The organism is Pandoraea iniqua, assembly GCF_902459685.1.
Classification (GTDB): Bacteria; Pseudomonadota; Gammaproteobacteria; order Burkholderiales; family Burkholderiaceae; genus Pandoraea; species Pandoraea iniqua.
The window spans coordinates 631,310-861,995 of sequence record NZ_CABPSF010000003.1; the positions used below are offsets into that span (position 1 = coordinate 631,310).

The 230,686-nt window shown below is 63.3% G+C and carries 194 protein-coding genes, 2 tRNA genes and 1 pseudogene (2 of these 197 cut by a window edge); 64 read left to right on the forward strand and 133 right to left on the reverse strand.

Translation table 11 applies throughout. The features are described from left to right. The 8 genes from PIN31009_RS27930 to bcsB form a co-directional block, all read right to left on the reverse strand. Positions 1–892, reverse strand: partial view of a universal stress protein gene (locus PIN31009_RS27930; RefSeq protein ID WP_174997157.1) — the 5' portion only. 62 nt of this gene lie to the left of the window's left edge; 892 of the gene's 954 nt are visible here — the first part of the coding sequence; it begins with the start codon at positions 890–892; the stop codon falls past the left edge of the window. Between the two features lie 126 nt (positions 893–1,018). Beyond that, positions 1,019–2,014 carry an aldo/keto reductase gene (locus tag PIN31009_RS13810; protein WP_150790630.1) on the reverse strand — a complete coding sequence of 332 codons (996 nt, stop codon included), beginning with the start codon at positions 2,012–2,014 and terminating at the stop codon, positions 1,019–1,021. A 120-nt stretch (positions 2,015–2,134) separates the two neighbouring features. Beyond that, positions 2,135–3,778: a cellulose biosynthesis protein BcsG gene (gene bcsG / locus PIN31009_RS13815; protein WP_150790631.1), complete on the reverse strand. Its 1,644-nt coding sequence runs from the start codon at positions 3,776–3,778 to the stop codon at positions 2,135–2,137. Between the two features lie 69 nt (positions 3,779–3,847). After that, entirely contained in the window at positions 3,848–6,529 is a 2,682-nt protein-coding gene (gene bcsA / locus PIN31009_RS13820; protein WP_150790632.1) for a UDP-forming cellulose synthase catalytic subunit, read from the reverse strand. Next, complete coding sequence (locus tag PIN31009_RS13825; protein ID WP_150790633.1) at positions 6,526–7,293, reverse strand: cellulose synthase operon protein YhjQ/BcsQ; 768 nt, start codon at positions 7,291–7,293, stop codon at positions 6,526–6,528. The genes bcsA and PIN31009_RS13825 overlap by 4 nt, the downstream gene beginning before the upstream one ends. Before the next feature lie 80 nt (positions 7,294–7,373). After that, complete coding sequence (locus tag PIN31009_RS13830; RefSeq protein WP_174997159.1) at positions 7,374–11,243, reverse strand: cellulose synthase subunit BcsC-related outer membrane protein; 3,870 nt, start codon at positions 11,241–11,243, stop codon at positions 7,374–7,376. Continuing rightward, on the reverse strand, positions 11,228–12,439 hold the full coding sequence (bcsZ, locus tag PIN31009_RS13835; RefSeq protein WP_174997160.1) for a cellulose synthase complex periplasmic endoglucanase BcsZ: 1,212 nt from the start codon (positions 12,437–12,439) through the stop codon (positions 11,228–11,230). The genes PIN31009_RS13830 and bcsZ overlap by 16 nt, the downstream gene beginning before the upstream one ends. Next, positions 12,440–14,743, reverse strand: coding sequence for a cellulose biosynthesis cyclic di-GMP-binding regulatory protein BcsB (bcsB, locus tag PIN31009_RS13840; RefSeq protein WP_174997162.1), 2,304 nt, complete (start codon positions 14,741–14,743; stop codon positions 12,440–12,442). It lies immediately after the preceding gene. 377 nt (positions 14,744–15,120) lie between these two features. Between bcsB and PIN31009_RS13845 the strand changes: the two genes are divergently transcribed. From PIN31009_RS13845 to PIN31009_RS13860, 4 genes are all read left to right on the forward strand, one after another. Beyond that, positions 15,121–15,336 carry a hypothetical protein gene (locus tag PIN31009_RS13845; RefSeq protein WP_150685148.1) on the forward strand — a complete coding sequence of 72 codons (216 nt, stop codon included), beginning with the start codon at positions 15,121–15,123 and terminating at the stop codon, positions 15,334–15,336. Between the two features lie 6 nt (positions 15,337–15,342). Then, a complete protein-coding gene (locus tag PIN31009_RS13850) occupies positions 15,343–15,993 on the forward strand; it encodes an HAD-IB family hydrolase (RefSeq protein WP_150790636.1) in 651 nt (216 codons plus the stop codon). 30 nt (positions 15,994–16,023) lie between these two features. Continuing rightward, positions 16,024–17,958, forward strand: coding sequence for an FUSC family protein (locus tag PIN31009_RS13855; protein ID WP_246185667.1), 1,935 nt, complete (start codon positions 16,024–16,026; stop codon positions 17,956–17,958). 173 nt (positions 17,959–18,131) lie between these two features. Further along, on the forward strand, positions 18,132–19,298 hold the full coding sequence (locus PIN31009_RS13860) for a methyltransferase (protein WP_150790637.1): 1,167 nt from the start codon (positions 18,132–18,134) through the stop codon (positions 19,296–19,298). Between the two features lie 58 nt (positions 19,299–19,356). On the opposite strand, the gene PIN31009_RS13865 is transcribed toward PIN31009_RS13860, so the two are convergent. Continuing rightward, complete coding sequence (locus PIN31009_RS13865; RefSeq protein ID WP_150790638.1) at positions 19,357–20,763, reverse strand: BaiN/RdsA family NAD(P)/FAD-dependent oxidoreductase; 1,407 nt, start codon at positions 20,761–20,763, stop codon at positions 19,357–19,359. A 204-nt stretch (positions 20,764–20,967) separates the two neighbouring features. Here PIN31009_RS13865 and PIN31009_RS13870 point away from each other — a divergent pair, with 204 nt between their 5' ends. After that, positions 20,968–21,708, forward strand: a complete 741-nt coding sequence (locus PIN31009_RS13870; RefSeq protein ID WP_150790639.1) for a class I SAM-dependent methyltransferase — start codon at positions 20,968–20,970, stop codon at positions 21,706–21,708. Positions 21,709–21,765: 57 nt separating this feature from the next. Here PIN31009_RS13870 and PIN31009_RS13875 read toward each other — a convergent pair whose 3' ends face one another. From PIN31009_RS13875 to astD, 6 genes are all read right to left on the reverse strand, one after another. Further along, complete coding sequence (locus tag PIN31009_RS13875; protein WP_058378411.1) at positions 21,766–21,969, reverse strand: DUF2964 family protein; 204 nt, start codon at positions 21,967–21,969, stop codon at positions 21,766–21,768. Positions 21,970–22,189: 220 nt separating this feature from the next. Next, positions 22,190–22,396, reverse strand: coding sequence for a DUF2964 family protein (locus PIN31009_RS13880; RefSeq protein WP_087687806.1), 207 nt, complete (start codon positions 22,394–22,396; stop codon positions 22,190–22,192). A gap of 245 nt (positions 22,397–22,641) precedes the next feature. Continuing rightward, a complete protein-coding gene (locus tag PIN31009_RS13885) occupies positions 22,642–22,944 on the reverse strand; it encodes a DUF1488 family protein (protein ID WP_087687807.1) in 303 nt (100 codons plus the stop codon). Positions 22,945–23,164: 220 nt separating this feature from the next. Next, positions 23,165–23,731: an NADPH-dependent FMN reductase gene (locus tag PIN31009_RS13890; protein WP_150790640.1), complete on the reverse strand. Its 567-nt coding sequence runs from the start codon at positions 23,729–23,731 to the stop codon at positions 23,165–23,167. 51 nt (positions 23,732–23,782) lie between these two features. Further along, positions 23,783–25,144 (reverse strand): N-succinylarginine dihydrolase, encoded by a 1,362-nt coding sequence (gene astB, locus PIN31009_RS13895; RefSeq protein WP_150790641.1) that lies wholly within the window; start codon positions 25,142–25,144, stop codon positions 23,783–23,785. 63 nt (positions 25,145–25,207) lie between these two features. Further along, on the reverse strand, positions 25,208–26,698 hold the full coding sequence (astD, locus tag PIN31009_RS13900) for a succinylglutamate-semialdehyde dehydrogenase (protein WP_150790642.1): 1,491 nt from the start codon (positions 26,696–26,698) through the stop codon (positions 25,208–25,210). A gap of 267 nt (positions 26,699–26,965) precedes the next feature. On the opposite strand from astD, the gene astE reads away from it, so the two are divergent. From astE to ydiK, 3 genes are all read left to right on the forward strand, one after another. Further along, a complete protein-coding gene (gene astE, locus PIN31009_RS13905; protein ID WP_150790643.1) occupies positions 26,966–28,039 on the forward strand; it encodes a succinylglutamate desuccinylase in 1,074 nt (357 codons plus the stop codon). Between the two features lie 71 nt (positions 28,040–28,110). Then, positions 28,111–29,982: a hypothetical protein gene (locus PIN31009_RS13910; protein WP_150790644.1), complete on the forward strand. Its 1,872-nt coding sequence runs from the start codon at positions 28,111–28,113 to the stop codon at positions 29,980–29,982. 202 nt (positions 29,983–30,184) lie between these two features. Further along, positions 30,185–31,312, forward strand: coding sequence for an AI-2E family transporter YdiK (gene ydiK / locus PIN31009_RS13915; protein ID WP_150790645.1), 1,128 nt, complete (start codon positions 30,185–30,187; stop codon positions 31,310–31,312). Positions 31,313–31,755: 443 nt separating this feature from the next. Here ydiK and fahA read toward each other — a convergent pair whose 3' ends face one another. Together fahA and hmgA are read right to left on the reverse strand one after the other, a co-directional pair. Further along, positions 31,756–33,042 carry a fumarylacetoacetase gene (gene fahA / locus PIN31009_RS13920; RefSeq protein ID WP_150790646.1) on the reverse strand — a complete coding sequence of 429 codons (1,287 nt, stop codon included), beginning with the start codon at positions 33,040–33,042 and terminating at the stop codon, positions 31,756–31,758. 100 nt (positions 33,043–33,142) lie between these two features. Further along, positions 33,143–34,480 carry a homogentisate 1,2-dioxygenase gene (gene hmgA / locus PIN31009_RS13925; protein ID WP_150790647.1) on the reverse strand — a complete coding sequence of 446 codons (1,338 nt, stop codon included), beginning with the start codon at positions 34,478–34,480 and terminating at the stop codon, positions 33,143–33,145. A 113-nt stretch (positions 34,481–34,593) separates the two neighbouring features. On the opposite strand from hmgA, the gene PIN31009_RS13930 reads away from it, so the two are divergent. After that, complete coding sequence (locus tag PIN31009_RS13930) at positions 34,594–35,499, forward strand: LysR family transcriptional regulator (protein WP_150790648.1); 906 nt, start codon at positions 34,594–34,596, stop codon at positions 35,497–35,499. Between the two features lie 60 nt (positions 35,500–35,559). On the opposite strand, the gene PIN31009_RS13935 is transcribed toward PIN31009_RS13930, so the two are convergent. The 33 genes from PIN31009_RS13935 to PIN31009_RS14090 form a co-directional block, all read right to left on the reverse strand. Continuing rightward, complete coding sequence (locus tag PIN31009_RS13935; protein WP_150790649.1) at positions 35,560–38,955, reverse strand: ATP-binding protein; 3,396 nt, start codon at positions 38,953–38,955, stop codon at positions 35,560–35,562. A gap of 28 nt (positions 38,956–38,983) precedes the next feature. Then, the gene (locus tag PIN31009_RS13940) at positions 38,984–39,658 is read right to left on the reverse strand and encodes a response regulator (protein WP_174996146.1); all 675 of its coding nucleotides are present in this window, start codon (positions 39,656–39,658) and stop codon (positions 38,984–38,986) included. Positions 39,659–39,868: 210 nt separating this feature from the next. Continuing rightward, complete coding sequence (locus PIN31009_RS13945; protein ID WP_150790650.1) at positions 39,869–40,450, reverse strand: hypothetical protein; 582 nt, start codon at positions 40,448–40,450, stop codon at positions 39,869–39,871. Between the two features lie 496 nt (positions 40,451–40,946). Then, positions 40,947–41,768 carry a sulfite exporter TauE/SafE family protein gene (locus tag PIN31009_RS13950; RefSeq protein ID WP_150685132.1) on the reverse strand — a complete coding sequence of 274 codons (822 nt, stop codon included), beginning with the start codon at positions 41,766–41,768 and terminating at the stop codon, positions 40,947–40,949. A gap of 397 nt (positions 41,769–42,165) precedes the next feature. After that, positions 42,166–42,945: a tetratricopeptide repeat protein gene (locus PIN31009_RS13955; protein WP_150790651.1), complete on the reverse strand. Its 780-nt coding sequence runs from the start codon at positions 42,943–42,945 to the stop codon at positions 42,166–42,168. Beyond that, positions 42,945–45,185 (reverse strand): TonB-dependent receptor, encoded by a 2,241-nt coding sequence (locus tag PIN31009_RS13960; RefSeq protein WP_150790652.1) that lies wholly within the window; start codon positions 45,183–45,185, stop codon positions 42,945–42,947. Before PIN31009_RS13960 ends, PIN31009_RS13955 begins: the two co-directional genes overlap by 1 nt. A gap of 447 nt (positions 45,186–45,632) precedes the next feature. Further along, on the reverse strand, positions 45,633–46,871 hold the full coding sequence (locus PIN31009_RS13965; RefSeq protein ID WP_150685129.1) for a CaiB/BaiF CoA transferase family protein: 1,239 nt from the start codon (positions 46,869–46,871) through the stop codon (positions 45,633–45,635). Positions 46,872–47,094: 223 nt separating this feature from the next. Beyond that, entirely contained in the window at positions 47,095–47,823 is a 729-nt protein-coding gene (locus PIN31009_RS13970; protein WP_484555850.1) for a magnesium and cobalt transport protein CorA, read from the reverse strand. Positions 47,824–47,934: 111 nt separating this feature from the next. Further along, a complete protein-coding gene (locus PIN31009_RS13975; protein WP_150740304.1) occupies positions 47,935–48,720 on the reverse strand; it encodes a DNA adenine methylase in 786 nt (261 codons plus the stop codon). A gap of 49 nt (positions 48,721–48,769) precedes the next feature. After that, on the reverse strand, positions 48,770–49,306 hold the full coding sequence (locus tag PIN31009_RS13980; RefSeq protein ID WP_150740303.1) for a DUF4376 domain-containing protein: 537 nt from the start codon (positions 49,304–49,306) through the stop codon (positions 48,770–48,772). A 2-nt stretch (positions 49,307–49,308) separates the two neighbouring features. Next, on the reverse strand, positions 49,309–50,475 hold the full coding sequence (locus PIN31009_RS28355) for a glycine-rich domain-containing protein (RefSeq protein ID WP_150740302.1): 1,167 nt from the start codon (positions 50,473–50,475) through the stop codon (positions 49,309–49,311). Continuing rightward, entirely contained in the window at positions 50,462–51,052 is a 591-nt protein-coding gene (locus tag PIN31009_RS13990; protein WP_150740301.1) for a YmfQ family protein, read from the reverse strand. The genes PIN31009_RS28355 and PIN31009_RS13990 overlap by 14 nt, the downstream gene beginning before the upstream one ends. Then, complete coding sequence (locus PIN31009_RS13995; protein WP_150740300.1) at positions 51,049–52,122, reverse strand: baseplate J/gp47 family protein; 1,074 nt, start codon at positions 52,120–52,122, stop codon at positions 51,049–51,051. Before PIN31009_RS13995 ends, PIN31009_RS13990 begins: the two co-directional genes overlap by 4 nt. Next, a complete protein-coding gene (locus PIN31009_RS14000; RefSeq protein WP_150740299.1) occupies positions 52,122–52,472 on the reverse strand; it encodes a phage GP46 family protein in 351 nt (116 codons plus the stop codon). Before PIN31009_RS14000 ends, PIN31009_RS13995 begins: the two co-directional genes overlap by 1 nt. A 76-nt stretch (positions 52,473–52,548) precedes the next feature. Beyond that, positions 52,549–53,169 carry a phage baseplate assembly protein V gene (locus tag PIN31009_RS14005; protein WP_150740298.1) on the reverse strand — a complete coding sequence of 207 codons (621 nt, stop codon included), beginning with the start codon at positions 53,167–53,169 and terminating at the stop codon, positions 52,549–52,551. Continuing rightward, positions 53,166–54,290, reverse strand: coding sequence for a phage baseplate assembly protein (locus PIN31009_RS14010; RefSeq protein WP_150740297.1), 1,125 nt, complete (start codon positions 54,288–54,290; stop codon positions 53,166–53,168). The genes PIN31009_RS14005 and PIN31009_RS14010 overlap by 4 nt, the downstream gene beginning before the upstream one ends. Then, a complete protein-coding gene (locus PIN31009_RS14015; protein ID WP_150740296.1) occupies positions 54,274–55,584 on the reverse strand; it encodes a DNA circularization protein in 1,311 nt (436 codons plus the stop codon). The genes PIN31009_RS14010 and PIN31009_RS14015 overlap by 17 nt, the downstream gene beginning before the upstream one ends. Before the next feature lies 1 nt (position 55,585). Beyond that, the gene (locus PIN31009_RS14020) at positions 55,586–57,871 is read right to left on the reverse strand and encodes a phage tail tape measure protein (RefSeq protein WP_150740295.1); all 2,286 of its coding nucleotides are present in this window, start codon (positions 57,869–57,871) and stop codon (positions 55,586–55,588) included. Further along, positions 57,871–58,020: a hypothetical protein gene (locus PIN31009_RS27935; RefSeq protein ID WP_174991083.1), complete on the reverse strand. Its 150-nt coding sequence runs from the start codon at positions 58,018–58,020 to the stop codon at positions 57,871–57,873. The genes PIN31009_RS14020 and PIN31009_RS27935 overlap by 1 nt, the downstream gene beginning before the upstream one ends. Positions 58,021–58,040: 20 nt before the next feature. Continuing rightward, positions 58,041–58,415 (reverse strand): hypothetical protein, encoded by a 375-nt coding sequence (locus tag PIN31009_RS14025; protein WP_150740294.1) that lies wholly within the window; start codon positions 58,413–58,415, stop codon positions 58,041–58,043. Next, positions 58,416–58,790: a phage tail protein gene (locus PIN31009_RS14030; RefSeq protein ID WP_150740293.1), complete on the reverse strand. Its 375-nt coding sequence runs from the start codon at positions 58,788–58,790 to the stop codon at positions 58,416–58,418. It lies immediately after the preceding gene. A 25-nt stretch (positions 58,791–58,815) separates the two neighbouring features. Then, a complete protein-coding gene (locus tag PIN31009_RS14035; protein ID WP_150740292.1) occupies positions 58,816–60,234 on the reverse strand; it encodes a phage tail sheath subtilisin-like domain-containing protein in 1,419 nt (472 codons plus the stop codon). 3 nt (positions 60,235–60,237) lie between these two features. Beyond that, entirely contained in the window at positions 60,238–60,477 is a 240-nt protein-coding gene (locus PIN31009_RS14040) for a hypothetical protein (RefSeq protein WP_150740291.1), read from the reverse strand. Further along, positions 60,474–61,166, reverse strand: coding sequence for a DUF1834 family protein (locus tag PIN31009_RS14045; protein ID WP_150740290.1), 693 nt, complete (start codon positions 61,164–61,166; stop codon positions 60,474–60,476). Before PIN31009_RS14045 ends, PIN31009_RS14040 begins: the two co-directional genes overlap by 4 nt. Continuing rightward, on the reverse strand, positions 61,166–61,591 hold the full coding sequence (locus tag PIN31009_RS14050) for a gp436 family protein (protein WP_150740289.1): 426 nt from the start codon (positions 61,589–61,591) through the stop codon (positions 61,166–61,168). Before PIN31009_RS14050 ends, PIN31009_RS14045 begins: the two co-directional genes overlap by 1 nt. A 3-nt stretch (positions 61,592–61,594) precedes the next feature. Continuing rightward, positions 61,595–62,203, reverse strand: coding sequence for a hypothetical protein (locus PIN31009_RS14055; protein WP_150740288.1), 609 nt, complete (start codon positions 62,201–62,203; stop codon positions 61,595–61,597). A gap of 101 nt (positions 62,204–62,304) precedes the next feature. Next, positions 62,305–63,213, reverse strand: coding sequence for a Mu-like prophage major head subunit gpT family protein (locus PIN31009_RS14060; protein WP_150740287.1), 909 nt, complete (start codon positions 63,211–63,213; stop codon positions 62,305–62,307). Positions 63,214–63,225: 12 nt separating this feature from the next. After that, positions 63,226–63,630 carry a hypothetical protein gene (locus tag PIN31009_RS14065; protein ID WP_150740286.1) on the reverse strand — a complete coding sequence of 135 codons (405 nt, stop codon included), beginning with the start codon at positions 63,628–63,630 and terminating at the stop codon, positions 63,226–63,228. Beyond that, entirely contained in the window at positions 63,627–64,733 is a 1,107-nt protein-coding gene (locus PIN31009_RS14070) for a phage protease (RefSeq protein ID WP_150740285.1), read from the reverse strand. The genes PIN31009_RS14065 and PIN31009_RS14070 overlap by 4 nt, the downstream gene beginning before the upstream one ends. A gap of 304 nt (positions 64,734–65,037) precedes the next feature. Further along, positions 65,038–65,619: a phage virion morphogenesis family protein gene (locus tag PIN31009_RS14075; RefSeq protein WP_150790653.1), complete on the reverse strand. Its 582-nt coding sequence runs from the start codon at positions 65,617–65,619 to the stop codon at positions 65,038–65,040. A 98-nt stretch (positions 65,620–65,717) separates the two neighbouring features. Continuing rightward, positions 65,718–67,022: a PBECR2 nuclease fold domain-containing protein gene (locus PIN31009_RS14080; RefSeq protein WP_150790654.1), complete on the reverse strand. Its 1,305-nt coding sequence runs from the start codon at positions 67,020–67,022 to the stop codon at positions 65,718–65,720. Then, on the reverse strand, positions 67,012–68,628 hold the full coding sequence (locus PIN31009_RS14085) for a DUF935 domain-containing protein (protein ID WP_174997164.1): 1,617 nt from the start codon (positions 68,626–68,628) through the stop codon (positions 67,012–67,014). The genes PIN31009_RS14080 and PIN31009_RS14085 overlap by 11 nt, the downstream gene beginning before the upstream one ends. Before the next feature lie 8 nt (positions 68,629–68,636). Next, complete coding sequence (locus PIN31009_RS14090; RefSeq protein WP_246185669.1) at positions 68,637–70,439, reverse strand: hypothetical protein; 1,803 nt, start codon at positions 70,437–70,439, stop codon at positions 68,637–68,639. A 134-nt stretch (positions 70,440–70,573) separates the two neighbouring features. Here PIN31009_RS14090 and PIN31009_RS14095 point away from each other — a divergent pair, with 134 nt between their 5' ends. Then, the gene (locus tag PIN31009_RS14095) at positions 70,574–70,957 is read left to right on the forward strand and encodes a hypothetical protein (protein ID WP_150740879.1); all 384 of its coding nucleotides are present in this window, start codon (positions 70,574–70,576) and stop codon (positions 70,955–70,957) included. A 69-nt stretch (positions 70,958–71,026) separates the two neighbouring features. On the opposite strand, the gene PIN31009_RS14100 is transcribed toward PIN31009_RS14095, so the two are convergent. From PIN31009_RS14100 to PIN31009_RS28465, 16 genes are all read right to left on the reverse strand, one after another. Beyond that, positions 71,027–71,545 carry a DUF1804 family protein gene (locus PIN31009_RS14100; protein ID WP_150740881.1) on the reverse strand — a complete coding sequence of 173 codons (519 nt, stop codon included), beginning with the start codon at positions 71,543–71,545 and terminating at the stop codon, positions 71,027–71,029. Between the two features lie 4 nt (positions 71,546–71,549). Further along, positions 71,550–71,756, reverse strand: a complete 207-nt coding sequence (locus PIN31009_RS14105; RefSeq protein WP_150740882.1) for a hypothetical protein — start codon at positions 71,754–71,756, stop codon at positions 71,550–71,552. After that, positions 71,753–72,052 (reverse strand): hypothetical protein, encoded by a 300-nt coding sequence (locus PIN31009_RS14110; RefSeq protein WP_150740883.1) that lies wholly within the window; start codon positions 72,050–72,052, stop codon positions 71,753–71,755. The genes PIN31009_RS14105 and PIN31009_RS14110 overlap by 4 nt, the downstream gene beginning before the upstream one ends. Positions 72,053–72,101: 49 nt before the next feature. After that, entirely contained in the window at positions 72,102–72,365 is a 264-nt protein-coding gene (locus PIN31009_RS14115) for a hypothetical protein (RefSeq protein ID WP_150790655.1), read from the reverse strand. A 9-nt stretch (positions 72,366–72,374) separates the two neighbouring features. Then, positions 72,375–72,899: a glycoside hydrolase family 24 protein gene (locus PIN31009_RS14120; RefSeq protein WP_150738906.1), complete on the reverse strand. Its 525-nt coding sequence runs from the start codon at positions 72,897–72,899 to the stop codon at positions 72,375–72,377. Between the two features lie 148 nt (positions 72,900–73,047). Continuing rightward, positions 73,048–73,485: a Mor transcription activator family protein gene (locus PIN31009_RS14125; RefSeq protein WP_150738907.1), complete on the reverse strand. Its 438-nt coding sequence runs from the start codon at positions 73,483–73,485 to the stop codon at positions 73,048–73,050. Further along, positions 73,466–73,897 (reverse strand): gp16 family protein, encoded by a 432-nt coding sequence (locus PIN31009_RS14130; RefSeq protein ID WP_246185670.1) that lies wholly within the window; start codon positions 73,895–73,897, stop codon positions 73,466–73,468. Before PIN31009_RS14130 ends, PIN31009_RS14125 begins: the two co-directional genes overlap by 20 nt. Before the next feature lie 70 nt (positions 73,898–73,967). Next, positions 73,968–74,438 carry a hypothetical protein gene (locus tag PIN31009_RS14135; protein ID WP_150738908.1) on the reverse strand — a complete coding sequence of 157 codons (471 nt, stop codon included), beginning with the start codon at positions 74,436–74,438 and terminating at the stop codon, positions 73,968–73,970. 16 nt (positions 74,439–74,454) lie between these two features. Further along, positions 74,455–75,069, reverse strand: coding sequence for a DUF3164 family protein (locus PIN31009_RS14140; RefSeq protein ID WP_150738909.1), 615 nt, complete (start codon positions 75,067–75,069; stop codon positions 74,455–74,457). 25 nt (positions 75,070–75,094) lie between these two features. Beyond that, on the reverse strand, positions 75,095–75,691 hold the full coding sequence (locus tag PIN31009_RS14145) for a hypothetical protein (protein WP_150738910.1): 597 nt from the start codon (positions 75,689–75,691) through the stop codon (positions 75,095–75,097). Continuing rightward, on the reverse strand, positions 75,688–76,110 hold the full coding sequence (locus tag PIN31009_RS14150; protein ID WP_150738911.1) for a hypothetical protein: 423 nt from the start codon (positions 76,108–76,110) through the stop codon (positions 75,688–75,690). The genes PIN31009_RS14145 and PIN31009_RS14150 overlap by 4 nt, the downstream gene beginning before the upstream one ends. Before the next feature lie 57 nt (positions 76,111–76,167). After that, positions 76,168–76,476, reverse strand: a complete 309-nt coding sequence (locus PIN31009_RS14155; protein WP_150738912.1) for a hypothetical protein — start codon at positions 76,474–76,476, stop codon at positions 76,168–76,170. A 355-nt stretch (positions 76,477–76,831) separates the two neighbouring features. Next, complete coding sequence (locus PIN31009_RS14160) at positions 76,832–77,461, reverse strand: hypothetical protein (RefSeq protein ID WP_150738913.1); 630 nt, start codon at positions 77,459–77,461, stop codon at positions 76,832–76,834. A 28-nt stretch (positions 77,462–77,489) separates the two neighbouring features. After that, on the reverse strand, positions 77,490–78,242 hold the full coding sequence (locus PIN31009_RS14165) for an AAA family ATPase (RefSeq protein WP_150738914.1): 753 nt from the start codon (positions 78,240–78,242) through the stop codon (positions 77,490–77,492). A 28-nt stretch (positions 78,243–78,270) separates the two neighbouring features. Beyond that, the gene (locus PIN31009_RS14170) at positions 78,271–80,412 is read right to left on the reverse strand and encodes a Mu transposase C-terminal domain-containing protein (RefSeq protein WP_150738915.1); all 2,142 of its coding nucleotides are present in this window, start codon (positions 80,410–80,412) and stop codon (positions 78,271–78,273) included. Further along, positions 80,409–80,723, reverse strand: a complete 315-nt coding sequence (locus tag PIN31009_RS28465; protein WP_150738916.1) for a helix-turn-helix domain-containing protein — start codon at positions 80,721–80,723, stop codon at positions 80,409–80,411. Before PIN31009_RS28465 ends, PIN31009_RS14170 begins: the two co-directional genes overlap by 4 nt. 251 nt (positions 80,724–80,974) lie before the next feature. Here PIN31009_RS28465 and PIN31009_RS14180 point away from each other — a divergent pair, with 251 nt between their 5' ends. Then, positions 80,975–81,379: a DNA-binding protein gene (locus PIN31009_RS14180; protein WP_150738917.1), complete on the forward strand. Its 405-nt coding sequence runs from the start codon at positions 80,975–80,977 to the stop codon at positions 81,377–81,379. A gap of 34 nt (positions 81,380–81,413) precedes the next feature. Further along, complete coding sequence (locus PIN31009_RS14185) at positions 81,414–81,815, forward strand: hypothetical protein (RefSeq protein ID WP_150738918.1); 402 nt, start codon at positions 81,414–81,416, stop codon at positions 81,813–81,815. A gap of 639 nt (positions 81,816–82,454) precedes the next feature. Here the strand turns inward: PIN31009_RS14185 and PIN31009_RS14190 are convergent. From PIN31009_RS14190 to PIN31009_RS14205, 4 genes and pseudogenes are all read right to left on the reverse strand, one after another. Further along, positions 82,455–82,709: pseudogene (locus tag PIN31009_RS14190) on the reverse strand (CorA family divalent cation transporter); the annotation flags it as partial. A 95-nt stretch (positions 82,710–82,804) separates the two neighbouring features. Continuing rightward, complete coding sequence (locus PIN31009_RS14195) at positions 82,805–85,492, reverse strand: bifunctional acetate--CoA ligase family protein/GNAT family N-acetyltransferase (RefSeq protein WP_150685127.1); 2,688 nt, start codon at positions 85,490–85,492, stop codon at positions 82,805–82,807. A 138-nt stretch (positions 85,493–85,630) separates the two neighbouring features. After that, on the reverse strand, positions 85,631–86,116 hold the full coding sequence (gene dps, locus PIN31009_RS14200; protein WP_058378392.1) for a DNA starvation/stationary phase protection protein Dps: 486 nt from the start codon (positions 86,114–86,116) through the stop codon (positions 85,631–85,633). A 134-nt stretch (positions 86,117–86,250) separates the two neighbouring features. Next, a complete protein-coding gene (locus PIN31009_RS14205; protein ID WP_150790656.1) occupies positions 86,251–86,835 on the reverse strand; it encodes an HdeD family acid-resistance protein in 585 nt (194 codons plus the stop codon). Positions 86,836–87,350: 515 nt separating this feature from the next. Between PIN31009_RS14205 and PIN31009_RS14210 the strand changes: the two genes are divergently transcribed. From PIN31009_RS14210 to PIN31009_RS14225, 4 genes are read left to right on the forward strand one after another with little or no spacing between them, the layout of a single operon-like run. Continuing rightward, positions 87,351–87,878 carry a Csu type fimbrial protein gene (locus PIN31009_RS14210; protein ID WP_150790657.1) on the forward strand — a complete coding sequence of 176 codons (528 nt, stop codon included), beginning with the start codon at positions 87,351–87,353 and terminating at the stop codon, positions 87,876–87,878. Between the two features lie 10 nt (positions 87,879–87,888). Beyond that, positions 87,889–88,650 carry a fimbrial biogenesis chaperone gene (locus PIN31009_RS14215; RefSeq protein ID WP_150685124.1) on the forward strand — a complete coding sequence of 254 codons (762 nt, stop codon included), beginning with the start codon at positions 87,889–87,891 and terminating at the stop codon, positions 88,648–88,650. Continuing rightward, on the forward strand, positions 88,637–91,186 hold the full coding sequence (locus PIN31009_RS14220) for a fimbria/pilus outer membrane usher protein (RefSeq protein WP_150790658.1): 2,550 nt from the start codon (positions 88,637–88,639) through the stop codon (positions 91,184–91,186). The genes PIN31009_RS14215 and PIN31009_RS14220 overlap by 14 nt, the downstream gene beginning before the upstream one ends. A gap of 14 nt (positions 91,187–91,200) precedes the next feature. Then, positions 91,201–92,157, forward strand: coding sequence for a Csu type fimbrial protein (locus tag PIN31009_RS14225; protein WP_174997166.1), 957 nt, complete (start codon positions 91,201–91,203; stop codon positions 92,155–92,157). 17 nt (positions 92,158–92,174) lie between these two features. Here PIN31009_RS14225 and astA read toward each other — a convergent pair whose 3' ends face one another. From astA to ilvB, 6 genes are all read right to left on the reverse strand, one after another. Beyond that, positions 92,175–93,371: an arginine N-succinyltransferase gene (gene astA, locus PIN31009_RS14230; RefSeq protein ID WP_246185671.1), complete on the reverse strand. Its 1,197-nt coding sequence runs from the start codon at positions 93,369–93,371 to the stop codon at positions 92,175–92,177. Positions 93,372–93,545: 174 nt separating this feature from the next. Continuing rightward, positions 93,546–94,787 (reverse strand): aspartate aminotransferase family protein, encoded by a 1,242-nt coding sequence (locus tag PIN31009_RS14235; protein WP_150790660.1) that lies wholly within the window; start codon positions 94,785–94,787, stop codon positions 93,546–93,548. A 211-nt stretch (positions 94,788–94,998) separates the two neighbouring features. Continuing rightward, on the reverse strand, positions 94,999–95,721 hold the full coding sequence (locus PIN31009_RS14240; RefSeq protein ID WP_058378385.1) for an amino acid ABC transporter ATP-binding protein: 723 nt from the start codon (positions 95,719–95,721) through the stop codon (positions 94,999–95,001). Next, entirely contained in the window at positions 95,708–96,457 is a 750-nt protein-coding gene (locus PIN31009_RS14245) for an amino acid ABC transporter permease (RefSeq protein WP_150685120.1), read from the reverse strand. Before PIN31009_RS14245 ends, PIN31009_RS14240 begins: the two co-directional genes overlap by 14 nt. Positions 96,458–96,607: 150 nt before the next feature. Next, complete coding sequence (locus tag PIN31009_RS14250; protein WP_212677094.1) at positions 96,608–97,387, reverse strand: basic amino acid ABC transporter substrate-binding protein; 780 nt, start codon at positions 97,385–97,387, stop codon at positions 96,608–96,610. Positions 97,388–97,540: 153 nt separating this feature from the next. Beyond that, positions 97,541–99,370, reverse strand: coding sequence for a biosynthetic-type acetolactate synthase large subunit (gene ilvB / locus PIN31009_RS14255; RefSeq protein WP_150790661.1), 1,830 nt, complete (start codon positions 99,368–99,370; stop codon positions 97,541–97,543). A 177-nt stretch (positions 99,371–99,547) separates the two neighbouring features. On the opposite strand from ilvB, the gene PIN31009_RS14260 reads away from it, so the two are divergent. From PIN31009_RS14260 to trhA, 3 genes are all read left to right on the forward strand, one after another. Then, positions 99,548–100,027 (forward strand): Lrp/AsnC family transcriptional regulator, encoded by a 480-nt coding sequence (locus PIN31009_RS14260; RefSeq protein ID WP_058378382.1) that lies wholly within the window; start codon positions 99,548–99,550, stop codon positions 100,025–100,027. Between the two features lie 188 nt (positions 100,028–100,215). Continuing rightward, a complete protein-coding gene (locus PIN31009_RS14265; protein ID WP_058378381.1) occupies positions 100,216–100,773 on the forward strand; it encodes a peroxiredoxin in 558 nt (185 codons plus the stop codon). Then, entirely contained in the window at positions 100,770–101,423 is a 654-nt protein-coding gene (gene trhA / locus PIN31009_RS14270; protein WP_058378380.1) for a PAQR family membrane homeostasis protein TrhA, read from the forward strand. The genes PIN31009_RS14265 and trhA overlap by 4 nt, the downstream gene beginning before the upstream one ends. Before the next feature lie 63 nt (positions 101,424–101,486). Here the strand turns inward: trhA and PIN31009_RS14275 are convergent, their stop codons facing one another. The 3 genes from PIN31009_RS14275 to PIN31009_RS14285 are packed head-to-tail and all read right to left on the reverse strand — an operon-like array spanning position 101,487 to position 103,883. Continuing rightward, the gene (locus tag PIN31009_RS14275) at positions 101,487–101,837 is read right to left on the reverse strand and encodes a HigA family addiction module antitoxin (RefSeq protein ID WP_150685118.1); all 351 of its coding nucleotides are present in this window, start codon (positions 101,835–101,837) and stop codon (positions 101,487–101,489) included. 13 nt (positions 101,838–101,850) lie between these two features. Beyond that, on the reverse strand, positions 101,851–102,132 hold the full coding sequence (locus PIN31009_RS14280) for a type II toxin-antitoxin system RelE/ParE family toxin (RefSeq protein WP_150790662.1): 282 nt from the start codon (positions 102,130–102,132) through the stop codon (positions 101,851–101,853). 53 nt (positions 102,133–102,185) lie between these two features. After that, positions 102,186–103,883 carry an ATP-binding response regulator gene (locus tag PIN31009_RS14285; protein ID WP_150790663.1) on the reverse strand — a complete coding sequence of 566 codons (1,698 nt, stop codon included), beginning with the start codon at positions 103,881–103,883 and terminating at the stop codon, positions 102,186–102,188. Between the two features lie 283 nt (positions 103,884–104,166). On the opposite strand from PIN31009_RS14285, the gene PIN31009_RS14290 reads away from it, so the two are divergent. Beyond that, positions 104,167–105,798 (forward strand): methyl-accepting chemotaxis protein, encoded by a 1,632-nt coding sequence (locus PIN31009_RS14290; RefSeq protein ID WP_246185672.1) that lies wholly within the window; start codon positions 104,167–104,169, stop codon positions 105,796–105,798. A 102-nt stretch (positions 105,799–105,900) separates the two neighbouring features. On the opposite strand, the gene PIN31009_RS14295 is transcribed toward PIN31009_RS14290, so the two are convergent. Together PIN31009_RS14295 and PIN31009_RS14300 are read right to left on the reverse strand one after the other, a co-directional pair. Further along, a complete protein-coding gene (locus PIN31009_RS14295) occupies positions 105,901–106,185 on the reverse strand; it encodes an acylphosphatase (protein WP_087687838.1) in 285 nt (94 codons plus the stop codon). Between the two features lie 97 nt (positions 106,186–106,282). Further along, entirely contained in the window at positions 106,283–108,898 is a 2,616-nt protein-coding gene (locus PIN31009_RS14300) for a PepSY domain-containing protein (RefSeq protein WP_174997168.1), read from the reverse strand. Positions 108,899–109,297: 399 nt separating this feature from the next. Here PIN31009_RS14300 and otsB point away from each other — a divergent pair, with 399 nt between their 5' ends. From otsB to PIN31009_RS14315, 3 genes are all read left to right on the forward strand, one after another. Continuing rightward, a complete protein-coding gene (otsB, locus tag PIN31009_RS14305) occupies positions 109,298–110,095 on the forward strand; it encodes a trehalose-phosphatase (RefSeq protein ID WP_150790666.1) in 798 nt (265 codons plus the stop codon). Continuing rightward, entirely contained in the window at positions 110,092–111,531 is a 1,440-nt protein-coding gene (otsA, locus tag PIN31009_RS14310; protein WP_150790667.1) for an alpha,alpha-trehalose-phosphate synthase (UDP-forming), read from the forward strand. The genes otsB and otsA overlap by 4 nt, the downstream gene beginning before the upstream one ends. 128 nt (positions 111,532–111,659) lie before the next feature. After that, positions 111,660–112,463: a crotonase/enoyl-CoA hydratase family protein gene (locus PIN31009_RS14315; protein ID WP_150790668.1), complete on the forward strand. Its 804-nt coding sequence runs from the start codon at positions 111,660–111,662 to the stop codon at positions 112,461–112,463. A 62-nt stretch (positions 112,464–112,525) separates the two neighbouring features. On the opposite strand, the gene PIN31009_RS14320 is transcribed toward PIN31009_RS14315, so the two are convergent. The 5 genes from PIN31009_RS14320 to mltG form a co-directional block, all read right to left on the reverse strand. Then, complete coding sequence (locus tag PIN31009_RS14320; protein WP_150684314.1) at positions 112,526–113,200, reverse strand: ankyrin repeat domain-containing protein; 675 nt, start codon at positions 113,198–113,200, stop codon at positions 112,526–112,528. 103 nt (positions 113,201–113,303) lie between these two features. Next, the gene (locus tag PIN31009_RS14325) at positions 113,304–114,086 is read right to left on the reverse strand and encodes a TatD family hydrolase (RefSeq protein ID WP_150684315.1); all 783 of its coding nucleotides are present in this window, start codon (positions 114,084–114,086) and stop codon (positions 113,304–113,306) included. 29 nt (positions 114,087–114,115) lie between these two features. Further along, on the reverse strand, positions 114,116–115,156 hold the full coding sequence (gene holB, locus PIN31009_RS14330) for a DNA polymerase III subunit delta' (RefSeq protein WP_150790669.1): 1,041 nt from the start codon (positions 115,154–115,156) through the stop codon (positions 114,116–114,118). Positions 115,157–115,310: 154 nt separating this feature from the next. After that, positions 115,311–115,973 (reverse strand): dTMP kinase, encoded by a 663-nt coding sequence (gene tmk / locus PIN31009_RS14335; protein WP_150790670.1) that lies wholly within the window; start codon positions 115,971–115,973, stop codon positions 115,311–115,313. Continuing rightward, positions 115,970–116,965 (reverse strand): endolytic transglycosylase MltG, encoded by a 996-nt coding sequence (gene mltG / locus PIN31009_RS14340; RefSeq protein WP_058378367.1) that lies wholly within the window; start codon positions 116,963–116,965, stop codon positions 115,970–115,972. Before mltG ends, tmk begins: the two co-directional genes overlap by 4 nt. Positions 116,966–117,153: 188 nt before the next feature. Here mltG and ygfZ point away from each other — a divergent pair, with 188 nt between their 5' ends. The 3 genes from ygfZ to PIN31009_RS14355 are packed head-to-tail and all read left to right on the forward strand — an operon-like array spanning position 117,154 to position 119,360. Then, the gene (gene ygfZ / locus PIN31009_RS14345) at positions 117,154–118,266 is read left to right on the forward strand and encodes a CAF17-like 4Fe-4S cluster assembly/insertion protein YgfZ (RefSeq protein WP_150790671.1); all 1,113 of its coding nucleotides are present in this window, start codon (positions 117,154–117,156) and stop codon (positions 118,264–118,266) included. Beyond that, positions 118,267–118,572, forward strand: coding sequence for a DUF4936 family protein (locus PIN31009_RS14350; RefSeq protein WP_150790672.1), 306 nt, complete (start codon positions 118,267–118,269; stop codon positions 118,570–118,572). It abuts the gene before it with no gap. Then, positions 118,563–119,360 (forward strand): NRDE family protein, encoded by a 798-nt coding sequence (locus PIN31009_RS14355; RefSeq protein WP_150790673.1) that lies wholly within the window; start codon positions 118,563–118,565, stop codon positions 119,358–119,360. Before PIN31009_RS14350 ends, PIN31009_RS14355 begins: the two co-directional genes overlap by 10 nt. A gap of 77 nt (positions 119,361–119,437) precedes the next feature. On the opposite strand, the gene PIN31009_RS14360 is transcribed toward PIN31009_RS14355, so the two are convergent. The 9 genes from PIN31009_RS14360 to PIN31009_RS14400 form a co-directional block, all read right to left on the reverse strand. Beyond that, positions 119,438–120,433 carry an NADP-dependent oxidoreductase gene (locus tag PIN31009_RS14360; RefSeq protein ID WP_150684321.1) on the reverse strand — a complete coding sequence of 332 codons (996 nt, stop codon included), beginning with the start codon at positions 120,431–120,433 and terminating at the stop codon, positions 119,438–119,440. A gap of 14 nt (positions 120,434–120,447) precedes the next feature. Further along, entirely contained in the window at positions 120,448–120,888 is a 441-nt protein-coding gene (locus tag PIN31009_RS14365) for a PaaI family thioesterase (protein WP_150684322.1), read from the reverse strand. A 232-nt stretch (positions 120,889–121,120) separates the two neighbouring features. Then, complete coding sequence (gene pncA, locus PIN31009_RS14370) at positions 121,121–121,726, reverse strand: bifunctional nicotinamidase/pyrazinamidase (protein WP_150790674.1); 606 nt, start codon at positions 121,724–121,726, stop codon at positions 121,121–121,123. A gap of 116 nt (positions 121,727–121,842) precedes the next feature. Beyond that, complete coding sequence (locus PIN31009_RS14375) at positions 121,843–123,939, reverse strand: 3-hydroxyacyl-CoA dehydrogenase NAD-binding domain-containing protein (protein ID WP_150790675.1); 2,097 nt, start codon at positions 123,937–123,939, stop codon at positions 121,843–121,845. A gap of 93 nt (positions 123,940–124,032) precedes the next feature. Beyond that, positions 124,033–124,791 carry an ABC transporter ATP-binding protein gene (locus PIN31009_RS14380; RefSeq protein WP_150790676.1) on the reverse strand — a complete coding sequence of 253 codons (759 nt, stop codon included), beginning with the start codon at positions 124,789–124,791 and terminating at the stop codon, positions 124,033–124,035. After that, entirely contained in the window at positions 124,784–125,641 is an 858-nt protein-coding gene (locus PIN31009_RS14385) for an ABC transporter ATP-binding protein (protein ID WP_150790677.1), read from the reverse strand. The genes PIN31009_RS14380 and PIN31009_RS14385 overlap by 8 nt, the downstream gene beginning before the upstream one ends. Next, positions 125,638–127,080 (reverse strand): branched-chain amino acid ABC transporter permease, encoded by a 1,443-nt coding sequence (locus PIN31009_RS14390; RefSeq protein WP_246185673.1) that lies wholly within the window; start codon positions 127,078–127,080, stop codon positions 125,638–125,640. The genes PIN31009_RS14385 and PIN31009_RS14390 overlap by 4 nt, the downstream gene beginning before the upstream one ends. Further along, positions 127,080–127,967, reverse strand: a complete 888-nt coding sequence (locus tag PIN31009_RS14395; protein ID WP_246185699.1) for a branched-chain amino acid ABC transporter permease — start codon at positions 127,965–127,967, stop codon at positions 127,080–127,082. Before PIN31009_RS14395 ends, PIN31009_RS14390 begins: the two co-directional genes overlap by 1 nt. Before the next feature lie 331 nt (positions 127,968–128,298). After that, positions 128,299–129,930 carry a 3-(methylthio)propionyl-CoA ligase gene (locus tag PIN31009_RS14400; RefSeq protein WP_150790679.1) on the reverse strand — a complete coding sequence of 544 codons (1,632 nt, stop codon included), beginning with the start codon at positions 129,928–129,930 and terminating at the stop codon, positions 128,299–128,301. A gap of 326 nt (positions 129,931–130,256) precedes the next feature. Here PIN31009_RS14400 and PIN31009_RS14405 point away from each other — a divergent pair, with 326 nt between their 5' ends. The 6 genes from PIN31009_RS14405 (at position 130,257) to PIN31009_RS14430 (ending at position 134,756) form a co-directional block, all read left to right on the forward strand. After that, complete coding sequence (locus PIN31009_RS14405; RefSeq protein ID WP_150790680.1) at positions 130,257–131,804, forward strand: protein adenylyltransferase SelO; 1,548 nt, start codon at positions 130,257–130,259, stop codon at positions 131,802–131,804. Between the two features lie 136 nt (positions 131,805–131,940). Continuing rightward, positions 131,941–132,375 carry a peptide-methionine (R)-S-oxide reductase MsrB gene (gene msrB / locus PIN31009_RS14410; protein ID WP_150684330.1) on the forward strand — a complete coding sequence of 145 codons (435 nt, stop codon included), beginning with the start codon at positions 131,941–131,943 and terminating at the stop codon, positions 132,373–132,375. 115 nt (positions 132,376–132,490) lie between these two features. Further along, positions 132,491–132,901, forward strand: a complete 411-nt coding sequence (locus PIN31009_RS14415; protein WP_150684331.1) for a YgiW/YdeI family stress tolerance OB fold protein — start codon at positions 132,491–132,493, stop codon at positions 132,899–132,901. 178 nt (positions 132,902–133,079) lie between these two features. Next, positions 133,080–133,613 carry a septation protein A gene (locus PIN31009_RS14420; RefSeq protein ID WP_150684332.1) on the forward strand — a complete coding sequence of 178 codons (534 nt, stop codon included), beginning with the start codon at positions 133,080–133,082 and terminating at the stop codon, positions 133,611–133,613. A gap of 21 nt (positions 133,614–133,634) precedes the next feature. Further along, complete coding sequence (locus PIN31009_RS14425) at positions 133,635–133,898, forward strand: BolA family protein (RefSeq protein WP_087687877.1); 264 nt, start codon at positions 133,635–133,637, stop codon at positions 133,896–133,898. 63 nt (positions 133,899–133,961) lie between these two features. Then, positions 133,962–134,756: a peptidylprolyl isomerase gene (locus PIN31009_RS14430; RefSeq protein WP_150684333.1), complete on the forward strand. Its 795-nt coding sequence runs from the start codon at positions 133,962–133,964 to the stop codon at positions 134,754–134,756. 87 nt (positions 134,757–134,843) lie between these two features. Here PIN31009_RS14430 and PIN31009_RS14435 read toward each other — a convergent pair whose 3' ends face one another. The 3 genes from PIN31009_RS14435 to purL all read right to left on the reverse strand — a co-directional run bounded on the left by PIN31009_RS14435 (position 134,844) and on the right by purL (position 141,461). Then, on the reverse strand, positions 134,844–136,610 hold the full coding sequence (locus tag PIN31009_RS14435; RefSeq protein ID WP_150790681.1) for a hypothetical protein: 1,767 nt from the start codon (positions 136,608–136,610) through the stop codon (positions 134,844–134,846). Positions 136,611–136,622: 12 nt separating this feature from the next. Beyond that, positions 136,623–137,252: a hypothetical protein gene (locus tag PIN31009_RS14440; protein WP_150790682.1), complete on the reverse strand. Its 630-nt coding sequence runs from the start codon at positions 137,250–137,252 to the stop codon at positions 136,623–136,625. A 177-nt stretch (positions 137,253–137,429) separates the two neighbouring features. Then, complete coding sequence (gene purL, locus PIN31009_RS14445; RefSeq protein ID WP_150790683.1) at positions 137,430–141,461, reverse strand: phosphoribosylformylglycinamidine synthase; 4,032 nt, start codon at positions 141,459–141,461, stop codon at positions 137,430–137,432. 251 nt (positions 141,462–141,712) lie between these two features. On the opposite strand from purL, the gene PIN31009_RS14450 reads away from it, so the two are divergent. From PIN31009_RS14450 to pgi, 3 genes are all read left to right on the forward strand, one after another. Next, on the forward strand, positions 141,713–142,987 hold the full coding sequence (locus PIN31009_RS14450) for a D-amino acid dehydrogenase (RefSeq protein ID WP_246185674.1): 1,275 nt from the start codon (positions 141,713–141,715) through the stop codon (positions 142,985–142,987). Positions 142,988–143,325: 338 nt separating this feature from the next. Then, positions 143,326–144,966 carry an NAD(P)H-hydrate dehydratase gene (locus tag PIN31009_RS14455; protein WP_150790684.1) on the forward strand — a complete coding sequence of 547 codons (1,641 nt, stop codon included), beginning with the start codon at positions 143,326–143,328 and terminating at the stop codon, positions 144,964–144,966. A 149-nt stretch (positions 144,967–145,115) separates the two neighbouring features. After that, on the forward strand, positions 145,116–146,774 hold the full coding sequence (gene pgi, locus PIN31009_RS14460; protein ID WP_174996079.1) for a glucose-6-phosphate isomerase: 1,659 nt from the start codon (positions 145,116–145,118) through the stop codon (positions 146,772–146,774). A gap of 108 nt (positions 146,775–146,882) precedes the next feature. On the opposite strand, the gene PIN31009_RS14465 is transcribed toward pgi, so the two are convergent. Next, positions 146,883–147,575, reverse strand: a complete 693-nt coding sequence (locus PIN31009_RS14465; protein ID WP_150684340.1) for an ABC transporter ATP-binding protein — start codon at positions 147,573–147,575, stop codon at positions 146,883–146,885. On the opposite strand from PIN31009_RS14465, the gene PIN31009_RS14470 reads away from it, so the two are divergent. Continuing rightward, positions 147,574–148,272 carry an arylesterase gene (locus PIN31009_RS14470; RefSeq protein ID WP_150790685.1) on the forward strand — a complete coding sequence of 233 codons (699 nt, stop codon included), beginning with the start codon at positions 147,574–147,576 and terminating at the stop codon, positions 148,270–148,272. The two genes, PIN31009_RS14465 and PIN31009_RS14470, sit on opposite strands and share 2 nt — an antisense overlap. A gap of 236 nt (positions 148,273–148,508) precedes the next feature. After that, positions 148,509–149,423: a hypothetical protein gene (locus PIN31009_RS14475; RefSeq protein WP_150790686.1), complete on the forward strand. Its 915-nt coding sequence runs from the start codon at positions 148,509–148,511 to the stop codon at positions 149,421–149,423. A 127-nt stretch (positions 149,424–149,550) separates the two neighbouring features. Here PIN31009_RS14475 and PIN31009_RS14480 read toward each other — a convergent pair whose 3' ends face one another. The 8 genes from PIN31009_RS14480 to tig form a co-directional block, all read right to left on the reverse strand. Beyond that, positions 149,551–151,473 carry a SurA N-terminal domain-containing protein gene (locus PIN31009_RS14480; RefSeq protein ID WP_150790687.1) on the reverse strand — a complete coding sequence of 641 codons (1,923 nt, stop codon included), beginning with the start codon at positions 151,471–151,473 and terminating at the stop codon, positions 149,551–149,553. An 84-nt stretch (positions 151,474–151,557) separates the two neighbouring features. Further along, positions 151,558–151,634 (reverse strand) — tRNA-Asp (locus PIN31009_RS14485). 14 nt (positions 151,635–151,648) lie between these two features. Further along, positions 151,649–151,724 (reverse strand) — tRNA-Val (locus PIN31009_RS14490). A 56-nt stretch (positions 151,725–151,780) separates the two neighbouring features. Beyond that, entirely contained in the window at positions 151,781–152,053 is a 273-nt protein-coding gene (locus PIN31009_RS14495) for an HU family DNA-binding protein (RefSeq protein ID WP_058378343.1), read from the reverse strand. A 309-nt stretch (positions 152,054–152,362) separates the two neighbouring features. Further along, on the reverse strand, positions 152,363–154,783 hold the full coding sequence (lon, locus tag PIN31009_RS14500) for an endopeptidase La (protein WP_058380233.1): 2,421 nt from the start codon (positions 154,781–154,783) through the stop codon (positions 152,363–152,365). Between the two features lie 194 nt (positions 154,784–154,977). Beyond that, positions 154,978–156,258 carry an ATP-dependent Clp protease ATP-binding subunit ClpX gene (clpX, locus tag PIN31009_RS14505; protein WP_058378342.1) on the reverse strand — a complete coding sequence of 427 codons (1,281 nt, stop codon included), beginning with the start codon at positions 156,256–156,258 and terminating at the stop codon, positions 154,978–154,980. A gap of 267 nt (positions 156,259–156,525) precedes the next feature. Next, positions 156,526–157,179: an ATP-dependent Clp endopeptidase proteolytic subunit ClpP gene (gene clpP / locus PIN31009_RS14510; protein ID WP_170935944.1), complete on the reverse strand. Its 654-nt coding sequence runs from the start codon at positions 157,177–157,179 to the stop codon at positions 156,526–156,528. Positions 157,180–157,306: 127 nt separating this feature from the next. Beyond that, a complete protein-coding gene (gene tig, locus PIN31009_RS14515) occupies positions 157,307–158,647 on the reverse strand; it encodes a trigger factor (RefSeq protein WP_058378340.1) in 1,341 nt (446 codons plus the stop codon). Between the two features lie 447 nt (positions 158,648–159,094). On the opposite strand from tig, the gene PIN31009_RS14520 reads away from it, so the two are divergent. The 7 genes from PIN31009_RS14520 to PIN31009_RS14550 all read left to right on the forward strand — a co-directional run bounded on the left by PIN31009_RS14520 (position 159,095) and on the right by PIN31009_RS14550 (position 169,535). Next, positions 159,095–159,940 carry a TetR/AcrR family transcriptional regulator gene (locus PIN31009_RS14520; RefSeq protein WP_246185675.1) on the forward strand — a complete coding sequence of 282 codons (846 nt, stop codon included), beginning with the start codon at positions 159,095–159,097 and terminating at the stop codon, positions 159,938–159,940. 164 nt (positions 159,941–160,104) lie between these two features. Next, positions 160,105–162,615, forward strand: coding sequence for an acyl-CoA dehydrogenase (locus PIN31009_RS14525; protein ID WP_425495492.1), 2,511 nt, complete (start codon positions 160,105–160,107; stop codon positions 162,613–162,615). 174 nt (positions 162,616–162,789) lie between these two features. Beyond that, entirely contained in the window at positions 162,790–164,229 is a 1,440-nt protein-coding gene (locus tag PIN31009_RS14530) for a 3-oxoacyl-ACP reductase (RefSeq protein ID WP_150790689.1), read from the forward strand. Between the two features lie 2 nt (positions 164,230–164,231). Next, positions 164,232–165,419: a MaoC/PaaZ C-terminal domain-containing protein gene (locus PIN31009_RS14535; protein ID WP_246185676.1), complete on the forward strand. Its 1,188-nt coding sequence runs from the start codon at positions 164,232–164,234 to the stop codon at positions 165,417–165,419. Then, on the forward strand, positions 165,416–166,735 hold the full coding sequence (locus PIN31009_RS14540; RefSeq protein WP_150790690.1) for an acetyl-CoA C-acetyltransferase: 1,320 nt from the start codon (positions 165,416–165,418) through the stop codon (positions 166,733–166,735). Before PIN31009_RS14535 ends, PIN31009_RS14540 begins: the two co-directional genes overlap by 4 nt. A gap of 35 nt (positions 166,736–166,770) precedes the next feature. After that, positions 166,771–168,540, forward strand: coding sequence for an AMP-binding protein (locus tag PIN31009_RS14545; protein WP_150790691.1), 1,770 nt, complete (start codon positions 166,771–166,773; stop codon positions 168,538–168,540). A gap of 104 nt (positions 168,541–168,644) precedes the next feature. Beyond that, positions 168,645–169,535 carry a DUF1571 domain-containing protein gene (locus PIN31009_RS14550; RefSeq protein ID WP_150790692.1) on the forward strand — a complete coding sequence of 297 codons (891 nt, stop codon included), beginning with the start codon at positions 168,645–168,647 and terminating at the stop codon, positions 169,533–169,535. 174 nt (positions 169,536–169,709) lie between these two features. Here the strand turns inward: PIN31009_RS14550 and minE are convergent, their stop codons facing one another. The 3 genes from minE to minC are packed head-to-tail and all read right to left on the reverse strand — an operon-like array spanning position 169,710 to position 171,614. After that, positions 169,710–169,964, reverse strand: coding sequence for a cell division topological specificity factor MinE (minE, locus tag PIN31009_RS14555; protein ID WP_058378334.1), 255 nt, complete (start codon positions 169,962–169,964; stop codon positions 169,710–169,712). Positions 169,965–169,975: 11 nt separating this feature from the next. Beyond that, on the reverse strand, positions 169,976–170,791 hold the full coding sequence (minD, locus tag PIN31009_RS14560; RefSeq protein ID WP_058378333.1) for a septum site-determining protein MinD: 816 nt from the start codon (positions 170,789–170,791) through the stop codon (positions 169,976–169,978). 43 nt (positions 170,792–170,834) lie between these two features. Beyond that, the gene (minC, locus tag PIN31009_RS14565) at positions 170,835–171,614 is read right to left on the reverse strand and encodes a septum site-determining protein MinC (RefSeq protein ID WP_150790693.1); all 780 of its coding nucleotides are present in this window, start codon (positions 171,612–171,614) and stop codon (positions 170,835–170,837) included. A gap of 352 nt (positions 171,615–171,966) precedes the next feature. Between minC and PIN31009_RS14570 the strand changes: the two genes are divergently transcribed. Continuing rightward, entirely contained in the window at positions 171,967–172,155 is a 189-nt protein-coding gene (locus PIN31009_RS14570; RefSeq protein WP_058378331.1) for a hypothetical protein, read from the forward strand. Positions 172,156–172,651: 496 nt separating this feature from the next. On the opposite strand, the gene PIN31009_RS14575 is transcribed toward PIN31009_RS14570, so the two are convergent. Continuing rightward, positions 172,652–173,443 (reverse strand): SDR family NAD(P)-dependent oxidoreductase, encoded by a 792-nt coding sequence (locus PIN31009_RS14575; RefSeq protein ID WP_150790694.1) that lies wholly within the window; start codon positions 173,441–173,443, stop codon positions 172,652–172,654. Between the two features lie 100 nt (positions 173,444–173,543). After that, positions 173,544–174,257 (reverse strand): SDR family oxidoreductase, encoded by a 714-nt coding sequence (locus tag PIN31009_RS14580; RefSeq protein ID WP_150684350.1) that lies wholly within the window; start codon positions 174,255–174,257, stop codon positions 173,544–173,546. A gap of 175 nt (positions 174,258–174,432) precedes the next feature. On the opposite strand from PIN31009_RS14580, the gene PIN31009_RS14585 reads away from it, so the two are divergent. Then, entirely contained in the window at positions 174,433–175,338 is a 906-nt protein-coding gene (locus PIN31009_RS14585; RefSeq protein WP_150790695.1) for a LysR family transcriptional regulator, read from the forward strand. 58 nt (positions 175,339–175,396) lie between these two features. On the opposite strand, the gene PIN31009_RS14590 is transcribed toward PIN31009_RS14585, so the two are convergent. Beyond that, positions 175,397–175,993, reverse strand: a complete 597-nt coding sequence (locus tag PIN31009_RS14590) for a TetR/AcrR family transcriptional regulator (RefSeq protein ID WP_150790696.1) — start codon at positions 175,991–175,993, stop codon at positions 175,397–175,399. Between the two features lie 243 nt (positions 175,994–176,236). Here PIN31009_RS14590 and PIN31009_RS14595 point away from each other — a divergent pair, with 243 nt between their 5' ends. Next, entirely contained in the window at positions 176,237–176,956 is a 720-nt protein-coding gene (locus PIN31009_RS14595) for an SDR family oxidoreductase (RefSeq protein WP_150790697.1), read from the forward strand. A gap of 123 nt (positions 176,957–177,079) precedes the next feature. Here the strand turns inward: PIN31009_RS14595 and PIN31009_RS14600 are convergent, their stop codons facing one another. From PIN31009_RS14600 to PIN31009_RS14610, 3 genes are all read right to left on the reverse strand, one after another. Further along, a complete protein-coding gene (locus PIN31009_RS14600; RefSeq protein WP_150684354.1) occupies positions 177,080–177,988 on the reverse strand; it encodes a recombination-associated protein RdgC in 909 nt (302 codons plus the stop codon). 72 nt (positions 177,989–178,060) lie between these two features. Then, entirely contained in the window at positions 178,061–178,528 is a 468-nt protein-coding gene (locus tag PIN31009_RS14605; RefSeq protein WP_150790698.1) for a cyanophycin metabolism-associated DUF1854 family protein, read from the reverse strand. A 17-nt stretch (positions 178,529–178,545) separates the two neighbouring features. Further along, positions 178,546–180,975, reverse strand: a complete 2,430-nt coding sequence (locus PIN31009_RS14610; protein WP_150790699.1) for a cyanophycin metabolism-associated ABC transporter — start codon at positions 180,973–180,975, stop codon at positions 178,546–178,548. A gap of 295 nt (positions 180,976–181,270) precedes the next feature. On the opposite strand from PIN31009_RS14610, the gene cphA (PIN31009_RS14615) reads away from it, so the two are divergent. From cphA (PIN31009_RS14615) to PIN31009_RS14625, 3 genes are all read left to right on the forward strand, one after another. After that, positions 181,271–183,925 carry a cyanophycin synthetase gene (gene cphA, locus PIN31009_RS14615; protein WP_150790700.1) on the forward strand — a complete coding sequence of 885 codons (2,655 nt, stop codon included), beginning with the start codon at positions 181,271–181,273 and terminating at the stop codon, positions 183,923–183,925. 153 nt (positions 183,926–184,078) lie between these two features. Further along, positions 184,079–186,658, forward strand: coding sequence for a cyanophycin synthetase (cphA, locus tag PIN31009_RS14620; protein WP_150790701.1), 2,580 nt, complete (start codon positions 184,079–184,081; stop codon positions 186,656–186,658). Positions 186,659–186,830: 172 nt separating this feature from the next. Then, entirely contained in the window at positions 186,831–188,429 is a 1,599-nt protein-coding gene (locus PIN31009_RS14625) for a hypothetical protein (protein ID WP_150790702.1), read from the forward strand. Positions 188,430–188,514: 85 nt separating this feature from the next. Here the strand turns inward: PIN31009_RS14625 and PIN31009_RS14630 are convergent, their stop codons facing one another. The 4 genes from PIN31009_RS14630 to PIN31009_RS14645 all read right to left on the reverse strand — a co-directional run bounded on the left by PIN31009_RS14630 (position 188,515) and on the right by PIN31009_RS14645 (position 192,978). After that, positions 188,515–189,696, reverse strand: a complete 1,182-nt coding sequence (locus PIN31009_RS14630; RefSeq protein WP_150790903.1) for a formylglycine-generating enzyme family protein — start codon at positions 189,694–189,696, stop codon at positions 188,515–188,517. Between the two features lie 40 nt (positions 189,697–189,736). Next, complete coding sequence (locus PIN31009_RS14635) at positions 189,737–191,428, reverse strand: arylsulfatase (protein WP_246185677.1); 1,692 nt, start codon at positions 191,426–191,428, stop codon at positions 189,737–189,739. Positions 191,429–191,441: 13 nt separating this feature from the next. Next, positions 191,442–192,470, reverse strand: coding sequence for a porin (locus PIN31009_RS14640; RefSeq protein ID WP_150684361.1), 1,029 nt, complete (start codon positions 192,468–192,470; stop codon positions 191,442–191,444). A gap of 181 nt (positions 192,471–192,651) precedes the next feature. Beyond that, positions 192,652–192,978, reverse strand: coding sequence for a c-type cytochrome (locus tag PIN31009_RS14645; RefSeq protein WP_174997174.1), 327 nt, complete (start codon positions 192,976–192,978; stop codon positions 192,652–192,654). A gap of 214 nt (positions 192,979–193,192) precedes the next feature. Here PIN31009_RS14645 and PIN31009_RS14650 point away from each other — a divergent pair, with 214 nt between their 5' ends. After that, a complete protein-coding gene (locus PIN31009_RS14650) occupies positions 193,193–193,819 on the forward strand; it encodes a nucleotidyltransferase domain-containing protein (protein ID WP_150790703.1) in 627 nt (208 codons plus the stop codon). 31 nt (positions 193,820–193,850) lie between these two features. Here PIN31009_RS14650 and PIN31009_RS14655 read toward each other — a convergent pair whose 3' ends face one another. Beyond that, entirely contained in the window at positions 193,851–194,231 is a 381-nt protein-coding gene (locus PIN31009_RS14655; RefSeq protein WP_150684363.1) for a tautomerase family protein, read from the reverse strand. Positions 194,232–194,350: 119 nt separating this feature from the next. Here PIN31009_RS14655 and PIN31009_RS14660 point away from each other — a divergent pair, with 119 nt between their 5' ends. Together PIN31009_RS14660 and PIN31009_RS14665 are read left to right on the forward strand one after the other, a co-directional pair. Further along, entirely contained in the window at positions 194,351–195,208 is an 858-nt protein-coding gene (locus PIN31009_RS14660) for a LysR family transcriptional regulator (RefSeq protein WP_150790704.1), read from the forward strand. Between the two features lie 78 nt (positions 195,209–195,286). Beyond that, the gene (locus PIN31009_RS14665; RefSeq protein WP_150790705.1) at positions 195,287–196,021 is read left to right on the forward strand and encodes a PA3715 family protein; all 735 of its coding nucleotides are present in this window, start codon (positions 195,287–195,289) and stop codon (positions 196,019–196,021) included. An 84-nt stretch (positions 196,022–196,105) separates the two neighbouring features. On the opposite strand, the gene PIN31009_RS14670 is transcribed toward PIN31009_RS14665, so the two are convergent. From PIN31009_RS14670 to PIN31009_RS14680, 3 genes are read right to left on the reverse strand one after another with little or no spacing between them, the layout of a single operon-like run. Beyond that, a complete protein-coding gene (locus PIN31009_RS14670; RefSeq protein ID WP_150790706.1) occupies positions 196,106–197,107 on the reverse strand; it encodes a serine hydrolase domain-containing protein in 1,002 nt (333 codons plus the stop codon). Between the two features lie 38 nt (positions 197,108–197,145). Beyond that, positions 197,146–197,664 (reverse strand): GNAT family N-acetyltransferase, encoded by a 519-nt coding sequence (locus tag PIN31009_RS14675; protein WP_150790707.1) that lies wholly within the window; start codon positions 197,662–197,664, stop codon positions 197,146–197,148. A 29-nt stretch (positions 197,665–197,693) separates the two neighbouring features. Further along, complete coding sequence (locus PIN31009_RS14680) at positions 197,694–198,710, reverse strand: LysR family transcriptional regulator (RefSeq protein ID WP_150790708.1); 1,017 nt, start codon at positions 198,708–198,710, stop codon at positions 197,694–197,696. Positions 198,711–198,950: 240 nt separating this feature from the next. On the opposite strand from PIN31009_RS14680, the gene PIN31009_RS14685 reads away from it, so the two are divergent. From PIN31009_RS14685 to PIN31009_RS14715, 7 genes are all read left to right on the forward strand, one after another. Then, positions 198,951–199,883 carry an alpha/beta hydrolase gene (locus PIN31009_RS14685; RefSeq protein WP_150684368.1) on the forward strand — a complete coding sequence of 311 codons (933 nt, stop codon included), beginning with the start codon at positions 198,951–198,953 and terminating at the stop codon, positions 199,881–199,883. A gap of 26 nt (positions 199,884–199,909) precedes the next feature. After that, a complete protein-coding gene (locus PIN31009_RS14690) occupies positions 199,910–201,226 on the forward strand; it encodes an efflux RND transporter periplasmic adaptor subunit (RefSeq protein WP_150684369.1) in 1,317 nt (438 codons plus the stop codon). Between the two features lie 65 nt (positions 201,227–201,291). Then, positions 201,292–204,477, forward strand: coding sequence for an efflux RND transporter permease subunit (locus tag PIN31009_RS14695; RefSeq protein WP_150790709.1), 3,186 nt, complete (start codon positions 201,292–201,294; stop codon positions 204,475–204,477). A 12-nt stretch (positions 204,478–204,489) separates the two neighbouring features. After that, positions 204,490–206,070, forward strand: coding sequence for an efflux transporter outer membrane subunit (locus PIN31009_RS14700; protein ID WP_150790710.1), 1,581 nt, complete (start codon positions 204,490–204,492; stop codon positions 206,068–206,070). 417 nt (positions 206,071–206,487) lie between these two features. Continuing rightward, a complete protein-coding gene (locus tag PIN31009_RS14705; protein WP_150790711.1) occupies positions 206,488–206,943 on the forward strand; it encodes an RcnB family protein in 456 nt (151 codons plus the stop codon). A 314-nt stretch (positions 206,944–207,257) separates the two neighbouring features. Further along, complete coding sequence (locus tag PIN31009_RS14710; RefSeq protein WP_174997175.1) at positions 207,258–208,382, forward strand: HPP family protein; 1,125 nt, start codon at positions 207,258–207,260, stop codon at positions 208,380–208,382. 357 nt (positions 208,383–208,739) lie between these two features. Further along, entirely contained in the window at positions 208,740–209,567 is an 828-nt protein-coding gene (locus tag PIN31009_RS14715; RefSeq protein ID WP_150790713.1) for a hypothetical protein, read from the forward strand. Between the two features lie 18 nt (positions 209,568–209,585). Here PIN31009_RS14715 and PIN31009_RS14720 read toward each other — a convergent pair whose 3' ends face one another. The 4 genes from PIN31009_RS14720 to PIN31009_RS14735 form a co-directional block, all read right to left on the reverse strand. After that, on the reverse strand, positions 209,586–209,915 hold the full coding sequence (locus tag PIN31009_RS14720; RefSeq protein ID WP_150790714.1) for a hypothetical protein: 330 nt from the start codon (positions 209,913–209,915) through the stop codon (positions 209,586–209,588). A gap of 211 nt (positions 209,916–210,126) precedes the next feature. Continuing rightward, positions 210,127–210,957 (reverse strand): type I methionyl aminopeptidase, encoded by an 831-nt coding sequence (map, locus tag PIN31009_RS14725; protein WP_150790715.1) that lies wholly within the window; start codon positions 210,955–210,957, stop codon positions 210,127–210,129. Beyond that, positions 210,957–211,229, reverse strand: a complete 273-nt coding sequence (locus PIN31009_RS14730) for a ParD-like family protein (protein WP_150684376.1) — start codon at positions 211,227–211,229, stop codon at positions 210,957–210,959. The genes map and PIN31009_RS14730 overlap by 1 nt, the downstream gene beginning before the upstream one ends. Positions 211,230–211,392: 163 nt before the next feature. Beyond that, a complete protein-coding gene (locus PIN31009_RS14735) occupies positions 211,393–212,106 on the reverse strand; it encodes a class I SAM-dependent methyltransferase (protein WP_150790716.1) in 714 nt (237 codons plus the stop codon). Between the two features lie 212 nt (positions 212,107–212,318). Here PIN31009_RS14735 and PIN31009_RS14740 point away from each other — a divergent pair, with 212 nt between their 5' ends. Both PIN31009_RS14740 and PIN31009_RS14745 read left to right on the forward strand, forming a co-directional pair. Then, positions 212,319–212,945: a TetR/AcrR family transcriptional regulator gene (locus PIN31009_RS14740; protein ID WP_150790717.1), complete on the forward strand. Its 627-nt coding sequence runs from the start codon at positions 212,319–212,321 to the stop codon at positions 212,943–212,945. Positions 212,946–213,059: 114 nt separating this feature from the next. Next, a complete protein-coding gene (locus PIN31009_RS14745; protein WP_150790718.1) occupies positions 213,060–214,025 on the forward strand; it encodes a DMT family transporter in 966 nt (321 codons plus the stop codon). A 34-nt stretch (positions 214,026–214,059) separates the two neighbouring features. Here PIN31009_RS14745 and hutC read toward each other — a convergent pair whose 3' ends face one another. Both hutC and hutG read right to left on the reverse strand, forming a co-directional pair. Beyond that, positions 214,060–214,830 carry a histidine utilization transcriptional repressor HutC gene (gene hutC, locus PIN31009_RS14750; RefSeq protein ID WP_150790719.1) on the reverse strand — a complete coding sequence of 257 codons (771 nt, stop codon included), beginning with the start codon at positions 214,828–214,830 and terminating at the stop codon, positions 214,060–214,062. 114 nt (positions 214,831–214,944) lie between these two features. Beyond that, a complete protein-coding gene (hutG, locus tag PIN31009_RS14755) occupies positions 214,945–215,754 on the reverse strand; it encodes an N-formylglutamate deformylase (RefSeq protein WP_150684382.1) in 810 nt (269 codons plus the stop codon). Between the two features lie 222 nt (positions 215,755–215,976). On the opposite strand from hutG, the gene PIN31009_RS14760 reads away from it, so the two are divergent. Next, a complete protein-coding gene (locus tag PIN31009_RS14760) occupies positions 215,977–216,438 on the forward strand; it encodes a GNAT family N-acetyltransferase (protein WP_150790720.1) in 462 nt (153 codons plus the stop codon). 1 nt (position 216,439) lies between these two features. On the opposite strand, the gene PIN31009_RS14765 is transcribed toward PIN31009_RS14760, so the two are convergent. After that, positions 216,440–216,886 carry a winged helix-turn-helix transcriptional regulator gene (locus tag PIN31009_RS14765; protein ID WP_150684384.1) on the reverse strand — a complete coding sequence of 149 codons (447 nt, stop codon included), beginning with the start codon at positions 216,884–216,886 and terminating at the stop codon, positions 216,440–216,442. 37 nt (positions 216,887–216,923) lie between these two features. On the opposite strand from PIN31009_RS14765, the gene PIN31009_RS14770 reads away from it, so the two are divergent. Further along, the gene (locus PIN31009_RS14770) at positions 216,924–217,847 is read left to right on the forward strand and encodes an aromatic alcohol reductase (protein WP_150790721.1); all 924 of its coding nucleotides are present in this window, start codon (positions 216,924–216,926) and stop codon (positions 217,845–217,847) included. A gap of 140 nt (positions 217,848–217,987) precedes the next feature. On the opposite strand, the gene PIN31009_RS14775 is transcribed toward PIN31009_RS14770, so the two are convergent. Together PIN31009_RS14775 and PIN31009_RS14780 are read right to left on the reverse strand one after the other, a co-directional pair. Next, positions 217,988–230,209, reverse strand: a complete 12,222-nt coding sequence (locus tag PIN31009_RS14775; protein ID WP_174997177.1) for a filamentous haemagglutinin family protein — start codon at positions 230,207–230,209, stop codon at positions 217,988–217,990. Between the two features lie 198 nt (positions 230,210–230,407). Further along, a protein-coding gene (locus PIN31009_RS14780) for a FecR family protein (protein ID WP_174997179.1) crosses the window boundary here: on the reverse strand, positions 230,408–230,686 show its final stretch. Its footprint extends 720 nt past the window's final position; 279 of the gene's 999 nt are visible here — the last part of the coding sequence; its start codon lies off the right edge, out of view; its stop codon occupies positions 230,408–230,410.

A 230,686-nucleotide genomic window follows, 5' to 3' on the forward strand; every position in this document is an offset into this window, starting at 1 on the left:
CCGCGTGGCGGGCCGTATCTTCCGCCACGCTGCCCAGCGTGAAGCGCCGAAAGCCGCGTCGGCCATGGGTGCCGAGCACGATGAGATCGGCATCGGCCTCCCGGCCCGCCGCAATGATTTGATCGGCCACCCCCTCGCCCACCGGCTGAATCTCTCGCATTTCCACTTCCCCCGGCACCTCCGCCTCGCGCATGCGCTGCGTGGCCCACGAGCGCACCTGCTCGCCCACCGCACGCACCGCTTCGAGCATCGGTTCAGGGTCGAAGCCGGCCAGAAACGGCCCGGGTAAATCCAGCACGTGCACCACGCGCAATGTCGCGCCATGGGTGCGAGCCAGTGTCAGCGCGTAGTCGAAGGCACGCCGCGATGTTTCGCTCGTGTCGAGGGCCACGAGCACGCGCTCGTAATGGCCGCCAGCGCGCAGCGGCAGATGCGCGCGCGCTTCACCCGCGACCAGCATCACCGGCACCAGCGCATTGCGCAGAATCTGTTCGGCCACGCTGCCGAGCATGGCGCGTCGCACCCCGCTGCGCCCGTGCGTGCCGACGATGATGATGTCCGCTGCCCATTCGTTGGCCTCGCGCGTCATCGCTTCGGGCACCGTTTCGCCGGTCGTGCGCAGATCCAGCAGATGGGCCTGCGCATCGAACCCTTCTTCACGCAGGTAAAGCACGGCGCGCGCCAGATGCTCCTCGCCCTCGCGCTGCATGTCGCGGCGCACCTGTTCCAGATCGATGAGTTTGCCGAATGCGGACGTCAGCAGATTGACCGGATCTTCCACCGTGTGAATGACGCGGATCGCATCGCCGCTACGCGCAAAGGCCGCCGCCTCGCGTAGCGCACGGCGCGACGACTCGCTGCCGTCAGTGGCAAGCAGAATGCGTTTGGTCATGAGCAGCCTCGCTGGAAAAAAGAGAGGGGACGTCGCGCAGCGCCCACCGTTTCAGCAGGCAAACCACGCGACGTCCCCTCCACTATACCGCCCGATAGGTGACCAAGGCCACCCGTCGCGGGTGCGTCACCGTGCCGCATCTCCCCAGCGATAGGCCAGCGAGGCGTCGTCGAGTTTCGCTTTGAGATCGGCGTCGAGCTTGTAGTCGATGGTGCCCAGCGTCTCGGTCAGTTGGTCCACGCGGCTCGCGCCGATGATGGCCGAGGTGACGACCGGATTCGCAAGCACCCAAGCCAGCGACAGGCGGGTGAGCGATTCGCCCGATTCCTTGGCGATGCCCTTGAGCGCTTCGATGGTCGCGAACTCGCGCTCATGCCAGTAACGTTGCTGGTACATCGCGCCCGCCTTGCCGACTTTCTCCGTGAAGCGCCCTTCGCTCGGCGTCGCGCCATGCTGGTACTTGCCGGTGAGCAAGCCACCCGCCAGCGGGTTGTAGGGGATCACGGCAAGCCCTTCTTCACCGGCCAGCGGCAGCAACTCGCGTTCGATCTGACGGAACAGCAGGTTGTAACGCGGCTGCACCGACACGAAGCGCGCCACGCGCAGCACGTCGGCACGGCCCAGCGCCCGCGCGAGCCGGTACGCCAGATAGTTCGAGACGCCGATGTAGCGGGCTTTCCCCGACTTCACGATGATGTCGAGCGCTTCGAGGGTCTCGTCGATAGGCGTGTCGGTATCGTCGGAGTGCAGTTGATAGAGATCGACGTAATCGGTGCCCAGACGGCGCAGCGATGCATCGATGGCGTCGAGCAGGTGCTTACGCGACGCGCCCCGGTCCCACGCGGACGGCCCCATGGACCCGCACGCCTTGGTGGCGACGATGAAGCGGCTGCGGCGGCCCTTGAGCCAGCGCCCGACGATCTCCTCGGTACGCCCGCCCAGCGTCTCGTCGCTCCCCAGCGGGTAGACGTCGGCGATGTCGATGAAATTGACGCCGGCCTCGGTGGCGCGATCGAGAATCGCGTGGCTCGCATCCTCTTCGGTTTGCAGGCCGAAGGTCATGGTGCCCAGACAAAGGCGGGAAACGTTCAGGCCGGTGCGGCCAAATTTGGTGTATTGCACGGTAACTCCCGGAAGCATCGGATCGAGGGGTGACGCGAGACTGCGCTGCCCGCCCGAAAGCACCGGACGGACAAGACAAACAAGACGCACAGTATGCGCGATTCCGTCAAAACGCGACGGCTACTCCAACGACTTGAGATCGAGCCACACACCATCGGCACCGCGAATGAGCATCTTGCTGTCGTATTTCATCACCGTCGTCTGCTCGTTGGCCGACACGAAGGCGGTCTGCGGCAGATCGTTTGCGTACTGCGCGAGGTCGGGTGTCCCAGCGAACGGGTTGGTCGCCACCAGATGCGAGACCAGCGTCATCAGCGCGAGATAGCTCGTCGGCGTGGAAATCGTCACGGGGGTATGCGGCCCTGCACCGCCGGCCGTGGCACTGTCGCCGAAACCGACCAGCTTCACGGCGACCGGCACATGCGTGATCTCCGGCAGTGGAATTTCACGCATGCCCGAAATTTGCAGCTTGCTGCCCCGAATCGCCGCGCCATGCTCCGGCACGAACACCACCACGGCCTTCCGGCCCGACTGCGCGATGGTGTCGATGAACTGGCCGAAGTCGTCGAACATCGCCTTGGCGCGCAGCGGATAGCTCTGCACGCTGGTAAGTTTGGAGCCCTCCAGCCGGTTGCCGTCGTGCAGCGAGATCGTGTTGTAGTACAGCGCTACGCGCTTGTCCGGCAGCGCCGTGCGTTGCTTCCACCATGCTTGCAGCACATCGCCGTCGGAGTGAATCGGCGTCTCGTCGAAGGCGCGCATCGACACGCGTGCGTGCGTGTTATCGAACGGCGTGATGCCCTGCACGTTGAAGTTGTCTTTGACTTCCTGCATGAAGTTGTCGAAGTGCCCGTCGTGATTCATCGCGAGCTTCGGCGTGAAGCCGAGATTCTTCAGATCGCTCATCACGTAGCACTGAGGGCCGGCCGGGTCGTACAGCGCCTTGTGCGTCGGCTGGCCGCAACCCGCGCGCAACACGCGAATGGCCGCCGGGCCGCTATAGCTCGCCGCCGAGTTGAAGTTCTTGAAGACGAAGTCGAAGCGCGAGAGCAGCGGCTGATTGTCGAGGTTGTCGACGTCGAGGTCGTCCTGCGCAAGCGAGCAGATGTGCAGAAAGATGATGTCGAAGTCCGGCCCTGCCCCCGCTTGCGCGGGCAACGTAACCGAGCGGGACAGCTCGCGTGCGTAAAACGAGTTGAGCGCCGCGTTCGGGTTCGCACCCGGCGGCACGTCGCCGTCGCCCACCACCACGTCGTTTGCGCTGCCACCGGCGGCCCCTCCACCTGCCGAGGAACCGGCGGCCACCGCCGTGGTGTCGCCCTGCGCTGCGACCACCGGCGCCACCGAGACCAGCGTGCCCACACGCAGTACCCCCGGCACGATCAACAGCGCCAGCAGCACGAACGTGGTCACGCGCACCCATCGATTCACAATCCAGTACGCCAGCACCAGAATCGCGAGCAGCAGCCAGTCGCGGGTGGACACGAACCGGCCCAGCAATTCGATGATGTACGAGAAGCGGAATTGCAGCAGTGCGGGCAGTTGCTCGATGAACCGCGCAAACGGCGGCAGGTTCGAGTCGTAATACAGCAGACCGGCACCGACCGGCACGGCGATCACCTGTCGCAGAATGCGCGCCCAGCGCGGGCGCAGGCGAATGGCCAGCAGCACGGCGAAGATGAAATTCGGCACCACGTGAAAGCCGATGATGCCGGCCCACAGCAGCACCAGTTTCAGGATGAAGTAAAGATTCCAGATGCCCATTGTCAGGTTCCGTCCCTAGGTTCTTTCTTCGCTCGATTACGCATGGATTACGGCTGGATTGCGCCCGAATTACGCCTGCGGTGTGCGCTGCTGCGAGCGCGTTCGCGCGCCGCGCAACCGGTTCTGCCAACGCGTCACGAGCTTGCCCAGCAAGTAATTCGCCAGCACCTGATAGCCGCGCAGGCCCATCGCCAGCATTTCGAACAGCGCCTTGATCGGTTCGTCGCGGGTGCGCTCGGCGTCCCAGTCGCGCCACGCGTCGGCACGCCCGAACGTAAATTGCACAAGATGCTTGTCCTGCTCCGCCGTGAGCGGCATGAACGACAGGAAGAGATCTTGCGAGAGCGAGTTCACCACGCTCACCGGAAACCCGTATTCGTGCTCGCCGCGCGACAACGCCACCTGTGCCTCGGTACCCACCGGCAAATCCAGCGTGACGGGCATACGCAGCGCCAGCCCGCCGCCTGAGAAGTCGCGCGTATGGCATGCGAGGGTTCGGCCATCGGGCAGATACAGCACAGCCGGAATGCTCATGGTCACGCGGTGCGTGCGGCGCACCTGCCGCACTTCGGTCGCCACGGCCACCGCCGCCCCCAGCACCGCCAGATTGAACATCACCCACGCCAGATTGAAAACCAGCGCACCGGTCTCATGCGACGGGCCGTAGAAGAAACGCAGGATGCCCGCGAGAAAACCGAACAGATTGAACCCGAGCAGCACCATGTACGGCTTCGAAATGCTCCAGTCGAAGAAACTCTGCTCGATCAACCCGCCCTTGGCCGTCACGTTGAATTTGCCGTAACGCGGGTTGATGAACGCCACCGTCGTGGGCAGCGCCACGTACCACGCCAGCACCGCTTCGTAGACATCCGACCAGAACGAATGGCGGTATTTGCCCTGAATGCGCGAGTTGGCGATGTTGGCGTGGGCGATATGCGGCAGCACATACGCGCAGATGCTGAGCGCCGCCGCCTGCACGATATGCAAACCGAAGAACAGGTAGCAGATCGGTGCCAGCAGGAACACGATGCGCGGAATGCCATAGAAGAAGTGCAGCATCGCGCTCGCATAGCAAATGCGCTGACCGAACTTCAGCCCGCGGCCGAACAGCGGATTGTCCACGCGGAAAATCTGCGCCATGCCGCGTGCCCAGCGAATACGCTGCCCCACGTGACCCGATAGCGATTCGGTCGCCAGACCGGCTGCCTGCACCACCTTGAGATACACGGTATTCCACCCGCGCCGGTGCATCTTGAGCGCCGTGTGGGCGTCTTCGGTCACCGTCTCGACGGCCACGCCGCCGACTTCGTTGAGTGCGGTACGGCGCAGCACGGCGCACGAGCCGCAGAAGAACGCCGCATTCCAGAAGTCGTTACCGTCCTGCACGATGCCGTAGAACAAGCGTCCTTCGTTAGGCACCGCCCCGCGCGTAGCGAGGTTGCGCTCGAACGGATCGTCCGAGAAGAAGTGGTGAGGCGTCTGCACGAGCGAGCAGCGCGGATCCTTCAGAAACGACCCCATCGTCGTCTGCAAGAACGAGCGCACGGGGATGTGATCGCAGTCGAAGATCGCGATGAAATCACCCCGCGTCTTGCCCAGCGCGTGATTGATGTTGCCCGCCTTGGCATGCTTGTTGTCCGGGCGGGTGACGTAATGCACGCCCGCCTGCGCGGCGAACTCGCGCATTTCCTCGCGTTTGCCGTCGTCGAGCAGATAGATGTTGAGCTTCTCGGGCGGCCAGTCGATGCCACACGCCGCGTAGACCGTCGGGCGCACCACGTCGAGCCCTTCGTTGTAAGTCGGGATATAGACGTCGACCGTGGGCCACTCGCGCATGTCGGCGGGCAGCGGTGTCATGCGCCGCTGCAACGGCCAGATCGTCTGAAGATAGCCGAACAGCAGAATCAGCCACGTGTACATTTCCGCCGCGACGAGGATGTAGCCGACCGAAGCCTCCGCCACGGTATCGAACGCCAGCGACTGGGTCAGGCGCCACCACACATAGCGCACCGTCGAGATGAGCGACAAGCCGATCAGCACCAGCACCGAGTACTGACTGTCGAGCCGGCGGAACACCAGTGCGAGCGTCAGCGTGCAGATCGAGAACAGCAATTGCTCGAACGGATCGAACGGCGTCGTCACGATCCAGAGCACCCCGAACAGGCCGAGCAGCGCCACGATGGCCGACGTCAACCGCCACTGCATCACCTTTTCGAGCTGCTTGTCGAAACGGTGCGCCAGCTGCGCGGGCGTGTCGGGCGGAATGCCGAACAGCGTTTGCACCAGCCACAGCCGGAAACGCTCGTTGTTGTTGCGAAACGCGAGCCACGCCACATAGGGCGGGAACGCCGGGCGCTGATCCGCGCACCGCCACAGCAACGCCCGGACAAGTTGCCAGAAGGTGGCATCGGCCGGTACCCCGACGCGACGCGTCAGACGCTCGTTGCCCCACGCGAAAGCCCGGCCGAAATAGTCGGCCCTGCCCTTGCGCGCCGGCTGAAACAGGATGCGCAGCCACCAGTCGCGCCATTGATCGAGCTGGCGCACGTCGAGCCGCATGGCAAGCCGTGCGATGACGTGGTCGGCCATCTGCGACACCCGCAGTTGCTGACGCGGCGAACGCAGCGTGGCCGCCAGCACCCACTGCATGAGCCCCGGTTCGCGCCCGTCTGGGCGGCGCGGCAGGTGCAGGCGAATCGCGAGCGTCTCGCGCCCCAGCCGGAACAGCGTTTGCAGAGCGTCGCTGATCATGGCGAGCCCTCCTGCGCACCATCGCTCGCACGCGCCGTTGCCCGCAGCAGCCATGCCGCAAGGTGCAGGATATCGAGCGCCGCCTGCGAGCCTTCGCCGTGCGTGAACAACGGCAAGCCGCCAGCGGCGGCCGTGCCGACCGCATCGTCCCGGTGAATCCGCACCGGCACGATCGCGTCGCCGCCACGCGACTGAATCATCTGCATCAGGTCAGTGCCCAGCGCCGAGTTGGCCGCGGCAAAATTCGCCACCATCTGACACCCGGGACCGCCCGCGCTCATCAGATCGGGTTGCGTGACATAGCCGGTGGTCGTGACGGGCACGACGCCGAGCACCAGATCGGCCGCCGCAATGGCCGCCTGCGCCGTCACCCCCGGCAGGCGCGCCGTATCGATCAACACCCGGGTGCCATCGGGCAGGCCGAGTGCATCGAGTTGACGGCGCAGCCCGGCCGGCTCGCGGCGCGACCATTCACCGAACGCAGCGATTTGCGCAGCGCACGCCCGGCCTGCGGGCAGAAACGGCACTTTGGCCGGCGTCTCGGATAGCAACGAACGCCAGCCCGCCGGCGCTTCGCCCAGCGTCAGCACGCCTTTTTCGCTTGCCGCGCTCAGTCCCAGCAATGCGCCGAGACTGTTCTGCGCGTCCAGTTCGACGACAGCGACCGGGTGTTCGCCCTGCGCGAGCTGGGCGGCGAGGTGAGCCGTCACCGTACTGCGACCGGCACCGCCCGCGCTGGAAACGACGGTGATGAGCGTCAGCATGCCGCCTCCTTTGCCGGGCCGGGTGCCCGGTTGGCCGCCGCGATGCGCAGAGCGATGTCGGTAACGAAATTGGCCATGGCTCAATAGCTCCAGATCGGGCGCACCGGCGACGGCGGCATCGGCACATCGCCGCGACGCGCATCGAAGTGATAGCGCATATAGAGGAGGAAGCGATTTGGCGCGTAGTAATCCGAGCGCTCGAACTGCACCTGTCCGCCGACCACCCAATGGCGGTTGATCCAGTATTCTGCGCGCCCCAATATCGAGAAGCCCACGCCGAAGCCACCGCCCGAGCCGTAAGTCAGGTTACCGCTGGCGGCCTGAATGGCGCCGTCGGTCGGGAAGTACGGCATCGACTTCTCCTGACTCTGCGAGAACGAGACCGAGCCGCGCAGGTAGTACGACCAGCGCTGCGTGCGGCCATACCATTCGAGCGGCAGTGTGAGCGAGACGTAGGTCTGAGGGCTGTAGTAACCGCCCATGCCGTACGTGTAGAAGCGTTCGTTCTGCGCGTAGCTGTCGAAGAACAGCGTGAGGCCGGTGTTCATGCGCATGTCGCGCTTGTAGATCAGCGGCAGATCGACACCCGCGCGCGCCGACACTTCGGAGTTGTTCAGCACGTTCTCGCCGGTGAGCCGCGCGACGCTCGCTTCGCCGAACACGCCCCACTTCGCGAAGTCGCGCGAGGCGTGGAAGGTAATGGCATCGCGGCGCACGCCGCCCCATTTGGCGTCGCCGAAAATCTCCGGCAACGGCAGATACGACCCCGCATACGACACCATGCTGCCCGTGACCGGCCGGCGCGACACGTCGACCCAGTAGTTGTAGCGGCCGAGATTGCCGAACAGCCGGACGCCACCAGTCACGTAAGACACCGGGAAACCGATCGGCGTGTGCCCGATGTCGGCACGAATCCAGTCGTTCTCGTAGCCCAGCATCAGCGCTTGCCCGTGCGCCTTTTGCCGCTTGCTGCCGTAGTCGGTCAGCAGCCCCGGATTCGCGTTGCGGAACGGCGTATTCCTCAGCAGCGGCAACGTGCCGATCTCGGACGTGCCGTTGAGCGGCAAGTCGCCGGAATCGGCGCTGACGTAGTCGGTCTGCGCGAACACGTGACCGTCGTAACCCACGGCGTACTGACCGTATAGCGGCACGGCGCGCGCATTGAACATCGAGATGCCGCCGTCGCCCTTCTTCGTATCGATTTCGTAACCGGCCGCCACGTAACTGTTGCGCCGCGATTCGAGCGAATCGATGCCCGACTCCGCCGACGTCATGCCGTCGTAGCCCGGCAATGCCCCCTGCACGATCTCTTCCTTACGGGCTTCGTCGTACCAGCCCTTCGCCTCGTTGTAGTGGCGCTGCGACTGCGCAATGCGCCCACGCTGCACCGTCACGGAGGGGTTGTCCGGGAATTGCGTGCGCAGTTTGTCGTTCAGGGCGATGGCCTCGTCGTAGCGTTCCATCGCCGTCAAACGGCGCACGGCGGCGAGTTGCGTCCAGACGTCATCGGGCGGGGCCTCGGCCAATGCGCGGTCGAGTTCTCGATTCGCGGCGTCGTCGTCCTGCATTTCGTAAAGCACCCGAACCAGCGACAACCGGGCGTCCTGATTGGTCGGGTCCTGCCGGATCTGGTCTTCGGCGATCTTGCGCGCCTCGTCAAAGCGCCGTTCGTCGAAATAGATATCGCCCAGCGTCGACAAGGCGCGCTTGTCGGGCGGGTTGCGGGCGAGCAATGGTTCGAGTGCTTTTTGCGCAGTATCGAAGTCGCCGAGTGCGCGCGCACGGTCCGCCGTACGCAAGGCCAGACGGTCCTGCAAGTCTTGCCACTCCTCGCGCTGATCGGCGCCCAGCGTTGCCGGGTCGATACTCGCGAGAAACGGGCCGAGTTCGGTATCGCGCTCGGCGGTGTTGAGCAATTCGGCGTAGCGCAGTTGCGCATCGGGTTGGGGCTTGTCGGCATGTGCCGCCAGCCACTCGCGCATGAGCGCCAGCCCCTGTTCGGGTTGTCCGGCCGCAACCCGTGCCCGGGCCACTTCGCCGATCAACTCGGGATCGTCGCCGGCCATCGACAGGGCCTCGCGGTATTGGCGCTCGCTCTCGTCGTCGTTGCCGGCGGCGTGAGCTTCGCGCGCGAGCCGTGCGGCGTCGCGAATCGCGAGGGTCGTCTGAAGGCGGCGAATCGACGGCGACGCGTCGGCAGCGGGGATTTGGGCCAGTGCCGCGCGCGCCCCCGCTTCGTCGTCGATCACATTCAGGTAGATCGCCGTCGCGTAATGCATCTGCGCATTGTCGTCGGCAGAGAGCGTCTGTCGCAGCCCCTCGGCCATGACTTCGCGACCGATCTGCGGCAGGCGCAGCTTGCGATACAGACTGGCGAGCGAATAGCGCGTCCACGCGTTGGTCGGATCGAGCGCCACGGCGCGCTCAAGCGCCGCCAGCGCCGGGCCGTTGTGACCTTCGGCGATTTGTCGCTCGGCGTCGTCGGACAGCGCGGCCGATTCGGCCTTGTCGAAACGTGCGGCGTCTTGCGGAAAGCGCCGACGCAGGTCGCCCAGCAATGTCGCGAGTTCGGTACGTCGCTGCTGCCGCGAGTACAACGTGATCATGCCCCGCAGCGCCGTGTCGTTGTCGGGCTCGATCTTCAGGGCCTGCTGGAACAGGCGCTCAGCATCGTCGTCGCGCTTGGCGTCGAGGGCGATGTCGCCAAGCAGCGCCAGCCCGTCCGGGTTAGCCGGGTCGGCAGCCAGCGCGCTGCGCACCAGCCGGTCGGCGTCATCCAGCCGCCCCGCATCACGGGCATCGCGAGCGTCGGACATCGCGCCCCAGAACTGCGACGTTTTGAGCAGGCTGCGCCATTTGCCGGCGTTATCGGGGTCTTTGCGCATCGCCTGTGAGAACAGGTCCTGTGCGGCCTTGTGATCGCCCTGCCGCATCTTCACGAGGCCGAGTGATCCGAGCAATTCGCCATCGTTGGGGCGCTTGGCGCGCGCCGCATCGAGTGACTTCTGCGCGTCGCCAAGTCGGCCTTGATCAAGCGCTGCGATGCCTGCCTGACGCGCCTTGTAAGACGGGTCGTTGAGCATGCGCTGGCGGGCGGCCTGCTGCGCCCCGAGCTTGTCGTAGGCGGCACGGATATCGGCGTCGTTCGGTGCCAGCGCGAGATAGCGCTGATAGAGCGGCAGCCACGCGAGGTTGCCGTCCGCCTTGGACAACCCCTTCTGCCAGAGCGGCAGCAATGCGTTCAGATCGGCGTCGGGGCGCGCAGCCAGTTCGGCCACCATTCGGGTGCCGGCCAACCGGCTCGCCGGGCGATCGATCAACAACTCGGCCAGCGACTGCGACGCGCGGGTGTCGTCGGGCGAGGCCTTCGCGAGATTCGCCAGCCCCTGCTGGGCGGCCGGCCAGCCATTGGTGGCGTTGGCCTGCGCGCGGTAGTACTCCACGCCCAGATCGCCCGTCGGCGGACCATCGGGGAAGAGTGCCTTGTACTCGGCAAACGCGGCATCGGCCTGACCGCTGCGTTGCAGCAGGCGAGCACGGGCAATACGCGACTTGTCGGTCGTATTGATGCGGATGACGTCGGCGAGCGCCTTGGTGGCGGGCGCGTTCGGGTAGCGTGCACGCAAGCGCTGCAATGCCTTGTTCGCCTCGACCGGATGGCCCTCTTCGATGTCGATCTGGCCGAGCATCGAGAGCGCATCGGGTTGATCGGGCTGCACGAGCAGCGCCTTTTCCAGCGCCGCACGCGCCAGATCGTTGCGATGACGCGCATGCCAGAGCGTCGCGCTGGAAAGCAAGTTCCGGACGTCTCGATTGGCCGCCACCGGCGGCGTCTTGCCGGGATTGTTCGGCGCCGGGGCCGGTGCTGAAGACGGCGCAGCTCGCACGCCGGCATCTGCCGCCATCAGCAGACAGGCCAGACAGGCAGAGCGAATCAGCGTGTCGCGCAAGCGCCCTCCCATGGCAATTGCAGCGTGCCGTCGGCCGCAAAACGGAAATGCCCGGCCTGCCAGCCAAGACCGAACAGCGTGAGCACCGCGCTGTAATAACCCGCAGGCGACTGAGCGTTGAGCGATTGCACACGCGCGATCTGGGCTTGCGCACCGGCCGTGTCGCCAACCGCCTGAAGCAATGGCACGAGCGCCGCCGAGAAGCCGCTGGGGCCATCCTGTTTCGCGGTGCCGTCTCGCGTATTGACGCGCTCGGGCGGTGCCCCATGCGTGGCGACGTACTTCAACATGCCGCCGAACGTGTTCTGTAACGCGCGAAAATCATCGCTGCCCGGCGCCAGCATGCCCGCCCACAGATACACCCGGATGGCGTTGTAGCTGCCCTCGCCCTGCGTTTCCGGATCGATCTGAAAACCGTGCCCCGTGCGGTACATCGCCCATTCGGGCGCGAAGCCCAGCGGCGGTGCCGTCAGCGTGATCTGCTTGAGCGACGAGGCAATCAACTGGGGCCAGCCGCTGTCGGGGAACAGGCCCGCAAGACGGCGCACGACCTGCATCGGCACGTAGCTCGGGTTAAGCCGCCACAAGTCCTTTTCGGGATGAAAGCCGACCGGCGCGGGTAAGAGCGTGCGGCCGAGGCCGGGCACAAAATCGGTTTCCTCGGTCGCAATGCGTCGCGCGACGAGCGCCCCGAGGGCGGTGTACCGGCGTACGCTCCACAGGCGTCCCGCCTCGCCGAGTGCGTAGGCAATCCACATGTCGGCGTCGCTGGCGGGGTTGCTGTCGAGCACGCCCCATTGGCCGTCGTCCTTCTTGCCCCAGAGCCATGCGGGCAAGTGAGCGGTCAGGTCGCCCTGCGCGAGATTGTTGATGGTCCAGTCGACGACCTTGTCGAACGTGGCACGGTCGTTGGCAATGAGCGCGAACATCAACGCGTACGCCTGCCCTTCCGAGACCGTGCGTTGATCGGTCATGCTGTGATCGACCACGCGGCCGTCGTCGGACAGGAAGCCGGCTTTGAAGCGCGTCCATGCGGGCCAGTCGACCGGCGGGCAAGCGCGCAGCGCGGCGCCCGCAATACCGGGCAACACCGCGGGTAACACCGCTGGTAAAGCCGCGGGCAACATCGCGGGCAACGTCGTGAGCGCGCGCAGCACGGCGCGACGGCGCCGGCCGTGGGCTTCGGCGCGTTTCATTTACTTCTCCAGCCGGCGTGCGGCGCGGCGTTGCAACCACCCGAAGCATTTGAGTGCGATCGCAAACGCCGCCAGCAGCGCCGCGATACCCACAAGAATCGGATGGCTCGAGAGGTGGTAGCGAATACGCGTCCACCAACTCACGTCGCCGACAAAATACGTCTGCCCCAGCCGGAACGACTCGACGCGCGAGCCATTCACTACCGCGAGGTCGCCATGAATCGCGGCGCGTTGCACGTCGTCGTCCACCATATCGACCACGCCGAGCAGCGCCTTGTTGCTGGTCGCATTGATCGCCACCACCGAACGCGACGCGCTCACCGGCGACTCGAAACCGACCAGCGCCGCGAGCGGTCCATCGGATTGCGCATCCATGCGTGCCGGGCCGACGCGGCTGGCCGCCAGCGCCGAGCCCGTGGCGCCATCGCCGCGATAGCCCTGCCCCTGACTCGTCATCAGGCGGCGCGATTGGTCGATGAGCAGCGGGAAGCCCTTACCCCACTTCGCCAGCAGATCGCCCGCGTCCTTGCCGCCCACGATCAGCAGATCGCGATCCTTGAAGCGATCGGTCTGCGTGGTATCGAGCACTTCGAAACGATCGGCATAGACACCGGTCGAGCGGCCAAACTGACCGAGCGTCGTGAACACAGTTTCAAGCTCGGACGCATCGGGCGTCTTCGATGTGATGATGGCCGTCTGCGCCAGATCGGCGTATTTGGTGAACGGGAAACCGCTGCCGACAAAGAAGCTTAGATTCGGCATCTCGGCGTAATGCGGCAACCCGCTGAAGTCGATGGTCGAATCGGCGTCGATGGCCGAGCGCGCGGCGTTGGTGATCGTCTGCGCGCAAATGCCTTCCTTGTGCGGTTCCATGGCGAACTGGAACGACAGCGAATTGCGCGAAGCCACCTGAAACGCGGGGATCCGCACGTCCTTGCGATCGGCCATGGTGCCGTCGGACAGCAGCTCGACCAGCATGTGGCTCTTGTCGTTGCTCGCGCCCGCCGAGCGCAGCCGGTAAGCACGCACGAACTGGTCGTTGATGGCCACGCTCATCGACGAGTCGTCGGGCTTCACTGGCGGCGTATAGCGATACTTGAGATCGAGCGGCACACCCGTGTTCTGCCACGTCAGCAGGTCGGCCGGGAGATTGAGCTGAATGCGGATCGGCCACGGCATATAGCCATTGCCTTGCAGATCGGCCGGATTGTCGACCAGTTCGCCCAGCTTGACCGGACGGTCCGTGCGCACCCAGCGCGGTGCGTCGTAAGCCGGACGCGGCGGCAGCGGTTCGAGCGCCGTGATGCGCGCCGATTCGCCGGAGAGCGCGGCGCGGCCGGAGACCAGCGCCAGCGCGGCCGTCTCAAGATCCTTCGCGTCACGCCCCTGAATGACCAGCAGTTTGAGCGACGGATTGTTCGGGTTCGACATCATGCGCAACGTCGGCGCGTCGACCGTCGGCAGATTCAGCGCGGCCGGGCGCGTGTCGTTGGTCGCAAAGACGATCGCATGCTTGGCAGGCAACTCGTTGATGTCGACCGGGAAGCGCGTGCGGCGATAGTCGCCCAACGCACCCGCCCATGAGGCAACCACACCGGCAGCATGCACGACCGCCAGCGACGGCGGCGCGCCAAACATGAACGGGATCGAAAGATCACGATTGTCGTGACGATCGAAGAACGGCGTGGGCAGTGTCGAGAGGTCGTTGCGCAGCGTCAGCGGCTGCGTGCTCGTGACCACCTCGCTTTGCGGGCTGATGTCGGCCCACAGGCTGGAGTGCATCGGATCTTCGCACTCCATCGTGTAGTGGCCGATGAGCACGAGCCGCACGCGGTTGAAACCGGAGAGCAAACGCGGGTCGAGCGGGATCTCGCGCACGAGATTTTTGCCGCCGTCCTGCTTGTTGAATGGCAGCGTCGCGATCAACTCTTCGTTGAGATATACCTTGAGTTGCGAGAGATCGGGAATCAGTGCGGGCGAGTAGGTGTAGCGAAGTCGAAGCAGTGCCGACGCGACCGTCTGATCGAGTCGAATGCCGAAATTCACGTCGCCCGAACCTTCCGTGCCGCGCAGGCGCAAGCCGGTACGTTGCCCGAGCTGGGCGAACGTGACCGTGCGCTCGCTCGTTCCCGGCGCCGGTGGCGCGAGTACGAGCGGCACTGCCGAAGCGTCGGCGGCCGCCACTGCCCCTGAGGCCGGGGCTGGCGGCGATGCCGTACTCGTGGGCGTTGGGGCGTTTTTACCCCGCGTTGCCGGTGTTACGGTGGGTGCCGCTCCCGCAAGCGTGATTCCACCGGGATCCATGGTTGCCAAGACGAGCAGACCGATGGTTGAGACTTTCCAACGAAGCGACCAAGACCGACGAAGTTGCATGTTAGATGCCTCATCTGTTTCTTGTTCTGTGATCGCCAATTCACAACGAGCCTCGCCCGATCGACCCGACGTCTCACCACGTCGTTTTTCGAACAATCCACCTACCACGGATTGCCAGGGTCTTGGCGGGACAGCGCAGCCCGTCTTTCTGGAAATGGCACGTTGCGTCATGCTAGCCTGCCTCGGTGCCGGTTACAAGCTGGCGTCACGCCAAAGGTGTCGTGTCGCGGGCACAGCGCTGGTCATCGCGGCCGACCGGTCGCCGTGGCAATTGCGGTTCTCGCAATGCACCGTATAGAATGCCCCGCATGAGCCAGATCGATACTTCGCCCTCCACTGCAATGTCCGATGCGGCCGATGCGCTGATCGAGCGTCGCAATCCGTCCGACATCGACCGGCTGCGCGAGACGATCGGGTTCGACGTGCTGCCCGCCTATCGCGACGAGCAGGCCGTTGTGGGCGCTCAGCAAGCCCGCGCCCGCTGGCCGCATCTGGTGGCCTTCGCCGATTCGCGTGCGGGCTGATCCGACATGCGAGACGCTTCCATCGTTGCCGCGTTCGATTTCGACGGCACGATATCCACGACCGACAGCCTGCGCGTCTTCGTACGCCGCACGGTAGGCACCCCCCGCTTCGTACTCGGGGCCCTGCTCGCGTCGCCGTGGCTCATCGGCGCTGCACTTCATCTGATCGATCGCGGCACGGCTAAGGCGCATTTTCTTCGCGCCGCGCTTGGGGCACGTCCCCAGACACAACTCGACGCAGAAGCCAAACGCTTCGTCGCCGACGGCTTGCCCGCGCTGGTGCGCCCCGAGATGCTCGCCCGTGTGCGCCAGCATCGTGCGATGGGGCATCGCGTGGTGCTGGTGAGCGCATCACCCAGCCTTTATCTGCGTCCGTGGGCCGCGTCCGTCGGCTTTGACGCCGTATTGAGTACCGAGCTGGCGTTCGATACCAATGGCCGGTTCGCCGGTGACTTCGCCAAGCCGAACTGCTGGGGACCGGAGAAGGTACGCCGTCTGGAAGCTTGGTGGGGCAATGCACCGCCACGAGTCCTCTTTGCCTACGGCGACAGCCGCGGCGACAAAGAGATGGCCGAGCGTGCCGACCACGCGTGGATACGCGGGCAAGGCAAACTCATGCCGCTCATGGACGACGACACGCCGCGCGGCGTGTCCTGAGCGCGTCACCGTTCCCCTACGCGCCCGCCCATGCCGACAACACCCGAACCCGGCCGCCGCGTCGCGTGGATTTCACGACTGGCGCGGCTCGAGCCCGTTGCCTTTTCCCGCTGGGACGCCCTGCATGCGGCATTGTCCGTCGCCATTCCCACGGTCGTGGGGGTTGCGATCGGACAAGGCGCCAACGCCTCGCTGTTCGCACTGGGCGCCCTGCCCGCCATCACCGGCGACCGCACCGGCCCATATCGCGCCCGCGCCCGTTCGATTCTGCTGACCGTGGCGACCGGTGTCGCCGGGTTCTACGCGGGCATGCTCATCCACAATGTCGGCTTGCAGAGCCATTGGCTTGCGCATGTCTTGCTGCAAGTGGCGATTCTGCTGCTGAGCTTTATCGGCACGTTCGGTAATGTGGCGTCCGCCGCGACGCTTCAAGGGGCGGTCTATCTGATCGTCGGCTGGGGGCTCGCGCTGCCGCCGCCCGAGTGGCGCGCGCCGTTGCTGCTGGCGGCGGGGGGCGTCTTCAGCGTGATGCTCATGGCGATTCACTGGTTGCGGCATCCCGGCGCTGCCGAGCGCGACGCCGTGGCCGCCATCTATCAGCAACTGGCCAACGTCCTCGACGCGAGTGGCACGCCTCGCGTACGGCTCGCGCGGCGTTCGCTGGAAAATGCGATTGCGGCGGCCTACGACACCTTGCTCACAGCCAGTGCCAGCACCACCAGCGGTTGGGAAGTGCTGGAGCGGCGCGCGGCCCAGATATTGGCCGCAGAACCCGTCACGGCGGCCGTGATCGGACTGGCGCAGAGCGGCCAGCCGTTGCCGGCCCCGCTCGGCCGTGCCCTTTATGCGATGGCGCGCAGCATTGCCGGCGACCGGCCGGTCAACGTGAGTGCTGCGGCCGACACTGCCACCGACAACCATGCCCCCACGCTCGCCGCTGCGCTGCATCGCGCCGAACCTCTGCTGACGGGCACCGTTCACGCTGCCGAGCCGCCGCTCGTAGCACTTGCGCGCCATCAGGCGCGGGCGCCCGCCCATCCACGCTGGATGCCGAAGTGGCCGTGGCCCGATGTATGGCGCTATCTCGTGCGCATCGGGCTGTGCGTGCTCGCGGCGCAGATCTTCATCGCCGTGGCCGAATTGCCGCGCTCGTATTGGGTGCCGCTGATCGTCGTGGTGATCTTCAAGCCCAACTACGGCTCGGTGTTTGCGCGCGCGCTGCAAAGCGGCGTGGGCAGTATCGTCGGGGTCGCGCTGTCGGCGGCGGTCGTGGCGATCGACCGCAACGGTCTGGTGAGCTTCGCCGCGTTGATTCCCCTCGCGGCGTGTCTGCCGTGGGCCCTGCGTCGCAACTACGGGTTGTTCAGCGCGCTGTTGCTGCCGATTCTCATGCTGGTGATGGGGGCGTTGCAGCCGGGGAGTCAGGACATTGCGCTCGCGCGGTTCATCGACGCCGTGGCCGCGTGCGGCATCGTGCTGCTCGTGGGCTACCTGCCGTGGGCGAAGTGGGAACGGCGGCAGTTGGACGAACGGGTTGCCATCGCGCTCGACGCGCTGGGCCGCTATGCCGCGCTGGCCGATACACGTGATGCCGATGCCGCGTTTGCCGCCAGACGTGCCACTTACAAGGCGCTCGACGATGCCCGCGTTGCGTTGCAACGTGCGATGTCCGAGCCGCCGCTGGTGAGCCGCCGTGCCGCGCGCTGGTGGCCGGCGCTCGTGTCGCTGGAGCGCGTGGCCAATGCGATCACCGATACCGTCCCGCACGGCGACGATCACGACGCGACAGTGCATCCGGCGGCGGCCGTGCTCACCCATATGGCGGCGGCACTTCGCCACGGGGGGCCGGCACCCGACCTGCCTGCGGCGCCTGTGCCGGGTATCGACCGAATGCTCGACGAGGCGCTGCGCGAGGCCATCGGGTTGCTGTTTACCGCGCCGGCGGACGAGAAATCCGCAGCCTGAGCCGAAGACGCCGTGGCGTCGCTTTGCCCGGCGAATCGCCAACGCAGGCATAATGCGCACTTCCGGCGCGTACCTGCGTGACCTCTGAAGGCGCTCGTGCGATGTTCCACAGCGCCCTCCGACACCCCCGCCGCACCCCACCACGCGCCGCCACGCTTTTCAGAAGACTACGCATGAACACTACCCCGACGCTCGCCTGGACCGAAGACGGTCGCCCCGTCACCGCCCGCTGGCGCTCCGAAGCCGGCGTGATGCCGCCGCGCCGCGTCGAAGTCGTCGACGACACCGTCAATGCCGACGATGCCTACCACCTCGCCTGCGGCGGTACCGCCCTGCTGTATCGCGGCGATTACCAGAACGCGCGTCAGCTGATGCAAGCCATGGCGCGCCGCGTCGACCGCCCTGCACACCGCCCGCGCCGCAAGCCGTCGACCAAGGATGCGGCGCCCGTCGTCGCCAGCCCCGCCGATGCGTTCCATAAGCACCGCATGGCGCAGGCCCAGCGCGCCCGCATTCTGGGCATGGTGCTGATTCCCCTCGACGCCGATTACGGCATTCCGCTGCGCCGCGCGCCCGACGTGCGCGAAGCGTGTGCCGAAGCCTGGGGCGCGCCTGACGAACAGCCGTCCGTAGCGTCGCTGCGTGAAGTGCTCGGCTTGATCGGTGCGCATGAGTGGCGCAAGAAAGGCGTGGCAATCCCTGCGCTGGGTAACACCATTCACCCGTGGTACGGCGTGTTCTCGCCGGTGCGTGGCGAGTATCTTCAACTGATCGAACAGGCACCGCTGCCGAACACGACGCTCGCGTTCGACATCGGCACCGGTACCGGCGTGATTGCTGCATTGCTGGCACGCCGTGGCGTGCAGCAGGTCATCGGCACCGATCGCGATCCGCGCGCACTGGGTTGCGCACGCGAGAACATTGCGCGTCTGGGGCTGGAGCGTTCCGTGAAGATCGCCAATGTCGATCTGTTCCCGGAAGGCCGTGCGCCGCTGGTCGTCTGCAACCCGCCGTGGCTGCCGGCCAAGGCCAATGCGCCGATCGAGCATGCCGTCTACGACCCGGACAGCCAGATGCTCAAGGGCTTCCTGAACGGGCTCGCCGCGCATCTGAGCCCCGGCGGCGAAGGCTGGCTGGTGTTGTCCGATCTGGCAGAACATCTGGGGCTGCGCACCCGCGAGACCCTGCTGTCGTGGATTCACGGTGCTGGTCTGGTCGTGCTGGCGCGTCACGATATCCGCCCGAAGCACCCCAAGACTGCCGACGCCAACGATCCGCTGCATGCGGCACGCCGCGTCGAAGTGACGTCGCTCTGGCGTCTGGGCGTTCGTCCGGCCTGAGTGTGATCCTGCCCGAGTCAACGAGACCGGGCATGTCATCAAAGCGCGGGCGTGACGATCAGGGCGCTGGGGGAGTCTTCAGCGACTGAAGATAAGCGGCAGCCCCATCGCCGGCCACGCACGCGCTGGCAAAACAAGCTGTGAGGAGATAGCCCCCCGTGGGGGCTTCCCAGTCGAGCATTTCTCCCGCGCAGAACACCCCCGGCAATGCACGCACCATCAGGTGCTCGTCCAGCGCTTCGAGTCGAACGCCGCCGGCGCTGCTGATGACTTCCGCAATCGGCCGTGGTCGCAGTAGCGTCAGAGGCAATCGTTTAATACCGGCCGCGAGCGCCGCCGGATCGCTGAACGTCTCGCGCGGCAGACACTCGCGCAACAATCCCGCCTTTACCCCCGCAATCCCCAGCCGGCTTTGCAGATGGCTCGCCATCGAGCGCGAGCCACGCGGGTGCGCCACTTCGTCGGCAACGCGTTGTGGCGTCCAGTCGGGCAGCAGATCGAGAAACACCTGCGTACCCTGCGTCCCGTCTGTCCCGTGGTTATTCAGAATCGCGTCGCGAATGGGGGCCGACAACGCGTAGATCAGACTGCCTTCCACGCCATGCTCGGAGATCACGAACTCGCCTTGGCGCGTGGTGCCGTCCGGCAGCGTCATCGTCACCGACTTGACCGGTTCCCCCGCAAATTTGCTGCGCATGTGCGGCGTCCAGTCCGCTTCGAAGCCCATGTTGGCCGGCAGTAACGGGGCCACATCGACGTTTCGATCGCGCAGCCAAGGCACCCAAGCGGCGTCGGAGCCTAGTTGCGGCCAGCTCGCACCGCCGAGTGCCAGCACCACGGCGTTGGCGGTGACATGGCGCTCGCCCTCCGGCGTAGCGAAGCGAAGGCGTTGCGAAGCCTTCGCCGTGCTGTCGGGCACGTTGGGCACGTTGGGCACGTTGTCGGGCTGCCACCCCAGCCAGCGGTGCCGCACGTGCAGCCGCACGCCTGCGGCACGCAATCGCGCCAGCCACGCGCGCAACAGCGGCGCGGCTTTCATATCCACCGGAAACACGCGGCCGGAGGTGCCGACAAACGTGTCGATGCCCAGCCGGTGTGCCCACGTGCGAACGTCGTCGGCACTAAAGCGCCGCAACCATTGGCCGACCGCATCCGCGCGCGTGCCATAGCGCGCCACGAATGGCTCGGCGGGCTCGCCATGCGTCAGGTTCATGCCGCCTTTGCCTGCCATCAGAAACTTGCGGCCCACCGAGGGCATGGCGTCATACACGTCGACGCGAAAGCCCGCCGCCGACAACACCTCGGCCGCCATCAGCCCCGCCGGACCGGCACCGATCACGGCAACGTCGACTGTGCCTGCCGCTGCCGGTGCCGCAGCCGGTGCGGCTGGCACTGCGTCGGCAGGCTGCGGGCCGGAGGCAGTCGGAGAATCGGAGAGTGTCGTCGGGTCGGCAGGTACAGTCATGCGAAATCAGTGAGGTGGCGAGTGAAAGTGAAACGCGAAGTGCAAAGTACGAAGTACAGCGAAGGTCGGCATTGTCCCATACCGAACCCGTTCGCCGGGCGACGCGCGTCGCGTTACAATCGCTCCCCCGCCGTTGGTCCATCACGCTTCCCGCACCGGCTGCCCGTCGTTGCCGGATGTCATTGCATTCATTGGAGCCCCCAAATGTCGTCTGACGATCAAGCGTCCGTGGGACGTACCTCCTACGCCAGCTTCGCCAAGCGTTACTCCGAAATCGCCGTCTCCAAGCCCCACAACGCCTTGTACGAGCGCCCCGCCACGCGCGCATTGCTCGGCGCCGTTGCCGGATTGCGGGTACTCGACGCGGGTTGTGGCCCCGGCATCAACAGTGCGTGGCTGGCGGAGCAAGGCGCGACCGTACACGGCTTCGACGTCACGCCGGAGATGATCGAACTGGCTCGCGAGCGCTGTGCCGGCCTGCCGGCCACGTTCGAGGTTCAGGATCTGGGCGCGCCGTTCGCTGGCCTTGCCGACAACAGTTTCGACGCGATCGTGAGCGCGCTGGCGTTGGATTATGTGGAAGATCTGGCGCCGACGTTCCGTGAGTTTGCACGGGTTGCCCGGCCGGGCGCGACGCTGGTCTGGTCGATGGGGCATCCGATGCGCGACTGGATCGACGAGCGGCTGCGGCGCAACCGGCCCTACTTCGACACGACGAAGTTCGGCATGTACTGGAGCGGTTTTGGCGAGCCCAAGCCGTACGTCGAGTCGTACCGCCGGCCGTTGGCGGGCATTCTCAATGCGGCAGCAGACGCGGGCTGGCGAATCGAGCGCATGGTCGAGCCGCTGCCGTTGCCTGAAATGGCGGCGGTCGATAAGCGACTGTTCGACGAACTCTCAGAGTCGCCTGCGTTCATGTGTCTGCGGGCACGTCTGGGCGAATAACGATTGCAGGCCGTCCCCTGAGCGGGTGACGGCTTCCCAGCCTGATGCTGTGATCGATCAGCGCGATTCCGGTTGTTCGTCGCGGGCGCCCCAAGGGATGAGCATGGTGGCCATCAGGGTTGCGCCGACGATCACCGAAGCAACGCCGTAGTGGGCGATGTTGGGGAGATCGAAGAGCAGACCGTGGATCGTGGCGAACATACCGCCAAGCATCACGAACGCCGAGATAGCGGCAATGACGACGCGGGTATCGGAGCACATACGTCACCTCACAGCGAGTCCACGCCCGTTGCGAAGCGAAGAGGATCCGGCGACCGCGCGGCCCCGAGGGCAAGAAAGCCGATGCCGGGGAGTCGGTAATGTCGGAGGGCTTCGACGGCGTCCCTCGATTCCAGTGTAGGACGCGCCACGCCAAATAGTTAACCGCGCTGACGGCGACATCCAATGATTGGAATGTCGCCGGCCGATGTCGGGTCGGCCGCTACTGCCCTTGTTTCTCGCGTTCTTCGTCGCGTGGCCACGGCGTGAGCATGACGACGATGAAAAGGATACCGAACAGCACGGTGACAACACCGCCGTGCATCACGTGCGAGCGATCATAGAGAAGTCCGTGAATCGTGGCGAATGCGCCACCGAGCGTCATGAAGGCGGCGATAGAGGCAATAACGACGCGGAATTCGGAACCCATGGCGACTCCTTATGGTTATCGGCGATGCACCGCAGATGTCACGCTTTGAGCGGCAACACCAGTGTACGCCGAACCCGAAGGCAAGCCTATTGAGTCGTACGCCTATACAAATCCGAATTTGACGGGGATCAAGGTCACCGGCCGGCACTACCGTTGGCGACCTTGCCGGGCGCGGCTGCCGAACCGTCATCCGCGCCGCCATCCGCGCTCGGAGGCGAGCGCGATGACGGGAGCAGTCTACCGCCCTAGCGGCGAGCTTCTTGCCGCTTGGCTTCCCTCACCCAGCGAAAGTGGCCGCTGCGCAGCAGCACCGGGCCGACGAGGCCCATCGAAAGATAGCGCCGGGCCAGCGCTTCGATATCCGTCCGCCCGTGTTCGAACGCGTGCAACAGGTCGTCGGCTCGCGCCGAGTAGGCGCCGAAGTGGTCTTCGAGCGCCTCAGCCGACACCGCGCAATCGATCTGTCGCCCGTTCACCCGTACGGCGAACTCGATCGTCAGATCTTCGTAATTGAACACGGGGCCGTATTCCGGAAAATTGATTGGCATGGCGGCACCCCTGGTTGGCGAAATGACGCGATTGACGTGTCGGCCGACACGTTGCATCCAGCATAGTGCATCGCTGGCCAATGCGCGAAACGTCTCGCTTATCGGTTCGTCACTTCCGATTTAGGAAGGTTCACGCCCAGTGGCCATTGCAGTAGTTACATTAAATCATCGACTTAATTCACTGATTCAATGCAACTATCCGCCACACCCCACTGCCGGCTCATTTGCCGGATTTCACCCCATCCACGAAGGCGACGAAGCCTGCGAGGAAGTCACTCAGCTGTTTGCGCACCGCGTCGTCCTGCAAATTGCCGTCGGCATCCACCACCTTGTTCGCGTGCGAGACCAGCAGCCGCCCTTGCCACCATGGCGTGGTTTGCAACGTCCGCAGAACCGGCAACCATGCGTTCTGACTGAGGATCGTGCCGAACCCGCCCGGCGATGCGCCCATCAGTGCCACCGGCTTGTTGCCGAAGACGCGTGCGCTATCGGCAGGCGGTCGCGATAGCCAATCGATGCCGTTCTTGAACACGCCCGGGATGCCGTTGTTGTACTCCGGCGTCACGAGCAGCAGGCCGTCGGCATCGGCGATGGCGTCCTTGAGGGCGGTGACGGCGGCGGGAATGCCCTCGCTTGCCTCCACGTCGCCGTCATACAGCGGAATGCCGTGCAACGTGTGGACGTCGAGCGTCACGCCGGCGGGCGCTACCGCTTTGGCTGCCCGCAACAGTGCCGTGTTGTACGAGCCCTTACGCAGGCTGCCGGACACTCCAACGATTTTGGTCATCGACGCGACTCCTTGGTCTGAGAAAAAGATGCGAAAGCAGCAAAAGAGGTATCAGGCGTTCCGCTGGAACGCATAGAGACTGCCAAGGCCGAGCAGCGCGGTGAGTTCGTCGAGCGCCGTACGGCATTCGTCAAGCAACACGGGATCGGCGAGATCGGCCACCGCCAAGCGGTCGCGATAGTGGCGCTTGACCCACTCGGTCAGCACCGCGTAGCGCGCGTCGTCGATCCAGAGTGCGGCATGCGCCGCCGCGCGCTCTTCTTCCGTCAACACCACCCGCAGACGCAAACACGCCGGGCCGCCGCCGTTGCGCATGCTTTCGCGCAAATCGAACACATGCAACTCGCGAATCGGGCCGCCGCTCGCCACCAGCGATTCGAGATAACGCCACACCGCCGGGCGCTCCCGGCACTCCTGCGGCACGACAAGCCGCATGCCACCGCCCGCCTCCGGCGAACGCGCGAGCAATTGGCTGTTGAACAGATAGCTGCCGACCGTGTCGTCCATCGAGACGTCGTCACTCGACACTTCCACCACGTGGAGTTCACTGCCCTGCGCGGCGAGCCGTGCACGCAACGTCGACAACACCGCCGCCTGATCGAGGAAGGCCCGTTCGTGACAGAACAGCACGTTGCCGTTGCCCACGGCAATCACATCGTTGTGGAAGACCCCCGCATCGATGGCGTCCGGGTGTTGCTGAGCAAACACCACCGCGTCGTCGGCGAGCCCGTGCAAACGAGCAACGGCCTGACTCGCCTGCAACGTCTGCCGCGCCGGGAATCGTTGCGGTGTCGGTGCGCTGGCGAGGTCGTCGCGGCCGTAGACGAAGAACTCGACGCCACGCTCGCCATAGGCCCCACACAACCGCGTATGGTTTGCTGCACCCTCGTCGCCCAGCGATGGCCAACCGGGTAACGCGTCGTGATGGGCGAAGCGCCGCTCATCCGGAAATGCGGCACGCAGAATGCGCGACGTGGTCTCGTGTTCGATCGCGCGATGCAACTTGCTACACAGATTGGCGGCCGTGAAATGCACCCGTCCATCCGCTGTGTCGGCCGACGGGCTCACCGTCGCCGCATTGGCCGTCCACATGCTGGCCGCCGAACAGGCAGCCCCCAGCAACCCCGGCGCGGTCCGGGCCGCGTCGCGAATCACTGCGTGGTCATCGCCAGAGAAACCCAACGTGCGCAGCAATGCCACCGACGGCCGTTCCTGCGGCGGCAATACGCCCTGTGCGTAGCCAAGATCGGCCAGTGCTTTCATCTTGGCCAGCCCCTGCAACGCCGCTTCGCGCGGATTCGAGACCCGGTTGGCGTTGTTCGCCGACGCCACGTTACCGAACGACAATCCCGCGTAGTTGTGCGTGGGGCCGACCAATCCGTCGAAGTTGGCTTCGAGGGCGATACGCGTCATGAGCAAGTCCTGAAGAAACAAGAAGCGTGAAGAGAATTTACGAAGATTGTCGCCGAGTCAAAATCACGCCGCCGCGAAGTCCAGCCCGGGACTCAGTTGCGCGGGCAATGCCGCTTGTGTCGACTCCATCGACGCCATCGGATACGCGCAGTAGTCGGCAGCGTACCAAGCGCTCGGCCGATGATTGCCCGAAGCACCGATGCCGCCGAACGGCGCCGCACCGGCGGCCCCTGTCGTCGGACGGTTCCAGTTGACGATGCCCGCGCGAATCTCGGCGAGAAACTGTGCGTAGCGCGCCGGATCGTCCGATACCAGCCCCGCCGCCAGCCCGTATCGCGTGCGATTGGCCAGTGCGACTGCTTCGTCGAAAGTGTCGTATCGCAGCACCTGCAACAGGGGGCCGAAGTACTCCTCGTCAGGCAACGCGTCACGCGCAGCAAGCGCCGTCACATCGATGAGGCCCGGCGTGAGACGCGCCGTCCGGCTGTCCGGTTGTGCCAGCGGCAGAATGGCCTTCGCCCCCAACGCCATCAGGTCGGCTTGTGCTGCCGTCATCCGCCGCGCTGCCGGTAACGACACGACCGCCCCCATGAACGGTTGAGGCTCGGCGTCATAGCGCCCCACACTGATACGCCGCGTGACGAACGCCAGACGCTCGATAAACGCGTCGCCCGCAGCCCCGTACGGCACAAGCAAACGCCGCGCGCACGTGCAACGTTGCCCGGCAGAGAGAAAGGCCGACTGAACGGTGATGTGAACGGCAGCATCCTGCTGCGGCGCCTGCGCGGACACGTCGACGATCAGCGGATTGTTGCCGCCCATCTCCAACGCCAGAATTTTGTCGGGTCTGCCGGCAAACTGACGATGCAGCGCGCGCCCCGTGGCCGAGCTGCCCGTGAAGCACACGCCATCGATACCGTCATGTGCCGCGAGTGCGACGCCCGTGTCACGGCCACCTTGCACCAGATTAAGCACGCCTGCGGGCAGCCCCGCGTCGATCCAGCAGCGCAACGTGCGCTCGGCGACACCCGGGGCCAGTTCGCTCGGTTTGAAGACGACCGTATTGCCCGCCAACAGCGCCGGCACGATATGGCCGTTGGGCAGATGGCCCGGGAAGTTGTAGGGCCCGAAGACCGCCATCACGCCGTGCGCGCGATGACGCACCACGTTCTCGCCATCCGCGGCGGCACTGCGACGCTCGCCGGTACGTTCCAGATAGGCTTTTGCCGAGTGGCCCACTTTCGCGGCCATGGTCGCGACCTCGGTGCGCGCTTCCCACAAGGGCTTGCCGGTCTCGCGGCCAATCGCGTCGGCGAGTGTTTCGGTCTGTGCCGTCACATTGGCCGCGAATCGCTGCAACACCGCCAGACGCTCGTCGACGCTGCGCCGCGCCCAGTCGCGTTGTGCGCCGCGCGCGGCGTGCACGGCGGCATCGACGTCCGCGTTATCTGCAGCGTTGCCATGCCAGACAACGTCGCCCGACATCGGGTCCAGTGATCGGAATTCGGCGCCATTGCCCGCGCGCCAGACACCCTCGAGATATAAATCTGCCATGAACGACAATCCTCGATGCGACGCCCGATCGTGCGGCGTGCGATGCGGATCATGATGACACGGATTCGTCAGCCGGAACAATGCGCACGGCGCGCAGCATCGCGCAAAGCCCCGTCGTGCGGGGCGCTACGATGTCACACTGCCGACACGGAATCGACACGCATAGAATACGAATCTGTTGGAAGCTGCCCGCGCCGAGCCTACCCTTTTGTGGCGACGCTTTGCCGCGAGTGGCTGTTATTCGATGCTACCGAGGAGATTTTCCCTATGACCGACGCCAATCGCTCCGCCCTGCGCCATTGGCTCAGCGACATTCGCGACGACGCCCCTGCCGCGTCCGCCACGTCTGAATCGCGCGAGACGCGCGAAACGCCGACCGAAGGCATCGATGCCAGCGGCGTGCGCTGGAAACGCCACGCCGAAGGGGTGCTCGAACTCATCCCGGGCGGTGCTGCCGCTGCGGCAGCCGTGCGCTTCGACGCGGTACTCTCCTGCGGAATTCACGGCGATGAGACGGCGCCGATCGAAATCGTCGACGGCATTCTGCGCGATATCGCCGATGGCCGGCTCGCACTACGTGAGCGCGTGCTCGTCATTCTCGGCAACCCCGACGCCGTACGCGCCGGCAAACGATATCTCGAATACGATCTGAACCGCCTGTTTCAAGGCGCGCACGCCAAGCGCGCGGAATCGCCGGCAGTGCAACGCGCCCGCGAACTCGAAGTGATCGTCGCGCAGTATTTCGCGGACGACGGCGCGGGAAACGCCACACGCCGCCCACGCCGCCACGTGGATATGCACACGGCCATCCGCGCCTCGCTGTTCCCCCGCTTTGCCGTCGTACCGAGCACGAAGGACGTGCCGCATACCGATGCATGGATCAACACGCTCGCTGCGGCCGATATCGAAGCGGTGATGCTGACCGATCAGCCGTCGGTCACGTTCTCGTACTTCACTTGCGCCAGCTTTGGCGCCGAGAGTTGCACGCTGGAGTTGGGCAAAGTCGAGCCTTTCGGCAAGAACCGTCTGGCCGATTTTGCAGGCATCGATGCCGCGCTGCGACGCTGGCTCTCGGGCGGCGAGATGGACGCGCGCGACGACGGTGAAACCAAGCAGGCGCGGCGCTTTCGCGTGGCGGCGGAAATCGTGCGCCGGACCAATGCGTTCGTGCTCGACGTGCCTGCCGATACGCCCAACTTCACGCCCTACGCAGCGGGTACTGTGCTGGCGCGCGACGGCGAAAACACCTACACGGTGTCGCATCCGGAAGAGCGCATCGTCTTTCCCAACCCCAACGTCGCCAACGGTCTGCGCGCGGGCGTGATGGTGGTACCGGCGTGAAATGACGGCGGCGGGGTGACGTGATGCGGCGGTGGCGTGATGGGTGACGGGTGACGGGTGACAGGTAACAGGTGACGCGCGCCGCCTACGCAGACACGCGCATTAACGGCTTTAAACACCTGTCCGGCTGTCGTCGCGAGAAGCGGTTCCGCGTAGCATCGCCCGCTTCTCGTCTTCTACAGGGCCTGACGGCCGGTGCGGCTCAGGGTGCCGGGCCGGTGACGTCGGCCGCCGCCTTCATGCCCTACACAGCGCCGTTTCCCACGCAGCCCTTGCGGTCACCCGCCACGTTCCCACGCGAGCTTCGCATCGCCATCCCACCGGACGTGCCCGCCGCGTCGCAGTTGGCCCGGGACTTGTGCGAAACGCTGAACATCCCCCGCGCCCAACGTCACGCCGTCCCGGACGACGTGCGCGTTACTCAAGAGGCCGTTCTGATTTTCCAGTGTTTCTGGAAATACGTGGATGAGATGCTGAAAGAAACCGCGGGCGCGTCGAAGGCGACTGGCGTTACCTCCCCCTCCCGCGCGCCGAAGCCGCCGTGGGAGGCCGCGACCCGCACTCACCTGCAAAACACCGCCATGTTGTTGGCGAGGCGCGGCATGCGCTGCGATCAAGTGGCGCGCCGCTTTCAGGCACAGCTTGCGGACATTCGATCAGACCGCGCATGGCTCTGCCTGACCCGGGGCATCGGACGCGATGCCGCCCCCTTCGCCGTGGGCTCCGTCTTCGCCTCGATCATCGCGACGATCATTGGCCCGCACGTCGGCTCAGTCCTCGCCGGAAGGCTGGCGATGCACGTGATCAGCGGTTTGGTCATCATGCTGACCAATACGGCCGGCGCGGCCCTGTTCGAAACCACTTGGCCATCGTTGCGCGAAAAGCTCTCGCAAACCACGCCGGCCCCCGGACTGGAGCCACTCAATTCGTCGCTGCACTCCCAGTTGCGCGAATTCGTTGTGTCCTGCGCGGCGTACGCGGGCTGCTATGGCTTGATACGCAACCCGCTGCGCCTGCTGATCGAAAGCCGAATTCCGGGGATCATGGCGGGGCCTTGGAAAGATATCGTTCACGCATCGATGGAGCTCGCGCTCGCGATGGTGGGCGTACCGCTTCGCGCAAGTCTCGACCACTTTCGCGTGTCGGAAAACGATGCCGCGATGGAACTCCTGTTGCAGGCCGATCTCGCCGATTTGCTGACGGATCCGGCGGAGGACGGCACGCAAACCGCGTCGTTCTGCACAGCATTCAGCGAGCGCTTCTCCAAAGGCTTCTGTTCAAAAACAACCGGGCTGCTGGGCACGCTCCTCACCTTCGCGTTTGCGGGCATTGAGTGGCGGGACGATGTGGCGGCACGCGCAAATACCTTCAGCGGCGAGCGAACCTTACTGAATCAACTGGACTTCTCTTACCTTTACGCCGCCATCGGCGGGCTGCTTCAGGTGGCGCTGGGCGAGGCGAGAAGCAACGACATCAAGACGGCCTACTTGCGGCGTGCGCCCGATCAACGCCGTCACGCGACCGACGTCGAATGGGGGGAAATCCCCCCGGCGACTGACACGCGGGAGCCGCCCAAAATCAGCACGGGATCGCTCGATTCCGGCATTCAATGCTTTCAGTGCGAGCTGCAATCTACGGCCCGGCGAGACGGCAATTGGCCGCCACAAGGCAGCCGGCAGCGAAGCAGCCTGTCGTCCAATTCGGTGTTTGAATCGCCGTCTGTCACACCATCGATCACTCCATCGATCACACCAGTGGACACGCCGCCGGACACGCCCCCCGACGCGCGCTGGACCAGCGCCCCGCCATTGCCGGCACCGAGCACCTTCGCTCGCATACGGCGCCCCAGCGTCGTGATGGCCCAACGCGTTCAACCTGCGCTGGAAACCGTCGTCGCCATGCCGGACAGTCTCGGCAACGGACGGACACCGCAGTCTTGCTGACGTTACGGCAAGTGCGTTGCGCAGTTGAAACTCACGCGCGTCCGGTGCCCGAGGCGCGGTAGACTGGCACCAAGTCACGCTCACGCAACGCACTTGCCGTACCTTTGCCCGCGTGGCATCTTGCTTCCAAGGCGTACTTTCTGCGTATGACATCAATGCCTGACGCGCCAGACAGCGCGGTTTTCCCCACCCCGGAGTGCTTATGCTATCCATGACGCCGAGCGAACTCGCCCGAAATCTGCTGATCATCCTGGTACTCAGCCTGCTGATGATCGGCACGTTATGGGTACTGCTACCTTTCTTGCCCGCCTTCATCTGGGCGGTGACCATCGTCGCGTCGACATGGCCGATGCTGGTCGGCCTGCAACGCCGGCTCTGGGGACGCCGCTGGCTGGCGACCACGGTGATGATCTTCGGCATGCTGGTCATCGTGGTTGCGCCCCTCACGGCCGCCGTCGGCACGCTCATCGGGCATGCGTCCGACATCAGCGAGCAGGTGCAATCGATTGGCGCGCGCGGCTTGCCGATGCCGCCGGACTGGCTGTCGCACATTCCCGTCATCGGGCAACGTGCCAGCGAAGAGTGGCAATCGCTGGCGGCCGCCGGGCCCGGCGGGCTGGTGGCGAAGGTGCAGCCCTACGCCGTCAAAGGCGCAACGTGGGCGTTCTCGAAGCTCGGGTCGGTCGGCCTGCTGTTCGTCCACCTTGGCTTGACGCTCATCATCTCGGCCATTCTCTTCATGCAGGGTGAACGGGCCGCGCGGGCGTTGATTCGTATTGCGCGCCGGCTGGGTGGCGATCGCGGCGAAGAAGCGGTGAGACTCGCCGGCATGTCGATTCGCGCGGTGGCGCTGGGCATCGTGGTCACGGCGGTGACGCAGTCATTGCTGGGGGGGCTCGGCCTGTGGGTGACCGGTGTGCCGTTGCCGGGCTTCCTGACTGCGCTGATGTTCGTATTCTGTATTGCGCAAATCGGCCCGTTCCCGGTGCTGCTGTCGAGCGTGGCATGGCTTTACTGGCAGGACAGTCCGACGCTCGCCACGTTGTTGCTCGTGCTGTCGGTCATCATCGGCATGCTGGACAACGTCATGCGCCCCATGCTCATCAAGCGTGGCGCCGATCTGCCGATGACCTTGATTCTTGCCGGGGTGCTGGGCGGCATGCTCAGCTTCGGTATCGTCGGGCTCTTCGTCGGTCCGGTGATCCTCGCCGTGACCTACACGCTGCTGATGGCGTGGATCAACGAAGGTCTGAACCGTCCGGCCACGGCACCCAGCGGTGCACCGCTGAAAACGCCGCCGGCCGCTGCCGACGCCGACAAGCCTGCCTGAGAGGGCTCCGGAAGGTGCCCTCGACGCGAGTCGGGCGGCACCTTTGCGATGACACTTGAGTCACCGGTTTTTAGGACGGCTTAACCTGTCGTGGCACACGCGTTCATGGCTAAATAACTCCCACATTCCTTTGTCGGGAGACGCCAGATGTGCAACGCTTCGCTAACCACTCAAACTACGCCCACCCCCACCACCACTCCCACCACTCCCTCCACCCCAACCTCCGGCAACGCCAGCAACCCGGCCCGCGCACCGGCGCGACGCTCATTACGCGTGCCACGGCGCGCGCGCCTCGGCGATATGCCGCTACTGCGGCGCGTCGGCAACGAACTGGCGTACACGCCGACACGTTGCCGCGTTCAGGCAAGCGGCATCCCGTTGCGACGCGACCCATGGTGGGAGCGGCTGCCATCGGCTGCCGCCCTCGCCGATGCCGCTGAGGCTCAGCGTGCCTTGGCAGGCAAGATCTTGCCCGAGACTTCGCCAAAGCCGACGCGGAAGCCCTCGCCCTGACACCAACCCGCCATCACGACCGTATCGCCGTCTTCGATGAAGCCGCGCTTGACGCCGCTTGCGAGCGTGATCGGGTTCTTACCATTCCACGTGAGCTCGAGCAGGCTGCCGAAAGAGTCAGGCGTCGGGCCGCTAATCGTGCCGGAGCCCATCATGTCGCCCACGCGCACGTTGCAACCCGACACCGTGTGGTGTGCGAACTGTTGCGCCATGCTCCAGTACATGTGACGGAAGTTGGTACGGCAGATGGTCGTCGCCTGCGTGTCGGTCTCGGCTTGCAGCAGTACTTCGAGCTCGATGTCGAAGGCGTGCTTGCCTTGCTGTTGCAGGTAGGACACCGGCTGCGGATCTTGCTCGGGGCCAGCGACGCGGAACGGCTCAAGTGCTTCCATCGTCACCACCCACGGCGAAATCGACGTGCCGAAGGTCTTGGCGTTGAACGGGCCCAGCGGCACGTATTCCCATTGCTGAAGGTCACGCGCCGACCAGTCGTTGAGCAGCACCATGCCGAAGATGGCCGCTTCGGCGGCTTCCACGTCGAGCGTGTCGCCGAGTGCGGTATCGCGGCCGACGATGAAACCGGTTTCGAGTTCGAAATCGAGCTTGCGGCAGGCATCGAAGATCGGACGCGGCTGATCCGGCAGCTTAATCTGGCCGTTCGGGCGATGGATTGCCGTGCCACTGACCACAATCGAGCTGGCGCGGCCGTTGTAGCCGATCGGAATTTCAAGCCAGTTCGGCAGCAGTGCATTCGCCGGGTCGCGGAACATGCTGCCGACGTTGGTGGCGTGCTCTTTCGACGAGTAGAAGTCGGTGTAGCCCGGCACTTGCACGGGCAGATGCAGCGTGGCGCTGGCGAGCGGCACCAGCGCCTGCGCACGCAGGGCGGCGTTATCGCGCAATGCCGCGTCGCCATCGGCCGACAGCAGTGCGCTCAGGCGAGCGCGCGTGGCCTGCCATACCGGGCGGCCGAGAGCCACGAAGGCGTTGATCGACGGCTGCGCGAACACCGGCGCGCTGTTGCCCGAAATCGCGGGCGTGAGGAGACCGGCGGCCTCCAGTGCGGCGAGGTCGAGCACCTGATCGCCGATGGCGACACCGACGCGCGGCGTGGGCTGCGCCTGCGTGCTGAACACGCCATACGGGAGGTTTTGCAACGGGAAGTCCGTCGCGCCGGTGTTGGCGGACGCGACCCAGCTTTGCGGGAGATTCGACATGAGGAAATCCTTGTTCGTAGTAACGCGCCGGCCCACCACCGCGCAATCATGCGCAGCGTGGGCCGTCTTGGGGTTTGGCGAAGTCGCGACGCGGGTCCGCTTACTTCTGATTCGGGTTGAAGTGCTTCTTGAGACCTTGCCAGCAGGTGTAGTAGTTGTCCTGCAACTGCTTGGTCTCCAGCGCAAAGCGCGTCGGGCGAATGACCGCAGGCGTTTCGAACATGAACGCCATGGTGGCATCGACCTTATGCGGTTTGCTCGTGTCGGCTGCCGAGGCTTTCTCGAACGTATCGGCATCGGGGCCGTGGCCCGACATGCAGTTGTGCAGGCTTGCGCCCCCCGGCACGAAGCCTTCCGCCTTCGCGTCGTACACGCCATGGATCAGGCCCATGAACTCGCTCGCGATGTTGCGGTGGAACCAAGGCGGACGGAACGAGTTTTCCATCGCCAGCCAACGGGGCGGGAAAATCACGAAGTCGATATCGTCCACGCCCGGCGTATTGCTCTGCGATTGCAGCACCAGGAAGATCGACGGGTCCGGATGGTCGAAGCTGATCGAGCCGATCGTGTTGAAGTGACGCAGGTCGTACTTGTACGGCGCGTAGTTGCCGTGCCATGCCACGACGTCGAGCGGCGAGTGGCCGATATCGGCACGCCAGAGCTCGCCGCCGAACTTGGCCACCAGTTCGAAATCGCCTTCGACGTCTTCGTACGCCGCCACGGGCGTGAGGAAGTCGCGCGGATTGGCCAGACCGTTCGAGCCGATCGGGCCCAGATCGGGCAAGCGCAGAAGCGCGCCATAGTTTTCGCAGACGTAGCCGCGCGCGGTGCCGTCGAGCAGCGTCACGCGAAAACGCACGCCACGCGGCACGACCGCGATCTCATACGGCTCGGCATCCATCACACCGAATTCGGTCGCGAGACGCAGACGGCCGTCCTGCGGCACGATCAGCAATTCGCCATCGGCGTTATAGAAGAACCGGCCGTCCATCGACTTATTGGCGGCATACAGATGAATGCCGCAGCCGCGCTGGCCGTCGGGGCTGCCGTTGCCGCCCATCGTGACCATGCCGTCGACAAAATCGGTCGGGGCCGCCGGCATCGGCAGCGGGTCCCAGCGCATCTGGTTGGGCGGTGCCGGCACGTCATCGAACCGGCTCAGCCAGCGCGATTGCTCGATTTCCGTGAACGGCTTGTGCATCGCCGCCGGGCGAATGCGGTAGACCCAAGAGCGACGGTTATGGGCACGCGGGGCCGTAAATGCCGTGCCGGAGAGTTGCTCTGCGTAGAGGCCGTACGGGGCGCGCTGCGGGGAGTTTTGACCCACGGGGAGCGCACCGGGCAGTGCCTCGGTTGCGAATTCGTTAAGAAAGCCGGACAGATAGCCCAACTCCCCCTGAATCTGGTCTGCCCGCTTGATGGAATGGATGGAATGCATGAAATGCCTCGTCTCCTGTTATCGAATGGAGCCATTTTCCGACATGCGTTCGTCTTTTGCGATATAAATAGGCAAATCCACTATATTCATAACGTGAATACCGCGACTTCATCATGATTTCCTTGCGCGACGTCGATCTGAACCTGCTTGTCGTCTTCCACGCCGTGCTGACGCACCGAAGCATTTCGCAGGCCGCCCGCGAACTCGGTTTGTCGCAGCCGGCCGTCAGTAACGGCCTTGCGCGCCTTCGCCACACGTTCGACGACGAACTCTTCACCCGTACGGGCAACGGCATGCAGCCCACGCCGTTCGCCGAGGCGCTGGCCGAACCAGTCTCGGCAGCGCTGGCGGGGATATCGCGTGCGATCAATCACCGCGAGGCTTTCGATCCTGCGACGAGCCAACGCGAATTCACCTTGGCGATGACCGATGTCGGCGAGGTGTACTTCATGCCGACATTGATCGATTTGTGCACGCAAATGGCGCCCGGCGTGCGGTTGAGCACCGTGCGTACGGCGCTGCCCGATTTGAAGGAAGCCATGGCGGCAGGGAGGATTGATCTCGCAGTGGGTGCGTTCGACGACCTGACCGGCCCCTTCTTTCAGCGGCGGCTGTTTCGTCAGCAGTATGTGAGTATGTTTCGCATCGGCCATGCGCTCGACCGCCCAGACGCGGGTCTGGCGGAGTTTCAGGCGGCGCGCCATCTCTTCGTCACGACCGGCGACAACCCGTATGCGCGCGTCAACCAGCTACTGGCGCAAGCGGGCTTCGGCGCCGACGCCAACTTCTGGGTGCCGCACTTCATCGCCGTGCCCTATGTTGTGAGCACCAACGATCTCGTGGTCACCGTGCCGCAGAAATTCGCCGAGCGTGCCGCCGCGCCATTCGGGCTGCACTTCGTGAAGCCGCCCGTTCGCCTGCCGGCGTTGCAGACCAATGTGTTTTGGCATCGCCGCTACCATCAGGATGCCGGCAATCAGTGGCTTCGCCAGCTCATCTCAGAGCATTTCGTCGAGTAGTGGGAAGCGTGCGCCAGCGAACCGGCCACCGAGCTATCAGGCCATGAGGCCATCAGACCATCAGGCATCGTCGACAATCGCGTGACCCTGTGCACGCAGCCAGTCGTTCCATGCCGTCTCCAGCACGTCGAACGAGGCACTGATCTGGCCGGCCGACGCTTGCGGCGCGAGGTGTTCCAGTTGCGCTGCGTGGGCAGCCAGCGAGGCCAGCCCGAAGGACATGAACCCGCCCCGGAGTCGATGCGCCGAGTGACGCAGAGCATCGCGTGACAGATTGGCCAGTGCCTCACGACAGTCGTCGATGTCCTGATCGCTGATGCGAACGAACGCGTCGAGCATATCGATCAACGGCACACCTGAATCTTTCGGAAAAGCGGCGGGGGCTACCTCCATCGATGTCTGCGCAGACGCCAGCACCGACGAATCGACCACCGCAGGCAGCGGCTCAATCTCGCCGCGCAGCGACGGGTAACGGGCCCGCACAAGATCGATCACGCGCAGCAGCGAGCCCGAATCGACCGGCTTGTAGACGACCGCGTCGAACGGCGACTTCGGGTCGCGATCAATGCGCAGCGTCACGTCGGCCGTCGCGACGATGACCGGCACCTGTGGCGCACGTGCCTTGATTTCCGTGGCCAGCGTCTGGCCTGAGATATGTGGCATGTTGGCGTCCGTGATCACGAGCATGTGTGATTCGCTATCGAACGCGTCGAGGGCTTCGCGCGGGTCGTTATAGCAATCGACCATCGCACCCAGCCCTTCCAGTTGCCGCGAGAGCAGCATGCCGCTGATCGGATGATCGTCCGACAGCAGCACATACCATCCGGCCAACGGACGCGCCCCCGGCTGCGCGCTAGTGCTGCGCGGCAGGTCGGCCGACGCGGCGAGCCCGGGTTCCGGCGAGATGCCGAGGGCTTCCCAGAGACCGGCCTGATGCAGCAATGCGACATCGCGAGGCCACGCGTTGGCCTTGTTCGCAGGACCATCGTGCGGGGTCGGGCGCAGCAGATAGACTTCGGCGCCGGCCATACCGCGCACCGGCCATTCGTCGGCAAACATCAGCAAACCGGCGTCGCGAGCGCGGCCGTCACCGGTCGACCACGCCACCGCGTCGTCGTAGCGAACCGGCGTGTGGCCGGCAAAGCGGATCAACGCTTCGAGATACGCGTGCCGGCGCGGGAGCCCGCTCACGTAGGCAAACGTCTTACCGGTGTCCGGCACGACCGGCGCTTCGGTATTCGGCGCCCACGGCAGATGCAGCGTGAAATGCATCGTGGTTCCCCGGCCTTCCACGCTATCGACCTGCAACGTGCCGCCAAGCATCGCGACGAACTGATGCGAAATCGCCAGCCCCAGCCCCGTGCCGTGCTGCATGCCGGGTTCGTTGGTGCTCTTGCCGAACGGCCGGAAGAGATCCGGCAGGTCGCCGGCGGCAATGCCTGCGCCGCTGTCGCTAACCGAAAACGCCACATCGCACCCCTGTGCATCGGCCCGCTTCACTTGTGCGCAGAAGGCGACATGACCTTGCGTCGTGAACTTGATCGCGTTGCCGACGAGATTCGTGATGACCTGTCCGAGGCGAAGCGCATCGGTGTGCACCGCGCGCGCGAGTTGCGGATCGATCATCCAGTCGAGCGTCAGGCCCTGCAAACGTGCCCGTCCGGTGAACGACAGCCCGACCGCCTCGAGCTCCTTGAGCAGCGAAAAGTCACGCGAGTTCAGTTCGAAGCGCCCCACTTGCATGCGCGAATAGTCGAGCAGATCGTTAATCAGGTCGAGCAGGTTGCGCGTCGAACTCTCCATCACGTCGACGTAATAGCGATGCTCGTCGCCAAGCTTCTGTGCGCTGAGCAACTCCAGCGACGCGAGCGTGCCGTACAACGGCGTGCGCATCTCGTGACTGACCGTCGTCAAGAACACATCCTTCGCCTTGTTCGCGTTCTCTGCGGCGAGCCGTGCCTTGCGCTGTTCGAGTTCAAAGCGACGTTGTTCGGTCACATCGGAGAGCGTGCCGATCAGCACCGATTGTTCGCGAAACACAGTGTCGACAAAACTGACGGCGTAATGGCGCTCCCCGGCATCGTCCGAGACACTCAATAAACGCCGCACCGGACGTGCCACTACCCCACTGTGCAACTGGCGGTACATCCGGGTGAGTTCGCCGTCGCCCAGCTGGCGCAGCAGATCGACCGTGCCGGCGTACGCCGGATTACTCATCACGACGGCGGGCTCGAAGGGGTCGATGATCGCCATGCCCACCGGTGCCGTCTCGATGAGCGTTTGCGTGAACGCGTCGCGCTCCAACAGCGCCGTGGTGCGCTTGCGCGCCGGCTCGATCACACGCTTGCGGATATAGCGCATGGCAGTGCACACCCCTGCCGTGTACAGCAGCAGCAGTATCGTCGCGACAATCAGCAGCGTGGCGTTACCGAACAACAACTCGGCGGGCGCCACGGCGTAGCGCACAAACCATGGGTTGAACGGGAGATGCCGTTCGAAAACGATGCGTTGTCCGTCGGTGCGAAGCGTCATCTGCGAGCCACCGAACAGCGGCAGCGTCGCGAGTGTTCTCATATGACGGGGCGTCGGTAGCGGCGTGCCGGCGCTGGCCACGATGATGCCTTCGACGGAGACGAGCTGGAGTGTTTCACGTGTCTGATCGAGATTGCGCATGCGTGGCGGCACAATCAGTTCCGGCGACATGCTGGTGCCCACGTAAAGCACCACGTGCCCTTCCAGATCGCGGATCGGCACGAAGCTCGACACCGTCTTCACGTGCGTCACAGGGTGCTCGTAGTTATACGTCCAGAACGGACCGTCCTCTTGCCCCAGCGCTCTCGCCTGATAGCGCTCGACCTTGTTCATCTCTGCGAGCATCGTCTTCGTGTCGCGCTCGAGATCGGCGGCGCCGAACGATTCACGACCGAGCGAGGGGCGATAGGCGGCGAAAGCGCCATCGGGAGAGATCAGGAACGTCTCATCCTGCGAGTCGAACGGACTCCAGAAGTCGGCGTCGAGCACCATCAGCCGGGCCGTCAACCGGGACAGCATCTGTGCACGTTCCGAAGGAATTTCGGCCAGTTTGACGATTTCGAAATCGCCGTCCCATGCCACCCCGCCGATGCGTGCCGCCGTGCCCGGCTTCAACGCATTGAGCGGTTGCAGCACGCGGTCCGCCAGCAGCCGTGTGGTGCCGCCGGGCGGTGCCGAACTCGCCTGCACGGTGCGCGACATCGAGCGCGCCTGTTCATTGAAGACTTCGAGATCGCGAATCTCGCGCGAGACCGCCGCGAAAAACGATTCCGTCTTCTGACCGCCCTGCCACAGCGCGCCGAAAACGGCGTAAGAGATCGCTGCCGCCCAGACAGAGAGTCCGAACAGCAACGCGAGCACACCCCCGATACGCAGCAGGCGGCCCGCGACGGCGATATCACGCGTCATCGTCTGGATAGGCATGGTCGCGAGCGCTCGACGTCGCACGCACTCAAGCGGCGGTGGTCGTATCGACCTCGCCTTCACGCGTGAGTTGCAGCGGGCTCGACGCGTGCAACTGGAACAGTTCCATGTCGTTGCGACACCCCAATTTGCACATGGCCATCCGCTTTTGGTTATTGATCGTCTTGGCCGAACGCTTGAGTGCCTCGGCAATTTCAGAGACGTTGTTGCCGCTCAGGTACATACGCAGCACCTCCATTTCCTTCGGCGAGAGCGGGCGGCGCGTCGTCGGCTTACGGCGCGACTGCTCCTCCAGAATCTGCTCGGCACGTCCGCCGAGATAGCGCATGCCGCGGCGGCAACGCTCCACGCATACCGTGATTTCGCGAAGATCGTCCGACTTCGTCATCACCCCCAGCACACCGCAATCGTTCAGTGCGTGAATGATGGCCGGTTGCTCGATCGACGTGAACACAATGATCTTGATGTCCGGATATTTGCGGCGAACCCGCTTGATCATGCCCAGCCCGTCGCCGAACACACCACCGGGCATGCAGTAATCGGTGATCAGCACGTCGACCGAATTCGTCTCCAGCGCCTCGAAAAGTTGCGTTGAATTGGCGACTGGCGGCAACACGTGGAAACCGGGATCTGGTGCGAGCATCTCACGCAGCGTCGAAGAGACGATCGGGTGATCGTCGGCAATCAGAATTTTTACCATCATGTGCGGAATCCTTTTAAAAGAAGTCAGCCGTGGGCGCGCGCGATCGAGCGCCGCGTGTCTACGCGTCATGGCTTCCCAAAAGAGGAATGTGTGACGAAGCGGCACACAAAAAGATGACAGAAGCGTCACCGCGATGCAGTTGACGAAGGTCAGGTGCGGTGGCCGGTGCCGGGGCGTTTGTCCGGCGATCTCTGCTCCCCCGCTGTCCTGCTATCCCGCTGTTGCCGCCGCGGGGGCCGGTGCCGCCGACGTGCCATCGACCGTCGTCCACGACGAGCACGTCTTGTGTCCCGTCAGTCGCATGTCACCGGTGCCGATTACCGGCTTGACGCAGTACCGGATACGCACGCCGCGCAGACCGGCGGAAGGCATCATGTCTCGCGACCGGCCGACAACGCGAATGCGTGTCGGGCCGGCCGCGGCTTCCCACAGATGCACCGTGTCGGTTTCAGGCCAGTCCGCCATCCAGCGGTAGGTGCCGCTGACGACGCGCCCCACCTGCGGCGTGCCCGTCATGCCGACCGCTGCCGCGACCGGGCGCATGCGTGACGTCACCTCACGTGGCGCCGTCACCTCACGCGGTGCGGTCTCGGCGCGCGACAACGTCGCGCCGTCCAGTGCGTCGTGATCCGCGTATGCCTGACTGACACCCGGTGGTTGATGCTCGCTACACCCGGCCAACAGCACCAACAACAACGTTCCGGCCAGCCCTGTCAGCGTGCGCCGAATCGGCACGTTGCATTCGCGGCATTCCGGCGTGAGCGCAAGACCCGTCCGTTGCGTCGTTGTCATGAATTCAATCCCCCGTCGTGCCGTCAACAGGCGGCTCACCGTTTTCCCCCGTCGACGACCGGAAGAAATATAGGATAAGTCCACATTGTTCGGACGTATTAGCATTAGTTATAGGAAACATCCCAAGGCCAAATAGGCGGACAACCCCGCGACGCTTAAATAAAGCCCGCACAGTGCGTCAGACCGTATGCGGCAATGACGCACCCCACGTAGCGCGAGTGCTTACCGGACGCTGTGATTGACAAACGTGCGCCGCAAAGATTCACTCTGACGCACTAGACGAGACAGAATCGCCATTCGCGTGGACCTATGAGGCGTCGCTTCCCGGCAACGAAAAGTCACTCGAAAAGCGTTGCGATTTTCGAGAGATCCATAAGCAACGCGATAGCGAGCGCTCAACCGTGAGGCACCGTTGAGGTCGGCCGGGGGAATTGACCGCGGGAATTGGCTGCCGGAATCAGTGGCGAGAATTGACTGCCGGAATTGACGGCGGAAGTCAGCCGCCGAACGCTTTGAAGAACATGCCGGCAGCGACGAGGGCCATCAGCACCGAGAAGAGTTGTTGCAGCCGGGCGGCGGCCAGACGGGGGGCGAGCATGCGCCCGATCACCATCCCGGCGACGGCGCCGACCACGAACAGCCAGCCTTGCGTGCCCGGGTGCATGCCGTGCCACCACGCATTCGCGACCGTTCCCGCAGAGATCAGTGCGATGACGAACAGCGACGTCGCGACGATGCCGTGGACCGTGATATCCGAGAAGCGGCGCAAAGCCGGAACAATCACGAAGCCACCACCCACCCCGAGCAATCCCGAAGCAAAGCCGGAGACCGCCCCGATGGCGCCCAGCGTGCTGGCAACGCGGCGAGTCCAGTGAAGGCGCCCCGTTGCCGGATCGAGCCGGCACGGCGGCACCACCACACTGCCGGCGACTCCGCCTTTGCCTTGCGAAGCGCGATACATGCGGGTGGCGACAATCAGCATGGCAAATGCAAAGAGGCCGACCAGCCAGTGTTCGGGAAGCTGATGCGCGACCCACGTCCCTAACGGGGCGACACAGACCCCGATGCCGGCCATCAGCAGCGCGGCCCGGTACCTCACCAGACCGGCGCGCAGCCCTTGTGCACTGCCGACTGCCGCACTGGCGCCCACCGCCAGCAGCGCCACGGGGCCTGCCTGAGGCACCCCCCATCCGAGGCCGAAGACCAGTGCGGGGACGGCAAAAATGCCGCCACCGGCCCCGGTCAAACCGAGCACGAGTCCTACCGCGGCGCCAAGCAGGGCGGCCGTTGGCGACGAACTCAGTGAAGCGAGCAGCATGGGGTAGATTCCGGCGTCGGTGATCTGGAGCGCATCCAAATCACTATTGGTCATATGCTTATGACCAATGATTATATAGAAACCATCGAGTGACGGAAAGCGCGGCAACGCATGGTGCCCCGCGCGGGTGGGGAATGCTGGGAATGCTGGGAATGCTGGGAATGCTGGGAATGCTGGGAATGTGGGGTGATACGGGAGGTGGGGGTGGTACGAGGGGTTGGGTGGGGGGTGCGAATGGGGGTGGTGGGGAGTGACCGGAGCCCCTCTCCGAGGCGAGTTGAACTTGTCTGAGCAGCGGAGAGGGGCTTCGGTCGGTCCGGGGGGAGGTGTTGGGGTGTTGGGGGAGATAGACCTGCGGCCCCACGGGAACACCGAACACGGAAATAAGGAACGACGATCAAGCCGCCGAAGAAGCCTGCGGTGCGAAAGAACTCGGCGGAGAGACCGAAGCCCATTGCGCGGCCAATGCCCGAATACGCGAATCGGGGGCTTCCTCGAGAAACGTAGCGGCTTTGGCGAGAAAAGCGGGTGTCGCCGTCTCCGGCACGTGAACAAGCCAAGCAAGCGCCTGATCGAAAGCGCCCTGCCCGATCAGCAGACGCGCGACGTTGAACTGTCCGCGAAAGTCGCCGCCTTCGGCCGCCTTGCGGTACCAGTCGAAAGCGAGGGCGATATCGCGAGGTACTTCCCAACCGTCTTCATGAAAGCCGCCCAGAAGATTCTGCGATTTAGCGTGCCCCATTGCGGCAGCCTTCTGAAGCCATTCAAGCGCAGCCCCACGATCTTGCGGACCGCCGCGCCCGAGACTCAGCAGCGTCGCGAGGTTATACATGCCCCACGGTTCATCGCGGCGGGCCGACTGGCGATACCAATACAGCGCCACTTCATCGCTGGCCGGTACGCCCCAACCGTTTTCATAGCAGCGGCCAACCATGTTCGCGGCCATGCCGTGCCCAGCATGTGCCGCGCGCTTGAACCCTTCGAGTGCGGCCTCCGCATCGCGCGGCACGCCGCGTCCGTCGAGCAGCCACTGCGCATAGACCACCTGCGCATCGACGTGCCCTGCCTGCGAGGCCGCAGCCAGCCACGCGGCCGCCGTTTCCGGCGGCCCCGCGAGGATGTCGCGAACCTGCGCAGGCGTGAGCGACGCAATCTGCGCCGGTTCAATACGCATCATCAATAGCGTGCCGTGAGCGAGACAATCGCGCTGCGGCCCGGCGCCATCGACGCATAGTGCGCCGGATAGGCCTGATCGAAGTAACGGCGATTGAACAGGTTCTGCACGTTGAGCTGTGCCGACAGATGCTTATTGACGCGCCACGACGCCATCGCATCAAAACGCCAGTACGCCGGAATCTCGCGCAGGTTTGCCGGATCGCCAAACACGCTCGACGTGTAGAACGCGCCGCCACCCACCGTCACCGACGGAATGATGTCGTACGTCGTCCACAGGCTGAAGCTGTTACGCGGCGTATTCGGGAACTGGTTGCCGTTGTTCGAGACGGCCGTGCCCGTGCCGTTGTCCGTCAGCTCGCTCTTCATGTACGTGTAGCCGCCGAAGACCTGCCACTTGTCCGTCAGCTTGCCCGCGAAGCCTAGCTCAAGGCCCTTCACGTTCTTGCCGCCCACCATGGCATACGTGTTGTCGGCCATCGTCACGCGCGCATTGCTCGTCTCGATGTAGAACAGCGCCGCCGTCAGCAGCAGACGCTCGTTCAGCACATTCCACTTCGTACCGATTTCATACGAGCGGTTCTTCTCCGGGGCGAGATCCGCCGCGTTCGGGCCAACACCACCACGGCCCGGCGTCAGACCTTGCGTCTCGCTGCCTTCGCCCAGCAACGCGCCGGCCGGCGTCGACGACGTCGCGTACGACGCATACACGCTGGCATACGGCAGCGGCTTGTACACCACGCCCGCCTGCCAGTTGAACAGCGTGTCGTCACGCGACACCGACTTGCCGCCATTGGCGCGCGTATCCGTGAAGTCCGTCGAATAGCGGTCCACGCGAGCGCCGAGGTTGATCTGCCATTCCTTCGACAGATCGATCGTGTCGAAACCGTAAATTGCTGCCGTCAACGTGCGCTGGAATGCCGGGTCGTCATTCAGGCGAATGCTGCCGGTCCACGGATCGTACGGGTTCGGGTTGTAGAGGCTCGTGCAGTTGTAGCCCGACGCTGCACCCACTGCGCGCAGGCACGAATTGCCCGCCCCCGAACCGCTGCCTGCGGCCACCGTGTAGGCGTCCTTACGGCTCGATTCGCGCGAGAACTCGGCACCGACGTTGAAGCTGTGCTTGAACTGTCCCGTATGGCCTTCGCCGAACAGTTCCGTCTGGTTCGCAATGCTCCACACATTGCTGTCACGCGTGTTTGCGCGGCGCCAGACCTTGCCGTTGGCCACGTTGCCCTGACTGTCGTCCGGCTGCGTCCAGATGTAGCTCTGCGACGACTTCGTGTAGCGCGTCATGTTGCGCAGCGTGAGCGTCGGCGTAATGTCGTGCTCGATCTTGATCGTGCCGATGTCCGACGACGTGCGGCGGAAATCGCGATCGTCGAGCCCGTAGAAGTTGTTCGGGTTGACCGAAGCCGGGCCCGTGCGACGGCCCGGTGCGTAGTTGTACGGAATGCCCGAATCCGGCAGACCGTCCGATTGCATGTGGTAGTAGCTCGCGACAATGCGCGTGGGCGTACCCAGTCCGAAGGCGACCGACGGTGCAATCCCCCAGCGCGAGTCGTAAATCGCATCGCGACCCGCCACACCGGCGTCGTGACCCATCAGGTTCATGCGGAATGCCGCGTGATCGCCGATCTGCCAGTTGCCGTCCGCCGTCATACGCTTGTACTTGGCGTTGCCCAGACCCACCGTGCCTTCCGCAAAGTTGCCCAGCTTCGCTTCCTTGCTCACGATGTTGACGCTGCCGCCCGCACCGCCGCGACCGCCGTAGGCGCCGCTCGCGCCCTTCACGACTTCCACCGCCTCGGTGTTGAACATTTCGTGCGTCGTAGCGCCCACGTCGCGCATGCCGTCGACGAACAGGCTGCCTTGCGTGTCGTAGCCGCGCAGGAACGGACGGTCGCCGAGCGGATTACCGCCCTCGCCCGCGCCGAACGTGATGCCGGGCACCGTGCGCAGGGCTTCTGTGAGGGTGCTCGACCCCGTGCTTTGCAGCAGGGTTTCCGGGATGACCGTGACCGAACGCGGCGTATCGACGATCGGCGCCGTGAATTTCTGCGACGACGAGTAATCGACCTTGAAATTGTCGCGATTGCCCGTGACATTGGCGCTCGGGAGTTGCACGTCAGTCGACGCGCTCTTGGCGTCGGCGTCTGCGGCCACGGCGCCTTGCGCACTCAAAATTCCCACCAATGCTGCGCTCAACTGCGAGCGACGCAGCGTCATCGGTCCCACTTGCATCTTGGATTCCCCCCTGGAGATCGCTGTTTGTCTGCGATCCGTCTCCCAGTCTTGCCTTGTCGTTGTTCTGTACTTGTCAGGTGCCTGAGAACGCGAGCGACATTGCGTCACCCCCGTCTGATCCACTGCCCACTACCAATTACACCCATCGAATCAATGCAATACCGACTTCGGATCGTATTTCGGAAATGCGAATTATTCCTATTTTTATCACCAGTTGCAAATGATTTGTAATATTTCCTGTAATACCCGTTACAACTGTTGCATCAGGAACAAATACGCGCTGAAGACGTGGACACGCTGGCGATCAGGCGATATAGGCCCGCAAGGGGCCGGAGACGATCTGCGGGGGGAGGAACGAGGAAAAGCGCGGAGAAGCGAGCGAATTAAGGACAGCGGGCCGCCAGAAGCTCGGCGGCCCGGGATCAGGGCTATGTTAGCCCGGGGTCAGCCCTTCGGCAGCGGTTCGGTGAGCAATGTGCCAGCCGGCGGGACAGTGGCGCCCTCGCCTGCTGCTGCCGACTCTGCGTCAAGTTCGGCCAGAATGTCGCCGGTGTGCTCACCGGGTGCCGGCGGCTCACGATGCGTCACCGGCCCATGGCCGTTCATGCGAACCGGGGAAACGATCGTGTGCGTAGTCTCGCCGCTGGGCAGCACCATCGGCCGAACCCAGCCCATATGGGCAACTTGCGGATCGGCGAGCACGCGCGAATACGTGCTGATGGGCGTGCACGGCACACCGACAGCGCTCAGGCGCGCAAGCCAGACGGCGCGATCGTCGTGCATGAAGACCGGCTCAAGCACGTCGCGCAGCACCGCCTGATGGCGGGCCCGCTCGCGTGCGTTGGCAAAGCGCGAGTCGTCGAGCAGATCCACACGATGCACCAGCGCACAAATTGCCCGCCAATGCGCCTGACCGTCGAGATCCATGCCGAAGTACCCGTCTTTTGCGCGGAACGTCGGCCAAGGTGCCGCCGGACCGCCAAAACGGGCATCGTCAGCCGTTCGCGGAATACCGCTAACCGTCTCAGGCTCGCTCGCGGCGCTCGCCGCCGCCTCACCCTCGCGCAACGCGGCGATGGCGAGCGTGGCGCCAAGCATCGGCACGTCGATATGCACCCCGCGCCCGTGCTGTTGCGCCGCGACCAGCGCCGCCGACACGGAAAACGCGGCATACAGCCCCGCTGCGAGGTCTGCGACCGGCAAGTCGCGCGGTGCCTGACGCCCCGGCGTGGCCCCCAGCATGCCGCGCAAGGCATCGATGGCCGGCACGCCGGGATGACCGGCCGAGCGCGGGCCATCCTGACCGAACGCGGAAATCGAAACGTAGACCAAATGCGGCTGCACGACCGACAGCGCTTCGTAGCCGAGCCCTGCCCGTACGAGCGTGCCTGCGGGCAGGCATTCGATGACCACCTGCGCCCCGCGAACGAGCGTGTGCGCGAGGCTGCGGCCTTCGAGCGTGCCGAGGTCGAGCGCTACGGAACGTTTGTTGCGGCGTAACCCTGTCTGCGCGGTCGCCCCGAGCGGACCGTGCTGGCCGTGGCTTTCGTTGGTAATGTCGTCGACCGGATCGTCGACCATGATGACGTCTGCGCCCATGTCGGCCAGCAGCATGCCGCAATAAGCGCCCGCCGCGCCCCGACAGAACTCAATGACGCGGATCCCCGTGAGTGGTGCGTTCAATGTCTGACCCCTATTTGCCTGGTGTTTGTTGTAGTTCTCAACCTTGGCAACCGTCTGACGCGGTGTTGACGCATTCTAGTGCAATTACTCGACGCCGGTCACGGCGGAAAAAAGAGGTGCTACCGCCCCGTTGCCACCGGGCAACAGGGCAAGGCGCAGCGGGTGGCAACGACATCCGCGTGACACGGAAGACTGTCCCAACGCCCCGCCCTGCCATCGCGGCTTACAACCAGCCCGCCTTACGGAATTTCAGGAACAGCAGCAGATCGATGAGGATCATCACCGCCACGCAGACCGGATAGCCGTACTGAAACTTCAACTCGGGGATATCGGCGAAGTTCATGCCGTAGATGCCCGCAATCATGGTCGGTACGGCGAACAGCGCGGCAAACGAGCCCAGCCGCTTGGTCGTTTCGTTCTCGGTGAGCGAGATCATGCCGAGATTGACCGAAAGTGCGGTGGTGACCATTTCGCGCAGCATGTCGATGTTCTTCGTAATGCGCTGCAAATGGTCATACACGTCGCGGAAGTACTCCTGCATGCCGCCGCAGAGCTTCGGGGCCATCGCGCCGAACAGCTTGCTGACCGCTTCCATCAGCGGCACGCAGGCGTGTTGCAGTGTGATGAGACGCCGCTTGAGTTGATACAGATCCTCGATGATCTCGCGCCCCTTGGCCGGTTCATTGCGCGCGAATATCTGCTCCTCGATGGCTTCAAGCTGGGCTTCGAGATCGTCGAACACCGGGAAGTAGCTGTCGACAATGGCATCCATGAGCGCGTAGAGCACGAAGATTGCGCCTTGCTTGAGCAAGTGCGGCTCCTTCTCTGCGCGTGCACGCACAGCCCCTAACCCCTGCGTCGCGTTCGAGCGCACCGAGAGCACGTAGTTGTGCCCGGCGAAGATGGCGACCTCGCCGATGGTGAAGTCACCGTCGGTGTCTTTGTTGAGCACGTGTAACGTTGCGCGCGTTTTGGCACTGTTTTGCGCTTCTTTTGGCACAGACGAAAAACGGCCACATCGCCTAATTTCGCGCCGCTTTTGACACTTCTAGGTTGACGCGCCCTAGAACAGCCCGACCGGCTCGGCGGCACGATCCCAGCTATAGATGATCAACTCCCGGCGGGCAGTGCCACCGCCTCCACCCACCGTGTAACTGATATCGGTCGACTCCATCTGGAACCGGCCGAAGCACTCCCGAATGGCCGGGTGGTCGTTCAGACTCACGATGGCCTTACCTTCCAGCCTGGCCAGCACATCGGCCATTTGGACGTACTGGTCAAACTCGAACGGCACCCCGTAGCCCTCCGTCTCCCAATATGGCGGATCCATGTAGAAGAACGTGTGCGGCCGGTCGTAGCGGGCCACACAGTCCTGCCAGGCCACGTTTTCCACCTGGACACCGGCCAGGCGCAGGTGCGCGGCCGACAGGCTCTCCTCGATCCGCAGCAGGTTCACCACCGGCGCAGTGGTTGCCGTCCCAAACGACTGCCCCTGCACCTTGGCCCCGAAGGCGTGCTGCGACAGGTAGTAGAAGCGGGCCGCCCGCTGGATGTCCGTCAACGGTTCGGTCGGCGTCATTTGCAGCCACTTGAACACCTGACGGCTCGATATCGCCCACTTGAACTGGCGGACGAACTCCTCAAGGTGGTGCTGCACCACCCGGTATAGGTTCACCAGCTCGCCGTTGATGTCGTTGATGACTTCGCATTGAGCGGGCGAACGCAGGAAGAACAGCGCAGCGCCACCCGCAAAGACTTCGACGTAGCACGTATGGTCGGGAAAGCGCGGGATCAGCAGCTCGGCCAAGCGCCGTTTGCCGCCGATCCAGGGAACGATAGGGTTTGCCATTGGGACTCCTCTGATATTTCTATTGCCCAGGACACGGAGAAGCGGTGCGCTACCAGGCAATCGCCCGGACATCCTCCGCTCGCTCTGCGGCGTCAATCTCGCGCAGCCTGTCGGCGTAGTGCTGCTGGATAGCCTGACGCTTCGAGGCCCAATCAGCGGCCACGACGGCAAGTTGCTGCGCGTCGTGCTCAACGAAGTCCCACCGATCACCGACCTTACACCACAGCTTTGCCGGTGCAGCGAGCATCACGGCATGCAGGAGATTCAACTGATCGGCCTCGTCCGAGCCGTAGGTGCGCTCCTCGCTCGTCGGCGATGACGCAAAGCCACCCAGCAACTCACGTCGGCACGCTGCGCGCATGTTCAATCGCGCAAGGGCGCGGGCATCGTCTAGCGGAACCTCTGGGGGCTGTTCGGGCGCGAACGTCCATGAGTCACCGCCCTGTGTGGCCACCCAGCCTTCCTGCGGCATCGGATCGAACCCTGATATTTCCGTCACGACGAAGTCTGGCGCGAAGTCCGGCCGCTCATTCGCTTCAAATTTCCAGTGCAGACGCCCGAAAAGAATCTGTGCAAACGTCTTCATGTTCACCACTCCACGATGCAAACGCCATCAAAACCATCACCACCGTTGGAATCGCCCTCTCTGATGTAATAAAGAGCACCGCCGCTGCCACCGCCCCCATATCCAGAGGCGTTCGTAATCTGATATCCGTTGACGGCAGGCCCACCTCCGCCGAATAGGCCATTTCCACCAGCACCGCCAAATGTGGTTTGGGCATTCGCAGAACCTGTGTATTGCCCCGAACCACCACCCGGCCAGCCAAATCCGCCTGCGCCACCAACGCTCCCCGACCCAGTGAATCCACCCTCACCGCCGCCCCCACCGGAGCAAGTCACATGCGAACCAAAGCTAGACGCGCCGCCAGTACCGCCTTTGGGCAAAGGCGAGGGAGTTTGCGCCAGCACCGTTGCGGCCCCTTTGCCGCCCTTACCAATGGTGACCCTAACCGAAACTCCGACATCCAATTTCAGGTGGTATCGGTAGACGCTTTGCCCCGCTCCACCTCCACCACCGGGAATCATGAAGTCACTCATGTCGCGTCCACCGGCTCCGCCTCCACCACCGGCACCTATCATCGTTATCCAGTTGTCTTCTCGCACTGGAGTGAAATCGCCCGTTTGAGTGATGACGGCAATGCCCGGTGCATATCTCTGGTCAGCCTGCTCCAGCGTGATCGCATGATGTGGCTCCTTGCCGGGCGGCAATTGCAGCGTTCCGCCCGCACACATGACAAGAATCCACGCACCATTGCCTGCGTTTACTGAAGGCGATGTCGTGTAAAGCAGCGTCGCTATGCCATGCTCAACCAGCTCTTCGCCTTGAAGACCCAGGAGGCCTAAACCCACAATTGGCTTATCGGGCAAGCCATCCGGCGCGTACGTCGATGAACCAGAATTCGTATGCGAAATACGTACGCGCTGACCAATCCCTTCCACCAACGAATCCGCTGTCAATGGCGGAACGTTGACCGCTGCATATGTATTTTCAGCACCACCCACATCGCTTAGAACGGTCGGACTGTTCACTAACCGCGTGATCGCCTTGAGCAACTGGTGATCGTCGCTCGGATCGAGCGTCATGCCTGCACCTTCAACGACGTGAGCAGGCTCGTTCTGCTGGCTGTTGGCCCAATCCTTGGTAAGGATGGTGCCCTCTACGAACTGACCGTCGTCCGTGTTAATTCTCTGCATCGTTATCCTCGTCGTATTGAAAAATCACCTTCGTGTGCGCGGGCTTTAGGTCTTCGAACAGGGTTTCCAGAATCGGATCGGATCTCACGGCCAGCCGCTCACCAACTGCGCTCTTACCCACCCGGAAGTAGTACTTCAGCTCGGGCGCGCCCTCGACGTTCACACGCCACAGCCACATCGCGTCTTCGCTATAGAGCGGATCACCGACTCGGTTCCGATCCACGCGAAACGGCTCGAATTCGTCAATCGTGATCGTGTAGCCCAGCACCTTGGCCAGCCCGATGAAATACGGTATTGACAGCCCGCCCGTGGCGTTCGCCATGAACATCACCATCGACATGCGCTGTTGCAGCGTGTCGTCAGCTTTTGGCACAAGGCCAAATACGCGCTCCCAATCGGGCAGGAACTCGATAGCGTCGAACGACGGCACGATGCCCAGCTCAACGACTCGCGCGTCGGCCAGCGCCTGGTCGAGCGCCTTGCCCTCTGCGGCCAGCTCGACCTTCAAGCTCGGATCGTTAGGCGAATAGGCAACCGGCGGCAGCAACTTGGCCAGCAGCGTCGCGTGCTGGCTCATGGCTTCTTGTCCAGATAGATGTCACCGAGGCGGCACCACTCGATCACCGTCGCGTCGGCCTGCGGCACCACGTTTGCAAGCGGCGTCAACAGGTCGTAATCGAGCACGCCCGCGCAATCGCTGATGGCAGCGCCGATGCGCGTACAAATCACCGTCATGCCCGGAATAATCGTTTGCGCGTAGGCGTCGATTGCGGGTTTGATAGTCTGGCGGGCTTCATCGATGGAAATGCCGTCGAGTACGAGTAACGCGCGCACGTCATACGACTTGATCGTCGGGCTGATCGCCCGAAAGTCTTTCGCCGTCACCGGCCGCTTGTTGTCGATGTTGTTCTGCACCGCCTGGAGCACTTCGTCGGACGGCAGGCCATCCTCGCCCAGCACCACCACGTCGACCGTGCCCAGGCCACGGCGCAGCGGGTAAACATATGCGGCCGTCACGCCCGGGACTTCCATCGCCCACTGCCAGTAGTCATACTTGTTGCCGCCTGCTGGCGGGTGCTGCATGCGGAACTCGACACGGGCAGCCAGGCTCTCCAACGACTCGATGTCTGCACCGCCGAGCAGCTTTTGAACAGTTGCGGCCGCATTGACGCCCATTGGCGGCACGGTCAGCGTGAGCGCATCGCCAGCAACACGATTTGACGCGGTGCCCGACACATCGGCCGTAGCGCCAACAACCAGCGTCTGGTCAGCACCGATCTGCCCACCGGAGGTGGTCGTGTACGTCGTGCCATCGCGGTATTTGAGCGAAAGTCCAGACGCCACAGGCGTTTCAGCAACGCCGGTCAGTACAACGGCTCGATCCCCGCTGGCAGCCACGGCAGGCTTGCGCTCGATGCTGTACATGCGGGCGTGCTTGATGAGGTTCTGCTCGTCGGCCGTGTCAAAGAAGAACTGACGGCCGGTGTACGACTGGTACTGATACAGCCCTTCGATGGCGCTCGCGGTACCGCTTGCGCGCACGTAGTAGTCCGAGTCAGAACTCACGTCCGCTTCGGGGCGTTGGTTCTGGATCTCGCGAAGGATGTTCGCGCGGATCTGGTCGAGCGTGAGGACGGTGGCTGGCATCAGGAAACCCTCACCGGATGTTCGAAATGGTCGACCTGGCCGTTGCTCTGGTAGACCGAGATAACGAGGACAATCACGCCGGTCTTGCCGGTCTTCGGCTCAACCGTGACTTTTGATGCACGGCCGTCATCAACCAACGGTTGGAGTGCCTGTTCGGCGTATTGCACGGCAAGGTTTCGGGTGCGAGGTAGGTCTTTGGAGCGGGCCAGCGTGTAGAGCAGTGAGCCGACTTTGCGGTCAGCCCACCATGTGCCAAGCGGCACAGACAGGCGCAGGTACACAGCGTTTTGCAGCGTATTCGTCTGCTCGCCTGTGTAGCCGCCAGTGTGGGGATCGATGAGTGCGTCCATGTCGATATTGTCGGAGCATGGGCGCTAGTTTTGGATGCTGGCGGATGTCAGTGGGTTTGCGTGTGTGGCAAACCGATCACGACGGTGGATCTGATTCGCCGTCAGGCGTGTGGTGCGTGTGCTCCAGATACGACTTACCGCCGATGGTGGCGTCACCGGAGACGTCGAGTTTGTCTATCGATGCGCCGCTGCCGCCCGAGACGGCCAAGCCGCCGCTGCCGGTGATCGCCTCGGCAACAGCCAGCTCGTGCGTGGCCTCTACCTTGGGGGTATCGAGCTTGATGCCCTGGCTTGCCTTGATCGTCGTCGTTTCGGAATCCACTACAAAATTCTTGGTCTTGAGCGTGGTCGTGTGATCCTTGCCAAACAACAGGTAGTCGCCATAGGCGTTATAGACGGCCGTCTCGCCCGTTTGCAGCCCCTTGATGCGAAGTTGCACATGCTCCGTAGCAACGATAACGCCGTGGCTGCTCGCACCGCCCACCGGCACGACCACAAGCATCGAACCGGGAGGCGGTGCGCTGGTAAAGCCGAAGTGCTGCATCAGCTCCACATCACTCAGTGGCTCGTCAGCCAGGCCGGTGCCGCTGGCCATGACTACTGGGCCTGCTGTATTGACGCTCCCGAGCACGGCCCGAAAGACGCGACGTACCCCTGCGAGCGCACGCGAAATGCGCTTGTCAATTTCGGCGATCATTTCATGATATTCGCGTTAATGGTGGCATCCGTGACGATGAAACCGGGCTTCTCGTGCTTGCCGCCATGACGATGTTTGCGCCCAGAGTGCGGATGCGCATCCGGAATCCACACGCCGTCTTCCTTCAGCTTGAGCGATGTCCTATTGCCGGACTCTCCTCCCGTCAGACGTCGCCCCATCAGAAAATAGATGGCATCGACACCGTACTCTTCCCACACAATGTGCACACGCTGGCCAGGCTTCCAAAGTGCACCATCAGCGGTTCGATGCCCCTTCACGCTCGCCTGCAGCGTATGCGCGGCCAGCGCCGAATCGGAAATGATCTTCTTGGCTCGTGACTGCACAGCCGCAAGATTGGGTGCGTCGTGATCGACGAAGATCTTCGGGCGATAGGTCAGTACGCTCGTATCCTTGACCGTCGTCTTGATGGCCGCAGCCGCAGAGCCGTGCGAAGTGCCGTGCGCCTGCCCCAACACGGTCACCTCGGAATACCGCTCGGAATTCGACAGATCCTCATCGAACCATTCGACGTTATTGCCGCGCCCATCGTCGCGCAACACCAGGCTCGCCACTGGCGGCGCGTTGTAGTCCGGCCCACCAATCACCAGCGTGCCGTCCGGTTCGAACCAGGGCCACAGTCCTTCGCCTTCCGCTGCGTGCACAAGCGCGTCCCAGGCGGACTCCCCCGGTTCGACGCTGATCTTGTCCCACTGTGTCGGCGAGGTTGCGCTCTGAATACGAATTTTGGTGATGCCAAGCGGCTTGACAATCGTCGCAGCAACCTCCGCCAGCGTCACTTGTTTGGCGGTGAATATCGGCGCAGAACAGTCACGCAGAACGCTCGCCATATCGCGCCCACTGATCGCGAGCGATTTGCCGTCTTTGCCGGTTCGCCGCTTAACGCGATCGACAAAGCCGCTAAGCACCGTCTCGCCACCGACTTTGACTTGAACGGACGCACCACGCTGGATGTTGTCCGGCATCTTGCCCGCAGGCTTTGTTAGTCGAACGTCCCACGCATCGGCAGGAATCAGCAAATCGGAATCGATGGAATACGCAGTCCACTGGCTATGCGACTTGCCACCGACCATCACCGTTACCGTCTCATCGCGCGAAGCCACGGAGCACCTCCCCTCGGGTGATGAAATTGGGATTCTTGAGCGCTGGGTTCAGGCGCAGCAGCTCGGCCGAGCGCTGCGCGTCGCCATACCAATCGAACGCCAGGAGCGTCAGATTGGTATCCACGGGAACCGTGCGAGTGACGATCGGCGGCATCGCATCCATCACCGAGACCGTCAATTGCTGGAGCGACAGGGCCGCATCCTTGAGAGGCTCAACGATGGGTCGATACTGCTCAACCGTCATGCTGCTGGTCGCCAGGTCAATCGCGTCCTGAATCTGACCACGGGTGTCGTCCGCAATCTGTTCGATCTGGTCAGGTGTGAGCGTCGGCGTGTCCGCCTGATTCGCCAACACGTCGGAGGCCACTTGGGTCGTTTGCGACGCCACGATCACCGAGGTCAGCATCGTCACCAGTTGCACGTCGCTCGGATCGGCCACAACAGCGCTCGGTTGCGGTGGTGAGTAAGGCGCAGTCGGATCAAACGGCGTATCGGTCACCACGTTGGCATTGGGCGTGCCCGGAATGACCACGGTCTCGCCCTTGGCCGCAGCAGCGGGAATCGACACAACCGATTTCGACTGCTTTCCCAGGGCATTCCAGTCCGACATTTCCAGCCCATCAGAGAAAGCGTGCATCAGGTTCATGCCGCTGGTCAGGCCGATCATGTCCGATGCGAACGCGCTGGGAAACGCCAGATAGTCCAGACCGACCGTCTTGAACCCGATGACCAACGAGCGCAGCGGTGAGACGGTGTCAAGCATGTTGTCGCGAAACGCGTTCAAACGTTGCATGCCAGCCTTTGCTGCCTTCAGGGCATCCACGGCCATTCCAAAAACGCTACTGGCGGCGGACTGTGCGTCGTTGGCCAGTTGCGCAGTGGCATCAGCCTTCTGCGGCGGATCCTCGCCCGTGTAGAGCAAGTTGCCGGGCTTGGACGCCGCGAACTTCATGTCGATCCGGCAGGAGTCCCGGTTCTCTGCGTCGTGAGAAATGTGGCCGCCCAGGAACTGCATGTCCGGCATCGAGCCGAAGATCGGGTGAATCAACTCGGCGGGCCCCTTAGTGGCAAGGGCGTTGAGCAACTGCCGCATCTGCGTTTCGTAGTCGTCGCCGAAGAGCTCCGCCGTCATCGACACTTCGCGGGCCTTTTGGCCCAAGTCTTCAATGTCCTCGCCGTCGACGTTCGGATACTTGTAGCGAGAGACCGAGCGATCCAGCGTATCGTCGGCGCGCAAACACTCGAAGGGAACGCCACGAAACGAGGCGTCGAATAGGTTCTCAGACCATGCCATATCAGTGACGCTCCGCCATTTGCTGGTTCACTTTGTTCACCGCCTGGGCGATCTGGTGACCATCAAGATTGATAACGATTGGTTGAGGTGCGGCGGCCTTCTCGGTTTTCTTCTCTGCGAAAAGAGCATCGCCGATCATCTTGCCCAGCTTCTCGCCCCAGCCGCTGCCGAAGTAGCCACCCACGGCTCCAGCAGCCATTCCAACTGCGCCGCCGATGGCCGTACCAACAACGGGCACCACCGAGCCGATGGCCGCGCCAGCAGCACCACCGGCTGCGCCGCCTGCCATAGCACCAGCAACACCACCGATGGCCTTGCCCGCAACGCCAACATAGGCTGCGTGTTTTTGTGCAGCGGTTTTCGTGTCGTCATGAGCGACGTTCCACGCCTCGTAGGCAGTCGTGGCAATCTGCAGCGGCGCGGCCAGTTTGCCGAAGAGCTTGGCACCCTTCATGGCCTTCGCGCCCATCGAAACAGCCTCGGTCGCGACGCCCGCTTTGCTAACGCCACCGACCACGCTTGCCGCCTCTCCAGCGACGCCCGCTGCTGCCGCAGAGCCGCCACCCGTGATCATGCGAAATGCGCCCATCGCGCCCACGGCCATCGTCAACGTCTCAAAGGCCATCGTGGTGGCAGAAATTGCCTTGGTGAGACCGGGATACTGCTGAGCGTATTCCGCCAGTTTTTCGGACGCATTGCCCAGCCCGTGATTGAGACCGCGCACGGTCTCCATCTCGCCAATCTCTTTCTCGTTCTTGAGCTTGCCGACCTTGTAGCCGTCCATGCTCTGCGCGACCTGGGCATCACTGGCAATCGTGCCACCGCCCTTTTGGTACTCCTTCATTGCCGCTTCATAGACTTCCTTGCGCTTGTCCGTCTGCGTCATGTAGCCAGTAAGCGCCATCACGGATTGCTGATTGCCGAACAGTTTGCCGATGGCCGAACCCTGCAGCAGGTTCGCCATGTTGGTAAGCAGTTCCTTTTGCTCGCCTGGCTTGGCCGTCTTCAGCTTCGCCTGGATGTCCTGGTACTGTTTGTCGTTCTTGAACGTCGTCTGCACCATCGAGACAACGGCATCGAGCATGTCGCCGCCCCCGGCCAGCGTCTTGGTGCGGACTTCATCGAAATTCTTGATCCCGGCACGCTTGGCCCGCGTAGCAAACTCCGTGCTCGATAGCTGGCTGAGAAGATCCTTGACGTTATCGCCCGCCTGACCGGCCGAACCCGCCGTCGACATCGCCGTTTCGTTCAGCGCGAGAATCTTGGCCATGCCCTTGGCACCGGAAAAACCGGCGTTGGCCGCTGCCGCCATCTGTGCAGGCAGGTACTGAGCCAACTGTGGAATCTTGAATTCCCCCATGTGGCCAGCGACCGCCGTCATGTCGAGCACCTTGCCGGTGTCGTTCTCGCCAAAGTGCATGTTCTGCACAGCCTTGACTGCGATGTTGCCCAGCTCGACGGCGCTCGCGCCTTCCGCCGTGGCACCGAGTTGCAGCTTGGGCAGCAGGTCAAACGCGGCCTTACGGCCGAGCGTGTCGTGCGAGAGCAGTTTCTCCAGGGTTTCAGTGGCATCCTCTAGCGAGCCGCCACCCTGGCGCACCGCTGCGTAGATCGCCTGGCGCAGCTCATTCGTCTTGCCGACCCGCTGCTGCGGCGTCAGATCCCGGTAGCTGGTGTTGGCCATCAGCGCGAGGTGCTGATCGAAATTCATCGTGCGACTGACCGGATCAGCCACCGCGTGCGTTGCACCCCAGACGCCCGCCACACCCTCGCCTATATGCATTGCGCCCTTGGCCGCATGACCAAGGCTCAGCTCGTGCTTTTCGACCTTTCCGAATTCCTGGTTCAGCTCCGCGACTTTCTTCTGCAGTGAGGAGAATGCGCGGATCTGCTCTTCGGTCGACCGAAAGCCCGCACGCTCCAGGCGGCTGTACGCCGCGATCGTCTGGTCGATTTCACGGCGAATCGCCTGATCGGATCGCGCACCCAGCGTCTCACGAGCATCGGCAAGTCGCCGGGTCGCTGAGATCGCGGTTTGTGTCGCCGCCACATAGACTTCGCCGGTCTGCTTCGCCTTGGTCTGAATCGTCCCTTCAGCCTTTCCACTCTCCGCCAAGCGGGCTGAATTCAGTGAGTGCGTCGCACTGACCGCTACCCTCGAAGCGTCGACGTAGGCTTGCCCCGTCTGCCGCGCGGCCGTCTGGACATTGCGCTCGGCTTGCCGAGCGGCGCCCGACGACTCGTCGCGCAAGCGCAGGGTCATGCCGACTTCGAGGTCACGGGACATTACTTACCTTTTGGCTTCTTGGATTTCTTCAAACGTGGCCTGCGCATGCTGACCACTTCCCGGGACGAACCGCCGCGCGACGAACCGTGCGGCTTGCCGTTGAGCGTCTCCAACGCATAGACGAACCCGGCAATCTCGGTATCCGTCATGCGCTGGAGTCGCTCTTCGTTTATTCCGTACTTTCCGAAGACGAGGACTGCGAGTCGATACTCTCGGATTCGGGGATCTGATTCGAAACGATCAGCGATTTTTTTAGTCGCTCCTGGGCCGCCTCCATGATCTGGTAATCGATCTCAACGGCCGACACGATCAGCTCCTCGGTGATCTTCTCGGGCGGAATGGTGCCGAGGCTCGTGATGCAGCGAGTCAGCATGGCAGCGTCGAATCGGGCGTTCGACACCATGCTCCCCATGACGTCCGGGCTTTCGGCCACCTCGATACGATCCCCCACACGAGGCAGACGCACCTCGAAGTCACGATGCATCTGGCCGCTTCCGGCGGGATATTCGATGCCGCAGAGCAGCTTGTCTTTGATAGTCAGCATTTATTCATCCACCTTTTGAGTTGCAAAAATAGTCAGGTCACGACGTGCTTCGTTATCGACCGAGTACTGCGTGCCGACGTCGATCGTGACGCAGTCCCGGTAGCTGGTGCGCTTTCCGCCAGCGACAGGGGACGTCGTCAATTTGCCGCCGTGCATGTTCCACCAGTCGATTTCTTCCTCGTCCTGCGGAATCACAACGGTGACCTTCAAATCGTGCGATTCCACACCGCGAGAAACGCCCGCAGCACGTCCCGAACGGTTCATCGTCTTCACCGGCTTCTTTCCGGTGTGCGACGTAACCGAGAACGACACCACCTCGGCCTCTTGTCCGTCGACCTCCAGCACGATGGCGCCGACGTAATCTTTCAATGCCATGATTGGCTCCTTTGGCTATGTCGGGTCAGAGGTACAGGTCGATACGTGCGGCCAGCACGTGGAAGCCCGGAACCACCGGCGCAGGAATCGCCGCACACAACTGGCCGACCTCCTGCAGGTCCTCCTCGACAATCAACCCATCCTTGTACTTGTCAATGAAGCGCAGGATCTCCATCTGTTCCAGGGTGTAGAGGACATCGAGCAGATCGCTGCGCACGTTGGCAGGCGTCTTCGCCGCGATCTTCGAGCGCGGATAGCGCAGGTCGATACGGGTCTTGCATGACTTCGCGGTGTAGTCGAGCGAGCGCACCGTCGTGATATCGAGCAGCGAAGGATCTTCCGTGCCCTCCGGCGTTTCCGTGTACGTGGTGATGGCACGCACGATCTGCACCGCGTTGCCGGGCCCCATTTGCAGCGGCGTGACGCCGTTGTGCAGTGCCTTCTCTTGCTCCGTGCGCCCCGGCCACGCCGCCACTGGCGTCACGTCCAGACCAGGGATAGCCAGGTTGTCGAACGGGCGCGCCGGATCCGATTCGGTCGCCACCGTTGCCGCGTAGGCCGGGCCAATCTGGGCGGGAAGACACAACGACTGTGGGTGCCAGGCAATCGTGACGCGCTCGCCATTCAGATCCCCGGCGAGCGTTGTTGCCGACGCAAGCGTGGTCGACGTGCCCGCGAAGCCCATCGTGCGGCGCTGCTCAAGCGGGTGCGAGACCGCATTGACGTGATCGCGCAGTTTCGTGAGCGCCGTCTCCGTCGCCCAGCAGATCGCGTAGATGGTGTACGCCGCGCCGAACACCTTGGCCAGCGCCGGAGCGATGTCCGGATCGTTCAGGCCGCCAGCGAATGGCGTGAGTGTCGCGGTGATGCCTAGTGCCTGATTCAACTGCGAAGTGACAATTCCATTGCCAAATTCGCCTTTGTTCTTGGCGGTGATGGTGACAGCGCCCGCTGTGGCCGTTGCTGTGACCGGAAGCTTGACCGCCTGGGTGATTGCATCAACGAGGCTGGCGGCAACCGTATCAGCGTCATCGCCAGACGAGACCTTCACGTCGACGCGGGCATTGCCGATGAACAGCGCAAACGCACCATCAGCCGTTGCAGTGCCGTCGAATGTGACAGTGCCATGCGCAGGCTGGCCAGCGGCCGCGTCATCGACAGCGATGACGGTCAACGCGAGATACCGGTTGGCCGTCAGGGCCGCAGTGACTGCGATGTGAGCGAGCGAGCCGTTGCCAAATGCATCGGCAGCCTGATCTTCACTATAGATATCCAACGGGACAAGGGCGTCGAGCTGACCTTCGGTCGTGCGCTGGCCGACGATGATCATGCTCTGATCATTAGCCGGAAGCGTGTTTAGCGCGGCCTTTGTGTTGAACTCGAAGTAATGCCCAGGCTTCCGGCCAGGTGGAATCTGGTAGATAGTGACGTTTGGACTCGACATGTCTTACGCTCCCTTGCCGCCACGCTTGGCGGTGGTCACCGGGGCTTCTGCATCCGGTTTGGCTTCGACGGCTTCGACGGCTTCGACCTGCGGCACGTCTTCAACGACCATCAGATCGCCGTCGAAGACGCGGCGCATGTAATAAGCGCTCTCTTTCACCACCCCCGCCTTCGCATCAGTGATGTACTTGCGCGAGTGATTCTCGCAAGGGACACGCACTCCCTTTCTCGCAATAACTTTCATGGGTTCTCCTTCAGAATCACCACATCCTCCAGCGAGGGCTCGCCATCGTTGGGCTCCAGGTAGTACTTCATGACCAGCGACCGGAATTCAGGCGATGGCGGATCGATCTGGCCGCCGTATTGTTCGAACACCGCACCGAGCGGGTCGTCGGGCCCACCCTGCGGGAAGCCACCGATGGACAGGCTGTCTTCCACCCAAGCGGTGTGGAACTCCATCGCGAACACCGATTTCGCGTCCGACTTGACACTGGTGTTAAACAGCGTCTTGATCACACCAGGTTGAAGCTCGCGAATGGGAAGACCCATGTCCTGCTGATTGAGAAGACGCCGCACACAGGTGATGAGCATGTTCGTGCCGACCTCGTCCTTGGCGACGCCGCCATGCCGAGTCGACTCCTCGCCGCGAATGTTTCGAGCCCCTACCATCACAGCGAACGTGGCCTCGGCCTTGAACTTGGCTCGGCTCGTGCTCACGGGATCGGTGCGCTTGACACCTGCGAACGTGACCCACACGGCCGGGAATCGACGCACGACGTTCTCGAAGTCGTCCATGTCGAACTCGCCGCCGTAGGTCTTGACCTCCTTGACCATGCTCCCCAGCCCACGCGCCAGGCGATCAACGATGGCGAGCTCGACGGCCGCAATGATCGGGACATATGCCGGTTTCACCGGCCGGATGGTCTCGCTCATCAATAGCCTCCGCGATCCCGGTTACTGAAGATCTTCGTGCCGCGATTGAACTTGACGACGTTCTTCGCCTCGACCGTGGCACCCGTTGCGTCAGCGCCGAGCGTTATCTGCCCGGTCGCGATCAGCTTCAGAAACTTGATCGCGAGGTCATACCGCTTCTGAATTTCCTCGGTGCACGTCGTGCCAGCCCCGGTCAGGTGATAGCGGCAGATATCGCAGCACTTGCTCGCAAGGAAGCGCGGCACGATCTGCAACGGCAGGCTGTAGCGACTGCCGAGGAAGGTGTCGATCTCGGCGCTGGCATCTTCGAGTCCGGCCGCGAGCACCGCGTCGTCAATCTCGCCGGTGTCGTTTCGATCTGTCAGGGCTCTGACTTCGTACTCGCCGAAGCTATTCACCATGTCCTGTCGCGTGGCGTAGGCCATGATTTATCGCTTCCCCTGATGGTCAGCGGACTTGGCCGTGGCGGCGGGTTTGGCCTGACTGGAATCGGTCTGGCCAGCGCTCGACTCGCTCGCGGCCTGCAATGCCTGCTCGCGGGCGTCGAGGGCTTCGGCGCGCTTGTCCAGTTCGGCCGCTTTCTCGGTGAGCGCCGTGTCGCGCGCATCCAGCTCCGACGCGCGCACGAGCAATGCGCCTTCGATTGTTTTCAGCTCGGACTCGAACCGGAACTGCTCCTCGTGACGCCTGTCCAGTTCCTGCGCGCGATTCGAAAGCTCCGCTTCGCGCCGACATTCACCAGCAGCGCACTCGCCCGGCTGACTCTCGACGGTGGTCGAACTGGTGGCCATGCGTGCCACGGCAGCCTTCACATGCGCCGAGTCGAGATGCTTGAATTTCTCGGCCTCGGCCATCGTTCGCTCCACCACCGTCTCGACGGCGACCAGCGACTTGTCCGTCGTGAGCGCCGTGTATTCGGTGGGACTCAACTGTGCGAGCACCAGCGTGATCGGCTCACGGCCGAACACGCGACCAGCGCGGCGGAACGTCTCCGGGCGCGATGCGACCCTGATCGCCGGGTGTTTCTGCTTTTCCATAATGTCCTCATCGATTTCATGACCGGAGCCGCTTGAGCCGATGCTCCGGTCACGCTTTCACCACGCGTATCGGCGTCGCGTGGCCGTTCTCTGGTGGCTGATTAGTGACCGGTACCGGTGGAGCCGGCCGCCAGCTGCCAGAAGCCGTAACCACCAGCCGCACGCGCCTCTGCGCCGAACTTGAACTGCTTGCGCATGAACACGTCATCAGCGGTCATATCGAACTGCGCCACGAACACCGGTGCCTTGCGCTCCTGATAAACGAAGGGGCGAACCGGCTTGGTGGCGTCGAGCAGGAACCACGCCGTGTCGGATTCGATACGGGCATCGCACACAACGGTGGCGGTGCCCTTGTACAGGTTGTTCTTGCCGTCCTCGAGGCGGTCGCTCGTCATGAGGGAGTTGGCTACGTCTTCCTGACCGGGGCCGACAAGCAGAATGTTCGGGCGCACATTCAGCGGGCGGCCCTCGTCGTCCTTGATCTTGCGCATAGCCGTGCGCATAGCTCCATACGAAGCCATCGCCGCCGCTTGAGTGGAAATGGAGAGCGGCATGTCGAACTTGTTCGACGCCACACCATCACCGACCGGGTGGTCGGTATCGAAGAAGTACTGGCCGTCGTAACAGGCGTTCTCGAAGCCGCCGTTGACCAGGGCGTAGACAATGTCGTCAGGCAACTGCGCTGCCGAAAAGCCCGCGCTTTGCGCCTGCGGGGCGTAGATGCCGAGGCGATCATCTTCGATGTCGTTACGGTCGACTTCGACGGTAGCTTCGAAGTCGTCGTTACGGACGGTGTAACCGTGCGCCTTGAGTGCCTTGATGTGCTTGTCACCGACCCACTTGCGCATGGCCGGGAAGCGATCCAGCCAGGCGTAGTGCTCTTCGCGGCCGACGGACGGCACTTTCATGGCGATCTGCTGCCAAGTGCTCGGAGCCGCGCCGAACGCATTATTGAAGATGGCGTTGATGCCCTGAAAGATGATGGCAATGGATTGCGCATTGACGATCATGTTGTTCTCTCCTTACTGAACCCACACGCCGTCAGCATCGATTTCCACCACGATGCCAGCCTGCGAGCGAGTTGCGCCGCCGTCAGTTGCGGCGACGGTCTGGTTGTCTACGATGAAACAGGGCTTGCCGAGTCCGGCCTGCAACACCGGGTCGGCACTGTCATTCGCCCACTGGAACGCCTTGAGGCGGCGCACCAGGACGAACATGTCGCCGTCCGCGCCCTTGCTGTTGTCGATGAATTGCTCGGCGCAGCCGAGGTAGGTCAGGTCGTCGGCGGTCTTGCCTTCGATGGCGTAGCCCGTGGCGTCAGCACAGACAATCAGGCCCGCGTGAATCACCGTCGCAGCCTTGACCGGCACCGGCACGATCTGGCCGTCCATGTACGGCGTGTTGCGATCCTCTGCAATGGCGGTCATTGGCCACCTACCTTGGACTTCGCGAAGTCCTCCTGCGACAAGCCAAGTTGCGTGCACGCCGCGATTGCTTCAGCCGACAGGGCGTTCGGGTCGGCAGCACCACCACCGGCCGGGGGCTTGCTGTTGGTCTGCATCTTCCCGAGAGCCGCCATCGGCGTGCTATTGGCCAGGTGTTGCTTGAGCAATTCGATGTTGGCCTTACCCAGCTCGCGCGCCCACGCTTCTTGGGACGGCAGCAGGTTGTTGCTGGCCAGGGCGGCAGTGACGAGACCGTCGACCTCGCTTTGCTGCTGGCCGCTGGTGAGCGCGGCGATCTTGGCCTGCATGTCGTGCATGACCTGGATCGGCACGAATTTGGCCGGGTCGGGCGTGGCATTGGTCAGCGCAGCAATCTGCGTTTGCTGGCCAGCGAGGTGCTCCGTCAGGTCGACCGGATTTTCCTTGGTCGCGCCGACCGTCTCGGCCAGCTTGGTCAGACTGACGACAGCCTCGGCCTCGGTCGCCGCCTCCGGCAGTCGCGTCACTAGCCGCAAGGCGGCCATAAGTGCACTCATGGGTAACTCCTGAGATTTGTCCGCCGGGATTGGCGGGGATTGCGGTGGGGTTTTGTCACCGGCGAGACGACTGGCGGCGGCGAGTTGAACCTCGTCCAGGTCGTCTAGCGCCGGGTTGTTGGTAAGGGCTGCATTGAGCAGCTTCGTGACGTTGCCGCTCTTGTCGTAGGCGAATATCGGAGAGATGTATCGATACTCTTCGGCGTCAATGGAAGCGGCCGCACGGGCCGTCCATTTCACGTCGGTGGCATACAAGCCCTGGCCGGGACGCCATTCCAGCGTCTTGAACCAGCCAGCAGCTGGGGCCGGTGCAGGCTGGGCGCTTTGGGCGGCATACAGGGATTGGTGCTCCCAGTCGATCACCATCGGCTTTGCGCAGGCGGCAAGGGCCGACACGATCTTTTGAGCGTTCTCGTCGGTCAAGCACCAGGCGGCGCACTCGAACGGGCGACCGTCGTTAGCGCGAAAATCTCCGGCAGGCACCAACTGCACCACGCCCGTGCCGGGCGTGATCTGAATCGAGAGGGAGGCGATGAGTGGCTTGTCCATGTCGCCATGTTGGCGATTTATGAAAGCCTGGGGATGCTGGCGGATGTCACCAGCTTTGGGGCGGATGGGGCGTCGCTAATATATATAGGCGACACCCCAGAACGGGTTACAGAAGGCAGGAATTGGCACCCCGGAGGCGCGAGGCTGGGATTTGCACCGCCACCCCGATAGCGGAATCGACACTAACGGGGGGTCTAAACACGATGGCGGGCTTCGCGTCCTGCTGCCTATGGTTTGCTATACCCCCATAGTCGCAGCGGCTTAAACGGCCGATTTTTGAAACGATGGGAATCCTGGGCCGCCATCAGTCAAACAGGCGACGCAGATACGCCGATACCTCAGACTCGGCATTCTGGCAGTCGGACTCGGTCATTGAGAAGAACGGGCGGGCCGGGATGTGGATCGACCAGCCCTCGGAGCGCGTCCAGCGCTTGACGGACACTTGCTTGTGGCCAGCCTTCGCGAACACGGCCAGGTGCGGGTGATCGGCCTGGCGCAGCAACTTGCCGTCACGCCCGGTGCGCAGACGCACGTGGCCCGACATTGGGTGGCGCTGGATCGTGCCGCCGAACTGGTGGATCGCGGCGTAGACCACGTTCGTACTCACGCGCGCCGTGTTGGCATCGTGGCTCGGGTGAACGCTGCTGGCCAGGCGGCCGCTGCGCTGCAATATCTTGTGATCGCCCGCCGACGCCCCCATTCGCTTTTTTGTCTTGTCGCTCAACCCCAACCAGCGCGGGCGGCCTTGCTCGGCAAAATTATCTTCCACAGCGTTGTGCATGAGGCCAGCAAGAAGCCCCATCAGTGGCGTCGCATCCTTCAGAAGCGCCTGATAGCGCTCCATCTGAGAATCGAACATTGACGTATCAATGACCAGTTCATGCATTTGGTATACTCCTTGTCACCGCAGTCGTATATCCCGGCCTCGCTGCCGGATCGATGAAGGACTGCGATACGAATGGCCGCGAGCGAGCGCGGCCATTCTCATTTCTGCGGCCTGCGATAGCGCAGGAACGTGCCACGCTGCTTATCTATATAGGCGCGCCTAGCATCCTCCGATTTCCCCACCTTCGCCGGAAAGGTAGTTACGCCAGTCCACCCGGCGCTGCCCTGCTCGAAAACCGACAGCCCCCAATCACCGGCCGCCGTCTCCAGCGCCCGGATATATCTGCGGCGCAGCGACCACTCGCCCTCGACCTGCGTCCATGCCAGCCAGATCTCGTCCGGATCTTTCAGCGCGTCGGCCAGCAGGCGCATGTACGGGCCACGGTCGAATTTGTCGGCCTTCCAGTGGCCAGCGCCATCCTTGAATAACCCGTCGTTGATCGTGAGCGATTCGCCCGTCACATCGGGATAGACGACAGGATTCGCCTCGGACGCACCGAACTCCGACAGGAAGGCATCGGCATACTCTGCAGCCGACCGACCGGCAGGCAGCAGCGCATTAGGCTTCACCAAGGTGACGGCGGGCAAATCGGGCAGGCTCGCACCAGACGGCAGCGTCTGCGGGAGCGTGTCCATCGGCGGCGGCGTAAACGGAGCCGCCCATTTCGCGCCCGGATTGGCACCGAAGCCGGGATCCGGCATGAGCTTCTTGCCGGTGGCCGGGTCTTTGTAGGCCAGCGCTGGCTGCGTCTGGCCGGTACGGTCGACGATCTGTACCTCGACCATGTGTCCGTCGCTGTTGCGTACTGGGACGCCGTTTTGCTCCACGTATGCAGCAGTACGGGTTCGCACACGGCACCGGCAGTTGAAACCGTTCGGTGGGTAGATCGTCTGCCAGATTGGATCGTCGTAGCGGTAGACCGCTCCGGCAAGTGCCCGGTGCGCGGGCCGGGTTCGGCCATCGAGCACCGCCACGTACTCCCAATACGGGTGCGTGTCGGCCATCTCCATCTGCGCCGCGTACCGGCCTGCCATATACGACGACTGCATGTTCGTGCGGAAGATCGTTTGCAGGCGGCGCGGCGTCAGGCGCTTGCCTTCGATCTCGCCTGTGGCCGGATCGACAATCATGCCCTTGCCAAGCCAGCCCTTGCGCTCCAGCACCGGCCCCAGCTCGCGCTTGAACTGCTCGAACGTCGTGCCGGTGGCCAGCGACTTGTCCAACGCCTGGCGAATGTCTTGCAGGACATCGACCTTCATCACACCCGCGACGGTGAACGCCTTGGCGTGGGCCTCGGCGGCAACGTCCTGCCACCGAAAGCCTATCTTGTACCCCTTTGAGCGGAAATACTCGATAGCCTTCTCCGGCGGCAGGCCCATCGCAAAAGCGAGGTCAATCGACATTCAGGCGCCCCCACACGTCTGCCACGAAGATCGCACGGGCCAGAATCTCGGCGACCTGCGATTCGTCCATGTCCGGGTACGCCTCGAGCAGCCCCTCAATGGCGACATCGGGTGTCTTGCCATCGCGCACCGCCTGGATGACTGGCGCAAGCATCGCCGCCATCGCGTCGTCCAGTTGGGCGGCAGGCAGGTTGTCAGCTGCAACATCGAGCGCGTGCTGGTCAGGGTAGACGATTTGGCCCTGCGCGTTGGTAAGCACCGCACGGTAGGTCAAGCGAGAATTTGCGACGGTTTTGGCACTCGCGGGCACGCTGTCAGCGACCGGTCGTAGCTCCTGGGGCAGACTCATTTGCGGCTGCGGTACTGTCAACACCGCTTCACCTGGCTTCGGCGCCGGAATCGACAGCTTTTCGCGCACGAAGTCCACGCCCATCGTCAGGCCCATGCTGACTAGCTTCGGTAGCGCGTCAGCGTATGCGGCCATGTCCTCAGGCTCCTGCGTCTCGAAGACCAGGCGCGGACACCGCAATGGCGATATGCCACCGCGATTGATCAGGATCATCGGCAGGATCAGCTCGCGCGTGATGGTGCGCTCGATCTGGCGCGCGTCCGAGGTGAGCAGGTCGTGTCGCACCTCGTTGTGCACGTTACCCAGGGCATTGGTTGATGACTTGCCGTCGGCCTGGCTGGTCAACGTCCCGCCGAGGATGACCTTGGACTGGGTGCTCTCGCACCAGCCGATCATTGCCATGAATGGCTGATGCGAGCCGTCCGCCGCATCTTTGAAGTCGATCTCCATCTCCTGGGGAATCACGGCCGCAGCGTTATGCCCCAGATCCACGATGGCGGCGAACAAGTCATCTTTCTCAGCGTCAGTGGCACCCGACCCGTATTTGCCGATTCGCATGGGCAGCCCGTGGATTTCCAAGAACTCGCCCAGGTCGCGCGCGCTGTAGTTCTTGAAGAGGTACGTCCACGCCAGCACGCGGTGCAGACCGCACCGCGCGATGTACCCCGATTTGGCTCGGTGGCGATGTACGATCCAGCCACCGGGCCACAACGGCTCGCCCGCCATGTCCGCGCTGCATAGCCGGATTTCGTCGAGGTTATCGGGCGGATTCATGAACCAGCCCTGCGGCCGGTGGTGAAACGCCTTCGGATACCACAGCTTGCCCAGGCGCGACCATTCAATCTCCTGTGGCGAGAAGCCTTGCCCGAGTGCGTCCATGCAGTCCAGCAGCAAATCCTCGAAATACGGCATGTCCATGATCCACTCGCGCACCTCCTCCGTGAGCTTCTGCTCTGCGGCGGTTGCGTTCTTCGGCGGCTGGATGTCGTAGTCGAGCGTGAGCAGCGCACGCTTGCGCTTACTCATCTCGGCGGCAATGTGACCATCCTTCTCTTCCATCTCCATGCCCAGGTCGGCCTGCTCGCGCAAGTGCCCGCGCTCAGCAGCGTCGAGTACCTGATAGAGCTTGGTCGGCGTCATGCCTCGCGTGGGATGCGTTGGGAAGGTCTGTCGCAGCCAGCCCACACGAGACGACTGCGGATCAGTCAGCGCTTTACGCTCGAACGGCACGCCATTCATATCAACGATCTTGCCCATGATTACCTCTAGATTGCCCCGTTGCCGAAACGCCCTCGTGCGGACGGTCGATCCCGCATCGGGTCGCGCCGCGCGTCGGTGCCGGAGTTGCCGCGCTTGGGAACCGGGATGTAGCGACTGCCATACGCTCGCCCGCGCGTCTGCGCGATCATCCATAAGATGTGCAATGCAGTAAGGCCGTCGTAGTGGTGGCCGCTTTGCTTTTCTGGCCAGGTATCCAGTTCCGCCAGGAGCGTTGTCTGCGCCTTGTTGAAAATGATTTGCGGCGCGGCGATGTCCGTGACGAACGGCTCCAGCGAGTCGATGCGCACCTCGGGTGCAACGGTGGCCGTCACGCCGACAAGCGGCAGCGGGACGCCTTGTTGCAGGCCCGCCTTGATCAGACTCTGCCGCGCCCACTCGTAGGCGTTGTTGTTCTCGAAGCCGATGGCCAGACAGTTGAATTCCTTCTGCATCTTGATCAGGTCGGACTCCAGCTTGGACGGCACCCGGCGTTTGATCTCGGCAAGCAGAACGTGGAGTTTCAGTGAATGCACATCCAGGCCACCAACGACAATCGAGGATGGGTCGCTCTTCTCGTTCGCGCCCATCGACGGATCGCACGCGCCGAAGATCAACCACTGCGCAGCACGGTGTTCCCAATAGGTGATGTGGCTGAACACACGATCCTCATCGGCGCGTCCGTCACCCTGCATTTCGGTCGCGAAGGCGCGCGGGGATTTGGCACGCTGGCGCATCAGCCAGAAGAGCGAGCGCACTTGCGGCCACGACGTGACCGCGCCTTCGTCCATCATTTCCTTGTTCTCTAGATAGAACCGATATGACGGCAGCTCGGTATCGTCCAGCACCTTGCCTTCTTCCTGCGCGGCCGCGATGGCGCGCCGGTCGACGTTGAGCATCAGCTCCTGGCATTGCTCCCACAGATTCATATGGGTGGGGAACACCTCGATAGCCTTGAACGGATGCACGGTATGCCCGACCGTCTTATTGGCGCGCGAGATGGGATCGTCCTTATTCAGAACGGTGCCCACGCCGATGAACTTGACGGAGCCGTCAGGCGGGCCGAGGTATTCGGTCGCCTTCTCTAGCCACGTCCAGCGGTTGTCGCGCTCCGTAGCGCTCTTGGCCTCGGCATCGGTGATCAGGTCATCGCCGAAGAGCACCTTGGGGCGGCTCGCGCCGTGGAACGTGCCGCGCACCGCCTGCTCGGCACCGAACGGCTCAATCTTTACGCCGTTCTTCGTGACGATCTCGCCGACCTTCCAGTTGGGCCCTTTGCCGCAGATCTCTGGGAAGTCCAGCGCCAGCGCAGAATTGACGGTCAGCTCCGTCTTGATGACTTCGAGCAGCTTGGTCGGCAGCGAAGTTTCCGCGCCGAGTAGCAGTAAGTAATCGAGAAACGCCGGGGCGTTGCCTTGCCAGCCGACCTCCCGCCGGATCTCGTCGCGTTGGAGCAAACCCAGGGCGACGACGAAAACAGGCCCAATCTTCGTGGCCAGCGACGATTTTGCCTCGCCACGGGGAGCGACCCACCATTCGCGCACGCCGTTCGGCATGAGCAGCAGTTGGGGGAAGATCTGACAGAAGTGCGCCTGAAACAGCGATGACTCGCCGCGAATGTGGTGCGGGAAGTAGTTATATGCGAAAAACCGGAAATCGGCGTCGCAAAGCACCCGTTTTCGCCGAGACGCTATAGCGTCCGGCGACGGATCGAGACCGGTCGAAAAGGCATCGATATCCCGACGAAGAGACGATGCCAGTTCGGCCAGATCCGCCAAGAACTCTTTATCCGAAAAGGCCATGGATCCCATGCTCTTTTCACTCTCCTTCAATCATTCGACTAATGAACACCTGGGGCAAATCCATGGTCCGGGGTGGCCAATGCCGATCACGGATGCAAGAACTTATGCAGACAGCAGCACAGGTAATAACCGGTGACAGATACATGGAAATCATGTGGCCATTGAATGACATGTTTCGATCATGTCTTCACCGGATTAACGTATTGCCATACGACGCAGCGTTCGAAGTCGAGGCGGACGAAGCCATAGACCGGATGCAGAAAGACATTGCAACCGCATGGCAGGGACTCTCCGATGGTGCTTGGCGCGTTCTACTGGAGCGACACACACAAATGATCGTGGTTGCCCTTGCGAATCAACGCGAACGAAACCCACTCCTCACTTTGCCGCCTGGTCCGCCGCTTTCTGACGAGGAGCTACGCATCGGGCTAGCGCTCTACTTCCTGCATCGAATGAAGCTCCCTCATCCACCAGCAGACAGATCGCCAAGCGAAACGCCTTCCAGTCCCGACGCGAAAGGCCATTAGCAAGTGATACGACCCGCTTACGTTGGCGCTCCATGTCGTTCGTGGAGAATAGTTGCTGACGTATTTGGGTCATTTCGTTTTCCCGTTTGATCCATAGGTCTTTGTGAGTGCATCGCCGAACGGCATGAGGACGTCCGAGAATGCCTGGAGATATTGCGGATACTGCTGTTTCACAAAATCAGCCAGCAATCGCATTACACCCATCGCGACCGCCAATTCGTTCGTTTCGGTCAGCACTCTTTTCGACGCGCCAATCGTCTTGTTGTAGGCGTCGGCCAATGACGCCAGCAACTGAACCTTCTTCGCCGGTGGAATGTCTGGCGACTCCTCAACGAGAACCATCGTCGCCTGGTACTGCGTGATCAGGCCGACCAGCATCTGGCGGGTGATATCCTCGATCGCACCGCCCGAAAACAACTGCGCTGCCAGTGCCTTGTCCCAATCGTCTCCACCGTCCTGCGCGTCCTGTTTCCAGCGGCATGCCGTGGCATACGACACGTTCGCCGCAGCGGCCGCTTGCTCAAGCGGCATCCGATCAAAGACATAGCGGCGACGAACCTTGTCTCGGACGCTTTTCGGATAGGCCATGTCGTCAGTGCATCAGTGCAGCGAGGATCAACTGCATGCCGACCGTAACCACGGCTGCCGCCATGCCACCCGCGAGCGCGCCTGCAACAGTGCCGCCAATGACCGACCGGTCGACGATCTGCTCAGTCTGCTCACGCACGATGCGCAACTTCTCGTTCAGATCCCGCAGCAATACGACCAGGCGCTCATCGTCAGAGGTCGTGCGGTTCATGCTTGCCCTCGCGTCAGTAGGTTTGTGAGCTTCTTGTCCAGCACGTCCCAGCCGTTCCGGAACTCCTCGCGCAGCAACTTGAAGTCGTCACGGGTGACATACTTACCGGCCATCGTTTCCCGCATGCTGGCCAGCTCACGCTGCATGCCCCTGATTTGCTCGCCTTGGTCTCGGTACGATGCCCACATAGCGCGGATGAAGAAGAGCAGGCCGAAGTTGATGATGGCGAGCAGGACTGAGATGAGGTAGATCAGCCCGCCATTACCAGAAAACAGTTGTTGAATTGTGGGTTGCATGGTCGTTCATGTATCGATAGTTAGAAGAGTCTTTGCGCCGGTTTTGGCACTACGGCGGCTTTTCGCTCGGCGGCAACGATTCGCTCGATGCGTCGCGTGACCCGCGCAGAGACTGCCACGCGACGATCCACTGGCCGACAGCGGAATAGCCACCAACGCAGCCGAGGTAGATCAGCCACGTGTAGATCGTGAGTTGATGGGTAAAGCCCTGGTAGAGAAAGACGGCCGTCGCAGCGGCTGATGCGATGCTCGGCCATAGTTGCAGGTGGCTCAATCGGCCGTTCGCGTCGGTGATCAGTTCGCGCAGGTTCATTGCCGCCCCTCAGCCGACCGCGATCTGACCGCCGCACGCCTTGTAGATCTCGGCAAGTGACGCGAGGCTGTTCTGGTGCTGGCCGTAGCTATTTCCCGGCAACGACGCCCATATATTCGAGCAGGCGGCAATCGCCATTGCGAATTGCCCGTGCTGGATCATCTCCAGCGCACCCTGCTCCCGGATCTGCTGAAGCGCGATCATGTCCTGCGATAGCGGGCTGAAGTCGGGAAGGTCCAGTTCCTTGGCGTAAGGCGCGAACCAGCGATGCAGCAATTGATAGCGGCCAGCGGCCGTCGAATCCAGCTCGTGATTGAGCACGTTCGGATGCGTGTCATACGAAGGGAAGGTGAGGAGCGACGGAGCGAACTCGCCGCCGCAGCTCTTGCGCATGGGGCCGTGCGAGCCGACCAGGACGTTGTAGCCATCGTCGCTATTGGCGAGCGTCCATGCGTCGATCTCGCTGCGAGCTACGGTATCGAGCAGCGCGATAACGTTCGCGCCGCCCGCCACCTCCGGTGAAATTCGTGCCATCGAGTTACTCCTGTCCGTGTCATGTAGTGACATGCAACATCACGAAGTAACTTTACGTTTGTGGTAGCGCTTGTGCGGGCTGGCGGATGTCACCACCAATGAAAAAGCCCCGCACAGTGGCGGGGCCGAAAGGTATTACAGGAGAGAGTCAGAACAACGTGCCCTGATCGTCAATCGGTACGTCGTCTGTCATTTTCAAGATACGCCACACGTGACGGTCGGCGATATGGTATTTCTTCGCCAGTTTCGCCACGCTCCCACGTGAGCCGTATTCCCGCGCCAGTTTGTCAAACTCACTACGAATGGCACGACCACGCAACTCACGCATCGCCCGCTCGCACTTCGGCACATACAGATTGTTCCCGCCGAAGTACTTTGAGATGTTGGTCGCGGCGCGATACCCTACGATCTCCGATAACGCTTCGAAACTTGCCTCGCCGTCCCGCCGCGTTGTCAGATAAACCGGCACCGGGAAGGTGGTGCCGCCCAGTTGCTCCACGAGACGCGTCGCCTTGGAAATGCCAATCACCCGAACCAACAATTGAGCCACCTCGGGAAGAAGGTGTTCAACGTCGCCGAAGTTCATTGCGCCTCCTATCCGCATCCTTCTGCAACGCGGCGATAAGCATGGTCAGTTCTTCGCCCTGGCAAAACTCGATGGCGTCCACCTTGCAGATGCGCTTTACCATCCCTTTCGTGATGTAGCTCCAAGATCGTCCGGCGTCCGCGAGCAGAGCTTCAATCTTTCGCAACTTCGGCTCGTAGATTGTGGCGACCTTGGGGCGACGGCCGAGCGACTCTTTTGGCACAAAGCCGGAGCGTTTCATGTGACGCAGCACTCGCTCGGCCGTCGCCGGAGTCAAGTCCTTGGCTGACCTGACTCCCGCCGCCTCAAAAAGCATTGCACGGTACGTGTCGTCGTCCATGCCGAGTTTCTGCCGGGCAACATGGATCAGGGTCAGCAACTTGCCCGATATCACTTTTTCCTCCAGAACCAACGGAGCAAGTCACGGCGGCAAATCCAGCCGAACGAGACCAGCCCGAAGATGATCACGTACATGTCGGCCGTCATGGCGTCACCTCCGAAGCAGGAGGTGCGCCGCCTCCAAGATTCACGCTAACCGTCGTGCGCTGACTTGGCGTGACCACCTGGACGCTTTCGCAGACCTTGCAAAGGTGATTGATTGCGGAGCGTCCATTCGGCCAGTCGGGCATGAAGTACGTCACCGTGTCGCTGTAGAACGGATCCTTCTTCACGTAGCGCTTGCCGCAAGCCTTCTCCGCTGCGCGCCGGGTCTTCGCCGAACAGACCTTGCGGACTGACCTGCGCAGGAATTTCTGCTCCGGCAACGGCGTTTCGTTCCATGCCCACCGGTACGAATACTCGCCGTTCACATAGGTGATGACGCGATAGACCAGGCGCTTCCACGGCCGCACTGAAAGCGTGACCTTGAAGCCGTCGCACATCAGGTCGACACGCCCATACGGCAAGGCCAGCTCTTCCTCCAGCTCGGCCCGCTGCTCTTTGCTCAAACTCATGGCAATCTCCGATGGGTTAGATAGCAGCGATGTCCAGGCTGATCGCCTTGTACTCTTTCGTGGACTCGTCGCGCTCGTAGATCCGGACATACGGCTTTGTGCCCGTCACACGAATGCTATCGACAATGGCGCGCATCGCTGTAGCCCACTTGGGGTCGTCAATGTTCAGACGCCGCAACCCGAGGACGCGGCCGGTATTCACGTTGCCTTCTTTGTCGACTTGGAATGCCTCGTTGATGATTGCCTTGACCTTGCCATCGCTATCCTTCGTCCATTCGCGCAAGCACTCGTCAATGAGTTCCTTGGCCGCTTGCAACTGCTCGCCGAACTGGATGCGTTCCGCGATTTGACGAACGACCTTGTATCGTCCATCGAACGTCATCAGCGTGACGTTTCCCTTGGCTCCTCCGGACTTCACGCCGTACTGCTCGAAGCTCGCTGCTACAAACGCCTCGATATCAGTAAAGGCGCGCAGCTTGTATTCCATCAGTTCCGCCTGCACGCGCAGCGCTTCTTTCACCAAAGCGCGCACCGTTTGGTCGCGCAATTCGTCAATTGGCTTGACCATCCCCTTGGGGATAAGCCGACCGTGCGCGTCACACGCAAATCCATCGGGAATTTCTTGTTCCATTTGATATCTCCTGAATTCGGATCGTTTAGTGGCGCGGGCTGCTACGGACGTATGTCTCGACAAAGTTCGCGACAGCTTCGAGCACACCAGCCTGGTCACCCTCAAGGTGAGCCGTGACGAACGGCCACACGCCGTTGCCAAGGCTCTTCAGCGAGGCTTCAAGCCGCTCGGAGCGCAATGCCTGCTCGATGCCAGCCCGGTGGGCGTCGTCAAGCTTGAGTTGCAGCACTGCCACGTCGCCAAGTTGCCAAGGGTCTTCGAAACCGGACTTGTATTCCGGCATCGGCTCGCCGGAAGTCTTGGCGCGGGCCGATTTCTCCCAATGCTCGATGTGGCAAAAGTCCGAGAAGTCATTCATTTCCTCGAACGCCTCACGCAGCTCAGGCAAGGCGTTTAGTTGATGCTGAAGCAGTGCCGCCACCCCGCGAAAGTCCCCGCGCAGATGTTGCCGATAGACATGGTTGGCGAACAACGTCAGCAACTGATATTTGCCGTACACCGTGGACAGTTGAGTCGAATGCGCGAGCAGCTCACCGTTGACGCGGCTCAACTCAGCGCGTAGCTCGTCTGCGCTACGGAGCGAAATGGGATTGACGATGGTCGGGCGTTGCTGTGCGTTCATTGCGCTGCTCCAGTGATGAGGTCGATGTTGATGGCGTCGAGGAAACCAACGAGCGACGCGCGCTCGCCGGATGTCAGGAAGATCTCCTTGTTCTTCTTCGTGATACACAAGCGCCCGTCCGTGTAGAAACCGCACGAGAAGTCACCGTCGTCAGACGTTGACTGCGCGACGGCCTTCCGCGGGCGACCACGCGCTGGCGCGCCAACCGGCAGGAACTCGCGGATGAGGGACTGGGACGGGTGATAGAAAACAACCGATCCACGCCCCTGGGGGTCTTTGATCACCTTGCCGTTGGTGATCGACGGGAGAAGCAGGTCACTGATATCTTCAATGCTCAAATTGCATCCGTCCGCTACCTGAGCAGCCGACGATCCGGGGTGCTCTACGATGTATTTCAGGATGGTTTCCGTGTGCGTCATTTCGTAGTCCTAATAAAATGTTGCGTATTTCCGCTGAAAAAATGTGATTGACTCTGGTTAGGCGATCTCCTCCCTTTCAGTCCAGATGACGCGAACGTCATTCAGGCGAAACTGGCCCTTTCGGGTTCGGACGCCATCGACAACGGACTCGACGTAATACACGGCCGTGCCGTCCATGACCTTTGCGATGCACTCGCTGGTCGGCTCCAGTTGCACGGTTGGCGGCATGTGCTTCGAATGCTCAAAACCTAGGGGAACCAAGCCCTTCGCCTCCAGCTCACCGATGGTGCGCAGAATGAGCGCGGGACTGGACGTAAGGCTCGCAACCGCTTCGCCAGGGAGGTTGGCGGGAAATTGTGTGTTCATCGTCTACTCCTTTGCACCTGCGGTTTGCCTTGAGCGATTAGAGGCTCCTTTTGCGGGGCAATTGACACAGACCCGACACGCTCGCCACTGCGGCATCTCAAACGGCTTGTTCATCGGCATTCGTCGCATCGCGATTTCGTGGCAGTCATCCAGCGACAATACCTTTCCCGTATGCGGACACTCGACAGCGCACAGGCTTGTCAAGACTCGCGCCTGCATCCTGTCCGTCTTGCCCGGGTACTTGCCGCTAAGTAGTAGACTCACTGACGTCCGCGACACCTTCAGTCGCTTCGCGATCTCCGTGGCCGACTCCTTTTCGACGGCGGCGCGAAGCCGCTCCAACCAATTCGGAATCTCAGCAAACATCACTTCCAGCCTCCTTGCTCCAGACAACGCGCTTCAGATTCTGGTCGTAGACGCTGCGTCGCTTCTGCACCATCGGTGGAAGTGGCCCGGTGTATTTCCCAGGCATGAGGCGATACCTTGCCGCCTTCGCGCCTGCCGCCCGGATGCCGCGCCGCGCATCGACCTCTATCCTCACGTATCCGGCCAGCACAAGAAATCTGACGAAATTCTGCGCGGTCATGGCGGCGATTTGGACGTCCTCTGTCGAGGCAGCCAGGGCCAACTCCGCCACGGAGAAACTTCCCAGAATTCGCATGGTTCGCCACAGGTTCTCGCAGTACGTCGGCGGAAGGACGTTGCCGCGCAGGTCGATACGGGGAGCCTCGATGCCTGCATCCTTCTTTAGGCGGTACCGCCCTGCATTCGTCACGCGTGCGCGCTGGCCGGTGACTTCGATATAGCCTGCCGTCTGCAATGACCGAAGGTACTTGCGGGTCGTCTCCGTCGACACGCGGCTGCACGTTGCAACTGCTCGTGCTGTGAATTCGGCTCGGTTCTCTCGTATCGCCTCCCAGATCCGTTGACGTTGAACGTTGCCTCCGACGGCATCACCTTCCGCTTCAATAGGCTTCATAGCCATGTTTTTCCTCCTAGAACAGTTGACGCGCTCACACTCGACGCTTCGGTGCTTCGCCGGTGTAGAACTCCCTGTCGCCCCACGATGCCAGGGTCATCGTTTCGGCCCCAAGCTGGAGCCCGCTCTCCTGGATGTTCTCCAGATTCGTACAGATCCGGCGGACGGAACCGTGGGCCACGTCAACCAACCGCCGGAGCAAGTCCTCCCCAACAGCAACCTTGGGGCAGTAAATTCTTGCGAGCTTCCGCGCGTCCTCAATGGATCCGGGTTGTGCGGGCACCCACGCCAGCACCCGGCCGTGCATGCGCTCCCATCGCTTGAGCTTGCTGGGCAGGCCTTCCTCGCCAATCATCAGAATCGGCATTTGGCTGCTTTCATAGATGTCTCGCACCAGCTCGACAAGATTGCGACTCACCATGTGGTCGAACTCATCAACGATCAGCGGGCGTCCGCTCGCTGCCAGCTCCTCCGACACGACGTCGACCATGTCGGGCACCGTCAGCCTTCCCTCATGCTGGATGCCCATCTCGTGCATTACAGATTTTAGGAAGTGAGTTTTCGTAGTGGATGACTTCGCCGCCACGTATCTGGCGCGCCGCTTGTTCGCCACATAGGCAGCCGCAAAGCTCTTTCCGAAACCCGAAGGGCCGTACAGGCACACAAGCGCCGGAAGACTATCGCTACGGGTCAGTGCACGCTCGAGCGCCATGTCGCACAGTGCGATGTTCTGCGTTTGCGCAATGCGGTTGACTGTCGGTTTGTCGGTCGTTGCAATTTCTGTCATGATTCACCTGTGTTTAGTTGGGTAGTTCTTAGAGGCTGGCGAGTTGCCCCTCGCCAGCCTCGTCATCGTGGCGCTTCTGCACCGCAAATTCTTTGCTCTGCTGATATCTCTCGTAAAAGCGGGCATCCTCCTCGGTAAGTACGACACCGTCTCTGCGTTGGTTTCTCAGATCGATCCAGCGCGCATATCTCTGCTCTGGCGTGTTCCATTGCTCTTGGGCCGTCTCGTCAGGCACGCTATCCACCAACACCTGCACCGCCGGTTTGATCGGAACGATTTCCGCATCAACGATGTGCGCATCCAGATCCCCGCGACTTATCCGCCCCAAACCCGGAATGTTCAGCACGTCGCCTGATTCCGCAGTCAAAGCGCGACGTCCCACGTATTCGGCTTCCACCTCCTCTCGTTTCTGATCCAATCGCTTGATACGAGCGTCCCGGCGCTTCTCGCGAGCCTGTTCGATGACAGACATCGGGAAATATGGAGCCTCGTTGGCACCAGCGTCGGCTGAGCAGATGTAGCGACCATCTGTGTGGTGAATCCACACTCGGTGAGCGTCATGCACGTCGTAAGCCACGTGCACCAGGTCTCCGTTGAATTCGGTGAGTGCCTGGCTGAAGTAGCGATTATTGAAGAGCACAACCTCACCGCGCTGCACCACGCGCTCGATGCGCGGGCGGAAGACTCGATTCACTTCATCCGCCCCCAATTGCATCGGCTCCCACCCCTTGTCGCGGAATCCTGCGAGAACGTCCGCTGGCGACATGTGCCTGCGGCGGCCGCTCTCGGGGTCAGTGAATTTCGGCAGTGATCGGTGTGGGCGCTTGTTGTACTCATCGACTTGGTCGGCACAGAACAAGACGAAATTGTCCCAACCAATGAGAGGCATGACTCCCCCCTTTCGCACCGCAGCACGCGTAATCTTGAAATGCGCCAGCCGGTGCTCACGATCTACGCTCGACCCAACATAGCTGTGCAGTAACTTGGCAGCCTCGACCCAAATTGAGCGATGCGAGCGTTCGATTACGCCCTTCGCCTGGGAGTTATAGGGAAGCGAATGCTTCACCTGGAACCCAAGCAAACCTTGAAGCCCGGTGCCTTCTTTCTTCAGCAGATGGTTGTTGTATCCAGATCCGTTGTCGACGTAGAAGATGCTGGGAAGTCCATGACGCACAGCGGCGTCACTAATCGCTTCCAATACGACAAGGCTGGATTCGGACAGGCCAATCGAGAAGCCCACGATCATGCGCGTTGCGATGTCAATGATCGCCGTGATCTCCGGGCGGAACGGACGACCGTGCAATGGATGCTGAACTTCCGCATCAAAAGTGTGACCGTCCGCGCTCCATACGTCATTTGGCAACAAATCAGCGAAGGTGCGACGCACGAACGGGCGCAGGTTCTTCAGCTCTCGTGGCCCCATCCGACCAATCTCGCGAGAGACCTTGCCGAGTTTCCCGAGGAATCGGCGTACTTGGTGGATCGTGGGCAACTCCCAATCGCAGCCCGCGTGGTATGCCTGGGCAAAATTGCGGTATGCCATTTCGACCGAAGGTTTCTGCGGAAGCTGATAGAACTCGCAAAAGGGCTTGGCCCATACCGGCGGATCGTAGTCGACTTCATTGAACTTCGGCACTAGATCGCCAGCCTTGCCCTGCGCCAGCCAGCGCTTGAGCGTACGAACACTGGGGAGGCCGTTCCCCTTGCGACCACGGCTATCACGGGCGGCCCGGAGCATCATGACGACGTGATCATCGAGCGCCCCTGAAGCCGCCTGATCCAGAAGAGTCTCCATGGCAGACTGCCGCGACATGCCACACTGCAACATCAAGCGATCAAGCGTGGTCAGGATTCCCTTACGGGCATCTGCCGTCAGGCGTTGCGCATCGGTCTCGATAAGATCCGACCGCTTCCCCTCTCTGGATCGTGGATCGACGGGAACCAGGACGACACTTGCCAACTGATTGGCGGCACGCTGGCGAATCTGAGACATTAGCGCGGCCGGAGGAACGTATTCCTTACGTGTCCCGCCGATGCCCGTCGATGCTCGAACGGGCCAGCCCTCCCGATCCGCTTTGGCTGCAATCCCCACCTTTGTAGAAGGAAGACCATCCAACCCCATTGAGACGAGCTCGGCGCATGAGTAATGCGACTTCACAGCGCCGGTCATTTCCGATCACCCCCGTTCGCTTTGCACTTTTTTCGACTAAATCGTGCGGCACCGATATACTTATGAGCGTAACGCGGCCTAATTCGCTGCCCCTCCGGGGTCCAGCGATCAGGCCACAAGACGTAAAGCGGTACTTGGATGAATGCGCTGATGGCCTTCTCCCCTGAGGCAACAGGTCGCACGCAAGCATTTCGGACGTTTGAAGGTGGTATTCCGAACATCTTGGCGAGTTTTGTCATATTGATCCCCTTCTTGCGGATCGCAGCCTTGATGTCCTCTTTGTGCCATCCGTCATCGTGGCAAGTACCCATAACTGCTCCAAAAATTGGACTGGCGAAAGCGCCGTTTTTTTGGGATCAACAAATCCCAAACGTCATTTCTAACGAATCGTAAGTGCAAAGAAGTGCAAAGTCAACCTCATTTTCTACTTTGCACTTAACAGCACAAACGCTCGCGGAGAAATTGACAAGCAACTACATGATTTAATTATAAAAATGGCGAATTCAACCTTATCCCCGGAGTGCAAAGTCAAACTTAGCGCTTCGCAAAAGGCAAGTGCAAGGTGAAACGTCTTCTGTCAGCACGCGAAATCGTAGCCATGAAATTGCCGGACTTGCCGACGACAAAAATCGGCATAGCCGCGCGGGCGGAGCGCGAGGGGTGGTATTCAGAGGAGAAGACGGGTTTGGGCGGCACGCGACGCGTCTTTCGAGTGCCGGAACAGTATTTCCAAGGCACTAGCGCAGAACCTGGGCACGAAAGAGACCAGGGGCGCACAGAACCGGCGCGAGTTGACCTTGATGCGCTGCGCATCGCGACGACGGCGCTCGAGCAATGGCTTGCCGATCGAGGCCAGACTTTGGCTCCCGGCAAAAAGGCGGAAATCATCGCCGTCCTCTACGACTATGTCGCCAGAGGTGCCGAGCAAGGTGATATGTCCCGGATGCTAAAGGCCTTGGCCGCCTGATCGGCAAGCAAGACAAGGCCCAATAGGACACCGAGTGTACGGACAAGCCCTCCTATCGGCAGCCGAAATCGCAGCAATGCGATTGAAGGGTTTGCCTACAACCAAGGGAAAGATCATCGAGCGTGCGGCCTTGGAAGGCTGGTATTTCGAGACAAGAAAAGGACGCGGCGGCACCAGGAGGGTGTATAGACTTCCGACAAAGTACATACCAGATGTCGGCGGTGCCAAATTGAACTCACTCGAAGCCCCGCCACGTAGCGGAAAGGTGGACTTGGAATTGCTCAGCCAAGCCACCAGGGCGCTTGCCGAGCACTCGGCAGGTGGTCGAATGTCCCCGACTAGAACAGCCGAGATCATCGCAGTTTTATACGACTACTTAAATAAGGGTGCGAATTCAAAAGAAGTCGAGAGAATGCTAAAGGCTCTAGCCGTCTGATGCATGTAATGCTGGGCGCATTGAACTTGCAGGGCAGCCAGCATTGCACGATGACGAGGCCATGGTGGAGCGCCTCAAACGACTGCTGGACGACGCTAGTGCACAAGGGGAGCATGAGCGTCAGAACGCCATGACAACCGGCAAGATTCGGCCCTCTTCAGACTTCCCGCCGGCGGCCAATGATCCGCAAGCACGTCCCCCGTCACGCAGCGTTTGGACGCGAATCCGAACATTCGGTGACAAGAACAGCGCAAATCTACTCAAGATTGCGCTGTTTTCTCTTGCGTTTTCGCATTCTGTGCTCGACGTACAAATATCCCCAGGAACCACATGGGCATTGGCGTTCACGTCCCTCGCGCTCCCGCATGCTCGGCGACATCACAGTTATCGGCGCAGCGATTAGGGTGGTTTGAGCGGCAGCTCGTTACGAGCCATATTTGACGATTCCTCGCTGAATATCTCAATCGCCCCTCATCCCTGTGACAAAAACTCCGCAAAAATTACTCATTTGGCATCAGTTTCTCGCAAATCGCTTTCGCGAAGTTTTGGCATCGAGAAATCGCATGACGCCACGCCCAGCGTGGGTTTCCGCCTGATCGGCCACGGCTCTCCCACAGTGACAAAACGAGCACCTCCCCACAGCACGTGAAGCACGGCAAAGAGGGAGTCGCCGTACTGTTCGATCTTCGGGCGCTGATGACCGTGCTGCGCGTCTTCGACCGCGAGGTCGTGCAGGCCGAACTCGTGCTGCATCTGCGCGAGTTCTCCCGGCCCCGGGTCTTTGAGCGCCACCCAGACGAAGCAATGCGGACGCTCGAGATAGTCCGAAATTTCATCGGGGTGCAGGTCGGCGATCTTGCGGCCATCCTCATAGGCCACGCAGTTCACTAGCATTCGAATCCTTGGTCGAGGCGGCTACCCTGCCTCGCGGGCAAGCGACAAGCACAGCGTTCGCGCCACCCTCGACTGACGGCGCGAACCATGTCTCCTTACGCCTGCGCCGTCTGTTGCAGCGGCAGCCGGATATGAACAATGCCCGGTTCCATCTCTTTGTCGTCCACAAAGCCGAGGTGCCGGGCGAGTGTCAGCATACGCGTATTTGCCGTGAGTACATAGCCGATGAGTTCCCCGGTACCCCGCTTGCGGCTGTAGTCGACGATGTGTTCCATCAGCGCCCGCCCCAGCCCCCGGCCTTGTGCGGCCGGGCTCACCGTGACGGCGAATTCGGCCACCGTGTTGTCGGGGTCGGCCAGCGCCTGCACCACACCGAGCAGCCGCGTATTGCCGTCGTCGTCCTTTTCCGTCGCCACGAACGTCATCGAGCGGTCGTAGTCGATCTGGGTCACGCGTGCCATTTGCGAGTGCGACAGTTCCTTGATCAGCCCGAAGTAGCGGAACTGCACATCCTGCGGCGTCAGCGTGTGGAAAAACTGGTTGTAGGCGGGCTCGTCTTCCGGGCGGATCGGACGCACGCGCACCGGCTTGCCGCCGGCGTCGATCGTGCTTTCCAGCTCCTGCGGATACGGACGGATGGCCAGACGAGCGTGGCCCGGTGCCACCGGCTTGCGCGCCACGATGCGCGCGTCGAGCGCCAGCACGCCGCGCGAATCGGCGAACAGCGGATTGATGTCGAGTTCCGCAATCTCGGGCACGTCGCACACCAGTTGCGAGAGCTTCACCAGCGTGAGATAGATCGCTTCGTGATCGGCAGCCGGTCGACTGCGATACCCCGCGATCAGTTTCGACACACGGGCACGCGCCACCATATCGCGCGCCAGATTTAGGTTCAGCGGTGGCAGCCCGATCGTGCGATCGGCAATCACTTCTACTGCCGTGCCACCCTGCCCGAACAACAGCACCGGACCGAACACGCTATCGGTCGCCACGCCGACGATCAGCTCGAAGGCCTCGGCGCCGTTCGCCATGCGCTGCACCGAGTAGCCGGTCACGCGAGCGTCGGGCTTGGCGGCGAGCGCCCGTTTGCGGATCTGGCGCGCCGCGTCCAGTGCCTGCTCCGCCGTCTCGATATTGAGCACCACGCCGCCGACATCCGACTTATGCGTGATGTCAGGCGAAATCAGTTTGACGGCCACGGGGAAGCCGAGGCCCTGCGCCAATTCGGCGGCATGCTCGGGCGTATCGGCCACCACAGTCTCGACGACGGGAATGCCGTACGCGGCAAGCACCCCCTTCGCCTCGGGCTCGGTAAGCAATTCGCGGCCCTCGCGCATCGCGTCGCCGACGATGGCACGCACGCGCGCCACGTCCGGCGAGAAACCGGGCGGAATCGACGGCGGGGTTTCCATCAGCAACGACTGGTTGCGGCGATAGTTCACCGCTTCGAGGAAGGCACGTGCCGCATTCTCCGGAGTGTCGTAGGTCGGCAACCCGGCCTCGCGGCAGATACGTCGTGCACGCTCGGCCGTCTCGCCGCCCAGCCAGCACGTGAACACGTTCTTCGATGGCCGGGGCAACGCCGCCAGTGCGTTCGCCACGTCCACACTCGGCATGACGGCCGTGGGCGCCTGAATAAACAGCACCGCTGCCGTCTCCGGGTCTTCGCACAACGCGGCGAGGGTTGCCGTATAGCGCGCGAGATCCGCGTCGCCGCCGATGTCCACCGGATTCACACGGCCCACCGTTTTCGGCAGCGCAGCGTCGAGCGCGTCGCGGGTCTTGTCCGACAGATGGGCCAGCTTACCGCCGTCGAGTACGAGGGCGTCGGTGGCCATCACCCCGGCCCCGCCGCCGTTGGTCATGATCGACAGTTTGTCGCCATAGAACGGTCGCAAACGCGCCAGCGTCTCGACGGCGGCAAACAGTTCGTCGGTGGTATTCACGCGCAACATGCCCGCGCGGCGAATCGCGGCGTCGTAGACGTCGTCGGCACCGGCCAGCGCCCCGGTATGTGACGCGGCGGCCTGTGCCCCTTCCGGCACCCGGCCCGACTTGATGACGACCACCGGCTTGTTGCGCGAGGCAGCGCGCGCCGCCGACATGAACTTGCGCGCGTCCCGAATCGATTCCATGTACATCAGGATGGCATCGGTGCGCGGATCGCTCGCGAGGTAATCGAGCATGTCGCCGAAGTCCACGTCGGCGCTGTCGCCCATCGAGACGAAATGCGAGAAGCCGATCTCGCGCGCGTCGGCCCAGTCGAGCACGGCCGTGGTCAGCGCCCCCGATTGCGACACGAAGGCGAGATTACCCGCCCGTGCGCCCATGTGGGCGAAGCTGGCGTTCAGCCCGATGCCCGGGCTCAGCATCCCGATGCAGTTCGGCCCGAGAATACGCAGCACGTGCGGCTTGGCGTTCTTGAGCATGCGATCTTGCAGCGTCACGCCGTCGCGATCGCGCTCCCGCGCAAGCCCCGAGGTAAGCACCACCACGGCACGCGTGCCGCGCTCGCCGAGGTCGCGAATCAGGTCGGGCACCGTCGTGGGCGGCGTGCAGATCACGGCAAGATCGGGGGCCTGCGGCAGGTCGGCCACGTCGCGATAACACTTGAGTCCCGCAAGCGTCGAGTACTTCGGATTGACCGGGTAGATCGCGCCCTCGAAGCCGCCGTCGATCACGTTTTGCAGCACGGTCGTGCCCACACGACGCTCGCGGTTGGACGCCCCGATGACGGCGACCGACTTCGGCTGGAACATTTGGCTCAGATTGCGGGTGGTCATAACGGCTCCGGGGGCAGAAACAAGGGAATTCGGGCGGAAGGAGTCAGGCAAAGACGACAAATGCGCGCCCCGGACCAACGCCGGTGCGCGCATTCACGATAGATCGGCCGCCAACGACTGTCAGCGGCCGGATGGGGCTTACTCGCCGCGAAGGTGAGCCTCGACCTTCCAGAGGTGATCGTCGACACCGCGCGAGATTTCGGTAAAGACGTCCGACGTGGTGGCGTCGCCGATCTCGGCCGATGCGTCGATCAGGCCGCGAATGATTTCGCCATAGGCGGCCAGCGCCTCGGCCAGCGCGGCGGCGTGATCGAGCCCGCGCTTGAACTCGTTCTTGTACTTCGGCAGTTCGGTCTTTTCCGCCACGGTCTGCACACGGCCGTCGGCCACGCCACCGAGCGCGACGAGACGCTCGGCGCACAGGTCGGCCCATTCGATCGCGGCGTTGTACACGTCGTCAAACAACAGATGCAGTTCGATGAAGCCCGGGCCGTGCACGTTCCAATGCGCCTGCTTGGCCTGACGCTGGACGTCGATGCCGTTGATCAGCCCGCGGTTGAGCAGATTGACCGACTCGATACGAATCTTTTCACCGAGGGTGTTACGCGTATGGTTCAGAGCCATTTCACACTCCTGCTGACGTCTGGCAGCACAGCGGCTGCCGGGGGGAGGAATCCGCCGGCATCAGGTGGCCGGGGCCACTTGGGCGGACGAACGGAAACGCTGATCGGGGAATCGTATTGCGCCATGCGACGGCATCAAGGCCGCGCATGCCCCGAATTTGTCGATGAGGACGTGGGCGACGCACCGTGCGCCACGCCCCGCAATTTGAAGCCGGCCAACACGAGCAGTACGCCCCACACGATGGCCCACGCGCCGATGGCCCAGATGAGCGCCAACGCCCCGGCACCCGGCTGCCACATGATGAACACGGCAAACAGAATGCTGAACACACCGGAAAGAATGATCCACAGCTCGCCTTGGATCTCACGGCGCAACGCAATACCGGCTGCAATTTGCAGCACGCCGGTGACGAAACTCCAGGCGACGATATAGATGAGCAACGCAACGGCGGTCAACGCCGGGTTGAGATAAGTCAGGACACCGATGATGATGCCGGCAACGCCCTGTAACAGCGGCAGCCACCATTCGGCGTGCTCTTTACGCGCGCTCCACGCACCGGCGAGAGAAAAGACCCCGTCGACAAACGAAAACGCACCAAAGCACAGCACTAGCACGGCAAGGGTCACACCGGGCACCGTAAATGCCGCGATCCCGAAGACAACGGCGAGTACGCCGCGCAAAACAAGCAACCACCAGTATTTCGACAGAAGTCTGAGCATGGCATCCCTCTCGTGAAATATCCGCAGGCAGCGAACACGGGCGGCGGGCGGCGTGTCTTGCGCGGGTAGCGCAGACGACGCCCGATACGCGTCAAGAAGTCATTCTAGAGACGGCGACGTAACGAGGGCAAGTGAAATATGCGCGAATGCTTGTGCTGCGCACGCAGGCATTGATCGCCGTCATATCGGCCTGCGACACGGTGTCGCACAGGGCGCGAGCCCGCGGCCGCCTCTGTTGCGCCACATCCACGCGTGCGCACTGCGTCTCGCCGAAACATGCGCGTTGCGCGTATGCCAGCGGCACGGAAAGCGCGGCATCTCGTCGCATCGTTGGGAACATTCCGAAAGGCCCGCAAGCACGCGCATTCCGCGCAATTGCCTTCATAAACTACGTAAACAGCGTCTGTAAAACAGGTGTCACCAACGCTGTCCGCGTAGTACCCGCCGTGCCGCTTAGTGCCTGAACGCGCTTCGAATGGCCTCACTTTCAAATAGGACTCCGAAGGAGAACGACGATGAAGAAATCGCTGCTGTGCCTGGCCCTGTCCGGGGCTGCCGGATTGCTCGCACTGAATGGCCCCGTACAAGGCGCCACATACTCCAACGGCTCGGCGACGGCAACGATGCTGGTGTCGCTGACCATTCTGCCGGGGTGCACTATTGCGGCGACGCCGATGACGTTCACGCCCGTGCAAGGCTCGGCCACCGGGCCGGTATCGAGCACCTCGACGCTGACCGTGATCTGCACCTCGTCCACCGGCTACAACATCGGGCTGAACGCCGGCACCACCGCCAGCTCCACCGAGACCAGCCGCCTGCTCGCGGGCACGCTTACCGGCAACACCACGACCATTCCGTTCGGGCTCTATCAAGACTCGGGCCATGCCACGCCGTGGGGCAACACCCAAGGCACCAATACGCTGGGCGACTCGGGCAGCGGCGTGCTGAAAACGTACACCGTCTACGGGCAGGCAACACTCTCGGCCACCATGCCGACACCGGACGTCTACACCTCGACGGTGACGGCGACCGTGTATTTCTGAGGCCATCACGATGACGACTCCCTCGAGACCCGACGCCCGCCGTCACGCCGCCCGGGCGGCCAGCGGTGCCTTTGTCGCCCTGTTGACGCTGGGCGTGACCGACGGCAATGGCGCGAGCCTTCAGGTCTCGCCCGTGATCGTCAGTCTGGCACCGGCGCAACCTGCGACCACACTCACCCTAGGCAACACCGGCGACCTGCCGATTCACGGGCAACTGCGCCTGTACGTCTGGACGCAGCGAGATGGCGAGAACGTGCTCATGCCGACCGAAGCCCTGATCGCCAGCCCGCCGATCCTGCGTATCGAGCCCGGTGAGCAGCAGATCGTGCGGCTTGTGCGCCTGAGCGCCGAGCCCACGCAGGGCGAGCAGAGCTATCGGCTGCTGGTCGACGAACTGCCTGCCGTGGCGGAGGCACCGGCCGAGGGCGTCACCATCCGCCTGCGCTATTCGCTGCCGGTATTCGTGCAGGCAACCGACGCGCAGGCGCCGTCGCTGCGCTTCGACATGCACTGGCTGCGAGGTGAATTGGAAGTACACAACGACGGGGAACAGCACGCCCAGTTGGGCGCCACGCGCGTGCTTGACGCCACGGGCCGGAGCGTTGAGCTCACGCACGGGTTGCTGGGTTACGTACTGGCCGGGCAGACACGGCGCTTTGCCGTGCGGTGGCCGTCAGGCGCACCGCCGATCCCGCCGTTCACCGTGGAGTCGCGCATCGATACGGTGCCGATGCGGTTTGCTGCCAGCCCCACCGCGGATGGCGAGCGGTAACCGTGGCTGTGCGGCCCTCGCGCCCCTCACCCCCCACGACCGCGCCCTCGGCCGCCCCGAGCGGCGCGGCGTGGTGCGCGTGGCGTCGGGTGCGGTGGCCAGCGTCATGGTGTCGACAATGGCCTTGAGCGGTCCGGCGTCGAGCGCGGGCGCATTGGCCACTGCGGCGGCGGCCGAGCCGTCCGTAGCCGAAGCACGCACCGACGTGCCTGCGGCAACGGTGATGGCGCCGCCGACGCCGACGTCCCCTGCCCGGCCCGACGGTCGCTACGTTCTCGACGTGCTCATCAACGGTCAGCCGACCGGGTTGCTGGCCCCGTTCACGCGGCGCAACGGCCATTGGTTCGTCAACGCCGGCGACTTGCGCCGGCTTGGCCTGTCTGCCAACGCACTGCCGCGTGACGACGCGCGGGAAGTTGCGCTCGATACGCTCGACGGCGTGCAGGTTGCCTACGATGCCACGCACCAGCGCCTCGATCTTCGTCTGGGCGACGCGTGGCTCACGCCCTATCGCGTCGGGGGCATGCTCGCCGAGGCCGTGAACGCCACGGCCGACCCCGGCCTGATCGTGAACTACGACGGCTACTTGCAACGCGACCGTCACACGCAGGCGTCGGTGTGGAGCGAAGTCCGTGGTTTCTGGTCGGGGGCCAGCGTCTCGCAGACCGGGCTCATCGAACACTCGCCATGGCGGCGCGGCTACTTGCGCTACGACACTGCGTGGCAACGCAACGACCCGGCCACGCTGACCAGTTGGACGGCGGGCGACCTCATTACGGGCTCGTTGTCATGGTCCCGCTCCGTGCGGATTGCGGGGCTGCAATGGCGACGCAACTTCAGCCTGCGCCCCGATCTGGTCACGTTCCCCGTGCCTGCGTTGCGAGGCAGCGCCGTCGTGCCGTCTTCGGTCGATCTGTATCTCGACGGTGTGCGGCGCTTCGGCAGCCGCGTGCCGCCGGGGCCTTTCGTGATTCAGGAGGCGCCGGGACTGACCGGCGATTTGCAGGCAAGCGTCGTCACACGCGATGCGCTCGGGCGCGAGCAGATCACGACCGTGCCGCTCTACATCGATCCACGGCTGTTGGCCAAGGGGCTGTCGAGCTTCTCGCTGGAAGCCGGTTTGCCGCGCGACGACTATGGCGTGCGTTCGTTTTCGTATCGGCATCATCCGGTCGCCTCGGTGGCGGCGCGATATGGGGTCACCGACACGCTCACGCTGGAAGCGCAGGCACAAGCGGGTCGACGTCTCGCGATGGGTGGTGTCGGCGCGCTAATCGCGTTGCGGCGCGCCGGGGTGATCAGTGCGGCGATGGCCGCGTCCGGCGGACGCCGCACCGGCGCTCAATGGAGCGCGGGCTACCAGTACATTTCGCGGCGCGTGAGCGTCGATGCGCAGATCATCCGCACGGCGGGCCGATATCGCGATCTTGCATCGCTCGACGGGTCACCCGCCGCCGATGCCAGCGAACGTGTCAGCGTCTCGGTGCCGTGGGGACGGGGCGGCACGGCGTCGCTCGCCTACTTCGGCCAGCGTGCGCCGCGCCAGCCTGCCACGCGCGTGCTGTCCGCCAGCCTCAACGTGCCGGCCAGCTCACGCGGCATGCTCTCGATCGGCGGCTTTCGCGACCTCGCGCGACGGCGCTCGCACGGGGTGTTCGCCATGTTGAGCCTGCTGCTAGGGAATGGCGTGCTGGGGAGTGCCTCCGTCACGCAACAGGACGGTCAAACCCAAGCGTGGGCGTCGGCAGGACGCACGCCCGACTACGGCGGCGGCTGGGGTTGGCAAGTGCTCGGCGGGCGGGCCTTTTCACAACGCACCGCGCAAGGCGAGCTGCGCTATCTCGGGCGCCATGGCGAAGTGTCGGCATTGGCACAGCAAGTGGGCCGTCAGCGCGGCGCAGCCCTCGGCATGACCGGCGCCCTCGTCGTCATGGACCGCAGCCTGCATGCCACGCGGCGCACGTACGACGCCTTCGCCCTCGTCAGCACCGACGGCCGCGCCGATGTGCCCGTGTTGCGCGAATCGGTGCCGATCGGGCATACCGATGCGCGTGGCTACTTTCTCGTGCCGGATCTGAACGGGTTCGAACAGGCACGTATCGGCATCGATCCCATGCACCTGCCCGCCGATCTGGAGGTCGTGACGACCGAGCGGCGCATTGCGCCGCAAACGGGCGCCGGCGTGCTCGTACGCTTTCCCGTGCGGCGCTATCAAGCGGCGCTGATCACGCTGGTGAGCGCGGCCGGTGTGCCGCTCAAACCCGGGGCATCGGTGCGGCATGTGCAAAGCGGCTTCATCACCGTGGTGGGCTACGACGGCGAGGCGTTCATCGACACGCTCGCCCCGCGCAACACGCTCGAATCGCACGATGGCGTGCAGCGCTGCCGCGCAACGTTCGACTGGCGAGCCCCGCCCGATGGCGAGATTGCCCGCGTCGGCCCGCTCGTGTGCATTCCCTTCGGCGCGCTGGCACACGATGCCAAGTCGCGCGGCCCGGGTGCGCAGGCGTCGACAGCCCGGGAGGATGGTTCATGAGATTCATGAGGTTCATGACCTTACCCGTGCCCGTCCGGGTCGCCGCGTGCCTCTGCGCCTTCAGCACGGCCGCTGCGGGGCAAACTTGCTCGATCGGCACGCCGACGCTGGCGTTTTCCGCCTTCAGTCCGATCTCCGGCGCGGCGCTCTCGGCCACCGGCACGATTCCCGTGTCATGCACATTTCCGCTGCTCGGCGGTAACCCGAACGTCAAACTCTGTCTGGCGCTCAACGCCAGCCAGCCGCTCACGCTCGTGAACTCAGGCAACGCGATCAACTTCGGGCTGTTCATCGACCCGGCGTTCTCGACCGCGTGGGGCAACAGCACCGCCAACGTCATCGCGGTGACCATGGCGCGCAACATCCTCGGCGGCACGGTCACGCAGAACGTCAACCTCTACGCACGCATTACGGCATCGCAGACCACCGTACCCACGTCGTCGAACGGCAACACGGTGTACACCCACGCGTTCGCTGCCACCGACGCGACGCTGCAATACGCGTCGTATGCCGCACTCTCCCCTGCGCCAGCCTGCGGCAGCGCAATGACGGCCGCCGCCGGGGTGCCCTTCAATGCCAATGTCACGGTCATCAACAACTGCACGATTGCGGCCGCCAACATCACCTTCGCCACGCAGTCCACGCTCAGCAAGGTAGTCACAGGCAGCAGCACGCTCACCGTGCAATGCACGAAGAACGATGCGTTTCGCATCAGCCTGTCGGGGGGATTGGCGGGCACCGTGGCGGCGCGCTCGATGACGGGGCTCACTGCGTCACGCGTGAGCTATCAGCTCTATCTCGATAGCGGATACAGCACCATCTGGGGCGATGGCACCTCAGGCACGTCGCAGCTCACCGGCATCGGCACCGGTGTCGTGCAGGCCGTGCCGATCTACGCGCGAGTGCCTGTGCAGACGACACCCGCGCCGGGGCTCTACACCGATACGGTCACGGCGACGATTCAGTTCTGAAACCCGGGGGTGGGCGCTCAGATGGCGTCCGCACGCGGCGGCTTGAGCGGCAATACCTGCACGCGATCGCCCTGCTTGACGCCGAGGGCCTTTGCCGCAAGCGGACTGAGCGTGAACGCCCGTCGCTCCGGACGCCCGGTCACAAGCGTGGCGCGAAACCCGCCAAGCCCCAGACACGCGACGAGATAGGGTTCCGCGTTGGCGACCGGCGGCACGCTCCCGTCGTCAGCGCCGATATTCACGCTCAGATACCGGCTGTCGCGCGCCGCACGCAAATCGGCCACGCGCGCTTCGAGCACGGGGCCGCTGTCGAAGATGTCGACGTGCGACCCGGAGCGCAACCCTTCCTGCTCCAGCAGACGCCGCGCGGGCAAAGTGTCGCGATGCGTCACACCGATGGCGGCCTGCGCCTGCGGCGAGAGGAAATCGACGTAGATCGGATACTTGGGCATCAACTCGGCCACGAACGACTTCTTGCCGACCGACGTCAGATAGTCCGCCTGATCGAAATCGATCTTGAAGAAGTGCTGACCGAGCGACTGCCAGAACGGACTCTGCCCGTTGTCGTCGAAGAACCCGCGCAATTCGGCACACACATGCGGGCCGAAGCGCTCCGGGAACTGCGCCATGAAAAGGAAACGCGCCTTCGAGAGCAAGGCGCCGTTGCCGTGTCCCCGCCACGCCGGGTCGAGCAACAACGAGCACAGCTCGCTATAGCCGGTGAGATCGTTCGAGAGCGACAGCGTGAGCATGCGCGACCACACGTTCAGCTCGCGGCTCGCGTGCACGATCGTGTCTTTGCGGTACGTGTAGAACGGCTGTTCCAGCCCCACGGCCGCCTCGATGCCGCACACACCGGCGATGGTGCCGGTCGCGACGTCTTCCATCACGAACAGATAACCCTGCTCGGCCGTTGGCGCCCGGTCGTCCAGCGTGGCCGTCACGCGCTCGAGGCGCGCTTCGAGTGCTGCCGGATCCGGCTTGAACGACGTCATGCCCGGGCCCGCCAGTGCGGCCAGCTTCAACAATGCAGGCAGATCTTCGCGGCGCGCCTGACGTACGACCCGAAGCGATGTGGCCTCGGACGTGCTGTCGTTGGCGCTGATGCTTGCCCCTGCGCCCGAATGTGCCGCCGTGGCGTCGCCCGGCGCCCCGCGATTCGCCGCTTCGTCCTGCACTGGCGAGACTTTCACCGCTTTCGATTGACGCGTCATGGCATATCCGGTGGACAGACGTTGGGACTGCTAGTTGCCGCTAGCTGCCACTACTTGCCGCTAGTTGCCGCTAGTTGCAATACGGGCCGGAGCGACGTTTCCGTCGGTCCGGCCCGAAGTCATACAGGCAGACGAGTGAACACGCGCGCGTGCTCAGTCAAAAGGTCGCCCCGTTCAGGCGGCCTTTGCCGTGGCTGCCAGTGTCGCAACGGCCTTCTCGAGCGAGGCGAGGCCCGCATCGATGTCGGCGAACGGAATGTTCAGCGACGGCGCAAAACGCACCACATCGCCACCGGCGATCAGCAGCATCAGGCCGTTCTTCTCCGACTCGGCCACGATTTCCTTGGCACGGCCGGCGAAGGCCGGCTTGAGCACGGCACCGATCAACAGGCCCATGCCGCGCACGTCGGCAAACACGCCATGACGCGCGTTGATCGCTTCAATGCCCTTGATGAAATGATCGTGACGCGCCTTCACGCCATTCAGCGTCTCGGCGGTGTTGATCAGTTCGAGCACACGCCCGGCGATGGCCGTCGCGAGCGGGTTGCCGCCGTACGTGCAGCCGTGCGTGCCCGGCGAGAAGCTCGCGGCAATCTTGCTGGTGGTGAGAATGCCGCCAATCGGAAAACCGTTACCGAGCGCCTTGGCGGTCGTCAGGATGTCCGGCGTGACGCCATATTGCTCGTAAGCGTAGAGCGTGCCCGTGCGGCCGACGCCGGTCTGCACTTCGTCGAAAATCAGCAGCGCGCCGTGCTTGTCGCACAGCTCGCGCAGGCCCTTGAGGAATGCCGGGTCAGCCGGCAGCACGCCGCCTTCCCCTTGCACCGGCTCGACGATGACGGCAGCCGTCGCGTCCGAGATGGTGGCCTCGAAGGTCTTCAGATCGTTGTACGGCAGGTGCATGATGCCGGCCGGCAGCGGACCGAAACCTTCGGTGTACTTGGCCTGACCGCCCACGCTCACGGTAAACAGCGAGCGGCCGTGGAACGAGTTGAAGAACGAGATGATTTCGCTCTTATCCTTGCCGCCACGTTCAGCCGCATGGTCGAATGCGTAGCGACGGGCCAGCTTGAGCGCGGCCTCGTTGGCTTCGAGCCCCGAGTTGCAGAAGAAGGCCTTGTCGGCGAACGTCGCGTCGGTCAGCGCCTTGGCCAGGCGAAGCACCGGCTCGTTGGTGTAGCCGTTGCCGATGTGCCAGACCTTGCGTGCCTGCTCTTCGATGACCTTCACCAGCTCGGGGTTCGCATGACCCAGCGCGTTGACCGCGATACCGCCGGTGAAATCGACATACTCACGACCTTGCTGATCCCACATGCGCGAGCCTTCGCCGCGCACGGGCACCATCTGGGCAGGAGCGTAATTGGGCACCATTACGTCGTCGAACGTCTGGCGGGTCACAGCGATTGGCTGGCTCATGACTACCTCGTGAAATCTGGGTGCAATCGGGGATTGCGGAGCAGGCCCGGACAACGGTCACTGCCCTGTAAAAGAAGACCTGGCTGGGGGCTCAGGGCGCCGGCGGCGCGCGGGTGTCTTATGGCACCTGACGCGCGTACCCTCGCATTGTAATCAGATGCGGCGCGCGGATACACCGTCGCGCGCATCTGGAACAAACGAATTACAAGAATTACAAGACTTTGCGCAAGAATTCGCGCGTGCGCTCGTGCTTCGGTGCCGAGAAGATCTGCTCCGGATGGCCTTCTTCCATGATCACGCCCTGATCGATGAAGAGCACGCGGTCGGAGACTTCCCGCGCAAACCCCATTTCGTGCGTGACCACCACCATCGTCATGCCCTCTTCGGCGAGCGACTTCATGACTTCCAGCACTTCGCCCACGAGTTCGGGGTCGAGCGCCGAGGTCGGTTCGTCGAACAGCATCACCGTCGGCTGCATGGCCAGCGCGCGGGCAATCGCCACGCGCTGCTGCTGGCCGCCGGAGAGCTGGTTCGGGAACGCGTCGATCTTGTCGATCAACCCGACCTTGCGCAGCAGTTGCTCGGCGACCGTCACGGCCTGATCGCGCTTCAGGCTGTTGACCTGCATGGGCGCGAGAATCAGGTTCTCGAGCACCGACATGTGCGGGAACAGGTTGAAGCGCTGGAACACCATGCCGACGCTCGCGCGCATGGCATTCATGTTCGTCTTCGGGTCTTCGACGTGGAAGCCGTTGACGAGCACTTCGCCGCCGCTGACGTCTTCGAGTCCATTCAGACAGCGCAGGAACGTGCTCTTGCCCGAGCCCGACGGCCCGATCACGCACACCACTTCGCTTTCTTCGATTCGGCAGGTAATGCCGCGCAGCACGTGCGTCTCGCCGTACTGCTTTTGCAGGTTGTTAACGACGATCACCTTGGCCGTACCTCGTTTCCAAATGTTGAACAAATGCCGACAGCACCAGCGTGATCACCCAGTAGATGAGCGAAATCGTCAGGTACGGCTCCCAGTAACGAGCATAGGCGCCCGATACGGTCCGGGCGGCATACGCCAGTTCCGCCAGCCCGATGGCCGACGCCAGCGACGAGTCCTTCACGATCGCGATGGCGTTGTTGCCCAGCGGGGGCAGCATGCGGCGAAACGCCTGCGGCAGCACCACCTTGCGCAGCGTTTGCATGTACGTCATGCCGAGCGAGCGGGCCGCTTCGGCCTGACCGCGGTCGATCGACTGGATACCGGCACGGAAGATTTCCGACACGTAGGCACCCGCGTTGAGCGAGATGGCCAGCACCGCCGACATGAACGCGCCGTGCTGCGAGCGGATTTCACGCGCGAGGTCGCCGCTGATTAGCAGACCGCCCGACGGGTTGATCAGCATCGGCATGAGCGCGAAGTGGATCAGCAGAATCTGCACGAACAGCGGCGTGCCACGGAAAAAGCTGACGTAGAAGCGCACCGGGAGCTGCACACCGTAGCGCAGGAAATACTTGTAGAAGCCATGACGCGCCTCGGCCAGACGGCCGACGCCGAGCACAAGCCCGAGTAACGTGCCGGCGATCACACAGATCACCGTGCATTTGAGCGTCATCAGCGTGCCTTCGACAAACAGAGGCATGTACTCGCTGATGATGTTCCACTGGAACCCACCCATGAAGCACCTTTATACAAAATGAAACGAACCGGCTTGCCGGCAGAAAAACGCTCGCGGCCCGGGGGTTGACGTCGGTGTTCTGACGATCAGCTCACGGGCCGCGAGAGGCCAGATGACTGGCGCGCGTGGCGCGAATCTTACACGCGTTACTTATTGTTGCGGCAGCGCCGGCACGTCGGCGTCGAACCACTGCTTGTAGATCTTGGCGTAGGTGCCGTCAGCCACGATCTTCTTCAGACCGGTGTTGATCTTGTCGAGCGCCACCTTGTTGCCCTTCTTCACGGCAATACCGAAGTACTGGCGCTTGAACTTGCTGTCGTAGACCAGCTTGAACGGCTTTTCCGGATGGCTCTTGATGTAGAACTTGATCACGCCCACGTCGCCCACGGCAGCGTCGACACCGCCGCGGTACAACTCTTCGAGCATGAGCGGCGTGTTGTCGAAGCGCCGGATCGAGGTGCTGGCACGGCCCAGTTCTTCCGAGACGGCGATGTCGCCGGTGCTCGAATTGACCACGCCGACTTGCAGCTTCTTCAGGTCGGCCAGATTGGCGACCTTCGAACCCGGCGACGTGATGATGACCTGATCGGCCGGGAAGTACGGGGCCGAGAAGTCGACCATTTCACGACGCTTGTCGGTGATGGTGATGCCCGAAATGATGATGTCGCGGTCGCCTTGGTCGAGCGTGGCGAAGATGCCTTCCCACGGCGTGCTGACCAGCTTCACATTGAACCCACCAGCCTTGCCGATCGCCTTGATGACGTCGATATCGAAGCCGACCAGCTCTTTTTGCGGCGTTTCGAACTCGAACGGACGATAGGTACCGCCTGCACCCACGGTGTACGTGGGGTCGGCAGCTTGCACTGCCGGCACGGCGGCGAAAGTCGTCAGAAAACAGGCGGCGGCCAGAACAAGGCGCTTCGTCAACATGTTGATTTCCTAGGCGAGAATTCGTAAAAGAGCGCAATGATACTCCTCGCCGACCCCGAAACGAAAAAAACCCGCCGAAGCGGGTTTTCTCGTTGCGATCTCGCGACGTGGGACGCAATTCCCACGGAATGGGAACGCTGCCAGCGCCGTCGTTCAGAACGCGCCGGCCGCGATCGGACCCGCGCTCTCGCCCGGCCCGAACACCACGTCCCGGTACGATTTTCCGGCCGGAATCATCGGATAAACGTCGTCTTCGCGGGCCACCAGCACGTCGAGCAGATACGGCTCGCTCGGGTCGGCCAGCATGCGGGCCAGCGCCGCCGGCAGTTCCTCAGCGCGCGTGACACGGGCACCAGCCACGCCGTAACCGGCAGCGATGGTCACGAAGTCCGGATACGGACGGCCATCGTCGGCACCTTCCGGCGCATTCGGATCGGCAAGCGACGAGGCGACGCGGTTGCGTGCATAGATCATGTCCTGCCACTGACGCACCATGCCCAGCCACTGGTTATTGATCACCAATACTTTGACGCCCAGCCCGTAACGGCGGCAGGTCGACAGCTCGTTGACGGACATGTTCAGGCTGCCGTCGCCATCGATATCGATCACCGGCACGTCCGGCAGCGCGACCTTTGCGCCGATGGCGGCCGGCAGGCCGAAGCCCATGGTGCCGAAGCCGGCGCTCGACAGGAACGTGCGCGGCTCGCGCAGGCGCAGGTGCTGCATCGCCCACATCTGGTGCTGGCCGACGCCTGTCGTCACCACCGCCTCCGGCGGGAGCAGCGCCGCCAGCGCGGCGATCACGTCGACACCGGTCAGCACGCCCGCGTCATCGTTCCCGCCTGACACCGGCGCCACCGGTGCCCGCAGCGGGTGAGCCGCACGGCGCTCAGCAAGGTAAGCGTGCCAGTCCGGCACCTCGCGGCGGGTGGCATGGGCAAGCAGGCCGCTGAAGGCATCGCGCAAATCGGCGTGCACGCCCAGTGTCACCGGCTTGTTCTTGCCGATTTCGGCCGCATCGACATCGATATGGACGATCTTGGCGTGCCGGGCAAACAATGTCGGATCGCCGACCACCCGGTCGTCGAAGCGCACGCCCAGTGCCAGCACAAGATCGGCTTCGTTGACGGCCACGTTGGCCGCGTAGGCGCCGTGCATGCCAAGCGGTCCGAGCAGTAGCGGATGATCGTCGGGCATCGCGCCGAGCCCCATCATCGTGAGCGCCACCGGGCAATTGAGCGCCTCGGCCAGCGCCTTGAGCCGGTCGCTGGTGCCCGACGCGATCACTCCGCCCCCGGCGTAGATGACCGGCCGCTCGCTTTTCGCCAGCAAGGCCGCGATGCGTTGGGCCGTCTCGTCGCTCATGCCGGCCGGCACCGGCGCGGTAAAGCGCTTGTCGGTCGGCTGATCGGGGCGGGCCTGTTGAATGTCTTTCGGGAAGTCGACCAGCACCGGGCCGGGACGGCCCGCCAGCGCGCACGCTGCGGCTTCGCGCAACGCCGCCGGAATGTCGCGCGCCTCGCGCACTTGCCGGGCGAGCTTGGTCACCGGCTTGGTGATCGCGACGATATCCACTTCTTGGAAGGCGTTCTTGCCAAGCCAATGCGTGGCGACATTGCCCGTGATCGCGAGAATCGGCACCGAGTCGCTCGCCGCGTCGGCAATGCCGGTGACCAGATTGGTCGCGCCCGGACCGGACGTCGCCAGACAAACGCCGAGCTTACCGGTGGCGCGTGCATAGCCCTGCGCGCCAAATACCGAGCCTTGCTCATGTTCCGTACGCACCAGCGTGACGGATACCCGCGAAAGCGCGTCGAGCATTTCCAGATTGGCACCGCCCGGGTAGCAGAACACCGTATCGACACCAATCTCTACCAGCGTGCGCGCAATGAGGTCCGCACCCTTGGCGGACAACGGGGCAACGGGCTGGGCGACAGCACCGGTGGCGGCTTCGGCGGCAGGCAGAGACAGGTCGAGTTTCATGGGTACGTGGTTTTCCGGCGGTTTCAGACGAACTGTTGCGGTGGGTGCAACAAGATAGGTGCAACAAACTAGCGTCAATCTTATGACGAGGCGCAGGTAATTGCTTCGCGTAACATTGACAGATTCGCGCCAATTTCACATGATTTATTCGAAATTAAAAATTCCGAGGAATTGATCATGCAACTTGATGCATTTGACGAGAAAATTCTCGCGATCCTGCAAGTCGATGCTTCGCTGTCGGCGGCTCAGATCGGCGAGCAGATTGGCCTGTCCCAATCACAGTGCTGGCGACGCATCGACCGGCTGGATGCCGAGGGCATCATCGAGCGGCGCGTCGCGCTGGTCGACCGCAAAAAGGTCGGCCTGAACGTGATGCTGTTCGCTCACGTAAAACTTGCGGGTCACAATCGCAACGCCCTGCCCGAGTTTTCGAAAGCGATTCAGGATTTTCCGGAAGTGCTCGAATGCCATGTGCTGATGGGCAATGTCGACTTCCTGCTGCGCATCGTCACGCGCGACGTCGACGCCTACGAGCGCTTCTTCTTCGAACGGCTGTCGCAATTGCCGATGGTGCAGGAGGTCAACTCGATGATCGCCCTCTCGCAGATTAAGTCGACCACCGTTTTGCCGATCGGCTCGCAGGCTGCGGGGAGTTAGTGCGCGTCGGGGCAACTTCACGGCGTGTCGTTGCAACGTCGCAATGCATGACCCGAATGACAGCGCAATGCCCTGTTCGTGTCACGAACCCGACAGTAGACTGTCACCCGCGTTACGCACGTTGGACAGTGCCCTCGCAAGCCTCTATCCTTAAGCATTCAGTTAGGCATCCACTTTGGGAGCACTGCATGAAACGTTGGATCGGAGTGACAGCCGCAGCCGCAATTCTCGGCGTGACGGCCTGGTGTTTCATCCCCGCGCATGCGGCCCTAAAGACTGGCGCCACGGCACCGGACTTCACGGCGCAGGCCTCGCTTGGCGGAAACGTCTTCTCGTTCTCGCTGGCCGATGCGCTCAAGAAAGGACCGGTCGTCCTGTACTTCTATCCTGCCGCCTTCACAACGGGCTGCACGATCGAAGCGCATGACTTTGCCGAGGCCACCGACACGTTCAAGTCGATGGGTGCCACGGTGATCGGCGTCTCGCACGACAACATCGACACGCTCAACAAGTTCTCGGTGTCGGAATGCCGTAGCAAATTCGCCGTCGCCGCCGACACGGACCAGCACATCATGCGCGCCTACGACGCCGTGCTTGCGCTCAAACCCGATCTGGCCAACCGCGTCTCGTATGTCATCGCCCCCGATGGGAAAGTCATTTACAGCTACGTGAGCCTCGATCCGGATAAGCACGTTGCCAACACTCTTGAAGCCGTACGCAAATGGCGAGCAGCCCACCCCGCATGAAGGCGCAGGCTCGCGCGCAGACGCGTAGCGAAGAAGTCGCCAATAGCATTAGCCACGGACTCGCGTGCCTCGCGGCGTTGGCCGCGATTCCTTTTCTCTTCAATGCCGTACGCCCGCCGTCGAGCGTAGGCCCGAGCGCGGCGCAGCAGATCGGTATCGGCGTGTTTGCCGCCACGATGGTCGTGGTCTACCTGTCGTCTGCGCTCTATCACGGCCTCCCCGACGGACGCGCCAAGCGCGTGTTCATGCGGGTGGACCATTGCGCCATCTTTCTTTTCATTGCAGGGACTTACACCCCCTTCACCGTCAAGATCCTGCATGACCCGTGGGGCTGGCCGCTGCTCACCGGTGTCTGGGCTATGGCGCTCGCCGGCCTGATCGCCAAAACGCTGGGCCTGCTCGACCGGCCGCTCGTCTCGACAACGCTGTACATCTGCCTCGGCTGGGTGGCAGTCCTCGTTGCAGGCCCCGTACTCGCCGCCATTCCGGGGCCCGGTGCCGGTTGGCTCTATGCCGGCGGCGTTGCCTACACCGTCGGCGCCATCTTTTATTCGCTCGACGGACACATCAAATTCGGACATCTGGTGTGGCACCTGTTCGCCATCGGCGGCACGGCCTGCCACTACCTCGCGGTGTGCCGCTACCTCTGACGTTTTCTCTGACGTTACCTCTGCCGCAAGGTCTGATGCAGGCTGATGCAGTGCGTTTCAGGTTCAGGCCGTGCGCAGCGGTAGCACCTGACGGATGATGTCCGCGCCGGCGGCCTGCAAAGCCACACGCAGGTCGTACGACGCCTGTAAGTTGGTCCAGAACTCCGCCGACGTGCCGAAGTAACGCGCAAGGCGCAGAGCGGTGTCCGCCGAAATACCCCGCTTGCCGCGCACGACATCGTTGATGCGCGGTGCGGGCACATGGAGCGCCAAGGCCAGCGCGTTCGCCGACATGCCGCCCGGCACCATGAATTCCTCGTGCAGAATTTCCCCCGGATGAATCGGTGCCAGCGATTCCCCGGTGACCAGCCCCGCAAAATCGGTTTGGTCGATCTGATCTCGTCTGATGCTCATGGCAAAACCTCATTCAGTGATAGTCGACGATACCCACGTCGTAGGCATCGCCCTTCGCAAATCGGAAACACACGCGCCATTGCTGATTGACGCGAATGCTCCACAAATCCACTGGCTTGCCATGCAACCCCTCTAAGCGGTTGCCCGGCGGTACCAGCAAGTCCTCCACGCAAGTCGCCGCATCGATCATCAATAGCTTGCGCAATGCGGTGCGCTGAATCGACTTCGGCAACCTGCGCACGCAGCGACCGGTGAAGAGTGCAGCGGTTACCTTGTCCGAGAAGGTTTGGATCATGGGATCGAATTTATAACACATATCGTTAAACGTGCAACGTTATATGAGTGACGTTAAATGTCACGTGAGATCGGAGCGACGGCTGCGAGCTTCGCGGCCAAAGCCGCACAGCGCGCCAGCAACTCGGGATCGCCGAACATCCGGCAGGCCCCCTGCATGCGATGCAACACGGCCTGCGCCGCCATCAGATCGCCTTCGTGCCGCCGCCTGAGCAAACGGCGGAACTGGGCAATGTCGTTCGCCATTTCCCGACGCATCAGGCCTCTCGCCCCGGCGTCTTTGTAAAGCGGCAGTTTCGGATTGCGCCGCATGACCTGCGCGCCTTGCATGACTTGCGGACCCTGCGAGACCTGCTGGGCCAGCGGCGCCGGCGATACTACGCCCCCGGCAGGCGACGATCCTGCTTCGTGTCCGGCGCCCTCCAGCCTTGGCCAGCGTGCCGCGAGCACCTGCTGTAACCGTCGACGGGACACAGGCTTTGGCAGCACCGCGTCGATACCCGCATCCCGCGCCATCCGCGCGTCGAGCAGCGATCCGGTCACGGCAATCACAACCGGCGCCCGGCGGCGCAGCGCCATTGCCAGTTGCAGCACGTCACTCGCCAAGGTCAGGCCGCATACTTGTCCGAGTTGTACGTCGGTCAGCACCACATCGACATCGCATGCGGCCCAGTGGGCGAGTGCGGCCGCCGCGTCGCTCACCCCTTCCGTGACGCACCCCAGCGAGGTCAGCTGCTCACACAGCACGAGGCGGTTGATCGGGTGGTCGTCCACCACAAGTACGCGCAGGCCGTCCCGAACGACGACGACGGCTGTCGACGCAGCGCGATCGGCCCCTATGAGGGCGTCGGCGCGGTCTGACGCATCGGTGCGCATGCTACTGGCCGCCAGCGGCTGTAAGGGCAACGACAAGCGGAAATGTGCGCCTCGCACCGGTGTCTCCGCGAACAGTGCGCCGCCCATGCGATGAGCCCAACGGCGCGCGATCCACAATCCGAGTCCCGTGCCCGGGATCGCGGGGTGGCCCCGAAAAAACGCGCTGAAAACCGCCTCCCGTGCGCCTTCGGGAATGCCCGGCCCGGTGTCCGTCACACGCACCGTCAAATGGTTCGCCGGCGCCTGCCACGACGCCCACACGCAGACTTCACCCGCAGCTGTATATTTCAGCGCGTTGGCAAGCAGCGTTCGCACGATCTGACGCAGCCGCACGGCATCGCCCCGCAACATGACGGGCACGTCGTCGTCGATATCGCAGGACAGCGCCAAGCCCTTTGCCCGCGCTTCCGGGGCGAAGAGCGCCACTTCGCCGTCCAACTGCGCGCGCACCTCGAAGGGTTCATCGAGCAGCGGCAGCGCCACGGCGTCGCCCTGCCCGAGGTGCAGAACATCGTCAACGACACGCACAAGGACGTCGAGCGCCTCTCGCATCGTGTCGAATCGTGCGCGCCTGCCGACGCGGTCACGTTCGGGTGCCTGTCCGGCGGCGCGAACGTCCCCACTCGCGGCGGCACCACCGGCACTACCGACACCCGTCAACGCATCCAGTTGCCCTTGCAGTACCTGCAACGGTGCGCGTAGTTCGTGGACCAGCGCCAAACGGAAGGTGTCGGCCATGTCGAGGCCGCCCTCCCCCGCCAAGGAGGGCAGCGGAACGCGCCCGGCATCGATTTCGGTTGCCGCCGACTCCGTTCGCATCACCGCGTCGTCGCGGCAACCGTCGAGGTCATCATTGGGGAGATTGTTGAGAGTCATCGTGTGAAGACGCTTCACCGCGCTCGTGAGCGCTTCGGCGTACTGAGGAACTGGACAGCCCTGAGTCTGGCGTCTGGCGAGGGTTTTGCGACTGCGCAAATTCCGAACTTCGACGCGCTCAGCCGGGCTTTCGGATTTCGCCGGACAAAACGGCTCAAGTTCCGTGTCTCACCTGCCGATAATCCCTATGACCCGCTTTGTTCGAAGCATCCGGCGGGGGAGGCCGCGTGTTTCTCTTTCCGCGACCCGGGCACACATTCCATCGATAAATATGTATAAGAACATGACGATTCGGACCAGCCTGACACTGGTCCTTGGTTTGCTTGGTGCAGTTCTCGTCCTCGTTAGCGTGCTGGGCCTGCAAGCGCTCAGCTCCAGCAACGAGTCCCTGAGCAAGATGGCCACGGACGATACCCCCGCGCTGGCCGAACTCAAGGGCACGGGCGAGCAGCTTCTGCGGACTCGCCTCTCGATGGCGACTTTCGCGTCTTATGTCAGCCTCGGCGCTGACCCGGACGAGTCGGAAAAGGTGCTCAAGCGCGGTAACCAATACATCGCCGCGTCCGACGCCCTCTGGAACGATTATCTGAAACGTCCCAAGGAAGACACGCACGAAGCGGAGTTGGCCAAAGCCGCCGACGCCAAGCGCCGGAACTTCTTCGAGAACGTGATTACGCCGGCGATGAACGCCCTCAAGCAGGGTGATGTGGCTGGCTTCCATCAGATTCAGGCACGCGTCGCGCCGTCGGCTTACAACGCTGTCGACAGCGCCATCCGCGAGTTGCAGGACATTCAGATTGCGCGCCAGAAAGACCGCTTCGAGGCCGCACAACAGCGCTACAACGTCATGCGTATTGCCTTGGGCGTTACGTTGGCGATCGCCCTGCTCGTCGCTCTGTGGGGCCGTGCCATGCTGGCCCGCGCCGTGCTGCGCCCGATTCGCGAAGCCATCGGGCACTTCGAGCGCATGGCGGCCGGCGATCTGAGCCAGCGCGTGGAACAGCGCACCAACAACGAGATGGGCCAGTTGTTCGGCGCCCTCGGCCGCATGCGCGACGGCATTGCCGGCACCGTGGGCACCGTGCGCGAGAGCACGGAAGCCATTCACGGCAGCGCCCGTGAAATTGCCGACGGCAATGCCGATCTGTCGGCCCGCACCGAATCGCAGGCGTCTTCGCTGGAACAGACCGCCGCGAGCATGGAAGAGCTGACCGCCGTCGTGAAGCAGAACGCCGAGAACGCACGTGCCGCGAGCCAGTTGGCCGTGACGGCCTCCGAGACCGCGTCGCGCGGCGGCGAAGTCGTGCAGGAAGTTGTCACGACCATGCGCGATATCTCCGAAGCGTCGCAAAAGGTCAACGACATCCTGACGGTCATCGACGGCATCGCTTTCCAGACGAACATTCTGGCGCTGAACGCTGCCGTCGAGGCCGCACGTGCCGGTGAACAAGGCCGTGGCTTTGCGGTGGTCGCCGGCGAAGTGCGCACGCTCGCGCAACGCAGCGCGGCGGCGGCCAAGGAAATCAAGGGATTGATCGACGCGTCGGGCAGCCGTGTCGAGGTCGGCACCCGGCTGGTAGAACGCGCGGGCGCGACGATGATTGAAGTGGTGCAGTCGGTCAAACGGGTCACCGACATCATGGGCGAGATTTCGGCCGCCAGCGTCGAGCAGTCCAGCGGCATCGAGCAAGTCAATGGCGCCGTGACGCAGATGGACGAGATGACGCAACAGAATGCCGCACTCGTGGAAGAAGCGTCCGCAGCCGCGGCCGCGCTGGAATCGCAAGCCGCCCGCTTGCGCGAGTCGGTGGCGCTGTTCCGGCTGTCGGCGCACGATTCGGCGCACGCCTCGACCGGCATGCAGGGCGCTTCAGCTATTGCCCCGGCACATGGAACGTTGGCGCTCGCCGCCTGAGCCCGCCGTTCACCCGCAATAAACAGCAGGCAGCACGCTGCACGCTGCACTCACCGGCGTCGGTTCTCGACGCCGGTTCGCCGATCCCCTACCCCACTGAAATCAGACGCTGGCGCGCTGCTCGAAACCCTTGAGCGGCGTCTCGGCGATCCATGCCTTGTCGACTTCGCACGAAGTGACCTGCGCCCCCGGGGGCCCCTGCCGCATCCACTCGCAGAACGCGAGCAACTGATCGGCGCTGCCTTGCGCAATCGCTTCGACCGTGCCGTCGCGCCGGTTACGCACCCAGCCATTCACGCCGAGCCTGTGGGCAGCCACGACACACGAGGCCCGGTAGCCGACGCCTTGCACCACCCCATGCACGATGATTTGCCACGTTGTCGTCATTGCCCCTCCTGCAAGACCTGTGGTCATGAATCTCATGGAAAAAGGGCCTGATGATGATCAGGCCCTCGCAACAAGTTAGCACACCGCGCGTGAACGCTTAATAGATGTCGCGACGATACCGCCCCTGTGCCGACAGATCGAGCAATGCCTGCGCGCCAATCGCCTCGGCCAGCGCCGCGTCGACCGCCGGGGCCATGCCGGACAAACTGCCGCACACATAAATCGAAGCGCCCTGCTGCACCCATTCGGCGATGTCCGGAGCGACTTCACGCACGCGATCCTGTACGTAAATACGTGTCGCCTGATCGCGCGAGTACACACGATCGACGCGGGCAATGCCACCCTGCGCCTGCCAATCGCGCAGCGTCGCGTCGTGGAAGTTGTCATGCGCTGCCTGACGTTCACCGAAGATCAGCCAGTTACGATGGCGTCCCTTCGCAATACGTTCGGACAAATGCGCACGCAATCCGGCAAGTCCGGTGCCGTTGCCGATCAGGATCATGCCGCGATCGTCCTGCGGGCCGTGAAAGCCCGGGTTCGGACGCACGCGCATCATGACGTCGCCGCCCAGCGCCACGCCGTCGGTCAGCCAGCCGGAACCGAGTCCAAGCGAGCCATTGGAGTTGCGCGTCTGGCGCACCAGCAACGCCAACTGGCCTTCGGCCGGCGTCGAAGCAATCGAATACTCGCGCTCGGGCAGCGTCGCGAGCGGCGCAAGCCATGCCTGCAAGTCGATGCCGGCAGGGGGTGCCGCCTCGGGAAGAACACGCTCGCGCAGCGCTTCGCCCAGCGTCGCTTCGCGCCCCGCGACCGTCACCCGGACGTCCGGCGCCCAGACACTGCCTGCAAGCCACGCGTCGATGCGCGCCTGCGGATGACGCGGCAACACTTCTACCAGATCGCCCGCCACCCACTTGACGCCCGGCGGCGGCGTAAAGGCCACGTGATATGCCGGCAAGCCGGTACTGCCCGGGTTCAGCAACGTGCGCTCGGCGAGTTGCCACGATTGGAAGACTGGAGCGTCATCGGGCTTTGCCGCCGCCAGCGGACGGCCAAGCCATTCGCCCAGACGCTCCTGCCAACGTGCCCATGCGCCCGGGTCTCCCCGGTCGACTTCAATCGGTTCGAACGCCGCCACGCCGCCCTGCGCGCGCAGCCAGCCGTCGAGCGTGCGCCCGAAACCGCAGAACCGGTCGTACTGACTGTCGCCCAGCGAGAGCACGGCGAACCGCAGCGTCGGCAACGCCATCGCCTGATTCATCAGTTGCTGGGCGAAGCGGCGGGCGCTGTCGGGCGGCTCGCCGTCGCCGAACGTGCTGACAATGAAAAGTGCGCGCTTGGCGGTGCCCAATTGGGCTTCACCGATACGTGCAAGTGGTTGAATTTGTGCGGGCACGCCGGCGCCCTGCAACATGCCGGCCGTCTGCCACGCGAGGCCTTCGGCGACGCCACTTTGACTGGCAAATCCGATCAGAACCCCTTCTTCGGCCAACGCCCCGCCCGCGGACGGTTTGTCGCTGCGGGCAGCCACCGGCCGCGCCGCCGCCAGCGCCCGCTTCTTTTTGCGGCGGTCGAGATAGAGCATCCAGCCGGTGACGAAAAACACCGGCATCATCAGGCTCGACAGCATCATGACGACGATGCCCACCGGCCCGAAGAAGCTGCCGCGATGCAACGCGTAGATGCTCGTCATCAACTGGCCGCCGACGGTCTTCTGACCGTAACGCTCCACGTTGCTGACCTTGCCCGTCACCGCATCCACGTCCAGACGGCTGAACGCGCGCTCATGCGGCACCGAATCGTCGAGCCACGTCATCTGAAGCGGGCCACCCGATTTCTGGGCGGGCCGCAGATACACCTTGGTGTAGTTCGGAACTTCAGCCTTGAACGCTTCCCACGCGACATTCACGTCGGTGTCGGCCAGATTGGGCAATGCGGGCTTCTTGCGCTCACCGCCCTCAGCATCCCCCTTTGCGCCCTTCTCGCCCTTCTCACCCTTCGCCATCTTCGGCTGGGCGGCCGGCTTGTTGCGCACCGGTTGCTGCACGCCGGCGACGGAAAACAGCATGCTGCGCCACCAGTCATACGACCAGTAGAGCCCGGTCGTGGCCGAGAGCAGATACGGCACCAGCACCACCGTGCCGATCACCGCATGCAGATTCCAAAGGAACGGACGGCCCTTCTTCTTGAAATCGATGTGGAACCACGCGCGCCAGTTACCCAGACGGCGCGGCCAACGCAGATACAGGCCACTCAGCGCCAGCAGGAACAGCAGCAACGTGGCCGCCCCGGTGATCTGCTTGCCAATACCTTCCACCGTCAGGAAGCGGTGGATGTCCATGATGAAGCGGAACACGACGTCGGCCTTCGAACGGCCGAGCATCTCGCCGGTGTAGGGATCGACGAAATAGGTTTCGCCGCGCGGGCCGTCGCCGGTCGACAGGCGCACGCCCACGGCATCTTCGGGCGTACGCACCACCGTCATCAGCAGAATGCGGCGATCGGGGACGGCGTCGTGCACGCGTGCGACCAGTTCGGGCACGGGCAGCCGGCCGCCGTCGCGCACAGGCACAGTCATCACGCCCGAGCTGAAGGCTCGCGTGAGTTCGTCATCGTAAGAAAGGAGCGCGCCGGTCAGGCCGACCACTGCCAGCACCAGCCCGGCAGTAATGCCGAAAAACCAGTGCAGTTGAAACCACAGTCTTTTCATCATTGTGTTATCCGGCGCAACTCTGGGCGCCTTTGGGCGGCACAGACGATGTGCGCCGCAACCCCGTTCCCGGAGGTGTGCCATACCGCAAATGCCCTCCGGGCGCTTTGCGGCAATATCGAATGTTATTGCAAACGATTCTCAGTTTCAATCTTTACCCGATCTTTCACATCGGGCCCTGAATTTCGCTTTCTGTCAGGCGCCTGTCAGCGATATCCCACAAGAATTTCATAGAACGGACGACGCCCTGTCGGTTTTTGAACGGTTAGGATGAATTTATCCCGCGCGGAAGTTCGCGCTCCCGCCCCACCGAACCGCCGTCATCGTCGTACTTTCCCCTTCCCCTGCGCCCACCCGCTCGGCCCCGGATTCGACCTTACGGCACGACAGCGACGGAGTGCCATGGAACAACCTACGTTAGCCACGTCCGCCACAACGCCGGCCGACACCTGTGTCGTCGACGTGAACACCACGGCGTTCTTTTTCGATCTGGATGGCACGCTGGCGCCGCTGGCTGCGCGTCCAGACGCCGTCCGGCTGCCGCGCGACACCGCCAGCGTGCTTGCCCGGCTGAAGGAACGTGCGAACGGCGCGCTGGCCGTGGTCTCGGGCCGCCGCATCGACGATATCGACGGCCTGCTCGCCCCGCTGCACGTGCCTGCCGCCGGCCTGCACGGCGCTGAGATTCGTTACGCCAGCGGCACTTTGGAACGCGCAGAGGGGGTGAGCCGCGATACCGAACGCATCGCCGCCATCGTGGCGCCGCTGCGTGCGCTCGTCGATCAACATCCGGGGCTGCTGCTGGAAAACAAGGGCAGCGCCCTCGCCCTGCACTATCGTGGTGCACCCGAACTGGCAGGGGTGGCCCGCGACACCATGCGCGCCCTCGCCGAACTCCATGCCGACACGTTTGCCTTGCAGCCCGGCAAGCTCGTGTTCGAACTGCGGCCCCGCAACGTCAGCAAGGGCCGCGCCATCTCCCTCCTCATGCAAACCCAGCCGTTCGCCGGGCGTACGCCCCTGTTTGCGGGCGACGACCTGACCGACGAGGCCGGGTTTGCCGATGTCAATGCGCACGGCGGTATCACGATCAAGATCGGCGAGGGGGAAACCTGCGCCCGTCACCGCCTGCCGTCCCCCGAGGCGCTCACAGCCTGGCTGTTGACCCTGCGCCCGCCTACACAGGAGAAAGACGTATGAGTCGCCTAGTCATCGTGTCGAACCGGGTAGCCCCGATCACCGAGGGCAAGCCCACTGCCGGCGGGCTCGCCATCGGCGTGTTCGATGCGCTCAAGAACACCGGCGGTATGTGGTTCGGTTGGAACGGTGAGATCGATGCGGTGCCGGCGACGGCCCCCGACATCGCGCATCGCAACAACGTGACGTTCGCTACCGTGCCGCTCACGCGCCGCGACTACAACACGTACTACCGCGGTTTCTCCAATGCCACGCTCTGGCCGACGTTCCACTACCGCGACGACCTCACGCGCTTTCAGCGCGACGACTACAACGGCTATCGCCACGTCAACGCGCGCTTTGCGGCGCTGCTCGCGCCGCTGCTTCAGCCGGACGACCTGATCTGGGTGCACGACTATCACTTGCTGCCCTTCGCGCAGGCCTGCCGGCATATCGGCATCAAGCAGCGCCTCGGCTTTTTCCTGCATATCCCGTTTCCGTCGCCGCAGGTGCTGATGACCGTGCCGCCGCACGAGGCGCTGGTGCGCGCGATGTGCGAATACGACCTCGTCGGCTTTCAGACCGAGCCCGACCGTACCGCCTTCACCGACTATCTGGTGCGCTACGCCGGCGGCACGCTGCATGACGACGGCACGGTCACCGCGTATGACCGCACGTTCCGCACGGGTGTTTATCCGATCGGGGTGTATCCGGACGAAATTCAGCAACAGGCGACCGCGCGCGCCACGGTCAAGCACATCCTCGATCTGAAGCAAGGGTTGCAGCAGCGCAAGCTGATCATGAGTGTCGATCGGCTCGATTACTCGAAAGGGATGCTGGAGCGCTTTCGCGCGTTCGAGCGCTTGCTGGAGCTTTGGCCGAACCAGCAAGGCACGGTGAGTTTCGTGCAGGTCGCGCCCCCCAGCCGCTCGGACGTGGCCGGGTACGGCGAGATTCGGCGCCAACTGGAAACCGAGGCGGGACATATCAATGGCCGCTTCTCCGATCTGGCGTGGACGCCGCTGCGCTATATCAACAAACGCTACGATCACGAGGTGCTGATGTCGTTCTTCCGGGCGTCGCAAGTGGGTTATGTGACGCCATTGCGCGACGGCATGAATCTCGTCGCCAAGGAGTATGTGGCATCGCAGGACCCTGGTGACCCGGGCGTGCTCGTGCTCTCGTGTTTTGCGGGTGCGGCACAGGAGCTTGACGGGGCGCTGATCGTCAATCCGTATGACATCGACGAAATGGCCGAAGCGCTGCGCTCGGCGCTGAATATGTCGCTATCGGAGCGGCAGTCGCGCTACGAGAGCATGATGGCGACCTTACGTGAACACAATCTGTCGACGTGGCGCGACCGGTTCATGACCGATCTTCGTACGCCGGTCGTTGCAACAACGCCCACGACGCCCGCGACGCCGGTGCTGGTGCGCTGCCCACAACCTGCGGCGGCCTGACGGTCGCGTCGACGCTTCGGCACACATCGGCACACGACGACACGACCCGGGGGCGCAAAACCCAAGTATCCAGACGCGCCCCCGACCGGCGTTTCCGAAACGAGTGCAACGCTGCAAGGAGACACGCCATGAGCCAAAGTCAGAATGACCGCTCGGCGCCAAGCGTGAGCGTCGAAAACGATGGACCGGTGACGATCATCACACTGGCCCGCGCAGCGCGCCGCAATGCCGTCGACCGAGAGATGGCCACCGCGTTGCGCGATGCCCTGCTCGCCTTCGAGCGCGACAGCAATGCGAGTGTGGCCGTGTTGTGCGGCAAAGGCTCAACGTTCTGTGCCGGCGCCGACCTTTCCGCATTCGACGATCCCCAGCGACGCAACGTCGTCACGCCCGATGGCAGCGGCGATGGCCCGATGGGCCTGACACGCCGTCATCTCGACAAACCGGTGATTGCCGCCGTGACCGGCCACGCCGTGGCGGGCGGGCTGGAGCTGGCGTTGTGGTGCGACTTGCGGGTGGCTGACGTGTCGGCGACGTTCGGCGTGTTTTGCCGGCGCTTTGGCGTGCCGCTCATCGACGGCGGCACCGTGCGTTTGCCGCGTCTGATCGGCATGAGCCGGGCGCTCGACATGATTCTGACCGGGCGCGCGGTCGGTGCGCAGGAAGGTTTCGAGATCGGGCTGGTGAACCGGCTCGTGCCCGAGGGCATGGCGCTCCAAGGTGCCATTGCCTTGGCGCAGCAACTCGCCGCGTTGCCGCAGGGGGCGTTGCGGGCCGACCGTCGGGCCGCCTATGCGCAGTGGGATTTACCGCTGGAAGATGCGCTGCGCCAAGAAGGCGCAGCGGGACACGATGTGGTGTTCTCGGAAGGACTTGAGGGCGCCCGTGCCTTCCTCTCTGGTGTGGGCCGTCACGGGGCGCCGCGAAACTAAGTGCAATAACGCACTGCACTTCGCGGCACTTTGCAGCATCTCGCCGCCCCGCCCGTTCCGACTTACTTCCCTGCCGGACGCGACTGCTGCACCTGTTCCAGACGCTTGCGCAAGCCGTCCGCAATTTCCTTCTGATTCGACTGATTGGCAAAGTCGATGGCGGTGAGCCCCAACTGGTTCTTCAAGCGCACATCTGCACCGCCATCGAGCAGCACCTTGCAGGTGGTGATGTGACCACCGCGTGCGGCCATCATCAGCGGCGTGGTGCCGTTGGGCGATTCGGCATCGACATAGGCCGACGCATCAAGCAGCAACTGCACGATCTCGTCGTTGCCGCTGGTCGCCGCGTAATGCAGCGGCGCCCAGCCCTTCTTGTTGACCTCGGCTTCCTTGTCGATCATCAGCTTGACCATCGGCGTGAGGCCTTGCAACGACGCGATCATCAGCGCGTTTTCACCGGCGGCATTGGTCGCATCGAGATCCGTCTTGTCGTTGTTGATGAGCAGTCGCGCGACATCGACCGACTTCTCGCGCATCGCGATCACCAGCAACGGGTTGCCCTTCTCGTCACGAGTGTTCGGATCGACGCCGGCCTTGAGGGCTTCGGCCACGGCCTTCGTATCGTTGAACGTGACGGCCTTGAACAGCGCCACGTTCGACGTCGCCGCCGTGGCACACGCCGTCAGCCAAAGCACGCTGAGCAACATCAAGGCTCGGATCATCGGGAATTTGCGCATCGGTGGACTCCTGTCGGTAGACCGTTGAAATTGAGTAACGCTGGGGGCAAAGCGATGAAGCCGCGCCGACGGTACAGCGCTTGCCGCTGGGTTGCTATTCGCTTCAGTGTTTTGCGGTGGCAAACAGGCGGAAGAAGTTCTCCGTCGTCACCTCGGCAATCTTCTGCACCGGCTCACCGCGCAAATCGGCAATGAACTCGGCCACATGACGCACGTAGCCGGGCTGGTTCAGTTTGCCGCGATACGGCACCGGCGCGAGGTACGGCGAATCGGTTTCGATCAGCATGCGCTCGAGCGGCACGCGGCGGGCCACGTCTTGCAAATCGCGGGCACTCTTGAAAGTGACGATACCCGAGAACGAGATATAGAAGTTCTGATCGAGCGCGCCTTGCGCCACATCCCAGCTTTCGGTGAAGCAATGCATCACACCGGCCGGCTCGCCGGCGTTTTCTTCACGCATGAGGCGCAGCGTGTCGTCGGCAGCTGAGCGCGTGTGAATGATGAGCGGCTTGCCCGTCGCCCGCGCCGCGCGAATGTGGGTGCGAAAGCGCTCGCGTTGCCATTCCATGTCTTCAATGGAGCGCCCTTCCAACCGGTAATAGTCCAGACCGGTCTCCCCGATCGCCACCACCTTGGGCGTGGCCGCGAGGCGCACGAGGTCGTCGACGCTCGGCTCCGGCGTGTCTTCGTAATCGGGATGCACCCCGACCGAGGCGTAGACATTCTCGTGTTGCGCCGCGATCTCCAGCACTTGCGGCAGCGTGGGCAGATCGACCGACACACACAAGGCGTGACTCACCTTGTTCTCGCGCATGCGGGCCAACAGGTCGGGCATCTGCTCGGCCAGTTCGGGGAAATTGATGTGACAGTGCGAATCGATAAACATGATGGACGATCGGGTTTCCGGTGTCGGGTTCAGAGCGACGCCGGTGCGCCGAACAACTGTTTGTATTGCAGAAAGAGGGCTTCGAGCAGCACGCGGGTATTGAGCGGGTGGTTCTGCACTTGACGCTGTTGCGCAAGCTCGCGCAAAAAGCCGAGCAGGCGCACGTCGTCGGTCGCGTCGCCGCACTGGCGCAGCGCCTTGGCGTGGGCAGGGTAGAACCGCGAGTTGCCGGTCATGCGTTCGGCCAGCACGTCGAAGCACCAGCGTTGCAGCGTTTCGAGAATGCCCGGCAGGTTGCCCTTATGCAATTGCTCGGCACAGGCGAACGCGTCGACCGCCCCGCCCTGCGCCAATTGCCCCAGCAGCCAGTCGCGCCAGCTACGCTCGTCGGGTTCGGCCAACGTGCGGGCCGCCAGCGGCGCACCACCGGCTTCGGCCAGCACTGCCGCCGCCGTTGCCGCATCGAGGCCGGCTTCGCCCATGAGCCATTGCGTCGACTGCTTGTCGTCGGGGCGCGTGAGCACCACGCGGCGGCAACGCGACAGAATCGTCGGCAGCAAGCGATCGGGTTGCGTCGTCACCAGCAGGAAGACCACACCTTCAGGCGGTTCTTCAAGCGTCTTGAGCAGCGCATTGGCGGCGTGCACGTTGAGCGCTTCCGCCGGATACAGCAATACGACGCGACGCCCCTGACGATGCGAGCCCAGACTAGCGAAGTCGATGACCTCGCGCACCTGCTCGATCTTGATTTCCTTACTCGGGGTCTTGGTCTTCTTGTCGGCGTCGGCCTCGGCACGGTTCTCGGCGCCGGGCAGCGTATCGGCCATGATTTCCGGGCAGATCGCCCGAAAATCGGGGTGATTGCCGCTGGTAAACCACTGACAGGCGCTGCACGTGCCGCACGGCGACAAATCGTCGCGCGGCGCTTCGCAGAGCAGGCCCTGTGCAAACGTGCGCGCAAGCGCGAGCTCGCCGATGCCCGGCACAGCCTGCAACAGCAGGGCATGCGGCATCTGGCTGCGCAGATCGTTAAGGCGTGTCCAGTCCTGCGACTGCCACGGATACAGCATGGGGGCTCCTTGGCCTGAATTTTCGCCAGCATGGGCGCTGGCATGACACATCGGTGCGGGTGCCGTCGCCGGCTTGCGCCCGATGTCGGGCGGCAGACCGAACGAATACCCGGATTATGGCCCCATTCGCGGGGCGCTTCAGCAAGTGTCGCCGTTAGTGCCCGGGCACGCCCAGTCGCGCAAACACGCCGGCGAGCTCTGCGGCAATGGCATCGATGCTCTGGGCGGCGTCGATCACGACGAATCGGCCCGCCGAGGCCTGCGCGCGGCGCAGGTACTCTTCGCGCACCCGTGTGAAGAAGGCGGCCGACTCGCGCTCGAACTTGTCCGGCGCGCGGGCACCGGCCAATCGGGCCGCCGCAATCGACGGATCGAGATCGAACAGAATCGTGAGGTCGGGCTGGCGGGCGCCCTGCACCCACTGTTCAAGCACCGACAATTTGTCGCGCGACAGGCCGCGGCCACCGCCCTGATAGGCAAACGTCGCATCGGTGAAACGGTCGGAGACCACCCAGTCGCCACGGGCCAGCGCTGGCTCGATGACTTTGACCAGATGCTCGCGGCGGCCGGCAAACATCAGCAGCGCTTCGGTTTCGATATCCATCGGCTCGTCGAGCACGAGCTTGCGCAACGCTTCGCCCAGCGGCGTACCGCCCGGCTCGCGCGTGGCAACGACGTTGCGGCCAACGCGGGCAAGCCCCTGACGCAGCGTATCCACGAAGGCGTTCACGTGCGTGCTTTTGCCAGCGCCGTCGATGCCCTCGAAAGTCACGAACTTGCCCGGCACGGCGGCCGGTGCGGCGTTAGGTTGCGTCATTGATCACCTCGCTGGTATTTGTCCACGGCGCGATTGTGCTCCTGGAGATTGGTCGAGAAATGGCTCGTACCGTCGCCTCGCGCCACGAAATAAAGCGCGTCGCTCGGCGCAGGATTGAGCGCCGCCGCCAGCGATGCCACGCCGGGCAGCGCAATCGGCGTCGGGGGCAGCCCGGCCCGCGTGTACGTGTTGTATGGCGTATCGGTCTGCAAGTCGCGCTTGCGAATACGTCCCGTGTATAGATCGCCCATGCCGTAGATCACCGTCGGATCGGTCTGGAGCAGCATGCGTTTCTTCAGGCGATTGACGAACACGGCGGCGACTTGACCTCGTTCCACGGCCTGCCCCGTCTCTTTCTCTACGAGCGACGCCATGATCAGCGCTTCGTACGGCGTGTTGTACGGCAAGCCCGGCGCGCGCGCGGCCCACGCTTCATCCAGACGTTTTTGCATCAGGCGATAGGCGCGCTTGTAGATGTCGACGTCGCTGGAACCCTTCGGAAAGAGATAGGTGTCCGGGAAGAACATGCCCTCGGCTTCGGCGCGATCGGCGCCCACGAGTTGCATGATATCGGCGTCGGGCAGCCCGGCCGTGTCATGACGCAGCGCCGGGTTGAGATCGATCTCGGCGCGCATTTTCTTGAAGGTCCAGCCTTCGATGATCGTCACCACGTACTGGTTGACGTCGCCGCGCGCGAGTTTCTCCATCACATCGATGGGCGTCACGCCCGTGGCGAACTCGTAATTGCCGGACTTGAGCTTGGTGCCCACGTCCATGATGCGGGCGAGCAGGTTGAACAGCAGCGGATGCACCGGCACACCGCCCGTGCGGAGCTGGGTCGCGACGCTGCGCACCGAGCTGTAGGGCTTGATCGTCACGTCGAGCGTGGGCTTGACGAGCTGCATCGGGGCTTGCGCCCAGTAATAGAAAGCACCGCCTGCCGCCAACGCAGCGACAATCAACAGCACGAACAAGCGTTTGATGAAGGACATGAATTGCAGAATAAGTCGCGCTCGGACGGCAGCGGGTTCGGGGGACTCGGTCAACCCGGGCGTGTATGGCTAACAGCGGCTCGTGCTGCGCGTTTTGCGCGTCGAACCGGGCTCGCACGCCCAAGCGGAAGACCCAATATAATACTTTGACTTGCCGAACCCTCAAAGATAGACAGGCGCTCCTGTATATGAATTCCCAATGGCGTGAACTTCTGCCGCAAGCGGCAGCCGCATCTTCGTCCGATCCCGATGCGCGTGCGGCGCAGTTTGCAGCACTCCAATCGGGCAGTTTCGCCGCGCTGGCGCACGACACGGGCCTCATCGCCGTGACCGGTGCCGACGCTGCGAGCTTCCTGCACGGGCAACTGACCAACGACGTCGAACACCTCAAGCCCGCTCAGGCACGGCACGCAGGCTATTGTTCGGCCAAGGGGCGATTGCTCGCCACTTTCCTGATGTGGCGCGACGCCACTGCCGATGCCACGATCTATCTGGCCGGTGCGGCCGATGTGCAGGCGGCCGTGCAAAAGCGCTTGTCGATGTTCGTGCTGCGGGCGAAAGCCAAGCTGACCGATGCCACCGCGACGCATGTGCTGCTTCAGGTCGGTGGCCCGGCAGCCGAAGGCGTCCTCTCGCAAACGTTCGCCACGCTGCCTGACGCACCGCTCGCGGCCGCGCACGGCACGCTGGGCGATGCACCGACGAGCCTGATCCGCCTGCCCGATGCTGGCGCAGCACGATCGCTGCCGCGCTATCTCTGGAGCGTGCCGGCCGCGCAGGCGGCACAGGTCTGGGCGGCGTTGCAGGCCGCACCGGAACTTGTCGTTGTCGACCCGGCCCTGACGGCATGGCTTGATGTGCATAGCGGCGTCGCCAATGTGGTCGCCGCCACGCAAGAGCAATTCGTACCGCAAATGGTGAATTGGGAAGTCGTGGGCGGCGTGAGTTTTCGCAAAGGCTGCTATCCCGGTCAGGAAGTGGTCGCGCGCAGTCAGTATCGCGGCGTCATCAAGCGCCGCCTGCATCTCGCGCATGTGGCCGACGGTGGCCCCGTGCCCGTTCCGGCGCAGGAACTGGTCGAAGTCAGCGACCCGGATCAACCGTGCGGGATGGTGGTGCAAGCGGCCGCTGCGCCGAACGGTGGCTATGACGTTCTCGTCGAGCTGAAACTTGCCGCTCGCGAAGCCGACGATGTCCGGCTTGGCACGGCCGAGGGCCCGGCGCTGCAATTCGCGGCCATGCCGTACGATATCTTCGATCCGACCGAAACGCCTGCCGCGTCTGCTTCGGCAGCGTCCTGAATGGACTGTTACGTCTATTACCGCGTCACACCCGCCAACGCTAAGTCAGCCGCTGAGGCCGTGACGCGGCTCTTCGCGTTGGTCACGACACGCTTCGGCGTGTCTGCGCGCCTGCAACGGCGGGCAGAAGCGTCCGCCAGCGACGCGCTCACCGGGGCGGCGACGTGGATGGAACGGTATGACGACGTGCCGCCAGCGTTCATGGACGCCCTGTCCGCGATGGCGACGCAATGCGGTCTGGCCACACTCGTCGAGGGTGAGCGTCATACGGAATGCTTCGAGGACATGCCAACCCCATGTGCCTGATCGTCTTCTCGTGGCAGCCTGACGCCGACACGCCGCTCGTGCTGCTTGCCAATCGCGACGAATTCTTCGAACGGGCTGCCGAACCGATGCACTGGTGGCACGATCGCCCCGACGTGCTGGCCGGACGCGATCTACGCGGCGGCGGCACGTGGATGGGCATCAACCGTGCGGGACGTTTCGCCGCGCTCACAAATTTTCGTGATGGGCGCGCGCCCAAAGCGCCCAATGACGCACCTTCGCGCGGCTTGCTCGTGACGGCCATGCTCGACGCCACGCCGTTCGACGCCGATCTCGATCGGGTGGAAACTTACGCGCACGATTACGCAGGCTTCAATCTGCTTGCTGGCGATTTGCCGGGCGGCAAGCTGTTCTGGCTGGGGAATCGGGAGACACCGGGCTTGCCGGTAGCTCACCCTATCGAGCCCGGTGTTCACGGCTTGTCGAACGCGTTGCTCGATACGCCGTGGCCAAAGCTCGTGAGTCGGCGCGATGCGTTGTCCGCAGCCATCGCGACGGAGGCTGACGACGCGACGCTGCTGCGCCTGATGCGCGATAACATCGAAGCCCCCGACGATGCGCTGCCAGAGACCGGCGTGCCCCATTCGTGGGAAAAGACTCTCTCGGCGGCCTTTATCGCCTCGCCCGCCTACGGAACTCGCTGCACGACGCTGCTGCGCTATCACCGTAACGGCACTGTCGAACTCACCGAGTCGACAGTATCGCCCGGGCAACCCGCTAGCGAATTGCTCGACATTCGCCGCTATCGGTTCGAGATCGCGCGCTCGTAGCCGGCACGGTTACCGAATCAGCAGACTGGAGGCGCACCGCACGAGACTTCTCATGCGGTGCGCCTCTGCTTGTAGCGTCAGACCAGCCGAACGATCTGTTTCCCGAAGTTCTCACCTTTGAGCAAACCGAGGAATGCCGCCGGCGCGCTCTCGAGTCCCTGCGTCATCGTCTCGCGATAATGCAGTTCGCCAGCGGCGATGGCGTCGGTCAGTTCAGTCAGCGCCTGCGGCCAGATATCCAGATGCTCGGTCACGATGAAGCCTTCGAGCTTCACGCGGTTCGTCAGCAGCAACGCCGGGTACTTCAGCGGTGCGGGCTGGCCGTCATAGCCGGCGATCATGCCGCACAGCGCGATGCGTGAATGGGCATTGATGTTGCCCAGCACGGCATCGAACACCGCGCCACCCACGTTCTCGAAATAACCGTCGATACCATCGGGGGCGGCCGCACGCAACGCCTCGTAAAGATTGCCCGCCTTGTAGTCGACGCATGCATCGAAGCCTAGTGTCTCGGTGACGTAGGCGCACTTCTGCGGACCGCCCGCGATGCCCACGACGCGGCAACCCATGCGCTTCGCAAGCTGGCCCACCACGCTGCCCACGGCACCGGAGGCTGCGCTCACCGCCACGGTCTGCCCCGCCTTGGGCGCAATGATCTTGTTCAAGCCGTACCACGCGGTGACGCCCGGCATGCCGGCAGCCCCCAGATACACGCTCATCGGCACACGCACGGCATCGACGCGGCGCAGATTGGTGCCGTCGGAAATGCCGTACTCCTGCCAGCCGAACATCGCGGTGACGGCATCGCCCGGCTGCCAGTCGGGATGGCGCGACTCGATCACCTCTCCCACCGTCGCACCGACCATGACGGCGTCGAGCGGCTGCGGCGGCGCGTACGACTTGGTGTCGTTCATGCGGCCACGCATGTAGGGGTCGAGTGACAGATAGAAATTGCGCACCAGCACTTGCCCGTCACCAAGTTCAGGCAGTTCCGGTGCGGCAAGGTGGAAGTTGTCCAGCGTGGCCTCACCCTTGGGACGCGAGACCAGCAAAATCTGGCGGTTGATCGTCATGACATACGCTCCGGTTAGTCGCCTTGCGGATCGTCGGGACGTCGCTGCTGGCGAACCTCGCGGCCCACCGCCAGACGACGCAGATATTTGAATGTGCCCATCGCCTTGGCGACAAGCTTGCCGTTGGCGTCGCGCACTTCGCCTTCGCAATACGCCATTGTTGTCGAGCGATGCAGCACGCGCCCGAATGCGCTCATCTCGCCGGAACCCGGCTGCATGAAGCTCGTCTTCATCTCGATGGTGACCACACCGGTGCCCTCGGGCGCCGTACTACGGCTTGCCGTGCTCAACGCCACGTCGAGAAGCGCCATCGTCACGCCACCGTGCATGACTTCCCAGCTATTCAGATGCTGGGGGGCGAGCTTGAGCCGAAGTTCCGACTCGCCATCCTCGGCGCGCAGAAGTTCGATGCCAAGGTGATCGATAAACCCGGAGCGAATCGATAGCGTGCTCATTGCATGCTCCCCGGGGTCGTGCCGCAGGCGCCCCAGTGGCGCGCGGCAACTCGATCGATTTCAAGTGTTCGGTAAAACGTGTCCATCGTCATTTCTTCAGCTAGGGACGCAAGTTAGTGCGCTGCGTCCGGAATGGGTGATTCGTTGAAATCAGGTAACTACATGCGTACCGCTACCGTGCGATACCGTGCGTGTGCGACGACGCGGCGTGCACGCACCAGTCATCCACGGTTCACTCACGCGCTACGCCCGCCTCGGCCAGCGACGCCCACGCAATAGCGAGTGAGCCGTTCAAATCGATCGCGCGACAGGCGTGCTCGATCACGCAGACATCGAAACCCAACGCCTTGGCGTCGAGGGCACTCCACGCCACACAAAAATCCGTCGCGAGGCCAACGCAATGCACGCGCCGGACGCCTTTGTCGCGCAAATAACCCGCGAGCCCGGTCGGTGTCTTGCGATCGGCTTCCAGAAACGCGGAATAGCTATCCACGCCGACGTGATAGCCCTTGCGCATGATCGCCTGCGCCTGCGGAATATGCAGCCCGTCGTGCAACGCCGCACCACGGGTGTCCTGCACGCAATGCGCCGGCCACAGTACCTGCTCGCCATAGGGCAGCGCGATCGTCTCGAACGGCTGCCTGCCGGGGTGATTCTCCGCAAACGACACATGTGCTGTCGGATGCCAGTCCTGCGTGAGCACAACGTGCGAGAAGCCGCCCGCCAGCGCATTGATCGCCGGCACGACCTCGTCGCCGTACGGTACCGCCAGCGCGCCGCCCGGCATGAAATCGTATTGCACGTCGATCACGAGCAAGACTTCGTCCATCGGTTTCATTGCTTCCTCCTGCTGGCTTGCCGCTTTCCGCTTTCCGCTTTCCGCTTTCCGTTTGCCGCTTACCGGGCGCCCCGGCTAGCGGGTTACCTGCGGGTTACCTGCTGACTGCTTACCCCTTACCCGTTAAAGCGCTTGCCGCTCTCGGCCAGTTCGACCAGGCGTGCAGCGGGCGCCCAGTCTTCACCGTGCACGCCGGCTTCGAACTCGCGCACGCGCGCCAGCACCTTGTCCAGCCCAACGGTATCGGCATACAGCATCGGACCGCCCCGCCACAGCGGGAAACCGTAACCGTTCAGGTACACCATATCGATATCGGACGCGCGCGCTGCCGTACCGTCGGCCAGCACCTTGGCACCTTCGTTCACCAGCGCGTAGACGAGCCGCTCGACAATTTCTTCGTCGGTGAACGTGTGCGGCACGATGCCGTGCTCGCGACGATAGTCGTCGATCACCTGCCCCACTTCGGCCGACTCACGCGGCGTGCGATCGCTATCGGCGTAGTTGTACCAGCCCGCGTGCGTCTTCTGACCATATCGGCCCGCTTCGCACAGCACGTCGGCAATTTTCGGATAGACCAGCCCCGGCTGCTCGGCATGACGGCGCTTGCGAATGGCCCAGCTCACGTCATTGCCCGCCAGATCGCTGGTGCGGAACGGGCCCATCGCGAAGCCGAAACGCTCGATGGCGGCATCGATCTGCGCGGGCGACGCGCCCTGCTCCACCATCCATTGCGATTGTTTGAAATACGGCTCAAGCATGCGATTGCCGATAAACCCATCACAAACGCGCGCCACGACCGCCAGCTTGCCGATGCGCTTGGCCAGCTTCATGACCGTCGCCAGCACATCCTTACCGGTGTGTGCACCACGCACGACTTCGAGCAACCGCATGATGTTGGCGGGGCTGAAGAAGTGCATACCGATGACGTCTTGCGCACGCCCGGTGGTGGCCGCGAGTGCGTCCAGATCCAGCGTGGAAGTGTTGGACGCGAGAATTGCGCCCGGCTTTGCCACCTTGTCGAGCTCGCGGAACACCACCTGCTTGATCGACATGTCTTCATACACCGCTTCAACGATCAGGTCGGCATCGGCCACTGCGTTGAAGTCGGCGCTGCCGTGAATGCGTGCGAGCCGTTTCTGCGCCTCGTCAGCAGCCATCCGGCCACGCGTCACCGCGCGCGCGTAGTTGCCGCGCATCGCGTCGAAACCGCGCGCGAGTGCGCTGTCCGTCGTATCGACCAACGTCACGGGGATGCCCGCATTCGCAAACGTCATCGCGATACCGCTGCCCATCGTGCCCGCACCGATCACCGCCACACGATCGATCGTGCGCACCGGCGTGTCGTCGGGTACGTCCGCGATCTTGGCCGCGGCACGCTCGCCCAAGAAGGCGTGGCGCAGAGCTTTCGACTCCGGTGACGTCACCAATGCGACGAAGCATTCCCGTTCGAATTTCACGCCCTCGTCGAACGGCCGAGCAAGCGCAGCTTCGACAGCAGCCACACATTTCTGAGGCGCGGGGAAATGCGGTTGTTCGCGAAGCACCTTCTCGCGTGCGACGTCGATCGCGGCTTGTGTCGAACCGTCAGCGTCGTCGATCTCGACGTCACGCAGGCGCGGCAGGGGGTCGCCGCGTGCCGCCACGTCATTCGCGAAAGCAATCGCGCCCGCCAGAAGGTCGTCGTGGGTGCCTTCGAACAATTTGGCAAACAGCGAACCGACGAGCGCTTCCGACTTGACGACCTTGCCCGTGACCACCATATCGAGCGCGCGCGTCACGCCAATCGCTCGCGGCAGGCGCTGTGTACCGCCAGCACCGGGCAGCAGCCCGAGCTTGACTTCGGGCAGCGCGATTTGCGCACCGGGCAGTGCCACGCGGTAATGGCACGCGAGGGCGAGTTCCAGTCCGCCGCCCATGGCCACTGCATGCACGGCGGCGACCACCGGTTTCGCGCAAGCGTCCAGCGCATTGATCACATCGACGAGCAGCGGGCTTTGGGTGGCTTTCGGCGTGTTGAATTCGCGAATATCCGCGCCGCCGGAGAATGCCTTGCCGCCACCGATCAGCACGATGGCCCGCACCTGCGCGTCGGCCTGTGCATTGGCCAGCCCTTCGGCGATACCGGCACGCGTTGCGTGTCCCAGTCCGTTGACCGGGGGGTTCTCCAGCGTGATGACGGCTACGCCATCACGGACTTCATATGCCGTGCTCATCGTGTCTCTTTCCTTATTTTTGGTGTCGTTGGGGGTACCGCCAGCGTGTGATTCAGCGCAGTGCGGCAAAACGATCGTTCGATTCTAGCGCAGCTAGACTTCAAGCCATTCGGCGCGAATTTCATGTGCCCGTGCCAGTTCATCGGGTGTCCCCTCAAACACGAGTGCCCCGCGCCCCATCACCGCTACGCGTTGTGCGCAACTGAGCGCGAGCGACAGCTTTTGCTCGATCAGCAATATGGCCACGCCCGACGCGCGCAGTTCGGTCAGAATACGGCCGATCCGCGCCACCACACGCGGTGCCAGCCCTTCGGTCGGCTCATCCACGATCAGCAAATCGGGGCCGGCCATCAGTGCACGGCACAGCGACAGCAACTGCTGCTCGCCGCCCGAGAGCGACGCCGATGGCGCATGCCGGCGGGGTGCCAGTTCCTCAAAGCGCTCGAAGGCCTCTTCCAATGTCAACGCACGGTTTGTCCGCACAGGTGATTGTGCGTGGTCATTTTCGCCTCCATTGCCACGCGCGTTGCCACGTCCGGCCTGCGTTCCTCGCTGGCCAAGCAGCAAATTCTGCGCCACCGTCAGCGGCCCGAACACATCGCGTGTCTCGGGCACATAGCCGACGCCGAGCCGGGCGATCTGGTGCGGTGCCAACGACGTGAGCGACTTGCCTTGCCAGCGGATCTCGCCCTGCCGCGGCAGTTGCCCCATGATGGCGCGAGCGAGCGTCGAGCGTCCCGCCCCGTTACGCCCCAGCACTGCGACGATCTCACCCGGGGCTACGTGCATCGTCACCCCATTGAGCACGCGAGCGCCGCCATACCCAGCGGTGAGGTTGACGACTTCAAGCATCGCGTCCCCCTTCGGCCGTTGCCGCACCAAGGGCGTCGGCATACTCGCCGAGATAGGCCGTCCGAACATCCGGGTGCTCTCGAATACGCGCCGGCACATCGCACGCGATGATCTTGCCGCGCGCCAGCACCGCGATTCGGTCGGCCAGCGAAAACACGACCTGCATGTCGTGCTCGATCATCAATAGCGAACGTCCCCGGCTGAGTTCTGCAATGAGGGCCACCACCCGCGCCGATTCGGACTGACTCATCCCGGCCGTGGGTTCGTCGAGCAACATCACCTGCCCTGCGGCAGCCGCGCACAAGCCGATTTCGAGAATCCGCTGTTCGGCGTAGCTCAAGGCATCCGCGGGGTCATCGCGGCGCGTATCCAGCCCCAGACGGACCAGCCAGTCTTCGCTGATCGCCGTGACATCGCGCAACCCGCGCATGCTTCGCCAGAACGTGTAGCGGTGCCCATTCGGCCACAGTGCCGCACAACGCAAATGGTCGACAACACTCGTGTCCAGAAACAATTGCGATGTCTGGAAACTTCGTGACAAGCCAAGCCGGCTGATGATGTGGGGTGGCCGGCCGGTGACATCGCGCGCGTCCAGCAAAACACGCCCCTCATCCGGCGACGTGCGTCCCGAAATCACATCGAAGAGCGTGCTTTTGCCCGCGCCGTTCGGACCGATGATCGCCAGCCGCTCCCCGGGAGCAAGTGTGAGGTCGACGTCGTGGAGCACCTGCGTGCGGCCAAACGATTTACGAACCCCGCGCACGCTGAGGATCGGCTGCGCCCCCGCACTCGCGCTCCCCGCACTCCCTGCTCCCCCTGTAGTCCCAACACTCCTTTGCGTGCGCGTCATGGCTGATCTCCGGCACTGCGGGCTAACCGTCCAACATGGGCCGAAACATGACGGACAGCCGCCATCAGCCGCGGCCACGCGCGGTACAGCCACGCAGCACCCAGCATCAGGCTCAGCGTCGCCACACCCCATCGCGCCCAACCATTCGACGCGCCCGCGCCGCCCAGCCACGACTGCCCGGGGTCGATCGCACTGGCGACGGCGAGTCGAATGCCATAGGTCATTTCGATCACAGCGATCAAACCGCCCACCAACATGGCCAACCCCGCGCATACGGCCAGATACGGACGCCATAGACGTCGCAACGTGCCCTGACGAAACGTTTGCAGTACCCGCATGTGTCCGGCGACCAGCCCGGCCACACCGCCCGGCGCAAACACTACAACAGCGAGAAATCCGAGACCGAGATAAAGCTGCCACGCCCGCGTCATCGTCGCGAGCACGACGGTCGCGAACACACCGATCACCGCGCCGGCCATCGGCCCGGCAAAGTAGGCCGTGCCGCCCAGCACTGTGAATACCAGCACCACGCCGGAACGCTCGAGACTGAAAGTGTCGGCACTCGCCAGCTCGAAATTGAGGGCGCCGAGTGACCCTGCCACGCCAGCAAACGCAGCGGCAATGATCTGCATCCGGTAACGAACCGCCGCAGGGGATTGCCCCAGAAACGCCACCCGCCCGGCGTTGTCTCTCACCGCGCGCGCCAGAAAACCCAAGGGGGTCCGGGTGACCGCATACATTAGCGCCGCGCAAATGAACAGCCAGACCGCCACTAGCCCGTAAACCTCGCGCTGCGAGCCGAACGTCAGGCCCAGCCACGGCGCCCCCAGCGTCCGGTCAGTGGCAATGCCGCGCTCGCCGCCAAACCACTCGGGCAGCATCGCAGCCACGACCCAGACCAACTCGGCGACGCCCAGCGTGATCATTGCGAATGTCATACCCGCGCGGCGCGTGGTGACATAGCCGAGCGTCGCGCCCGCCAGCGCCCCCGCCGCCGCACCAGCCAGCGGTACGGTGAACATCGAAATGGGCATCGCGCCGGCCCCGATGCGATTCATGCACCAGACACCTGCATACGCGCCGATACCCGCATAGGTCGCATGGCAAAAGCTCAGCAACCCGGTAGACCCAAGTAACAAGTTGAACGACAACGCCAGAATGGCGGCGGTGCCCATCTGCGTCATCAACGTCAATGCCGAATCTGACGGAAAGCACCACGGCAAGACCCCGAGGAGCAACGCGAAGCCTGCCCAGATCGCAACACGCTTGCCTGACGACAGGTGTGATGTGGGAGACACCGGCGATATCGACGACGTCTGCGACATCGGCGCCCTGAATACGGTCGTCATCGATGCGCTCGCCGGCTCGGGCAACTCGGGCAACTCGAGCTTACGGCCGTCCGTCGGGCGTTGGGTCGGGTCATCTGCGGCGTCGCGCATCATCCCTCCCGCACGCCGAGCAGACCGCGCGGACGCCACAACAACACCGCCACCATCAGCAGATACGGCACGGCCGGGGCCAGTTGCGCCAACGTCAGGCGGGCAACCGGCGACAACACGTCGAAGATCGCGCCCTGTGCGGCCGACGGCCACCACGGCGCAAGGCTCGCGTCGCTCGTGACGGCCCACGTCTGCAAGATGCCGATCAGCAGCGACGCCACAAACGCACCGCTTAATGACCCGAGCCCACCGACCACCACCACGACAAACACCACGCTACCGACCGTCGCGGCCATGCCCGGCTCCGTCACCAGCACATTGCCGCCTGCTGCGCCCGCCAGCGCCGCCAAGGCGGCCCCGCAGGCGAACACGCCGGTGTATAGCGCAGGCACGTCGTAGCCGAGTGCCTGTGTCATGGCCGGTTGTGCCCGTGCCGCCTGCAACACGAGCCCGGCACGGGTGGCACGAAACGCGCCCCAGACCAGCGCCGCCACCGCACACGCGAGCGCCATCAGAAACAGCCGATAAGCGGGAACGGCAACACCCAGCACCGTGACCAGCACGCCCTCGAACGCGGCCGGCACCGCGTAGTCGACCGGCCCGCGTCCCCAGACGAGTTGCACCAGTTCCACCACGATGTACGCCAGACCGAAGGTCGCCAGCAGTTCCGCCAGCGCGCCACGCGTGCGCAATCGCCGCAAGACGCCGCGCTCGAACACCGCCCCGAAGACGCCGACAATGACCGGGGCCAGCACCAGCGCCGGCCAGAAACCGAGCGCAGCGGACAGCGCGTAGGCGAAGTACGCACCGAGCATGTAAAAACTGGCGTGCGCGAAGTTCAGCACGCCGAGCATGCTGAAGATCAACGTGAGCCCGCTCGACAGCATGAACAGCAGCAAGCCGTAGCTCACGCCGTTCACGAGGACGAGGCCAGCCGTGGCGCTCAGGAAATGCACTGCGACTCCTTGGTCAATGTCTTGCTTCGATGCGAACGAGAGGCAAACGAAACGCAAAAGAAAGGCGAACGAACGACAAACGAAAGACGCGGCAAACAGGGCCGCGTCGAACGAAAATCTGGCTGACATTATAGGGGGCGCAGGCCACTGGATTGGCGGCCGACCTGCCGGAAAATGGCGTCAAGACTAGCTTTTAGGGCGCCAACTGCACCCCGCTTCGGAGTTTTCCGAGAGGGGCAAGGTCACGGCGCCCACCGACACCCTACGGCGCCGCCTGATAGTCCCGGAATCGCTCTCGCAACTTGAGCTTGAGCATCTTGCCGGTGGCCGTGTGGGGAATCTCGTCGACAAACACGACATCGTCGGGAATCCACCATTTCACGACGCGCCCTTCGTAGAAGGCCAGCACGTCCTCGCGCGTGAGCGACGATCCCGGCTTGCGCACGACCACCAGCAGCGGACGTTCCTCCCACTTCGGGTGGCGCACGGCGATACAGGCCGCCTCGTGAATCTCGGGGTGCGCCATCGCGATGTTCTCGACGTCGATCGAACTGATCCACTCGCCGCCAGACTTGATCACGTCCTTGCTGCGGTCGGTGATCTGCACGTAGCCCTCGGGATCGATGGTGGCCACATCGCCCGTCGGGAACCAGCCATCGACGAGCGGCGACGTGTCGCCGCGGAAATAGCGATCGAGCACCCACGGCCCCCGGGTATACAGATCGCCGAATGCCTTGCCGTCCCACGGCAGCTCCTCGCCCTCGGGCCCGACGATCTTCAGATCGACGCCGTAAATGGCCGTCCCCTGCTTCTCCAGAATATGCTGCTGATCTTCCGCCGGCAGCTCGCGATGGTGCTTGCGCAGATGGCAAAGCGTGCCGAGCGGCGACATCTCGCTCATGCCCCACGCGTGGATGACTCGCACGCCGTAGTCTTTTTCGAACGTGGTCAGCATCGCGGGCGGGCACGCCGAGCCGCCGATCACCGTGCGCTCCAGCGTCGAGAACCGGGCCCCGATGGATTTCACGTACGTCAGCAACCCCAGCCAGACGGTTGGCACACCGGCCGAGAAGGTCACGCCCTCGGCTTCGAACAACTCATAGATCGACTTGCCGTCGAGGTCTTTTCCGGGGAATACGAGCTTCGCGCCGACGAGTGCGCTCGAGTACGGCATGCCCCATGCGTTGACGTGGAACATCGGCACGACCGGCAGCACGGCATCGCGCGCCGACATCGCCATGGCATCGGGCAGCGACGCACCGAACGCGTGCAACACCGTCGAGCGGTGACTGTAGAGCACGCCCTTGGGGTTGCCGGTGGTGCCCGACGTGTAGCAAAGCCCGGACGCCGTCTTCTCGTCCATTTCGGGCCAGACGTACGTGTCGGCGTCTTCGGCGGCCAGCAGGTCTTCGTAGCACAGCAAAGGCAGCGTCGACGCCGGCAGATGCGCGCGGTCGGTCATGGCGATCCAGCCCTGCACGCCCGGACATTGCGGTGCAATGGCTTCGACCAACGGCATGAAGTTGATGTCGAACGCCACGTAGCGGTCTTCGGCGTGATTGACGATGAACGCAATCTGCTCGGGAAACAGGCGCGGATTGATCGTGTGGACCACGCTGCCCATGCCCGAGACGCCGTAATAGAGCTCGAGGTGGCGATAACCGTTCCATGCCAAGGTGCCGACGCGCTCGCCGTCGCCCACTCCGAGGCGGCGCAGGGCAAGGGCCAGCTGTCGCGACCGTCGCTCGGCGTCACGCCATGTGTAGCGGTGAATGTCGCCTTCCACGCGACGCGAGACGATCTCGGTGTCGCCGTGGTGGCGCGCGGCGTGTGTCAACAGCGAAGAAATCAGCAGCGGCGCGGCCATCATCTGGCCGAGGAGCGGTGGTGCCATGCGTCGAATCTCCAGAAAAGTCGGAATTACCGGAATATCGGGATACGTCTGGACTGCGGCTGTGAGCTGTGATCTGCAAATGGGTTCGTTGAGCACGGAGCGTGACGGGGTGGCACGTCTGATGCGTGCATTCATAGGGCCACGCACTCCGATTCTTGACGCGCCCGGGCCGCCGGTCAACGCCGATCGCTTGTGCGGCGCAGCACGACGGCCTGCCGCGCGCACGCGCCGTTCTCGCCAAAGTGCGCTGGCAAAGCCCTCGCAGCGCGGCAGCAAGCGCCGGACACCTCAAGTAGAATGTTTGTTCACCATCAGGAACGTCCCCAATGTCGGCATCAGACCGCCCCGCAAGCGCTTTCCCGGCTTCAACAGCCGCACCGGCCGCCCCTTCGTCGCTCAGGAATTTCGGCCCGCTGAATCTCGCGAACCGGTTTGCGTCGCTCGGTCCGGACTTCTATACCCGCCTGTCTCCCCAGCCGTTGCCCGAGCCCTATCTGGTCGGTTTTTCGCCCGATGCCGCCCGCCTGCTGGGCTGGTCGCCCGATGCCGCGCGCGATCCGGAGTTTCTCGCGACGTTTGCCGGCAATCAGCCGCTCGCCGGCGGCGACCCGCTCGCCAGCGTCTACTCCGGGCACCAGTTCGGGGTCTGGGCCGGCCAACTCGGCGACGGCCGCGCGCTATTGCTGGGCGAAGCGGATGGTGCCGGCGGCCGCTGGGAAATCCAGCTCAAAGGCGGCGGGCTCACGCCTTATTCGCGCATGGGCGACGGCCGCGCCGTCCTGCGCTCGTCGATTCGGGAATTTCTCTGCTCGGAAGCCATGTTCCATCTGGGCGTGCCGACGACGCGCGCCCTGTGCGTGGTCGGCTCTGACGCCCCGGTGCGCCGCGAAACGATCGAGACGGCGGCGGTCGTGACACGCCTGTCGCCGAGCTTCATCCGCTTCGGCCACTTCGAGCACTTCTGGGCCGCCGGTCAGCACGACGCCCTGCGCCAGCTCGCCGACTTCACGATCGATCACCACTATCCGCATTGCCGCGAGGCGGCCAATCCGTACCTCGCGTTGCTCGAAGCGGTCTGTGAGGCGACCGCCGAGCTCATCGCGCACTGGCAGGCCGTGGGCTTCTGCCACGGCGTGATGAATACGGACAACATGTCCATTCTCGGTCTCACGATCGACTACGGTCCGTTCGGCTTTCTCGACGGCTTCAATGCGCATCACATCTGCAATCACTCGGATACGCAGGGCCGTTACGCCTATCAGGCGCAGCCGAACGTGGCGTACTGGAATCTGTTCTGTCTCGCGCAAGCGCTGCTGCCGCTGTTTGGTGACGGCGACGCTGCCATCGAACAGGCGCAATCGGCATTGCCGGTGTTCAAGACCCGCTTTGCCGAGGAAATCGACCTGCGTATGCGGGCCAAGCTCGGGCTGCGTGAGTCGCACGCCGACGACGAGGTGCTCATCAATCGTCTGTTCAAGCTGATGCACGAGGGCCGCGTGGACTTCACGCATCTGTTCCGCTCGCTCGCCGCGCTGCAACTCGACAACCCGGCGGCGGATGCGCCGTTGCGTGACATGTTCATCGACCGGGCAGGCTTCGATGCGTGGGCCGTCGACTATCGGGCACGCCTGCGGCAAGAAGCCAGCACCGATGCCAAGCGCGCCGTTGCGATGCGTCTGGTCAATCCGAAATACGTGCTGCGCAACCATCTGGCCGAAGTTGCCATCCGTCGGGCGCAAGAGAAGGACTTCTCGGAAGTGGACACGCTGCTGCGCGTGCTCTCGCGTCCGTACGACGAACAGCCGGAATTCGAGCGCTACGCCGAACTGCCGCCCGACTGGGCCGGTCAGTTGGAAGTGAGCTGCTCTTCGTAAGCGGCACCGCATTCACATTGACGGCAACAAGCATTGGCAACTGACGCATTGCGAACGAGGGAATTATCCCAATATGCAACTCGTCAGATGACACTCGGATCATAGAAATCCGGGTATCGAAACTCAGGAGAATTTCATGAGCAAAGTGGAAAAAAGCGATGCCGACTGGCGCGCCCAACTCGACGACGTCGAGTATCAGGTCACCCGCAACGCAGCGACCGAACGCGCCTTCACCGGCCGTTACTGGGATCACTGGAAAGACGGGACCTACCGGTGCGTTTGCTGCGGTGAGCCGCTCTTCCAGTCAACCGACAAATTCGACGCAGGTTGCGGCTGGCCCAGCTACAGCAAGCCGGTCGAGGGTGCCGGCGTCGACGAAATCATGGATTACAGCCACGGCATGGTGCGCGTGGAAGTGCGCTGCCGTAACTGCGACGCCCATCTGGGCCACGTCTTCGAAGACGGCCCGGCGCCGACCGGTTTGCGGTACTGCATCAACTCGGCATCGCTGAACTTCGATGACAAGGAAGGCAGCCCGGCGCCGGATGACAAGGCCGGAAAAAGCGACTGACATCGATGCGCCGCCGGGGACGTTGACGCGTCGGTGCGGTTCAGGGAAGTCACCGATTGCGGGTCGGTATTCTGCTATGCTGAGTTTCCTCTTTCAACAATAAGGAACGCCTCTCATGTCCGTGCAAAAGACTCGCTTCGCCATGCTTCTCGCTTCGGCAGCCGCCCTCGGCGCGCTGTCGGCCACGCCGGCTATCGCGCAGTACACGGGCCCCGGTGCCCCGCCCGCTGCGGCCGTCGCCGTACCGTCGGTGATGCCGAGTGTCGTCTCTGTCCAGCAAGCGCTGTCCGCCCCTGACGACGCGCAAGCCGTCATCGAAGGCTTCATCGTCAACCGCATCAAGCACGAGCACTACACGTTCCGCGACGACGCGGGTCACACCATCGAAATCGAACTCGACGACAAGTATCTGCCGCCGGGCGTCAAGATCGACGACAAGACCCGCGTTCGCATCACGGGCGAAGTGGACCGCCATCGTCATCGTCCGAGCGATATCGACGTCAAGCGACTCGAAATCATTCGATAAGCGCTGTCTTCGGGCTGCCATCGCTGCAATTCGCGCCCGGAAAGCGGGGCTTTGAAAACAGGGGCTTTGAAATATAATGCGGGTTTGCCGCCCGGTGAGATTCAACGACGCGCGTTCAAGGCGCGTTCGACGTCTGCACCTCAGGCCGGCAAGCCCGTAGCCCCCAAGTCGAGACCTCATGAAATTTCTGTTCGACCTGTTACCGGTCATTCTGTTTTTCGTCGCCTTCAAGTTCGCCGGCATCTACATCGCCACGGGCATCGCGATCGCCACCACGATCGTTCAAGTTGTCTGGATGTGGCTGCGTCACCGCAAAGTCGAGCCGATGCAATGGGTCAGCCTCGGCATCATCGTGGTGTTCGGCGGCGCCACCATCTGGCTGCATAACGACACCTTCATCAAGTGGAAGCCCACCGCGCTTTACTGGCTGTTCGGCATCACGCTGTTCGTGGCGGAACTGGTGTTCGACAAGAACCTGATTCGCACCATGATGGAAAAGCAGATGGCGCTGCCCGAGCACCTGTGGCGTTCCGTGAACTTCAGCTGGGCGCTCTTCTTCCTCGCGATGGGCGCACTCAATCTGGTGATCGCCTATCAGTTCTCGACCGACACTTGGGTGAACTTCAAGCTCTTCGGCGGTATGGGTCTCATGGTGGTGTTCATCGTCGTGCAGAGCCTATGGCTCGCGAAGTACATCAAGCAAGACGAGTAACCTGCGACCGGAACCGACACCATGACCATGGAACAGCAAATCGAGGCGCGCCTCACGGCCGCCCTCACCCCGATCGAGATGGTTCTCGAGAACGACAGCGCGCGTCACGCCGGCCATGCCGGTGCCGCGTCCGGCGGGCATTACAACCTTCGCATCGTCTCGCCCGCCTTCGCCGGTCGCAACCGCGTGGCGCGGCATCGGCTGGTGTATGATGCGCTTGCCGATTTGATGCAGAACGGCATTCACGCCCTCGCCATCGTCGCGCTCGCCCCTGGCGAAGCGTAAGAACGCGTGCGACGCGTCCCCCGTCGATTAACCTTGCCTCCGTCATTCGTTAGGAAAAACAGCATGGCATTGAAACTCGCCCGCACGGCATTGGCGCTCGCCGCCACCGTGTCGCTGACCGCCGTATCCCTTCCCGCACTTGCCCAGAATGTTGCCGTTGTGAACGGCACGCCGGTGCCCGTCAAGCGCGCCGATGCGATGGTGCGTGAAATGGTCCGTCAGGGCCAGCCGAACTCCCCGCAACTGCAACAGCAAGTGCGCGAAGAGCTGGTCAAGCGCGAAATTCTCGCGCAGGAAGCCGTGCGCCAGGGTCTGGCCAGCGACGCCGACGTGAAGGCTCAGGTCGAACTCGCCAAGCAAGGCGTGCTGATTCGTGCACTGATCACCAACTTCCAGAAGACTTCGCCGGTCACCGACGCCGATGTGCAGGCGCGCTACGACCAGTTGAAGAAGCAGTTCGGCGACAAGGAATACCACGCGCGCCACATCCTCGTGCCGAGCGAAGATACGGCCAAGGAAATCATCGCCAAGCTCAAGGCAGGTGCCAGCTTCGCCGATCTGGCCAAGCAGTACTCGAAGGACCCGGGTTCGGCGCAAAACGGTGGTGATCTCGACTGGTCGCCGGCCAATGCTTACGTGCCGGAATTTGCCGACGCGCTGCAAAAGCTGCAAAAGGGTCAGTACACGCAGACCCCGGTGAAGACCTCGTTCGGCTATCACGTCATCGAACTCGACGACTCGCGCGACGCACAGATCCCGCCGCTCGCCGACGTCAAGCCGCAACTCGTGCAGCAGATGCAGGAAGAGAAGCTTCAAAATTTCATCGACGGTCTCGAGAAGAAGGCCAAGATCCAGTAAGGATCGCCGGCGTCTTGTCAGACATGAAAAACCCGCCAGATGGCGGGTTTTTTGTTGATGCACGAAGACAATCTCCGCATCGCCCCGTCACTGGCCGTTCCGCTTCAATCCTTCAGGACCGGAGTTACCGGTTAGCGCGCCGCCACGCGGGGCACTCGATAACGCACCTGTCGGTGGGGACACCGGCGCCGATAAGGCGGCAATCTGGTCATCCGGCACGTAGACGAAAACGCCGCCCGCTGCCGCCGTCGGAATGACGCGGATCACCGGAAGGAAACGGCCCGTCTGCGCCAGATAGTCTTGTTGGAGATAGCGCGCCTCCGCCACACCGTCATCCACCGAGATAAACGCTTCGAGCGGCAAGCTCAGCGGAATATTCTGCGGCCATGGCCGGATCACCAACTCGTTGTAGGCGTGCCGTGGGTTCTCGTTCGGGAAATGGCGACGTGCCTCGATACTCATTTGGAAGCTGGCTGCATCGGGGCGAAACGGACATTGCGTGCCAAGCGAAGTGGTCAGATAGTGGGCCTGCCACGAAGCAATCGTCGTCACCCCCATCTCGTCACAAAACCTGTGATCCGCGTTGCTGTAACAGCTCTCGTAACGCGACCCCGTCCATCCATCGGACGGAAATTCACAGCGCAGGGTCAGCGGGTATCCCGTCGGCGCACCGGACTCTCGCATGATGAACCCCGTGCCACCACGCGCGTCGATCAGCGACGTCACCCCTGCGTCCGCCCGCATATAGGAGAACGGAACCCCATCTCGCCCCACCGCACTGGGACTCGGGTTCCACGCATGAAATTCCGCCGAAGCCGCAGCAATGCGCACGATCACACCATTGCAATAGAACGCCGGCCGCCCCCCGGGACACGTCGGAGACACATCCGCATAGCGTGCATTCAACCGATCGGCGACGCGAAACCCTTCGTCGAGTTGATCGGTTTCGTCAAAACCATAGGCGGCACCCTGCGGTGGCCCAAACCCCATGCGCAAGATCGGCACCCACGCGCCGGTCGCATCGAAATACTGCATTTGGTAGCGCTGCGCCTGAATGAGTTGCCCGCCGTGGCTGACGTCGTAGAAGAACGCCTGCACGGGAATCGTCTCCGGTTTTGCTGGGTCCCATGCCGCGACGAGCACATTGTTCGGCCCTGCTGCCAGCACATCGGTCACCAGGGCATGCGCGTCGAGCGACGCCTTGAACTGCTTCGCGACAGTCGCACTGAACGAGCATTGCCCGTTGACGTCGCTACCGTTGCCCGTGAATAACGTCATCCAGCCGGGCGCATCCGTCACGCCGTTGGGCAGGCAAGAACTCAGATCTGGTGGCGATGCGGCGGCCGCCGCCAGCAAGTCGCAGCCGTGCGACGCCGTGTCCGCTGCGGGCGTTACCGCCACCGGGTAAGAGCAGCGCACGGCGAGCGGCTTGCCCCACCCCGCCGCCGTCAATCCATCCGCGAGAATAAAACCCGCGCTCGTTGCCAGCCCGCTGGTACGCACGTCATGTCTCACGTAGGCAACGTTGGCCGATTGCGACGCCAACTCCTGTGCCGTCAGCTGTGCAAACGGCTGCGAAGCGTCATCCGGCAACGCACGCATCAACACGCCAGAACACATCCACGCAGGACGATTGAGCGCGCACTGCGTCACGCTCGACTGATATCGCTGGTTGACCAGATACGCGACATCGGCGCCCGTGAGCGCGTGGACCGGCAGCGCCCACAGTCCGACAAGCACAACGGCGAAGAACATCACGGCGCTGCGTGTGCGGAGTGCGCCGCGTGCGCTGAGTATGCTGAATAAGCGAGCGATCAGCGTGCGGGTGCCGACGAAATCATCGAGATGCCACATGACAAGGCTCCCCTACACCGCCACTCGCAACACTCTCGAAAACAAATACGGGTCACTCGCCGTCGTGCCGATCGCGTAAGTGATGAATACCGTCGTCCCGGCGCTCTCGCTCACCCACCCTGCGGGAATGCTGAAAATGTTCGCCAGCCCGGGCACGACTGCCTGAAGTTCTGTATCGCGAACGACGCGCCCTTCCCAGCGCACGCGGGCGGTTTGCCCGACAACTTGCGTGCCATACAAGACGGTGACCTGCGTGCGGCCGGCATTGATGGTCGGCATGGGCAGCGGCGTCCCCTGAACGCGCAGGTTCATCGCGTCGGAGATTTCGATGGGGCCGCTTCCCCGCTTGACGCTGAACGTCACCGACACCGTGCTGCCGATGGCATCGAGCACTTCGCGGCGCGGCACCCGCAACGCGACGCGCGCGGGGATCGTAACCGTCCAGATCGACGTGTCGTAGATGGACGAGGGGCCTCGCCACCGACCACCCACCGTTTGTCCGGCGGACATGCCATCGTATTGCGGGACTTCAATGTGTACGAACTCGCGATCGTAAAAATCGTCGACCAGCAGTTGATCGCCGTTGCCGCCGGTGGCTTCGAGTATGCCGGGCTTGAGATTCACGATCGATTCGATGTCCATGACACGCTCCTGAAGGTTCACGCTCGTATCAGGCCACGCGTACCACGGGCGCAACAACTGTCAACGTTGACAGGCGCACACTGAGCGCACGCCCAATAAAAAACCGCCTGCCCCATGACAGGACAGGCGGTTTTTACGTCATCGACGCCGCGGCGCCGTCAGACGAGAGACAACGTTTTACGCAACCCAGCGACGTGCGTTGCGGAACATGCGCATCCACGGGCTGTCTTCGCCCCACTGCGCCGGTGCCCAGCTCATCTGCACGGTGCGGAACACGCGCTCCGGGTGCGGCATCATGACCGTGAAACGCCCGTCGGCCGTCGTCACCGACGTGAGACCACGCGGCGAGCCGTTCGGATTGAACGGGTACTGCTCGGTCGGCTGTCCACGGTGATCGACAAAGCGCATCGCGGCGATTGCCTGATCGATGTTGCCCTGCTGACCGAAGTTGGCGAAGCCTTCGCCGTGCGCGATCACGATCGGCAGTTGCGAGCCGGCCATGTCCTTGAAGAACAACGACGGCGAGTCGAGCACTTCGACCTGCGTCAGACGGGCTTCGTACTTCGACTGGTTGTACGTGAACTTCGGCCACGCGCCCGCACCCGGAATCAGGTTCGACAAGTTGCTCATCATCTGGCAACCGTTGCACACGCCCAGCGCGAACGTGTCGGCACGGTTGAAGAAGCCCGCAAACTGCTCGGCCAGCGCCGGGTTGAACAGAATCGTCTTCGCCCAGCCTTCACCCGCACCCAGCGTGTCGCCGTACGAGAAACCACCGCAGGCGATAAAGCCCTTGAAGTCTTCCAGTGCCTGACGGCCTTCCAGCAGGTCGCTCATGTGCACGTCGTACGCTTCGAAGCCGGCCTTGTCGAGGACGTAGGCCATTTCCAGATGCGAGTTCACGCCCTGCTCACGCAGCACGGCCACCTTCGGGCGAGCACCGGTCGCGATGAACGGCGCAGCGATATCTTCGTTCGCATCAAACGTGAGCTTCGGCGACAGGCCCGGATCGCTCGTGTCGTTCAGTGCTTCGTACTCGGCATCGGCGGCGGCCGGGTTGTCGCGCAGACGCGCAATACGCCAGCTCACTTCCGACCACAGACGTTGCAACTCGGCACGCGGTGCGCCGAACACCTTCTTCGCATCGCGATAAATTTCGATGACATCGTTCGGATTCGGCTTGCCGATCACGTTGGTGCAGGCCGACAGACCGGCTTCGCGCAGCGCTTGCAGCACCGCGTCGCGATCGCTCGCACGCACCTGAATCACACCGCCAAGCTCTTCGGAGAACAGCGCGCGCAGCGTCTTGTCTTCGCGACGGCCGATAGTCTGCTTCGCCCAGTCCTTGGCGTCGCCGTAGTCCGACTCGAAGCCTTCGTCCAGCGTGAGCATGTCGACGTTGAGCGAGACGCCCACGTGGCCCGCAAACGCCATTTCGGCCACCGTGGCGAAGAGACCGCCATCCGAACGGTCGTGATAAGCGAGCAGCTTGCCGTCGGCGTTGAGCTTCTGAATAGCATCGAAGAAGCGCTTGAGGTCTGCCGGATCGTCGAGGTCCGGCGTGACGTCGCCGATCTGTTGCGTCACCTGCGCGAGAATACTGCCGCCCAGACGATTCTTGTTGTGGCCCAGATCGATGGCGATCAGCACGGTCTCGCCGGCTTCTGCGACCGAGCGCAGTTGCGGGGTGAGGTGGCTGCGCACGTCTTCGACCGGTGCAAACGCCGACACGATCAGCGACACCGGGGAGACCACGTCCTTGTTACGGCCGCTGTCTTCCCACTTGGTACGCATCGACAGCGAATCCTTGCCGACCGGAATCGAGAGACCCAGCGCCGGGCACAGTTCCATGCCCACGGCCTTGACCGTATCGAACAGCGCGGCGTCTTCGCCCTCGGTGCCGCAAGCCGCCATCCAGTTGGCCGACAGCTTGATCTGGTCGAGCGACTTGATCGGTGCGGCCGCGATATTGGTAATCGCTTCGCCCACGGCCATGCGGCCCGAGGCCGGTGCATCGATCACGGCGAGCGGCGTACGCTCGCCCATGGTCATCGCTTCGCCACGGAAACCGGCGTAATCCATCAACGAAATCGCGCAGTCAGCCACCGGCACCTGCCACGGACCGACCATCTGGTCGCGCGCGGTCAGGCCGCCCACGGTACGGTCGCCGATGGTGATCAGGAACGACTTGCTCGCCACCGTCGGGTGACGCAGCACAGCGCGCGCGACTTCATCGAGCGACAGGCCGGTCACGTCGACCGGCGGGAATTCCGACTTCACGCGCGTGACATCGCGGTGCATACGCGGCGGCTTGCCGAGCAGCACATCCATCGGCATATCGACCGGGTCCGGCGATTCCGGATGCATCGGGTCGACCAGCTTCAGTTGGCGTTCTTCGGTCGAGACACCGACCACGGCCACCGGGCAACGCTCGCGCTGGCAAACGGCCTGAAATGCCGGGAAGCTGTCCGGGGCGATGGCCAGCACGTAGCGCTCTTGCGCTTCGTTGCTCCAGATTTCGGCGGGCGACATGCCCGACTCTTCCAACTGCACCTGACGCAGATCGAACAATGCGCCCTTGCCTGCGCCGTCCACCAGTTCCGGGAAGGCGTTGGAGATACCGCCTGCACCCACGTCGTGAATCGACAGAATCGGGTTGGCCTCGCCCTGACGCCAGCACCAGTTGATGACTTCCTGCGCGCGACGCTCGATTTCCGGGTTGCCACGCTGCACCGAATCGAAGTCGAGCTCGGCCGTGTTGGTACCGGTCGCCATCGAGCTGGCAGCGCCGCCACCCATCCCGATACGCATGCCCGGGCCGCCGATCTGAATCAGCAGCGTGCCGGCAGGCAGGTCGTTCTTGTGGGTGTGTTGGGCCGCAATGTTGCCCATACCGCCGGCAATCATGATCGGCTTGTGATAGCCGCGCACGCGGCCAGCCACGTTTTGCTCGTAGGCACGGAAGTAGCCGCCGATGTTCGGGCGGCCGAATTCGTTGTTGAACGCAGCGCCGCCGAGCGGGCCGTCGATCATGATTTGCAGCGGCGAAGCGATACGGTCCGGACGGCCATAGTCGGTGCCGGTGTCATCGGGCTTGCGCAGCGACGGCGGCACGGCGACGTCGCGGTCGTTTTCCCACGGCTCACGGGCGTCCGGCAGGGCCAGATTCGACACGGTGAAGCCGGTCAGGCCCGACTTCGGCGTCGATCCACGCCCCGTGGCGCCTTCGTCGCGAATTTCGCCGCCCGCACCCGTCGATGCGCCCGGGAATGGCGAAATTGCCGTCGGGTGGTTGTGCGTCTCGACCTTCATCAGCGTGTGCGTCAGCTCGACGCTGCGGCCGTACTTGGCGTCGGCGCCGCGCGGATACCAGCGCTCGACCTCGGCACCTTCCATCACGGACGCGTTGTCCGAATACGCCACCACCGTCCCTTGCGGGTGCAGTTGGTGCGTGTTCTTGATCATCTGGAACAGCGACTTGTCTTGCGCCTCGCCGTCGATGGTCCACTGGGCATTGAAAATCTTGTGACGGCAGTGCTCGCTGTTGGCCTGCGCGAACATCATCAGTTCGACGTCGGTCGGGTTGCGCTTGAGCGCAACGAACGCTTCGACCAGATAGTCGATCTCGTCTTCGGCGAGCGCCAGACCCAGATCGCGGTTGGCCGCTTCGAGGGCGCTACGGCCTACGCCGATCACGTCCACCGTCTGCAACGGCTTGGCCGGCAGTTCGACGAAGAGCACTTCAGCGTCTTTGCGGGTGGCGACCACGGTTTCGGTCATGCGGTCGTGCAGCACGTCGGCCACACGCGCCAGCACATCGGCGGACAGCGACTTCTTGCCGCCCAGCAGGCCCGACTTCACGCCGACGGTGTATTCGACCGCGCGCTCGATACGGCGCACATCGGCAATACCGCAGTTGTGGGCGATGTCGGTGGCCTTGCTCGCCCACGGCGAGATCGTGCCCAGACGCGGAATCACCAGCAACTGATCGCCAACCGGCTCTTCACGTACCGGTTCACCGTAGGTCAGCAGGCCGGCAACACGGGCCACGTCGTCGCTCGATAGCGGCGCGGCACTGGCCACCAGATGCACGTAGCGCGCGTCAATGCGCACGATCGAGCTGTCGATGGCTTGCAGGGTCTGCAAAAGACGTTGCTGGCGGAATTCGGAGAGCGCCAAGGCGCCGGCGAAGCAGGCAATGTGAGTCATGGAAGGACGGAAGGCGAGGCGTTCAAAACGCGGGGGAACGACAAACCGGGATTATACCCTGCTTACCCGGGGTTATACCCGAGTGAGAAACGTCTTCGCGCCCCGCCGCGGCCGCTCTCTGGTAACCTATGCCCCCCGTGACGAACACGCGCTGCCCAAGATTTATGGCACGCGGTCGGTTCAGTCAGGAGACACAGAACTACACTAACAAGCGAACGTACGGGCGTTCGCCACACACCAGACGGTTGGGAATGAAGGTCATCGTTATCGGCGGCGGGGTTATCGGCACTTGCACCGCCTACTATCTGGCCGCCGCGGGGCATACGGTTACGCTCGTCGAGCGCAACAGCACAGTCGCGCAGGAAAGCAGCTTCGGCAACGCCGGCGTTATTGCGCCCGGCTACGTGACGCCGTGGGCCGCACCCGGCATGCCGCGCAAGCTGCTCGGCTACATGTTCAGTGCGGCGAGCCCCCTCATCTTCCGTCCCGGCCTGTCGCGCGGCACGTGGCGCTGGGCGTCGCGCTGGCTGCGCGAATGCAAGCTCGAGCGCTATCGCGCCAACCGCGAGCGCATGCAACGCATTGCGTTCTACAGCCAGCGCTGCCTGCACGAGCTCCGCGAGCAGCATCTCTTCGAATACGAACAAACGCAGGGGTACCTGCAACTGTTCCGTACCGAGCGCGAAATCAAGATGAACGAACCGGCGCGCGCCATGCTCGCCGAGAACGAGGTGCCGCACCGCCTGCTCACACCCGAGGAGTGCCGCAAGCTCGAGCCGTCGATTTCGACCGATGCGCCGCTGGCCGGCGGGCTGCATCTGCCGCGTGACGAAACCGGCAACTGCCCCCTATTCACCAAGCGCCTCGCCCAGATCGCCCGCGACATGGGCGTGACGCTCGCCACCGAAACGACGGTGTTGGCCGTGCGCCCGAATCTCGGGCGCGCCGGCGTCACCGTCGAGACCGCCAGCACCGCGCAGCCGTTGCAAGTCACGTCGATGGAAGCCGATGCCGTGGTCATTGCGGCCGGCGTGGCAAGCACGGCGCTGCTGAAGCCGCTCGGCATCGATCTGCCGCTTTGGCCGATCAAGGGCTACTCGCTCACCGTGCCCGTGAAGAACGAAATGTTCAGCCCGCGCATCGCCGTGATGGACGAGTCGTACAAGACGGCCATCACTCCGCAGGGCAACCGATTGCGCATCGCCGGTACGGCCGAGCTGGGCGACACCCAGTTGGTGCTGCGCGAGCGCGCCATTGCCACGCTCTACAAAGTGGCGACGGACTGGTTCCCGGGCGCCGGCAAGTACCGCGAAGCGCGAGCTTGGGTCGGCGCACGTCCGATGCTGCCCGATGGTCCGCCGTTGCTTGGCGCGACACACTTGCCCGGCATCTACCTCAATCTCGGCCATGGCTCGACCGGCTGGGCGATGGCCTGCGGCTCCGGGCGCGTGCTGGCCGACGTGATCTCCGGCCAGACACCCGACATCGACCTCAACGGGCTAACGTTGGCCCGCTACGCTCACTAGGCTCACTAGGCTCGCTGGCCCCACTGACTGCATCGATCGCCCGATCGTCCTGATGGCGCGCGCACTGAATGTGCGTGCGCTGTCAGTGAATGCCGACAGCCCATCGGGGAATGCGCTGGCAGGCACCCCGCTGCATTCACGGCATAATCGTCGAATTACCGCCTGATTCGCTTCATTCGCTTGATCCGTCCGTTCTGCCCGTTCTGCCGAACCATCCGTCGAGTGTTCCGCCGCCACGCGCGACGAACGCATCGGAACGCATCGTTTTCGCAGAATCCCGGGGCGGACAGGCTCACCGCCATCGACGCCGCCATGGCTTTCCGGGAGTTGTGCCTGTCATGACCGATCACCTGCATGTCGACGATTCTGCCGCCGCCCCCGCGAGCCCGAGTCCGCTCGCGAGGCCGTCTCGATTGCCTCAGCCGTCCGACATCGTCGACGGTCCGCTCGCCGACACGCCGCTCCCCCTGTATTTACCTGCCGATTTGCGTGAGATCGAACGCGCAAGCGCCGCGCAATTGCCGCCGCACACGCTGATGGCGCGCGCGGGCGCCGTCGTCGCCAACTGGTTGTACGGACAATTACCGGCACTCGCGACGGCCGGACGCCAGCCCGTGCTGTTGCTCGCGGGCCCCGGCAACAACGGCGGCGATGCCTATGTCGCGGCCCGCGAACTGCATCGTCGCGGCGTGCTGGTCGACGTCTGGCAGCTCGCACCGCCCGTCGCCGACGACGCGAAATGGGCGCATGCCGAAGCCGTCGCCGCTGGCGTGCCGATACGCCCCGCACCGGACGTATGGCCGCAGCCTTCAACCTATGCGTGGATCGTGGACGGCCTGTTCGGCATCGGCTTGTCGCGCCCGCTCGATGGCCCGGCCGGTCGCCTTGTCGAGAACATTGCCTATGCGCATGCCCAAGGCACGCCTGTGCTCGCGATCGACATCCCCAGCGGCCTTGGCGCTGCGTCCGGCGTTGCCAGCGGCCCTGTCATCCGCGCCAACGTCACCATCGCCATGCTGGGCGCCTGCCCGGGGCTTTTGACCGGCGAAGGACGCGACATCGCCGGCCGCGTGCTGGTAGCCACCTTGGGTGCCGATGACGCACTGTCTGCGGCCGCATCCACGTCATCGCTATCGACCAACACCCCGAGCGCCTTTCTTGCGGACCTGCCACAACGTCACCATGCCTCCCATAAGGGCAGCTACGGCTCGCTCGCCGTGCTGGGCGGCCACGACGGCATGATCGGTGCGCCGCTGCTCAGCGCACGCGCGGCATTGATGAACGGCGCCGGGCGGGTCTACGTCGGTTTCGTGGCGCACGAGGCCCCGGCGTGGGACCCGGTTCACCCCGAACTGATGCTGCGTCACGCAGAGGGCATTGATCTCGCCGCGATGCAGGCCGTCACTATCGGTCCCGGGCTGGGCACCTCGGCGGCCTCCGCGGCATGCCTCTCTCGCGTGCTGGCGCTGGAAGACACCCCGCTCGTGCTCGACGCCGACGCCCTCAACCTGCTCGCGGCAGAACCGGCCCTTGCCGAGCGTGTGCGCAGCCGCACCGGCCCCACGGTGCTTACGCCGCACCCGCTTGAGGCCGCACGGCTGGCCGGTTGCGATGTGCAACGCATTCAGTCCGACCGGCTCACCTCCGCCCGCACGCTGGCCCGGTACTTCGGCGCCACCGTGGTGCTGAAGGGATCGGGCAGCATCATCGACAACGGCACGCACGCGTGGGTCAACACAACGGGCAACGCAGGGCTTGCGACGGCAGGCACGGGCGACGTGCTGACCGGCATGATCGGCGCGATGCTGGCGCAAGGCATGCCTGCCGCCACCGCGGCGCTGGCCGGCGTCTGGCTGCACGGACGTGCCGCCGAGCGGTGCGTAAGCGAGGGTGCGGGCCCGGCGGGCTTGACCGCATCTGAACTTTTACCGGCCATGCGCGCCGAACTGGCAGCGGCGCTCAGGCGAGCGCCGTCATGAATGCGGCGGGGTGAGCGATCGATGGTGGACTTCAACGATCGCCGCCAGCCCCGCAAATCGCCCCGCAAACCAGCGCAGGAACCGGTTTTCGGCGTAAATTCACGGAGACTCCCGTTATACTTCGTCCTACCGAAAAGAACATATTGCACATGTCGTCGAAGCCGTCCTTTCGTTTGGATCAAACTCCCGCCTGGCGCACCCTGCTCGAACACCGTGACGAGATCGCCAGCCAGCATATGCGCGACTGGTTCGCGGGTGCTGGCGCGAGCTCGCGTGTTGAACAATTCTCGCTGCGCGCCGCCGGCTTATACCTCGACTATTCGAAAAATCGCGTTACCGAAAAGACCCGCACCCTGCTCGCCCATCTCGCGCGTGAATGCGATGTGCCGGGCAAGCGTGATGCGATGTGGGCCGGCGAACACGTCAACGTCACCGAAGACCGTGCCGCCCTGCATATCGCGCTGCGCGCGCCCAAGGGCGTCACGTTTCGCGACACCACGGGCGACGTCAGCACCGGCGTGCACGCCACGCTCGCGCGCATGCGCAAGTTCAGCGACGACGTGCGCGATGGCCGCTGGCTGGGTGCCACCGGCAAGCGCATCCGCCATCTGATCAACATCGGCATCGGCGGCTCCGATCTCGGACCGCGCATGGTATGCGACGCGCTCGCCGCCTATGGGCGAGCCAACCTGTCGGCGCACTTCATCGCGAATATCGATCCGACCGAACTCGCCCGCACGCTGCCCACGCTCGATCCGGAAACCACCCTCGTCGTCGTTTGCTCGAAGACGTTCACCACGCTCGAGACGATGACCAACGCGCGCACCATTCGCGCGTGGTTCATCGAGCATGGCATTCCGGAGTCGGAGCTCGGCAAGCATTTCGTCGCGGTGTCGACGAACGTCGAAGAAGCGACGCGCTTCGGCATCGGACGGGAGAATGTTTTCGAATTCGGCGAATGGGTAGGCGGACGCTATTCGCTTTGGTCATCCGTCGGGCTGATCATCATGCTGTACCTCGGCGCGCAGCATTTCGACGAAATGCTGGCCGGTGCGCATGCCATGGACGAGCACTTCCGCACGGCTCCGCTCGAAGCCAATATGCCGGTGCTGCTCGCGCTGCTGGGCATCTGGTATCGCAATTTCTTCGACGCGCAGACGCTGTCGATTGCCCCGTACACCGACGCCCTCCAGAAGCTGCCGCCCTATTTGCAGCAGCTCGACATGGAGAGCAACGGCAAGTCGGTGCAGATCGACGGCACGCCGGTGGCATGGCAAACCGCACCGATCATCTGGGGCGAGCCCGGCACGAATGGCCAGCACGCCTATTTCCAGATGCTGCACCAAGGCACCACGCTCGTGCCGGTGGATTTCATCGCCGTGCTTCAGCCGCAGTATTCGCAGCCGGTCTACCTCGACCACCATCGCAAGCTGCTCGCCAACTGCTTTGCGCAGAGCGAAGCGTTGCTGCAAGGTGGATCGATGGCGACCGCCGAGCAGGCGGGCGGGCCGCTGGGCGCACAGCGCCGTTTCGAAGGCAACCGGCCGAGCAACACGCTGGTGATCGACAAACTCTCGCCGGAACGTCTGGGGGCGTTGATCGCGCTGTATGAACACAAGGTGTTCGTGCAAGCGGCGGTCTGGAACATCAATCCGTTCGATCAATGGGGGGTGGAGTTGGGCAAGACGCTCTGCCGCGCCATCGAGCCCGAGCTGGTCGATCCGTCGACTCTCACGCCCGATGCGCACGATGCCTCCACGGCATCGTTGATTCGACTGGCTGGTGAGGCGTTGAAGCCCAAGCGCTGATCGTGATTTGCTGCCACCTGCCAGTGTTTGCTGGTCGGTGCGCGCGAGCACAGGCGGCGCGAGCACATTGCGTGCATCGCGTCGCCAATCCTTCAGAAATAGTGCCGGTCAGACCGCCACGCCGTCGACCAAACGGCCGCCAGCCAGTTGCACCGTTGCGTCGCAACGCTCGGCAATCGCCAGATCATGGGTGACCAGCACGAGCGTTGCCCCGCTTGCCTCGTTGAGCGAGAACATCAGATCGATGACACGCTCGCCCGTCGCCGTATCGAGACTGCCGGTCGGTTCATCGGCAAACAGCACGACCGGCTGCGTGACAAACGCGCGGGCAAGTGCCACGCGCTGTTGCTCGCCGCCGGAAAGCTGCTTCGGATAATGCGTGAGGCGCGAGCCCAGACCCACTTGTTCGAGCAACCCGATCGCACGATTGCGCACTTCGCGTGTCTCACCCAGAAGTTCGAGCGGCAGCATCACGTTCTCTAGCGCCGTCAGGTGCGGCATCAACTGGAATGACTGGAAGACGAAGCCGATGGCACCGCGCCGGAGTGCAGCGCGGCCTTCTTCGTCGAGCTCGCCGAGCGACTTGCCGAGCAGCGTGACGCTACCGTCGGTTGCCGTATCGAGCCCGGCCATCAGGCCCAGCAGCGTCGATTTGCCCGAGCCCGAGGCCCCGACAATCGCCACGCTCTGGCCTTTTGCGACGGAAAAATCGATATCCTGCAAAATGACGAGCTCACCGGTGGCATCGCGCAACCGTTTGCCCAGACCCCGCACTTCAATTACGTTTTCGGAAAACGACATGGCAAGAAGACAGTTCTTGAAATTGGCCGCCTCAGCCCTCGTAGGCTGCTGCATCCTGACAGGGACCGCGGCGCACGCGGCAAGTTCTGGCGCGCCGACAATTCTGGTCGTGGGCGACAGCCTGTCCGCGGAATATGGCATCGCCCGCGGCGCAGGCTGGGTGAACCTCATGCAACAAAAAGTTGCGCAAAGCGGCTTCGATTATAACGTTGTCAACGCCAGTATCAGTGGCGATACCACAAGCGGCGGCCGGGCCCGTCTGGCGCCCTTGCTCGATCGTTATCATCCCGCGATCACGATTCTGGAGCTTGGCGGCAACGATGCCTTACGCGGCATTTCACTGGATCTCACGCGCGCCAATCTGCGCGAGATGATCGAGTCGTCGCGCAAGGCCGGCAGCCGGGTGATCGTGGTCGGCATGCGCATTCCGCCGAATTACGGCACCGAGTACGGCGAGCAGTTCTTCTCGATGTTCGCCACCCTCGCCAAGCAGGAAAAGACGGGCTACGTGCCGTTTCTGCTCGACGGCGTGATCGAGCATCCCGACTGGTTCCAGCAAGACCAGATTCACCCGCTCGCCAAGGCACATCCGCAAATTCTGCAAAACGTCTGGCCAACGGTCGCGCCGCTGCTCAAGCCTGCCGGCAAGACACCACCGAGAGCCGCAGGTGGCCGCGCGGCGAAACCGGGGGCGTAACCCTCCGACGTTCCGCGAGGAGCGCCGTTAATCGAAACTCGGAAGCGCCCCAAAGACGCATCGCTCGTTTCCCGATAGCCTGATTCCCTAACGCCGACATCCAAATCGCCGCATTCGTTGCTCGCACGAATGCGGCGATTTTTTCGTGTCGGAAAAATCGGAAGACATCGGAAGACATTGGGAGACCCGACATTCAACTTGGTCGAACTACCTGCCTACTAGCAACAGCCTGCCTGTTGCCAGTTTTCACCGCAGCCGCAGCCGCCGACGCCGGCGCCGCCGGCACCACGACTTGCGCCTCACCTTGGCCCTCGGCAAAGGTATCGTTTGAAGCCAAGATCGGTTACCTGAATCTGGAAACCAAAGCCTCGCCGTTCGTTACGGTGGAAATTGACGGGCAGCCTCGCCGCCTGCTTCTCGATACTGGCACCAATCTCAACGTGCTCTGGGACACGTCTCTTTCCGGTAAGGCTGCCTCCGGCCCGAAGAGGATCGTCCAGACCGAGGTGGCACAAACGCAGTCCACGCAGGCATCCCACCGCATGAGCGATGGTCTTCACGAAGCATTCGACTCACTGTTTCACTGGATTCCACCGTCAATCCTCGCCGACGACGGTCTGTCCGGCATTCTCAGCCCACAAGTTACTGCCCATGAAATCGCGGGCAGCCGTCGATCATTTGCGGTGCTTGATTTCGATCGGGATTGCTTCTTCGTCAGCCCTGCATTTGACATCGACGACACGCCTGCCTACCGGCTTGCGCGAGGACGCGGCATACCCAACCCTCATCGCGTCATGGCGACCTCGCTCGGCCTGTATGACGCGAAGATTCCCGTCACGGTGGATTCCGGAGCGGAGCAGAGCAACCTTCTCAGGACGCTCGTTTCGGCGCTGCCGAAGGTAACCGCGACGACACGAATCGCAGACCTGTGGGGCAATGTGCTGACCAACAAAACGTATATGCGTCGCGTCAGCTTCACGTTGAACGGCATCGAGCACCGAAACGTTCTCGTGGCCGAAGCAGATGCCGTCCAAGAAGGAGGATCAACAACGCTCGGCACCATTGGCATGGATATTCTGAGGAATCGCGTTGTCATCCTGAGCTCGGATACCCGCGAGTTTTACCTGCTGGTGCCCGTCAGAAAGCTGTGAATGCATCCGACCGGCGACGCCATAAAAAAAGCGCGGCTATCGAGCCGCGCTTTTTCTTGCTACCCGGCCTGCGCCGGTGGTCGTGCGTTGGATCATGAGATCCGTGTGATCCGTGTAATCCGCTGGATCAGGTGCCCGACTTGGTCACGTCGTTGACGACCTTGACCTTTGAACGAGCCCGCAGATCGCCCACCCACGCATTCCACTCGGCTTGTGCCGCCAACTGGTTGAGCTGCTGCGTTTCCGCGGCCAGACGCTGCGGATCTTGCGCCGCCGGTTGGGTGACCTTGCTGATGCGATACACGGCATAGCCCTGACCATTGCCCAGATCGACGCCCACATAGGCCGGCAGCTTCGCCGTATCGGCACCGAAGATTGCCGTCAGCGCGTTCGGCGGCAGCTTGCCCGGGTTGTCACGCGAGATCGTCTGCGTGGCACCGAACGCGGCATCGCCGCCCTTCTTCAGCGCATCGAGCTTGGCCTCGCCAGCCTTCTTCGCTTCCTCTGCCGCCATGTCAGCCACCAACTGCTGCTTGACCTGCGCTTCCACCTGCGTGAGCGGCGGCGTTGCGGCCGGGTGATAGGTCACCACGTGCGCCGACACCAGCACACCCTGCCCCACATCCACGGCTTCGGTGTTGCGCTTGTTCTTGAGCGATTCGTCGGCAAACACGGCCTTCAGCAGCTTCTCGTTGCCGATCGGGCTTTGCGCTTGCGCCGGGTTAGCCGTGCGCGTGACCTGCGCCGTCTGCACCTTGATGTTCAGCTTGTCGGCCACCGGTTGCAGGCTGTCCGGTTGTTCGTACACGGCATTGGTGAACTGGTCGGCGAGCTTGGCATACGCCTTGGCCGATTCTTGCTGGCGATACTGATCGGCCAGTTGCGCCTTCACGTCTTCAAACGGCTTGGTCGTTGCCGGCTTGATGCCCGTCAACTTGATGATGTGATAACCGAAGTCGCTCTTCACCACGTCGCTCACTTCACCTTCGCTCTTGAGTGCGAACGCAGCATCGGCGAACGGCTTGACCATCGCGTCACGCGTGAAGAAACCCAGATCGCCGCCATTGGCCTTCGAGCCCGGATCTTCCGAGTTCTGGCTGGCCAGCTTGGCAAAGTCGTTCGGGTTCTTCTTCAGTTGCGCGAGCAGGTCGTCGGCCTTGGTCTTCGCTTTCGCGTGATCGGCAGGCGAAGCGTCCGCCGGCGATGCAATCAGAATGTGCGAGGCACGGCGCTCTTCCGGCGTCGTGTACTGCTTCAGATTGTCGTTGTACATCTTGCGCAGCACGTCGTCGCTCGGCGCTGCCAGTGCCGATGCCGGCATGGCCTTCGGGTCGAGCACCACGTACTGGATCTCGGCCGACTCGGGCGTCTGGAACGATGCCTTGTGCGCGTCGTAATAGGCTTGCACCTGCGCTTGCGTCGGCGTGACCTTGCCGGCGAAGTCGGACACCGGGAACGCCAGTGCGGCGACATCACGCTGTTGTGCACGCAGTTCCGCAAAACGATCGATCACAGCCTTGGGGAGCATGGCGCTAGCCTGCACACTGGCGGGCAACTGGTTCGATGCGAGTTCGTAGCGAATCTGCGCTTCGAGACGCTGCGGCGTGAGGTTCTGTGCCGCGAGCAGTTGTTCGTAAGCGGTTTCGTCGATCGAGCCATCGGCGCGGCGCAATTGCGCAATCGCCGGAATCGCGAGCAGCGCTTCACGCACTTGCGTGTCGGGCACCGACAGGTTCTTCTTGAGGGTTTCCTGCGTGAGCAGCTTCTGCTGGATCAGGTTGTCCAGCACGGCGCTGCGCATTTCAGGCGTGTTGATCTGACTGGCATCGACGGCGCCGCCGAACATCTGCTGCATGCGCTCGGTTTGTGCGCGCAGCACGCTGTCGTACTCCTGACGCGTCACGGTCTGATCGCCGACCTTGGCGATCGTGCCTGCATCCGAGGTGTACTCCTGCAAGCCGTGAACGCCAAACACCACAAACGACGGCACGATCAACACCGTCAGGAAAATGAGAACCAATCGTTGGTGGCGCCGAATGAAGTCGAACATACGAAATCGGAAGAGTCGTCAGGAAGCGTCTTTGGGACGTCCATATGGCAAAAAAGGCGAACCGAAGTTCGCCTTTTCACAATTTGGCGGAGCGGACGGGGCTCGAACCCGCGACCCCCGGCGTGACAGGCCGGTATTCTAACCAACTGAACTACCGCTCCCCAAGATCTGGAACTGGTGGGTGCTGAGGGGCTCGAACCCCCGACCTACGCCTTGTAAGGGCGCCGCTCTACCAACTGAGCTAAGCACCCGTTCCCGATTCTAGTTTTGTTCTTACTGCTGCTCCCTGCCTAGGCAGGAAAGTCGATCAGTTTACTGTATCTTTGAGATTTTTGCCAGGGCGAAATTTCGGAACCTTCGCTGCCTTGATCTTGATCGCTGCGCCAGTGCGCGGATTGCGACCCGTGCGTCCTGCGCGCTTCGTCACGTGGAAGGTACCGAAGCCCACCAACGTCACATCGTCACCCTTCTTCAACGCTTTCTTTACTGCACCCACAAAAGCATCGAGTGCACGACCGGCAGCGGCTTTCGAAATGTCTGCCTCACCCGCGATATGATCGATCAGTTCCGTCTTATTCACTGTAACCCCCTTGCAAGGATAGTAGGCGATTGAGCCGCGGAGGCGCTCTTAACGCGCCTTGACATTGATCTGCGAAGGTCCGCTGGCTTTGCCATTAGACAAGCCGCAAACCCTGATGTCAAGCCGTTTTGCGCTGTTTTGGCGGCTTAGGAAGCACTCCTGAGTCATCACTTCCGGACGCTATTTTCGACCACTTTGCGTGAATAAAAAAAGCCCGGGGAAAACCCCGAGCTTTTTGCAGACTTTCGGCTCAGCGAACGACATCGAAATCGATGATCGTCGTTCGCCGCTCCTCGTCACATGCTGACGTCAGTGCTTGATGACTTCCTGCTTACCGCTGCCATCGGCATTCGGCGTCACCGGTGCTGCCTTCGGCTCTTCCTCGGGCAGCGGTGCCGGTGCATGTTCCAGCGCAAGCTCCAGCACTCGGTCGATCCAGCGCACCGGCATGATCTCCAGCGCGTTCTTGACCGTATCGGGAATCTCGGCGAGATCCTTCACGTTCTCTTCCGGAATCAACACGAGCTTGATGCCGCCACGATGTGCTGCGAGCAGCTTTTCCTTGAGACCGCCGATCGGCAGCACTTCACCGCGCAGCGTAATCTCACCGGTCATCGCCACATCCGCACGCACCGGAATACCGGTGAGCACCGAGACGAGCGCCGTGGTCATCGCGATACCGGCGGACGGACCGTCCTTCGGCGTCGCACCCTCGGGCACGTGAATGTGAATGTCCTTCTTCTCGAACTGCTCATCGGACACACCCAGACGACGCGAGCGCGAACGCACCACCGAACGTGCAGCTTCGACCGACTCCTTCATCACGTCGCCGAGCGAACCCGTGCGAATGATGTTGCCCTTGCCCGGCATCACTGCGGCTTCGATGGTCAGCAAATCGCCGCCCACTTCCGTCCACGCGAGACCCGTCACTTGGCCGATCTGGTTTTCCTTCATCGCCAGACCGAAGTCGAACTTGCGCACGCCGAGGAAGTTGTCGAGGTTACCTGCATCAACCTTGATCGACGTACCGTCGACCTTCTTGAGCAGCAACATCTTCACGACCTTGCGGCAGATCTTAGAGATCTCGCGTTCCAGCGAACGCACACCCGCTTCCCGCGTGTAGTAGCGAATGATGTCGCGAATCGCGGCTTCGGTCAGATCGATCTCGCCTTCCTTCAACCCGTTGTTCTTCTTCTGCTTCGGCAGCAGATAACGCTGGGCGATGTTGACCTTCTCGTCTTCCGTGTAACCCGACAGGCGAATCACTTCCATACGATCGAGCAGCGGCGCCGGAATGTTCAGCGAGTTCGACGTCGCCACGAACATCACGTCTGACAGATCGAAGTCGACTTCGACGTAGTGGTCCGAGAACGTGTGGTTCTGTTCCGGATCGAGCACTTCGAGCAGCGCCGAACTCGGGTCGCCACGGAAGTCCATGCCCATCTTGTCCACTTCGTCGAGCAGGAACAGCGGATTGCGCACAGCCACCTTCGACAGGCTCTGCAAAATCTTGCCCGGCATCGAACCGATGTACGTCCGGCGGTGACCGCGAATCTCGGCCTCGTCGCGCACGCCACCCAATGCCATGCGCACGAACTTGCGGTTCGTTGCACGAGCGATCGACTGGCCGAGCGACGTCTTACCGACACCGGGGGGCCCCACCAGGCACAGAATCGGCGCCTTCACCTTGTCCACGCGCTGTTGCACAGCAAGATACTCAAGGATGCGTTCCTTGACCTTCTCAAGACCGAAGTGGTCTTCGTCGAGCACCTTCTCGGCGTTCGTCAGGTCGTTGTTCACCTTGCTCTTCTTGCGCCACGGCAGACCGACCAGCGTGTCGATATAGTTGCGCACGACGGTCGCTTCTGCCGACATCGGTGACATCAGCTTGAGCTTCTTGAGTTCGGCGTCGGCCTTCTTCTTGGCTTCCTTGGGCAGATGGGCGCCCTTGATGCGCTTCTCGAGTTCTTCGAGATCGGCACCTTCTTCGCCTTCGCCCAGCTCCTTCTGAATGGCCTTGACCTGTTCGTTCAGGTAGTACTCGCGCTGGCTCTTCTCCATCTGACGCTTCACGCGGCCGCGGATACGCTTCTCCACCTGGAGAATGTCGATCTCGCTTTCGAGTTGCGCCAGCAGATGTTCGAGGCGTTCGATGACCGGGAACATCTCGAGAATCTTCTGCTTCTGCTCGAGCTTAAGCGGCAGGTGCGCAGCGATGGTGTCAGCCAGACGACCCGCTTCGTCGATGCCCGACAGCGAGGTCAGGATCTCCGGCGGAATCTTCTTGTTGAGCTTCACGTACTGATCGAACTGCGCCACGATGGCGCGACGCAGCGCCTCGGATTCCGGCGAGTTGCCGTCATCCGGTTCGAGCGGCATGACTTCAGATGTGAATTGCGTTTCTTCTTCGTCCACGCTGATCGTGCGTGCACGCTGAATGCCTTCGACCAGCACCTTGACGGTGCCATCGGGCAGTTTGAGCATTTGAAGGATGTTCGCCACGCAGCCGATCTCGTAGAGATCTTTGGCCGTGGGCTCATCCTTGGCGGCCGCTTTCTGGGCGACCAGCATGATGTGCTTGCCGCCTTCCATGGCGGTTTCAAGCGCTTTAATCGACTTCGGACGCCCCACGAAGAGGGGAATCACCATGTGCGGAAACACGACCACGTCGCGCAGAGGCAACAGGGGCAGTTGAATCGCTTCGGGCGGGAGGATTTGGGTGCCTGACATCTCGTTCCCCATAATTAACGATACCGTTGTGTTCCAGCTAATTGAGGCCGCCGACAGGAATTACAAGGGGGTGAAACAACCCTTCTGCCGGTAAGGTGCACCACTCGGGGTTTCATTGCCCGTGGCACTAGTATGAAGGAAAAAAAGCCGTCCATGTTTCCATGAACGGCTTTGGGTATCACTGAGTTGACCGTTCAGTTAGAGCCGGCAACCTTGGGCGACTCCTGGTAGATCAAGAGCGGTTTGCCGTCGCCGCTGATCGCGTTATCGTCCAGAATCACCTTGGTCACCCCTTTGAGTGACGGCAATTCGTACATCACTTCGAGCAGCGCTTGTTCGATGATCGAACGCAGGCCACGCGCGCCGGTCTTGCGCTTGATGGCCTTGCGGGCCACCGCATGCAGCGCTGCCGGGCGAATTTCCAGCTCGACGCCTTCCATCGCAAACAGGCGCTGATATTGCTTGAGCAGTGCGTTCTTCGGCTCGATCAGGATCGTGACCAGTGCGTCTTCGTCAAGCTTACCCAACGTGGCAACCACCGGCAGACGACCGATCAGTTCCGGAATCAGACCGAATTTGATCAGATCTTCCGGTTCGGTTTCGAGCAGCAACTCACCGGCATCACGCTCTTCGCCCGTTTTAACAGTCGCACCAAAGCCGATACCCGTCTTCTCGGTGCGGTTCATGATGATCTTCTCGAGACCGTCAAAAGCGCCGCCGCAGATGAACAGAATGTTCGTGGTGTCGACTTGGATGAAATCTTGGTTCGGATGCTTGCGCCCACCTTGCGGCGGCACCGAAGCCATCGTGCCTTCGACGAGCTTCAGCAACGCTTGCTGAACACCCTCGCCCGACACGTCGCGCGTGATCGAGGGGTTGTCCGACTTGCGGCTGATCTTGTCGATTTCATCAATATAAACAATGCCCTTCTGCGCCTGCTCGATCTCGTAATTGCAGTTCTGCAGGAGCTTCTGGATGATGTTTTCGACGTCTTCACCGACGTAACCGGCTTCGGTCAGCGTGGTGGCGTCGGCAATCACGAAGGGCACGTTGAGCAGACGGGCGAGCGTTTGCGCGAGCAGCGTCTTGCCCGAACCGGTCGGCCCGATCAGCAGGATGTTGCTCTTGGAGAGTTCGACCTCGTCGCGCTTGTCGCCGATGTGCTTCAAACGCTTGTAATGGTTGTAGACCGCGACCGCCAAAATCTTCTTGGCGCGATCCTGACCGATCACATATTGATCGAGGCTTTCGCGAATCTCCTGCGGCGAGGGCAAATCCGACTTGCCGCCACTACCGCTCTCGTCTTCGGCCGCAGCGGCCTCGTCGCGAATGATCTCATTGCACAGATCAATGCACTCGTCGCAGATAAACACGGACGGCCCCGCGATGAGCTTCTTGACCTCGTGCTGACTCTTTCCGCAGAAGGAGCAGTAGAGTAGCTTTTCGCCGTTGGAAGTGCTTTTTTTATCCACCATATCTGTGTCAGCCTGCTAGCAATTTGCGCCCCGGTCGTCCCCCGATGGGGGCGGCAAACGCGGCATAGTGAATTCCATTGTAACGCCATGCCGCGCGGGCGTGTGGCCCACCCGCGACAGCGACAATTTTCCTTTTACGACAAAGACTTGGCGCGAACATCCGGACTTTCACGTCGAAAAAACCGATGTCGCGCCAACGTTTGCCGTCAGGCGGCCGGGCCGCCCGGGCCGGTTACCCGGCTCAGTGGCGCCTCAGAGACAGACGCCTCAGGGACGCTTTTCCAGCACGCGATCGATAAGCCCGTACTCGACGGCATCCGCAGCCGACTTGAAGTTATCGCGATCGGTGTCGCGCGCGATGACTTCCAGCGACTGGCCGGTGTTCTCGGCGAGCAGCTTGTTGAGACGTTCCTTGAGCAGCAGGATTTCGCGGGCGTGGATTTCGATGTCCGACGCCTGACCACGTGCACCGCCCAACGGCTGGTGAATCATGATCCGGGCGTTCGGCAGCGCGAAACGCTTGCCCTTCTCGCCCGCGGCCAGCAGGAACGCGCCCATGCTGGCAGCCATGCCCATGCACAGCGTCGAGACAGCCGGCTTAACGAACTGCATCGTGTCGTACATTGCCAGGCCGGCCGAAACCGAACCACCCGGCGAGTTGATGTACATCGAGATTTCCTTGTCCGGATTTTCGCTCTCGAGGAACAGCAACTGGGCGACAACGAGGTTGGCGGTCTGGTCGTTGACCTCGCCCACCATGAAAATAATGCGCTCCTTGAGGAGTCGCGAGTAGATATCGTATGCGCGTTCGCCACGACCACTTTGCTCGACGACCATCGGCACGAGGCCAAGGGCCTGCGATTCGAGAGCGGAGTTGTGCGTCGGGGAAGCGAGTTGGGCGAGCAATTCGGAACGGGTAATCATGACGGTTCGACCCTTCTATCGAGATGGTTTTGCGCGCCGCAGGGAGGAGGCCCGAAAAGGCCGGTTGGAAACACTGCTGCGGCCTTGCGGCCGCAGCAGGTCAAACGCGATGTATCGAGGTCGATCAGTTTTGCGTGTTGCCGGCCAGCTCTTCGAAGCTGACTTGCTTGTCCGTCACCTTCGCTTTGCTCAGGACGAACTCAACAACGTTGTTCTCGACGACGAAACCTTCCATCTCCGCCATGCGCTGCTGATCGCCATAGTACCAGCGGACGACTTCTTGCGGGTCTTCGTAGCTCTTTGCGAACTCTTCGACTTCGGCCTTGATTTGTTCCGGCTTGGCTTGCAGGTCGTTTTGCTTGACCAGCTCGGCCAGAATCAGGCCCAGCTTGACGCGGCGCTCGGCTTGTTCCTTGAACATTTCAGCCGGGATCGGCACGTTGCCGGCGTTCGGCACGCCACGTTGCGCCAGATCCTGACGGGCCATCGCCACCAGACGTTCCTGATCTTGTTCGACCAGTGCGTTCGGCACGTCGAGTTCCGAGACCGAGATCAGTGCGTTCATCACTTGATCTTTAAGGAGCGCCTGCGTGCGACGCTTCACTTCGCGCGACAGGTTTTCCTTGATGTCGGCGCGCATCTTTTCGATGCTGCCGTCGGCGATGCCGAGCGACTTGGCGAACTCGGTGTCGACTTCCGGCAGATGTGCCCACTCAACCTTCTTGAGCGTCACGGTGAACGTTGCCGTCTTACCGGCGACTTCCTTGCCGTGGTACTCGTCCGGGAACTTGAGTTCGAATTCCTTCGACTCGCCAACCTTCAGACCCAGGGTTGCCTTCTCGAACTCCGGCAACATGCGGCCTTCGCCGAGCACGAACACGAAGTCTTCAGCCGAACCGCCAGCGAACACTTCGCCGTCGATCTTGCCGACGAAATCGACCGTCACGCGGTCGCCTTCCTTGGCTTCCACCGTGCCGCCGTCGCCGTGTGCACCGGCTTCGCCGCGCACGTGGTAGTGCACGCGTTGCTTGCGCAGAATGTCGATCGTGCGATCGATTTCGGCTTCCGAGACGTCGGTCGTCGTGCGGTTGACTTCAGCCGTGGCCAGGTCACCGATCTTCACTTCCGGGTAGATTTCGAACGTGGCGTCGAATGCGTATTCGGTGTCGGCACCGTCAGCCTTCGGCGCGAAGCGCGGCTGGCCAGCGACGCGCAGGTCTTGCGCCTTGCTGACTTCGAAGAATTGCTGACCGACCTTGTCGCTGACGACTTCGGCTTCGACCTGACCACCGTATTGCTGGGTGACCATCTTCAGGGGCACCTTGCCCGGGCGGAAACCCGGCATGCGCACCGTCTTCGACAGCTTCTGAATGCGAGCTGCAACTTCTTTCTCGACTTCCTGCTTGGGCAGGGCGATGGTAAAGCGACGCTCGAGCTTGCCGAGGTTTTCAACAGAGATAGTCATGAGGATATTCATCCATCCAGAGGGTCGTTCTGTGTTGCGGCGAGGGAAATGCCGCAAGCGGACCCAGTCAGTTAATCAACCTTGGGCCGGAACCGGCAGTGTCTCGCCGGCTTCCCTCCGCCCCCGACGAATCGGGGTAGCGCCAAATGGTCTTGCACGTAAAGCGGGACATTTTAGCAAACTATTGCCACGCCTCCAGACTTTCGGCCCGAAATCGGAGAAATCGGGCAAAGCCGCCTATTTCTCCCCCGATTTCGTGCGTCAAATGCGCTTCTGCGTACGCCAGCACGCCTGTCCACGGCCCAGGACTGAACATTAGAGGGCCACGCCCAGAAAAAGATCTTGGGAGATGGGCATTCCCCGCCTACGATTCAATCGAACGTTTGAATGAAACGAAAGTTCATCTAGATGACGCGGCGCTGTGTTGCGTCCCAATGGAGGTTCGTCGTGAGCCCTCGCCCGTCGGCCGGCCGACAAGCCGGTGATACCAAGCTGCGCATCCTCGATGCCGCAGAAGACCTATTCATCGAATACGGCTACGAAGCCATGTCCTTGCGCCAGATCACATCGCGCGCCGAGGTCAATCTGGCAGCCGTGAACTATCACTTCGGCAGCAAAGAAACCCTGCTACAGGCCATGCTTTCGCGCCGGCTCGACCGGCTCAACGACGAGCGGCTTGCCCTGCTCACGCGCGCCGAATCTGCGTGGCCCGCGCCCAAGCTCACGTGCGAGCACGTGCTGGGGGCGATGTTCATCCCGGCGTTGGCCATTTCTCATCATCGCGACATCGGCGGCCCGGCATTCCTGCGGCTGCTCGGACGCGTCTACGCCGATCCGTCGCCCTTCATTCGCGACTATCTGCAACAGCACTACGCGCCGGTCTTCGAGCGTTTCTTCGAGGCTTTCGCCCGTGCCTTGCCGGAACTGCCGCGTCAGGAACTGGGCTGGCGCCTGCATTTCGCCTTACAGGCGCTTTCCGGCGTGCTCGCCAGCAGCGACACCACACGCCTGATCGACACCTTTGCCCAAGGGCAGCCCATGGGCGACCTGCAAGTGGTGGCCCGTCTGACCGCGCTGATGGTTGCCGCGCTCAAAGCGCCGATGCCGGGTGAAGAACAACTGGCGAGCTTCGCCGCTGTCTTCGCGCTCGCGAAGGATGCCGACGTCACCCCGCCACGGGAAGCCGGTCACATCGAGCCGGGCGAACCGGGTGACGAGGCGTCGAACCCACGGCCGGGTAGCAATAGCGGTAGCGGCCAGACGCAGAACGAAACGGACATGGCGCACCAATAACGCGCCAGAAGGTCTGACAAGAAGCCGTCGCCGGCGCATAACGCAAAAACGCGAACGCACCACGCGCCGCCAGACAGCTCAACGAAGACAGCCCCCGCGCTAGCGCGCCCGCTCAGGCGGGCCCATTTCCGCAGGAAGGCCGTACCGAAAGGGAGGAAGACATGATGGTCCTATGGATTCTCGCGTTTGTCGTCGGAGTGAGCGCCCTGCTCCTCTATCGTGCCCACGCATGGCAATGGCTGATCGCCACCGTCCTTTGGGTGGGCGCCGGCGCCCTCGCCGAACTGACCGGCCCGATCGCCACCGTCATTCTGGCCATCGTGTTCATCTTGCCGGCACTCATCCTCAGCATCGCTCCGCTACGTCGCGCATGGGTCACCGCCCCGATGCTCGCCAAATTCCGCACCATCATGCCGGAAATGTCGGACACCGAAAAAGATGCCATCGAAGCCGGCAGCGTCTGGTGGGATGCCGACCTGTTCTCGGGGCGTCCCGACTGGCAGAAATTCTCGGCGTTTCCAGCCCCAAAGCTTTCCCCGGAAGAACAGGCATTCATGGACGATCAGGTCGAGCATCTGTGCGATCTGTCCAACGACTGGGAGAGCACGCAGGTCTGGCAAGACCTGCCGCCTAAGGCATGGCAATACGCCAAGGACGCGGGCTTTCTCGGCATGATCATTCCCAAGCGCTACGGCGGCCTCGAATTCTCCGCGTATGCGCACTCGCAGGTCGTGATGAAACTGGCGTCGCGCTGCTCGGCGGCGGCCGTCTCGGTCATGGTGCCCAACTCGCTCGGCCCGGCGGAGCTGCTGCTCCACTACGGCACCGAAGCGCAGAAGGACTACTACCTTCCCCGTCTGGCGAAGGGCGACGAAATCCCGTGCTTTGCCCTCACGAGCCCCTATGCCGGCTCGGACGCCGCCGCCATCCCCGACGTCGGCATCGTCTGCCGCGGCACGTTCGAGGGCCGCGAAACGCTCGGCTTTCGCGTGACGTGGAACAAGCGCTACATCACGCTCGGCCCGATTGCCACGGTGCTCGGCCTCGCCTTCCGCGCGCTCGACCCCGACCACCTGCTCGGCAGCGATGACGAACCCGGCATCACCTGCGCGCTGATTCCGACGAATCATCCGGGCGTGGTCATCGGGCGCCGTCACTGGCCGCTCAACGCGGTTTTCCAGAACGGCCCGAATTCAGGCAAAGATGTGTTCATCCCGCTCGACTGGGTCATCGGCGGTCAGGCGCAGGTCGGCAAGGGCTGGCGCATGCTCATGGAATGCCTTGCGGCCGGCCGCGCCATCTCGCTGCCGTCGTCCAACGTCGGCTATTCGAAGATCGCCGTGCGCGCCACGGGCGCCTACGCTGCCGTGCGTCGCCAGTTCCGCACGCCCATCGGCAAGTTCGAAGGCGTGCAGGAAGCCCTCGCGCGCATGGCCGGCAATCTGTACGCGATGGACGCCGCTCGCCGCATGGCCGCGCTCGCCGTCGACCTCGGCGAGAAGCCGTCCGTCATTTCGGCCATTGCGAAGTACCACGTGACCGAGCGCGCGCGCAAAGTCGTCAACGACGGCATGGATGTCGTCGCGGGCAAAGGTATCTGCATGGGCCCGAACAACTTCCTTGCCCGCGCCTATCAGCAGATTCCGGTGTCGATCACCGTCGAGGGCGCCAACATCATGACGCGCTGCCTGATGATCTTCGGTCAGGGCGCCATTCGCTGCCATCCGTATGTGCTGAAGGAACTCGCCGCCGCGCAGACGGAAGACCACACCGCCGCCGTGCGTGCATTCGACGACGCCCTGTTCGGGCACCTTACGTTCGTCACCAGCAACATCGTGCGCGGCGCCTTGCAGGGCATCACGCAGGCACGCTTCTCGAGCGTGCCATCGGCTGCCGCGCCGGAATTGCACGCCTATTACCGGGGCGCCAACCGCATGTCCACGCTGCTGGCGATTGCATCCGACGTGTCGATGGCCGTGCTGGGCGGCTCACTCAAGCGCCGCGAAAGCATCACGGGCCGTCTGGGCGACATCCTTTCGCAACTGTTCCTGCTCACCGCCACGCTCAAGCGCTTTGAAGATGAAGGACGCCCCGAGGCCGACCTGCCGCTCGTGCACTGGGCCGCGCAGGACGCGCTCTGGCAGGCCCGCGAAGCCTTCGAGGGCGTGCTGGCGAACTACCCGTCGCGCTTTGTCGGCTGGTGGATGCGCTGGAAGCTCACCCCGCTCGGCCTGCCGTATGGCAAGCCGTCCGACGCACTGGCCGCCAAGGTGGCCGAGATCATGCAAACGCCCGGCGACGCCCGCGAGCGTCTGATCGCCGGCAGCTATTCGCCGCGTCCCGAGATCGATGAACTGGCGTACGGCGAGATCGTTTTCAAGATGACGCCGCAAGTCACCGTCATCGAACAACGCCTGCGCACGGCCGTCAAGGAAGGCCGCTTGCCGACCATGCCGCAGAGCTTGCCCGAATTCGCCGAATGGGTGGAAAACGCGGCGCGGCTGCAACTCATCACCGCGCAGGAGCAACGCACGCTCGCTCAATACGCGGACTATGCCGCGCGGGCGGTGGCGGTCGATGACTTCCCGGCAGACTTCGGCCGTGCTGCCGACATGCGTCAGGCGAAGCAGAGCGATGATGCTGACGAAGCCGTAGCGCACGAGGCGACGACGTAGCCGCCTGCGTGCCTTCGGGCTTACGCAATGGCACGGTGGAACCGGTGCGTCGATGCTTCAACGTCTCGGCGCCCCCCCAACCCCGGCTCCACCGGCTCCCGCACTCCCGCATCACCACAGCGACGCCTCCTCCCCTAAAGACGCTGACCAACATCGCCAAAGGATCCTAGCGCCGTGACGACGTCCGACCGATATCTCGCCTTTGCCAACTCCGCCGTGGGCAGCAAGCTCGCCAATGCGCTGGGGCTGCCACGCCCTGTCCCGCTCGAGCGCATGCCCGCTTACGGTGAAACCGATGCCGAAGCGTCGACACATGCCATCTCGCCGCCGCTGGCCGTCGTCGGCGGTGCGGGCGATGCCCCGTTGTTACCCACGCTCGCCCGCGAGCTGCACTGGCTGGGCGTGCCGAGTCTCGCGCATGCCGATCGACTCGACTGGATTGCCCGCGCCAATCAGGCCGGTACCATGAGCGGGCGATTCAATGCCGCCGAGGGTGTGCGTCCGAAAGCCCTGCTCTTCGACGCCAGCGCGATCGCCAGCACCGACGAGCTCACCTCGCTCTACACCTTCTTCCACGACACCCTCGCCACGCTTGACCGCTGCGCACGCGTGCTGGTGTTTGGCCTGCCGCCGCATCTGGCCAACACGCCGCAAGCCAGCACGGCCCAGCGCGCGCTTGAGGGCTTCGTCCGCTCACTGGCGAAAGAACTCAAACGCGGCGCCACCGCGCAGTTGCTCTACGTCGCGCCAGCCGCCCGCGAGTCGTTGCATTCGACGCTTCGCTTTTTCCTCTCGCCACGCGCGGCGTACGTCAGCGGTCAGGTCGCCACCTTGCAAGACCCGGTCTTCGAAACGCCGCCCATGCGCGACCAGCGGCCGCTCTCGGGGCAGACGGCTGTCGTCACCGGCTCCGCGCGCGGCATCGGCGAAGCCATTGCGACCGTGCTGGCCCGCGACGGCGCGCACGTGGTTTGCGTCGACATCCCCTCGGCACAAGAAGCCCTCAGCGCCGTGGCGACACGGTTAGGCGGCAGTCCGCTGAGTTGCGATATCGCCGCCCCCGACGCCGCAGCCATCCTCAGGGCGCATCTGGCTGTGGTCGCCCCTCAGGGCCTCGACATCCTCGTGCACAACGCCGGCATCACGCGCGACAAAACACTTGCCCGCATGAGCGAAGCGCAATGGCAGAGCGTGCTCGACATCAACGTCGGCGCACCGCAGCGGCTGAACGCTGCGCTACTGGAAGCCGGCACGTTGCGCGAGCGGGCCCGCATCGTCGGCGTGGCATCGATCAGCGGCATTGCCGGCAACCGGGGCCAGACGAATTACGCCGCATCGAAGGCGGCCGTCATCGGCATGGTCGAAGCGTGGGCACCCTTGCTCGCAGAGCGGCACATGAGCATCAACGCCGTAGCGCCGGGGTTTATCGAGACACAAATGACGGCAGCGGTGCCGTTCGCGATTCGCGAGGCCGGACGCCGTATGAATTCGCTGGGACAAGGCGGGCAGCCGGTCGATGTCGCCGAGACGATCGCATGGCTCGCGCATCCCGCATCGGGGGCGCTGACCGGACAGGTCGTGCGCGTGTGTGGCCAAAGTCTGCTGGGAGCGTGACCATGTCCGACGACCCTCTGTCATCGCAAGTCACAGTGGACACAGTGGACGCTGTGGATGATGCCCCCGCCAAGCCCGGGAGCCCCCCATCCAACGCTGCTGCCGAACGCATCGGGGCGTCCCCCGGGCACGGTTCGCCGTCTCAAATCACGCCAGCGACGCTGTGGTCCGCCATCTGGCCCGACACGCCGCCCGCGCAGGACGTGCGCCACGTCACGCGTCCACCGTCGCCGCTGATGCTCTATCTGCGCGCTTTGAGTTCGTCGCGAAAGCCCGCGCGCGCACAACCGATGCCGTCGATTGCCTTCGAGCGCCGGAACGTTCCGCTCGACGCCGACGACATCGCCCGCTACGCGAGCCTCTGCGGCTTCTCGCCCGCGCACGGCGTGCCGCCGACGTGGCCGCATCTGCTGGCGTTTGCCCAGCACATGCTGCTGATGACCGACCGCGCGTTTCCGTTCGCCATGCTCGGCATGGTGCATCTGGCGAATCACAACCGTCAGTTCGCCCGCCTGTCGGTCGGTGATCGTCTCGATCTGCACGTGCAATGCGGCGCGCTGTATGCGCACGATAAAGGGCAAGTATTCACGGTGCTGACGACCGCGCGCCGCGACGGCAATATCGTCTGGACGGGCGAAAGCCTGTACTTGCGCACCGGCGTCAAAGACCCGCTCGGTGCGCCGTACCGAAGCGAACTGCGTGCGGATGCGACGCTGGTGACGTCGGAGAAATTTCTGGCCCCGGCCGATCTCGGCCGCCGCTACGCACGTGTTTCCGGCGACTACAACCCGATTCATCTGTGGCCGCTCACCGCAAAGTTGTTCGGCTTCGAGCGACCGATCATCCACGGCATGTGGAGTTTTGCGCGCTCGCTCGCCACCGTATTGCCTGCACAGGCTGGCGACCAGCTCGACCTGCTGGTGGAATTCAAGACACCGTTGCGGCTGCCCGGCGAAGCCACGCTCTGGCGAGAGCGCAGCACCCCCACCAAATGGGTCAGCACGCTCGATACGCCCCACTCGGCGGGCAATGTGTTCGAGTTGCGCGACGCCACCGGCACCGTGCCGCATCTGCGCGGACGCTGGCAGTCGTTCGACACGGCGCCGGCCACCGAGGCTGCCGCAGCCATTGATCCCACCAGCCTTCCCCCGACTTCCCCGACCGCATCGCTAACTCCGGACCGCACATGAGCGCCTTCAAACCCACCGCGCCTGCCCCTGCCCTGCGCCGCGTCGCGATTCTCGGCGGCAACCGCATCCCGTTTGCACGTTCGAACACGGCATACGCGACCGCTTCGAATCAAGACATGCTCACCGCCGCCCTTCAAGGCCTCGTCGACCGCTTCTCGCTACACGGTCAGACCCTTGGCGAAGTGGCCGCCGGCGCCGTGCTCAAACACGCCCGCGACTTCAACCTGACGCGCGAATCGGTGCTCTCCACCACGCTCGCGCCACAAACACCGGCCTACGACGTGCAGCAAGCCTGCGGCACCGGGCTGGAGACAGCGATCCTCACCGGCAACAAGATCGCGCTGGGTCAGATCGACGTGGCCATTGCGGGCGGCGTCGACACCGCGTCGGACGCCCCCATCGGCGTGAACGAACAACTGCGAAAAATCCTGCTGGAAGCGAATCGCCAGCGCAGCACCGGCGGCAAGTTGGGGGCCTTTGCCAAGGTGCGCCCGGGCATGTTGTTCAGTCCGTCGCTGCCTCGCAACGGCGAACCACGCACGGGCCTGTCGATGGGCGAGCACTGCGAGTTGATGGCCAAACGCTGGCAGATCGAACGCGCGGCGCAAGACGTGCTCACGCTGGCGAGCCATGAGCATCTGGCCGAGGCGTACGAACGCGGCTTCTTCCTCGATCTGATGACGCCGTTCCGCAACCTGCAACGCGACAACAATCTGCGCCCCGACCTGACACTGGAAAAACTCGAAAGCCTCAAGCCCGTGTTCGACCGCAGCGCGACAGGCACGCTGACCGCCGGCAACTCCACGCCGCTCACCGATGGGGCGTCGTGCGTGCTGCTGGCCAGCGAAGATTGGGCGCGCGCACACGACATCCCGGTACTGGCCTATCTCACTTATTCACAAACCGCTGCCGTCGATTTCTTCAACGCCGACGAGAGTCAACGCGAAGGCCTGTTGATGGCCCCGGCCTACGCCGTGCCGCGCATGCTGGCGCAGGCAGGGCTCACGCTTCAGGACTTCGACTTCTACGAGATTCACGAAGCCTTCGCCGCGCAGGTGCTCTGCACCCTCAAAGCGTGGGAAGACCCGCAGTACTGCCGCGACAAGCTGGGCCTTGCTGAGCCGTTGGGCAGCATCGACCGTCAGCGGCTCAACGTGAATGGCAGTTCGCTCGCCTGCGGCCATCCGTTTGCGGCAACCGGTGGACGTATTCTCGCCACGCTCGCCAAGCTGCTCGCGCAGCGGGGCGGCGGGCGCGGCTTGATTTCGATCTGTGCCGCCGGCGGTCAGGGCGTAGTCGCGATTTTGGAGCGCTGAACGAGGCAGGAGACAACCTCTGGGAGGAGGAGACGATGGACCAAGCTGTGCAACAAGACCGCGAAGACCGCGTGTGGCTGAACACCTATCCGGCAGGCGTACCGGCGGAAATCGACGTCACCCGTTACGCATCGCTCGTGCAGGCTTTCGACGAGTGGATCGGCAAATACCGTGAGCGCGCCGCGTTCGTGAGCCTTGGCAGCGACATCACCTATGCACAGGTGGAAAAGCGGGCGCGTGCGTTTGCCGCGTGGCTGCAAGCGCGCGGGGTGCGCAAGGGCGACCGTGTGGCGCTGATGATGCCCAACTGCCTCCAGTACCCGATCTGCCTGTTCGGCACGCTGATCGCCGGGGCCGTCGTCGTGAACGTCAACCCGCTTTACACCGTGCGCGAGCTCTCGCATCAGTTGCGCGACAGCGGCGCGTGCACGATCGTGGTGTTCGAGAATTTCGCGAAGACGTTGCAGGCATCCCTCCCCGGCACCGAAGTGCGCAACGTGGTCATCACGCAAATCGGCGACCTGCTCAGCGAAGGGCTGAACGCCAAGGGACGGCTCGTGAACTTCATCATGCGGCGCGTGGCGAAACAAGTACCGCCGTACGATCTGCCGCAAGCCATCCCCCTCAAGCATGCACTGGCCGAAGGCGCCAAGGCACGCACCGCACAGCAACTCACCCCCGTGCCGCTGACCCGTGACGATCTGGCGTTTCTGCAATACACGGGCGGCACGACCGGGCTAGCGAAAGGCGCCATGCTCACGCACGGCAACGTCCTCGCCAACCTGCTGCAAGCCGAGGCATGGGTTTCCGACCAGCTCACCGACGAGATCGAGACGAACCTGTCGCTGCTGCCGATGTATCACATCTTCTCGCTGACCGTGAACTGCCTGATGTTCATGAGTCTGGGCGGGCGCAACATCCTGATCGCCAACCCGCGCGATGTGAAGAAGGTCGTGTACATCATCCGCAACGAGACCTTTTCCGGCGTAGCAGGCGTCAACACGCTGTTCAACGGCTTGCTGGAAGACGAAGGATTCCGCGCCCGCGATTTCTCGAAACTCAAGCTCTCGCTCGCGGGTGGCATGGCCACGCAACGCGCAATTGCCGAGCGATGGAAGCAGGTCACCGGCAAGCCGATCATCGAGGGCTACGGCCTCACGGAATGCTCGCCGATCGTCACGATGAACCCGATCGATCTCGCGCACATCGACGACATGGAATTCTCCGGCTCGATCGGCCTGCCGGCACCGTCGACCGACGTGCGTTTCAAGCGCGAAGACGGCACGTGGGCCGATCTCGGCGAGCCGGGCGAGCTTTGCGTGCGCGGGCCGCAGGTCATGCGCGGCTACTGGCAGCGCCCCGAAGATACGGCGAAGACGTTCGATGCCGACGGCTGGCTGCTGACCGGCGACATCGGCGTGATGGACGCGAATGGGTTCGTGCGGCTCATCGACCGCAAGAAAGACATGATTCTCGTCTCGGGCTTCAACGTCTATCCGAACGAGATCGAAGATGTGGTGGCACTGCACCCGGGTGTGCGTGAAGCCGCCGTCGTCGGCGTGCCCGACCCGGTGGCCGGCGAGCGCGTGAAGCTGGTCGTGGTCGCCAAAGACCCGCAGCTCACGGCCGAGGCACTGCTCGCCCACTGCCGCGAACACCTCACCGCTTACAAGGTGCCGCGCATCGTTGAATTCCGTCAGGGCGAACTGCCCAAGACGACCGTCGGCAAGATCCTGCGGCGCGAACTGCGCGAGCCAGGACCGGCCGAGGCCACGCCTGCGGCGCCCCCACCCCCGCACGCATGACCGGTGTCGCGCGGCGCGTCACGCGGGCAACCCCTGCGTGCGCCGCGCGGCCTGCCCTGTGTCATATCGGCACAGGCTACCGTCGATTCAGGGAGACAAAATCCATGTCCACAATTCACGCCCCCCGCTTGCGGCTGGGCATTGCCCTCGCGCCGCTTGCGATTGTCGTCGGCCTGCTCACCGCACCCCGCGCCAACGCGCAGACCAGCGGCGCCGACGTCGCCAAACTCGCCGCGATGCCCGTCGCGCAACAGACGCAGTGGCTCTCGCAGACGATCAAGAGCGGCGAGCTCGCGAAAATGAACGACGACGCCATCGTCGCCGGCATGCAGGCGCTCAACCCGGAAGCCCTCGTGCGTTTTCTCAAAGCCGAGTCGGCCGCGCTGCCCGAATACCAATACGAGTTGACGCGTCACGAACGTATCAACAACCAATGGCAAACCACGCCCGATCGCATGCTCGTGAAGATTCGCGAGAAGCCCTTGCAGATCTACGCCAAGTGGCTGCCTGACGGTGCCCACAGCGGTCAGGAAATCATCTACGACGAGAACAAGAACCCGAAAGAGATGTACGGCCATCTGGGTGGCATTCTCGGTTTCACGTCGATCTGGAGCAGCATCGACGGCACACTGGCGCGCTCGCAGTCGAATCACACCGTGCGCGATCTCGGCTTCGGCTTCATCGCGGAACAGATTGCGCACGATGGCCGCAGCTTCCGCGCCGCCGGGCTGCCGGAGAAACCCGCGAGAATTTCGGTATCCGAAGTGAATGGTGTGCGTGTGCTGGCACTGGAATGGGACGCCCCGTCCGGGCCGCCGCAACACTATGCCAACAAGTCGCGCGTGCTCATCGATCTGAAGACGGGCCGGCCACGCGGTATCGAGGCGTGGGATGCCTCAGGGCAGAAAACGGAGGAAATGCGCTTCGAGAAGGTGCGCAAGGAACAATGGACGGATGCCACGTTCGATCCGAAGAACCCGGACTACAAGTTCTGACCGGACTGACTGACCTCGCCCGATACGCGGAAGTCTCGGCACCCTAACGCGCACACGCGCAAGCAACGACGAAAGCCCGCCACCCTGCGATGGGGTGGCGGGCTTTCGCTTATCCGGCGATCAGCGGCCCGAGAGCCGCGGGTCAGTACGCGAGAATCAAAAAACGGCGGACGCTCAGGTCTGCGGCAGTTCGATCTTCACTTCGAGCACTTCCAGGTTGTCCTGGTGCTCGACACTGACTTTGATGTCGTCTTGGGCGATCTTGACGTACTTGGAGATGACGGCAACCAACTCACGTTGCAGCGCCGGCAGATAATCTGCCGGCGGCGACGAGCCCGAGCGTTCGTGCGCCAGAATAATCTGAAGGCGCTCTTTAGCGACGGAAGCGGTCTTTTTCTTCTCCCCCAGGAGGAAAGACAGGAAGGACATGGGCGCGCTCCTTACTTCGAGCCGAAAATGCGCTGCAACAGCCCCGGCTTTTGATAGTCGGTAAAGCGCATGGGCTTGTCTTCGCCCTTGAATCGGCTCACCACGTCGCGATAGGCGTCGGCCACGTCAGTGCCTTCCAGATGGATGGCAGGCGTACCCTGGTTCGACGCGTGCAGTACCGATTCCGACTCCGGAATCACGCCGATCAGCTTGATACGCAGAATTTCCTGAATATCTTCCAGCGACAGCATCTGGCCGTCGCTCACGCGCTTGGGGTTGTAGCGGGTAATCAGCAGGTGCTCCTTGATCGGCTCGCCGCCTTCGATGGCCCGTTTCGTCTTCGACGACAGGATGCCCAGAATGCGGTCCGAATCGCGAACCGACGACACTTCCGGGTTGGTCACCACCAGCGCTTCGTCAGCGAAGTGCATGGCGAGCAGTGCGCCCGACTCGATACCGGCCGGCGAATCGCACACGATGTACTCGAAGCCCATGTCGGTAAGGTCCTTGATGACCTTCTCGACGCCTTCTTGCGTGAGTGCATCCTTATCGCGCGTTTGCGATGCGGGCAGGATGAACAGGTTCTCGGTCGCCTTGTCCTTGATGAGCGCCTGGTTGAGGTTTGCTTCGCCCTGAATCACATTGATCAGGTCATACACCACGCGGCGCTCGCAACCCATGATGAGATCGAGATTGCGCAGGCCGACGTCGAAATCGATGACTGCCGTCTTGTGCCCCTGCAAGGCGAGGCCGGCGGAAAAGCTGGCGCTGGTTGTCGTCTTGCCGACACCACCCTTGCCAGAGGTCACCACAATCACTTTTGCCATCTGTCGATGCCTTCCCAAACTTGAGGATGAAATTAGCTACGAATCATTTGAGCCCGAGGGGCTCGAAAATCAGTTTGTCGTCTACCAGCCGCACCTGCACCGAACGCCCCTGAACATCGGGCGGCAGTGCATGTTCGCCGGTACGGTAGATACCGGCGATGGAAATCAGCTCAGGCTCCAGACAGGTACAGAAGATGCGCGCATCAAGCTTGCCCTTCACCCCGGCCAGCGCCCGCCCCCGTAGCGGCGCGTAAATGTGAATATTACCTTCGGCGATCACCTCGGCCCCATAACTGACCAGATCGAGCAAAATCAGATCGCCCTTTGCGTAGACCTGCTGGCCCGAACGCAACGGCTTGTCGATGATGGTCGAGGGGATTGCGGAAGGCTCCGGCAACGTCGCATTTGCGGCTTCCACCGCAGCAGCGGCAGCAGCCGCCGACGTCGCGGCTTCGCCGGACGCCTCGCCGGCAGCGTCGCCTTCGCGCGCATTGCGCGGCGCGCGACGCTCGTGACTGTCCAGACGCGGCAGGCCATCCACCACCGCCCAGTCGGTCTGCTCGGCGTTGGCCACCACGCCAATCGGCTTCATCCGGAATTCCGCCAGCATTTCCGCCAGCGCAGGGACCGCAACTCGCTCGGCCCCGGTCAGGCGCCGCACGTCGATCGCGACGGTGTCTCCAGCGAAGAACTCCGGGGTGGCTTCGAAACGTTGCGCCAATTCGGTGCGCAGCGTATCCAGTTGCGGCGTCTTGACAACGAAATGCAGGGTATCCACGGCACCGCTGCGTAACTCGAAGTACGGCGTTTTCTTTTGCGGCATGTCAGGTCGATGAGCGCGTTGCTGGCAGCGTGTTGCTGGCAAATTGGGCCATTCTACCGTCCCTCGGCCCGAAGCAAACCCAAAATAAGCGGGCGAACCCCGCGATTTGCGCTGTTTTGGTCATTATTGCGCCGCAGCAAATCAATGCATTTTGAATACGCTATTGACGTATTGAATGACACGCCAGTGTCATCCTGAACGCCTATGCTGGCGGTGGGAAAGTCCACCATGAGAAATGCTGCAAAGCAGCATCGAAAGTGCGAATTCTGTCGCGCAAGTGCCATATTCGTGACCTATCCTTAAAGTCCCTTGAGTTGGGACCCCTGTTGAAACCGCAAACCGGGAGACGAAGATGCTGAGTCATCATGAATTTGCCACCCTGATGTTGGTCAAGGACGCTCCGGAGCAAGTGGAGCTTGACCGCCCGGACCTCGAATCGTTGCTTGATAGCAAACTGATCGAATGGGAAGAGTTGGCGCCGGGTGTGAAGTCCCCGCGCCTGACTGTCCAGGGCAAGTACGTCCTTCAGGCCGTCGCCTGAGCGTCCAGCCAGAAATTAAGGTGTCTAGTAACAGAAAGCCCGCCGAAAGGCGGGCTTTTTATTTGGGTGGCGCCCGGCGGACTGTTAAGTACCGCCGGTCATTCGGGTGAATCAACCGTGCCGGATATCACGACGATGACGTCGCCAAGTGGTGTGCCGCGCAGCCGGATGCTCACGGCACCAGTTACGGTCCGCGAGCCAGGCGACGGCAACGCCGACGACCAGCACAATCACCAACATTGCAATCAGGCTCCCTGTAAGCATCGCGGCCTCCTTACTTCGTAATGGCGGGATGGCACGCTTTCATTCTAGGCAATCTCTATCGCGATGGGTACCCAAATGTGATTCGGGTATACCGCGCTCATCGCTGACAGGGAAATCTGCCTGCGATCCTCCGGCATCACGCGAAGTCCTTGCCGCAGCGCAGCAGCGCGCCGTCTGACCGGGGCCTGACGCGCGCCTGACTGCCGCCTGTCCTGCGCACTCCTACGAAGCGTCAGAGCGAATCGACCACACCGCCGTCGACGCGCAGCGCCGCCCCCGTCGTGGCCGATGCCTGCGGCGATGCAACATACACCACCATGTTCGCCACCTCGGTGGTACTGGCCGCGCGGCCGATGATCGAACTGGGCCGATGTTCCTGCACGAAGGCTGCGGCCGCCTGCGCCATGTCGGCATCGGCGGGCACGCCGGCCTGATGCAGCATCTCGGCCATGCCGTCGGAAAGCGTCGGCCCCGGCAGCACGGCGTTGACCGTCACCCCGGTGCCCCGCATGCGCTTGGCGAGCCCGCGCGACACGGCCAACTGCGCGGTTTTGGTCATGCCGTAATGAATCATGTCCTCGGGAATGTTCAGCGCGGATTCCGACGAAATAAAGATGACACGTCCCCACTCACGCGATGCCATGCCCGGCAGATACGCACGTGAGAGACGCACGCCCGAGAGCACGTTGACGTCGTAAAACCGGGTCCACTCCGCGTCCGGGATTTCGAAGAAGTCCTTCGGCCCGAAGATGCCGGCGTTGTTCACGAGGATGTCGACGTCGGGCACCTCGGAGACGAGCGCATCGCAGCCACTCTCCGTCGCGAGATCGGCGGCGACACCGCGCACCTGCGCACCGGGCACGGCCTCGCGCAATTTGGCCACGGCCGCATCGACGCCCGCTTTCGAGCGTCCGTTGACGATCGTCGTCGCACCGGCCGCCGCCAGCCCTTGCGCAATCGCGAAGCCGATGCCCGCCGTCGACGCCGTCACCAGCGCCACCTTTTCTTTCAGATCGATATGCATGTCCGGAACTCCATGATTTTTTCGTTAGGACAACTGGTGAAGTGATACTGCGCTCGCTTCATAACGTGAGCGCATCACGCGATCGCGCCACGTCATCTCGTCAGGCAATCGCGCCGCCCGCGTCGATGAGCACCGTCGAGCCGGTCGCGCTGGGCGTACCGGCGAGATAGAGAATGCTGTTGGCCACATCTTCCGCGGCCACCACGCGACGTGCGGGCAAGCGTTGCGCCGCACTGGCGTACATCGCCTCGCGATCCGCTTCCGGCAGCTTGTTCCACAACGGTGTCGCCGTCAGCCCGGGCGAGACCGTGTTCACACGCACCGGCGAGAGCTCGAGCGCGAGGCCCCGGCCGAGCGCTTCGACAGCCGCGTTGATCGCGCCCTGCACCACCGACGACGTACTCGGGCGCACGCTCAGATAGCCGGACGTCAACGTAAGCGAGCCGCCATCGTCGATCTTGGCAAAGCGGGCAACGTGAAAAGTGCCCCAGAACTTGCTGTCGAACGCGGCGTGCGCATCGGCGAGCGAGAGCTTGCGCACCGCGCCGGTCGGCGTCTGCGCGGCCGAGATCACCACGTGCTGCCACGGCGCGTGATCGGCGAAGAACTGCTCGACGGCCGCCGCATCGCCCGTATCGAGCACGACCGCACGCGCCGTGGTGCCGATGGTCGCCAGCGCTTCATCGAGCTTGGCCTGACTGCGCGACGCGATCGTGACCGCCGCCCCCGCCTTCGCAAACGCTTGCGCCGCCGCGCGGCCAATACCGGAACTACCACCAATCACCAGCACGCGCTGGCCTTCGAAATTGAACATGCCGAATCTCCTGAGAATGGAAAAGGACGAAGCAGGACAAAGCAAGAAGCAGGCGTCTGTGTCGGCGTTGGCCTGTCACGCGACGTCATGGACGCATTGTCGTCCTCATTCCAAAAGAAGATAATCCCCGGGAAAACTGAATGACTCTCTTCAAATTATTGAGAATCTACCACCGATGATCGACCAGACGCTGGACCTCACCTTGTTCGACCGCATCGTCGCCACCGGCAGCATGTCGGCGGCCGCACGCGAGTTGGGACTGTCGTTGGCCGTCGTGAGCAAGCGGCTCGGCTTGCTCGAACAGCGCCTCGGCGTGCGCCTGCTGAACCGCACGACGCGACGGCAGGCGCTGACCGAGGAGGGACAGGTCTTTCACGCGTGTTGTCAGCGGATATTGGGAGAGATTGCCGAAACCGAGCGGTTGATGACACGGCAGGCGGGCACCGTCGGCGGCGTGTTGCGCATCAGCGCGCCACGCGCGTTCGGACGGCGGCATCTCGCGGCGCTACTGGTGGCGTTTCGCGAGCGTCACCCCGATCTGAAGGTACATCTGGAGTTGAGCGATCTGTGGGTCGATCTCGTCGCGCACGGCATTGACGTGGCCATTCGCGTGGGCACCCTGCCCGACTCCAGTCTTGTGGCGCAGGAGCTTGCCCCGAACTACCGCGTGCTCGTTGCATCCCCCGAGTATCTGGCGCGGCGCGGTACACCGCGTGAAGTGGGTGATCTACAGCAACACGACTGCATCCTGTTCGGCAATGCAGCGCATGGCGACTGGCGATTTGTGTGGGCGTCGGAAACGCTGCGCGTGCAGGTCCAGAACACCTATGTGGTCGATGACGGCGACACGGCGCATGAACTCGCGCTGCACGGCGCCGGCATTGCGCAGAAATCGATCTGGGATGTAGGCGACGACATCAACGCCGGCCGGCTCGTGCGCGTACTGCCTGCGCTGCCGATACCCGCGTCGCCCTTGCACGCGGTGTATCCGCACAGCCGTCATCTGGCGCCGCGCACCCGGGCGTTCGTCGACTTCCTGCGTGATCGCCTGCGAGCGGCGTGGCGTTGGCCGCAGCATTGACGCGGGCCGCCGCTCGCGCCCGCTCGTGCCCCCTCTCACGCGCTCTTCATGCAACCCTTCAAGCGCCCTTCCCTTGCCCCGTCAGCGCCTGACGTCCGGCCGCCAGCAACGCATCCGATAACACCGGATCCGCGCCCGCGACCGCCCGCGACAACACCAGCGTGCCGACCATCTGTGAGAAGCGCGCCATCGCGGCTTGTGCGGCGTCGTGCTCCGTCATTCCCTGCGCCAGACCGGCATCGGTCAGCTTGCCAATGACATCGGCAAGCCCCTGTGCATAGCAGGCTTGCGCTTCGGGGCCGATACGAGGGGCATCGCCTGCGAACCCGGCCATCGCGCAACCACACACCACGTCGTCACGATGAGCGGGCGACAGATAGCGCTCGACGCGTTCGTCCGGCGACATCGCCGCTTGCAAGGCCACGTCGCCACCCGCCAGCACCCCGTCCGAGCCGTCCACCGCCCGCGCCAACACGGCAGCCACCAGCGCGTCCTTCGACTTGAAGTGGTTGTAGAACCCGCCTTGGGTGAAGCCCGCTTCCTTCATCAGCGCCGTCAGGCCGACCGCATCGACCCCGTGCTCGCGAAACAGCCGCTCGGCGGCGGCCACAATGGCTTCGCGGTTCTCCGCGGCCTTTTCTCTCGAAATTCCCATATTGGCTCCTGCGACACTCGCCCCGCGTCCAATCCGTTACCGTGGCGACACCGGATCGGCACACATCGCGTCAATCATCGCGTCAATCGACGCGATCGAAAAAGACAATGTCGATCACCATTGACAAAGTGACGTACTGCTCGGCACAATGCCCCTCAATGACGATGGCGATCACAATTGTCATGAAGTATAGCTGAAGCCATGCCGCACTGCGCGGCCTACATACTCCGCTGGAGCGCTGCAATGAACATCAAAGATGCTGTCGTATTTGTGACCGGTGCCAACCGGGGTCTGGGGCTGGAATTTGCCAAACAGGCCCTCGCTCGTGGGGCGAAGAAGGTGTACGCCGGGTCGCGCGATCCGGCCAACGTCACGCTGCCGGGCGTGATTCCCGTCAAGCTCGACGTGACCAACCCCGAGGAAGTCGCCGCCGCTGCACAACTGGCGGGCGACGTCACGCTGCTGATCAACAACGCGGGCATTGCGCGCGTGACCGAAGGGTTGACGCGCCCCGGTGCCGACAAACTGCTGCGCGACACGCTGGAAACCAACGTCTTCGGCATTCTCTCGACGACGCAGGCGTTCGCCGATACCCTCGGGCGCAACGGCGGCGGTGCGATTCTCAACGTGCTGTCCATCGTGAGCTGGATCAGCTCGAGCGTCATTCCCGAATATGCGATTTCGAAGGCGGCCGCGTGGTCGCTCACCAACGGCACGCGTCTGGCACTGCGCGCCCAGAACACGCAGGTCGTCGGGCTGCATGCGGGCTTCATCGATACCGATCTGACGCGCGGCTTCGAGGCCGAAAAACTCTCCCCGGCCGAAGTGGTCCGTCAGGCTTACGACGCCATCGAAGCGGGTGAAGAAGAAGTCAGCGTCGACGACCGCACGCGTGAAGTGAAGCAGGCACTCTCGCAGGGCGTCTACCTGATCGACCCGGCGTCGCAAGCGAATCAGGAATAACGCCGGACGGCGGACGCGCCAATGAAAAAACGCCGTGCCCCGGTTAGCCGGGGTCACGGCGTTTTTTATGCCTTGTTTCTTATGCCTTTTCAGACATCAGGCAGCGTCAAACCAACTCACGACTCACGCCGCCTTATCCATCTCACGTTCACCGCCCACGGCTTCGATCAGATCGTCGAGCAGTTTCGCAAGCTCGCCGGTCATCAGCGCCACATCGGCGTCGAACTTCTCGGCTTCCCCTTCGGCCGTCGGATCGGCGGCGTCTTTGATGATGTCGAGCGGCGTCACGCGCTTGATCGCGAACGCATCGGTGAGCACGAACGAGATGCGGTCGTTCCACGTCATCGCCAGCTTCGTGCAACGCTTGCCGGCTTCGATGTGCTGACGCACGTCGGCACCGTCGAGCGGGTGACGCACGTAGCGCACGGCCGCCTTCTCATCCGTATTCGAGCGCAGCTCAACGTCCTGATCGACGGTGAAGCCGCCCGGCGCTTCATTGCCGGCCAGCCACGAGGTCATCACCGCCACCGGGGCTTCGTTGAGTTCCACGTTCTCGAGCGTAATGTCGAGCGTCTTGAGCAGCAGGCTGCGCACTTCATCGGCCTTGGCGGGCGACGCGGCGTCGATCACGAGCCAGCGGTTGATCGGATCGATCCACACGCGCGTGTCGCGGCGAATGCCGAACGCACGCGGCAGCAGTTCGTCGGTGACCTGCTCCTTGAGCTCTTTCATCTGCTTGCGGCCCGGCTTGAAGCCTTGCTGCTCTTCGAGCTCGACGGCCTTGGCGCGCGTGACCTGATTGACGACGGTCGACGGCAGCAGTTTCTTCTCGGCGCGATAGGCCAGCAGAAACTGACGATTGATGCTGTGAACGAGCTCGCCGCCTTCACGCGGCGGGGCCCAGCCCTGCACTTGCATTTCGAGGCTGCCGCCCTCGCGGAACGCGTGCTTCTCGAGCGCGTCTTCCATTTGCGCGACGCTCATGGACCAACCGGCAGGAATTCGGTGCAACTGAAGATTCTTGAACCACATCGGCATCACCGCAAAAAGCAAAAGCGCGATTTTACCAGTGACGCGATGGGCGGCGCGACCGATCTTCGAAAATCAAAGGAATCGGTCGAGAATTTTCCGGCTCGGCTTGTCGAGATTGCCCGAATCGCGAATCAGAAAGTGAATGCCGTGGCTGTCCGTAATGAGCAGCGTCTGGCCGCCGAGACGGCGAATGTCTTCTTCGCCGCGCAGCACGAACGACGCTTCGCCGCGATTCGTCTCCACGGTCCACGTGCTCGGCGTGGCAAACGTGGACACGCCCTTGATGCGATGCACTTCCGGCATGAATTCGCGCGTGGCGAGTTCTTCGCGCACCAGCGTCTGCATGCTCACCGGCAGCACGTCGAGCGAGTCGAGCCAGACGAGCTCGCGCCCTTCCGTGCTCACCAGCGCCAGCCCGTCGTCGGGGGCGGCAATCGGAAACGCGCGCACGGGCACCACGCCTTCGTGCGCGACACCGCCGGCATCCGTCAGCACCAACCGGCCAAACGCATTACGCGACAGGGTGAAATCGATCTGCATGTCTATCCTCGCGTCGATCAGTTGGCCGAAAGCGGCTGTGCCGGCGCGGCCGTCACGGCGGCAATGGCGGCGGCGGCTTCGGCGGTGTCGACGGCATCGTCGATATCCGTATCGACGTTACGTTGCTGCGCCTGATACAGCTTGTAGTAAGCGCCTTCGCGGGCAATCAGTTCGTCGTGGTTGCCTACTTCGACGATCTTGCCGCGATCGAGCACCACGAGGCGGTCGGCCTTGCGCAGCGTCGAGAGACGGTGCGCAATCGCAATCGTCGTGCGGCCTTGCACGAGGTTGTCGAGCGCCTTCTGAATTTCCTTCTCGGTGGCCGTATCGACCGACGAGGTGGCCTCATCGAGAATCAGGATGCGCGGGTCGATCAGCAACGCGCGGGCAATCGAAATACGCTGACGCTCGCCACCCGACAGTGCCTGCCCGCGCTCGCCGACGAGCGAGTCGTACCCATGCGGCAGACGCAGAATGAACTCATGCGCATGCGCGGCACGGGCGGCGGCAACCACCTCGGCACGCGTGGCGTTCGGCTTGCCGTAGGCGATGTTGTCGGCAATGGTGCCGAAGAACAGGAACGGCTCCTGCAACACCAGCCCCACATTGCGGCGGAACTCCGAGACTGGCAGCGCACGAATATCCACACCGTCGATCTGGATCGAGCCTTCGGCCACATCGTAGAAGCGGCAGATCAGGTTCACGAGCGTGCTCTTGCCCGACCCGCTGTGTCCCACCAGACCGATCATCTCGCCCGGCGCAATGCGCAGGTCCATGCCGCGAATCACCGAGCGGTTGCCGTAGCGGAAACCGATGTCGCGCAGGTCGATGGCGCCCTTCACTTCTTTCAGGTGCACCGGGTTGACCGGCTCCGGCACGTTCGACACGTGATCGAGCACGTCGAAGATGCGCTTGGCACCGGCGGCGGCTTTCTGCGTGACCGACACAATGCGGCTCATCGAATCGAGACGCGTATAGAAACGGCTGATGTAGGTGAGGAACGCGGCGAGCACCCCGACCGTGATCTCGTGCTTCGAGATCTGCCAGATGCCGAAGATCCACACCACCAGCAGGCCGACTTCGGTCAGGAACGTGACCGTCGGCGAGAACAGCGACCACACACGGTTCACGCGGTCGTTGACGACGAGGTTATGGCGGTTGGCTTCCTTAAAGCGCGCGACTTCGCGGTTTTCCTGCGCGAAGGCCTTGACCACGCGAATGCCCGGAATCGTGTCGGCCAGCACGTTGGTGATTTCTGCCCAGATCCGGTCGACCTTCTCGAAGCCGTGACGCAGACGGTCGCGCACCAGATGGATCAGCCATGCAATAAACGGCAGCGGCACGAGCGTGACCACCGCCAGCCACGGGTTGATCGACACGAGAATGACCGCCGTCATGACGATCATCAGCACGTCGGTGGCGAAGTCGAGCAGGTGCAGCGACAAAAACACGCAGATGCGGTCACTTTCCGAACCGATGCGCGCCATCAGATCGCCCGTGCGCTTGCCGCCGAAGTACTCCAGCGACAGACGCAACAAGTGGGAATACGTCTCCGTGCGCAGGTCGGCGCCGATGCGCTCCGAGACCTTGGCAAGCAGATAAGTCCGCGCCCAGCCCAGCAGCCACGCCACGAGGCCCGCACCGAGCAGCCCCGACAAATACATTCCCACCAGATGGTAATCAATCGGCTGACCGTTCTGGAACGGGATCAGCACGTTGTCCATGAGCGGCATCGTCAGATACGGCGGGATCAACGTGGCGCCGGTGCCGCACAGCGTGAGCAGGAAACCCGCGAGCAACTGAAAGCGGTACGGCCGGGCAAAGCGCCACAGGCGCAGCAATGCCCATGTCGACGGTGGGGCTTCCGTTTCCGGGTTGCACTGCGGGCACTCGTCAACACCTGCCGGCAACTCGGCCTGACAGATCGGGCATGTGCCGACTTCCACCACCTCGTCGGCCAGCACCCGCCCGGCCGCAGCCGCCACGGCGATATCGCGCATGCGCACCACGGTGTCCATCAGCTGCAACGCGGCCGGGTTATGACCCAGCGTGTAGCGCCAGCTCGCCAGCTTCTGGCGGGCGTCGCACAACTCCAGCGACCCCACGCCCGCATGATCGGTATGCGTGAGCGCCAGATCCTCGCGGTACGGCCACGACTGCCAGCCCCCGGCATGGGCCGAGGCACCGCCGGCCGTCGCTTCGCGCGCCAGAATCCGGCGATCGGTCGCCACGACGACGCCCCGCGCAAAGTGCAGATGCGCGTCGAGATCGACCGTCAGCCAGGCGAGGACGGATTCTCCATCGGCCAGCTGGGCGGCGGCGTCCGGGTACCAGGACTCGGCGGTGGCATTGCGAACACCGGAAAACGGAGCAGACGAGGTGGTAGCGGCGGAAGACGGGCCACTGTCGGATGAAGCGGTGGGACTGGCGGCGGAGGTGTCGGTCATTGCTGCGGCGAGCGTGTCCTCAAGGGGCGGACATCGGTGCAAACGGAGAGAAATCGACGCGGACTTTCCCTGTCAGCCCGCGAATTTGCCGCAAGTATAACCACAGCGACGCCTTTTGCGGCGGGGAGTTCCCCGATGACACACCGCAACATTGAAATATTGTTGCGCCGGTCAACCGTTTCCGCGATCTCACGTTAAGTAACCAGTTAACTGTACAAGCGCGACCGGCTGTGCCGCCCGAAATCGGCCTCGCCGGCTTCACCGAATCCAGCCTTGACGCGTGAATTAGCCTTAGATGAAAAAGAAAGACATTGAGATTTTCGATGTCCTGTCGCTGCGCGGCCCGAATATGTGGACATATCGGCCGGTGCTTGAGGCATGGGTCGATATCGGCGAACTCGAGGAGTTCCCGTCCAACAAGATCCCGGGGTTCCCCGAGCGGCTGTCCGAGTGGCTGCCGACCCTCATCGAGCATCGTTGCAGCATCGGCGAGCGCGGCGGCTTCCTTCAGCGCCTGCGCGAAGGCACGTGGCCCGGCCACATCCTCGAACACGTCACCCTCGAATTGCAGAACCTCGCCGGCATGCCCGGCGGCTTCGGCAAGGCCCGTGAAACCCCGATCAGCGGTGTTTACAAGGTGATCGTGCGCGCCTGGCACGAAGACGTGACCCGCGCCGCGCTGTTCGCCGCCCGCGATCTGGTCATGGCCGCCATCGAAAACCGCCCGTACGACGTCGAAGCCGCCGTCGAAATGCTGCGGGGTCTGGTCGACAAGCACTGTCTGGGACCGAGCACCGCCTGCATCGTCGATGCCGCCGACGACCGCGACATCCCGCATCTGCGTCTGTCCGACGGCAATCTGGTGCAGCTGGGTTACGGCGCCGCCGCCCGCCGCATCTGGACCGCCGAGACCGACCGCACCCCCGCCATCGCCGAAAGCATCTCGCGCGACAAGGACCTGACCAAGCAATTGCTCGAATCGTGCGGCGTGCCCGTACCGGAAGGCCGTCTGGTCGAGAGCGCCGACGACGCGTGGGAAGCCGCTGAAGACATCGGCCTGCCGGTCGTGGTCAAGCCGTACGACGGCAACCATGGCCGCGGCGTGTTCATCAATCTCACCACGCGAGACGAAGTCACCACGGCGTTCGACGTCGCCCTCGAAGAAGGCAACGGCGTGATCGTCGAGCGCTTCGTGCAAGGGCTGGAGCACCGCCTGCTGGTGGTCGGCGGCCGTGTGGTGGCTGCCGCCATGGGCGAAATGGCCTCGGTGGTCGGCGACGGCAAACACACCGTCTCGGAACTCATCGAGCTGCAAATCAATAGCGACCCGCGTCGTGGCAGCGCTGAAGACCAGCCGCTCAACCGCGTGCGTATCGACTCGTCGGCCCGGCTGGAACTCAAGCGTCAGGGCTTCGACGCCGATTCGGTACCGCCCGAAGGCAAGAACGTCCTGATCCAGCGCAACGGCAACGTGGCGTTCGACGTCACCGACCGTGTGCACCCGAGCGTGGCCGCCCACGCGTCGCTGGCTGCGCGCATCGTCGGGCTGGACATCGCCGGCGTCGATCTCGTGGCGGAAGATATCTCCCGCCCGCTCGCCGACCAACGCGGCGCCATCGTGGAAGTCAACGCCGGCCCCGGCCTGCTGATGCACCTGAAGCCGGCCTCGGGCGAAGCCCGTCCGGTCGGCCGTGCCATCGTCGACCACCTGTTCCCGCAAGGCGACGCCGGCCGTATTCCGGTCGTCGGCATCACCGGCACCAACGGCAAGACCGTGGTCGGCCGCCTGCTCACGCATCTGCTGCAACTGGCCGGTGAGCACACCGGTCTGGCATGCAGCGACGGCCTGTTCCTCGACAAGCGCCTCGTGCAAAGCGGCGACCGCGCCAACTGGGACGCCGCCCATCGCGTACTCATGAACGCCAGCGTCACCGCTGCCGTGTTCGAAAACGACAGCGGCGCGATCCTCTCCGAAGGCCTCGCCTACGACCGCTGCCAAGTCGGCATCGTCACCAACATCGACCGCCCCGACCATCTGGGCCAGTACTTTGTCGAAGACGTCGACCGCATGTACAACGTGCTGCGCACACAAATCGACGTGGTGCTGCCGGAAGGCGTCGCCGTGCTCAACGCGCGTGACCCGCTCGTGGTCGAAATGGCCGAGCTGTGCGACGGTGACGTGATCTTCTTCGGTCTGGACGAGCAACTGCCGGCCATCGTGGCGCATCGCGCCGCAGGCAAGCGCGTGGTGTTCGTGCGTGACGGGCGCGTCGTGCTCGCCACCGGCGCTGAAGAAACCGTCGTGGCCGCCACCGCCGACATGCCGCTGACCTATGCGGGCCGCGTCGGCTTCCAGATTGAAAACGTGCTGGCGGCCGTAGCTGCCGCATGGTCTATGGGCGTGAAGCTCGACATCCTGCGCGCCGGCGTGACGACGTTCGACGTCGGTCAGGTCGATGCCCCGGGCCGCTTCACCGTGTTCGAAAAGCAAGGCGCGACTGTGGTCGTCGACGACGCGCACAACGCCCCGGCGCTGACCGCACTGGCGGCTGCGCTGGCGACGTTGCCGGCCGAGCGCCGCATTGCCGTCTACGGCCCGGGCCTCGACCGTATGGACGAAGACCTGCAAGCCGAAGGCAAGCTGCTGGCCCAGACGTTCGACCGCGTGGTGCTGTGCGACGACCTGAGCGTGTCGCGCAAGCGCGCGTTGCCCGAGTCGCGTGCGCAACTGCGCGCGGGTATCGACGCAGGCATCGACGCCGGTATCGCCGCAGGCAAGAAGGTGCAAGTGGTAGATGCCGGTGAGCGCCGCAGCGCCGCCGAGGAAGCCCTTGCGCAACTCGTGCCGGGCGACGTGCTGGTGCTGCAAGCCGATGAAGGCGGCGCAGCGGCCATGCTCGACCTCGTGCACTTGTGGATGGGTCAGCCGATCCGTGCGCTGGCAGCCTGATCGCCAAAAAGCATTGAAGACAGGCGGCGTTCGGGGAAGTCAAACGTCGCCTGATCTATATAGATAGCTATCGAATACCCAAGCCACAGTCGTTTTTCTCGCAAACCACCAGCCATACAGGGACGCGAAGTGGACAGACAGGGATTGCAATTTATGGAAGTCTCCCGCATCCGCGCATTGCGCGGGCCGAACCTCTGGAGCCGTCACACGGCCATCGAGGCCATCGTGACGTGCACCGATCTCGAGTACTCGATCGGCAATCTGGCCGGTTTCGAAGCCCGCCTGCGCGCGCGCTTCCCGGAACTGACGGCACTGACGCCCGACGCAGAAGAGCGTCCGGTCTCGCTCGCCGACGCCCTCGCCACCACGGCCCTGCACTTGCAGGCGGCCGCCGGTTGCCCGGTCACGTTCAGCCAGACCACGCAGACCATTGAGCCGGGGACGTTTCAGGTGGTGGTGCAGTACAGCGAAGAGCCCGTCGGGCGTCTCGCGTTCGAACTCGCCCAGCAACTGATCAACGCCGCGCTCGAAGACGCCCCGTTCGATCTGGCCGATGCCCTGTACCGCCTGCGCGACCTCGATGAAGACGTGCGCCTCGGCCCGTCCACGGGTTCGATCGTCTACGCCGCCGTAGCACGTGGCATCCCCTACCGCCGCCTGACCGAAGGCTCGATGGTGCAGTTCGGCTGGGGCAGCAAGCAGCGCCGTATTCAGGCCGCCGAAACCGACCGCACGTCGGCCGTGGCCGAATCGATTGCCCAAGACAAAGACCTGACCAAGACGCTGTTGCATGCGGCCGGTGTGCCGGTGCCGCAGGGGGGCACCGTGCGCGACATCGAAGACGCGTGGAAGCTGGTGCAGGAAATCGACGCCCCGGTGGTCGTCAAGCCGCGTGACGGCAATCAGGGCAAGGGTGTCGCCGTGCGTCTGCGCACGCGTGAAGAGATCGAGAAGGCGTTCGAAGCGGCACAAGATATCAGCCGCGACGTCATCATCGAGCGCTACATCCCGGGCCACGACTTCCGTCTGCTGGTGATCGGCAACAAGCTGGTCGCCGCCGCGCGCCGCGATCCGCCGCAAGTGACCGGCGACGGCGTGCACACCGTGCGCCAACTGGTCGAGACGGTCAACGCCGACCCGCGCCGTGGCGAAGGTCATGCCACATCGCTCACCAAGATTCGTTTTGACGATATCGCGCTGGCGACGCTCGCCAAGCAAGGGCTGAACGCCGACTCCGTGCCCGAAGCGGGCGCGCGCATCGTGCTGCGTAACAACGCCAACCTGTCGACGGGCGGCACGGCCACCGACGTGACCGACGACGTGCATCCGGAAATCGCCGCGCGTGCCGTGGCCGCCGCACAGCAAGTCGGTCTGGACATCGCAGGTGTGGACGCCGTGTGCGAAACCGTCATCCGTCCGTTCGAAGATCAGGCTGGCGGCATTGTGGAAGTCAATGCGGCGCCGGGCCTGCGCATGCACTTGCAACCGTCGTACGGCAAGGGCCGTGCGGTCGGTGAAGCCATCGTCTCGACCATGTTCGAAGACGGCGACGACGGCCGTATTCCGGTCGTGGCCGTGTCGGGCACGAACGGCAAGACGACGACGGTGCGCCTGATTGCGCATCTGATCGCACAACGTGGCCTGCGCGTCGGCATGACCGGCACCGATGGCATTTACGTGAGCGGTCAGCGTATCGACACCGGCGATTGCAGCGGCCCGCGCAGCGCGCGCAACGTGCTGCTGCATCCGGACGTCGATGCCGCCGTGTTCGAAACCGCGCGTGGCGGCTTGCTGCGTGAAGGTCTGGCTTACGACCGTTGCGACGTCGCCGTGGTGACCAACATCGGCATGGGCGACCACCTTGGCCTGTCGTACATCAACACGGTCGAAGATCTGGCCGTGCTCAAGAGCGTGATCGTGCGCAACGTCGCGCCGAACGGCATGGCCGTGCTCAATGCAGCCGACCCGATGGTCGCGCGCATGGCCGACGCCTGCCCGGGCAAGGTGACGTACTTCGCGATGGACGCCTCGCACCCGGTGCTCGCCACGCATCGTGCTAAGGGCAAGCGTGTCGTGTTCGTGGACGGTGGCAACATCGTGACGGCACAGGGCAGCGAAGAAACGCGTTACGCACTGTCGGCGATTCCGCTGACGCGCGGCGGCGCCATCGGCTTTCAGGTCGAGAACGCGATGGCGGCCATTGGTGCCGCTTGGGCACTGGCGATTGACCCCGCGATCGTGCGCGCCGGTCTGGCCACGTTCGTGAACGATGCCGGTACGGCACCGGGCCGCTTCAACGTGTTCGATTACAAGGGTGCGACCGTGATCGCCGATTACGGTCACAACCCGGACGCGATTCAGGCGCTCACGCAAGCGGTCGAAACGATGCCGGCCAAGCGCCGCTCGGTGGTGATTTCGGGCGCGGGCGACCGTCGCGACGAAGACATCCGCCGTCAGACCGAGATTCTGGGCGACGCGTTCGACGACGTGCTGCTCTATCAGGATCAATGCCAGCGCGGCCGTGAAGACGGTGAAGTGCTCGGCCTGCTGCGTGCAGGTCTGGTCGACGCACGCCGTGCCAGCCATATCGATGAAATCCGCGGCGAGTTTGCCGCGATCGATACGGCACTGGCGCGCCTGCAACCGGGCGATCTTTGTCTGATCCTGATCGATCAGGTCGACGAGGCGCTCGAGTACATCGGCAAGCGCGTGGCGGAAGCGGCGGCGAAGTAAGCCACAAGCGCAAACGCTCGATTTGCCAGAAATAGCCTTGCGTGAAAGCGCAAGGCTATTTCTTTTTTGGCGGCGGGTTTATCGCCTTTACCCTGCCTCTGCCTAGCCAGCATCGTGTGATAGATTCACGCATCGTGCGTAGTCCACAACATGACCAACTGGGCGGGGATTCATGGGAACGTACCTTGATGGCGGTGATCGAGATTCGCAAGCACGCAATCAGCATGACCCGTCAGGTCATTGTGCATGCGGCGGCACTGCGAAGACATTCGAAGATCAGAGTCCTCGCGGCGTCGCGCAGCGAAAGCTGAACCACCTCATCGCCCAAAGTCCCCGAACGCAGCAATTCGCGGCACTTCAGTCCTTCTCTGCGGCACCGCCAATTCAGCGCAAGGTCTACCGGTTACGCACGGCCGGCCGGAAGTGGGTCAGCACTGAACTGCCAGAACAGACATTCGACACCCAAGAGCAGGCCTTGGACGCCGAAAAAAAGAAGCTCTCGGACGACGCGCAAGCCGAAGCGGCGCGCGCACTCGAGGAGCGCCCCGCGGTGAACTTCCAGTTCGTGCCGCCGACGAGCGCGCCGCCGACGATCACCGATCCGACCTCGCTCGCGCTTCATCAGCATCGTGCGCATTTCGGTCCGTTGCTGACCACCGGCGGCCACGTCCACCGGGAACAGGTGAGCGCGTTGCTGCCGAGTTCCTCCGCGCCCCCGAGCATTACGAAGGACACGGCGTTCACCGGTAAGGACACGAACGCCGCCATTCTCACGAGCGGCCCAGGGGATGTTCGCCACGTTTTCGGTCCCACCGGGAACAGTACGTCGCTCGACGATCTGCCCGGCACCGATCCGTTCGCCTTCCACAAGAGTCACATTTTCAAGCAAGGGCAGCCACCAGAGGGCGTGACACTACCGGACGGCCGGAAGAAGGCGCATGCGGAAGCCAACGCGGTGCATAGCCAAGGCTTCAAGGGGGCCGTCAAAAAGAACGCCAGCGACCTTAGCTTCGTGGCAGAGGCTATGGGTATCGATCTCAGCAACCTCGAAGACGAAGACCATCTCATTGCCGCGCTGGGCCTTCCCCCGGTGACGACCGACATCGTCGAGAACCGCACATCCTGCGGGAGTCGTGGCGGCAGCGGCTATGCTGGCGGCTGCAATCAAGAGATGGCGGACACGGTGCCGAGGTATCAAAGCGAGCTGGATACCCACCTTCCTCCCGGCTTTTCATTCCTCGCGACGCAAACCGGCCTGGCGACGTTCGGCGTGTCGGCCGCCGGGTCTTATCGGCACGAGGGGAACCCGGGCATCATTACCGGCGCAGGCGGACGCATCGGCACACACCACGCGTTCGACTGGAAAACCGGTCAAGCCCGCCACCCCAAGGAAAACCTTCAGGCCTACTACGCGCGAGCGTATACACACGAACACCAACACGAACACGAACACGAGGTGCAGGCGGATGACGTCGATGAGGAAGAGGATGTCGAGGAAAACGACGATGCCGGCGACACGCTCGTGCCGGGCACGCGCGGCAAACGCACGCTGAAATCGAACGCTGAAGACCATCTGCGGGGGACGACTGCGCCTGCCCGCGTGAAGAAGCGCGGCAAGTTCACCGAGACCGAAGACGAACCGGAACCACCACCGGACCACGACCACGATCACGACGACAGCAAAGAAGAGGCGCGGGACGACACACCACCTGCCCCACCGCCAAGGCGCGTGGTCCGTCGCCCGAGGACGAAAGGCGGTAAAAAGAAATGATGGATGCGACGGCAGACGCTCACCGGATTCACGCCAAACACCGGCGAGCGGGCAACGTCGAACGCACCTGCGTCGCGCTGCACATCTACAGGCTTGAGCCCGAACCCGGCACGTTTGCCGATACGCTTTCCGCAGTCGTGCGCGCCGCCCACTGATCCTGCGTCATCACCAGCCGAAAGCCGATGTGCGACATCGGATTGCTCGGGTCGGTGCCCCGCCGGGCGCTCGTGCGATAGCCGCTGCAATACGTATCCGTACAAAGAAATGAGCCGCCACGGGTTACGCGCTTCGGCGCATCGGCTGGCGTCGCGCCGTCGTCGGGATCGAAGCTCTGCGCCGGGCCTTGCGGATCGATGACGCGCTCTCCTCGCTTGGCTTGCCCCGCCTGCTGCGCAAAATAGTCGGCGCGATACCAGTCCGCCACCCATTGCCAGACGTTGCCAGCCATGTCGTACAGACCATAGCCATTCGGTGCGTAGCTGCCGACGGGACGCGTGCCGACTTCAATCTTGGTGGCACCGGCGACTGGGAACGGCTGCATGTCGTCGTTCCAGATATTGGCCATCGCCTTCCCGTCAGGCGACTTGCTGCCGCCCCAGACGTAATCGGCCTGCGTCAGCCCGCCGCGCGCGGCCACTTCCCACTCGGCCTCGGTCGGCAGACGCTTGCCCACCCAGTCGGCATACGCCCGCGCATCGTCATACGACACCTGCACCACCGGATGGTCCTCCTTGCCTGCCAGATCGCTGCCCGGCCCCTGCGGATGACGCCAGTTGGCGCCGGGCACGTATCGCCACCAGCGCGAGGCATCGAACAGTGGCACACGTGTGTCCGTGCCGACGAACACCATAGCACCCGGCACGAGTGCTCCCGGGGCGGGCGCCGGTGTCCCCGGCGGCAACTGCCCTTTCAAATCGTCCCAACGTGGCACCTGCTCGGCGGTGGTGACGTAGCCAGTGGCAGCAACGAAGCGCGCGAACTCGGCATTCGTCACATCGTGCACGTCCATCCAGAACCCGCTGACCTGCACGGCGTGCGCCGGCCGTTCGTTGCGCTGCGAGAGACGGCTATCCGTGCCCATGAGGAAGCGCTGCGCGGGAATCCACGCCATGCGTTCGGGACCTTTACGCCCATCGCCGATACGCGGCACCGGCGGCGTGGACAGCGCCATCGGCTGCGCACCGCCGTGCGCCGACAACCACGCCCCCGCCCCACCGGCCAACGCCACGACGAGCAACGCCGACAGTGTCGAGCGACGTGACATCATTCGCATCGTTCGCATCACTCCCACACTCCCCTCACTCCCCTCACTCAGTCACGCCCGGCGCCAACACCACGCCGACACGCGACATGTACTCACGCCAGCCGCGTTTCAACCGGTTCACGATATCCGGATTGTCGGCAGCGACATCCTGTGTCTCGCCGCGATCCGCCGACATATCGTAGAGCTTCCAGTCGGGCGGACCCGCGACCGGATGCGGACCTTGTTTCATGTGCACGGACAACAACTTCCAGCGGTTGTCGCGGATGTATCGATTACCGGCGAACTCCTCACCGACCAGTGCGTCGTCGGGAAGATGCGTCTTCGTGCTGCCGGTCAGCAACGGCAACAACGAACTGCCTGTCATCGGATTGACCGCCTCACCACGGTAGCGGCTTCCGGGGTTCGCGACACCGGCCAGTTGCAGAAACGTCGGCGCGAGATCGAGTACCGAGGTCAGTTGCGCGGCCTGCCCTTGCGCGACATGCTGCCGGGGCATCCGCACGATCGCAGGCACGCTCACGCCGCCTTCCGCCGGATAACCCTTGAACAACCGGAACGGCGTCGCACTGACTTCGGCCCAGCGCGTACCCAACGCGATGTTCGAGCGGCGGCGGCCCATGTTCGCGTAACTGTTGTCGTTATCCGGACCGTCCGGATAGAACACGTCGACGCGCTCCCCCGAAGGCCCGTTATCCGACGCGAAAAATACGAAGGTGTTGTCGTATTGGCCGGTGGCTTTGAGGTAATCGATGAGCCGCCCGATGTTTGCATCGAGACTCTCGACCATCGCGGCGTACACCTCCATCTTGCGGGCTTCGGTCTTGCGTTGATCGGGCGTCAATTGCTCCCACGCGGGGTTCGCCGGTGACACCGGCAATTGTGCCGCCGGTTTGAAATCGCGCGGCACGATGCCCAACGCTTTTTGCCGTGCGAGGCGCTCGTCGCGAATCACGTCGTACCCGGCGTCGTAACGGCCGCGATAGCGATCGATCGTCTCGTCGGGCGCTTGCAGCGGCCAATGCGGTGCCGTGTACGCGGCATAGGCGAAGAACGGCTTGCCGTCGGCCCGATTGCGCTCGATGTAGCCGATCAGCTTGTCGGTGTAGCCAGTGCTCGAATAGAAGGTCTCCGGCAGGCGCACGATGTTGCCGTTCTCACGATACGACGCGCGATCGGCCGACGTGATCTTGCCCGGCGTCGGCCCGAAGTGTGCGGCGCCGCCTTGCAACAGGACGAACGACGATTCGAAGCCGCGCGCCTGCGGGCTTTGCCCCGGCGTGAGCCCGAGGTGCCATTTGCCGACCATGTACGTGTGATAGCCGCCATCGCGCAACAGGCTGGCAATCGAGAGCGAGCGCTCGTTGAGATAGCCTTCGTAACCCGGCTGTCCGACCTGATAGATCTGCAACGTCTCGGCCATCGTGCCCAGTCCGGACAAATGGTGATCGGCCCCGGAAAGCAGCATGGCGCGCGTGGGCGAGCAACTGGGGGCGACGTGGAAGTTCGTCAGGATCCGGCCCGACGCGATGAGCGCATCGAGATTCGGCGTGCGAATCTCACTACCGAATGCACCGACATCGGAGTACCCGAGATCGTCGGCAAGAATCATCAGGATATTCGGGCGTTGCGCAGGAGCGGCCCAAGCGCTCACACCCATGCTCACACCCATCGCAGTCATGCACGCGGCGAGCAGCGTGCGCACCGTACGGCGGCATACGTTCGTTCGATCATTCACGTTCAGGCTCCCCTCAGAAGGCATGACTGATGCCCAATGCCACGGCGCTCGTGTTCTCGCCGGGCAGCGGTGTCATATCGAATGCCAGCGCATACCGGCTGTTGCCGCGATTGTTGATGCGCGCATAGCTCGCGTAGAGTCGCGTGCGCTTCGAGAGGCTATGTTCGATGCCCACGTATAGCCCGGTGGCATCGCCGTTCGAGCCACCGCTCTCGTTGCGATTGACCAGCGACACCACGAGCTCGTCTGCGGCGGTGAGTTGGTAACGGCCGCCGAGTTGCCAGTCGAAGCCCTGCTGCGACGGCTTGCCCGACGTATAGATGCCGGAATAGCGATGCACGGCCGCCGTGAATTTGTACTGCCCGCGAACCCAGTATTCACCGACGAGCCACACGTCCTGCATGCTCTCGCCCGGCCGGGCGTTGTTGAAGTTGTCGTAGACCACCGATGCGAACCACGGTCCGGTCGAATAGCGCAGACCCGTGCTGGTCCCCTGCCCGCTGTTGCGGCGCTCACCGGTCGCGAGGTTCTCGCCCTGCTTGCCCAGAGACAGCGACGAGATCACCTGAAAGCCGTTCCATTTGGGCGTCTCGTACTTGATGGTGTTGTTCTCGAGCCAGCGCTCGTACGAGGCGATGACGTTGGTGATGACGCTGTAGTTGCCGGTGTAGGTCGGGTCGATGCGGCCATAGGTGGTCGCTGACGTCACGCGCATGCGCCCGAGCAGTAAGCGTCCGAAGTCGCCTTTAAGCGCGACGTAGGCATCGCGCGCCGGCGGCACCGGTGTCGTGCCGTTGTTGACCCGGAACCGCCATTCCAGCACCGCTTGGGCTTCCAGCGTGTCGGTGATTTTCTCGACGTCGCGAAACACGAAGCGCGAGGTTTGCAGACCGCCGCTTTGCATACGAGGCGTGGTCTGATTCTGCGCGCGGATGGTTTCGAAGTAGCTATCGACAACGCCGGACAGTGTCGGTCCGGTTTGCGCAAACGACGCGCCGGAACAATGCGCCAGAACCAGCGCCGTGCAGGCTTTCTTGTACATGTCTCCTCCTGTGCGAGCGCCGCCTCGTCATGTCGCGGGCAACGTCAGGGCACGGTGGTCCGGTGGCCCGGCAACGTGTGCGGGGTCCCGGTTGGGGGTGTTCGTTCGTGTGGGTAGCGGCGGGGATGCGGGGCAGCGCGGGGTAGCACTGGGTAGCTCGTAGTAGCGCACCCGCAAAGAACTACTTGTTGAGGCTCATGACCCACGCGGCAAAACGATCGGCCTCACCTTCGGCGAGCGCGTTCGGCGGCATCGGGATCGAGCCCCATTTGCCGCTGCTGCCTTCGACAATGCTTTTCTTGATCTTCGCCAGCGCCGCCGGGTCATCGCGATATGACGCCGCAATGGCGCGAAACGCCGGGCCCACCTTCTTGTCGTTCATGTCGTGGCAAGCGCGGCAGGTCTGCTCGCTCGCCGAAGGCGCAGCCGTTGCCGTATTCGTCAGCACGCCGAACATGCCGGACGCACTCAGCGTTAGCGCAACGCTGAAGACAGCGCGGAATTTCATGGTTAACCCCTCAAAAATGTGCGATCCCCCGACAGCGGCATCGCTGAACTGTGACTTTTTTATGTATACGTATCGTTACAAAAGAATACATTGTAAAAAAATAAAATACATATCACTCTTTCGGGATGCACATCATCGATTGGTTATAGCTGGGGGTTCCGTTTTCCGGGATCTCGGGCAAGATGCGGGATCTGCCATTTCTGCTGATCACGCGATGTCCCCTCTCCCGCCGATTGCCCCGATTACCCCCTTCCCCGACGAGGCTTGGGCCGCATGGACACCCAACGATCTCGCGCAGCGATTGGGCGAGACATCGGCGCATTGGTATGTCGTGGGGGGCTGGGCACTCGATCTGTGGCACGGCACGCAGACACGCGAGCATGAAGATCTGGAGTTTTCCGTGCTGCCCGAGGACGTGAGTCACTTCCGGGACATGCTGGCGGAGTTGGTGTTCTTTACCGTGCGCGATGGCGTGGTCGAGCACCTGCCTGCGTCCGAGCCTCCGGCGGCAGACATCACACAGTTGTGGGGCGGGGATCTGGCTGAGCGTTGCTGGCGTGTCGACATGATGGTCGAGACGCAGGGCACACGAGACACGTGGGCGTATAAGCGTGCGCCGGACCTGCGGTGCGCGCGGATCGACATGATCCGGAAAAACGGCGACGGTGTGCCCTATCTGTGCCCAGCGGCGGTGCTGCTCTTCAAAGCGAAGCACCGCCGCGAGAAAGACGAACGCGATTTCCGTCTCGCGTTGCCTAAGTTGCCGCCGTCCGAAAAAGACGATCTGCGGCAGTGGTTAACCACACTGCATCCCGGACACGACTGGCTTCAGGCACTCTGAAGCGCACTCGCATGCGCATGGCCTGCGGCGTTCATGCGTACTGCGCGAGTCCGTTGCCGAACGACCAGTTTTCCTTGGCGACCTCGACGAGACTGATAAAGACATCGTCGGGCCGCACACCGGGGCGCTCGCCCAACAAGTCCACCAAACGGCGGTAGAACGCCTTCTTTTGCTCCAGCGTTCGCGTGTTGTTCGCGGTGATCTGGATGAACATGACATCGTCACTACGTGAGACGCCCTGATAGGTCGGGTCGTACCGGAAGTTGGCGGCGTCGTGTTCCCTGATGGTCATGAACTGGTCGTTCTCGGGCACGTTGAACGATTCGCGCATGGCCTGATAGACGCTATCGAAAATCGCCTGACGGTACGCTTCCGGCTTTCCGGCACGAAGGGAAATGCTGACGAGTGGCATGGCTTGGCTCCTGTGGAAATGAGCGGTAGAAATGAACAGTAGAAACGAACTGTAGAAGCAACGCCAGCTTATCTATTTTGATATGCTATCGCCAATTATTTCATTGATAAACATTGAATATGATTGAACGCCCGCTGGACCTCGATGCTGTCGACGCTTTCGTGCGCATTGCCGAATTCGGCAGCTTCACGCGCGCGGCCGAGGCGATGCTCACCACACAGGCTGCCGTGAGCCTCAAGCTCAAACGGCTGGAAGATCGGCTCGGCTTTCGTCTGTTCGAGCGCACGCCCCGGTATGTCGAGCTTTCCGTGCAGGGTGCGGCATTCTTGGAGCATGCGCGTGAGTTGCTCAAGGTGCACGACCGGGCGCTATCGTCGGTGGCCGGCACGCGTCAGCGTCTCACGATCGGCATCAGCGATCACGTCGCCGGCCCGGAACTGCCCGCCCTGATCGCCCGCATGAATGCGCAAGACCCGAAGCTGTTGATCGAGATCCGCATCGGGTCGTCGTGCGACCTGCTTCAGAGCTTTGACCGCCGCGAATTCGATACCGTGATCGTGCGCCTGCATGACGGGCGCACCGACGGCGAAGTGCTGGCGGACGAGAAATTCGGCTGGTATGCGGCGCCGGCTTGGCAGCATCGCAGCGACGAGCCACTGCCGGTGGCGACACTGGCCGAGCCCTGTGGCGTGCGTGTGATGGCCGGCAAGATGCTCGACGCTTCCGGGGTGCCATGGACCGAGATTTTCGTGGGCGGCGGAGTGGCTGCCGTCACAGCCGCCGTTATGGCCGGATTGGGGGTGGCCGCGCTGGCACCGCGCATGCTGCCGTTCGGTGCCGTCGACGTCGGCCCGCGCCTCGGGTTGCCTGACTTGCCGCGCTTGCCTGTGCTCCTCCACACGCGCATCAAGGACGGGCGCGCACGCGAAACGATTGCCGCCCTCTCGGCGGCCTTTCGCGCGGCGGTGCGTGGGTGATTTGCGCTGTGGTCGCGAGCCGCAGCCGCCAGTAGAATGAGCCACCTTTCTCACGTCATCTGTCGGCTGCCGATCCCCATGCGAACCCTCATTGCTTCCGCCCTGCTCTGCGCGCCGTTGCTTGCGCATGCCGATTGCCAAGACCACTTCAAGGCATGGGCGCAGACGTTGCAACCCGGCCGCACGGTCGATACCGATGTGGCGGCCTGCAAGGTCTGGCCCGCGAATCCCGCCCAAACGCTGGCTGTCCTGCCGCTGCCGCAAAAGGGCAGCGCGGATGACGACAAGGTCTACGACGTGGAAGTGTTGGTGGCCGATAGCCAGACAGGCAAAATCATTGCGCACACCTTCGAAAACGCTGCGATCACGTCGGACGCCGTGCAATTGCGCAGCCTGTCGCTCGACACCGCGCCTTGGCGCCTCACGCCGCAGGTCGTCGCTTTCGGCGTTCGCGCGACTTATGAAGGGTCGTCGCGCGTGAATCCGTTTTCGCAAACCACTGTCAGCCTGTATGTCGTCGACGGCGCGAAGTTGCGCAAAGTCGTCAACAATCTGGCGACGCAACAAGGGGGTGGCGAGTGGGATGGCAATTGCGCAGGCAGTTTCTCGGATACGTCGCGTGCCGTCTCCGTCGGCGCAGCGGGTAAAGCGGGCTACGCGAAATTGATCGTCAGCGAAAAGACCGTTACCACGACGAACAAGCCCACACGCAACGACTGCGCGAGCAAAGAAAGCACATCCAAAGGCGCCAACGTCACGCTTGATTACGACGGTTCGCAGTACATCGTTCCGAAAGCGCTCGCCGGCAGCTGAATATCCTTCGCGTTCTCTCGTACCCCCACCGCCCATGAGCGCACTCGGTCCCGTGCATCCTCGATGCCGGGCGTGCCGGGCGCGTCAAAAGTGCCCGATGTTCAACCAGCGGATGCACGGATGTTCGCCCGCGACGGCTAACGGCACGACCGTGTGCGCGAGTCGCAGACCGCGTGCGGAATTTGCGAACCAGACGATGGCATCCCGGGTCTGGCGATTCGCGAGCACGAGGGCGCGAAAGCCGGGGCTATTACCCCAGTGAAAGCAGCATTTCTGCTCGATCTCGATCCCCCAGCCCAAGCCCCATCCGACAGCGGGATCGGCAGGAAACTCACCGCGCAGATCCTCCACCTCGACCTGCCGGGTGTTCACCCGGGGCTCGAACCACGCAGCATGGCTCTCGTCTGAAAGACCGCGTCCGGCCAAGACCGCCTGAACAAACGCCATGTAGTCGGACGCCGTCGTCAGCAGCGACCATGACGCCTGTGCGGTCGGCAAGCGTCGCTTCGGCACCGGCTCGCCTTCCCACTCATGGCCTTGCGCATGATTTTCCGCAAAGCGTTCCTGCCAGTGCAAGCTTGAGTGATGCATCCCCAACGGCGCGAAGACGCGAGCGCAGGCGAGTGTTTCCAACGAAGCGCCGCCGACCGTTTCCATCGCCCGCTGAAGCCACGCGAATGCACTGCTGCCATAGCTGAAGCGTTCACCGGGTGTGAAATAGGTGCGAAGCGGCGCCTCGTCGCGAACGATGTTCGGCAGGCCACTCGTATGCGTGAGGACGTGAAACGCCGTGATGGCGCGAGCGCGTGGATCGTTCGCGACGTATTCGCCGCAGATATCGATCAAGGGACGATGCAGGTCAAGACGCCCCTCTTCGATCAGTTGAAGGGCGATGAAGGCAACGAGGGGTTTGGTGAGCGAGGCGGCTTCGAATACCGTCTGCGCGTCGACGGCTGCGGAATCGTGCGTGCCACGGATACCCGCATATCGCTCGATGTCGCGCTCGCCCGCGCGTAACGTCGCGAGCGAGACGCCAGCGATGGGACCGTTCGATGTGACCTGCGCCAGAAACTTGTCGAGATCCATCGGCGGCACCACGGGAAGGACTGTCGGGGAAAGTGATTCTACAGAATGCGCCGCATTGCGCAGCGCCGGTCTTGCGGTAATCCGCCTGCCACTTCGTCGTCCAAGACTTGCCTGAGCCTTGCACTCAGCTCGGATGGCGAGATTGCCGCAAACCCCAGACGCTCGTAAAACGGCCCGTTCCAAGGCACATCGCGAAACGTTGTGAGGGTGAGCGCCGTCAGCCCCGCGCGTGTCGCATAGGCGCTGGCCGCCGCCATCAACGCCCGGCCAAGACCACGCCCTTGCCAGTCGCGATGCACTGACATCTCCCACACGTGGAGTTCGCCGCCAACGACTTCTGCGTCGAGAAACCCGACCGGCGCATTGTTTTCATCGACACCAACCCACGCGGCGCCCTTCTCGATGAACGCACGATGGCGCTCAACTGGCATCCCTTCACCGTCCGCCAACCACGCAAGCTCGGGAAACCGACGGAATACCTGTCCCGCGTCGCGGTCGATGAGCGGGAGCGCCTCGGCGTCAGCAAGCGTCGCCGGGCGCACCTTCACGATTGACATTGGCGACGCCGATGACGTCACAGCCAACGTCAAACGACCACCTCTTGCGGCGCCATTTCGGTGCCGTACGACGTTGCCCAACGGCCATCCGCATCGGGTGCCGCCACGGTCGGTTTGCACTCTCCAGCCGTCTCGTCGAGCCCTTGCAGCAACGGGCAGCGCTCAAACAGTTCGGCGATGAAGTCGACAAATACGCGCACTTTAGGCGACAAATGACGATTATGCGGATAGACCGCCGAAATGGGCATGGGCGGCGGTTTCCACTGATGCAGAATCTCGACCAACTGCCCCGATTGCAGATACGGCAGCGCCATGAAGCGTGCCAACTGCACCGTGCCGAAGCCCGACAGCCCGAGTTGCAGATACGCCTCGGCGTCGTTGACCGCGACCGAGCCCTGCATGTGGATGTCGACCTCTTTGCCGTCGACCAAAAACTGCTCTTCGATCACACGCCCGGTGCGGCTCGAGAAGTAGTGCACGGCCGTGTGCCGTTGCAGATCGTCCAGCGTATGCGGCATGCCCATGCGTTCGAGATACGTCGGCGACGCACACGTCACGCTCTGGAACATGCCCACACGCCGCGCCACCAGACTGGAATCCTGCAACGTACCCACGCGCAGCACGCAATCCACCCCTTCCTGAATCAGATCGACGGGCTTGTCGCCCATGCCGACCATCAATTCGATCTCAGGATAACGGTCGTGAAATTCGCACAACGCCGGCAGCACGACCAGCTTGCCGAGCGAGCCCGGCATGTCGATGCGCAGCTTGCCACGCACGCGCTGGCTGCTCTCCCGGAACGACGATTCCGTCTCCTCGATGTCAGCCAGAATGCGCAGACAACGCTCGTAATACGCCGCCCCGTCAGGCGTGAGGTTCAGCCGCCGGGTCGTGCGCTGCAATAGCCGCGTGCCCAGATGAGCCTCGAGATTCTGAATGATCGTGGTCACGGAGGTGCGCGGCATGCCGAGATTGTCGGCGGCGCGCGAGAAGCTGTTCGCCTCCACCACCCGCGTAAAGACCTGCATCGCTTGCAAGCGATCCATGATGTTTCCCCATTGAAAACGCTGTCGCACTGGCCAATCCGACGAATTCACGCCAATCGCACGGATATAAGCATATTGGTCGGCGGCATAAGCCAATACGGGCAAGGCAGGCGCCGATTAGTCGAACTGGCCGAACAGTGTTGCCAAATTATAGGCGTTTATCCCAATGTGCGTGGCCTCTAGACTTCGGTCCATCGAAAGTCACCAGAGGGGTGTCGCTCACGCGAGCCCAAAGCGAATATGTCTGCCAACGCCAAGCCACAATCGGGCCACGCCAGCCAAACCGGCGACGGACTGCGCATTGAAGACGTCAGCATTGCCGGCCACGTCGGCCCGCTGACGCTGCGCCTGTACCGTCCCGTGGCCAAGCCCGGCCAGTCGGCGAAAGCTGCCAAGTCGGGCCACACGTCCGACCATCCGGCCCAAACGGGTGAACCCGGCGTCGTCGTGCCGCTCGAAGCGCACCTGCCCACCGTGCTGTATTTCCACGGCGGCGGCTTCTGCACGGGCACGCTCGACGACGGCGACGCCGCCGCCCGCTACCTCGCCACGCACGTGCCGGCGCTGGTGGTGTCGGTCGCGTACTCGCTTGCCCCTGAATTCCCGTTTCCCGCCGCGCCGGAAGACGCTTGGTGCGCGGCCCTCTGGGTGCAGCGCCACGCCCGCCGCTACGGCGCCAGCCCGCGCCGCCTCGCGGTGGCCGGCCACGACTCGGGCGGCAACATCGCCACGTCGCTCACGATGATCGCCCGCGACCGCGGCGAAATCACGATCTCCGCGCAGGCCTTGCTGGCCCCGCTGCTCGATCCGAGCATGACGCGTCTGGCCAATGCCCGCACGCCCAGCGATATCGAAGCGAGCGAATGCGCCAAGTGCTACCGCGCTTATCTGCCGCACGCCACGCAGCGCCTGCATCCGTACGCCGCGCCGCTGGAATCGCGACGTCTGGGTGGTTTGCCGCCCACGCTGATCGCCTCTGCCGAACACGACCTGCTGCACGTCGAAGCCGAAAAATACGCTGCCGAACTCATCGCGGCCGGCGTGCCGACGCAAGTCACGCGCCATCGCAGCGCGTCCCATCACGGCCTCGCCGCCCTGCCCGCTGCATTGCGGGAGGTGGCCGCCTTCCTGACACGCCGGCTGGCACCGCCTGCCGCTGGCTCTACCCAGTGAGTCCATCCGTTCCGGAGATTTGAATAATGACCACCCTCGCTCGCAAACCCGTCATCCTCGCCGCCGCCGCTACGGTCGCGCTCGTGGCCCTCGGCACGCTCACTGTCGTGCGTGTGGACGCCAGCACGCCGCCGGCCTCCCAAGTCATGCCGGCCGCTGAAGTCGATGTCGCCAACGTGATCTCACGCACCGTCACCGACTGGCAGAGCTATTCCGGCCGGCTCGACGCGGTGGATCGCGTCGATATCAAGCCGCTCGTGTCAGGCACCATCACCGCCGTTCATTTCAAGGACGGCCAGCTCGTGAAGAAAGGCGACGCGCTCTTCACCATCGACCCGCGCCCGTATGCGGCCGAAGTCGATCGCACCGCTGCGCAACTCGCCTCGGCACAGGCGCGTGACGTCTTCACCAGCACCGACCTCGCCCGTGCCGAACGCCTGATCGCGGATAACGCCATCGCGAAGAAGGATTTCGACCAGAAGGAAAACGCGGCGCGTGAAGCCGTCGCCAACGTGAAGGCCGCGCGCGCTGCGCTCGAAACCGCACGGATCAATCTGGGCTACACGCAGATCGTGGCACCGGTGGCCGGCCGCGTTTCGCGCGCGGAAATCACCGTCGGCAACACCGTGTCGGCCGGGGCGCAGTCGCCCGCGCTGACCACCGTGGTGTCGGTCTCGCCGATCTACGCGTCGTTCGATGTGGATGAGCAGACCTACCTGCGCTACCTCTCGCGCGACACGGCCAAGCCGAGCGGCGTGCCCGTCGATCTGGGCCTCGCCAACGAGTCGGGCTATTCGCGTAAAGGTACGGTGTACTCGGTGGACAACCGCTTCGACACCACGTCGGGCACGATCCGCGTGCGCGCTCGCTTCGACAACGCCGACGGCGCGCTCGTCCCGGGCCTGTACGCCCGTATTCGTGTCGGTGGCGGCGAGCCGCACCCGGCCCTGCTGATCGACGAAGCCGCGGTCGGCACCGACCAGAGCAAGAAGTTCGTGCTCGTGGTCGACGCCGGCAACAAGGTGCAGTACCGCGAAGTGCAACTGGGTGAGCGCCACGGCGGGCTCGTGGAAATTGCCGGTGGCCTGAAAGACGGCGAGCGCATCGTCGTCAACGGTCTGCAACGTGTGCGCCCGGGTGACCCGGTCTCGCCGAAGACCGTGAAGATGGCTGCCGACAAGGGCGACGCGCACGACATCGTCGCACCGGCAGTGGCCGCCAACCCGGCCACCACCCCGGCCGCCAGCCAGACGACTTCGCAGAACGACGCCAGCGGCAAGACACCGGCCACGGCCAAACCGGCCCAGTCGGCGGCGGTGAACGCAACGGCGACGCGTTCGTAATGATGACGATGCACTCGCTCGCACCGTCACGAATCACACGCTGAACGACACCTCAGAGTTTCGTAATGAACATCTCAAAATTCTTTATTGACCGGCCCATTTTTGCGGGGGTTCTTTCGGTCATCACGCTGCTGGCCGGCTTAATCGCCGTGTTCCAGCTGCCGATCTCGGAGTACCCGGAAGTGGTACCGCCGTCGGTCGTCGTGCACGCCCAGTACCCGGGCGCCAACCCGAAGGTGATCGCTGAGACGGTGGCTTCGCCGCTCGAAGAGCAGATCAACGGTGTGGAAAACATGCTGTACATGCAGTCGCAGGCCAACAGCGACGGCAACCTGACCACGACCGTGACCTTCCGTCTGGGCACCGACCCGGACAAGGCGCAGCAGCTCGTGCAGAACCGTGTCTCGCAAGCGCTGCCGCGCCTGCCGGACGACGTGCAGCGCCTTGGCGTGACGACCATCAAGTCGTCGCCCACGCTCACGATGGTGGTGCACCTGATCTCGCCGAACGATCGCTACGACATGACCTACCTGCGCAACTACGCGCTCATCAACGTCAAGGATCGCCTCTCGCGTATCAAGGGCGTCGGTGAAGTGCAGTTGTGGGGCGCAGGCGACTACTCGATGCGTGTGTGGCTCGACCCGGCCAAAGTCGCCCAGCGCGGCCTGACCGCGTCGGACGTGGTGAAGGCCATTCGCGAGCAGAACGTGCAGGTCGCCGCAGGTGTGATCGGCGCAACGCCGGCCGGCCCGGATACGCCGCTGCAACTCAACGTCAATGCGCGTGGCCGTCTGAACACGGAAGAAGAGTTCCGCGACATCATCCTGAAGACCTCGCCGGACGGCGCCGTGACGCATCTGGGCGATGTGGCCCGCGTGCAACTCGACGCGTCGTCGTACAGCCTGCGCTCGTTGCTCGACAACAAGCCGGCCGTGGGTCTGGGTATCAACCAGTCGCCGGGTGCGAACTCGTTGCAAATCTCGGACGACGTCCGCGCAGCGATGGCCGACCTGCAAAAAGACATGCCCCCGGGCGTGGAATACCGCATCGAGTACGACCCGACGCAGTTCGTGCGCTCGTCGATCTCGGCCGTGGTGCACACGCTGCTCGAAGCTATCGCGCTGGTGGTGCTGGTGGTGATCGTGTTCCTGCAAACGTGGCGTGCATCGATCATCCCGCTGCTTGCCGTGCCGGTCTCGATCGTGGGTACGTTTGCCCTGCTGCTCGGCTTCGGCTACTCGATCAACGCGTTGTCGCTGTTCGGGATGGTGCTGGCCATCGGTATCGTGGTGGACGATGCGATCGTGGTGGTGGAAAACGTCGAGCGGAACATCGCTGCCGGGCTGACACCGAAGGAAGCGACGTATCAGGCCATGCGGGAAGTGAGCGGTCCGATTGTCGCCATCGCCCTCACGCTGGTAGCCGTGTTCGTGCCGCTCGCGTTCATGTCGGGCCTGACGGGTCAGTTCTACAAGCAGTTCGCCATGACCATCGCCATCTCGACGGTGATCTCGGCCTTCAACTCGCTGACGCTCTCGCCGGCCATGGCCGCCCTGCTGCTCAAGGACCATCACGCCAAGCCGGACTGGCTCACGCGTCAGATGAATCGCTATCTCGGCGGCTTCTTCGGTGCATTCAACCGCGTGTTCCATCGCGGTTCGGAAAAGTACGGTCAGGGCGTGACCCGCGTGATCGGTCGCAAGGCCGTCATGATGGCGCTGTTCGCGGTGCTGCTGGGTATCACGGTGCTGCTGGGCAAGGTGGTGCCGGGCGGTTTCGTGCCGGCGCAGGACAAGGAATATCTGATCGCCTTCGCTCAGTTGCCCAACGGTGCATCGCTTGAGCGCACCGACAAGGTGATTCGCGACATGTCGGCCATCGCACTGAAGACCCCCGGCGTGAAGAGCGCCGTGGCGTTCCCGGGGATGTCGGTCAACGGCTTCACCAACTCGTCGTCGGCAGGCATCGTGTTCGTCACGCTCAAGCCGTTCGACCAGCGTAAGGACAAGTCGTTGTCGGCGGCCGCGATTGCAGCAAAGCTCAACGGCGAGTACTCGAAGAACAAGGACTCGTTCATCGCCGTGTTCCCGCCCCCGCCGGTGCTGGGTCTGGGTACGCTCGGCGGCTTCAAGCTGCAAGTGGAAGACCGTGGTGCACTCGGCTACGAAGCCCTGAACGATGCAACGCAAGCGTTCATCAAGAAGGCCTCGCAGACGAAGGAACTGGGCCCGACGTTCTCGTCGTACCAGATCAACGTGCCGCAACTGAACGTGGACCTCGACCGTGTGAAGGCCAAGCAGCTCGGCGTGCCGATCACCGACGTGTTCGACACCATGCAGATCTACCTCGGTTCGCTGTACGTGAACGACTTCAACAAGTTCGGCCGCGTGTATCAGGTGCGTGTGCAGGCAGACGCTCCGTTCCGTGCCCATGCCGAAGACATCGGCCTGCTCAAGACGCGTAACTCGTCGGGCGATATGGTGCCGCTGTCGTCGCTGGTGAAGGTCACGCCGACGTACGGTCCGGAAATGGTGGTGCGCTACAACGGCTACACGGCTGCGGACATCAACGGTGGCCCGGCCCCGGGTTACTCGTCGGGTCAGGCACAGGCTGCGGTGGAGAAGATTGCCGCCGAAACCCTGCCGCGTGGTGTGAAGTTCGAATGGACCGACCTGACGTATCAGCAAATTCTGGCGGGCGATTCGGCGATGTGGGTGTTCCCGATCTCGGTGCTGCTGGTGTTCCTGGTGCTGGCTGCTCAGTATGAAAGCCTGACGCTGCCGCTGGCCGTGATCATGATCGTGCCGATGAGCATCATGTCTGCCCTGTTCGGGGTGTGGCTGACGCGCGGTGACAACAACATCTTCACGCAGATCGGTTTGATGGTGCTGGTGGGGTTGTCGGCGAAGAACGCGATTCTGATCGTGGAATTCGCCCGGGAACTGGAAATGCAGGGCCGCACTGCCGCGGCTGCCGCTATCGAGGCAAGCCGCCTGCGTCTGCGCCCGATTCTGATGACGTCCATCGCGTTCATCATGGGTGTGGTGCCGCTGGTGATGTCGACCGGTGCGGGTTCGGAAATGCGTCATGCCATGGGCGTGGCCGTGTTCTTCGGCATGATCGGCGTGACCGGTTTCGGTCTGGTGCTGACGCCGGTGTTCTACGTGCTGCTGCGCACCTTGGCCGGCAAGAAGCCGCTGCATAGCGCTCACGCGTCGACCATGCCCGCCAACGTCAAGGCCGAAGTCTGAAGGATGCCAATCATGCAATCGCAATGGATCAAACGCAGTCTGGGTATCTCGAGCTTGCTCGGTGCCCTGCTGGTGGTGGCGGGCTGCTCGATGGCCCCCACGTATGAAGTGCCGAAGGTGACCGATAAAGGCACGCCGACGGCGTTCAAGGAAGCCTCGCTGTCGGCCGCCGACGCGGGCACGTGGAAGACCGCACAGCCCTCGGAAGCGGTGGCGCGCGGTGAATGGTGGAAGGTGTTCGGCGACGCGACGCTCGACAAGCTCGAAGACGACGCGCTCGCCGCCAACCAAAGCCTGAAGGCTGCGGCGGCGCGCGTGCAGGAAGCGCGCGGCGTGCAGCGTCAGGCACGTGCCGCCCTCTTCCCGACGCTTGACGCGGGCTTCGGCCCGACACGTCAGAAGATCTCGCCGGCCTCGCAGTTGCAGCCGGACGGCGGCAATATCGCGCCGTACACGCTGTGGCGTGCGCAGGCGAGCGTGGGCTACGAAGTGGATCTGTTTGGCCGCGTGTCGGATAACGTGGCCGCCGCCCGCGCGGATGCCGAGCAAAGCGAAGCGTTGTACCGCTCGGTGCAGCTCGCGTTGCAGGCCGACGTGGCGCAGAACTACTTCAACCTGCGTGAGCTCGACGCCGAACAGGCGCTGTACACACAAACCGTGAAGCTGCGTGAAGACGCACTCAAGCTCGTGCAACGCCGTTTTACCGAAGGTGACATCGACGAGTTGGATGTGGCGCGCGCCAAGGCCGAGCTGGCCACGGCGCAGTCGGATTCGCTGGCTGTCGCGCGACTTCGTGCCGCGTCGGAGCACAGCCTCGCGATTCTGCTGGGCAAGACGCCGGCGGAGTTCACGTACACGCCGACGCCGCTTCAACCGGTCTCCGTGCGCATTCCGGCGGGGTTGCCTTCGGCACTGCTGGAGCGCCGCCCGGATATCGCCGCGGCTGAACGTGCGATGGCTGCCGCCAACGCCCGTATCGGTGTGGCGAAGGCTGCGTTCTTCCCGTCGCTCTCGCTCACGGGCTCGGGCGGCTTTGAAGCGGCCACGTTGGGCGATCTGTTCAACTGGTCGAGCCGGACGTTCCTGCTCGGCCCGGCCGTGGGCGGCTTGCTGGCGTTGCCGATCTTCGACGGCGGTGCACGCAGCGGGAATCTGTCGCGGGCACGGGCGCAGTACGAAGAAGATGTCGCGAACTATCGCCAGCAAGTGCTCGTGGCGTTCCGCGAAGTCGAGGACAACCTGTCGAACCTGCGCTTGCTCGCCGACCAGACGCGCGCTCAGGACGATGCCGTGAAGGCGTCGAACCGCGCAGCGCAACTGTCGCGCACGCAATACAAGGAAGGCTCGATCGCTTATCTGGATGTCATCGACGCCGAACGCACGGTGTTGCAATCACAACGCAGCGCGGTGCAGTTGGCCGGTGCGCAAGCCGTGTCGACCGTCAACCTGATCCGCGCACTGGGTGGCGGCTGGGGTGACGTGCCGGCGGCAGCGGGCACGCCGGCGGCGGGTTCGGCAGGTACGCCTGTGGCCACCGCCAATGCACCGGCTGTCGGTGTGGCGACGAGTGCGGCAACGGTTGCCGCTCGATGAGTGATGAAAAGACGTAAATAACAGTGAAGTGATTTAGCGTTGTAGGCACCGAAAGCATCGGGCCGGCGGCCGCCCTCGTGTCCCCCAAGGCGAGCGGCGCGTGGAGTTGCCCCCTCCCCTTGCGCGCCATGCGCGCCGCCGGTTTCGATGCTCCTTCGGGATGCCGCAACAGGAATGTTTCACCGGGTTTTCCACCCGTTTTCAACCCGTTTCTTCCCTGCGTCCCTGCTTGCCCGGCGTCTGTCCCACGTCAATCGACGTCCGACATGCCCGGGCTTTTTTTTGTCTTGCGATGGTAGGATGGCCCTACGATTGCCGTCATATGCAGCGCACCTGCACGGTGATCGTTACTGGCAAGTCATCTCGAATGCTTCCCCCGCGTGCGGTCGCCAGACCTTACGAAAAGGAGTGCAAAGAATGAAGATGCACAAGACGTTGTCGATTGTTCTCGCCGCCGGCATGGCGGTGTCATCCACCCTCGCCCTCGCACAGGGCGGCCCACCGCCGCAAGGTGGTCCCGGTGGCCCGGGCCGCGGCGATCAGGGCGACCGTGGCGACCACAAAGGTCCGCCCCCCGGCCATGGCGGCCCGCAACACGGTGCGCCGCAAGGACACGGCCCACAACACGGCGGCCCGCCGCCTCGCGGTCACGCAGGCCCCGCTGAAGATACATGGCAACACCCGGATTGGCGCAAAGGGGACCGTGTCCCGCAGCAGTATCGCGACCGTCAGTATGTCGTCGAAAATTATCGCGACTACCGCCTGCCGCCGCCCCGTCGTGGGTATCAATGGGTTGGCGTCGGCGGGGACTTCCTGCTGGTGGCCATCGCGACCGGCGTGATCGCGGACATGGTGGTCGGCGGCGGACGCTGACCGCCACGCGCCACTGACCGTGGCAAATTCCCGCTGACTTGCCAAATTTGCCAACGAGCGGCAGGGCCTCAAAGCCCTGCCGCTTTTGCATTCCGCGTTGCCACCTCGCAAGACATCCCTCCTACATCGTCTCGTTTTCTTCCTTTTGGTGCATCGCGTTGCCAGCGCGTGGGGCAACGCAGGGATTTCGCTGCGCCGCAGCACTAAAATCACGCGCTCATGCTCTCCCAATCCATCGATATACGATATATCATGCACAAAATATCAATCGATTGCCCCACTTCGGTGCGGTCGGCGGAGGGGACGACATGGCAATGACGCAACGTGATGTAAGGCAGTGGTTGACCGGTTTTCTGCCCGCCGTGGTGGCGGTGCAATGGCGCGAGCGGTTACGCGCCGGGGTGGGTGCCTTGTGTGGCATCGCCTTCACTGGCGGCCTGATGCTCTGGCTGCTGGGCCCCGCGACCTATATTCCGTGGCTGGTCGCCCCGATGGGTGCCTCCGCAGTCTTGTTGTTCGGCGTTCCTGCCAGTCCCCTTGCGCAGCCGTGGTCGATCCTCGGCGGCAATCTCGTTTCGGCGTTCGTCGGTGTGACGTGCGCCATGTTCATCCCGTCGCCCGTCGTGGCGGCGGCCGCCGCCGTCGGTATCTCGATCGCGTTGATGTTCACGCTGCGTTGCGTGCATCCGCCCTCAGGTGCCGTGGCATTGACGGCTGTCCTCGGTGGCCCCGCCGTGCACTCCCTCGGCTACGGCTTCCTGCTGGAGCCGATTGCGGTGCAGTCCGTGGCCCTGCTGGCCGCAGCCATCGCTTATCACGCGATCACCGGCCATCGGTATCCGCACGTGGCCCGCGCCCAAGCGGCACCGGCGCGTCCGGCTGCCGACGCCACGGCCGGCGTTCAGGTCACCACGGCCGATGCCGAAAAGGCGCTCGCCCGTCACAGTGAACTGCTCTCCATCTCAGCCGACGATCTGGCCGATCTGCTGCGCGATACCCAACGCGAAGCCTATGCCCGCCGGGCACGTGAACTGACCGTTGGCGACGTGATGACGAAGTCGCCCGCCCATGTGAAGGCCTACGACGAGGTGCCTACGGCTTGGCGCATGTTGCAGCGCCACGGTCTCGACGCCCTGCCGGTTGTGGATGCCGATGCCCGGGTGATCGGTCTGGTCACGCGTCACGATCTGCATACCCGGCGCGCCCGCGCACAACGCTGGCCTCGCTTTGGCGTGGCCTTGAGCGCGGGGCCGCGTCCGTCCGTGCGCGAACTCATCCAGCCCGGCATGAAGTCTGCCACCACCGGCATGCTGCTTTCCGAAATCGTGCCGTTGCTCGCCGCCCAGCGCCACGGCACGGTGCCGGTGCTGGACGAGGCCGCGCGGCTCGTCGGCGTGATTACGCACGCGGAAGTCCTGCGCAAAGTCATGTCGGCTTGAATGGTCGATGGTGGGCGCGCAGCGACAGCGGCGCGCTCACCCTTCCCCCCGTCATTCGATCGTTGTTTTTCGCACAACGAAACACGTCGACCACGCGTGTCGACGCTTCCCTCCAAACACCCTCCTCTCTCCTCGCCCGCCATTTGTCAGGCATTCGCCGATCTGTGAGAATGGCGGCGTCGTGACATGCATGTGGCGCGCCGCATAACGTATTCGATCAACGGGCGCGCATCTCCATTGCCGGCATACCACGACGGGTGCGCTCACGGCCAAACCACCCCGCGCTCCTCAGAAGCTCCGGGACGCGTCATCGCCGCACAGCTTCGGATCACGAAGCGACACACGCTCAGGGGAATCATGGAACCGATCACGTTCAAGCAGTGTTTCAAGGGAGCATGGCGCGACGGATTCGACGCCCTGCGCAGCCGCCCGTTGCTGAGTATTACGATTGCCGTCGTCATGCTCGTCGCGACGGCACTTAACGCTTCGGTCAAACAACTGATGCTCATGACGACGCAAAGCGGCGGCTCGCCGGGGCTTCGTCTGGGTCTCGGCGCGCTGGCAGTGCTTCTGACGCTCGTGATTTTGTTCTCGTTCGCGGTGTTGGCCGTGCACGTGTATCGCCACACGATTCTCGGCGCCGATGCCGCGCGGCAAACGCCGTGGTACGGCAGAGACCTCTGGCGCTATATATGGGCGGCGATCCAAGTCGGCTTCGTGCTCAGCGTCATGCTCACGCTTGCGCTTCTGGTTGCCGTGTTCGCGTTGCGCGCCGCCAGCCTGAGCGACTCACGCCCAGCCATGGCGACGTTCACGGCGCTCCTGCTTTGCGCTTTGGTGTTTTTTATGGTGCGCATATCGCTCATCTTCGGGCAGGTCAGCGTGGGCAGAGCCAAGCGCTGGCGGGCGGCTTGGGAGGACACGCGCGGTCATTTCTGGGTGATGCTCGGCACCGGTATCGTAACGGTGCTGCCGCTGATGGGTGTTGGCTTGCTGCTGACGATCGCCTTCGGCCTACTGCTGCACGTCATGCCCGGCGTTACGACCGTCCTGCTCGGCGCGCTGATCTTACAGACCCTCGTGACGGTGGCCTACATTGCCGTGGGGACGAGCCTGCACGGCTGGTTTTACCGGCGTTACGCAGACCGCATGCTTGCGCTCGACGATACCCCGGACGACGTCTGAGCCTGGCGCCCGCCGCCGTCAGCGCTTAGTAATCACCAGTTGCGTGGCCAGTCCGTGCTGCACTTGCGGCACGACGGCCAGCCGCACTTCGATGATCTCGGCTTCGCCCTGTCGAACGGCCATTGGCATCGCATAAACGCACGCGTGCACACGCTGCACGAGCAGCGCGCCGTTGGGCTTTTCTTGGGGAGTGAAACGCATGCTCGCCAAACGGTCGAGCAGGAAATTGGCAACATCGCCATCAGCGAGCACTTCTACACCGATGATCCGGGCAAACTCGTCGTGGGCGAACCGGCACGCCAAGGCTGCCGTTTCTACGAGATTCCCTTCGTCCGCTATCACTTTCATGATGTCTCTGGGAGGTCTGACGGATGTCTGTCGCAGGCAGGCGAACGGCGCGAAGCACACCGCCTCGATGCCTCATGACGAGAAATCCTAGCACGCGAAAGCCCCCATTCGCATCATCCGAATGGGGGCTTTTGTTCGACTGAACTTCGGCGGCTATCCGCGCGGGTGACGCACTACCCATGCCCCCGCGCGCGATCTCGATCCGACCCGATCAGGCGGCGTTTGCCGTGGCCGGGCTGACGCTGAGCGCACCAAAACGCTCGTATTCGCCGAGCCCGTCGGGCCACTGCGTCAGCACTTCGAAACCGGTCTCGGTCACGGCCACCATGTGTTCCCACTGGGCGGAGAGCGAACGGTCGCGCGTGACCACCGTCCAGCCGTCGCCCAACTGTTTGGTGTCGGACTTGCCCGCGTTGACCATCGGCTCGATCGTGAAGATCATGCCCGGCTTGAGCGTCAGCCCGGTGCCGGGACGGCCGTAGTGAAGCACCTGCGGATCGTCGTGATACGTCGTGCCGATGCCGTGGCCGCAATAGTCGCGCACGATGCTGAAGCCTTCGCGATGGGCGACGGTCTGGATCGCGTAGCCCACGTCACCGAGCGTGGCGCCCGGACGAACGGCACGAATGCCCGCGACCATCGCCTCATAGGTGGTGTCGACCAGCCGCTTGGCGAGAATGCCGGGCTTGCCCGCGTAATACATACGGCTCGTATCGCCGAACCAGCCGTCTTTGATCAGTGCGACGTCGATGTTGACGATATCGCCGTCATGCAGTCGCTTTTCGCCGGGAATGCCGTGGCAGACCACGTGATTGACCGACGTGCAGACCGTTTTCGGATACCCGTGATAGCCGATGTTGGCCGGCACGGCTTTCAGCTCATGCACGATGAAATCGTGGCAAATGCGGTCAAGTTCATCGGTCGTGACACCGGGTTTGACGTGTTCGCCAATCATGTCGAGCACTTGTGCGGCCAACTGGCCGGCACGGCGTGAGAGGGCAACTTCTTCTTTCGAGCGGATGACAACGTGTTCGCGCACCATTACGCCACCTTGTTGAATGCGGTGACAGGTGCACCGGTTACTGGAGAAACAGCACTCGCTGGCAGCGGGGCCGAGGCCACCGATGCCGCAGACGCGCCGTCGGATTCGATGAGACGGCGGCAAATTTCGCCGTAACTCAGGGTCGGATTCAGTTCGGCAAGCATGCCGACACGCAGCCAATGCTCGGCCTGCGCGTTGATCGAGCGGCTGAGTGCGCCGCTGGTATTGCGCAGCGCCTCATGCATTTGCTCCGATATCTTGACGATACCCATATTGCGGACCTCTTATATACGAAGTAGCTACGAAACGTATATTAACAGGCCAAACGCGTCTTGTCAGTCCCCTACGTCTGTCGCGCCCGTCGCCATAGGCCGGGCACCTTTATGGCGTAGACATGGCGACGGCTTGTCAACGCCGTGGCAATACGCCCTATCGCTACGGCTTCACGGCAAGACAGAACGCCGAGAGACCGAACGCGCGGTTGTGCGCCATCCACGGGTGTTCCCAACGGCACAGCGCGTACAGCGTGGCGTTCATCCACGGCGAGTGGCGCTTGAGTTGCGAGCGCGCCGGCGCACCGTTTGCGGTGGCCACGCGGGCCACAAAGCGCGTCGCAGCGGCAACAGGAAACAAGGTGCTGAAACCGTAGCATCCCGTCGTGACGACGAGGCCCGCCTCGGTGGCGACCTGTTCGATCTGAGGCAAACGGTAGCGGCGACGATGCTCAAGGAAAACATCGTGCGGACTCCACAAGCTTTGAAACGCCGGCACCGAGATGACGAAACGGCTGCCTGACCGCACACGCGCCACGTATTCACGCAGCAGGCCGACATCGTCGTCGACATGCTCGAGCACATCCATCAGGAGGACGACATCGGCATTCGATTGCCCGATGCTGCGCCGGAACAGGATCGGCTTGCCGCCGACCGTTTCCTCGTAGTCGTTCGCGTAAAAAGGATCGACACAGCAGGCGCGCTGCGCGAGTCCGGCCGCCAGCAAGTGGCGAGAAAAGAAACCGGAGCCCGCACCGATATCGAGCACCTCATGCGCCGGTGCGCCGAGCAACGTCGTCAACGCGTGCGCCTTGGCGCGGTAGTACCAGTGATCGGCCACGCCGTCGCCGAGAATGTCCAGTTCTTTGAGATCCAAGCCCAGCCCCGATGGTTGGTAGTGCCAAGACGCCAAGACCTTGAGAGTCCGTAGGAACCGCGTCATCGTGTCATCGCGGCCGCAGGAAAACTCCGGCTATTGTGGGCGAGCCACGAAGCCCGCGCAATGTCGGCAGTCTCGTGACGACATATTTCGATGCCTGATGGATTGGCCGGTTGATTTTGGGAACAAACAGTCCTAATATCGCGTTCATGACGACTGCGACTACCCGTTCACAAAAGCCACGCGTCGCCGAGCGGGGGCGACCACGAGAGTTCGATATCGATCAAGCCGTCGAGGCAGCAGCACGTGTGTTCTGGGAGCATGGCTACCACGCCACCCCCGTGGATGCGCTGTGCGACGCGACGGGCGTCTTCCGGGGCAGCCTGTACCGGACGTTTGGCGACAAGCACGGTTTGCTGGTCGCGGCGTTCGAGCAATATGCGGAAGGCGCCGTTGCGCGGCTGAAAGAACGACTGGCGGCTGACTTGCCGCCCGAAAAGGCCTTGCGCGAAGCCCTGCTGCACTACACGCGCGTGAACGTGAACCTTGCCGACCGGCACGGGTGCTTCATTACCAATACCGCGCTCGAACTGCTGCCCGATGACCGGGTGCTACGGCCCTACGTGGAATCCGCGTTGCGACGCATCGCGACCCAGTTCAGCCTTGCCATTGCGCGCGGCCAGCAAGCCGGTCAATTCGATCGTGCACTGGATGCCGAAGACGTCGGCCGCTTTCTACTGTGCATGGTGCAGGGCATCCGCGTGCTCGGCAAAACCGACATGGACGAGGCCGCCCTCGTCTCTATCGTCGATATGGGGTTGCGTGCCCTGCGATGACGTTGCGATGCCTTTGAAGTGAAGCCAGCCCGTTGCGGCAACCGACACGAGTGAATCCCACACATGCCGGTTGCCGCAAAAATTTCCCTATTTTGAGAACGATCATTCACGAATATGGCAACCCAAATTTCTTCGTCATCCGGATACTGGAAAGGCATCGCGTCATGCCTCGTTGCGACGGTGCTGATCGGGGCCATGTTCCCCGTCATGACCGACGCGCTCCGGTACACCGACCCGTTCACATTCACGTCGCTGCGCTACCTGATCGCGGGTGCGGCATTCGCCCTCTTGTTGCTGCATCGAGAAGGCGCGGCCGGGTTTCGTACCAATGGCGAGTCGTTGCCATTGGCGTGGCTGCTCGGGTCCGTCGGCTTCTGCGGCTTCGGTTCGTTTGTCTTCCTCGGCCAGCAATTGAGCGGCGATGAAGGCGCGCTGAATGCGTCCGTCATGATGGCGACACAGCCGATGATGGGCTTGGTGGTCAACGCCCTGTTGCGGCGATCGATGCCGCCATTGCCTTCGTTGCTGTTCGTAGTGGCGTCGTTTACCGGTGTGGCGCTGGTCATCACGCGTGGAGATTTGCATGCCGCATTGCTTGCGCCGCAGCACTTCGCCGCGAGCGGTCTGATCCTGCTCGGCGCCCTCTGCTGGGTCGTGTACACGTTCGGTTCGGCCCATTTCACCGGTTGGTCGGCGCTCAAATACACGGCGCTGACGACATGGCTGGGGCTGACGACGATTGTCGGTGTGAACGTGGTCTTGATCTTGTCGCACGTCATCGCGACGCCTACCCTGACGTCGCTCGGCGCGGTTGTGCCGCACTTGATTTACATGGGGCCAATTGCGGGCTTTGTCGCGATCCTTTGCTGGATCTCCGGCAACCGGACGCTGGGGCCGATGAACGGGGTGCTGTTCATGGATGTGGTGCCGGTGACGGCCTTCGCCGTCTCGGCGTTGACAGGCACGGTGCCGAATGGCGCGCAGATCGCCGGAGTGGCGGTAACGGCGTCTGCGCTGGTGCTGAACAACATGTATTTGCGGCAGCTCGCACGACGCGCGCAGGTTGCTGCACCGGCCTGACCATTGAGAAGGCCTCGCCGATGCACCGCCTCGGTTAGCGCGTGCCGCTATCCGCAGGAAACCGGCTGCCCAGCACGTAGCGGTTCGCCGGGTGGTAGCAACGCACCATCGTGACGACCGTGCCCTTGGTCCATGTTCTGCGGAACAGCACGAGACACGGTTGCGTCGGGTCCATTTGCAGCAGCGAGGCCTGTTTCTTCGTGGGCAGCGTCGCGTCGACGATGTGTTCGATCTCGTCGACGGGCACCGCTCGCAGGAGGAACGCGGCGGGTGTTTCGTTCGTGAATGTCTGATTGACGAAGTCCGGGGCCATGAACTGGTTGACGTACCGGTCTTCCAGTTGCACGGGCACTTCGTTCTCGAGGTGCACACAGATCGAATGGGCGATCAGTTGTCCCGTCGGGAGGCCCATGGCGCCGGCAATCTCGGGGGTGGCCGGCACGCTTTCCACCGAGATCACGTGGCATTGATAGCGATGACCACGCCGCCGGATTTCTTCGGCGATATTCGCGATATGCAGCAGTGTGGATTGCGGGCGAGGCTCCGCGACGAAGGTCCCGACACCGGCCACGCGCTCGACGCGCCCTTCTTTCGCAAGCTCTCGCAGCGCCCGGTTGACCGTCATTCTCGAAATGCCGAACAGCTCGACCAGCTCCTGCTCGGACGGTACGCGGTCACCCGGCACCCATTCCTTGGCAGCGATCTTGCCTTCAATGTAATTTCGCACCTGCTGGTAGAGCGCGGACGGCTTTCCGCTAGTGAACGAGGTCGGCACAGTATTCGCGTTGGATTTCGACGGAGGCATGGATCGGGACGGCAAGGATTGTGTGCACATGATAATTCATGTCTATATCACCTATCGTCCCGATACCGTGTCTTTCATGAATCGCCCGTCGGAGCGAATCCGCAACTCAGCGACTCAGCGCCCCTCCACAAAATCGAGCGTGGCTTCGAGCATGCGGCGCAAATGTGGCGCGATATGTTTCGCAATCTCCGGCGCGTATTCGAATGGGGGGTGCTCCTCCATGTAGCAGGACCACGTCATTTCGAGCTGAACTGCATGCACATTGCGCGCGGGCTGTCCGTAGTGGCGCGTGATGTAGCCGCCGGTGAAACGCCCGTTAAGCACGCTGGTAAAGCCGGTGGCCGCCTTGGCTTCGACCAGCAGCCGCTCGCCCAATCGTTCGGCACAACTGCTGCCTTTGCCCGTACCGAGGTTGAGATCCGTCAGTTTGCCGTCGAAAAAACGGGGCACGACGGAGCAGATGGAATGGGCGTCCCACAAGCCGGCTACGCCATGCACGGTGCGAATGCGCGCCAGTTCGGCGGCGAGTTGCTGGTGATACGGCTCCCAGATGGCTTTACGGCGTGCGTCGATTTCCGCCTCGTCGGGTTCATCGCCGGGTTTGGCGTAGATCGGCGTGTTGTCGAACATGTCGGTCGGGCACAGGCTCGTCACGCTTTGGCCGGGGTACAGGCTGGCGTTATCTGGCGGGCGATTCAGGTCGATCACGTAGCGCGAATGCGTGCCGACCAGCACAGAAGCCCCGAGTTCGTCGGCGAAATCGTACAAACGCTCAAGATGCCAGTCGGTATCCGGTACGTGCCGGGCGGCGTCGGTAAAACGCGCCGCCAGATCCGGCGGCACATACGTTCCCACATGCGGCATCGAGATCAGAAGCGGTCGGGTGCCCTGCCGGAATCGGAAAGGAGGTTCGTTTGTCTGCATGATGTCGGATTGGGTAGGTGCTGGGTCACTCTGCTAGCGAAAGACGCCTCCGTCAAGCGCGACGAAATAGCCCTCTCCGGGCGACTTGCCATCGATCCCCCCGAAATATCGCTAGCAGCGTGGTGGCGCGCGTGGCGCCATGAATCCCCGAGGCACTGGCTCTCGTCGGCGCGAATTTCCACTTTTACACTCGAATCCATCATTTAACCGGGTACACGAGTCATGAACGATTCATTGGAAGTGCGTTACGTGGTGCCAACGGATTTCGACGCTTGGCTGCCGCTTTGGCATGGGTACAACGAGTTTTATGGCCGTGTCGGCAAAACGGCCCTTCCCCAAGAAATCACCGAACTGACGTGGCGACGCTTCTTTGACGGCTATGAGCCGATGCACGCCTTGGTGGCAGTGTCGGACGGGAAAATCGTCGGTTTGGTCCATTTTCTGTATCACCGCCATACGACCATGGCGGGACCGATATGCTATTTGCAGGACCTTTTCACGCTGGATTCAGCGCGTGGCAAAGGCGTGGGGCGCGCGTTGATTGAAGCGGTTTACAGCGAAGCGAAGAAAGCGAAGGCGGAGCGCGTCTATTGGCAAACGCATGAGACGAACCAGACGGCAATGCGCCTCTACGATCAGGTCGCAGAGAAGTCGGGGTTTGTTGTGTATCGCAAATCGCTGTAAATCAGGACGTTTTCTCGTCGTAGCGCTGCCGTGCATCACGAAAATCTGCCGCATTGTCGATGACCCACCGCCAAAGCGGCAGCATCCCTACCAGCAGCCCCCGCCCCAACGCTGTCAGGCGGTAATCGACGCGCGGCGGCACTTCGCCATAGTCCTGCCGCGCGATCAAACCATCGCGCTCTAACTGACGCAACGTGCGCGTCAGCATGCGCTGCGTCACGCCATCGAGCCTACGCGCTAGTTCAGCATGTCTCAACGTGCCGGCCACGCCCAAGGCATGCACCACGCCAAGCGACCAGCGATTTCCGGCGTGCGCGAGTATCTCGCGCTTGAGCGTGTCATCCACGTCGCTCAAGGCGTCGCAGGCGGCTTGCGACTGCTGCACAGCTTCTTCGAATGAGGGGGACGGCGGCAGTATCACGGGTGTGCCTTCTTCTCGCGGGTTCATAACGCTCCTATTATTCGCAACTCAACAGGAGTTGCAAATGACCATTCAAAACGCGTCCAATGGCGCCATCCTCGTGCTGGGCGCCGGAGAACTCGGCGCATGCGTGTTACGTGAGCTCGCCAAGCTTCGCGACGCAGGCCAAGTAGCCTCCGTTTCGGTGCTGTTGCGCCCGGGTTCCGGCAGCGCCGCCATGATGCGCGAACTTCAGATAAGCATTGTCGAAGCTGATCTCGCGGTCGCTACCGAGGACGCTTTGGCGACGATCTTCTCCGGCTTCGATCAAATCATCTGCTGCACCGGCTTCGTCGGCGGTCTCGGCACGCAACGCAAGATCACGGCCGCCGTGTTGGCCGCGGGTGTCACGCACTACATCCCGTGGCAATTCGGCGTGGATTACGACGTCGTCGGCCGAGGCAGCGGTCAGGATGTGTGGGACGAACAACTAGACGTTCGCGACATGTTGCGCAATCAGCGCAAGGTGCACTGGACCATCGTCTCGACGGGAATGTTCACGAGCTTCGTCGTGCTTCCCGAATTTGGTCTGGTGGATCTCGAACAAGGCGTCGTACGCGCGCTCGGCGACTGGGACTACGCGCTCACCGTCACCACACCGCAAGACATCGGCCGATTGACCGCGCTCATCGCGGCCTCGTGGCGCGACTTCGACAATCAGGTCGTCCATGTGGCAGGCGACACGTTCACGTATGACGAACTGGCCGACACGTTGACGTCCGTCCTTGATCGTCCCTTCAAGCGAGAACGCCTGAGTGTGCCGCAACTGAACGCCGATGCCGCCGCACACCCCGACGACATGATGGGCAAGTACCGGCTCGCCTTCGCCCGCAAAGATGGCGTTGCGTGGCCGAAAGATCAGACGCTTAACAGCAAACTGGGGATGAACGTTACCGATCTTGCGGCGTGGTTGTGTGAGTGGCGCGATAGAAAACTGTCGACTCCGTGAAAATCACTTGTTGAGTTGGCGCGCAACCTCTCTGCGAACGGGAAACAGGTTCAGAAACCCGACGACACCAACGCCCTCACCCAATCAAAAAAAGAGCCGCCAGCATGCCGCTGGCGGCTCCTCACATAGCGCCTCAAACGTCAAAGGTGCGACTTCTCCTCGCGCGTCAACTGCATCTTCTGCGCCTCCGTCAGTACCCCATTACCAACCAACTGAAAAGCGCTCGACGCATCGTAAGCCCGGGCCTGCGGCGGGAGCGGAGCCCCCTTCGCGTCAGCTGCCGGTGCATTCGTGTCGGTGCCGCCCAGCATGCGAATGGTGAAGATCGACGGCGTGTTCTGACGTTGCGTCGCCCGCTCGCGCGCCATGGCATCCTGCGCGGCAGTGGCGGCCTGCGCAGCCGTCGCACTCGCATTGGTCAGCGCACCGACGTTGACCGCTGCAATAGTGGGCAGGCCAGTGGACTTACCCTGCACCTGCACGTTCGCGGCATTCACCACCTGAAGCGCGGCGAAGTTCACATTACCCGACACACGAATCCCCGCCTCGCCCGCATCGATCGTGCCCAGCGGCGCGACGAGGTCGATATCGCCTGGCGGCACTTCCGGCAGCGGTGCCAGCGTGGCAATACCCGCACCGCTCGACGGTACCGACGGTGAGAGCGTCACGTCGCCCACGTTGTCGTACACGCGCTTGGGCGGCGTGTAGAGCACGGTGGTCTTCGCGCCGCGCCCCGCGTTGATGTCGCCCGTCGCCGACCACGCCTGAATGCCGCCGCCGAAGGTCGTCATGATGCGCGAAAGACCCAGCAGAATGCTGTCACGGCTGTAGAGCTGAATGTCGCCCTCGCCCTGCGTCACGATGCCCGCACTCGCTCCCGGCGTGACACCCTCCACGCCGACCAGCGTGCGGCCACCCGGGTTGAGCATCTGGATGTTGCCGCCGAAGTTCGTGCGCACACCGGCGTCGGTCGTCACCGGAATGTTCACGCCGTTCACGTTGTTCACGCCGGTGATGCTGCTGAACATCGTGATCGCGCCGTTGTAGTTCACCGCATTGCCTTGCGCATCTGTCGCCGGGAACAACGTGGCGATGGCGTCGCGACCGCGCAGATAGCTGCCGTAGCGCGGGCTGGCCGGGTCGTTGTACTCGCGACCGCCCAGCAGCAACTCGGTGAAGTACACCTCACGCACGAACACGCCTTGCTGCGTCTTCGGCAATGCGAGGAAGTAGCCCAGCGCATCGGCCGACGTGCCGGTGTAGCCGAAACGGCTCTTGAGCCATTGCGTGAGTTCGTCACCATAGGCATGCACCACCTTGCCGCTGCCGGCCAGCACCGTGCCGCTCGGCAACTGGTTGGCAGGGTCGAAATACAACTTGCCGAAGCTCGCGTAATCCGGGCCGTTCGCGCCCACACCGGCGAGCACCGAAATGTCCGCGCCGCCGCTCGTATTGGAAGGATGCACCACGTCGCCCACACTGGAGAGCGCGCCGTAGTAGCCCTGATACAGATTGCGTCCCGCCTGCATTTGCAACAGGCCCGGGCCAACAATATTGGCCGACTGATAGATGACGTCGCGCCCGGCCTGCATCAACGTGATGTCGCTATCCGACAGGTTCAGGAACGTATCGGGCACCGTGCCGACGCCGACGATATCTCGCCCGGCGATCACCTGAAAAGGCTTGCCGGCCACGTACCACACGCTGTGCGTCGGGAAGAATTGGCGAACGCTATCGACCATCGGCTTGAGCGTCTGGCCGATGCTCAGATCGTCGATATCCTTGCCCGCGAAGACCAGCGCGGGCAGCGGGTCATTCGCATGAAGCAGCGTAGAGACGTTGTCCTCGCCAAAGGCATACGGGCTGTTCGCGATCAGGCGAATCTGCGCATCTGCCGACGCGTTGGAGGTGCCACCGCTGATGGTCTGGAAGTACGGACGCTGCGGCGTTGCAAGACTGCCCATGTCAGCCCCCGACAGCGAAACCGTTGCCCCTTGCCCGTAGATCGAGCCCACGGCCAGAATCTGCAACTGACCGACGGGTGACGAAATCAATTCGATGCTGGAGTTCGGATCCGAGGGCCCCATCGGCGTCGCGAACCGCACGTCGCCGTTGGCGGCCACCACGCTCAGGCTGCCCGGGAAGTAGCCTGAAGCACTATTGGTCGTGGCATTACCCTGCTGGTCGCCCTGAAGCGGCATCACGTCGCCGCCTGCGGTGAACAAGCGAATGCCCGACGTCGGCGTCCAGAGCGTGAATTGCGTGGCACCGCCCTTGCCGATCGCCCCGGCGCTGTTCGTGAAGTAAGCACCGTCGATGACCGGATTCGTCTGCATGCCCGCGTCGCCCACACCACCGATCACGAGATCGCCGCGCGTGGTCACGCTCACGGTGCCGTCGCCCGGAATGATCGTCGGGCCGCGCGTCTGCGTGACCCCCTTGATAACGGTCACATCCATCGCACGCGGATCGAAACTCTTCCAGTAGCTGCCGTTGCCAAACGCCGCGGTCGCACCCACCGAACCAGCATCGATCGTTGTGTTCCCGCGCAAATCGGTGACCGAGCCGAAATAGTCCGACACCGCGTCGGACCGCCCCGTCGACGGGCGCCCGTTGAGCATGCCGCCGACCTTCACCGTCAGATCGCCGCCGCCCGTCTGCACAATGGTGCCGTCGGCCAGCACACGGCCAGTCGATGCCACCGCCAGATCGAGCCCGGGCGAAATCGTCGCGCTATTCGCCGACATTACCCCAGCGTTGCGGCCTGCGATCACGCTCAGATTGCCGCCGCCGAGTGTGCCGATCCCTTGAAAGCCGACAAGTCTCGGCACACGGTCCCACTGACTCATGACCGCCATCGAACCGAAATTGATACCCCATGCGCCCAGATCGCTGGTCGCCCCGCTGCCGCCCTGACGCCACAGCCAGTTCGCCGTGTAGTTGCTGTCGTCGTATCGCTGACTGTTGTCGGCAATCTGGATGTTGCCGGTGATGTCCTGCTGTGCAGAGATCAGCACGTCGCCGCCGTGCTCCGGATACCAGACATGAAGGCCGCCGCCGCTCGCCGCACCCGGCAGGTCGTACGGGTTCGAACCGTCGGCGGCAAGTACCGGCGCGGAGGCAGTGCCCGCCGTGTAGACGCCATACGGCGTGGCTTCGCTGAAGCTGCCGCCCGCCAGAATATCGAGCGTGCCCGTACCGGTACGCAGCACGCTGAAATACTTGCCGGCGAGAGAACTGTTGTACGACGGATCGCTCAGCGTGACGTTACCTTGTCCGGCCAGCGCCCGCGTGCTCTGGCGTGCGCGTTGGTCCGCCGACGTGAGGTCGGCACCGCCCACCAGCCGGATCGACGCCGAGCGCGAGCCAGCGGCGAGCATGGTCGCCTGCGACGATGTCGCCGGGCTGGGTGCGACGGCCGGGCTGCTCATCGCATAGAGCTGCGGCAGGTTGCTCGCGTCGAACCCAAAACCGTAACTGTTCTGCGCACTGATCGTCGTGCCTGCGGGAATGGTATCGCCCGGGTTGTACGACACGCCGTTGCTGTCGACATACGGCCCCCACCAATTCTGCGTCCACCAGTTGTAAAAGGCGGTATTGGGCACGGTCCATGCCGTGGCGAAATAGACGTCGCTCGTCTCGTTGAACCAGTACGTGAACGCATGACTGCCATCGCTGCCCGTTTGTTTCGCAAACCCGCTTGCCGTCGTCACGTCGATCAGCGAGTACGTGGCCGGTGCGCCGCTCGATGCTTGGAACCCGTCGGAAATGCTGCCCTTGACCGTCAGGTTGCCGCCCGCACGCACGACCAGCGCCATCGGCTCACCCGCGCCGTAGGTCGGAGAATTCGGATCCCGGTCTGCCCCCGGTCCATAGCGGTACTTCGACAGATCGATGTCTCCAATCGTCGAGAGATCACCCACAGAAGCGATCTGCACGCCCGGTCGCAGGTGGTAGGTGCTGCCATACGCCGACAGACCCACCGTGCGCGCCGAGAGGGCGCCATTGCCGGCCGCGGCGTTCATGAAGGTCTGGCTGGCGGCGTCGTAAGTGTCGAGCGTTCCCTGCGAAATGGTGCTGCCGCCCGGCAGGTTGTACGTCCAGACACCGTTGAGCGCGATGCTCTGCGCACCGCGAATCGTGAGCGGGCCCGGGGCGTTGATCGCGATATCGCCCGACGTCTCGCCCGTGCGCATCGCGTTGAGGACGATGTCCCCGTACGCGCGGCCGTCCGGTGTGCTCAGGTCGAGCGTTGCGCCCGGCGAGAGCGTCAGGGTGCCGCCAGCGGCGCTCAGCTCGATATGGCCCCGGTTCTTCGCCTCGATGGGCGCACCGTAGCTGTCGACCTGCAACGTCTTACCGTGTACATCGAGCACGGCGCTACCGCCCAACGTGAGCCCATTGCCCGCCGACAGGCGGATCGTGCCCGGCGACGTCCCCGACGCGTCGATCGTGCCGTTTACCGTCAGGCTGCCGGCGTCCACCGAGATGCCGACGTTGTGCGCCCTCACCCCGTCGCCGACCACGAGATCGCCCTGCTTCTGGACGAAGCTGCGGCCGTCGAAGAAACCGCCCTGATTGAGCGAGGCATTCAACCCGGCAAAGTCGGCAAACGTGCCCGCAGACGCATTGAAATCGCCACTGAGGAATCCCGGGTTCGCGCTGCCGCGCAGTGTGCCGCCGAGCGTCAGCGTTCCCTGACTGGCGTTCATCGTCACTTCGCCTGCGTTGGCGTTCTGCGCCGACACATCGAGCGTGGCGCCCGCCGCCTGCGAGAGGCTGCCCTGCGCGCTGGAGAAGATCGCCGTACCGCCGAAACCGTAGACGGTGGCGTTCTGAATCTGTACCGGTTGCCCGCTCAGATCGATGCGGCTGTTGCCGTCGAGCATGATGTCGTGCGTGGCATCCACGACGAGCTTGCCGCTCGGGAGCAGTACGGTGCTGCCAATGCGAACACTGTCGCCGGTGAGATCGATTTCCGCCCCGGCAATGGTGGACGTCGCCGCGCTCGGCGCGCCCCCTTGCGGAGCGACGATGTTCAACGCCCCGGCAGTCGCATAGCGCATGATCGACTTCGGCGAGCCGGTCACGAGCGGTGTGACGAGGGTGAGATTGCCGCCCGTGCCGCTCTGTCCGAAAACATCGCCGCTCTGTGTGCTCGGCGCCTGATAAACGAAGAGCGCGCTATTCCCCGCAGAGACGATCCGGTCGCTCACAGTCAGGTCGACGTTGTTGAAACCATAGATCGTGCGCGTCACGTTCGTCGCGTCGGTCGACACGTACGTGCCGAGGTCGATCTCTTTCGCCACAAGGCTCAGGCTGCCCATTCCCGTGCCCGGGCCACCGGCAGCAATGGTAGGTGCGCTCGTGCCTGATACACCGTTCCATGTGATCTGGTCGGCAGCGATCGTCACGTGATCGCCCGACGCGCCATAGCCATAGATGGCTGGGGCCTTGAGCACCAGATTGACGCCCGATCCACGGGCATCGAGTCCGCTGTTGCCGAACACGTTGATCGCGCCTGCCGCGCCCAGTGTGAGCTTTTGCAACGCGGGCGCTCCGCTAGACGGATCGCCTTGCAACAACGTCGTCAGCATCGCCTGATTGAAAAGCACGCCCGCGGGATTCCCGGCGGCTGCCACTTGCGCCGCGTCGCCGACGTTTAACGACCCCACGGCCAGCAGGATATTGCGTGCGCCAAAACGTGCGCTCGGATCGAGCGTCGACGCACCATTGGTCGAGAAGGCCAGCGTGCCCTCCGCGAACAGGCCCGAGCCGCTGCCAATGCTGATGGTGCCGGTGCTGCTCTGTGAGCCAGAGAACTCGACGTCGCCGTTAGACAGACCGAGCACCGTATAGCTGGACGTGTACGGCGCCCCGGTCGATGCCGTGTCGAACGGCGCCGTGCCCTTGCCGATGGTGCTTAACGTCACGTTGGTGCCCACGCTCACGTTGTTGCCCACGAGAAAGATCTCGCCGGCCGAGAGGTTGACGCCGTCGCGAACGTAGAGATCCGCAGGCGCGCCGCCACTGGTCGCGAACATGAAGTAGCCAGTGTTGGACAGGAATGCCGGATAGCCATTGATACTCAGACGCGGGGCCCCCATGGCGGTCAAGTCACCGGCGGCCACCGACACGCCCGCAAACGCTGCCGTGCGGGTGCCCGTGGTGATTTCACCGACCTGCTCCACCGCCGCCTGCCCGGCGATTCCCCCGGGCGCAGCATTGAATCGTGCCGTACCGTCGAAGGTGAAGACCGACCCCGTCGGTATCGTCGCGGGCGTCGCGGGCATCGTCAGCACCACGTCGAGTGCCTTGCCGTCGCGCGGCAGCATCGGCGTCAATCCGCCAAACTGCGCCGCCTGACTCGTCAGGAAGTCGCTGTAGCTCTGCTCGTTGAATTGCGAATACTTGCGCACCGCCGTGCCGGGCGTCACCAGCAACGTCGACGGCAACTGACTGCGCACCGAGGTGTTGGCGATGCCGGTATAGCCGGCGACCAGATAGGTGCCGTTGCCCGCCGCCGTCGCGCTCGTCGGAAGATTCTGCCCGGTGCCGCCGATCTCGACCCGGTAAGCCCCCGGCAGCAGCGCATAGTTCGACGGCAGTAGCGTGTACGTGCCTGCGGGCAGGCCCGGTACGCCATCGCCGATAGTGATGCGTTGCCCGACGGCCGGATCGCCCGCCCCGTTCTCCGGCGAGACGGGTGCATATGCCGACGCGTAGCCGGGCACGATGGCATAGACCTTGTCGCCCGCTTTGCTGAGCGTCATGGTCGGGTTGGCGTTGACGAGCGGCGTGGTCAGCACATTGACCGACCCACCGCGCCCGGAGACGAATCCCGCACCGGTGAGTGAGCCCCCGCCAGAGAGGTCCAGCACCGCGCCACTGTCGACGTTGATCGAACTGCCCCGGATGCGAATGCCGGACCCGATGCCGTAGCCCCCGAACGTGAAGCCCCCGGCCACTACCGTCGACGCGGCGTTGAGGGCCGCGCCGTTGTAGTTGTAGGTCACACCGTCGAACGTGCCGCCGTAGGGCATGGTCAGACTGTCGGTCGAAACCGATGTCACGCTGCCCGGCAGAAAATCGATTTGCTGAGGGAGGATCGCTCCCCCTCGCCCCGACGCCATGAGTTGGCCGACAAAGATTTTGCCGAACGGGGCGCGCAGAACGCCGCCTTGTTCGATGGTCGGCGCAGTCATCATCAGCGTGCCGAACACGGACATCGGCTGATCCGGCAAGGTGTCGGTCGTGCGGCCGAACCGGATCGTACCGTTGTAGTTCGGGTTGCTGTTGGCCGCCGTGATACTCGCAACGGCCCCTGTGCCCGGATACACCTGCGCAGCTTGGAAATCGAAGTCCCACGATGTGACAAGCGAAGTGCCTGAGTCCAGCGACGGCGTCGGCAGGAACCGGATATCGCCCTGACTGACGAAACGCGCCGTGCGAAAGCCTGCGGCAGGCGTCGATACCCACTGATACGACGCATCCAGGTACCGGGTATTGGCCGAGAACGATATCGGCCCCTGGAAATCGATGAGATTGGCATCGACCTCGAACGTCGCCGTCGTGGGCACATTCGTCGTATCGGGGTTGCCGATGGAGCCGGTGCGGTAACCGTCCTGATAGATCGCCGGTGTGCCCGAGAGGCTCACATAAGGTGCGGCGATGCGCACGCTGTTGCTGGTGGCTGGCTGCGTGCCCGCGAACGGCGCGGACGACGTGATGGCATTTGCCATGAGCTTCACACTCTTGTCGAGCGAAAGCGTCACGTCCCCTTTGAAAATCAGGTAGTCGGTGGTGAGCAGCGACGCGGAACTGAAACCGCCGTCCTTGATCTGATCGGCGCTCACCGTGGCATAACCGAACGGCAGTGCCGCCAACGATTGCGGACCGGCGAGGACGACAGGCGTGCTGCGTGCCTGCGTCACCGTGAATTGGCTCGCCACCAGCGCCCTGTCGGGAATCGCGTTCGATCTGTCTTGGAACGTTGGCGTAAGCAGCGAGAGCGACAGATCGCCACCGGACGCCCCCGCACCACCGGACTTCGCATGCAAGTTGCCGTCGACCAGCAGCCCGCTGGTCGAGGCGAGCGAAATGGCCCCGCCGTTAGAGACGCGCATCATGCTGCCCGCCGCATTCGACGGCTGGCCGGACACGGTCGCCGTATTGACGGAGACGGCGGTGCCGTCGGCGTTCAACGCCGCCCCCGGGCGCACGATCACGAACGACGGCCCACCGTTGAGCGCAATGCTGCCGCCATCGAGTACCGTGCCGTAAGTGCGGCCCGAGGCGTCGGTCGCCGTGTAGCCGAAGCCCGAGACGTCGAGACTGGCGGTCGGTCCAAGCCAGATCGCCCAGCCGAGGTTGTTGCCCGAGTTGTCGAAATTGCGCGCCGAGGGCAGCACGTTGTCGGCTTCGCTTGTGAGGGCGATCTTGCCGCCGTGAGCTACCAGACTGCCGTCGACCGTGATCTTGCTGAACGAATCGAGCGTGATGCTCTGCCCCGGATCGACGACGATCGACGCGCCCTTCGAGATCGAGACTTCCGAGCCGGTCGGATTGCCCTGATAGTCGCGCCCGAGCGAGCGAAGTGCGATGCTCGCCCCACCGCGTTGCGTGAGCGTGTCGGTCTGCGCGTTCTCGGCAAAGAGCGGCGGCAACACCAGATCCATCACCTTGGACGGATCGCTGCCGGTGCGTGCATTCACGCTGGCCGCATTGAAGCGATAGACGGGCATGGTCGGCGCGAGCGTCACGCCGTTGTCCACCCGCACGCCCTGACCGCCGTTGATGTCGTAGCTGGCAAAGCCCGCGTTGAAGAACGTCGCGCCGCCGGTCGAACCGCCCGCGTTGAATACCGGCACCGGCAACACAGCAACGTCCTGAGAGAAAACCGTGCCTGCGGGCACGATGGCACCGGCCGGATACGTCACCGCCACACTGCTGACGGTGCCTGCCGTGTAGACCACCTTGTACGGCAATACCGGCAAGGGCGACGTGAAGACATTCGACGGAATCACCGTGCCGGTGGGAATCGTTCCGGTGAAGCCGAAGACATCTTTGCCGGCAGGCACGGTCTGGCCCGTGGACCAGTAGTCGTATCCGAACTGTCCGGGCGGACGCCGCGTCATGAGCGTGACACCCGCGGGCACCACCCAAGCGGCACCGGTAATCACGCCAGTGAAGCCGCTGTCCACGTCGATGGGGGCCGGCGTCGGTACGTCGAACACGAGCCTGAGGTGCATGTCGACCGTCGAGAACGGCAGCGGTGTGCCGGCAGGCACGGTGTACGGCTGCGCGAGCTTCACCGAGACATTGGCCGACGTGCCTGCCGCCAGCGTGCCGCCCGACAGGCTCGCGTTGTTGCCGATCAGGATGCCGTCCGGCGTGGAGATGGTGAGCTTGCCGCCGCCGTTCACGCCATACGCCACAATCTGACCGTTCAGATCGAGCGCGCCCACGGTAATGGGGTGATTGCTCGCCGAATCGCCTGCAATCAGCGTCACGTTGCCGCCTGTGCCGCCGCGCGTCTTGCCGTTCGCCAGAATCGCGCCGCCCGACGACACGTCGATCCCACTGCCGTCGGCAATCGTCACGTCACCCGTCGCATCGAACGTCACATTGCCGCCGTTCAGGAACGCCGCACCCGACATCGCGCCGGGCTCGGTCGTGCCGTTGATCCACAGCCCCCGTGTGTCGATCTTCGCGCCGGAGGCCAGCGTGAGGCTCGACGTATCGTCCGGGCGCATCAATGCGACGGGATACAGATTGCCTGCCTGATTGAACAGGTTCGAGATGTTGACGGTGCCACTCGGCACGGTGACATTGCCGCTGATGTCGACTTGCGGCGCCACCAGATTCAGGCGGCCGCCATTGGCCAGCCGTAGGTCGCCGTTGACGGCGATGTCGTCACGCGTCACGAGATCGATCTCGCTGAGGCCATAACCGTTCAGGCGTGCCGCGTCGATCCAGACCGTGTTCTTGCGGGCGGCGTCGATTGCATCACCGACCTTCATGGCTGACGTGATGTCGTCGATGGCACCGATCACGACATCGCTCGCGAAGGCATCGGTGCGTCCCACACCGGTGTACTGGCCAAGCGAGAACGAGCCGCTACGCGCCACCGCAAACTGACTGAGCGAATAGCCGTCGGTGAGGCCCGCCGGACGCGCCTGCGTCTGCACCGGCCCCGTGTACACGTTCGAGATCACATTGCCTTCGAGCACTGCGGTAGGCGCAGAGATCGTCAGGCGGCCCGCGTCGCGCCCGACGGTGTAGCCGTTTTGCAGCAGGCGTTGCGGCGCGATCAGCGGGTTTGCGTAGCTCTCCGTCGCCGTGGTGCCCCAGCGCGGGTGCTCCACGCTAAACCCGGTGTACACCCCCGTGTAAATCAGGTTCGCGGGCGCGGTATTGACGTTGTAAATCTGACCGTCCGAGCCTTTGAGCCACGACTGGTTCAGATACCCCGTTTGCACATTCAACGAGCCGCCCGAGAGATTGATAGACGCGCCCGTCTGCGTCACCACCTCGGTGCCACCCAGCGTCACCGTGCCGCCCTGTGCCGCCCACTCGCCGATGCCGTGCGCCACGTTCGACAGATAGCCGCCCACTTCAAGCAGGCCGCCGCCCGTGTACCAGCGCTGGTTGGCATAGCCACCGACCGAGGCCGGCACGTAGATCAACCGGCGGCGGTCGATGTACACGTTCGCGTTGTTCAGCGCAGTGTTGTCGCGGTTGCCCGGTGCGTCGCGCTGTTCGTTGCCCTGCACGTTCACTTTGACGTTGTTGCTGTCCATCGACAACGACACACCGACTGCGCCCGACACATCGAGTTGTGCCCCCGTGCCGACAAAGCTGCGGTTCGTCGCGCTTACGGCGATCTGACCGCCCGTGGCAAGCGTCAGCGAATTTCCCTGAAATTCGACATTGCCGCCACTCACGATCTCCACACGCGATTGATCGCGGCGGTCAGACAGTTTCGACAGGTTGTCGAACAATCCCGTCGAGGCGCCCGCGCGCAGCAAATCCTGTGCGGCGGCGTCTTGAATCATGGCCGCGCGTTGGCTGTCGAGCGCCGTCGCACCGTTATCGCCGATGAGCACCGACGTGAGCGCACCACTGCCCATCGTCACCTTGCCCAGCGTGTCGCTCGCCGAGTTCAGCAGGTGAATCGTGCCGCGCGTGTTCACCGTCGTCGTCGCGACTGCCACGCCCAGTTGCTGCACGTCCCGGCCCGCCATCGTCACGTCGCCCTCCGGCGCCATCAGCAAGCCCGTGTTCACGACCTTGCCTGCCGTGCTTTGCGCCACAAACTGCGGCGAGACTTCGTTACCGCGCGTCGTCGATGCCGTATTCGCATCGGTGCCCACGCCCTTGCGGATTACAAAGCTGTCGCCCGCAGCCATCGCCACCTGCCCTTGCGGCGTGGTGATCGCCCCCGCGTTGCTCACTTCCTTGCCCAGCAGCAGCACGTACCCGCCCCCCTGCGTGACCGACGTCGGGGTGCGCGTGGCGATCGTGGCCCCGGCTTGTACTTCGACCTTGCCCAGTGCATCGGTGAAACTCGGTGTCGTACCGTTTGCGCCATAGAGACCGCTCGTGAACTGCGCATCGCTCATGCGCGCTGCTGCCACCACGAGGTTGCGCGTATCGACCTGACTCGTGCCACCGAAGATCACACCGTTGCGGTTCAGAATCAGCACCGTACCGTCGCCGTGAAGCTGGCCCTGAATCTGGCTCGGACGCGCCTGCGGATCGTTCACTCGGTTGAGCACTGCCCAGTCGCTTTGCTGCTGGAAGTTCACCGACGTGTTGCGCCCGACGTTGAACGTCTCCCAGTTCAAGATCGCCTTGTCGGCAGTCTGCTGAATGTTGACGTTGGTTTTGCCGCCCGTCGCGGTCTGTGTGGGCGCGTTGGCATTGATCCAGCCTTTGGTGAGGCTGTTGGTATCGACCTTGAGACCACCCTCCGACAAGCCGTCGGGAATCGTAGCGTCCGTGTTTGCCGCTGCTGCGCGCGCAGTCGCCTGCGCGGCCTGCATCGCGGCGATGCTTTGTGCTGCCGTGCTCAGATTGGCAATCGACGTCTGCAACTGCGCATTGGCCTGTTGCTGCTGTGCCGACGGGTCCATGAGCGAGCTCACCGGCGCACCGTTGGGCAGGCGTCCTGTCTGCGTGGCGGTCGCCTGCGCGGCACCGCGTGCACCAAACCACGCGTTGCTGAAGGCTTGCTGCGCGTGCGCGGCGGAAGAGGCGGACGAGGCCAGCAACGTGAGCGCCGCCGCCTGAACCAACGGTTTGCGATGCAGGTTGAGGATCACACGGCCAAGGCGTCGGCGCGGTTGCGCACGTCGCAAATCACGGTCTTGTGAGCCAGAAGAAGCAGGAAGAAGCGTCGGTTGCGAGTTCGATGGCATGTCGGGTTTGCAGTGGCAATCGGTTAGCAGACGCCCTCCCGTTCACGGGGACAAGCGCCCTTCCCTGTGATGACGACGCTCGTCGCCCAATCCCGCAAACCTCACGCGAACTTTTTGCGTTCGCTCACCCAAACAAGCTCACCCCACCAACACGATACCGCCCGGCAAGTGCGTCACCCGGGCACCGAGCACCTCTTGAATCTGCGCGAAGATTTCGCCGAGACGGTCGATTCGGTAGCGTCCGCTCAGACGGCTTTGCGCCAGCCGGTTGTCGAACACCACCACACGCCCGTTGCGATAACGATTGATCTCGTCCGCGACTTGCACGAGCGGCGTATCGCGGAACACGAGCACGCCGTTGCGCCATGCCGACGTCGCCGTGGTGTCCACCGATGTCACCGCACCGAGACGCTGCCC

Coding starts and splice junctions, on each gene's coding strand:
- PIN31009_RS14140 (WP_150738909.1), bottom strand. CDS start 75,069: ATGGAACAAGAAATTCCCGATGGATTTGCGTGTGACGCGCACGGTCGG.
- PIN31009_RS13990 (WP_150740301.1), bottom strand. CDS start 51,052: ATGAGCCAGCACGCGACGCTGCTGGCCAAGTTGCTGCCGCCGGTTGCC.
- tmk (WP_150790670.1), bottom strand. CDS start 115,973: ATGACGCAACCTAACGCCGCACCGGCCGCCGTGCCGGGCAAGTTCGTG.
- PIN31009_RS14610 (WP_150790699.1), bottom strand. CDS start 180,975: ATGACCGACACCTCCGCCGCCAGTCCCACCGCTTCATCCGACAGTGGC.
- bcsZ (WP_174997160.1), bottom strand. CDS start 12,439: ATGAAACGCGCCGAAGCCCACGGCCGGCGCCGTCGCGCCGTGCTGCGC.
- astD (WP_150790642.1), bottom strand. CDS start 26,698: ATGGCAGATTTATATCTCGAGGGTGTCTGGCGCGCGGGCAATGGCGCC.
- PIN31009_RS14580 (WP_150684350.1), bottom strand. CDS start 174,257: ATGTTCAATTTCGAAGGCCAGCGCGTGCTGGTGATTGGTGGTAGTTCC.
- PIN31009_RS14640 (WP_150684361.1), bottom strand. CDS start 192,470: ATGTACAAGAAAGCCTGCACGGCGCTGGTTCTGGCGCATTGTTCCGGC.
- astE (WP_150790643.1), top strand. CDS start 26,966: ATGACCGACGCCAATCGCTCCGCCCTGCGCCATTGGCTCAGCGACATT.
- PIN31009_RS14060 (WP_150740287.1), bottom strand. CDS start 63,213: ATGATCGTCAATGCGCAATCCATTGCCATCATCTTTCAGGGCATCAAC.
- msrB (WP_150684330.1), top strand. CDS start 131,941: ATGAGCAAAGTGGAAAAAAGCGATGCCGACTGGCGCGCCCAACTCGAC.
- PIN31009_RS14205 (WP_150790656.1), bottom strand. CDS start 86,835: ATGCTCAGACTTCTGTCGAAATACTGGTGGTTGCTTGTTTTGCGCGGC.
- PIN31009_RS13935 (WP_150790649.1), bottom strand. CDS start 38,955: ATGCCTATCCAGACGATGACGCGTGATATCGCCGTCGCGGGCCGCCTG.
- PIN31009_RS14005 (WP_150740298.1), bottom strand. CDS start 53,169: ATGATCGCCGAAATTGACAAGCGCATTTCGCGTGCGCTCGCAGGGGTA.
- PIN31009_RS14165 (WP_150738914.1), bottom strand. CDS start 78,242: ATGACAGAAATTGCAACGACCGACAAACCGACAGTCAACCGCATTGCG.
- PIN31009_RS14215 (WP_150685124.1), top strand. CDS start 87,889: ATGACGACTCCCTCGAGACCCGACGCCCGCCGTCACGCCGCCCGGGCG.
- PIN31009_RS13960 (WP_150790652.1), bottom strand. CDS start 45,185: ATGCAAGTGGGACCGATGACGCTGCGTCGCTCGCAGTTGAGCGCAGCA.
- PIN31009_RS14680 (WP_150790708.1), bottom strand. CDS start 198,710: ATGGATCGCTTGCAAGCGATGCAGGTCTTTACGCGGGTGGTGGAGGCG.
- PIN31009_RS14040 (WP_150740291.1), bottom strand. CDS start 60,477: ATGAAAGTTATTGCGAGAAAGGGAGTGCGTGTCCCTTGCGAGAATCAC.
- PIN31009_RS14590 (WP_150790696.1), bottom strand. CDS start 175,993: ATGGGAATTTCGAGAGAAAAGGCCGCGGAGAACCGCGAAGCCATTGTG.
- PIN31009_RS14710 (WP_174997175.1), top strand. CDS start 207,258: ATGACGCAACGTGATGTAAGGCAGTGGTTGACCGGTTTTCTGCCCGCC.
- PIN31009_RS14120 (WP_150738906.1), bottom strand. CDS start 72,899: ATGGCACGAATTTCACCGGAGGTGGCGGGCGGCGCGAACGTTATCGCG.
- hutC (WP_150790719.1), bottom strand. CDS start 214,830: ATGCCTCCGTCGAAATCCAACGCGAATACTGTGCCGACCTCGTTCACT.
- PIN31009_RS14315 (WP_150790668.1), top strand. CDS start 111,660: ATGAGCCAAAGTCAGAATGACCGCTCGGCGCCAAGCGTGAGCGTCGAA.
- map (WP_150790715.1), bottom strand. CDS start 210,957: ATGGTGCGCGAACACGTTGTCATCCGCTCGAAAGAAGAAGTTGCCCTC.
- PIN31009_RS14545 (WP_150790691.1), top strand. CDS start 166,771: ATGGACCAAGCTGTGCAACAAGACCGCGAAGACCGCGTGTGGCTGAAC.
- PIN31009_RS14225 (WP_174997166.1), top strand. CDS start 91,201: ATGACCTTACCCGTGCCCGTCCGGGTCGCCGCGTGCCTCTGCGCCTTC.
- PIN31009_RS14665 (WP_150790705.1), top strand. CDS start 195,287: ATGCGAACCCTCATTGCTTCCGCCCTGCTCTGCGCGCCGTTGCTTGCG.
- PIN31009_RS13890 (WP_150790640.1), bottom strand. CDS start 23,731: ATGACCAAAATCGTTGGAGTGTCCGGCAGCCTGCGTAAGGGCTCGTAC.
- tig (WP_058378340.1), bottom strand. CDS start 158,647: ATGACTATCTCTGTTGAAAACCTCGGCAAGCTCGAGCGTCGCTTTACC.
- holB (WP_150790669.1), bottom strand. CDS start 115,156: ATGCTGTATCCGTGGCAGTCGCAGGACTGGACACGCCTTAACGATCTG.
- PIN31009_RS14055 (WP_150740288.1), bottom strand. CDS start 62,203: ATGGAAAAGCAGAAACACCCGGCGATCAGGGTCGCATCGCGCCCGGAG.
- PIN31009_RS14320 (WP_150684314.1), bottom strand. CDS start 113,200: ATGCGCAAATTCCCGATGATCCGAGCCTTGATGTTGCTCAGCGTGCTT.
- PIN31009_RS14380 (WP_150790676.1), bottom strand. CDS start 124,791: ATGCTTGAAGTCGTCAACCTCACCGCTGGGTATGGCGGCGCTCGCGTG.
- PIN31009_RS14355 (WP_150790673.1), top strand. CDS start 118,563: ATGTGCCTGATCGTCTTCTCGTGGCAGCCTGACGCCGACACGCCGCTC.
- PIN31009_RS28355 (WP_150740302.1), bottom strand. CDS start 50,475: ATGCAGAGAATTAACACGGACGACGGTCAGTTCGTAGAGGGCACCATC.
- PIN31009_RS14715 (WP_150790713.1), top strand. CDS start 208,740: ATGGAACCGATCACGTTCAAGCAGTGTTTCAAGGGAGCATGGCGCGAC.
- PIN31009_RS14585 (WP_150790695.1), top strand. CDS start 174,433: ATGATCGACCAGACGCTGGACCTCACCTTGTTCGACCGCATCGTCGCC.
- PIN31009_RS14675 (WP_150790707.1), bottom strand. CDS start 197,664: ATGTCAATCGTGAAGGTGCGCCCGGCGACGCTTGCTGACGCCGAGGCG.
- PIN31009_RS14405 (WP_150790680.1), top strand. CDS start 130,257: ATGTCGGCATCAGACCGCCCCGCAAGCGCTTTCCCGGCTTCAACAGCC.
- PIN31009_RS14685 (WP_150684368.1), top strand. CDS start 198,951: ATGTCTGCCAACGCCAAGCCACAATCGGGCCACGCCAGCCAAACCGGC.
- fahA (WP_150790646.1), bottom strand. CDS start 33,042: ATGTCGAATCTCCCGCAAAGCTGGGTCGCGTCCGCCAACACCGGCGCG.
- PIN31009_RS14275 (WP_150685118.1), bottom strand. CDS start 101,837: ATGAGCATCAGACGAGATCAGATCGACCAAACCGATTTTGCGGGGCTG.
- PIN31009_RS14660 (WP_150790704.1), top strand. CDS start 194,351: ATGATTGAACGCCCGCTGGACCTCGATGCTGTCGACGCTTTCGTGCGC.
- PIN31009_RS14600 (WP_150684354.1), bottom strand. CDS start 177,988: ATGTGGTTCAAGAATCTTCAGTTGCACCGAATTCCTGCCGGTTGGTCC.
- PIN31009_RS14100 (WP_150740881.1), bottom strand. CDS start 71,545: ATGGCCTATCCGAAAAGCGTCCGAGACAAGGTTCGTCGCCGCTATGTC.
- PIN31009_RS14420 (WP_150684332.1), top strand. CDS start 133,080: ATGAAATTTCTGTTCGACCTGTTACCGGTCATTCTGTTTTTCGTCGCC.
- PIN31009_RS14535 (WP_246185676.1), top strand. CDS start 164,232: ATGTCCGACGACCCTCTGTCATCGCAAGTCACAGTGGACACAGTGGAC.
- PIN31009_RS14385 (WP_150790677.1), bottom strand. CDS start 125,641: ATGACGCGCACGCAAAGGAGTGTTGGGACTACAGGGGGAGCAGGGAGT.
- PIN31009_RS13950 (WP_150685132.1), bottom strand. CDS start 41,768: ATGCTGCTCGCTTCACTGAGTTCGTCGCCAACGGCCGCCCTGCTTGGC.
- PIN31009_RS13885 (WP_087687807.1), bottom strand. CDS start 22,944: ATGCCAATCAATTTTCCGGAATACGGCCCCGTGTTCAATTACGAAGAT.
- PIN31009_RS14440 (WP_150790682.1), bottom strand. CDS start 137,252: ATGGACATCGAATCGATCGTGAATCTCAAGCCCGGCATACTCGAAGCC.
- lon (WP_058380233.1), bottom strand. CDS start 154,783: ATGTCAGGCACCCAAATCCTCCCGCCCGAAGCGATTCAACTGCCCCTG.
- PIN31009_RS14210 (WP_150790657.1), top strand. CDS start 87,351: ATGAAGAAATCGCTGCTGTGCCTGGCCCTGTCCGGGGCTGCCGGATTG.
- bcsB (WP_174997162.1), bottom strand. CDS start 14,743: ATGGATCCCGGTGGAATCACGCTTGCGGGAGCGGCACCCACCGTAACA.
- PIN31009_RS14655 (WP_150684363.1), bottom strand. CDS start 194,231: ATGCCACTCGTCAGCATTTCCCTTCGTGCCGGAAAGCCGGAAGCGTAC.
- PIN31009_RS14720 (WP_150790714.1), bottom strand. CDS start 209,915: ATGAAAGTGATAGCGGACGAAGGGAATCTCGTAGAAACGGCAGCCTTG.
- PIN31009_RS14115 (WP_150790655.1), bottom strand. CDS start 72,365: ATGAACCTGCGCGAACTGATCACCGACGCGAACGGCCGATTGAGCCAC.
- PIN31009_RS14035 (WP_150740292.1), bottom strand. CDS start 60,234: ATGTCGAGTCCAAACGTCACTATCTACCAGATTCCACCTGGCCGGAAG.
- PIN31009_RS14050 (WP_150740289.1), bottom strand. CDS start 61,591: ATGGCCTACGCCACGCGACAGGACATGGTGAATAGCTTCGGCGAGTAC.
- PIN31009_RS14065 (WP_150740286.1), bottom strand. CDS start 63,630: ATGACCGCCATTGCAGAGGATCGCAACACGCCGTACATGGACGGCCAG.
- PIN31009_RS14030 (WP_150740293.1), bottom strand. CDS start 58,790: ATGGCATTGAAAGATTACGTCGGCGCCATCGTGCTGGAGGTCGACGGA.
- PIN31009_RS14690 (WP_150684369.1), top strand. CDS start 199,910: ATGACCACCCTCGCTCGCAAACCCGTCATCCTCGCCGCCGCCGCTACG.
- PIN31009_RS14765 (WP_150684384.1), bottom strand. CDS start 216,886: ATGAACCCGCGAGAAGAAGGCACACCCGTGATACTGCCGCCGTCCCCC.
- PIN31009_RS13955 (WP_150790651.1), bottom strand. CDS start 42,945: ATGATGCGTATTGAACCGGCGCAGATTGCGTCGCTCACGCCTGCGCAG.
- PIN31009_RS14465 (WP_150684340.1), bottom strand. CDS start 147,575: ATGTCGTTTTCCGAAAACGTAATTGAAGTGCGGGGTCTGGGCAAACGG.
- PIN31009_RS14430 (WP_150684333.1), top strand. CDS start 133,962: ATGGCATTGAAACTCGCCCGCACGGCATTGGCGCTCGCCGCCACCGTG.
- PIN31009_RS13975 (WP_150740304.1), bottom strand. CDS start 48,720: ATGGCAAACCCTATCGTTCCCTGGATCGGCGGCAAACGGCGCTTGGCC.
- PIN31009_RS14650 (WP_150790703.1), top strand. CDS start 193,193: ATGTCCCCTCTCCCGCCGATTGCCCCGATTACCCCCTTCCCCGACGAG.
- minC (WP_150790693.1), bottom strand. CDS start 171,614: ATGCCGCAAAAGAAAACGCCGTACTTCGAGTTACGCAGCGGTGCCGTG.
- PIN31009_RS14125 (WP_150738907.1), bottom strand. CDS start 73,485: ATGAACTTCGGCGACGTTGAACACCTTCTTCCCGAGGTGGCTCAATTG.
- PIN31009_RS14630 (WP_150790903.1), bottom strand. CDS start 189,696: ATGATGTCACGTCGCTCGACACTGTCGGCGTTGCTCGTCGTGGCGTTG.
- astA (WP_246185671.1), bottom strand. CDS start 93,371: ATGACGCGTCAATCGAAAGCGGTGAAAGTCTCGCCAGTGCAGGACGAA.
- PIN31009_RS14000 (WP_150740299.1), bottom strand. CDS start 52,472: ATGGACGCACTCATCGATCCCCACACTGGCGGCTACACAGGCGAGCAG.
- PIN31009_RS14375 (WP_150790675.1), bottom strand. CDS start 123,939: ATGAGCACGGCATATGAAGTCCGTGATGGCGTAGCCGTCATCACGCTG.
- PIN31009_RS14325 (WP_150684315.1), bottom strand. CDS start 114,086: ATGTTTATCGATTCGCACTGTCACATCAATTTCCCCGAACTGGCCGAG.
- PIN31009_RS14770 (WP_150790721.1), top strand. CDS start 216,924: ATGACCATTCAAAACGCGTCCAATGGCGCCATCCTCGTGCTGGGCGCC.
- trhA (WP_058378380.1), top strand. CDS start 100,770: ATGAAGGCGCAGGCTCGCGCGCAGACGCGTAGCGAAGAAGTCGCCAAT.
- PIN31009_RS14415 (WP_150684331.1), top strand. CDS start 132,491: ATGTCCGTGCAAAAGACTCGCTTCGCCATGCTTCTCGCTTCGGCAGCC.
- PIN31009_RS13825 (WP_150790633.1), bottom strand. CDS start 7,293: ATGCTGACGCTCATCACCGTCGTTTCCAGCGCGGGCGGTGCCGGTCGC.
- PIN31009_RS13855 (WP_246185667.1), top strand. CDS start 16,024: ATGCCGACAACACCCGAACCCGGCCGCCGCGTCGCGTGGATTTCACGA.
- PIN31009_RS13865 (WP_150790638.1), bottom strand. CDS start 20,763: ATGACTGTACCTGCCGACCCGACGACACTCTCCGATTCTCCGACTGCC.
- PIN31009_RS14705 (WP_150790711.1), top strand. CDS start 206,488: ATGAAGATGCACAAGACGTTGTCGATTGTTCTCGCCGCCGGCATGGCG.
- PIN31009_RS14285 (WP_150790663.1), bottom strand. CDS start 103,883: ATGACTCTCAACAATCTCCCCAATGATGACCTCGACGGTTGCCGCGAC.
- PIN31009_RS14760 (WP_150790720.1), top strand. CDS start 215,977: ATGAACGATTCATTGGAAGTGCGTTACGTGGTGCCAACGGATTTCGAC.
- cphA (WP_150790701.1), top strand. CDS start 184,079: ATGGAAGTCTCCCGCATCCGCGCATTGCGCGGGCCGAACCTCTGGAGC.
- PIN31009_RS14290 (WP_246185672.1), top strand. CDS start 104,167: ATGACGATTCGGACCAGCCTGACACTGGTCCTTGGTTTGCTTGGTGCA.
- PIN31009_RS14480 (WP_150790687.1), bottom strand. CDS start 151,473: ATGTTCGACTTCATTCGGCGCCACCAACGATTGGTTCTCATTTTCCTG.
- PIN31009_RS14695 (WP_150790709.1), top strand. CDS start 201,292: ATGAACATCTCAAAATTCTTTATTGACCGGCCCATTTTTGCGGGGGTT.
- PIN31009_RS13870 (WP_150790639.1), top strand. CDS start 20,968: ATGTCGTCTGACGATCAAGCGTCCGTGGGACGTACCTCCTACGCCAGC.
- cphA (WP_150790700.1), top strand. CDS start 181,271: ATGAAAAAGAAAGACATTGAGATTTTCGATGTCCTGTCGCTGCGCGGC.
- PIN31009_RS14300 (WP_174997168.1), bottom strand. CDS start 108,898: ATGATGAAAAGACTGTGGTTTCAACTGCACTGGTTTTTCGGCATTACT.
- bcsA (WP_150790632.1), bottom strand. CDS start 6,529: ATGATCAGCGACGCTCTGCAAACGCTGTTCCGGCTGGGGCGCGAGACG.
- PIN31009_RS13995 (WP_150740300.1), bottom strand. CDS start 52,122: ATGCCAGCCACCGTCCTCACGCTCGACCAGATCCGCGCGAACATCCTT.
- dps (WP_058378392.1), bottom strand. CDS start 86,116: ATGGCTCTGAACCATACGCGTAACACCCTCGGTGAAAAGATTCGTATC.
- PIN31009_RS14360 (WP_150684321.1), bottom strand. CDS start 120,433: ATGACGATCAACCGCCAGATTTTGCTGGTCTCGCGTCCCAAGGGTGAG.
- PIN31009_RS14700 (WP_150790710.1), top strand. CDS start 204,490: ATGCAATCGCAATGGATCAAACGCAGTCTGGGTATCTCGAGCTTGCTC.
- hutG (WP_150684382.1), bottom strand. CDS start 215,754: ATGCAGACAAACGAACCTCCTTTCCGATTCCGGCAGGGCACCCGACCG.
- PIN31009_RS28465 (WP_150738916.1), bottom strand. CDS start 80,723: ATGGGTACTTGCCACGATGACGGATGGCACAAAGAGGACATCAAGGCT.
- PIN31009_RS13940 (WP_174996146.1), bottom strand. CDS start 39,658: ATGATGGTAAAAATTCTGATTGCCGACGATCACCCGATCGTCTCTTCG.
- PIN31009_RS14400 (WP_150790679.1), bottom strand. CDS start 129,930: ATGGCACCACCGCTCCTCGGCCAGATGATGGCCGCGCCGCTGCTGATT.
- PIN31009_RS14740 (WP_150790717.1), top strand. CDS start 212,319: ATGACGACTGCGACTACCCGTTCACAAAAGCCACGCGTCGCCGAGCGG.
- PIN31009_RS14595 (WP_150790697.1), top strand. CDS start 176,237: ATGAACATCAAAGATGCTGTCGTATTTGTGACCGGTGCCAACCGGGGT.
- ygfZ (WP_150790671.1), top strand. CDS start 117,154: ATGAATTCCCAATGGCGTGAACTTCTGCCGCAAGCGGCAGCCGCATCT.
- clpX (WP_058378342.1), bottom strand. CDS start 156,258: ATGGTGGATAAAAAAAGCACTTCCAACGGCGAAAAGCTACTCTACTGC.
- PIN31009_RS14090 (WP_246185669.1), bottom strand. CDS start 70,439: ATGGGATCCATGGCCTTTTCGGATAAAGAGTTCTTGGCGGATCTGGCC.
- PIN31009_RS14020 (WP_150740295.1), bottom strand. CDS start 57,871: ATGTCCCGTGACCTCGAAGTCGGCATGACCCTGCGCTTGCGCGACGAG.
- PIN31009_RS14390 (WP_246185673.1), bottom strand. CDS start 127,080: ATGCGCGACGCCGCAGATGACCCGACCCAACGCCCGACGGACGGCCGT.
- PIN31009_RS14250 (WP_212677094.1), bottom strand. CDS start 97,387: ATGTTGACGAAGCGCCTTGTTCTGGCCGCCGCCTGTTTTCTGACGACT.
- PIN31009_RS14145 (WP_150738910.1), bottom strand. CDS start 75,691: ATGAACGCACAGCAACGCCCGACCATCGTCAATCCCATTTCGCTCCGT.
- mltG (WP_058378367.1), bottom strand. CDS start 116,965: ATGTCCTTCATCAAACGCTTGTTCGTGCTGTTGATTGTCGCTGCGTTG.
- ilvB (WP_150790661.1), bottom strand. CDS start 99,370: ATGAAACTCGACCTGTCTCTGCCTGCCGCCGAAGCCGCCACCGGTGCT.
- ydiK (WP_150790645.1), top strand. CDS start 30,185: ATGCTATCCATGACGCCGAGCGAACTCGCCCGAAATCTGCTGATCATC.
- PIN31009_RS14135 (WP_150738908.1), bottom strand. CDS start 74,438: ATGAGTTTGAGCAAAGAGCAGCGGGCCGAGCTGGAGGAAGAGCTGGCC.
- PIN31009_RS27935 (WP_174991083.1), bottom strand. CDS start 58,020: ATGACGGATACCGAGATTGCCGGGTTCGTCTATGCGTTGGAGACGCTC.
- PIN31009_RS14155 (WP_150738912.1), bottom strand. CDS start 76,476: ATGAACACACAATTTCCCGCCAACCTCCCTGGCGAAGCGGTTGCGAGC.
- PIN31009_RS13930 (WP_150790648.1), top strand. CDS start 34,594: ATGATTTCCTTGCGCGACGTCGATCTGAACCTGCTTGTCGTCTTCCAC.
- PIN31009_RS14045 (WP_150740290.1), bottom strand. CDS start 61,166: ATGAGCGAGACCATCCGGCCGGTGAAACCGGCATATGTCCCGATCATT.
- PIN31009_RS14235 (WP_150790660.1), bottom strand. CDS start 94,787: ATGAGCCAGCCAATCGCTGTGACCCGCCAGACGTTCGACGACGTAATG.
- PIN31009_RS14085 (WP_174997164.1), bottom strand. CDS start 68,628: ATGGGCAAGATCGTTGATATGAATGGCGTGCCGTTCGAGCGTAAAGCG.
- PIN31009_RS14550 (WP_150790692.1), top strand. CDS start 168,645: ATGTCCACAATTCACGCCCCCCGCTTGCGGCTGGGCATTGCCCTCGCG.
- PIN31009_RS14095 (WP_150740879.1), top strand. CDS start 70,574: ATGGAAATCATGTGGCCATTGAATGACATGTTTCGATCATGTCTTCAC.
- PIN31009_RS14625 (WP_150790702.1), top strand. CDS start 186,831: ATGGGAACGTACCTTGATGGCGGTGATCGAGATTCGCAAGCACGCAAT.
- PIN31009_RS14280 (WP_150790662.1), bottom strand. CDS start 102,132: ATGATCCAAACCTTCTCGGACAAGGTAACCGCTGCACTCTTCACCGGT.
- PIN31009_RS13850 (WP_150790636.1), top strand. CDS start 15,343: ATGCGAGACGCTTCCATCGTTGCCGCGTTCGATTTCGACGGCACGATA.
- pncA (WP_150790674.1), bottom strand. CDS start 121,726: ATGAAACCGATGGACGAAGTCTTGCTCGTGATCGACGTGCAATACGAT.
- PIN31009_RS14605 (WP_150790698.1), bottom strand. CDS start 178,528: ATGCAGATCGATTTCACCCTGTCGCGTAATGCGTTTGGCCGGTTGGTG.
- PIN31009_RS14395 (WP_246185699.1), bottom strand. CDS start 127,967: ATGCTGTCGAGCGGGCTCACGTTGATCTTCAGCATGCTCGGCGTGCTG.
- PIN31009_RS14645 (WP_174997174.1), bottom strand. CDS start 192,978: ATGAAATTCCGCGCTGTCTTCAGCGTTGCGCTAACGCTGAGTGCGTCC.
- PIN31009_RS14350 (WP_150790672.1), top strand. CDS start 118,267: ATGGACTGTTACGTCTATTACCGCGTCACACCCGCCAACGCTAAGTCA.
- PIN31009_RS14110 (WP_150740883.1), bottom strand. CDS start 72,052: ATGCAACCCACAATTCAACAACTGTTTTCTGGTAATGGCGGGCTGATC.
- PIN31009_RS14575 (WP_150790694.1), bottom strand. CDS start 173,443: ATGCATATCGATCTGAAAGAAAAGGTGGCGCTGGTGACGGCGTCGACG.
- bcsG (WP_150790631.1), bottom strand. CDS start 3,778: ATGGGCATCTGGAATCTTTACTTCATCCTGAAACTGGTGCTGCTGTGG.
- PIN31009_RS14150 (WP_150738911.1), bottom strand. CDS start 76,110: ATGACGCACACGGAAACCATCCTGAAATACATCGTAGAGCACCCCGGA.
- PIN31009_RS14745 (WP_150790718.1), top strand. CDS start 213,060: ATGGCAACCCAAATTTCTTCGTCATCCGGATACTGGAAAGGCATCGCG.
- PIN31009_RS14365 (WP_150684322.1), bottom strand. CDS start 120,888: ATGAGCACGCTATCGATTCGCTCCGGGTTTATCGATCACCTTGGCATC.
- PIN31009_RS14730 (WP_150684376.1), bottom strand. CDS start 211,229: ATGGGTATCGTCAAGATATCGGAGCAAATGCATGAGGCGCTGCGCAAT.
- PIN31009_RS14105 (WP_150740882.1), bottom strand. CDS start 71,756: ATGAACCGCACGACCTCTGACGATGAGCGCCTGGTCGTATTGCTGCGG.
- PIN31009_RS14670 (WP_150790706.1), bottom strand. CDS start 197,107: ATGGATCTCGACAAGTTTCTGGCGCAGGTCACATCGAACGGTCCCATC.
- otsB (WP_150790666.1), top strand. CDS start 109,298: ATGGAACAACCTACGTTAGCCACGTCCGCCACAACGCCGGCCGACACC.
- PIN31009_RS14160 (WP_150738913.1), bottom strand. CDS start 77,461: ATGGCTATGAAGCCTATTGAAGCGGAAGGTGATGCCGTCGGAGGCAAC.
- PIN31009_RS14570 (WP_058378331.1), top strand. CDS start 171,967: ATGCTGAGTCATCATGAATTTGCCACCCTGATGTTGGTCAAGGACGCT.
- minD (WP_058378333.1), bottom strand. CDS start 170,791: ATGGCAAAAGTGATTGTGGTGACCTCTGGCAAGGGTGGTGTCGGCAAG.
- PIN31009_RS14195 (WP_150685127.1), bottom strand. CDS start 85,492: ATGACCACCCGCAATCTGAGCCAAATGTTCCAGCCGAAGTCGGTCGCC.
- PIN31009_RS13980 (WP_150740303.1), bottom strand. CDS start 49,306: ATGAAGACGTTTGCACAGATTCTTTTCGGGCGTCTGCACTGGAAATTT.
- PIN31009_RS13860 (WP_150790637.1), top strand. CDS start 18,132: ATGAACACTACCCCGACGCTCGCCTGGACCGAAGACGGTCGCCCCGTC.
- PIN31009_RS14015 (WP_150740296.1), bottom strand. CDS start 55,584: ATGGCATGGTCTGAGAACCTATTCGACGCCTCGTTTCGTGGCGTTCCC.
- PIN31009_RS14450 (WP_246185674.1), top strand. CDS start 141,713: ATGAAGGTCATCGTTATCGGCGGCGGGGTTATCGGCACTTGCACCGCC.
- PIN31009_RS13875 (WP_058378411.1), bottom strand. CDS start 21,969: ATGTGCTCCGATACCCGCGTCGTCATTGCCGCTATCTCGGCGTTCGTG.
- PIN31009_RS14075 (WP_150790653.1), bottom strand. CDS start 65,619: ATGCATGAACTGGTCATTGATACGTCAATGTTCGATTCTCAGATGGAG.
- hmgA (WP_150790647.1), bottom strand. CDS start 34,480: ATGCATTCCATCCATTCCATCAAGCGGGCAGACCAGATTCAGGGGGAG.
- PIN31009_RS14455 (WP_150790684.1), top strand. CDS start 143,326: ATGACCGATCACCTGCATGTCGACGATTCTGCCGCCGCCCCCGCGAGC.
- PIN31009_RS14025 (WP_150740294.1), bottom strand. CDS start 58,415: ATGCTGACTATCAAAGACAAGCTGCTCTGCGGCATCGAATATCCCGCC.
- PIN31009_RS14070 (WP_150740285.1), bottom strand. CDS start 64,733: ATGGACAAGCCACTCATCGCCTCCCTCTCGATTCAGATCACGCCCGGC.
- otsA (WP_150790667.1), top strand. CDS start 110,092: ATGAGTCGCCTAGTCATCGTGTCGAACCGGGTAGCCCCGATCACCGAG.
- PIN31009_RS14170 (WP_150738915.1), bottom strand. CDS start 80,412: ATGACCGGCGCTGTGAAGTCGCATTACTCATGCGCCGAGCTCGTCTCA.
- PIN31009_RS14220 (WP_150790658.1), top strand. CDS start 88,637: ATGGCGAGCGGTAACCGTGGCTGTGCGGCCCTCGCGCCCCTCACCCCC.
- PIN31009_RS14265 (WP_058378381.1), top strand. CDS start 100,216: ATGAAACGTTGGATCGGAGTGACAGCCGCAGCCGCAATTCTCGGCGTG.
- PIN31009_RS13880 (WP_087687806.1), bottom strand. CDS start 22,396: ATGGGTTCCGAATTCCGCGTCGTTATTGCCTCTATCGCCGCCTTCATG.
- PIN31009_RS14540 (WP_150790690.1), top strand. CDS start 165,416: ATGAGCGCCTTCAAACCCACCGCGCCTGCCCCTGCCCTGCGCCGCGTC.
- PIN31009_RS14435 (WP_150790681.1), bottom strand. CDS start 136,610: ATGTGGCATCTCGATGATTTCGTCGGCACCCGCACGCTGATCGCTCGC.
- PIN31009_RS14260 (WP_058378382.1), top strand. CDS start 99,548: ATGCAACTTGATGCATTTGACGAGAAAATTCTCGCGATCCTGCAAGTC.
- PIN31009_RS14525 (WP_425495492.1), top strand. CDS start 160,105: ATGGTCCTATGGATTCTCGCGTTTGTCGTCGGAGTGAGCGCCCTGCTC.
- minE (WP_058378334.1), bottom strand. CDS start 169,964: ATGTCCTTCCTGTCTTTCCTCCTGGGGGAGAAGAAAAAGACCGCTTCC.
- astB (WP_150790641.1), bottom strand. CDS start 25,144: ATGACGCGTATCGCCCTCGAAGCCAACTTCGACGGATTGGTCGGCCCC.
- PIN31009_RS13945 (WP_150790650.1), bottom strand. CDS start 40,450: ATGACAACGACGCAACGGACGGGTCTTGCGCTCACGCCGGAATGCCGC.
- pgi (WP_174996079.1), top strand. CDS start 145,116: ATGTCGTCGAAGCCGTCCTTTCGTTTGGATCAAACTCCCGCCTGGCGC.
- PIN31009_RS14245 (WP_150685120.1), bottom strand. CDS start 96,457: ATGGGTGGGTTCCAGTGGAACATCATCAGCGAGTACATGCCTCTGTTT.
- PIN31009_RS14425 (WP_087687877.1), top strand. CDS start 133,635: ATGACCATGGAACAGCAAATCGAGGCGCGCCTCACGGCCGCCCTCACC.
- PIN31009_RS14295 (WP_087687838.1), bottom strand. CDS start 106,185: ATGACGACAACGTGGCAAATCATCGTGCATGGGGTGGTGCAAGGCGTC.
- PIN31009_RS13845 (WP_150685148.1), top strand. CDS start 15,121: ATGAGCCAGATCGATACTTCGCCCTCCACTGCAATGTCCGATGCGGCC.
- PIN31009_RS14470 (WP_150790685.1), top strand. CDS start 147,574: ATGGCAAGAAGACAGTTCTTGAAATTGGCCGCCTCAGCCCTCGTAGGC.
- purL (WP_150790683.1), bottom strand. CDS start 141,461: ATGACTCACATTGCCTGCTTCGCCGGCGCCTTGGCGCTCTCCGAATTC.
- PIN31009_RS14080 (WP_150790654.1), bottom strand. CDS start 67,022: ATGTCGATTGACCTCGCTTTTGCGATGGGCCTGCCGCCGGAGAAGGCT.